The sequence below is a fragment of the Lysinibacillus contaminans genome (assembly GCF_001278945.1).
GTDB lineage: Bacteria > Bacillota > Bacilli > Bacillales_A > Planococcaceae > Lysinibacillus > Lysinibacillus contaminans.
Genome location: NZ_LGRV01000001.1, coordinates 230,686 through 428,838, shown reverse-complemented (window position 1 = coordinate 428,838; position 198,153 = coordinate 230,686). Strand labels below are relative to the sequence as shown.

Annotated in this window: 195 protein-coding genes, 1 tRNA gene, 1 other RNA gene and 1 riboswitch (1 of these 198 only partly in view); of the genes, 58 read left to right on the top strand and 139 right to left on the bottom strand. The window is 37.8% G+C overall.

What is annotated here, in order from left to right; translation table 11 throughout:
- Positions 1 to 173: 173 nt before the first annotated feature.
- A complete protein-coding gene (locus tag AEA09_RS02135; protein ID WP_053582273.1) occupies positions 174 to 1,073 on the bottom strand; it encodes a DMT family transporter in 900 nt (299 codons plus the stop codon).
- Positions 1,074 to 1,210: 137 nt separating this feature from the next.
- On the opposite strand from AEA09_RS02135, the gene AEA09_RS02130 reads away from it, so the two are divergent.
- Both AEA09_RS02130 and AEA09_RS02125 read left to right on the top strand, forming a co-directional pair.
- Positions 1,211 to 1,933 carry an MgtC/SapB family protein gene (locus AEA09_RS02130; protein WP_053582272.1) on the top strand — a complete coding sequence of 241 codons (723 nt, stop codon included), beginning with the start codon at positions 1,211 to 1,213 and terminating at the stop codon, positions 1,931 to 1,933.
- Positions 1,934 to 1,949: 16 nt separating this feature from the next.
- On the top strand, positions 1,950 to 2,939 hold the full coding sequence (locus AEA09_RS02125) for a cation diffusion facilitator family transporter (protein WP_053582271.1): 990 nt from the start codon (positions 1,950 to 1,952) through the stop codon (positions 2,937 to 2,939).
- 147 nt (positions 2,940 to 3,086) lie between these two features.
- Here the strand turns inward: AEA09_RS02125 and AEA09_RS02120 are convergent, their stop codons facing one another.
- The 4 genes from AEA09_RS02120 to pruA form a co-directional block, all read right to left on the bottom strand.
- Positions 3,087 to 4,250, bottom strand: coding sequence for an iron-containing alcohol dehydrogenase (locus AEA09_RS02120; RefSeq protein WP_053582270.1), 1,164 nt, complete (start codon positions 4,248 to 4,250; stop codon positions 3,087 to 3,089).
- A 357-nt stretch (positions 4,251 to 4,607) separates the two neighbouring features.
- The gene (locus AEA09_RS02115; protein WP_053582269.1) at positions 4,608 to 5,852 is read right to left on the bottom strand and encodes a Glu/Leu/Phe/Val family dehydrogenase; all 1,245 of its coding nucleotides are present in this window, start codon (positions 5,850 to 5,852) and stop codon (positions 4,608 to 4,610) included.
- An 83-nt stretch (positions 5,853 to 5,935) separates the two neighbouring features.
- Entirely contained in the window at positions 5,936 to 7,129 is a 1,194-nt protein-coding gene (locus tag AEA09_RS02110; protein WP_053582268.1) for an ornithine--oxo-acid transaminase, read from the bottom strand.
- A gap of 90 nt (positions 7,130 to 7,219) precedes the next feature.
- Entirely contained in the window at positions 7,220 to 8,767 is a 1,548-nt protein-coding gene (gene pruA / locus AEA09_RS02105) for an L-glutamate gamma-semialdehyde dehydrogenase (protein ID WP_425411967.1), read from the bottom strand.
- Positions 8,768 to 8,915: 148 nt separating this feature from the next.
- On the opposite strand from pruA, the gene AEA09_RS02100 reads away from it, so the two are divergent.
- Positions 8,916 to 10,223 carry a sigma-54-dependent Fis family transcriptional regulator gene (locus tag AEA09_RS02100; protein ID WP_053582266.1) on the top strand — a complete coding sequence of 436 codons (1,308 nt, stop codon included), beginning with the start codon at positions 8,916 to 8,918 and terminating at the stop codon, positions 10,221 to 10,223.
- Between the two features lie 252 nt (positions 10,224 to 10,475).
- On the opposite strand, the gene yugI is transcribed toward AEA09_RS02100, so the two are convergent.
- The 4 genes from yugI to AEA09_RS02080 all read right to left on the bottom strand — a co-directional run bounded on the left by yugI (position 10,476) and on the right by AEA09_RS02080 (position 13,639).
- On the bottom strand, positions 10,476 to 10,853 hold the full coding sequence (yugI, locus tag AEA09_RS02095) for a S1 domain-containing post-transcriptional regulator GSP13 (protein ID WP_053582265.1): 378 nt from the start codon (positions 10,851 to 10,853) through the stop codon (positions 10,476 to 10,478).
- A gap of 86 nt (positions 10,854 to 10,939) precedes the next feature.
- Positions 10,940 to 12,583, bottom strand: a complete 1,644-nt coding sequence (locus AEA09_RS02090) for a hypothetical protein (RefSeq protein ID WP_053582264.1) — start codon at positions 12,581 to 12,583, stop codon at positions 10,940 to 10,942.
- Entirely contained in the window at positions 12,576 to 13,124 is a 549-nt protein-coding gene (locus AEA09_RS02085) for an RNA polymerase sigma factor (protein WP_053582263.1), read from the bottom strand. The genes AEA09_RS02090 and AEA09_RS02085 overlap by 8 nt, the downstream gene beginning before the upstream one ends.
- Before the next feature lie 254 nt (positions 13,125 to 13,378).
- On the bottom strand, positions 13,379 to 13,639 hold the full coding sequence (locus AEA09_RS02080; protein ID WP_082332534.1) for a DUF1871 family protein: 261 nt from the start codon (positions 13,637 to 13,639) through the stop codon (positions 13,379 to 13,381).
- Positions 13,640 to 13,711: 72 nt separating this feature from the next.
- Here AEA09_RS02080 and AEA09_RS02075 point away from each other — a divergent pair, with 72 nt between their 5' ends.
- Together AEA09_RS02075 and AEA09_RS02070 are read left to right on the top strand one after the other, a co-directional pair.
- On the top strand, positions 13,712 to 14,881 hold the full coding sequence (locus AEA09_RS02075) for a MalY/PatB family protein (protein ID WP_053582261.1): 1,170 nt from the start codon (positions 13,712 to 13,714) through the stop codon (positions 14,879 to 14,881).
- A gap of 94 nt (positions 14,882 to 14,975) precedes the next feature.
- Positions 14,976 to 16,409 carry a magnesium transporter CorA family protein gene (locus AEA09_RS02070; protein ID WP_053582260.1) on the top strand — a complete coding sequence of 478 codons (1,434 nt, stop codon included), beginning with the start codon at positions 14,976 to 14,978 and terminating at the stop codon, positions 16,407 to 16,409.
- 40 nt (positions 16,410 to 16,449) lie between these two features.
- Here AEA09_RS02070 and AEA09_RS02065 read toward each other — a convergent pair whose 3' ends face one another.
- Positions 16,450 to 16,647 carry a hypothetical protein gene (locus tag AEA09_RS02065; RefSeq protein WP_053582259.1) on the bottom strand — a complete coding sequence of 66 codons (198 nt, stop codon included), beginning with the start codon at positions 16,645 to 16,647 and terminating at the stop codon, positions 16,450 to 16,452.
- A 25-nt stretch (positions 16,648 to 16,672) separates the two neighbouring features.
- The gene (locus tag AEA09_RS02060) at positions 16,673 to 17,260 is read right to left on the bottom strand and encodes a peptidylprolyl isomerase (protein ID WP_053582296.1); all 588 of its coding nucleotides are present in this window, start codon (positions 17,258 to 17,260) and stop codon (positions 16,673 to 16,675) included.
- Between the two features lie 259 nt (positions 17,261 to 17,519).
- Between AEA09_RS02060 and AEA09_RS02055 the strand changes: the two genes are divergently transcribed.
- Entirely contained in the window at positions 17,520 to 19,370 is a 1,851-nt protein-coding gene (locus tag AEA09_RS02055) for a transglycosylase domain-containing protein (RefSeq protein ID WP_053582258.1), read from the top strand.
- Positions 19,371 to 19,458: 88 nt separating this feature from the next.
- Here the strand turns inward: AEA09_RS02055 and AEA09_RS02050 are convergent, their stop codons facing one another.
- Positions 19,459 to 20,022, bottom strand: coding sequence for a DUF5366 family protein (locus tag AEA09_RS02050; RefSeq protein ID WP_053582257.1), 564 nt, complete (start codon positions 20,020 to 20,022; stop codon positions 19,459 to 19,461).
- A gap of 152 nt (positions 20,023 to 20,174) precedes the next feature.
- On the opposite strand from AEA09_RS02050, the gene AEA09_RS02045 reads away from it, so the two are divergent.
- From AEA09_RS02045 to mnhG, 7 genes are read left to right on the top strand one after another with little or no spacing between them, the layout of a single operon-like run.
- Positions 20,175 to 22,589: a Na+/H+ antiporter subunit A gene (locus tag AEA09_RS02045; protein ID WP_053582256.1), complete on the top strand. Its 2,415-nt coding sequence runs from the start codon at positions 20,175 to 20,177 to the stop codon at positions 22,587 to 22,589.
- The gene (locus tag AEA09_RS02040; protein WP_053582255.1) at positions 22,576 to 22,998 is read left to right on the top strand and encodes a Na(+)/H(+) antiporter subunit B; all 423 of its coding nucleotides are present in this window, start codon (positions 22,576 to 22,578) and stop codon (positions 22,996 to 22,998) included. The genes AEA09_RS02045 and AEA09_RS02040 overlap by 14 nt, the downstream gene beginning before the upstream one ends.
- On the top strand, positions 22,998 to 23,339 hold the full coding sequence (locus AEA09_RS02035) for a Na(+)/H(+) antiporter subunit C (protein ID WP_053582254.1): 342 nt from the start codon (positions 22,998 to 23,000) through the stop codon (positions 23,337 to 23,339). The genes AEA09_RS02040 and AEA09_RS02035 overlap by 1 nt, the downstream gene beginning before the upstream one ends.
- Positions 23,332 to 24,819, top strand: a complete 1,488-nt coding sequence (locus AEA09_RS02030; RefSeq protein WP_053582253.1) for a Na+/H+ antiporter subunit D — start codon at positions 23,332 to 23,334, stop codon at positions 24,817 to 24,819. The genes AEA09_RS02035 and AEA09_RS02030 overlap by 8 nt, the downstream gene beginning before the upstream one ends.
- A 4-nt stretch (positions 24,820 to 24,823) precedes the next feature.
- Entirely contained in the window at positions 24,824 to 25,303 is a 480-nt protein-coding gene (locus AEA09_RS02025) for a Na+/H+ antiporter subunit E (protein WP_053582252.1), read from the top strand.
- A complete protein-coding gene (locus tag AEA09_RS02020; RefSeq protein ID WP_053582251.1) occupies positions 25,300 to 25,581 on the top strand; it encodes a Na(+)/H(+) antiporter subunit F1 in 282 nt (93 codons plus the stop codon). The genes AEA09_RS02025 and AEA09_RS02020 overlap by 4 nt, the downstream gene beginning before the upstream one ends.
- Positions 25,565 to 25,933 (top strand): monovalent cation/H(+) antiporter subunit G, encoded by a 369-nt coding sequence (gene mnhG, locus AEA09_RS02015; RefSeq protein ID WP_053582250.1) that lies wholly within the window; start codon positions 25,565 to 25,567, stop codon positions 25,931 to 25,933. Before AEA09_RS02020 ends, mnhG begins: the two co-directional genes overlap by 17 nt.
- Before the next feature lie 311 nt (positions 25,934 to 26,244).
- On the opposite strand, the gene cysC is transcribed toward mnhG, so the two are convergent.
- Genes cysC through AEA09_RS01990 form a run of 4 tightly spaced genes read right to left on the bottom strand, consistent with a single transcriptional unit; the run spans position 26,245 to position 29,795 of the window.
- Complete coding sequence (gene cysC, locus AEA09_RS02005) at positions 26,245 to 26,838, bottom strand: adenylyl-sulfate kinase (protein ID WP_053582248.1); 594 nt, start codon at positions 26,836 to 26,838, stop codon at positions 26,245 to 26,247.
- Positions 26,835 to 27,974 (bottom strand): sulfate adenylyltransferase, encoded by a 1,140-nt coding sequence (gene sat, locus AEA09_RS02000; protein WP_053582247.1) that lies wholly within the window; start codon positions 27,972 to 27,974, stop codon positions 26,835 to 26,837. The genes cysC and sat overlap by 4 nt, the downstream gene beginning before the upstream one ends.
- Before the next feature lie 42 nt (positions 27,975 to 28,016).
- Entirely contained in the window at positions 28,017 to 29,081 is a 1,065-nt protein-coding gene (locus AEA09_RS01995; protein WP_053582246.1) for a sulfate permease, read from the bottom strand.
- Between the two features lie 12 nt (positions 29,082 to 29,093).
- Positions 29,094 to 29,795, bottom strand: coding sequence for a phosphoadenylyl-sulfate reductase (locus tag AEA09_RS01990; protein ID WP_053582245.1), 702 nt, complete (start codon positions 29,793 to 29,795; stop codon positions 29,094 to 29,096).
- Between the two features lie 788 nt (positions 29,796 to 30,583).
- Here AEA09_RS01990 and AEA09_RS01980 point away from each other — a divergent pair.
- From AEA09_RS01980 to AEA09_RS01965, 4 genes are read left to right on the top strand one after another with little or no spacing between them, the layout of a single operon-like run.
- The gene (locus AEA09_RS01980) at positions 30,584 to 31,642 is read left to right on the top strand and encodes a sulfate ABC transporter substrate-binding protein (protein ID WP_053582243.1); all 1,059 of its coding nucleotides are present in this window, start codon (positions 30,584 to 30,586) and stop codon (positions 31,640 to 31,642) included.
- Positions 31,643 to 31,653: 11 nt separating this feature from the next.
- Positions 31,654 to 32,487, top strand: coding sequence for a sulfate ABC transporter permease subunit CysT (gene cysT / locus AEA09_RS01975; RefSeq protein ID WP_053582242.1), 834 nt, complete (start codon positions 31,654 to 31,656; stop codon positions 32,485 to 32,487).
- Between the two features lie 9 nt (positions 32,488 to 32,496).
- Positions 32,497 to 33,372: a sulfate ABC transporter permease subunit CysW gene (gene cysW, locus AEA09_RS01970; protein ID WP_053582241.1), complete on the top strand. Its 876-nt coding sequence runs from the start codon at positions 32,497 to 32,499 to the stop codon at positions 33,370 to 33,372.
- A gap of 17 nt (positions 33,373 to 33,389) precedes the next feature.
- Entirely contained in the window at positions 33,390 to 34,460 is a 1,071-nt protein-coding gene (locus tag AEA09_RS01965; RefSeq protein WP_053582240.1) for a sulfate/molybdate ABC transporter ATP-binding protein, read from the top strand.
- Positions 34,461 to 34,752: 292 nt separating this feature from the next.
- Here the strand turns inward: AEA09_RS01965 and cysI are convergent, their stop codons facing one another.
- From cysI to AEA09_RS01935, 7 genes are all read right to left on the bottom strand, one after another.
- Positions 34,753 to 36,474 (bottom strand): assimilatory sulfite reductase (NADPH) hemoprotein subunit, encoded by a 1,722-nt coding sequence (cysI, locus tag AEA09_RS01960; protein WP_053582239.1) that lies wholly within the window; start codon positions 36,472 to 36,474, stop codon positions 34,753 to 34,755.
- 17 nt (positions 36,475 to 36,491) lie between these two features.
- Positions 36,492 to 38,276 carry an assimilatory sulfite reductase (NADPH) flavoprotein subunit gene (locus tag AEA09_RS01955; RefSeq protein ID WP_053582238.1) on the bottom strand — a complete coding sequence of 595 codons (1,785 nt, stop codon included), beginning with the start codon at positions 38,274 to 38,276 and terminating at the stop codon, positions 36,492 to 36,494.
- A 33-nt stretch (positions 38,277 to 38,309) separates the two neighbouring features.
- Positions 38,310 to 38,459 carry a YezD family protein gene (locus AEA09_RS19405; RefSeq protein WP_082332533.1) on the bottom strand — a complete coding sequence of 50 codons (150 nt, stop codon included), beginning with the start codon at positions 38,457 to 38,459 and terminating at the stop codon, positions 38,310 to 38,312.
- Positions 38,460 to 38,488: 29 nt separating this feature from the next.
- Positions 38,489 to 39,286 (bottom strand): sirohydrochlorin chelatase, encoded by a 798-nt coding sequence (locus AEA09_RS01950; RefSeq protein ID WP_082332532.1) that lies wholly within the window; start codon positions 39,284 to 39,286, stop codon positions 38,489 to 38,491.
- A gap of 11 nt (positions 39,287 to 39,297) precedes the next feature.
- Positions 39,298 to 40,074, bottom strand: coding sequence for a uroporphyrinogen-III C-methyltransferase (gene cobA, locus AEA09_RS01945; protein WP_053582237.1), 777 nt, complete (start codon positions 40,072 to 40,074; stop codon positions 39,298 to 39,300).
- 354 nt (positions 40,075 to 40,428) lie between these two features.
- Positions 40,429 to 40,632, bottom strand: a complete 204-nt coding sequence (locus AEA09_RS01940) for a hypothetical protein (protein WP_053582236.1) — start codon at positions 40,630 to 40,632, stop codon at positions 40,429 to 40,431.
- Positions 40,633 to 40,704: 72 nt separating this feature from the next.
- A complete protein-coding gene (locus AEA09_RS01935; protein WP_053582235.1) occupies positions 40,705 to 42,213 on the bottom strand; it encodes a leucyl aminopeptidase in 1,509 nt (502 codons plus the stop codon).
- Positions 42,214 to 42,338: 125 nt separating this feature from the next.
- On the opposite strand from AEA09_RS01935, the gene AEA09_RS01930 reads away from it, so the two are divergent.
- Both AEA09_RS01930 and AEA09_RS20185 read left to right on the top strand, forming a co-directional pair.
- A complete protein-coding gene (locus tag AEA09_RS01930; protein WP_053582234.1) occupies positions 42,339 to 42,821 on the top strand; it encodes a divergent PAP2 family protein in 483 nt (160 codons plus the stop codon).
- A gap of 159 nt (positions 42,822 to 42,980) precedes the next feature.
- Positions 42,981 to 43,208, top strand: a complete 228-nt coding sequence (locus tag AEA09_RS20185) for a hypothetical protein (RefSeq protein ID WP_082332537.1) — start codon at positions 42,981 to 42,983, stop codon at positions 43,206 to 43,208.
- Between the two features lie 95 nt (positions 43,209 to 43,303).
- Here AEA09_RS20185 and AEA09_RS01925 read toward each other — a convergent pair whose 3' ends face one another.
- The 4 genes from AEA09_RS01925 to AEA09_RS01910 form a co-directional block, all read right to left on the bottom strand.
- Positions 43,304 to 43,633 (bottom strand): YuiB family protein, encoded by a 330-nt coding sequence (locus AEA09_RS01925; RefSeq protein WP_053582233.1) that lies wholly within the window; start codon positions 43,631 to 43,633, stop codon positions 43,304 to 43,306.
- 191 nt (positions 43,634 to 43,824) lie between these two features.
- Positions 43,825 to 44,322, bottom strand: coding sequence for an NUDIX domain-containing protein (locus tag AEA09_RS01920; RefSeq protein WP_053582232.1), 498 nt, complete (start codon positions 44,320 to 44,322; stop codon positions 43,825 to 43,827).
- Between the two features lie 176 nt (positions 44,323 to 44,498).
- Entirely contained in the window at positions 44,499 to 45,713 is a 1,215-nt protein-coding gene (locus AEA09_RS01915) for an NAD(P)/FAD-dependent oxidoreductase (protein WP_053582231.1), read from the bottom strand.
- Positions 45,714 to 45,844: 131 nt separating this feature from the next.
- Positions 45,845 to 46,288, bottom strand: a complete 444-nt coding sequence (locus AEA09_RS01910) for a MarR family winged helix-turn-helix transcriptional regulator (RefSeq protein ID WP_053582230.1) — start codon at positions 46,286 to 46,288, stop codon at positions 45,845 to 45,847.
- Between the two features lie 145 nt (positions 46,289 to 46,433).
- Here AEA09_RS01910 and AEA09_RS01905 point away from each other — a divergent pair, with 145 nt between their 5' ends.
- Positions 46,434 to 46,925 carry a CarD family transcriptional regulator gene (locus tag AEA09_RS01905; protein ID WP_053582229.1) on the top strand — a complete coding sequence of 164 codons (492 nt, stop codon included), beginning with the start codon at positions 46,434 to 46,436 and terminating at the stop codon, positions 46,923 to 46,925.
- Positions 46,926 to 46,995: 70 nt separating this feature from the next.
- On the opposite strand, the gene AEA09_RS01900 is transcribed toward AEA09_RS01905, so the two are convergent.
- On the bottom strand, positions 46,996 to 47,400 hold the full coding sequence (locus tag AEA09_RS01900; protein WP_053582228.1) for a HesB/IscA family protein: 405 nt from the start codon (positions 47,398 to 47,400) through the stop codon (positions 46,996 to 46,998).
- Positions 47,401 to 47,557: 157 nt separating this feature from the next.
- On the opposite strand from AEA09_RS01900, the gene AEA09_RS01895 reads away from it, so the two are divergent.
- Positions 47,558 to 48,244, top strand: a complete 687-nt coding sequence (locus AEA09_RS01895) for a DUF2225 domain-containing protein (RefSeq protein ID WP_053582227.1) — start codon at positions 47,558 to 47,560, stop codon at positions 48,242 to 48,244.
- A 58-nt stretch (positions 48,245 to 48,302) separates the two neighbouring features.
- On the opposite strand, the gene AEA09_RS01890 is transcribed toward AEA09_RS01895, so the two are convergent.
- Positions 48,303 to 48,539 (bottom strand): NifU family protein, encoded by a 237-nt coding sequence (locus AEA09_RS01890; protein WP_010857481.1) that lies wholly within the window; start codon positions 48,537 to 48,539, stop codon positions 48,303 to 48,305.
- Positions 48,540 to 48,621: 82 nt separating this feature from the next.
- Here AEA09_RS01890 and AEA09_RS01885 point away from each other — a divergent pair, with 82 nt between their 5' ends.
- A complete protein-coding gene (locus AEA09_RS01885; protein WP_053582226.1) occupies positions 48,622 to 48,957 on the top strand; it encodes a YuzD family protein in 336 nt (111 codons plus the stop codon).
- A gap of 143 nt (positions 48,958 to 49,100) precedes the next feature.
- Here the strand turns inward: AEA09_RS01885 and AEA09_RS01880 are convergent, their stop codons facing one another.
- Positions 49,101 to 50,168 carry an NAD(P)/FAD-dependent oxidoreductase gene (locus AEA09_RS01880; protein WP_053582225.1) on the bottom strand — a complete coding sequence of 356 codons (1,068 nt, stop codon included), beginning with the start codon at positions 50,166 to 50,168 and terminating at the stop codon, positions 49,101 to 49,103.
- A 167-nt stretch (positions 50,169 to 50,335) separates the two neighbouring features.
- Between AEA09_RS01880 and AEA09_RS01875 the strand changes: the two genes are divergently transcribed.
- Positions 50,336 to 50,572 (top strand): YuzB family protein, encoded by a 237-nt coding sequence (locus tag AEA09_RS01875; protein ID WP_053582224.1) that lies wholly within the window; start codon positions 50,336 to 50,338, stop codon positions 50,570 to 50,572.
- A 74-nt stretch (positions 50,573 to 50,646) separates the two neighbouring features.
- Here the strand turns inward: AEA09_RS01875 and AEA09_RS01870 are convergent, their stop codons facing one another.
- Both AEA09_RS01870 and AEA09_RS01865 read right to left on the bottom strand, forming a co-directional pair.
- Positions 50,647 to 51,405 carry a TIGR01457 family HAD-type hydrolase gene (locus AEA09_RS01870; RefSeq protein ID WP_053582223.1) on the bottom strand — a complete coding sequence of 253 codons (759 nt, stop codon included), beginning with the start codon at positions 51,403 to 51,405 and terminating at the stop codon, positions 50,647 to 50,649.
- Positions 51,402 to 51,854, bottom strand: coding sequence for a DUF86 domain-containing protein (locus tag AEA09_RS01865; RefSeq protein WP_053582222.1), 453 nt, complete (start codon positions 51,852 to 51,854; stop codon positions 51,402 to 51,404). The genes AEA09_RS01870 and AEA09_RS01865 overlap by 4 nt, the downstream gene beginning before the upstream one ends.
- A gap of 88 nt (positions 51,855 to 51,942) precedes the next feature.
- Between AEA09_RS01865 and AEA09_RS01860 the strand changes: the two genes are divergently transcribed.
- Complete coding sequence (locus AEA09_RS01860; protein ID WP_053582221.1) at positions 51,943 to 52,209, top strand: DUF3055 domain-containing protein; 267 nt, start codon at positions 51,943 to 51,945, stop codon at positions 52,207 to 52,209.
- A gap of 174 nt (positions 52,210 to 52,383) precedes the next feature.
- Here the strand turns inward: AEA09_RS01860 and AEA09_RS01855 are convergent, their stop codons facing one another.
- From AEA09_RS01855 to sufC, 12 genes are all read right to left on the bottom strand, one after another.
- A complete protein-coding gene (locus tag AEA09_RS01855) occupies positions 52,384 to 52,731 on the bottom strand; it encodes a YutD family protein (protein WP_053582220.1) in 348 nt (115 codons plus the stop codon).
- A gap of 32 nt (positions 52,732 to 52,763) precedes the next feature.
- Positions 52,764 to 53,687 (bottom strand): lipoyl synthase, encoded by a 924-nt coding sequence (gene lipA / locus AEA09_RS01850; RefSeq protein WP_053582219.1) that lies wholly within the window; start codon positions 53,685 to 53,687, stop codon positions 52,764 to 52,766.
- A gap of 112 nt (positions 53,688 to 53,799) precedes the next feature.
- A complete protein-coding gene (gene yunB, locus AEA09_RS01845) occupies positions 53,800 to 54,597 on the bottom strand; it encodes a sporulation protein YunB (protein WP_211263217.1) in 798 nt (265 codons plus the stop codon).
- 23 nt (positions 54,598 to 54,620) lie between these two features.
- Positions 54,621 to 55,730 carry an HD-GYP domain-containing protein gene (locus AEA09_RS01840; protein WP_053582218.1) on the bottom strand — a complete coding sequence of 370 codons (1,110 nt, stop codon included), beginning with the start codon at positions 55,728 to 55,730 and terminating at the stop codon, positions 54,621 to 54,623.
- A 42-nt stretch (positions 55,731 to 55,772) separates the two neighbouring features.
- Positions 55,773 to 57,137: a bifunctional metallophosphatase/5'-nucleotidase gene (locus AEA09_RS01835; protein WP_053582217.1), complete on the bottom strand. Its 1,365-nt coding sequence runs from the start codon at positions 57,135 to 57,137 to the stop codon at positions 55,773 to 55,775.
- 162 nt (positions 57,138 to 57,299) lie between these two features.
- On the bottom strand, positions 57,300 to 58,121 hold the full coding sequence (locus AEA09_RS01830; RefSeq protein ID WP_053582216.1) for a sulfite exporter TauE/SafE family protein: 822 nt from the start codon (positions 58,119 to 58,121) through the stop codon (positions 57,300 to 57,302).
- Complete coding sequence (locus AEA09_RS01825; protein ID WP_053582215.1) at positions 58,121 to 58,978, bottom strand: DUF72 domain-containing protein; 858 nt, start codon at positions 58,976 to 58,978, stop codon at positions 58,121 to 58,123. The genes AEA09_RS01830 and AEA09_RS01825 overlap by 1 nt, the downstream gene beginning before the upstream one ends.
- Before the next feature lie 121 nt (positions 58,979 to 59,099).
- Positions 59,100 to 60,497 (bottom strand): Fe-S cluster assembly protein SufB, encoded by a 1,398-nt coding sequence (sufB, locus tag AEA09_RS01820; RefSeq protein WP_053582214.1) that lies wholly within the window; start codon positions 60,495 to 60,497, stop codon positions 59,100 to 59,102.
- 212 nt (positions 60,498 to 60,709) lie between these two features.
- A complete protein-coding gene (sufU, locus tag AEA09_RS01815) occupies positions 60,710 to 61,138 on the bottom strand; it encodes a Fe-S cluster assembly sulfur transfer protein SufU (RefSeq protein WP_053582213.1) in 429 nt (142 codons plus the stop codon).
- On the bottom strand, positions 61,128 to 62,357 hold the full coding sequence (locus tag AEA09_RS01810) for a cysteine desulfurase (protein ID WP_053582212.1): 1,230 nt from the start codon (positions 62,355 to 62,357) through the stop codon (positions 61,128 to 61,130). The genes sufU and AEA09_RS01810 overlap by 11 nt, the downstream gene beginning before the upstream one ends.
- Positions 62,357 to 63,664, bottom strand: coding sequence for a Fe-S cluster assembly protein SufD (gene sufD, locus AEA09_RS01805; protein ID WP_053582211.1), 1,308 nt, complete (start codon positions 63,662 to 63,664; stop codon positions 62,357 to 62,359). Before sufD ends, AEA09_RS01810 begins: the two co-directional genes overlap by 1 nt.
- 18 nt (positions 63,665 to 63,682) lie before the next feature.
- On the bottom strand, positions 63,683 to 64,462 hold the full coding sequence (sufC, locus tag AEA09_RS01800; RefSeq protein WP_053582210.1) for a Fe-S cluster assembly ATPase SufC: 780 nt from the start codon (positions 64,460 to 64,462) through the stop codon (positions 63,683 to 63,685).
- A 638-nt stretch (positions 64,463 to 65,100) separates the two neighbouring features.
- Between sufC and gltC the strand changes: the two genes are divergently transcribed.
- Positions 65,101 to 66,003 (top strand): glutamate biosynthesis transcriptional regulator GltC, encoded by a 903-nt coding sequence (gene gltC, locus AEA09_RS01795; protein WP_053582209.1) that lies wholly within the window; start codon positions 65,101 to 65,103, stop codon positions 66,001 to 66,003.
- Between the two features lie 42 nt (positions 66,004 to 66,045).
- Here the strand turns inward: gltC and AEA09_RS01790 are convergent, their stop codons facing one another.
- The 11 genes from AEA09_RS01790 to AEA09_RS01735 form a co-directional block, all read right to left on the bottom strand.
- Positions 66,046 to 67,209 carry a dicarboxylate/amino acid:cation symporter gene (locus AEA09_RS01790; protein ID WP_053582208.1) on the bottom strand — a complete coding sequence of 388 codons (1,164 nt, stop codon included), beginning with the start codon at positions 67,207 to 67,209 and terminating at the stop codon, positions 66,046 to 66,048.
- Between the two features lie 180 nt (positions 67,210 to 67,389).
- On the bottom strand, positions 67,390 to 68,232 hold the full coding sequence (locus AEA09_RS01785) for a MetQ/NlpA family ABC transporter substrate-binding protein (protein ID WP_053582207.1): 843 nt from the start codon (positions 68,230 to 68,232) through the stop codon (positions 67,390 to 67,392).
- A 66-nt stretch (positions 68,233 to 68,298) separates the two neighbouring features.
- The gene (locus AEA09_RS01780) at positions 68,299 to 68,967 is read right to left on the bottom strand and encodes a methionine ABC transporter permease (protein ID WP_053582206.1); all 669 of its coding nucleotides are present in this window, start codon (positions 68,965 to 68,967) and stop codon (positions 68,299 to 68,301) included.
- Positions 68,957 to 69,985, bottom strand: coding sequence for a methionine ABC transporter ATP-binding protein (locus tag AEA09_RS01775; RefSeq protein WP_053582205.1), 1,029 nt, complete (start codon positions 69,983 to 69,985; stop codon positions 68,957 to 68,959). The genes AEA09_RS01780 and AEA09_RS01775 overlap by 11 nt, the downstream gene beginning before the upstream one ends.
- A 259-nt stretch (positions 69,986 to 70,244) precedes the next feature.
- Positions 70,245 to 70,356, bottom strand: a riboswitch (SAM riboswitch).
- A 53-nt stretch (positions 70,357 to 70,409) separates the two neighbouring features.
- A complete protein-coding gene (locus AEA09_RS01765; RefSeq protein ID WP_053582203.1) occupies positions 70,410 to 70,721 on the bottom strand; it encodes a thioredoxin family protein in 312 nt (103 codons plus the stop codon).
- Between the two features lie 14 nt (positions 70,722 to 70,735).
- Complete coding sequence (locus AEA09_RS01760; RefSeq protein ID WP_082332530.1) at positions 70,736 to 71,077, bottom strand: toprim domain-containing protein; 342 nt, start codon at positions 71,075 to 71,077, stop codon at positions 70,736 to 70,738.
- A 99-nt stretch (positions 71,078 to 71,176) separates the two neighbouring features.
- Positions 71,177 to 71,557, bottom strand: a complete 381-nt coding sequence (gene gcvH, locus AEA09_RS01755; protein WP_053582201.1) for a glycine cleavage system protein GcvH — start codon at positions 71,555 to 71,557, stop codon at positions 71,177 to 71,179.
- Positions 71,558 to 71,636: 79 nt separating this feature from the next.
- The gene (locus AEA09_RS01750) at positions 71,637 to 71,993 is read right to left on the bottom strand and encodes an arsenate reductase family protein (RefSeq protein ID WP_053582200.1); all 357 of its coding nucleotides are present in this window, start codon (positions 71,991 to 71,993) and stop codon (positions 71,637 to 71,639) included.
- 203 nt (positions 71,994 to 72,196) lie between these two features.
- Positions 72,197 to 73,981 carry an acyl-CoA dehydrogenase family protein gene (locus tag AEA09_RS01745; protein WP_053582199.1) on the bottom strand — a complete coding sequence of 595 codons (1,785 nt, stop codon included), beginning with the start codon at positions 73,979 to 73,981 and terminating at the stop codon, positions 72,197 to 72,199.
- Positions 73,982 to 74,293: 312 nt separating this feature from the next.
- Entirely contained in the window at positions 74,294 to 75,469 is a 1,176-nt protein-coding gene (locus AEA09_RS01740; RefSeq protein ID WP_053582198.1) for an acetyl-CoA C-acetyltransferase, read from the bottom strand.
- A gap of 53 nt (positions 75,470 to 75,522) precedes the next feature.
- Positions 75,523 to 77,907, bottom strand: coding sequence for a 3-hydroxyacyl-CoA dehydrogenase/enoyl-CoA hydratase family protein (locus AEA09_RS01735; RefSeq protein ID WP_053582197.1), 2,385 nt, complete (start codon positions 77,905 to 77,907; stop codon positions 75,523 to 75,525).
- Positions 77,908 to 78,173: 266 nt separating this feature from the next.
- On the opposite strand from AEA09_RS01735, the gene AEA09_RS01730 reads away from it, so the two are divergent.
- Both AEA09_RS01730 and AEA09_RS01725 read left to right on the top strand, forming a co-directional pair.
- A complete protein-coding gene (locus AEA09_RS01730; protein WP_053582196.1) occupies positions 78,174 to 78,488 on the top strand; it encodes a thioredoxin family protein in 315 nt (104 codons plus the stop codon).
- Between the two features lie 55 nt (positions 78,489 to 78,543).
- Positions 78,544 to 79,086: a C39 family peptidase gene (locus AEA09_RS01725; RefSeq protein WP_053582195.1), complete on the top strand. Its 543-nt coding sequence runs from the start codon at positions 78,544 to 78,546 to the stop codon at positions 79,084 to 79,086.
- Here the strand turns inward: AEA09_RS01725 and AEA09_RS01720 are convergent.
- The 8 genes from AEA09_RS01720 to AEA09_RS01685 form a co-directional block, all read right to left on the bottom strand.
- Entirely contained in the window at positions 79,040 to 79,927 is an 888-nt protein-coding gene (locus AEA09_RS01720) for a 5'-3' exonuclease (RefSeq protein ID WP_053582194.1), read from the bottom strand. The two genes, AEA09_RS01725 and AEA09_RS01720, sit on opposite strands and share 47 nt — an antisense overlap.
- Positions 79,928 to 80,057: 130 nt before the next feature.
- Positions 80,058 to 81,029 carry an agmatinase family protein gene (locus tag AEA09_RS01715; protein WP_053582193.1) on the bottom strand — a complete coding sequence of 324 codons (972 nt, stop codon included), beginning with the start codon at positions 81,027 to 81,029 and terminating at the stop codon, positions 80,058 to 80,060.
- Position 81,030: 1 nt separating this feature from the next.
- On the bottom strand, positions 81,031 to 82,293 hold the full coding sequence (gene hutI, locus AEA09_RS01710) for an imidazolonepropionase (protein ID WP_053582294.1): 1,263 nt from the start codon (positions 82,291 to 82,293) through the stop codon (positions 81,031 to 81,033).
- Positions 82,294 to 82,989: 696 nt separating this feature from the next.
- On the bottom strand, positions 82,990 to 83,712 hold the full coding sequence (locus AEA09_RS01705) for a hypothetical protein (RefSeq protein ID WP_053582293.1): 723 nt from the start codon (positions 83,710 to 83,712) through the stop codon (positions 82,990 to 82,992).
- A gap of 16 nt (positions 83,713 to 83,728) precedes the next feature.
- Positions 83,729 to 85,246, bottom strand: coding sequence for a GNAT family N-acetyltransferase (locus tag AEA09_RS01700; RefSeq protein ID WP_245622755.1), 1,518 nt, complete (start codon positions 85,244 to 85,246; stop codon positions 83,729 to 83,731).
- 421 nt (positions 85,247 to 85,667) lie between these two features.
- The gene (locus AEA09_RS01695) at positions 85,668 to 86,303 is read right to left on the bottom strand and encodes a sugar transferase (protein WP_053582191.1); all 636 of its coding nucleotides are present in this window, start codon (positions 86,301 to 86,303) and stop codon (positions 85,668 to 85,670) included.
- A gap of 124 nt (positions 86,304 to 86,427) precedes the next feature.
- Positions 86,428 to 86,874, bottom strand: a complete 447-nt coding sequence (locus tag AEA09_RS01690) for an SACOL1771 family peroxiredoxin (RefSeq protein ID WP_053582190.1) — start codon at positions 86,872 to 86,874, stop codon at positions 86,428 to 86,430.
- A 139-nt stretch (positions 86,875 to 87,013) separates the two neighbouring features.
- Positions 87,014 to 88,624, bottom strand: coding sequence for a Na/Pi cotransporter family protein (locus AEA09_RS01685; protein ID WP_053582189.1), 1,611 nt, complete (start codon positions 88,622 to 88,624; stop codon positions 87,014 to 87,016).
- A gap of 285 nt (positions 88,625 to 88,909) precedes the next feature.
- On the opposite strand from AEA09_RS01685, the gene AEA09_RS01680 reads away from it, so the two are divergent.
- Positions 88,910 to 89,509, top strand: coding sequence for an NUMOD4 domain-containing protein (locus AEA09_RS01680; RefSeq protein WP_053582188.1), 600 nt, complete (start codon positions 88,910 to 88,912; stop codon positions 89,507 to 89,509).
- A gap of 94 nt (positions 89,510 to 89,603) precedes the next feature.
- Here the strand turns inward: AEA09_RS01680 and AEA09_RS01675 are convergent, their stop codons facing one another.
- The gene (locus tag AEA09_RS01675; protein ID WP_053582187.1) at positions 89,604 to 91,292 is read right to left on the bottom strand and encodes an FAD-dependent oxidoreductase; all 1,689 of its coding nucleotides are present in this window, start codon (positions 91,290 to 91,292) and stop codon (positions 89,604 to 89,606) included.
- A gap of 546 nt (positions 91,293 to 91,838) precedes the next feature.
- Here AEA09_RS01675 and AEA09_RS01670 point away from each other — a divergent pair.
- From AEA09_RS01670 to AEA09_RS01650, 5 genes are all read left to right on the top strand, one after another.
- The gene (locus tag AEA09_RS01670; protein ID WP_245622754.1) at positions 91,839 to 92,537 is read left to right on the top strand and encodes a ZIP family metal transporter; all 699 of its coding nucleotides are present in this window, start codon (positions 91,839 to 91,841) and stop codon (positions 92,535 to 92,537) included.
- A 193-nt stretch (positions 92,538 to 92,730) separates the two neighbouring features.
- Positions 92,731 to 94,116: a glycosyltransferase family 2 protein gene (locus tag AEA09_RS01665; RefSeq protein ID WP_053582186.1), complete on the top strand. Its 1,386-nt coding sequence runs from the start codon at positions 92,731 to 92,733 to the stop codon at positions 94,114 to 94,116.
- A 19-nt stretch (positions 94,117 to 94,135) separates the two neighbouring features.
- Positions 94,136 to 94,819 carry a WbqC family protein gene (locus tag AEA09_RS01660; RefSeq protein ID WP_053582185.1) on the top strand — a complete coding sequence of 228 codons (684 nt, stop codon included), beginning with the start codon at positions 94,136 to 94,138 and terminating at the stop codon, positions 94,817 to 94,819.
- Between the two features lie 25 nt (positions 94,820 to 94,844).
- Complete coding sequence (locus AEA09_RS01655; protein ID WP_053582184.1) at positions 94,845 to 95,528, top strand: PIG-L deacetylase family protein; 684 nt, start codon at positions 94,845 to 94,847, stop codon at positions 95,526 to 95,528.
- A 34-nt stretch (positions 95,529 to 95,562) separates the two neighbouring features.
- Positions 95,563 to 96,609 (top strand): DegT/DnrJ/EryC1/StrS family aminotransferase, encoded by a 1,047-nt coding sequence (locus AEA09_RS01650; protein ID WP_342667609.1) that lies wholly within the window; start codon positions 95,563 to 95,565, stop codon positions 96,607 to 96,609.
- Between the two features lie 354 nt (positions 96,610 to 96,963).
- Here AEA09_RS01650 and AEA09_RS01645 read toward each other — a convergent pair whose 3' ends face one another.
- From AEA09_RS01645 to AEA09_RS01635, 3 genes are all read right to left on the bottom strand, one after another.
- Complete coding sequence (locus AEA09_RS01645; RefSeq protein WP_053582182.1) at positions 96,964 to 97,914, bottom strand: TRM11 family SAM-dependent methyltransferase; 951 nt, start codon at positions 97,912 to 97,914, stop codon at positions 96,964 to 96,966.
- Positions 97,911 to 98,483, bottom strand: coding sequence for a hypothetical protein (locus tag AEA09_RS01640; protein ID WP_053582181.1), 573 nt, complete (start codon positions 98,481 to 98,483; stop codon positions 97,911 to 97,913). Before AEA09_RS01640 ends, AEA09_RS01645 begins: the two co-directional genes overlap by 4 nt.
- Before the next feature lie 129 nt (positions 98,484 to 98,612).
- Complete coding sequence (locus tag AEA09_RS01635) at positions 98,613 to 99,473, bottom strand: pentapeptide repeat-containing protein (RefSeq protein ID WP_082332527.1); 861 nt, start codon at positions 99,471 to 99,473, stop codon at positions 98,613 to 98,615.
- Positions 99,474 to 99,695: 222 nt separating this feature from the next.
- Here AEA09_RS01635 and AEA09_RS01630 point away from each other — a divergent pair, with 222 nt between their 5' ends.
- On the top strand, positions 99,696 to 100,601 hold the full coding sequence (locus AEA09_RS01630; RefSeq protein ID WP_053582179.1) for a helix-turn-helix transcriptional regulator: 906 nt from the start codon (positions 99,696 to 99,698) through the stop codon (positions 100,599 to 100,601).
- A gap of 61 nt (positions 100,602 to 100,662) precedes the next feature.
- The gene (locus tag AEA09_RS01625; protein ID WP_053582178.1) at positions 100,663 to 101,049 is read left to right on the top strand and encodes a GyrI-like domain-containing protein; all 387 of its coding nucleotides are present in this window, start codon (positions 100,663 to 100,665) and stop codon (positions 101,047 to 101,049) included.
- 441 nt (positions 101,050 to 101,490) lie between these two features.
- Here the strand turns inward: AEA09_RS01625 and AEA09_RS01620 are convergent, their stop codons facing one another.
- The gene (locus AEA09_RS01620) at positions 101,491 to 101,700 is read right to left on the bottom strand and encodes a hypothetical protein (protein ID WP_053582177.1); all 210 of its coding nucleotides are present in this window, start codon (positions 101,698 to 101,700) and stop codon (positions 101,491 to 101,493) included.
- A gap of 256 nt (positions 101,701 to 101,956) precedes the next feature.
- The gene (locus AEA09_RS01615) at positions 101,957 to 103,027 is read right to left on the bottom strand and encodes an S-layer homology domain-containing protein (RefSeq protein ID WP_053582176.1); all 1,071 of its coding nucleotides are present in this window, start codon (positions 103,025 to 103,027) and stop codon (positions 101,957 to 101,959) included.
- 229 nt (positions 103,028 to 103,256) lie between these two features.
- Here AEA09_RS01615 and AEA09_RS20570 point away from each other — a divergent pair, with 229 nt between their 5' ends.
- The 4 genes from AEA09_RS20570 (at position 103,257) to AEA09_RS01595 (ending at position 108,570) form a co-directional block, all read left to right on the top strand.
- Positions 103,257 to 103,406 carry a 3-hydroxyacyl-CoA dehydrogenase family protein gene (locus AEA09_RS20570; RefSeq protein WP_425411966.1) on the top strand — a complete coding sequence of 50 codons (150 nt, stop codon included), beginning with the start codon at positions 103,257 to 103,259 and terminating at the stop codon, positions 103,404 to 103,406.
- Between the two features lie 496 nt (positions 103,407 to 103,902).
- Positions 103,903 to 105,327, top strand: coding sequence for a YfcC family protein (locus AEA09_RS01605; RefSeq protein WP_053582175.1), 1,425 nt, complete (start codon positions 103,903 to 103,905; stop codon positions 105,325 to 105,327).
- 80 nt (positions 105,328 to 105,407) lie between these two features.
- Positions 105,408 to 106,565, top strand: a complete 1,158-nt coding sequence (locus AEA09_RS01600; RefSeq protein ID WP_053582174.1) for a M20 metallopeptidase family protein — start codon at positions 105,408 to 105,410, stop codon at positions 106,563 to 106,565.
- Positions 106,566 to 107,256: 691 nt separating this feature from the next.
- On the top strand, positions 107,257 to 108,570 hold the full coding sequence (locus tag AEA09_RS01595; protein ID WP_053582173.1) for an anaerobic C4-dicarboxylate transporter family protein: 1,314 nt from the start codon (positions 107,257 to 107,259) through the stop codon (positions 108,568 to 108,570).
- 194 nt (positions 108,571 to 108,764) lie between these two features.
- Here the strand turns inward: AEA09_RS01595 and AEA09_RS01590 are convergent, their stop codons facing one another.
- Both AEA09_RS01590 and AEA09_RS01585 read right to left on the bottom strand, forming a co-directional pair.
- Positions 108,765 to 109,676 carry a glycine betaine ABC transporter substrate-binding protein gene (locus AEA09_RS01590; protein ID WP_053582172.1) on the bottom strand — a complete coding sequence of 304 codons (912 nt, stop codon included), beginning with the start codon at positions 109,674 to 109,676 and terminating at the stop codon, positions 108,765 to 108,767.
- 416 nt (positions 109,677 to 110,092) lie between these two features.
- Entirely contained in the window at positions 110,093 to 110,947 is an 855-nt protein-coding gene (locus AEA09_RS01585) for a dimethylarginine dimethylaminohydrolase family protein (protein ID WP_053582171.1), read from the bottom strand.
- A 169-nt stretch (positions 110,948 to 111,116) separates the two neighbouring features.
- On the opposite strand from AEA09_RS01585, the gene AEA09_RS01580 reads away from it, so the two are divergent.
- From AEA09_RS01580 to AEA09_RS01565, 4 genes are all read left to right on the top strand, one after another.
- Positions 111,117 to 111,851, top strand: a complete 735-nt coding sequence (locus tag AEA09_RS01580; RefSeq protein ID WP_053582170.1) for a YqcI/YcgG family protein — start codon at positions 111,117 to 111,119, stop codon at positions 111,849 to 111,851.
- 227 nt (positions 111,852 to 112,078) lie between these two features.
- The gene (locus AEA09_RS01575) at positions 112,079 to 112,438 is read left to right on the top strand and encodes a hypothetical protein (protein WP_053582169.1); all 360 of its coding nucleotides are present in this window, start codon (positions 112,079 to 112,081) and stop codon (positions 112,436 to 112,438) included.
- A 38-nt stretch (positions 112,439 to 112,476) separates the two neighbouring features.
- The gene (locus AEA09_RS01570; protein WP_053582168.1) at positions 112,477 to 112,872 is read left to right on the top strand and encodes a hypothetical protein; all 396 of its coding nucleotides are present in this window, start codon (positions 112,477 to 112,479) and stop codon (positions 112,870 to 112,872) included.
- 784 nt (positions 112,873 to 113,656) lie between these two features.
- Positions 113,657 to 114,496, top strand: coding sequence for a YitT family protein (locus AEA09_RS01565; RefSeq protein ID WP_053582167.1), 840 nt, complete (start codon positions 113,657 to 113,659; stop codon positions 114,494 to 114,496).
- Positions 114,497 to 114,637: 141 nt separating this feature from the next.
- Here the strand turns inward: AEA09_RS01565 and AEA09_RS19765 are convergent, their stop codons facing one another.
- From AEA09_RS19765 to AEA09_RS01525, 12 genes are all read right to left on the bottom strand, one after another.
- Positions 114,638 to 114,787 carry a hypothetical protein gene (locus AEA09_RS19765; RefSeq protein ID WP_156312014.1) on the bottom strand — a complete coding sequence of 50 codons (150 nt, stop codon included), beginning with the start codon at positions 114,785 to 114,787 and terminating at the stop codon, positions 114,638 to 114,640.
- Between the two features lie 649 nt (positions 114,788 to 115,436).
- Entirely contained in the window at positions 115,437 to 115,583 is a 147-nt protein-coding gene (locus AEA09_RS20540; RefSeq protein ID WP_342667608.1) for a helix-turn-helix domain-containing protein, read from the bottom strand.
- A gap of 180 nt (positions 115,584 to 115,763) precedes the next feature.
- The gene (locus AEA09_RS01560; RefSeq protein WP_053582166.1) at positions 115,764 to 117,131 is read right to left on the bottom strand and encodes a restriction endonuclease subunit S; all 1,368 of its coding nucleotides are present in this window, start codon (positions 117,129 to 117,131) and stop codon (positions 115,764 to 115,766) included.
- On the bottom strand, positions 117,131 to 119,881 hold the full coding sequence (locus tag AEA09_RS01555) for an N-6 DNA methylase (RefSeq protein WP_053582165.1): 2,751 nt from the start codon (positions 119,879 to 119,881) through the stop codon (positions 117,131 to 117,133). The genes AEA09_RS01560 and AEA09_RS01555 overlap by 1 nt, the downstream gene beginning before the upstream one ends.
- A gap of 198 nt (positions 119,882 to 120,079) precedes the next feature.
- Complete coding sequence (locus AEA09_RS20180; RefSeq protein ID WP_245622759.1) at positions 120,080 to 120,262, bottom strand: recombinase family protein; 183 nt, start codon at positions 120,260 to 120,262, stop codon at positions 120,080 to 120,082.
- An 8-nt stretch (positions 120,263 to 120,270) separates the two neighbouring features.
- Entirely contained in the window at positions 120,271 to 120,411 is a 141-nt protein-coding gene (locus AEA09_RS20175; protein WP_245622753.1) for a hypothetical protein, read from the bottom strand.
- Between the two features lie 148 nt (positions 120,412 to 120,559).
- Positions 120,560 to 121,276: a hypothetical protein gene (locus AEA09_RS01550; protein ID WP_053582164.1), complete on the bottom strand. Its 717-nt coding sequence runs from the start codon at positions 121,274 to 121,276 to the stop codon at positions 120,560 to 120,562.
- Positions 121,277 to 121,412: 136 nt separating this feature from the next.
- On the bottom strand, positions 121,413 to 121,802 hold the full coding sequence (locus AEA09_RS20415; protein ID WP_053582163.1) for an HNH endonuclease: 390 nt from the start codon (positions 121,800 to 121,802) through the stop codon (positions 121,413 to 121,415).
- Positions 121,803 to 121,935: 133 nt separating this feature from the next.
- Complete coding sequence (locus AEA09_RS01540) at positions 121,936 to 122,157, bottom strand: YozE family protein (RefSeq protein WP_053582162.1); 222 nt, start codon at positions 122,155 to 122,157, stop codon at positions 121,936 to 121,938.
- A gap of 339 nt (positions 122,158 to 122,496) precedes the next feature.
- On the bottom strand, positions 122,497 to 124,845 hold the full coding sequence (locus tag AEA09_RS01535) for a phage/plasmid primase, P4 family (RefSeq protein WP_082332536.1): 2,349 nt from the start codon (positions 124,843 to 124,845) through the stop codon (positions 122,497 to 122,499).
- A gap of 143 nt (positions 124,846 to 124,988) precedes the next feature.
- On the bottom strand, positions 124,989 to 125,267 hold the full coding sequence (locus AEA09_RS01530) for a hypothetical protein (RefSeq protein ID WP_053582160.1): 279 nt from the start codon (positions 125,265 to 125,267) through the stop codon (positions 124,989 to 124,991).
- Positions 125,248 to 125,496 (bottom strand): helix-turn-helix domain-containing protein, encoded by a 249-nt coding sequence (locus AEA09_RS01525; RefSeq protein ID WP_053582159.1) that lies wholly within the window; start codon positions 125,494 to 125,496, stop codon positions 125,248 to 125,250. Before AEA09_RS01525 ends, AEA09_RS01530 begins: the two co-directional genes overlap by 20 nt.
- A gap of 124 nt (positions 125,497 to 125,620) precedes the next feature.
- On the opposite strand from AEA09_RS01525, the gene AEA09_RS01520 reads away from it, so the two are divergent.
- The gene (locus tag AEA09_RS01520) at positions 125,621 to 126,253 is read left to right on the top strand and encodes a helix-turn-helix domain-containing protein (protein ID WP_053582158.1); all 633 of its coding nucleotides are present in this window, start codon (positions 125,621 to 125,623) and stop codon (positions 126,251 to 126,253) included.
- Positions 126,254 to 126,306: 53 nt separating this feature from the next.
- Positions 126,307 to 127,458 carry a site-specific integrase gene (locus tag AEA09_RS01515; protein WP_053582157.1) on the top strand — a complete coding sequence of 384 codons (1,152 nt, stop codon included), beginning with the start codon at positions 126,307 to 126,309 and terminating at the stop codon, positions 127,456 to 127,458.
- 136 nt (positions 127,459 to 127,594) lie between these two features.
- Here AEA09_RS01515 and ssrA read toward each other — a convergent pair.
- Positions 127,595 to 127,950: a transfer-messenger RNA gene (ssrA, locus tag AEA09_RS19385) on the bottom strand.
- 1,603 nt (positions 127,951 to 129,553) lie between these two features.
- Here ssrA and AEA09_RS01510 point away from each other — a divergent pair.
- Entirely contained in the window at positions 129,554 to 129,994 is a 441-nt protein-coding gene (locus tag AEA09_RS01510) for a MarR family winged helix-turn-helix transcriptional regulator (RefSeq protein ID WP_053582156.1), read from the top strand.
- On the top strand, positions 129,991 to 131,589 hold the full coding sequence (locus tag AEA09_RS01505) for an MDR family MFS transporter (protein WP_053582155.1): 1,599 nt from the start codon (positions 129,991 to 129,993) through the stop codon (positions 131,587 to 131,589). The genes AEA09_RS01510 and AEA09_RS01505 overlap by 4 nt, the downstream gene beginning before the upstream one ends.
- A gap of 233 nt (positions 131,590 to 131,822) precedes the next feature.
- On the opposite strand, the gene smpB is transcribed toward AEA09_RS01505, so the two are convergent.
- From smpB to secG, 4 genes are all read right to left on the bottom strand, one after another.
- Positions 131,823 to 132,290 (bottom strand): SsrA-binding protein SmpB, encoded by a 468-nt coding sequence (smpB, locus tag AEA09_RS01500; RefSeq protein ID WP_053582154.1) that lies wholly within the window; start codon positions 132,288 to 132,290, stop codon positions 131,823 to 131,825.
- A 54-nt stretch (positions 132,291 to 132,344) separates the two neighbouring features.
- A complete protein-coding gene (rnr, locus tag AEA09_RS01495) occupies positions 132,345 to 134,792 on the bottom strand; it encodes a ribonuclease R (protein WP_053582153.1) in 2,448 nt (815 codons plus the stop codon).
- A gap of 41 nt (positions 134,793 to 134,833) precedes the next feature.
- Positions 134,834 to 135,580 (bottom strand): alpha/beta hydrolase, encoded by a 747-nt coding sequence (locus AEA09_RS01490; RefSeq protein ID WP_053582152.1) that lies wholly within the window; start codon positions 135,578 to 135,580, stop codon positions 134,834 to 134,836.
- A gap of 138 nt (positions 135,581 to 135,718) precedes the next feature.
- Positions 135,719 to 135,946, bottom strand: a complete 228-nt coding sequence (gene secG, locus AEA09_RS01485) for a preprotein translocase subunit SecG (RefSeq protein ID WP_053582151.1) — start codon at positions 135,944 to 135,946, stop codon at positions 135,719 to 135,721.
- 517 nt (positions 135,947 to 136,463) lie between these two features.
- On the opposite strand from secG, the gene AEA09_RS01475 reads away from it, so the two are divergent.
- Positions 136,464 to 138,119, top strand: coding sequence for an alkaline phosphatase (locus AEA09_RS01475; RefSeq protein WP_053582149.1), 1,656 nt, complete (start codon positions 136,464 to 136,466; stop codon positions 138,117 to 138,119).
- A gap of 55 nt (positions 138,120 to 138,174) precedes the next feature.
- Here the strand turns inward: AEA09_RS01475 and AEA09_RS01470 are convergent, their stop codons facing one another.
- The 9 genes from AEA09_RS01470 to AEA09_RS01430 form a co-directional block, all read right to left on the bottom strand.
- Entirely contained in the window at positions 138,175 to 138,996 is an 822-nt protein-coding gene (locus AEA09_RS01470; RefSeq protein WP_053582148.1) for a methyl-accepting chemotaxis protein, read from the bottom strand.
- Between the two features lie 107 nt (positions 138,997 to 139,103).
- Positions 139,104 to 140,396 (bottom strand): phosphopyruvate hydratase, encoded by a 1,293-nt coding sequence (eno, locus tag AEA09_RS01465; RefSeq protein WP_053582147.1) that lies wholly within the window; start codon positions 140,394 to 140,396, stop codon positions 139,104 to 139,106.
- A gap of 2 nt (positions 140,397 to 140,398) precedes the next feature.
- The gene (gpmI, locus tag AEA09_RS01460) at positions 140,399 to 141,940 is read right to left on the bottom strand and encodes a 2,3-bisphosphoglycerate-independent phosphoglycerate mutase (RefSeq protein WP_053582146.1); all 1,542 of its coding nucleotides are present in this window, start codon (positions 141,938 to 141,940) and stop codon (positions 140,399 to 140,401) included.
- The gene (gene tpiA, locus AEA09_RS01455; protein ID WP_053582145.1) at positions 141,933 to 142,694 is read right to left on the bottom strand and encodes a triose-phosphate isomerase; all 762 of its coding nucleotides are present in this window, start codon (positions 142,692 to 142,694) and stop codon (positions 141,933 to 141,935) included. Before tpiA ends, gpmI begins: the two co-directional genes overlap by 8 nt.
- 19 nt (positions 142,695 to 142,713) lie before the next feature.
- On the bottom strand, positions 142,714 to 143,898 hold the full coding sequence (locus AEA09_RS01450) for a phosphoglycerate kinase (protein WP_053582144.1): 1,185 nt from the start codon (positions 143,896 to 143,898) through the stop codon (positions 142,714 to 142,716).
- A gap of 318 nt (positions 143,899 to 144,216) precedes the next feature.
- Positions 144,217 to 145,224, bottom strand: coding sequence for a type I glyceraldehyde-3-phosphate dehydrogenase (gap, locus tag AEA09_RS01445; RefSeq protein WP_053582143.1), 1,008 nt, complete (start codon positions 145,222 to 145,224; stop codon positions 144,217 to 144,219).
- A gap of 36 nt (positions 145,225 to 145,260) precedes the next feature.
- Positions 145,261 to 146,289, bottom strand: a complete 1,029-nt coding sequence (locus AEA09_RS01440) for a sugar-binding transcriptional regulator (RefSeq protein WP_082332524.1) — start codon at positions 146,287 to 146,289, stop codon at positions 145,261 to 145,263.
- A gap of 330 nt (positions 146,290 to 146,619) precedes the next feature.
- Positions 146,620 to 146,850 carry a glutaredoxin family protein gene (locus AEA09_RS01435; RefSeq protein ID WP_053582141.1) on the bottom strand — a complete coding sequence of 77 codons (231 nt, stop codon included), beginning with the start codon at positions 146,848 to 146,850 and terminating at the stop codon, positions 146,620 to 146,622.
- Positions 146,851 to 146,924: 74 nt separating this feature from the next.
- A complete protein-coding gene (locus AEA09_RS01430; RefSeq protein WP_053582140.1) occupies positions 146,925 to 149,204 on the bottom strand; it encodes a S9 family peptidase in 2,280 nt (759 codons plus the stop codon).
- Between the two features lie 195 nt (positions 149,205 to 149,399).
- On the opposite strand from AEA09_RS01430, the gene AEA09_RS01425 reads away from it, so the two are divergent.
- Positions 149,400 to 150,011 carry a spore coat protein gene (locus tag AEA09_RS01425; RefSeq protein ID WP_053582139.1) on the top strand — a complete coding sequence of 204 codons (612 nt, stop codon included), beginning with the start codon at positions 149,400 to 149,402 and terminating at the stop codon, positions 150,009 to 150,011.
- Positions 150,012 to 150,311: 300 nt separating this feature from the next.
- On the opposite strand, the gene AEA09_RS01420 is transcribed toward AEA09_RS01425, so the two are convergent.
- The 4 genes from AEA09_RS01420 to AEA09_RS01405 form a co-directional block, all read right to left on the bottom strand.
- Positions 150,312 to 151,034 (bottom strand): amino acid ABC transporter ATP-binding protein, encoded by a 723-nt coding sequence (locus tag AEA09_RS01420; RefSeq protein WP_053582138.1) that lies wholly within the window; start codon positions 151,032 to 151,034, stop codon positions 150,312 to 150,314.
- Positions 151,031 to 151,735 (bottom strand): amino acid ABC transporter permease, encoded by a 705-nt coding sequence (locus AEA09_RS01415; protein ID WP_053582137.1) that lies wholly within the window; start codon positions 151,733 to 151,735, stop codon positions 151,031 to 151,033. The genes AEA09_RS01420 and AEA09_RS01415 overlap by 4 nt, the downstream gene beginning before the upstream one ends.
- Before the next feature lie 94 nt (positions 151,736 to 151,829).
- Positions 151,830 to 152,636, bottom strand: coding sequence for a basic amino acid ABC transporter substrate-binding protein (locus tag AEA09_RS01410; RefSeq protein WP_053582136.1), 807 nt, complete (start codon positions 152,634 to 152,636; stop codon positions 151,830 to 151,832).
- A 498-nt stretch (positions 152,637 to 153,134) separates the two neighbouring features.
- Positions 153,135 to 153,209, bottom strand: a tRNA-Arg gene (locus AEA09_RS01405).
- 300 nt (positions 153,210 to 153,509) lie between these two features.
- On the opposite strand from AEA09_RS01405, the gene clpP reads away from it, so the two are divergent.
- Positions 153,510 to 154,100 (top strand): ATP-dependent Clp endopeptidase proteolytic subunit ClpP, encoded by a 591-nt coding sequence (gene clpP, locus AEA09_RS01400; protein WP_053582135.1) that lies wholly within the window; start codon positions 153,510 to 153,512, stop codon positions 154,098 to 154,100.
- A gap of 75 nt (positions 154,101 to 154,175) precedes the next feature.
- On the opposite strand, the gene AEA09_RS01395 is transcribed toward clpP, so the two are convergent.
- The 20 genes from AEA09_RS01395 to AEA09_RS01300 all read right to left on the bottom strand — a co-directional run bounded on the left by AEA09_RS01395 (position 154,176) and on the right by AEA09_RS01300 (position 171,366).
- On the bottom strand, positions 154,176 to 154,433 hold the full coding sequence (locus AEA09_RS01395; RefSeq protein WP_053582134.1) for an HPr family phosphocarrier protein: 258 nt from the start codon (positions 154,431 to 154,433) through the stop codon (positions 154,176 to 154,178).
- A gap of 113 nt (positions 154,434 to 154,546) precedes the next feature.
- Complete coding sequence (whiA, locus tag AEA09_RS01390) at positions 154,547 to 155,494, bottom strand: DNA-binding protein WhiA (protein WP_053582133.1); 948 nt, start codon at positions 155,492 to 155,494, stop codon at positions 154,547 to 154,549.
- A gap of 69 nt (positions 155,495 to 155,563) precedes the next feature.
- Complete coding sequence (locus AEA09_RS01385; protein WP_053582132.1) at positions 155,564 to 156,562, bottom strand: gluconeogenesis factor YvcK family protein; 999 nt, start codon at positions 156,560 to 156,562, stop codon at positions 155,564 to 155,566.
- 4 nt (positions 156,563 to 156,566) lie between these two features.
- Positions 156,567 to 157,454, bottom strand: coding sequence for an RNase adapter RapZ (gene rapZ / locus AEA09_RS01380; RefSeq protein WP_082332523.1), 888 nt, complete (start codon positions 157,452 to 157,454; stop codon positions 156,567 to 156,569).
- 168 nt (positions 157,455 to 157,622) lie between these two features.
- Positions 157,623 to 158,087, bottom strand: a complete 465-nt coding sequence (locus tag AEA09_RS01375; RefSeq protein WP_053582290.1) for an 8-oxo-dGTP diphosphatase — start codon at positions 158,085 to 158,087, stop codon at positions 157,623 to 157,625.
- Positions 158,088 to 158,344: 257 nt separating this feature from the next.
- Positions 158,345 to 159,289, bottom strand: a complete 945-nt coding sequence (trxB, locus tag AEA09_RS01370; RefSeq protein WP_053582131.1) for a thioredoxin-disulfide reductase — start codon at positions 159,287 to 159,289, stop codon at positions 158,345 to 158,347.
- A 103-nt stretch (positions 159,290 to 159,392) separates the two neighbouring features.
- On the bottom strand, positions 159,393 to 160,919 hold the full coding sequence (locus AEA09_RS01365) for a tetratricopeptide repeat protein (RefSeq protein WP_053582130.1): 1,527 nt from the start codon (positions 160,917 to 160,919) through the stop codon (positions 159,393 to 159,395).
- An 89-nt stretch (positions 160,920 to 161,008) separates the two neighbouring features.
- Positions 161,009 to 161,626 (bottom strand): bifunctional phosphoribosyl-AMP cyclohydrolase/phosphoribosyl-ATP diphosphatase HisIE, encoded by a 618-nt coding sequence (hisIE, locus tag AEA09_RS01360; RefSeq protein WP_053582129.1) that lies wholly within the window; start codon positions 161,624 to 161,626, stop codon positions 161,009 to 161,011.
- Complete coding sequence (hisF, locus tag AEA09_RS01355; RefSeq protein ID WP_053582128.1) at positions 161,623 to 162,384, bottom strand: imidazole glycerol phosphate synthase subunit HisF; 762 nt, start codon at positions 162,382 to 162,384, stop codon at positions 161,623 to 161,625. Before hisF ends, hisIE begins: the two co-directional genes overlap by 4 nt.
- Entirely contained in the window at positions 162,378 to 163,010 is a 633-nt protein-coding gene (hisH, locus tag AEA09_RS01350) for an imidazole glycerol phosphate synthase subunit HisH (protein ID WP_053582127.1), read from the bottom strand. The genes hisF and hisH overlap by 7 nt, the downstream gene beginning before the upstream one ends.
- Entirely contained in the window at positions 163,007 to 163,606 is a 600-nt protein-coding gene (hisB, locus tag AEA09_RS01345) for an imidazoleglycerol-phosphate dehydratase HisB (protein ID WP_053582126.1), read from the bottom strand. The genes hisH and hisB overlap by 4 nt, the downstream gene beginning before the upstream one ends.
- An 8-nt stretch (positions 163,607 to 163,614) precedes the next feature.
- Positions 163,615 to 164,889, bottom strand: a complete 1,275-nt coding sequence (gene hisD, locus AEA09_RS01340; RefSeq protein WP_053582125.1) for a histidinol dehydrogenase — start codon at positions 164,887 to 164,889, stop codon at positions 163,615 to 163,617.
- Positions 164,890 to 164,905: 16 nt separating this feature from the next.
- Positions 164,906 to 165,529: an ATP phosphoribosyltransferase gene (hisG, locus tag AEA09_RS01335; RefSeq protein ID WP_053582124.1), complete on the bottom strand. Its 624-nt coding sequence runs from the start codon at positions 165,527 to 165,529 to the stop codon at positions 164,906 to 164,908.
- Positions 165,522 to 166,694, bottom strand: a complete 1,173-nt coding sequence (locus tag AEA09_RS01330; RefSeq protein ID WP_053582123.1) for an ATP phosphoribosyltransferase regulatory subunit — start codon at positions 166,692 to 166,694, stop codon at positions 165,522 to 165,524. The genes hisG and AEA09_RS01330 overlap by 8 nt, the downstream gene beginning before the upstream one ends.
- A gap of 254 nt (positions 166,695 to 166,948) precedes the next feature.
- A complete protein-coding gene (locus AEA09_RS01325; RefSeq protein WP_053582122.1) occupies positions 166,949 to 167,491 on the bottom strand; it encodes an acyltransferase in 543 nt (180 codons plus the stop codon).
- Positions 167,492 to 167,495: 4 nt separating this feature from the next.
- On the bottom strand, positions 167,496 to 168,140 hold the full coding sequence (gene ppaX, locus AEA09_RS01320; protein WP_053582121.1) for a pyrophosphatase PpaX: 645 nt from the start codon (positions 168,138 to 168,140) through the stop codon (positions 167,496 to 167,498).
- Between the two features lie 12 nt (positions 168,141 to 168,152).
- Complete coding sequence (gene lgt / locus AEA09_RS01315; RefSeq protein WP_053582120.1) at positions 168,153 to 168,974, bottom strand: prolipoprotein diacylglyceryl transferase; 822 nt, start codon at positions 168,972 to 168,974, stop codon at positions 168,153 to 168,155.
- Between the two features lie 21 nt (positions 168,975 to 168,995).
- Positions 168,996 to 169,931 carry an HPr(Ser) kinase/phosphatase gene (gene hprK / locus AEA09_RS01310; RefSeq protein ID WP_053582119.1) on the bottom strand — a complete coding sequence of 312 codons (936 nt, stop codon included), beginning with the start codon at positions 169,929 to 169,931 and terminating at the stop codon, positions 168,996 to 168,998.
- A gap of 204 nt (positions 169,932 to 170,135) precedes the next feature.
- Entirely contained in the window at positions 170,136 to 170,462 is a 327-nt protein-coding gene (cccB, locus tag AEA09_RS01305; protein WP_053582118.1) for a cytochrome c551, read from the bottom strand.
- 55 nt (positions 170,463 to 170,517) lie between these two features.
- Positions 170,518 to 171,366 (bottom strand): YitT family protein, encoded by an 849-nt coding sequence (locus tag AEA09_RS01300; RefSeq protein WP_053582117.1) that lies wholly within the window; start codon positions 171,364 to 171,366, stop codon positions 170,518 to 170,520.
- A 209-nt stretch (positions 171,367 to 171,575) separates the two neighbouring features.
- Between AEA09_RS01300 and AEA09_RS01290 the strand changes: the two genes are divergently transcribed.
- Positions 171,576 to 172,741, top strand: a protein-coding gene (locus tag AEA09_RS01290) for an IS3 family transposase (protein ID WP_156312012.1) whose coding sequence is annotated in 2 segments (ribosomal slippage) — positions 171,576 to 171,852 and positions 171,852 to 172,741 — 1,167 coding nt in all. Because the reading frame shifts where the segments join, the coding sequence is not laid out codon by codon here.
- Positions 172,742 to 172,822: 81 nt separating this feature from the next.
- Here AEA09_RS01290 and AEA09_RS01285 read toward each other — a convergent pair.
- A complete protein-coding gene (locus tag AEA09_RS01285) occupies positions 172,823 to 174,058 on the bottom strand; it encodes an EAL and HDOD domain-containing protein (protein ID WP_053582114.1) in 1,236 nt (411 codons plus the stop codon).
- A 362-nt stretch (positions 174,059 to 174,420) separates the two neighbouring features.
- Here AEA09_RS01285 and AEA09_RS01280 point away from each other — a divergent pair, with 362 nt between their 5' ends.
- From AEA09_RS01280 to AEA09_RS01265, 4 genes are read left to right on the top strand one after another with little or no spacing between them, the layout of a single operon-like run.
- The gene (locus AEA09_RS01280) at positions 174,421 to 174,795 is read left to right on the top strand and encodes a GntR family transcriptional regulator (protein WP_053582113.1); all 375 of its coding nucleotides are present in this window, start codon (positions 174,421 to 174,423) and stop codon (positions 174,793 to 174,795) included.
- A complete protein-coding gene (locus tag AEA09_RS01275) occupies positions 174,792 to 175,685 on the top strand; it encodes an ABC transporter ATP-binding protein (RefSeq protein WP_082332522.1) in 894 nt (297 codons plus the stop codon). The genes AEA09_RS01280 and AEA09_RS01275 overlap by 4 nt, the downstream gene beginning before the upstream one ends.
- Positions 175,669 to 176,397, top strand: coding sequence for a hypothetical protein (locus tag AEA09_RS01270; protein ID WP_053582112.1), 729 nt, complete (start codon positions 175,669 to 175,671; stop codon positions 176,395 to 176,397). Before AEA09_RS01275 ends, AEA09_RS01270 begins: the two co-directional genes overlap by 17 nt.
- Positions 176,394 to 177,119, top strand: a complete 726-nt coding sequence (locus AEA09_RS01265) for a hypothetical protein (protein WP_053582111.1) — start codon at positions 176,394 to 176,396, stop codon at positions 177,117 to 177,119. Before AEA09_RS01270 ends, AEA09_RS01265 begins: the two co-directional genes overlap by 4 nt.
- A gap of 240 nt (positions 177,120 to 177,359) precedes the next feature.
- On the opposite strand, the gene AEA09_RS01260 is transcribed toward AEA09_RS01265, so the two are convergent.
- The 8 genes from AEA09_RS01260 to lplA all read right to left on the bottom strand — a co-directional run bounded on the left by AEA09_RS01260 (position 177,360) and on the right by lplA (position 185,920).
- Positions 177,360 to 178,004, bottom strand: coding sequence for a VTT domain-containing protein (locus tag AEA09_RS01260; protein ID WP_053582110.1), 645 nt, complete (start codon positions 178,002 to 178,004; stop codon positions 177,360 to 177,362).
- A gap of 291 nt (positions 178,005 to 178,295) precedes the next feature.
- Positions 178,296 to 179,846 (bottom strand): fatty acid--CoA ligase family protein, encoded by a 1,551-nt coding sequence (locus AEA09_RS01255; protein WP_053582109.1) that lies wholly within the window; start codon positions 179,844 to 179,846, stop codon positions 178,296 to 178,298.
- A 142-nt stretch (positions 179,847 to 179,988) separates the two neighbouring features.
- The gene (locus tag AEA09_RS01250; protein WP_053582108.1) at positions 179,989 to 181,923 is read right to left on the bottom strand and encodes an ABC transporter permease; all 1,935 of its coding nucleotides are present in this window, start codon (positions 181,921 to 181,923) and stop codon (positions 179,989 to 179,991) included.
- Positions 181,895 to 182,671: an ABC transporter ATP-binding protein gene (locus AEA09_RS01245; protein ID WP_053582107.1), complete on the bottom strand. Its 777-nt coding sequence runs from the start codon at positions 182,669 to 182,671 to the stop codon at positions 181,895 to 181,897. Before AEA09_RS01245 ends, AEA09_RS01250 begins: the two co-directional genes overlap by 29 nt.
- 12 nt (positions 182,672 to 182,683) lie before the next feature.
- Positions 182,684 to 183,115 carry a hypothetical protein gene (locus AEA09_RS01240; RefSeq protein ID WP_053582106.1) on the bottom strand — a complete coding sequence of 144 codons (432 nt, stop codon included), beginning with the start codon at positions 183,113 to 183,115 and terminating at the stop codon, positions 182,684 to 182,686.
- 11 nt (positions 183,116 to 183,126) lie between these two features.
- Positions 183,127 to 184,110, bottom strand: a complete 984-nt coding sequence (locus tag AEA09_RS01235) for a sensor histidine kinase (RefSeq protein ID WP_053582105.1) — start codon at positions 184,108 to 184,110, stop codon at positions 183,127 to 183,129.
- Positions 184,110 to 184,814: a response regulator transcription factor gene (locus AEA09_RS01230; protein WP_053582104.1), complete on the bottom strand. Its 705-nt coding sequence runs from the start codon at positions 184,812 to 184,814 to the stop codon at positions 184,110 to 184,112. Before AEA09_RS01230 ends, AEA09_RS01235 begins: the two co-directional genes overlap by 1 nt.
- A gap of 113 nt (positions 184,815 to 184,927) precedes the next feature.
- Positions 184,928 to 185,920: a lipoate--protein ligase gene (gene lplA, locus AEA09_RS01225; RefSeq protein WP_053582103.1), complete on the bottom strand. Its 993-nt coding sequence runs from the start codon at positions 185,918 to 185,920 to the stop codon at positions 184,928 to 184,930.
- A gap of 141 nt (positions 185,921 to 186,061) precedes the next feature.
- On the opposite strand from lplA, the gene yhfH reads away from it, so the two are divergent.
- Positions 186,062 to 186,187: a protein YhfH gene (yhfH, locus tag AEA09_RS19380; RefSeq protein WP_012292204.1), complete on the top strand. Its 126-nt coding sequence runs from the start codon at positions 186,062 to 186,064 to the stop codon at positions 186,185 to 186,187.
- Positions 186,188 to 186,472: 285 nt separating this feature from the next.
- On the opposite strand, the gene AEA09_RS01220 is transcribed toward yhfH, so the two are convergent.
- The 9 genes from AEA09_RS01220 to hemE all read right to left on the bottom strand — a co-directional run bounded on the left by AEA09_RS01220 (position 186,473) and on the right by hemE (position 196,643).
- The gene (locus AEA09_RS01220; RefSeq protein WP_053582102.1) at positions 186,473 to 188,494 is read right to left on the bottom strand and encodes a YhgE/Pip domain-containing protein; all 2,022 of its coding nucleotides are present in this window, start codon (positions 188,492 to 188,494) and stop codon (positions 186,473 to 186,475) included.
- Positions 188,495 to 188,597: 103 nt separating this feature from the next.
- Positions 188,598 to 189,167, bottom strand: a complete 570-nt coding sequence (locus AEA09_RS01215; protein WP_053582101.1) for a TetR/AcrR family transcriptional regulator — start codon at positions 189,165 to 189,167, stop codon at positions 188,598 to 188,600.
- A gap of 106 nt (positions 189,168 to 189,273) precedes the next feature.
- On the bottom strand, positions 189,274 to 189,771 hold the full coding sequence (locus AEA09_RS01210; protein WP_053582100.1) for a FixH family protein: 498 nt from the start codon (positions 189,769 to 189,771) through the stop codon (positions 189,274 to 189,276).
- A gap of 3 nt (positions 189,772 to 189,774) precedes the next feature.
- Complete coding sequence (locus AEA09_RS01205; RefSeq protein ID WP_053582099.1) at positions 189,775 to 191,163, bottom strand: sensor histidine kinase; 1,389 nt, start codon at positions 191,161 to 191,163, stop codon at positions 189,775 to 189,777.
- The gene (locus AEA09_RS01200) at positions 191,160 to 191,843 is read right to left on the bottom strand and encodes a response regulator transcription factor (RefSeq protein WP_082332521.1); all 684 of its coding nucleotides are present in this window, start codon (positions 191,841 to 191,843) and stop codon (positions 191,160 to 191,162) included. Before AEA09_RS01200 ends, AEA09_RS01205 begins: the two co-directional genes overlap by 4 nt.
- A 2-nt stretch (positions 191,844 to 191,845) precedes the next feature.
- Positions 191,846 to 192,808 (bottom strand): YncE family protein, encoded by a 963-nt coding sequence (locus AEA09_RS01195; RefSeq protein ID WP_245622752.1) that lies wholly within the window; start codon positions 192,806 to 192,808, stop codon positions 191,846 to 191,848.
- Between the two features lie 322 nt (positions 192,809 to 193,130).
- Positions 193,131 to 194,543 (bottom strand): protoporphyrinogen oxidase, encoded by a 1,413-nt coding sequence (gene hemY / locus AEA09_RS01190; RefSeq protein WP_053582098.1) that lies wholly within the window; start codon positions 194,541 to 194,543, stop codon positions 193,131 to 193,133.
- A gap of 23 nt (positions 194,544 to 194,566) precedes the next feature.
- Positions 194,567 to 195,487: a ferrochelatase gene (gene hemH, locus AEA09_RS01185; protein WP_053582097.1), complete on the bottom strand. Its 921-nt coding sequence runs from the start codon at positions 195,485 to 195,487 to the stop codon at positions 194,567 to 194,569.
- Positions 195,488 to 195,593: 106 nt separating this feature from the next.
- A complete protein-coding gene (hemE, locus tag AEA09_RS01180) occupies positions 195,594 to 196,643 on the bottom strand; it encodes a uroporphyrinogen decarboxylase (RefSeq protein ID WP_053582096.1) in 1,050 nt (349 codons plus the stop codon).
- A 226-nt stretch (positions 196,644 to 196,869) separates the two neighbouring features.
- On the opposite strand from hemE, the gene AEA09_RS01175 reads away from it, so the two are divergent.
- On the top strand, positions 196,870 to 197,394 hold the full coding sequence (locus AEA09_RS01175; RefSeq protein ID WP_053582095.1) for an antibiotic biosynthesis monooxygenase family protein: 525 nt from the start codon (positions 196,870 to 196,872) through the stop codon (positions 197,392 to 197,394).
- Between the two features lie 68 nt (positions 197,395 to 197,462).
- On the top strand, positions 197,463 to 198,153 hold the 5' portion of the coding sequence (locus AEA09_RS01170) for a M20 metallopeptidase family protein (protein ID WP_053582094.1). The gene runs 470 nt beyond the window's last position; the window shows 691 of its 1,161 coding nt (coding positions 1-691); its start codon is at positions 197,463 to 197,465; its stop codon lies beyond the right edge, outside the window.

Genomic DNA, 198,153 nt, shown 5'->3' with positions numbered 1-198,153 from the left:
TGATTACGTTTTGCATGTTCAGTTTTCAAGGTTCATGTCGTTGCTTTATTTCAGCAACTTTTATATCATAACTTGTATTCAACAAGAAGTCAATAACTATTTTGAAATATTTTTTCTCAAGTGTTCCTTCTTGTTAAGGACAAGTAATAATATATAACACCACAATTATAAAATCAAGCTTTTTTAGAAAAAAACTTAAAAAACTTTTTCTCATCTACTGCAAATAATACAATGCCCAGTATAACAACTAAACCACCGATAATTTGAGTAGCTACTAAATATTCTTTAAAAATGAAGATGGCAAGGACAGCTGCACCAATTGGCTCTAATAAAATTGCAATCGAAACAACATTCGTACTTACATATTTAATGGACCAGTTGAAAAGTGTATGGCCTAATAAATTCGGGATAATCGCTAATAGAATAAACCAAATCCAATCAATAGTTGGATACGGACCAAAAGACTCCCCTTTAATAAGAACATATAAAAATAACGTAATCGTACTAACTGTATAAACAATCATTGTATACGTAACTAATGACAAACGCTTTCGTACATCTTGGCCAAACAATAAATACGCCGTAATAAGTGCACATGCAATTAGCGCAAGCATATCTCCGTAAAATGCAGAACCACTTAGTTGGAAATCACCCCAGCTAATTAATACGCTCCCTGCAATGGCAATTGCTCCAGCAAGAATCGTTTTATTTGTGATTTTTTCTCTAAAGAAAAAATATGTCCCTACAAATGCAAATAACGGCTGCAGAGTTACTAGGACAGTCGAGCTGGCTACAGATGTGTAATTCAACGATTCAAACCACAAAATAAAGTGAAACGCTAAAAACACCCCTGCTATAGAGGAAAATATCCAATCCCGGCTAGTTAGCTTCTTCAATTCACTTGTATACTTCCAAAAGAAAACTGGCGACATAATGATTACCGAAAACAGCATACGATAAAAAGCAATAACACCAGAGTCTGCATTAGCTAGTTTCACAAAAATAGCGGAGAGTGATACCGAAATGACACCAATAAGAATCGGGATATATGGATGGATTTTAGGTTGTTCCATTCTTGTTGCACTTCCTATCTGAAAAATCCTTATACTTCATTACTTTCGTGATGTAAAATACAAAAAAAGCAATGTACATATAATAATGACACTTTGCATATCTCTTAGCAATACGAAATATCGATGGGGGGGTTAGTATGAATACATTAATGGAAAATATGATTACACTTGAAGTAATCATAAAATTAGTAATAGCTGCAACTTTAAGTTTAGTAATCGGCATTGAAAGGGAATTAAAGAAGAAACCTGTTGGTCTAAAAACGAGCCTAGTCATTGCTACCTTCAGTTGTCTACTAACAATTATTTCAATTGAAACTGCTTATTCAACACCTGCAAGAGATGATATTAATATAACTATGGATCCCCTTCGTTTGGCAGCACAGGTCGTGAGTGGTATAGGTTTTCTAGGTGCAGGTGTTATTTTAAGACGTGGGAATGATAGTATTTCAGGTTTGACGACAGCGGCAATGATTTGGGGAGCTGCTGGAATTGGCATTGCAGTTGGCGCAGGCTTCTACATGGATGCAGCAATAGCTGTTGTTATCATTGTTTTTGGTATTGAAGTATTATCACCTTTCTTGATGAAAATCGGACCGAAGCGTATCCGCATGAGAGAAATATCATTAAAAGTACAAGTAGATGACGATAGTAAAATGGAAGCATTGCTTCAATTTTTAACAGAAAGCAATATTATTATTGAAAACATGCGTATTAAAGACATTCCATTAAAAAATGATACAGTTTTACATGAATTAGATTTACGCTTGTCACTGCTTGTCTCAGATAATTTGCTGTCGTTTTATCGTTCTTTGCGTAGCCTATCTTATATAGAAAAAATTGAAATGGAAATTTTAAACTAGTAGGAGGACACTTCTTATGACTGAAATACTTAAACTTTTAAAAAATGGTAATAAACCTTCCCTACTGGCCGCATTTGTGAACGCCTTTTTAGGCATAATAAAAGGTGCTGCCTTTTTCTTTACAGGCAACGTTGCAATGTTTGCTGAAATGATGCACTCTTTTGGGGATTCAGCAAACCAATTTTTTGTTTATATTGGCTCTGCATTATCGAAAAAAGCACCAACTAAACAATTCCCAGCTGGTTATGGTCGAATTGTCAACCTTGTTTGTTTATTTGCAGTAATCATTGTCGCAATTCTTTCCTATGAGACGATAAAAGAAGGGTGGCACCATTTATTACACCCTGCAATTGAGTCTAAAGGAATCTTTATTGCATTAGGAGTACTATTCATCGGGATAGTACTTGAAACAGCAGTATTAGCAAAAGCCGCTGTTGAAGTTTTGCATGAAGCTGGTCAAGAAAAAGCCGGACTTGCTTCTATTTCAAAGGCATTTGGGTTTTTAAATCGAGCAAAGCCTGCTACTAAGCTTGTATTTATGGAGGATTTAGTAGCTACAGCTGGTAACATATTAGCCTTTAGTGCTATTTTGATTGCCCACTTTACTGGTTGGGGTCAAATTGAAGGGCTCGTATCAATAATTATCGGCTGTATGATGTTCTTTGTAGTTGGAAAAGTTTTTCTAGATAATGCACGTGGTGCTATTGGTGAAACAGACCAGGAAATGCTAAATCATATCGCCCACCTTGTTTTGGATGACCCCAACATCAAAGATATCGTTCGCTTAGAAGTTATAAAAGAAGGTGAGTTTTTACACGTTGAGCTAGTCGCTGAAGCTAACCCAGAATTATCACTTGCTTTCTTAGATGATGTGCGTGACCATTTAACTGAAATTATCCTTAGCCAAAAAGGTGTGACAAGGGTAGCCATACTCTATGATGAAGATGACGGTGAACTAACTTGGGTACACGTCGCGGATCGACCACCAAATTTAACTATAAAATAAAATGAAAGTAGCCAATTGCCTTATTTCGGCAGTCAGCTATTTTCATACAAGCACTAACTCTCTTTTATTTACACTCAGTTCTTCTCATTTTACAAAAAACGAGAGACCACGTTATGTGGTCTCTCGTTCCTTATTTATTGATAAAATTTAAAGTGAATTTTGTAAAATTTCTCGTACATCTTTCTCGTGTAGCTTTTTAAAATTACCAAAGGGACCATTTAACATGGCATGCTTAATAATTTGGTCAAATTTTGTATCATCGATATTGTAATCGTGTAAACGACTAGGCGCACCTAGCGATGTCCAAAATTCAGATAAACGATCGATACCTTCATTAGCTACTTCTTCTACTGATTTACCAGTCGCATCAACACCAAATACGCGTGTTGCCAATCCTGCAAAACGTTCAGGGTTCACTGAGACACTATGACGCATCCAATGCGGTTGTAAAATAGCTAATCCTCCCGCATGTGGTATATCGTAAACCGCTGATATAGCATGTTCGATGTTATGTGATGCCCAATCTCCGCGTGAACCAATCGATAAAAAGCCATTTAAACCAATCGTACCCGCCAATAAAATCGTTTCACGTAACGCTACGTTGTCTAAATCTTCAATGAGCTTTGGTGCTGTTGCAATGACTGTACGTAATACGCCTTCACACATTTCGTCTGTGATTGGTGTATTCGTAGCATTATGGAAATATTGCTCTAATACATGCGACATCATATCAACCATGCCATACACCGTATGATTTTTAGGCACACTCACTGTATATAGTGGATTTAAGATAGAAAACTTAGGAAATGTTGCAGGACTTCCCCAGCTTATTTTTTCTTCTGTAGCAGCGTTCGTGATGACAGAACCCGCGTTCATTTCAGAGCCTGTTGCTGCTAAAGTTAAGACTGTTCCTAAAGGCAATGCTTCTTTTGCGAACGCCTTTTTCGTTACTAAATCCCAAGCATCCCCGTCGTATTTCGCACCTGCTACAATTAATTTCGAACAATCAATAACTGAACCGCCGCCAACAGCAAGCACAATATCAATGCCTTCTTTTTTACACATTTCTATACCCAGACGTGCAGTTTCTACTCGTGGGTTCGGTTCAACGCCGCTCAATTCGAAAATCGTCTTATCCGCTTCTTGTAATTGCTTCATAACCGCATCATATACACCGTTTTTCTTAATACTACCTCCACCATATACCACTAACACCTTGTTTCCGCATTGTGCTATTTCTTTCGGTAAATTTTCGAGTGCATTCTCACCAAAATGTAGTTTGACTGGATTATAAAATGTAAATGAATTCATATAAATCGCCCCTCTCTAGTTGGATTTTCTCATACTTATTAGGAAGAAAGCAAAGAATTATGCATTAATCATTGTAATATTTCTAGGCACTGGCACACCTAAACCTTTCAGTAATTTGTTTTGAATCATATCGAAGCACTGCGTACAATCTTGTTTTTTTATATTGCTCGATTAAACATTGCAAGAATAAGAGCGTATCTACTAAAAAACGAGCCGACTCAATTTTTATGAGACGACTCGTTTTTGCAAGTATTATATTGTAAAATCAATTACACTTCGCTATCCCGCATAAAACAATTAGAACACCTACTATGCGGAATACTAAACTAACATTCATCCCATTAATTAAAGTAGATACTAAACCCAACCACGGAAGCGAGATGCTTCTGCAGTGCGGCGTACACCGACCATGTATGCTGCTAGACGCATATTGATATTGCGAGTTGTCGCTGTTGTATAGACATTCTCAAATGCATCGACCATTTTTTTATATAGTCGTTCTTCTACTTCTTCTTCTGTCCAGTAGTAACCTTGGTTATTTTGAACCCACTCGAAATATGAAACTGTTACGCCCCCAGCTGATGCTAGTACGTCAGGTACAAGTAAAATACCACGTTCTGTTAGAATTTTTGTTGCTTCTGAAGTTGTTGGGCCATTTGCCGCTTCAACAACAATGCTCGCTTTAATATTATGTGCATTGTCTGCAGTAATTTGATTTTCAATCGCCGCTGGCACTAAAATATCACAATCTAATTCAAGTAGTTCTGTATTAGAGATTGTGTTTTCAAATAACGTTGTCACTGTCCCGAAACTATCACGACGATCTAGTAAATAGTCGATATCTAAACCTTCCGGGTCATGAAGTGCACCATAAGCATCCGAAATACCAATAACCTTTGCACCTAAATCACTCATGAATTTAGCTAAGAAACTACCTGCGTTCCCAAAACCTTGAATGACAACACGTGCACCTTTAATATTGATACCACGTTTTTTCGCTGCCTCTTCAATAACAATAGTAACACCTTGTGCAGTTGCACGGTCACGACCTTGTGAACCACCCAGTACAATTGGTTTTCCTGTGATGAAGCCCGGCGAGTTAAATTCATCCATACGGCTATACTCATCCATCATCCATGCCATAATTTGCGCGTTTGTAAATACGTCTGGCGCTGGAATATCTTTTGTTGGCCCAACGATTTGACTTACTGCACGTACATAACCACGACTTACGCGTTCGATTTCACCCATCGACATTTGACGCGGATCACAAATGACGCCGCCTTTACCACCACCGTACGGAAGGTCGACGATACCACACTTCAATGTCATCCACATTGAAAGCGCTTTAACTTCTTCCTCTGAAACGGCTGGATGGAAACGTACCCCGCCTTTTGTTGGACCTACTGCATCATTATGTTGTGCACGGAATCCAGTGAATACCGTTGTCGTACCATCATCCATTTTAACTGGGATGCGTACCTGCAACATACGAAGTGGTTCTTTTAACAATTCATACATTGCTTCGTCATAGCCTAGTTTATTTAAAGCCTCGTGAATGACTTCTTGAGTTGATGTGAAAAGATTTAAGTTTTCGGACATATTAAATCGCCTCTTCATTCTTTAATAGGGTAGTATATCGCCAACATTGTAACATATTTAGGAAGTAAAATGTGAACGTTTTGTTAAAGTTTGAATACTTTCGCAATTTGAATAATTGCCCATCCTAAATCTTCCTCTGAAATAGTCAGAGGTGGTGCAAAACGAATGACAGTTTCATGTGTTTCTTTGCACAGTAAACCTAATTCTTTCAACTGTTCACAGTATGACCTTGCTGGCTTTGTTAATTCCATTCCTATAAATAACCCACGACCACGCACCTCTTTAATGACTGGATTATCAATTGCTTGCAGTGCTTGTTTAAAATATTCCCCTAGCTTTAATGAACGGTCTGCAAGCTTCTCTTCTTGTAGTACTTGAATAGCTGCAATCGATACCGCGCAGGCTAGTGGATTACCACCGAAAGTAGATCCGTGTGAACCTGGATTAAATACGCCTAGAATATCACGATTAGCCGCGACGCAAGAAATTGGAAATACCCCTCCTCCGAGTGCTTTTCCGAGGATATACATATCTGGCTCTACCGATTCCCAATCGCAAGCAAACATTTTACCCGTACGTGCTAAACCAACTTGAATTTCATCGGCTATGAATAACACATTATTTACGCGACATAATTCTTTCGCTGCCTTTAAGAAGCCTTCTGGCGGAATGACAATCCCCGCTTCCCCTTGTATTGGCTCAATTAGAAATGCCGCAGTATTCGGTGTAATTGCTTTTTTCAATGCCTCAAGATTGCCGTAATCAACTAACTTCACATTTGGTAGCATTGGACCAAAGCCTCGACGATATTCTTCATCGGAAGAAAGAGATACTGCTAGCATTGTACGTCCATGGAAGTTGCCATTGCATGCAATAATCTCTGCTTTCCCATTCTCTACCCCTTTTACATCATACGCCCACCGACGGGCAGCTTTAAACGCAGTTTCTACCGCTTCTGCCCCTGTATTCATGGGTAGCACCATTTGTTTATTCGTTAATTTACTGACAAGCTCATACCATTCACCTAAGTTGTCACTATGAAAAGCACGTGATGTTAATGTCACTTTGTCTGCTTGTTCTTTTAAAGCAGCAATAATTTTAGGATGACGATGCCCTTGGTTAAGTGCAGAATAGGCCGATAACATATCTAAATATTTTTTCCCCTCAGGGTCCTTTACCCATACCCCTTCCGCTTCTTCAATAACGATTGGCAGTGGATGATAGTTCGCTGCCCCATAGCTTTGCGTTTGTGTAATAACATCGTGTGATTTGGTCATATTACTTCTCCCCCTACATTCCCAAAATACTATCTATATAGAAGAAAGACAGACTACAAGATTCTTGATGTCTGTCTCTCCTATCAAAAGTTAAAGCATTTCCGAAGTCGTTTTTGCTTGCATATGCAGTTGTAAATAATCAGGACCGCCCGCTTTCGAGTCTGTACCAGACATATTGAAACCACCAAATGGTTGGTAGCCTACGATGGCACCTGTGCAACCACGGTTAAAGTAAAGATTCCCTACATGGAAGTCTTCACGCGCTTTTTCCTGATTGAAACGATTTGTTGTGATAACTGCACCAGTTAAGCCGTACTCAGTATCATTGGCAATATCAATTGCTTCATCGAAATCTTTTGCTTTGGTAATAGCAACAACCGGCCCAAAGATTTCCTCTTTCATAATACGTGCTGAAGGTGCTACATCTGCAAATACAGTAGGTTGTATGAAGTAACCGACTGAATCATCAGCTGTACCTCCTACAACGAGGCGTCCTTCACCTTTCCCGATTTCAATGTACGCTGTAATTTTATCGAATGCGGCTTGGTCAATTACAGTTGCCATATAGTTATTGTAGTCTGTTGGGTCCCCAACTGTTAATACTTTTGTAAGTTCTTCTACTCGTGAAACAACCGTGTCATACACATCTTCAACAATAACAACTCGAGAACAGGCTGAGCATTTCTGACCTGAAAAGCCAAACGCTGATTTCACTATAGATTGTGCCGCAAGTTCTAAATCTGCTTCTTTATCGACAATAATAGTATCTTTACCACCCATTTCAGCAATGACACGTTTAATCCAAATCTGTCCGTCATTATGTGTTGCCGCGCGCTGATTAATGCGTAATCCTATATCGCGCGAACCAGTAAAACTAATAAAGCGCGTTTTCGGATGATCGACTAAGTAATCACCGACCTCTGCTCCGGAACCTGGTACGTAATTGACAACACCAGCTGGGAGTCCTGCTTGTTCTAATACTTCTATAAATTTATATGCAACCACAGGTGTAGTGGAAGCTGGTTTTAATAGTACAGTGTTGCCTGTTACAATTGCAGCCACGGTCGTTCCCGCCATGATTGCAAATGGAAAATTCCATGGTGAAATAACTATGCCGACGCCTAGTGGAATATAATTATAGCGATTGTATTCACCAGGGCGACTTTCAACTGGTTGGCCATTTTTGATGCGTAGCATTTGGCGACCGTAATACTCTAGAAAATCGATTGCCTCTGCTGTATCTGCATCTGCTTCATCCCACGGCTTGCCTGCTTCTTTTGTTAATAGCGCCGAAAATTCATGTTTACGACGACGAATAATTGCTGCCGCTTTAAACAACACATCAGCACGAATAGCTGAATCTACCTTTTTCCATGTTTTAAATGTTTTATCCGCGGCTTGCATTGCTTGCTCAGCGAGTTCCTGATTTGCCTTCGAAACACGACCTATTACTTCCGTCTTTTTCGCTGGATTGTAAGATACGATTTTGTCTTCAGTAGTAATACGCTCTCCACCTATGATCAATGGATAGTCTTCCCCTAAATAACCCTCTACCTTTTTTAATGCATCTACATATGCATTGTAATTCGCCTCAAGTGAGAAATCTGTAAACGGTTCATGTTTGTACGGAATCATAATGTATCCTCCCTTTGTGAAATGTAGATTGAGCATGTAATACAAAAATCATTGACGCAAAATTTTTTTGCATCTAAAATGTCTTTATATTCTTAATAATGCAAAATTAAATTGCGTATTACAAGTAAAAAATCTCAGAGGTGTTTATTTTATGGATAAAACTAAACAATTACTACCTTTTTATAAATTTGCAGCAGACAATGTATCCGTTGGCATTCACGCTATCGATGTAACAGGAAAAACAATTTTATATAATACAAAAATGAAAGAAATCGAAGGCTTTCAATTTGATGAGTTAACAGACCGCTCGATCATTGAACTCTTTTCCTTCCGCCAACATGAAAGTACATTACTACGAGTTCTGCAAACGGGTTTAAAAGAAATGAATGTGAAACAAACGTATTGGAATAAACATGGCCATGAAATTACAACCATTAATGATACCTTTCCACTTTTTGATGATGATAAACTTATCGGCGCAATTGAATTCGCACGTGATATTACATCGCTCGAAAAGTTAGTGTATCAGCCGCTCCGTCGTTACGATGAGCCATTGACGTTTGAGGTGATTACAGCTGTTTCTGATGCGATGAGGCAGGTACTTGCGTATGCAAAAAAAGCAGCAGAGGTGAAATTACCGATCTTACTCATCGGTGAATCTGGAACTGGGAAAGATTTAGTAGCTGAGGGTATTCATCATGCGGCTTTAAATGATTCTGAAGCCTTCATCACACTATTTAGTCGTCGCTCTGCACAATTGGTGATAGATAAAGTGAAGGAACTTATTGAGAATGATACGGAGTATACATTTTTCTTCGAACGGATTGAATTTTTAAATTTGGATGTACAAGAGCAATTACTTGAGCTATTGCATTCTTTACCTTCATCGAAGTATATGCTTATTGCTAGTGTCGGCAGTGACCCAATTGAGTTGATTTCAGAGAAAAAGTTATCAAAATCACTCTATTATTTCTTTGCATCCATATCCATTACCGTTCCGAAGTTGTCGGAACGGAAGGAGGATATAATACCGTTTGTAGAAGATTATTTCAGTCGTCATCGTGAGCGGTTTGCTTCAAATGTGGCAAAGCTTTCACCAGATGTGCAGGAATTATTTTCACAGTATGACTGGCCAGGTAATTTGAAAGAGCTTGAGCTATTACTTGATGAAATTGCTTCATTTATGACGACAGAGTCAACAGTTACTTACGATTTATTGCCGTTACATTTCCGTTTTAAAGCACAGCAACAAAATAAGCCACATCGCGAACCGGAATTTTTTATGTTCCAACAACAAAATGAGGTGATGCCGCTTGATGTTTATTTACAGGAAGCTGAATCATATTATGTACAAAATGTCTTGAATTTGCATGAGGGAAATATTACGAACGCGGCGTATGCACTTGGGATGAGTCGCCAAAACTTACAGTATCGTATAAAAAAAATGAACAAAAAATGAAAATTTTCTATTTTAAATGTAAGCTCTACACCCAAAACTGTACTTGACAGCACATTCCACTACAGGCGCTTACCAATAGTGAGGTTTATTTTCAGTCAAGTACATGTTTTAGTAATGACCTTTAATGTAAGTTTAATAAATATAGTGCGGAGTGATTTCAAGGGTTATTCTCTAAATAATACTGATTTTTTTACAATAATTGAAAATAAAAAAACACTTCGTATTTCGTCTAACCAAATACGAAGTGTTTTGCTATTGCCCTGACTGTTCGATCCAGTCCTGCAGTTTGTCTTTTAAAGAGTTAAAACCATTGGCATCTGATTCATCCACACGGTCCTGTAATGATTTACGAGGTAGTGCATCTTTTTTACGTAATGCTGCGGGGCGGTCTTGTAAGGCACGAATCGATAAGCTGATTTTTTCAGCCGATTCATCTATCTCAAGTACCTTCACTTCAACCTCTTGCCCAACTGTCAAAAACTCTCCAACTTCTTTTACGAAACCGTATGTGATTTCAGAAATATGCACGAGGCCTTGTGTGTCATCATCGAGTGCCACAAAGGCGCCGTATGGTTGAATTCCAGTTACTTTACCGGTCAACACGTCCCCTAATTCATATTTTTTCCCCATAACCTTTTGCCCACTTTCTGTATGTTCGCTACGTATATATCACGTTAAAGTATAACATACGCAAATTAGTCGGGCAAAACATCGTCTTATTTGTTGATGGCCGAAATACGGTAACGAGATTGGCCCCCTTCCGCATCCACCTTATCTATTTTAAATATAATTTCCTGTCCATATATCTCGCGTTCTTCCTCTTTCACTATTGCAATTATCGTGACCGTAGAACCGTACGTTACACTAAGTTCAGAAAAAATGCGTATATCATTAAATTTTGATATGTCTGCAAGCTCAACATCGCTCGTTATTAGCTGCTGCGCCGTTTTATAATCCTCTTGAGAAAGAGCAAATAAAAATAATTTCGCTACATTTAATGGATGCAAGGTATCAAGCATCTTCACATCCCCTGATTCTGTATAGGCTTTATAAAGCAAATGTGCTTCTTGTATCCAATTTCCAGAAGTCGTCACTTTTGTTGCGTTAAAGTATTCAAAATTTTGATTCTTCTGTGATAAAATTCCCATTGATACATCATATTCCGTTAATTGCGTTAGCGTTTGAGATTCGCCTGACTCTAGCTCACTTACTATTTTTTTTACCATACCCTGCATAGCTTCACCATACTCACCATTTGCCACACCCATGACAAAATCTTGATACTCCTCAGTAAGTCGACCATCTGCCATTCGCATTGGAAAAGCGTCTGTACCTTTTAAGAGTGCTAGCCACGTGTTTTCAAATTCCCCCTTTAACACCATATATTCAGGGAAATCTGTAAAAGGATCTGCTATAAGTACTTGCTCATACATAACCAAAATATCCGCTGTTTCACTAGCTGGTAAACGCAAATCTCCACCGACAAGCAATGAACCTGTCGCCAAATGCTTATAATAACCAAGTACATCGGGAGGCGTAGCTTTCATATAAGAAGGCGCATTCTTACCAAATATAGGGTCTGGACGAAACTGACCGTCATTTTGCAGCTCAATATATTGCTTATTTGCTGTTGCAATCAAGTTCTTCAGTTCTTGCGGAAATTGCGCTGGCTCACCTAATAAAAACTTCTTAAATGGGGCTAACTGCTCTGTATAATAACGTGCAACATCTTCTGCATTTTGTGCATAAGAATCATATTGGGAAAAAGAATCACTAAACGATACTTGCTCTTTAGAATCATAATCCGCCATTTTTTGAATCTTCTCACGTGGTGTCATTAGGAGTTCTAAAATACCTGCTGTCATATCTTCAATAAAGCCGCTCGTTGATTTTTGATTTGATAAAATTCTCTCTTTATCTTTCTTCAAATGATGTAAAGCACTTGCAGCACTTTGAACTGACTGCAGCTGTTTTAACGCCTCCTCGGGCATATCCAGCTCCTCTCGCATTTGCTCGCGCTTCGTTTCATACGTTTTTGTAAATTCATCTAGCCACACATCGTAGTCCTCGATAGGTGTAATAGCAATTTCTTCTGTTGGTGGTAAAGAAGTTGAAGTTTCTAACACATAAGGCGCTACTAGTAAACCAACAAGCAACACACTAGCAATACTCGCCGCCCAAACAGCTGGCTTTTGCCATTTCGAGGGATGTTTTGGTGGTGTGGTTACAGTCTGAACCGGCGGCAAGGATTCCTCCACTTCAATCTGCGCAAAAACATCTATTGGATCTAATTGTGGCTCCATTCGATCATATGATTTTTTTAAAAGCTCCATACGTTTGTCAAATTGCTTATCATCCATTTTCAACACTCCCCTCCCTCGTCAGCGCCACTTTAAGCTTTTCCTTCGCGCGTAAAATGCGTACTTTGACCGTGGATAGTGAAATACCAAGTACCTCTGCAATTTCCTCATACTTTAATTCATGGAAATAAAATAACACGAGTGGATAGCGATAATTTTCATCGAGTGCTTGAATAGCCTTATGTAACAGTCGATCTTCCTCAAAATTGAGGACATGCTTCTCCGCAGATACATTAGATGCTTGTGGCTGCGCGTTTAGTCGATCTTCCTTTACTTGCTCACGCTTTTCTTTACGGTAGTAATCACGAGTGGCATTGAGCGTAATTTTATAAAGCCATGTTGTAAAACGATCTTGTTTAAATTGATGCAAAAACCGGTATAATTTCACAAACACTTCTTGTGCGACATCTGCCACATCACTTGTATGTACACCACATTGATAAGCAAACTTTTCAACCGTTTGCTGATGGTATCGGATCAGCTCTATGTATGCTTCTTTATCTCCTTGTTGTGCACGTTCAATTAATTTGTGTTCCGTCACCAGCACCCCCTCCTTATCTTTCTTTACAATTGAAACGAAACCTTTTTTATAATTGTTACATGTTATTATGATTTGCTACCAGTACTTCTTGATATTAATTTTCGAAATTAACCGAGCTATTGATGATCATTCTAAAAATAAAAGAAAATCCTCGCACCATAATAAAGGCTACGAGGATTTTTAATTATTGTCTAGGTATTCGCGGGTCTTTTACCCTCTCGAAATCGAGGATAGAAGTGTGCGAATGCCTTTCATTAGATAATGCATTTTGCTTCAAATTTAACGGCAATTAGTTTGTATGAAATGGCTACACAATCTTCAAACGGAATCCATTGTTCAAACGAGTGCTCATATGTGTCTTGAATCACTTTCGCAAGCGTTGATGGATCATCAATGCCTTGTAGTGCAGCAACAACATCTGCTGTTTCCGTATCATAATGGCCCATACCTAATTGGAATGGATCCCACGCTTCTAGCAAATATACGGCAGTTCGATTCATTCTACTATTTTCCAAAATACTCACCTATTATCTTTTTATATTAATCGTATGATACCATAGTAAATAAAAAAGAAAAGAGTGATTTGCTTGTCTATTTTTGATCAACCTATGAATCGACGTCATACTAACTCCTTTAAATGGGATGCTATGGAGAAAGTATATAGCCTAAAAGATGCTTCAGATATTTTACCGATGTGGGTAGCAGATATGGATTTTGCTGCACCTGAAGCTGTCACACAAGCACTTCATAACTATTTAGAGCAATCTGTTTTCGGCTATAGTTTCATTAGTGACGATGCCAAAGATTCAGTTGTTGACTGGCTACATACGCGTCATGGATGGCAGATTGAAAAAGAGTCTATTTTATTCCGTCAAGGTGTTATTCCAGCAATGGCAAATATCTTAACAGCGCTAACAAAACCAGGTGATAAAGTACTTGTTTCAACGCCAGTCTATCCACCATTTTTCAATGTACCTAAAACTAACGACCGCGAAGTCATTACTTGTCCCTTAGTAGAAGAAAACGGTACATTTGTTTACGACTTTGAAGCATTCGAACAAGCACTTGCACAGGATGTCAAAGCGTACATTTTATGTAATCCTCATAATCCAGGTGGCTACGTATGGAGTGAAGAAACGCTAAAAGAAATCGTACGCCTTTGTGCCAAATATGATGTTCTCATTATTTCAGATGAAATCCATGCCGACTTAATGCTTGATGGCGCTGTCCACACACCACTTGCGAAAGTGGCTGGTGATGAAATCGACCGCATCATTACATGCATGGCACCGACTAAGACCTTTAATTTAGCTGGCATTCAAATTGCTTACATGATTGTGTCAGATAAGAAAAAACGTGCACAATTAGAGGCAGTAATTACGGCAAGTGGTCATGGCTCATTAAATAACTTTGCTCCTATTGCACTGCATGCGGCCTATACTGAAGGTAAACCTTGGCTAGATGAGCTATTAGTCTATGTATCTAAAAATATAGATTATGTCATTGCTGAGCTTGGACAGCTACCAGGTATTCATATTCCAAAGCCACAAGGAACGTATTTAATTTGGATTGACTATCGTGAGCTAGGCATCGACGAAAAGGACATGATGAAACGTTTACTAGAAGTTGGGCATCTTGCTTTAGAGCCAGGCACTAAATACGGTGTAGAAGGCAACGGATTTTTACGCATGAATGTCGCTTGCTCCCTAGACCTCGTAAAAGAAGGTGTAGCTCGCTTTAAAAAGGCGCTTGCATAATGTAACTAAAACAGAGAGAAGATTTCCTTCTCTCTGTTTTTATGTTTAAAAAAGATAGAATGTGGAAAGTTTTATGCATAGGGAGGTGTATACAATGACATTAACTCCATTGGCAATTGAACATGCATATATGACATTTTTATTTCCGTTTGCTTACCACCCTAAAAATAGAAAAGAGCTGTGTGAAAAGCTAGAAAGTGAAGGATTTACATTTTTCACACTACAAAACAAGGAGTTAGAAAATGCTTTCTATAGCGAAGGCATTACGGTTTCGCATGAGGAAATTGCTCAATTTTTTTACCCTTACGTTGAAGATAAATTGTTCCCAGCCAAATCGAATTCACAAGATTTTTTGCGCTTTTCGAAGTCCTTTAATATAACTGGCTTTTTACAAAGCAAACATGAAACCTTTCCCTATCAAATATTAAGTACTGATATAACACTTTGCCCTTTTGGTACTGGCATTATTACCATACGGTTACAAATGACTGATGAAATAAAGGAATTTAGTGATGTCGTTAATTTCATTCATTATTTTCGTGTTCTAGAGGCAAAGCTTGAGGAGGAAAAAGGTACAAACCATCACTTTGAATTTGGACATTACCAATCCACAAGCGAATTATTATTCCAGTACCTCCTCCCCTTTCTAGAAGATTATTTAATCCATTATAAAACGAATACCTACGGTGGTTTACCTTTTTTAGAAGATGAGCGAATGTTAGTGTCTGCTTATCTTTTAAGTGCAGAAAATGCAGAAATTAAAAATGAACATTTATTTCGTCTTGGTCAAGTAGACGGAAAAAAACCTGATGGGGTACCTTTTATCTCAAGTACCAATCCTGAATATATTACAAATTATGTTACTGAGCATACGCACGTTCGTTGGGCGCCTTCGAGTTATGTCGTGACTTCTACACAGTCTCAAATCACGATAGCTAATCGTCCCTTTTCAAAATCCGTCCGTGATATTGAAAAATTTATGGGGATACATTATTATAATCTGCTCATCCATTACTTTTATAGGATGATGCTGTTAAAAGTGGCATTTGAACATAGTGAAATTAACTGGAGTAAAGATAAGCTCGTGGTAGATGATCTTATTGAACTTATCACAAGATTCTCATCACATTATTATTTTGATGATGTAGTTGTTCGTACTGAGGGCAAAGAAATATCTCAAATGCTACAAAAGATTTTTCGCATTCAAGAACACTATCTAGAGACAAAAACAACACTTGATAACTTATATCGTGCTTTGGAAGATCGCTCGGATAAACGTAATAATAAGTTACTGTTCATTTTAACTGTATTTACAGTTGTTTCCGGCATTTATGGCATGAATTTAGTCATCGAGGAATGGAATGGTCAAGTGAATTGGTCTAATGTTTGGACGTATTCCATTTTTGAGTGGCTTGCCTTATTGACCGCATTAAGTGGCATTACCCTAGCCTTTGTACTTACTTGCTATTCTACATTTAAAGTGATTCGCAATCATCTTCACCGCTATAAGCGCAATGGGCCCCATTAAAAAACGAGATGCCTCAACATTTGAGGCATCTCGTTTTTCTTTATATATTCTGATTGCTATTTACTTTATTTCTTTCACCGAGAATACGTGCTTCAATTTCCTGCGCTTTCATTTCTTGCTTTTTCGAAATCTTTTTGAACATCAAAAATACGGCAATACATAAAATTAGAATCACTAAAAATTCTATTGCAGCTGGGATATATGCAGATTTATCATCTGGAAAATACAAAAAAGGCATATTTTCTACACTTCCTTACAATTTATTATTCAAAAACTGTAATTGACTCGATTTTAATATCTTCAAGTGGTTTGTCACGGCCGTCTTTTTCTACTTCGGCAATTTTGTCAATGATATCCATACCTTCAACAACATGACCAAATACTGTATGTTTATGGTCTAACCAAGGTGTACCACCATTTTCAGCATATGCAGTAATGATTTCTTCTGGGAAACCAGCACCTTGTAATTGACGTAGCATATCACTTGGTAAGTTCTTCATTTGTACGATGAAAAATTGAGAACCATTTGTGTTTGGACCAGCGTTAGCCATAGATAGTGCACCACGTAAGTTGAATAACTCATCAGAGAATTCATCTTCGAAAGAACTACCCCAGATTGATTCGCCTCCCATACCTGTACCTGTTGGGTCGCCACCTTGAATCATGAAATCTTGGATAACACGGTGGAAAATGATACCGTCATAGTAGCCAGATTTAGCATGACCTAAGAAGTTCTCGACTGTTTTTGGCGCTTGCTCTGGGAATAATTTAATTTTTATTGCACCTAAAGTTGTATTCATTTCTACTAGTACTTCGCCTGCTTGTACTTCTTTTGTTAATTGTGGAAACATGGGAGTCTCTCCTTTAAAATGTAAAATTTCAGTTTCAATGGAAAGATAATATGTCATCTTCCCTGACCTCATATTAGTCTAACACAATTCCTGTATGTTTTCTCCACCCAAGTATTGACGATTTTTGCACTTTTCGTTTTATTTTTGAAATAGCTAATATGACTTATTTGCATCTAGGTCACTTTGCAACGCTATAAAATATGCTATTCTGTTGATTAAAGGTAATATCTTGGAAGAACTTGATTGACTGGAGGTACATATGAACAAGGCTTTTGGCTTTTTATTAATTTTTTTATCCTTACCGATTCTTTGGTGGATCGGAGACAATATATGGACTGAAATAAGTATTGCTAAAGCACATGAAGAACAGATTACCGATGCTATTCGTTTACCAGAGGTACAGGCACAGCTTCCGGTCACGCTTATTGATAAGAATGGGCAGACGTATAGCGAGGAGTACGTGGAGTGGAGACAGCCACTGACATTGCAAGAAATTCCTCAAATCGCACAAGAAATTTTTATTGTTAGTGAGGATGCAGACTTTTATCAACATATTGGTTTTGATTTAAGTGCAATTACACGAGCAGTTATCGCAAACTCAAATGATAGCGGCATTTCGCAAGGCGGCAGTACAATTACACAGCAGCTCGTCCGTATGCGTTATTTATCAGAAGAAAAAACATATGAACGAAAACTAACAGAACTCTTTTATGCCCATGAGCTTGAACAAGAATTTGATAAAGAGACCATTTTAACGATGTATTTAAATGAATCCTATTTTAGTAATCAGGTATACGGTATTGGTGCTGCTGCAACCTATTATTTCCAAAAATCTTTGAAGGAATTATCAGTTGCAGAAATGGCTTTTATCTCGGCCATCCCAAACAACCCATCGCTCTATAATCCTTTGAAAAATTTTGATAATACAAAAGCGAGGCAAGAACGATTACTCGATACACTTGCATCAAGTAGTACACTAACCGAAGCTGAAGTGGCTACCTACAAAGCAGAAACGATTACATTAAACGTAAAAAACAAATTGCAGAGCTTTCCTATGTATAGTACATATGTTTTGCAAGAGCTTCGCTGGCTTGTTGCTGAAAAAGACGGTTTTTCTGATCGCCTTGTGAAAGCGAAAAGCGAGGAAGAAAAGAAAACGATTAGAAATCAGCTTGACGAGCGTTTAAATTTTTTATATCAAAATGGCCTAACTATTTACACAGCACTTGACCCTGACAAGCAAACGCATGATGAAGATCTCATGACGACAATTTTAGGTTCAGGAGAATTACAGGCAGCTGGAGCTGTCATCAACAATGCAACTCGTGAAATTGTCAGCCTATATGCGGGAAAAGACTATGAAAAGTTTGATTATCATCGTGCCTATCAAGGTATGCGGCAGCCGGGATCTGCATTTAAGCCTTTAGCTGTTTATGCACCTTTTTTTGAAACAACAGCGCACACACCTGACTCGACTGTAAGTGGTCGCAATTACTGCGTCGGTTCTTTTTGTCCGCAAAACTACGGCGGCTATGTGTACGGGGATGTGTCAATTCAGACAGCATTCCGACACAGTTACAATACGTCTGCTGTGCGTCTCTTTAATACAGTGGGCATAGAAACGGCATTTAGTTATCTGGACCGCTTCCATTTCCGATCAATCGTTGCTCAGGACCATAACTACGCTGCTTCCTTGGGTGGATTAACATACGGTGTTACTGCAATCGAACTAGCAGATGCCTACACAAGCTTTATCGATGGTTCGTATGCCCTCGCGCATAGCATTCGTAAAGTGACGGCAAGTGATGGCACTGTGTTGTATAACTCGGATACAGCTCGGGACCAAATTTGGTCTCCTAAAACAGTGAAGTACATGCGCTCCTTATTAGCCGATGTAGTCGCAAATGGCACTGGGCAAGGTGTTTACAGTAATAGCAATTATGTAGGTGCTAAAACAGGCACAACCAATGATTACAGAGATTATTGGCTTGCAGGATTGAACGATGAGTACACAGCGGCAGTATGGCTTGGCTACGACAAACCACAATCTATGGAAGAATTAGAAGCATACAAAATTCATCACAAACTATTTAATGTGTTACTAGAATAATAAAAAGGAGATACTAAAGCATCTCCTTCTACTATCTCTGAAAGCAACGGATTCCTTGAACAAACGCTCATAAACGATTACAAAGAAATTATTGTGCGAATGGTAAGCTCGCCAAAATACCGTTATATAATTTAAGTACAACATAGACAATGAGAGATAATAACAGCATCCACGAAAGTACCTCGAAAATAAGTAAACCAACTGTTCCGCCAACAGATAAAAAATTACTCATCTTATAAATAACGAAAATAAAGTACATAATAATCGTGATGACAAAGATTCCAACTAAAAAGTACAACGATTGAATTGCAAAAGCTGAACACGTTGCACCAAGAAAGAGAACTATGTAACCACCACGTGCTTGGCTCATCGTCTCTCCTTCATTGTCCTTCGAGAAAAACAACATTCCTAACTCATGGATGGTTTCTCCAATTAATTTCAGTGCTGAAAATACCATAAAGAAAATTAATGCAAATACAATTAGTAAAAAAATACGCAACTCAAAATCTGATAAAAATTCGCGCATACCGGAATACACACCAATTGACTGGAATAATTGCAATGATACGCCGACCGCGTACATACCGAACGTCAAACTAAATAATAATATCGTTATTAAAGGTAAATAACCGTATAAATATGGATTTTTCATAAAAAAAATTTCCTCTTTTTTTCTTTGATAACTTCCTATATATAATATAGCTATATTTCACATACTCCCGCAAGCTAATTCCCATGGTACGTATGCATTACATTAAAAAATGCGCTATAATTACTAGTATTATTGCATAAAGGAGGATTTTTTTGTCACAAGTACTCTATATTTTCATCCCTATGCTTGCAGCGATATTCGTACCTTTTTTATATAAAAGTGTCAAAAATATCCACACGGGCTGGTTTGTCCTTGCAGTACCTGCTACACTCGCTATTATTTATGCAACGTATATAGCGAAAGTGGCAAAGGGAGAAGTTTTTCTTGCTGAGCTCCCTTGGATTCCATCGCTTGATATTTCCGTCGTGTCCTATTTAGACGGACTTAGCTTATTGTTCTCCTTACTTATTACTGGAATCGGCTCACTTGTTGTTCTTTACTCCATTTTTTATTTAGATAAGCATAAAGAAAAATTGCATAACTTTTATGTTTACCTATTATTATTCATGACCGCAATGCTTGGTGTTGTGCAATCGGACCATTTAATTACTTTGTATTTCTTCTGGGAATTAACGTCGATTTCATCCTTCTTATTGATTGGTTATTGGTACACTCGAGATGCATCTCGCTTTGGTGCACTTAAATCCATGATCATTACAGTTGGCGGCGGTTTAATGATGCTAGGAGGATTTATCCTTCTATATTTAATGGGGGATACGTATTCTATTCGTGAACTCATTGCCATGGCACCTGAGTTAATGCAGCATCCATGGTTTACTTGGTCACTCGTTCTAATATTACTTGGTGCATTCACTAAGTCTGCACAGTTCCCATTTTACATTTGGCTGCCGGATGCTATGGAAGCACCGACACCAGTCAGCGCATACCTTCACTCCGCAACGATGGTAAAAGCGGGTATCTACTTAGTAGCTCGTTTTACACCTATTTTTGCTGTTTCTGAACTTTGGGTATGGCTCGTTACAGGCGTAGGTTTGCTAACTTTATTCTGGGGTTCTTTCTTTGCAGTAAAACAAACAGACTTAAAAGGTATTTTAGCCTTTTCTACAGTCAGTCAGTTGGGACTTATTATGTCCTTATTAGGTGCAGGTGCTGTGGCATTTCATGTCAATGGTGCTGCCGATACCGTGTTTAAGTATGCGGCCTTTGCAGCAATCTTCCACCTCATTAACCATGCTACCTTTAAAGGTAGTCTATTTATGATTGCAGGTATTATTGATCATGAAACGGGTACCCGCGATATTCGCAAACTTGGTGGTTTAATGAGCATTATGCCACTTAGCTTTACAGTAGCTGCAATCGGAACCTTTTCAATGGCTGGACTTCCACCATTTAACGGCTTCTTAAGTAAAGAAATGTTCTTAACTGCCATGCTTTCATTACAAAATTTTGATTTGTTTGGTTTTGATACATGGGGTGTTTTATTCCCTATTGTCGCATGGGTTGCAAGTATTTTTACATTTATCTATAGTTTTTACTTTGTATTCCACACATTTTCCGGGAAATACAAACCAGAGCAACTGCCACATAAACCTCATGAGGCTCCGATTGGTATGTTGATTTCACCAATGATTTTAGCGGCCTTTGTTGTGACGATTTTCTTCATCCCGAACATTATTGGAGATACGTTTGTAAAACCGGCAGTCTATGCGATTCAACCATTTTTATATAGTGCACCGGGGGATATAGATATTCACGTGCAAGCTTGGCACGGGCTATCACCAGAATTATTTATGACGATTGGAATCGTGCTTGTTGGGGTTTTATTGTTTGTCGCACTTCCGAAGTGGCAAGGACTATACAACGCTTTCCCACGTGCACTGACATTAAATAATTTCTATGACAAAATAATGCTTGGTCTAGATGTCGGGCTGAACCGTGTGTCTCGTCTGTATATGACAGGGTCTATGCGCCATTATTTACTGTATATGTTTAGTGCCATTGTAGTGATTGTCATTGGTACATTAATCGTGAAAGATGCATTTACATTTACCTTTAAAGGCGCAGCGCCAATTCACCCTTATGGCGTTATTTTAATCATAGTTCTTATCTGTGGTACATGTATTGCACTTTTAGCGAAATCTCGTTTGACTGCGATTATCGGTTTAGGTGCAGTCGGCTATACAGTTGCATTATTCTTTGTCATCTTCAATGCACCAGACTTAGCATTAACACAGCTTGTAATTGAAACAATTTCTGTAGCATTATTTTTACTAGCATTTTATCATTTACCTAAGCTTGGTAAGTCTGAGGAACGCATACGCTTCCAAGTAAATCGTGCGATTATTTCGGTTGCTGTCGGTGTGATGGTTACTCTTGTAGCATTATCAGCACATTCGCAAAAATTAGTACCATCCATATCTAAGTATTATGAAGAAACTGTGTATTCTTTAGCGGGTGGCGGTAATATCGTCAACGTAATACTTGTAGATTATCGTGGCTTCGATACATTATTTGAAATCGCAGTACTAAGCATTGCAGGTATTGGAATTCTAGCAATGATTAAGCTTCGTATGAATAGAAAGGGGAAAGCACATGAGAACAAATGATGTGATTCTTCAATTCACAGCTAAAATCGTTTTCTTCATTATTTTCTTCTTCTCCATTCATATTTTTATGGCTGGACATTATACACCTGGAGGAGGCTTCGTTGGCGGCTTATTAACGGCCAGTGCCATCGTATTGCTTGTATTAGCATTTGATTTAAAAACTGTACGTAGCGTATTACCAATTAATTATACGTACTTAACAGCGATAGGTTTGCTTTTAGCTCTTGGAACAGCGGCTTTCCCCATGCTATTGGGCAAACCATTCTTCACGCATTTCTTCGATTATTACAATCTGCCACTTCTAGGCAAACAGTCATTGCATACGGCGATGCTTTTTGATGGTGGGGTTTATTGTGTTGTCGTCGGCGTGACGATGACCATTATTCAAACAATTGGGGAGGATGAATAATGGAAATACTTATGGCATTTACAATCGGCTTTTTATTTATGGCCGCTGTTTATTTAATTTTATCGAAAAGTTTATTACGCATAATTATCGGTACTGGTCTTCTCAGTCACGGTGCCCATTTACTTATTCTTACGATGGGTGGTCTTGGCGGTGAAGCGCCACCTGTATTAGATGAAGGTGCAAAAACATTTGCTGACCCTCTTCCACAGGCGCTAATTTTAACGGCAATCGTAATTAGCTTTGGCGTAACAGCTTTCTTCCTAGTGCTTGCTTATCGTTCGTACCAGGAACTAGAGACAGATGATATTAGCTTAATGAGAGGAAGTGATGAGGATGAATAACTTCCTTTTACTGCCGATCATTATTCCGTTTTTCTTCGGGATGATCTTAATGTTCGGGCAGAAAAATTTAAAATACCAACGTTCGTTTGCCTTGCTTGGCATTGGGCTTGCGCTCGCTTCAGCAGTATCCTTGCTATTCAAAGTAAAAAGTGATGGTATTCAAAAAGTGACGTTCGGCAATTGGCCAGTCCCATTTGGTATTACAATGGTGTCCGATATGGTGTCCGCACTACTAGTCACGACGACACTACTTATTACATTCTTTATCGTATGGTATGGCTTCGGCTTAATTACGAAAGAACGTGAACGCTTCTTTTATTACCCAGGTATCATGTTCATTTTAACTGGGGTAAATGGAGCCTTTACAACAGGCGATATTTTCAACTTATTCGTGTTCTTTGAAGTGTTATTAATGTCATCGTATTTACTGATTGTACTTGGCGGCGAGAAACAACAATTCATGGGCTCGATTAAATATATTTTAATTAACGTTATCTCTTCTGCTTTGTTTGTTATTACAGTAGCATTCTTATACTCTGTAGTCGGTACGCTAAATATGGCAGATATCGCAGTGAAAATTGGTGAAATTAATCAACCAGGAATCGTCACTGTTATTGCAGTCATGTTCTTATTAGTATTTGGGCTAAAAGCAGCAATTTTCCCGTTATATTTCTGGCTTCCTACGTCCTATGCAGCGGCGCCAATCCCAGTGTTGGCACTGTTCGGTGCACTTCTTACGAAAGTCGGCATTTACGCAATAACACGTACATATACGTTGTTCTTCGTGCACGATTTATCGTATACACATGAATTATTGATGGGACTAGCCATTTTAACAATTATTGCGGGCTGTATAGGGGCTTTAGCGTATTTTGATGTAAAGCTCATTATTATTTATAATATCGTCATTGCAGTCGGCGTCATTTTATTCGGTGTCTCACAAATGAATGAAGTAGCATTAGAAGGCGCGATGTTCTATTTAATTCATGACATGCTCATTAAAGCAGCTCTGTTTATGCTCATTGGGATCATTATTTATATTACTGGCACGTCCGATTTACGGAAAATGGGCGGACTCATTAAAAAATATCCTGCACTTGGCTGGTTTTATCTGATTGCGGCATTTAGTTTGGCCGGGATTCCTCCACTTAGTGGATTCGTGGGCAAGCTGTTAATTGTACAAGGCGGTTTTGAAGCAGGTAGTATGTGGAGCAGTATTTTCATATTAGCTTCATCATTACTAGTGTTGCTATCTGTTATACGTATTTTCCTTTACGCCTTCTGGGGTGAGGTAAAAGAAACAAACGTGGTTATCGACAAAAAGGTGTACAATACCTTATTTGTTCCGACCGTTTTACTGGTACTTGTAACCGTTGTATACGGTGTTGGTACTGAATGGGTAACACCATTTATGGACGATGCTGCGAAATTATTAAACGACCCATCTATTTATATAGATGCTGTGATGAAGGGGGATTAAGACTATGGCATTTCAAGTCATGTTAAACTTTATTCTTGCCCTTGTCTGGATGTTCTTATCATCGAATTTTACAGCGGCAGGATTTCTTGTCGGGTTTATTCTAGGGGTTATTTTGATTATAATCATGAGGCGCTTCTTCACAACACGACTTTATCTTGCACGTGTATGGGCGATCATTAAACTAACTTTAATATTTTTGAAGGAATTAATCCTAGCGAATATTCAAGTATTGAAGGTAGTTTTAAGGCCCGAACTCGATATGCAGCCTGCCTTTTTTGCTTACCCTACTGTACTAACTAGGGATTGGGAAATTACGCTATTGTCGAGTCTTATTACATTAACGCCTGGTACAGTCGTTGTACATGTGTCTGACGATGCTAAAGTTTTATATGTGCACGCCATCGACATTGGTGATGTAGACGAAGCAATTGCGGCAATTAGAGATTCATTTGAAAAAGCGATTTTGGAGGTGAGTAAATCATGACAACATTTATGACTGGTGCTATTGTAGTGATTTGCTTATCGATGATTCCGGTTATTTATCGTATGGTCAAAGGGCCATCCTCATCTGACCGAGTAGTCGCACTCGATTCTATTGGTGTATCACTTATTTCGTTAATCGGGCTGTTTTCCATTTTAGTGGAGACGACCTTTTTCCTTGAAATCATTTTGTTGCTTGCGATTTTATCGTTTATCGGTACAGTTGCTTTCTCTAAATTTATAGAGAAAGGAGATATCATTAAACGTGACAATTCTCGCTAATAGTTTAATTATCTTTTTCATCTCTATAGGAGTGTTATTTATTGTTGTGACAGCCATTGGTTTAATTCGTTTACCAGACCTATACACACGAGCTCACGCCGCTTCGAAAAGTGCGACTCTTGGGGTGATGTGCGTTCTTATCGGTGTATTCTTCCACTTCTGGCTTATCGAAGACCACTTCAACCCTCGTATTTTACTGGGGATTTTATTCTTGTTCATCACAGGACCTGTCGGTGGACATATCATGACTCGTTCTTCTTATATTGCGGGTGTTAAGCCATGGAAAGGTACTGTTCGTGACGACCTTGCTCCTGAAATTGAACGAATGAAAAAAGAACAAGGAATTAAATAAACCTGCTAAAAAGGGCTTGCATTGTGGAGATGAGCTGAGTGACTTTGAGGTTGAGTGACTTCAGACCGAGGCTTGAGCGACTTCAGACCGAGGTTGAGCGACTTCACTCCGAGGTTGAGCGACTTCGGGCCAAGGTTGAGCGACTTCAGGCCAAGGTTGAGCGACTTCGGGTCGACGTTGAGCGACTTCACTCCAAGGTTGAGCGACTTCACTCCGAGGTTGAGCGAACGAAGTCGCATCGTTTTCAATACATTAAAAATGAAAAACGACAATACGCTACCATTGTAGTGTATTGTCGTTTTCTATTTGCCCTAAATAAGACCTTTAGCTGTTAAAATATCCGTTAACTGTTGTGCACATTCTTCAATTGAATAATGCTCCGTATCTAAAATAATTTCCGGGTTTTCTGGCTCTTCATATGGTGCGCTAATGCCTGTAAAGTTTGGAATTTCTGCATTTCGTGCTTTTTTATACAACCCTTTTGGATCTCGTTTTTCGCAAGCTTCCACAGAACACTTCACATACACTTCAATAAATTCCCCGTCTTCCACTAGCTCACGCACAACTTGGCGATCTGCTCTGTACGGTGAAATAAAAGCTGTAAGTACAATTTGACCGCTCTCCACAAAAAGCTTAGACACTTCTCCAATGCGACGAATATTCTCTTTACGATCATCTTCACCAAAACCTAAATCATTGTTTAATCCGTGACGGACATTATCGCCATCTAATACAAAGGCTTGGTTTCCTCGCTCAAACAATGTGCGGGCAAAGGCATTTGCAACTGAAGATTTCCCTGAAGCCGATAAACCTGTAAACCATAATATAAAGCTTTGATGTTTGTTTTGTGCACGACGCTCCTCTTTTGCAATAGACGCCTCATGCCATACGATATTTGTACTCAACTTAGTACCTCCTTACGCATTCCGTTAATAAGCACTTCTACTACTTCTGTGCGACTAAATGTACTTGGTGGTACTTCGCCATTACGTAGCATTTCACGTACTTTTGTACCCGATAAAATAATATGTGAAGCACTATCATGTGGGCAGGTTTTCGTAGTTGCCATGCCTTCACATTTACTGCAGTAGAAGCTATGTTCAAACTTCAGTGGCACAATACCTAGCTCATCCTCTGTAAATTGCTCGAAGATTTTTTGTGCATCATATGTGCCGTAGTAATCACCTACACCTGCATGATCACGTCCGACAATAAAATGCGTGCAGCCGTAGTTTTTACGCACTAGTGCATGGAAGATTGCTTCTTTTGGTCCTGCATAACGCATTGCTGCTGGGAATACCCCTAATTGCACACGATGTTGTGGGTAGTAATTTTTTAGTAGTACCTCATAGCTTTCCATACGAATCGCAGCCGACACATCATCAGATTTTGTTTCTCCAACTAATGGATTTAAAAATAAGCCATCGATCGTTTCAAGTGCTGCCTTTTGGATGTATTCATGTGCACGGTGGACTGGATTACGTGTTTGGAAACCTACAACTGTTTTCCATCCTTTTTCTAAAAATAATTGACGTGTTTCCGCAGGATCGAATGTATACGTCGGGAATTTTTTCTCCAAACGCTTTAATAGCGTAATTTTGCCACCAACATAAACGCTAGGTCGATCATGCAGTTTTTTAACGCCCGGATGCTCTAAATCCTGAGTACCGTAAACTAACAACGCTTCTTTATCCTTGTCTGGTTCATAAATATCTGCTACCTCGATTACACCGTAAACTTCACCGTTATGTAACAGCTTCACTTCATCGCCAGTCTGTATAGTTGCGGCTACTTCCTTTGTCACAGGTAATGTAATGGGGATACTCCACACAACTCCAGATGCTAAACGTGTACGAGCAACGATTGATTCATAATCTTCCTTTGTTAAAAATCCTTCAATTGGGCTATAGCCACCAATGCCAATAAGCTCTAAATCGCTAAGTGCCATTGCATCAATTTCAATCCCCTTCGTAATATGTGTAATCACTTTTTCTGGATTGTAAGCTTGCACTAACACTCCACCATGTGGTTGTAAACTCATTTTAATATCCCCCTAATTATATTTATATACTACTTTTTATATTTAAATGCCTTCCCCTGCGTCATATATGGATTGTTCTTCTTCACGCATTATTCGCATTAAACTAATCGCGCCAAGCGTTCCGACAATGACACTACCAATTAACACGATGGCATATAAATCTTTCTCCAAAAATAGCTGTACAAGAAAATAAGAAATTGCTAATGAAAAAACTGGTGATACAATCCAAATACGAAAAATCTTCTTTACGATATTCTTATGAAAAACTTGTGTTCCACTTTTCGCCACACCCATACCAATAATGGCTGAGGATGTTACCTGTGTTAAAGGCACTGGTAGCCCAAATACTGAACTTATGCCGACAAGCACAGCTCCTGTACTCGAAATCAGTATCCCTTCCGTTTTTTCAAAACGTATAATTTTCTTGCCATTTGTTTCAAGTACCCGTTTGCCGAGTAACACTGCACCGAGTGCAACAAAAATACCACCAATCCAAATGCCATTTGTAACGTTCATCATACCAGCACCAACTAGTGGGCCAACTGCGTTTGCCACATTATTCATCCCTGCTGAAAAAGCTTCGAAAAATCCAGCAAGTACTAACAATACCGTTAAAATCGGACGATCTTTTATACGGCCTTTACTTTGTAATTTAAACAACAACTTACCAAAAACGAAGGCACTGATAAATGCAATAATTGGTACAATGACCCAAAACGACATAATGACAAGTAATGATTTCACGTATAGCACTTTGTAAGCAATACCTACACCGACAACAGCTCCAACTGTTACTTCACTTGTCGATAGTGGAATCCCTAAAATATTGGCGAGAAATAACGAGCTGGTCGCAGAAATTAATATAATGATCACGACATTTACTGTAATATACCCCTGTGGCATAATGCCTGAGCTAATGGTCTTTACAACCTCTCCACCACCAAGTACAGCTCCAGCAAAAACACCTATTGCGCAAATCACCAACGCATGCCGAGCCTTTTTTATAGCTCCAGCTCCGTATGCAACACCCATCGAAGCGGCTGCACCACTGGCACCAATATTCATAGCAAAAAATAAACTAATGGCTATGGCAATATATTCAAGCATGGCGACACTCCCTTATCCGTGTAACCCACACTCAGTTTTTCCAGACCCTTGCCATCTACCTGCACGCAAATCATCCATATTAAATGCCGGTTGTGTGCAATGTTCGCAGCCAATACTCGGGTAGCCTTTATCATGTAGTGGATTGTACGGCAAATTATGCTTCGAAACGTAACGCCACACATCCTTCCATGTCCAATGAATAAGTGGGCAAATTTTTATCGACTTAAATTTATCATCACGATTGATGAAATTTGTATTTGCACGCGTCGGCGATTGCTCACGGCGTAATCCTGAAATCCAAGCTTTTGCCCCTGCTAATGTTTCAGAAAGTGGCACCATTTTGCGAATTTCACAACATTTATTCGGGTTAGATTTCCAAAGTTCATCTCCGTGCTGCGTGGCCTGTTCTGCAAGTGTCAGTGCAGGCTTCTTTAAAATAATATTAAGTTCAGGATATTTTTTCTTTACTCGAGCAATGGTTTCATATGTTTCTTTGAAGTGGACATCTGTATCTAAAAAAGCAATGGTTGCATCTGGCTTTACCTTTGAAATCAAATCAATTAAGACGATACCCTCAATGCCGAAGCTACATGCATATACAATTTCCTCCCCATACTGAGCATAGCTCCATCGTAAAACTTCTAGCGCAGCTTTATAGGTTTCATCCTGTTCAAAATCAATTGTTGGCTCTTGCCAAGTCGCATACGTTAACATGTTATTCCCCCCGTAAAAAATCAATTACGCCCCGGCGTAATTGCGTCGAGATTTTGAATTGTACTTAGGCCTGCGTGATGCAGGTCAGTTAGCCGTTGCTCCTGCCGCTCCGCTTTCGGGCAGATAAATTGTCGCACGGATGCGACGTACTTAGGCAAACTTCCTAAATTAACTCCATTCAAAATCTGACGCTTCGCTTTCGCGCAAAAAACATCTGTGACATCCGCCGGAGGCTTTATCTTCATTCAGTTGGTGTTCGACACCCACTAAAAAAGGATGAATCTTCATTTATCTCACCACAAATAGAAGTGGGAGTTTTTTACTGAATAAAGATAAAAGGCGTTTTAACAAAAGGCAGTAATAGTACATACCTTTGTTAAAACGCCTCTAGTTGACTAGCTAGCATTCTATTGCTATTTATTTTAAAATTACTTACTTTACTAATGATTGTGCACTGGTAATGTTTTACCTCATTCAGCAATCACTTTTCTTATTACCAATATATACTACATTACACCAAGTAGTCAACTAGGTTTTGTAAAGTAAATAATAAAAATTTTAAATTCCTTTATTTCATTACTTCTTTTTTCACTGTAATTTATTTTTCAAATTCCTTGTTGACTAATCGGATATATAGGTTTAATGTGGAAATAAGCTTTAACGTGCACTTAAGTGATTTCAAATACTAACGCTGATCAGGCTACCTGAAGGCCATCTACTTAATCCGCTACTATGTGGATTGAGAGATGGCCTTTTGTGTTTCCATGACAAAAAAGGAGAGATCTTTGATGACAAAAAGAAAACCTATTTTCCAAACAATAGCTCTATTATCAGCACTAACACTGGCTTTAACAGGTTGCGGGGTTACTAGTTCTTCTAAAAAAGAAAAAAGCACAGCGGGAAAAAAGGAAGCTGTAGAACTATTAAATGTATCTTATGATCCTACTCGTGAACTATACGAAGAATTTAACAAGGACTTTATTGCTAAATGGAAAGAAGAACAAGGTCAAGATGTTACCATCAACCAGTCGCACGGAGGCTCTGGCAAACAAGGGCGTGCTGTAATTGATGGGTTGGAGGCGGATGTTGTGACACTAGCACTTGCTTATGATATCGATGAAATTTCGCAAACTCGTGAACTATTAAACGAAGACTGGCAAACAGAATTTGAAAACAGCTCTACACCATACACATCTACAATCGTCTTTTTAGTACGTAAAGGGAATCCAAAGGGTATAAAGGATTGGAGTGATTTAACAAAAGATAGTGTATCTGTTATAACACCAAATCCAAAAACATCAGGTGGTGCACGTTGGAATTATTTAGCTGCCTGGGCCTATGCAAAAAAACTCTATTCAAATGACGAGGCAAAAGTGAAAGAATTTATGACCGCACTATATAGCAATGTTGAAGTGTTAGATTCTGGTGCACGTGGTTCAACGACAACATTTGTTGAACGTGAAATTGGTGATGTCCTAATTGCTTGGGAGAACGAGGCGTATTTATCGCTAAATGAGTTAGGGAAAGATGAATTTGAAATCGTGACACCTTCTTTAAGTATTTTAGCGGAACCACCAGTAGCGATTGTCGATAAAATCGTCGATAAAAAGGGAACACGTGAAGTAGCTGAAGCATACTTAAAGCATTTGTATAGCGACAAAGGTCAAGAAATTGCTGCGGCTAATTATTACCGTCCACGGAATGAAGAAGTACTGGCCAAATACAAAGATCAATTCCCTGAGCTTGAGTTAATTTCTATTGAAGATTTTGGCGGATGGACGGAAGCTCAATCAACGCACTTTAATGATGGCGGCACATTCGATGAAATTTATGTACCACATTCATAAGGAGGCCTTTCATGAGTAGCTTGACACTAAAAAAGAAGCCAGCCCGCATTATTCCTGGCTTCCATCTTTCCCTTGGCTATACGATGCTCTATGTTAGCTTACTCGTACTACTGCCACTATCAATGATATTTATAAACACGATGTCTTTAAGTTGGGCAGAATTTATAGCTATTATTAGTGATCCTCGTGCCGTTGCTTCCTATAAGCTAAGCTTTGGCACAGCACTTACAGCAGGTTTGCTCAATGTTGTTTTTGGCACCATTATCGCCTGGGTACTTGTACGTTATAACTTTCCATTCAAACGCATAATAGATGGACTTGTTGATTTACCATTTGCCTTACCAACTGCTGTTGCAGGGATTGCCTTAACGTCCCTGTATGCACCAAACGGCTGGATTGGTCAGTTTTTTGATTTTAAAATTGCCTTCACCCCCCTAGGCATTATTATCGCACTGACTTTTATCGGTCTTCCCTTTGTTGTTCGTACAGTTCAACCTGTTTTACAAAATATTAGCGCTGAGATTGAAGAAGCTTCTGCTAGTCTCGGCGCTACTCGCTTACAAACTTTTACGAAAGTTATATTCCCAGAGCTTGCACCCGCGATTTTAACAGGCTTTTCGCTAGCATTTGCACGAGCACTCGGTGAATATGGCTCGGTCGTTTTTATTGCAGGTAATATGCCGATGAAAACGGAAATTACACCACTGATTATTATGACAAAGCTTGAACAGTATGATTATGCTGGCGCCACTGCTATTGCAACGGTCATGCTCGTTACTTCCTTTGTCTTACTATTTACCATCAATATTATGCAATGGCTGGCGAATCGTCGGTTTGTGCATTAGGAGGCTTTTATGGAACATTCTACACCTATCGAGCAAACGGTTCCTAACAAAGGGGCATCAACTAATAAGCACGCTGCTTTGCAAGAACCGCGATTTGTACGTTATACATTAACCTTTATTGCTCTAGCGTTTTTATTGTTCTTTATCGTACTACCACTCGTTTCTATTTTTATCACGGCATTTCAAAAAGGGGCACAGGTCTATTTCGATTCAATTACCCACCCAGATGCTCTATCTGCCATTAAATTAACCCTGACCGTTGTTGCCATTGCGGTGCCATTAAACGCTATTTTCGGTGTTATGGCCGCATGGGTTCTTACAAAGTTCAATTTCAGAGGAAAAAATCTGTTACTAACAATTGTAGATTTGCCCTTTGCTGTGTCCCCTGTCATTGCAGGTCTTGTCTTTGTCCTATTATTCGGTGCACAGGGCTTATTCGGGGAATGGCTATTTGCCAATGATATTAAAATTATCTTTGCCCTACCAGGCATCGTGCTAGCTACGATTTTCGTGACATTGCCCTTTGTTGCTCGCGAACTCATTCCACTTATGCAAGCTCAGGGAACAACAGAAGAGGAGGCATCTATCTCACTCGGAGCAAGTGGCTTTAAAACGTTTTGGCATGTAACTTTGCCCAATATTAAATGGGGGCTATTTTACGGTCTGATTTTATGTAATGCGCGGGCAATTGGTGAATTCGGTGCTGTGTCTGTTGTTTCTGGCCATATTCGCGGTATGACGAATACAATGCCACTCCATATCGAAATTTTATACAATGAATATCAATTTGCAGCTGCTTTTGCCGTCGCTTCACTTATGAGCGTGTTGGCTATCATAACACTCGTTATTAAAGACATTGTAGATTGGAAATCAAAATCAGTTTAAGTAGGAGGTACTACCCTTTGAGCATTCAAATTCAAAACGTTTCAAAACGTTTCGGTACATTTCAAGCTTTGCAAGATATTTCTATAGACATTCAATCCGGAGAACTCATTGCCCTACTTGGTCCGTCCGGTTCTGGAAAAACCTCATTACTGCGCGTTATTGCAGGGCTCGAAACATCCGATGTCGGAGAAATTTTCTTTGATGGACAGTCGATTACAAATCATCATCCAAAGGAGCGTAATGTCGGGTTTGTATTCCAGCACTATGCATTATTTCGACATATGACGGTATTTGAAAATGTTGCATATGGCCTAAGAGTGAGGCCACGTAAAACAAGACCTTCTAAGGCTGAAATCGAAGCAAAAGTGATGGAGCTACTACGGCTGGTCAAACTAGAAAACTTTGCAGACCGTTACCCAACTCAACTTTCAGGTGGCCAGCGTCAACGTGTTGCACTTGCAAGAGCACTCGCTGTCGAGCCTAAGGTGCTACTGCTAGACGAACCATTCGGCGCACTCGATGCCAAAGTGCGTAAGGAATTACGACGTTGGCTACGAAAACTTCATGATGACTTTCACATTACGAGTATTTTTGTAACTCATGACCAAGAAGAAGCACTGGATGTAGCAGATCGCATCGTCGTGATGAATAACGGAAAAATCGAGCAAATTGGCAGTCCAGATGAAGTTTATACACATCCAAATAGTCCATTCGTGTATGATTTTTTAGGCAACGTCAACCTCTTTAAAGGGCGCTTACATAATGGTAAATTGACACATGGTGAGTTTGCCATTGATGTGCCTGACTCACATGCTCATACGCAGGACGATGCAGTTGGCTACGTCCGTCCACACGATACTCAAATTGAAAAAACAGCTGTAACAGGCACAGTTCCTGTAACAGTAAGTCACATTCATTTACTCGGCCCTATTGTACAAATTGAGTTACGTCGTGAAGATATGGATGAATTTTTAGAAGCCGAACTATCAAAAGAACATTTCCATGTGCTTCAGCTCAACGTTGGTGACCACGTATTTGTGCGACCAAAGCAATTAAAAGTATTTATCCCTGAAGATTTCTCCATTTAAGAAAGCCATGTAGCATCCTCAGCTACATGGCTTCTACTTTTTGGATCAATTCATTTCTTTTTTCTAAGTAGATAGCGCGTAGTTATACAGTACCCAGCACTATTTTCGACACATGGAAGTAGCTCTATTGCTGGCAAAAACAGTCGTTGCTGCAATGACACCTTAAATATTTTTTGAAAGTCATACTGTTGCCAAATACTTTGCCGAACTCAGGAAATTCCCTATGCAAAAACAGGCTGACAATTGTTACATCAGCCTGTTCTACTAAGAATGAGCATACCTATCTCACTTCTTAGTTATTATGAAACTGTCGACCATCATACACCGCTTCCACATAGCCAAGACGGATCACAAAGTCACCGAAATGCTCTCCCTCTAAACGTTCTTTTGCAAAGTGTAGAAGAATAGGACGAAGCTCTGCTAGAATTTCTTCTTCCCCAATGTTCTCGCGGTAAATTTTGTTTAAACGATTGCCTGTAAAGCTCGCACCAAGATATAAATTATACTTACCTGGTCCTTTACCGATAAAGCCAATCTCGCCCATTGCTGCACGTGAACAACCATTTGGACAGCCAGACATACGAATGACGATTTCTGTGTCATGTAGACCCGCTTCATCAATAATTGTATCAATCTTTGTGATGAGTGATGGCAAATAGCGCTCCGCCTCAGCCATAGCCAGGCCACATGTTGGTAAAGATACACAAGCGATCGCATTGCGGCGAAGTGCTGAATAGTACGAACCATCTGTTAGTTTATATTTTTCAATAACAGCATCGATTGTGCGCTTCTTCTGCGACGATACATTACTAATCATTAGATTTTGGTTTGGTGTTAAACGGAAGTCATCTGTATGTACTTTTGCAACTTCTCGTAAACCAGTTAAAAGCTTGTAATCTTCAAAGTCTTTAATACGCCCATTTTCAATGAATAATGTGTAATGCCATTGGCCATCTGCACCTTTGATCCACCCAAATTCATCGCCTGTACGTTCAAACGTAAACGGACGTGCCGGCTGAATTTCCCAACCAAGTCGGCGATGCAACTCCGTATTGAACCATTCAAGACCACGGGCATCAATTGTATATTTAAAACGCGCATTTTTACGCACCGAACGATTACCGTAATCACGTTGAATCGTAATAATTTTCTCTGCTGTTTCGAGTAACTTATCTGGTGTGATAAAACCAAGCATGCGTGCAAGTTGTGGGTACGTTTCATTATCACCATGTGACATTCCCATACCACCACCAACTGCTACGTTAAAACCAATTAGTTTTCCTTCTTCCACAATGGCAATCAGACCAATATCCTGCGAATACACATCGACATCATTACTCGGTGGAATGGCAATACCAATTTTAAATTTACGTGGTAAATATTGCGCACCGTAAATCGGTTCAATCTCTTCGTCTTGGCTATCCATAATCTTTTCACCATCAAGCCAAAGTTCATGGTACGCACGTGTTCTAGGTAATAAATGCTCACTCAACTTTGCTGACCAGTTATAAATTTCTTCGTGCAACGCCGATTGATTTGGATTTACATTACACATTACATTACGATTAACGTCCCCACATGCTGCAAGAGAGTCCAGTAGTATATCGTTAATTTCTTGCATGTATTTTTTGACATTCCATTTTAAAATACCATGAACTTGGAAAGCTTGACGTGTCGTTAACTTCAACGAACCGTTACCATACTTTGTAGCCATTTCATCCATCACTAGCCATTGTGCAGCCGTAGCAGCCCCACCAGGTGTACGAACGCGTACCATGAATTGATAAGCAGGCTCTAGTTTTTGGCGTTGACGCTCATTACGCAGATCACGATCATCCTGTAAGTAACTTCCGTGGAATTTCATCAGGCGATTATCATCTTCTGGAATTCCCGAGCTTAACGGATCATTCATTGTGCGTTCCAATGTACCGCGCAAGTAATTACTTTCTGTTTTAATCCGTTCTACATCACTAGGTGTACCCGTTTGTGGGGGTAAAATAATTTTTTCAGTCATTGTTCTCGCTCCTTTACTTAATAAACGTCACGTTGGTAGCGTTTTTGTTGTTTTAATTCATTCACAAAGGCTTTTGCCTCTTCAGCCGTTTTTTGACCTTGTTGTTCAATAAGTCGATGTATAGTTCGGTCGACATCTGCTGCCATCGTTTTTTCATCACCACATACGTAGATTACTGCACCTTGCTCAAGCCAGTCATAGATAGCTGCGGCATGTTCTTCGATTTTATGTTGGACATATACTTTTTTATCTGTATCACGAGAGAAGGCTACGTCCATTTGAGATAATGTCCCGGATGCTAACCAGCGTTGACAATCTGTTTGGTACAAGTAGTCAGTCATAAAGTGCTGGTCTCCGAAGAATAGCCATGACTTGCTGTTGATACCAAGTTCCTCACGTTCTTCTAAAAATGCTCGATACGGTGCAATCCCTGTACCTGCTCCGATCATAATAATCGGTGTATCCTCTTGTTCAGGCAGTCTGAAATTTTGATTTGGATGAACGTAAATCGATAATGTGTCGCCCACTTGAATGCGCTCGGCAATATTACCCGAACATACACCCTGACGTACTCGGCCATTTGTTTCATAGCTCACCTTACCAATTGTTAAATGCACTTCGTCACTATTGGCCTTTTGACTGCTCGCGATCGAATAGAGACGTGCTGGAATTTTACGTAATAACGTTACAAACTGCTGTGCATCCCATGTAAATGGTGCGAAATCTTCGATAACATCAAGCAAATCACGACCATATATATATTCTTTTCGAGCAGTATCATCTTCAAGTAGTTTAGAAAAATCTTTATGCACCGTGAATGTACTAATTTTTTGTAATAATGGTTTCGATAAAACGGTAATCTCTAGCTTTTTTTGTAATGCTTCTTTTACCGTTAACGACTCATCAAATACTGTTACCTTTTCTTGACCATCAAATTGCAATGATGTTAGTAATGCATCTACTAATGATTCTTCATTTTCTGGCTGAATGCCAATGCTATCCCCAGGTTCAAAACTGAAGTTAGCTCCTTCAATCCCTAGCTCAATATGATACGTTTCTTTGTTTGAGCCACGGCCATTTAAATTGATATTCTCCAGTACCTCGGCAGTAAAAGGATTTTTGCGAGAGTACGTCGATTTCCCTTGTACCACAGTTGTTTGCTCAGGTACTGGTGTATCATTTGTATGCTGGATTAGCTCCTGCTGCACAGATGAGAACCACTGCGTTGCTGGCTCATCATAATCTAAATCACAATCTACACGTGGGGCAATACGAGTTGCTCCTAACTTTGCGAACTGCTCATCAAAGTCCTGCCCTGTTTTGCAGAAAAATTCATATGAACTATCCCCTAATGCCAGTACCGAATAATGAAGGTGATCTAATTTCGGTGCTCGCTTACTGTGTAAAAAGTCGTAAAACTGAATTGCTTGATCTGGTGGTTCACCTTCACCATGCGTACTGACAACGAGTAATAAGTTTGTCGTTTTCTTTAAATTATTCGGCTTGAACTTTGCCAAAGAAGCGATTGTCACCTCTACATCATTTTGCTTTAATGTAGATGCATATTTTTCAGCAAGCCCCTGACTATTTCCTGTTTGCGAGCCATATAAAATGGTTACCGTTTTAGTAACCGGTGTTACAGCTGTCGGTACTTCCTCAACAATCCCATCGATCGTTGCTTGCGGCGCGCTTAAATAACCATTCAACCAAAATTTTTGTTCTACTGTTAATTTAGGAAGAAGCTCATTTAGAAGCTTCACCTGCTCCTCACTAAATGGACTATTAATTACTTGCAGTTTCAAACTTAGCCACCTCACTAATGTTTTATCTAAAAATTATCTTAGACGTATTTTTTCTTTCTTCTCGATTTGTACTACATACGAATTCTGTATAATTAACGTAATGGATCCATGACTCACTGTATTTAAAATTTCCCGGACATTATTTAATGCTAGATTTACATTTTCCTGCTTTTTATCTACCATTATTAATCACCTACTTTTGAAATTATCAATTACGCCTCAGCGTAATTACGTCCAGATTTTGAACTGTGCAAGTGCAAGCACAATTCACTCCTTTCAAAATCTGTAACATCCGCCAATACTTCATGGATTCGTTCCAATAAAACTCGTTTAACATTGTCGTCATATCCTAAGCTTTCACATAAGAAAATGTTCGTTTCCTCATAACCTACTAATCTCTTTGTAATTCCTTGTCTCAATAAACCTGTAAATAATAAATACGGCACAATAAAAACTCGACTTTGCATATGCCTTCCTTGCTGTAGCCACTCTTCAAAAGTAGGACCCGTTCCATATAAGAAGCATGTATCCACCTCTGAATAGTAGTATTTGTCACGCAACCTTGCTGCAATTGTTGCTAAATCTTGTTTAACCGCAGGATCACTACTACCACGTCCAATGAGTAAAACTCGTGCATTTTCATTCGGTACTTGTGTTTCGACGATACGAGCCTGAAGTGTATCAATCAATAACTCATGCACACCTAGCGGCTCTCCGTATGTAAATCGTATGTTTGGAAACAGTGCCTTCGCCTGCTCTACCTCTTCCGGAATATCTTCCTTTGCATGCTTTGCAGCCAATAGTAAAATCGGAACAACCGCAATTGCTGTGGCACCGCGCTGAACACAACTTTCTATACCTTGGGCAATCGTTGGTTGTGCTAACTCTAAAAAGCAGATTTCTTGAATGGCTACGTCAACTTCCTGTTGCACACGTTGAAGAAAAGAAACGGCTTGCTCCACACCAGCCTTTACGCGACTTCCATGTGCGATATATAAAATGGCTTGCATGAAAACACTCCCTATACAGAAATTTCTTTTAACTGTGACTGATGATTCGTTTGCTCAAACCATTGAATTTTTTCACGTAATGCAACAACTTCTCCGACCAATATCATGCTCGGGTTTTGGATATTTTCACGCTGTGCCACGTCTACAATATTCATTAAAGTACCCGTAACTGTTTTTTGTTTAGCAAATGTTCCCCAGTGGACAAGAGCTACTGGTGTTTGTTCGTCGCGCCCATGTTTAAGCAGTTGCTGACGGATATACGGAAGATTACCAACCCCCATATAAATCGCAATCGTATCGATACCTTTCGCTAGACTTTCCCACTGAATCGAATCGTCCTTTCCTTCTCGCATATGCCCCGTGACAATCGCAAAGCTTGAACTCAAGTCACGATGTGTTACAGGAATTCCAGCATACGCTGGTGCTGCTATACCAGATGTAATCCCTGGTACAATTTCAAATGGAATCCCATGCTCTGCAAGTACCTCTGCTTCTTCGGCCCCTCTTCCGAAGACAAATGGGTCACCTCCCTTTAATCTTGTGACAACAAACCCTTGCTGTGCATAGTGCACAAGTGACTGATTGATATTCTCCTGAATCATGACATGGCGATTTGGTAACTTGCCACAAAAAATCAGTTTGGCATCCTTTTTTGCATACGCTAATAAATCTTCATTAATGAGTCGGTCATACAAAATGACATCCGCAGACTCAATACAACGCAATCCCTTTACTGTTATGAGATCCACATCGCCAGGGCCTGCACCGACTATATAAACTAATCCCATACATTCACACTCCTTTTAGCCTCATATATAACCTTATTTTTCAACTTGAAGCGAGGCCATCCATCTTCTCTAGAAGGAAAAAAAGAGACTCCCACTATGCGCAAAGGCAAAGAAATGCCTGCGAATAATAAGAGCCTCTAGTTATCTAGTCAGCCGAGTTATTTTGAATCCTTAGTAATATACTAAGAATAATATACAATTTAGTATATTCTGTCAACAGTTGATTTACCACAATAAAAATTTTACAAAAAAATTACCCATTCAGTCACCGATACTACTGGTGACTGAATGGGTAACTATTTTAGAAATGCGTTATTCACACTTGCATCAATTTTCTCGTACAGCAAATATTCCTTAATACGGTCTACGGTACGGCGAAAATGGCGGCCCCGGTTGATAATATGGTGGTCGTTGTGGATAATGATGATAATTCGGATAGTTCGGGTAATTTTGATAGTACGGATATCGATTGAATTGTTGACCTAGAAAACTGCCTAAAAATCCGCCAGCAAACGGCACACCAAATGGTAATAAGAAGCCTCCTGGATATCCAAACATAGGTAGCTATTACCTCCCTTTTTACTCTATCGTATGAAAGAAGGTACATATACCGCGTGTAAATCGCCTACCTTATTTTTCTCCCCCTAAACGTTGAATAAAGCCTGCTAATGTGCGCACCATTACACCTGTACCACCTTTAGGTCCTAAATCATGCGCTGAAGTAGCGTCTGATGTCCCTGCAATATCTAAGTGAATCCACGGTGTATCCCCTACAAATTCACCAACAAATCCGCCGCCGAAAATCATGTGACCATCTCGACCTGGTGAGTTATTTAGATCTGCTAAATCAGATTTACGAATACGTTTTTTGTCACTTTCTGTTAACGGCATCAGCCATACAAATTCATCAGTTTCCTTTGCCGCTTCCATAAACTCAGCAAAGAAGGCATCATTATTAGAAAGTGCACCGGTTTTATCCATTCCTAGTGCTGTAATAACGCCACCTGTTAATGTGGCAATGTCAATCACTGATGTTGCACCTTGTTGTTTTGCATACGTCATAGCATCTGCAAGCACTAAACGGCCTTCCGCATCTGTATTTAAAACTTCCACAGTTTTACCACTGTACGTTGTAATGACATCATCTGGTTTAAACGCCATGCTTGATACCATATTATCCGTTGAGCCAATAACAGCTACGACGTTTTTCTTTGGACGTAATTCACCGATAATTTTCATGGCACCAAGTACTGCTGCAGCACCACCCATATCACCTTTCATGCCTACCATTGAAGCTGGTGGTTTCAATGAGTAACCACCTGTATCGTATGTGACCCCTTTACCTACAAGGCCGATTGGATCTGCAAAATCTTCAGTCGCTTTATATTTTAGTGTAATAAGACGTGGTTCTTCCGTTGAGCCTTGGTTGACGCTTAAAATTCCGCCCATACCAAGTTCCTCTAATTGTGCCTTATCTAAAATCTCTACTTCAAATCCATATTTTTTCGCCAGAGCCTCTGCATAATTCGCTAAGTCTGTAGCAGTTAAAAGATTAGGTGGTAAATTAATTAAGCTACGTGCTTCATTCACAGCATCCGCATAGATGACACCGACTTCAAAGCTTGCAACAACTGCATCTAAATCTGCTGCCGCTGTCACAAGATACACATCGTCAATGCGCGTATCTATTTCATTCGATGTTGTTTTATAATGAGGAATTGAATAATACCCAAGACCAATACCTTCACCTGCTAAAGATGCCGCATCTGTTATATCTATATCTTTCGTTGTAAATGATTCCAGCCAAATTGAATAGTTCTTCACTTTAAGCGCCTTCAGCTCTTTTCCAACTAAGCCAAATGTTGCGCGTAAATCCTCTTTTGTTAATGTTTTTTGATCGCCAAGACCTACAAATAGAACACGTTTAAGTGCCATGTGCTCTTTAATGAAAGGTAATTTCGTTAGTTTTTTAAGCCCAGTTGATACATCGCCTGCAAAAATCCAAGACTCAATAGCTTCTCCATAAAATGATGAAAAACTTGCCCAATCATGCATTTGTTCACGATGTTTTTGTACTCCTACTATGAGTAACTCCGTAGAAACCGTTTCAAATGTTTTTTCCTCTTTTACTATGCGCATGTAAAATCCCCCAATCATTGTTCCTTATTATAACAAAATTATGAAAATGGTCGTAAAATTCTGCTCCACCTTTTTTTAGAAAATAACGAATGTTATAATACAAGTAATTCTACATGAAGGTTGTGATGACAATGAGCTTACTCCAAAACACTCCTTTACTTGTTGCCCTCTTCTCGGTTATTTTCGCACAATTTGTTAAAATTCCGATTCACTTTTTAATGACACGACAAGTGAATTTCGGACTGTTCACCTCAACTGGTGGAATGCCTAGTTCACACTCTGCGTCCGTAACTGGACTGACAACTGCTATTGCCTACGAAACAGGGTTGGATTCTCCCATTTTTGCAGTTGCTGCAATGTTCTCCTTTATCGTGATGTATGATGCAAGTGGGGTGCGCTTTCAAGCGGGCCAGCATGCCGTGATTTTAAATCAGCTACGTAAAGATTTCCAAACACTCATAAAAGATTTAAAAGATTGGCCTAAACTGGGGGATGAGGAGAAGCTTGAAGAGTTAAAAACATTGCTTGGGCATAAGCGAAGCGAAGTATTTTTTGGCGCATTGACAGGAATTTTTATAGCGGTCATTACTTATGAATTTTTACTATAAAAAAGTACTCACTCATCTTAAAGAAAAAGGCTGTTTTCATATAGTTTGTTGCTCTCTTGAAAATGCAGATTAGGGGTAATAATGCGGTATCAAGAATGCCAATAGCCAACATAAATAAATCAACAAGACAACTCATATCATCTATATGAGAGGATGATTATTTTTAAAAGCCTATTAGAAAATATCAGCTTGTTAGAAAATATTTTTGAAATATCTATTGCAGTCCTACTCTTATGTTCATTTTTTTCTGTTAGACTTCTAAAAAAAATTAGACGAGAAAGAAAACTTTCTTCCTTTGAAAATGCTATGTATTTTATAATTCGAATTGCAATTTTTTTATGGTTAGTTAGTTTTCTTCTTATTGAATTTGGAGCATATTTGATTTAATCCATATTATCTTACTAGAGCAACAATTGTTGAGATAATAGCCAAGAAAAAAACAGTGTAACGATTGTGATTATCGTTACACTGTTTTCTATTGGCTAGAACATACGATAGCCATTTTTTCTTAAAATAATCATCACAATACCCGCGACAATCGCACCCGCAAAACCACCTGTTAAAATTACAATATCTACTATTGGTAGCGCCTGCAACTTATCTAACAGTGCTGGGAATGCTGAGCCAGGTTTAAAAATATAATCTAAAAAGCTTACATCATCGACAATAAAGACAACAACGATTGGATACACAACCGCCATTAACCACGTCATTCGTAGTAACATATTCAATAAGAATCCGATACCGAAAAACATGACGAAAAATAACACAATCGAAATGATTAACTGTACTAATGAAACTGAACCACCCATGTATGTATAACCTCCGTTTTCCTTTAACTAGTCTACATGATACAAGCTGTACTTTCAATGAACATGTCCTTGATTTCACTAGTTTTCCATAATTATATAAAAATCAAAAAGCAACCGAAAACTCGGATTTCAAAAGCTCGATATTAGTATTTTAAGTTTAAAGAGATAATGTCCCAGTAATCTCTATCACCTTATTTTTTAAAGAATAATTTATAGGACGAATAACCAAAAACATCACCCGGATTAATGCCATTAATCATTTCTAACTGATGCTTTTCAAATTGATTGGACACCATTTCTTTTAACAAAACAGATGTCATTTCATCTTGCATAAGCTCCTGCGGAAACAGCCACTTTGATTCAAGCAACTCATCTTCCTGGATATATAATAGTTGCTCTTCATCTTTCATTCGGCAATAAAAGATGGCCATATTATCGCTAATTCCCTCGCGAATAACGCCTGAGCGAAAACCGATCAATCCAGATACAAAACAATCAATGCCTGTCTCTTCTTTTATCTCTCGCATAACTGCTTCATCAACAGTTTCTCCTCCATTAACAAAACCAGCTGGTAAAGACCAACGCCCTTTTAATCCACTATAGGCTTTTTTCACGACAAGCCATTGACCAAGTCCATTGACAACTACGCCAGCTACCCCTAACCAAACTTTCCCTCTTTCTTTTCTCATATACCTTCACCTCTATATAAATAGTATAACTTTTCAGTCCCTATACTTAGAAGGTTAAATTCAAAATTTTAGGATTAATAAACGTAAAGCAAACTTTTTTATCTATAAAAAAGGAGAGGCTGACTCAAAAGTATAATCCATACTTTTGAGTCAGCCTCTCCTTATAAAATTGCTAATTAAATCAACTTGAATTTCCCTTTTTTTGCAACTAAGCTTGGACCACCGATTAAATATAATGCACGGTTATCGATGATTTTTTTCAATGCTGATGCTGATTTACCTTTAAACTTGCGTCCAAGTGCATCACCAATCGCATCATCATGACCAAGTGAGCAAACTGAACCTTTTAATTCCGGTATGAATTCAATCGTTTCCTCACCGTTAATCAAATGCACGATATTTTTAGCGACCACAACTGTTTGTTGCATCGCAATTTGAGCAGTTGGAGGATACGGACGACCGGCTTCTTCATTGATTAAGAACGCGCAATCTCCGACGACAAATACCTCATCAAATCCAGGTGCGCGCATATCTTTCTCCACACGTACTCGCGCGCGATTATTTTCAATGCCTGATGTTTCGATTAAATGATTCCCTCTTATACCAGCAGCCCATACAACTGTTTTCGCCTTCACAAATTCAAACTCATCTTCAGCCACTTTAATCTTCACGCCGTCTGGAGTCGCTTCGACGATAGGCGTACCAATTGAAAACTCAATACCTTTTTTGTTTAGCTGTGCCACAGCATATTCTACTAGCTCTGGATCAAAGCCAGGTAATACCATTGGCGCTGCTTCCACACACAAGATACGTACCTTTTCTTGCGGAACGTTAAATTCCTTGCACAGAGTTGGTACACGATTTCCAAGCTCGCCTAAAAACTCAATACCTGTAAAACCTGCACCGCCAACAATGAATGTAAGCTTACTATCATCTTTTTCATCATCTAAAGACCAACTCGCAAACTGGTACTCAATATGCTCGCGTACACCGCGTGCAGCATGTAAGTTTGCTAGTGATAAAGCATACTTGTCTAAACCAGGGATACCAAATGTTTCACCTTCAAATCCGAGACCAATGACTAAATAATCGTACGTCATGTCGCCATCAGAAGTGATCACTTTTTTCTCCTGTACGTTGATTTGCTGTACAGTTGCCTTCACAAATGAAACCTTACTTCGGTTTACAACATTTGAAATATCGTATCGTACTTTCGATGCATCAATCGTGCCAGCAGCCGCTTCATGTAACCATGTCGTTTCATAATGATAATCATTTTTGTTTACTAACACGATGTCTGCATCATTTACACCTAATTGTTTCTGTAAATTCACTACCGTCGTGAGCCCACCGTAGCCAGCACCTAATACTAAAATTGTACGTCTATTCATCGACATCCGAACCACCTTTATTTTCTAGTGCTACTAAAATGCTTCGTTTTTTTCGCGCTAGTTGGATATTTTGAAAAACATAACCATTAAATAGTAACTATTATTTTTTTACAACTATCTTGTAAAGGAAATTATGCCTCTAAATGCTCCATTTCCCAATCAAGTTTTAATATATTTTTAAGAGCCGTTACCTGTTCTTCTCCAATGGTATTGACTAGCTGCTGTTCAATCTCAGCCTTTAAAAGTTCGTTTTTTTCATAGCAAACTTCACCAAACTTCGTCATACGAATTGCTTTATGTTTTTTACTATGTTCGACATTACTGACCTGTACCAACCCTTTTTCTTCCAGCCTTTTTATAAACTTATGGGTTGCTTGTCGAGAAAAATCCACACTTTTTGTTACATCTGAAATAGTTGGTTGCTTTTTATAAATTCTCGCCAGAATATACCATTCTGAATTGGAAATATAAATATCATTGTTTTCATTCCACTTATCTTCAGCAAGTCGATGAAGTATAACGTGACGTTCATTCAACAAATCAATCACATCTAGATTCTGCAATTCGACCTTCAACTAGTCCACCTTCATTCCATATTTTTCGTACCAACTATACAAAAAAATATGCCAAACGTCAACTTAGTTGACAAAACACACCCAAATGCTTTACAATTAGATTAGTCAACTAAGTTGACAATATTGTTTGATGGAGGGACCTCACATGTACAATGTTGGCGATGTGGTCATTTATGCAGCACATGGTCTTTGTTCTATTGAAGATATCTGTGAACAAACCTATAGTGACATTACACAAACCTACTACGTTTTGCAACCACTAAATGATTCAAAATTAACAATTCGTACCCCTACTGACAATGCTAAAAAACAGATAAGAGACATCATCGATAAAGAAGAAGCAACAAAGATTTTACATTCGTTTACTTCTCCTGGTGTTGAATGGCTCGAACAAAATACACATCGTTTGAAATTTCATGTAGAAATCATTAAATCTGGCGATAGACAAAAGCAAGCCAGCCTCTTAAATACATTAATGCGTAAAAAGCAAGAATATCTATCTATGGAAAAAAAATTTCCGCAACAAGAAGAAAAGGTACTTCAATCTTTGCAGGAAATGATATTTTCAGAGTTCTCCATTGCACTCGAAAAACCATCTGAAGAAATTTATGAATATGTTTTAGCACAGATTCACTAAATAACTCCCTGCGAGTACATAAAGAAGCCACCACTATTTTTCAAATAATGGTGGCTTCTTTCATATTCAATCAGTCGCAAACTTCTGGTGTACCTTCACGTTTTACCGCTTTAAAGCTTGATCCACAGCCACATGAAGCAATGGCATTTGGATTATCTATTGTGAATCCTCCGCCCATTAGCGATTGTTTGTAGTCAATTTTCGTTCCCGTTAAAATAGGCGCATCTTCACGGGTAACAAGAACAGTCAAACCATGTTGCACATCTTCCAAATCATCATCCATTTTTTCTTTATCAAAATGCATACCATATGAAAGACCGCTACATCCCCCACCTTTAACAACCACACGTAAAAAAGAACCTTGTTCTTCATTATGCTCCATCATTTCATGAATACGAAAGACGGCTGCCTCTGTTACTTCTACTACTTGTTGTAAACTTGTCAACCCAATCACCTTCTTTCTTATCAATATCATATCAATTTTGACTATCGAAAGGCAATCATTCGGCTTGTCATCTATATTTATAGTAGGTATCCATTTCACTTTCCATTATTTAGTCATTTATATTCATGCTTCTCAAATTATAGTTGGTATAATAGTTATATTAACATCTATGAAAGAGGTATAAAATATGGAGATTTCACCATACTATGAAAAAAACATTCAATGTATAAACTGTAAAAAAGAATTTCCCTCGCTAAAAGTACGCTCAAAATTCATCAAAGTCGAACATACCGAAAGCGATTTCCAACCGATTTATGCCGATGATGTCAATGCACTTTACTATAATGTATTCGTCTGTGAACATTGTGGCTTCTCATTTACCGAAGATTTCACAAAATATTTTGCACCAGGCGTACAAGATAATATTCGCTCACAAATTACAGAAAAATGGGTGCATCATGATTTCAAAGGTGAACGTACAGTCTTTCAAGCTATCCAAGTATACAAATTAGCATTTATCTGTGGCCAAATTAAAAAAGAAAAATTCGTCGCAACAGCAGGTCTTGCACTTCGCTTAGGTTGGCTTTACCGCTCATTAGATAATGAGGGACAAGAGCAACGGTTCCTTACCATTTCTCGTGACCATTATATGGAATCTTACTCAAACGAGGATTACAGCTCTACACAAATGTCGGATGTACGTATTATGTATATGATTGCAGAATTATCACGACGTATCAACGATTTAGAAAATGCGACACGTTTCTTTTCAAAAGTGATTGAAAAACAAAACATCAGTGGTGAAGCAAAGATTATCGATATGGCTAAAGAACAATGGGCAATTATTCGAGAAGAGAAAGCTCGTCAAGTATAGTTCCACAAAAAAAGTTCTAGCCGTTTAGTCAGCTAGAACCTTTGATTTATAAGTACAATTAGAATACTTGCTCTACTTCAATAATACCTGGTACTTCTTCTAGTAATGCACGTTCGATACCTGCTTTAAGTGTGATTGTAGAACTTGGACAGCTACCACACGCACCTAATAAACGTAATTTTACAATACCATCTTCTACATCTACTAATTCGCAATCCCCACCATCGCGTAGTAAGAATGGACGTAATTTATCTAATACTTCTTGAACTTGGTCGTTAATTGTTGCTTCTGCCATTTATCTCGACTCCTTTCCTTATAATGATTATAATGTTAGCAACAGAAAAAATCCAATATAGAATCACGAGGAGTGGAAATCTATGAAACATATCAAACCATCCATTGAAATTTACGGGACGGCGGTTATTTGTGCCAGCTGTGTCAATGCACCATCTTCTAAAGATACATACGAGTGGCTACAGGCTGCTATTGATCGCAAATATCCAAACCAGGCATATGATATTCGTTATGTCGATATCGAAGGTCCAATTGAGAATGAACGCGATGCAGACTATGCGACACGCATTCAAGATGATGAATTTTTCTACCCTCTCGTACTTATTAATGATGAAGTAGTCGGTGAAGGCTATGTGCAATTAAAACCGATTTTCACTTCACTTGAAAATTTAGGCTTCACACCTGATGAAACTGTTTAACAATAGTATATGTAAAAGGGAGACTGCTAACCACAGTCTCCCTTTTCTATTATCTATGTGCTAGGTTCAAGCTCTCCAATTTGCCTAGATACACTAGGACAAACTGCTATAAAGATAAGAGGTCCTTTTAGCACATCTATTTATTAATCATTTTGATATTTATACATCCAAAGTAAACCCGATTTCATCAAACGTGCAATACGACCTGTTACCGTTGTATCCGCTAAGTATGCAAAACCTTGCTTTTTACCAAGTGAGCCCATAAAGCCTTTTAATTTTATATCTGGCATTTTTTCTGGTAAGTGCTCACCTTTCCAGCGCATACGGAGTACTTTGACGATGTGTTCTGCTTGTTCTTCTGCAAGTTGTGCACTTGGCGCAAACGTAGAAGAAGCACAGTCTCCAACAACATATACATGCTCATCATCTAGAACATTAAAGTACTGTGTCACAATAGGGCGACCTTGACGATCTTTTTCCACGTCTAAATCGCGAACAATTTTCACTGGTTGCACACCAGCTGTCCAAACCAACGCATCCAATGGAATCTCCTCTTCGTGATTAAAAATTTTACCTGGTTCAACTTTTGTAATATTCGATTCTGCAATAACATCGACGTTGTGTTTGATGAACCATTCTTTCACGTATTTACTTAGCTTCTCTGGGAAGTCTTTTAAAATACGTTGTCCACGGTCAAATAATTTTATATTCAAATCTGCACGACTTTCACGTAACTCACTAGCAAGCTCTATACCACTTAGTCCAGCACCAACAATACCAACCGTAGAGCCTGATGGTAAGCCGCAAAGTGCATTAAATGTTTGACGTGACTTAGCAATTGTCTGAATACTAAGCGAGTGCTCTTCCGCCCCTGGCACGCCGTGGAATTTATCCTCACAGCCAAGCCCTATAACTAAATCATCATAATCTATACGTTGTCCGTCTTCTAAAATAACCACTTTTTCTTCGCGATTAATTTCGATCACTTCACCGTAAATAGCTGTTAAGCGTTCATGTTCGGGGAAACTCACACGAATTTCTTTATCTGTTGATGTCCCTGCTGCTAATGCGTAAAATTCTGTTTTTAAACTATGGAAAGGTGCTCTGTCTACCAGCACGATCTCCGTGTCTAATGGTAAATTATTCGGTAATAGACGAAGCATGACACGCATATTGCCATAGCCGCCACCTAAAAGTACTAATTTTCCCATGATAATCTCCTTTAATATGTATAATTATAATCGTTCACAAAGTATCCACAATTGAGTATAACCGATTGTGAGAACTTTCACAATATGTTTTTGTGAAAGTTTTCACAAATTCATTCGTTGACGTAGGTTTCAAAACCGAGTAGCATAACAAAGGTGAGGTGACACGTATGAATCCAATGGTTGAATTTTGTATAAGTAACTTAGCAAATGGCTCGCAAGAAGCGTATGAAATACTTGAACGCGACCCAAATATCGACGTTTTAGAATATGGCTGTCTTAGCTATTGTACAAAATGTTCAGAATCCTTTTACGCTGTTGTCAATGGTGACCTAGTAGAAGCAGATTCGCCTGCCGAGCTAACGAAAGCGATTTATCAATATATTGATGAAAATCCTTTATGGTAATTTATTAACAAACAGAATGAATGCTAAACATAGAAACGGTTGTCACATTTCATACGTGACAACCGTTTCATATATTATTCATCTAATAATGTTTGTAATAAATAAGTCGGTTGAAGTTCTTTTTCTCGAACGATCGCTGTCGTTGTCACGCCGGTATTGACATGAATTGTATCGCAACCGAAACGAATGCCACACATGATATCCGTGTCATAATTATCCCCAATCATTACTAAATCACTTTTTTCAAAGCCGTGATCTTTCGCAATTACCTCAAGCATGGCAGGCGACGGTTTTCCCATATAAAGTGGTTCAACACCTGCTACTTCTCCTACCAAGCGTGCAAATGAGCCATTTCCCGGCACAAACCCGTGCTCTGTTGGAAATTTAATATCCTGATTTGTCGCGATAAACGTTGCACCATTTTGTACAGCAATCGTTGCTTTTGCGAGTGCCATATAGTTAAGTGTACGGTCGATGCCCATAACAAATACATCCGGCTCATCTTCTGTAATGGCTATACCTTCATTAGATAATGCCATACGAAGACCATCAGAACCCATCATCGCCACTTTTTTACCAATATAATTCGCAGCAATATACTTTGCTGTTACTAGTGCACTCGAATAGATATGTTCTAACGGAGCCTCAATGTCAATAGCTCGTAAAGCTAATTGTAATTGCTCTCGCGTTTTCGAAGAATTATTTGTAACATAAAAAGGTTCAATACCAACTTCTTGCAAGCCGTGAATAAATGTTATCGCAGAAGGAATTGCTTCTTTTCCACGATAAACTGTGCCATCCAAGTCAAAACAATATGCCTTATAGGTTTTCATTTAGAAGCCTCTGGTAAAAATGCTGAAACTGGACCTAATTCATTTGTTAAGTAATCTCTCACAGCTGGTGAAAATTGCTTTAATGTTGGTAGGCACTCTGTTAACACACGGACAACCTCATTAATGTCTACATATGCAAATTCGCGGACAAGCATTTTACGTAAACCGACAACTGCTTTTAACGGCGCTTCCATGTTAGCGGTTACAACTTTTTCATCGACTAAAATATCAATAATATCCTCATAACTACCTGGATCACGCATAATGAAGCCATCAATCATCAGATTGCCAACATCCATCATTGACTCCATAACATTATGACCAATACGCTCAATTGCTAGTTTTGATATGTCGTTTTGTAGCCAATTATTCTCTGACTCCAAAATAGCAAGTAGTCCATCTAAGTACTGTAAATTTTCTGTGATTTTATTACGATCTACAAAATACACAAGGTATGCCCCCATTCAAATCAATTAAAGTTGATAGTCTTTTCCCTTCTATAGTACCATAACAATAGAACTGGAAGGTGATTAAAAGATGGAACGTTTTTTCTTATATGATGATGTAGAAGATACAAAAACTCGCTTCGTAAGCTTTGCTGGTGAAAAGTTACGCTATGATTTAGCGATTCTACAATCTGGCCGTTTCTTCGGTAAAGTACTTGTTATGGATATTCAATTTGGCCGCTTCGCCATTATCGGACCCGATGATGTTGAAGAACCAGGCTATCTCGAGCACGTATACAACCGCTCAGAGGAAGAAACTGTAGAGTTGCGTGAATATTTACGCGAAATACTAAGTTAATAGTCTAAAAAACATCCTTATCGTTAACGATATAGGGTGTTTTTTGTGTAAACTAGTTTTATCATCCTAGTTATGGTTATTGTCGCCAATAATTCGAAATTTATCACCCATAAATATAAATTTATTGACATACACAAAAAACCTGATGCAAAAATCTCATCAGGTTTAAATTTTTCATTCTGCCATTTCTACTACAGGCTCCGTCACTTCGGTGTTTGCTACTTCTGTTTTTTCTGGTTGTTGTATAACTCTCCCGACTTTTCGTAAGACAAAATAAGCGCAGCCAAAGTTACAGTACTCATATAAGTAATCCTGTAACGTGCTAATTTTTGTATCAAAAGTGGACTTTTGATTTTTATCTTCAAAAAATCCTTTTAGACGCAATTGATTATAGCCCCAATCGCCAACTATATAATCATATTTTGCTAAAATATCTGAATAACGTTCCTTCAATACTTCTTCTTGGAAAGCTTCGCGGTAATCATTAACAAGTTCGTATTCATATCCTTCAATACTAATCAAAGTGACACCACCTTTCTATTTTAATCTTCTCATTACATGTCAGCTTGCATCTGGCGTTCTTTAGTTGCTGCATTTACCTGCTCATCTGCGTGATAGCTACTACGTACTAAAGGACCTGCTTCACAATGCTTAAAACCTTTTTCCATTGCTATTTTACGCAGCTTGCCAAACTCTAATGGTGAATAATATTTTTTTACAACTAAATGCTTTTTCGTTGGCTGTAAATATTGACCGATTGTCATAATATCTACGTTATTTGCACGTAAGTCATCCATAACCTCTAAAATCTCTTCATGTGTTTCGCCTAAACCGATCATTAACGAGGATTTTGTTGGAATCGTAGGTTGCATTTCTTTTGCTAAACGTAAAAACTCTAATGATCGGTCGTATTTAGCACGCGCACGAACTCTTGGTGTTAAACGACGTACCGTTTCTATATTATGATTCAAAATATCCGGTTTTGCATCCATTAACAACTGAAGATTTTCCTTGATGCCACCAAGATCAGAAGGTAGCACTTCAACTGAAGTTAGTGGACTTTTACGGCGAATCGCACGAACTGTTTCTGCTAAAACTTCCGAACCGCCATCTTTTAAATCATCACGAGCTACCATTGTAATTACAACATGCTTTAAGTTCATAATGGCAACTGAATCTGCTACTCGCTCAGGTTCTGCAAGGTCTAGTTCATTTGGTAAGCCTGTTTTCACAGCACAAAAACGACAAGCACGTGTACAGACTGATCCTAAAATCATCATCGTTGCTGTACGACGTTCACCCCAGCACTCATGAATATTTGGACAGCGTGCTTCTTCGCAAACTGTATTTAAGTTTTTTTCTCGCATGAGCTTCTTAAGCCCTTTATATTCATCGTTTGTATTTAGTTTAATTTTTAGCCAATCTGGTTTTCGCAAATGTTCTTCTTTTTCAGTGCTTGTAGGTTTACAAGATGTCATACAAATATCGCCCCTATCGAGTATTAGTACATATTAAAAAGTCATCACTGTTGTCAATGTATCATATTACACGCACTGCAACAACTAGGATTTACTTTTCCACCAAACATTTCTATTCCATCTTTATAGGCACCTCAAGCGATGGCTGAGGCGCATCACTACCATTCGTATAAATATTTGGTACCGGCCCTCTCGTCAAACCCATTGCCACTGGAAAACTCTGTTTAACCGTGGCAGACTTACTTGCAAAAGGCACAATAATTTGTACGTTTACTTCCAAATTAATCCATACCTCTACAAACGCACTATTAATACCAAATTCTTTAATATTTGATGTCACATTACTATGCACATTACCAATGATATGAAAGCGAATCGGAATTTTCGGGCCTAAATTGCCGAGTAAGGGCAGATTTGCTGCTTGCCCGAGCGGCACAAAAAACACAATCCCGTCACCCTCTTCGATTTTCCCAACATCATATTCAACATTTTCTAACTCTGGTAATTGAGTTAAATCACCTTGCTCAGCCTGCGCTAAATAATTTTTTACTAAACCCTGCGTTTCCGCTTGTACCCGATTTATAATGTCTGTATTAAATCTTACTGTAACCGTTTCCGCCGAGCCAACAGGTAATTCTTCAATAATATCATTGACATCTAAGACACTCGACGTACGAGAACTAATAGCTTCATTGACAACATAAGAAGCAATTTTATTTGTTTGTACTTGGGCATACTCTAAATAAGTTGGCATAAGTCGCTCGTTTAATACATACAAGAATAAGAGAATACATAAAATAAGACTTACGAGAAAAATCGTTAGACGATTTGAAGCTTTACTTTTTCTACTATTTTTTCTTAATTTCATCCTTTTTCGAGGGAAATACAAAAAAATCTCCTCCTGTTCCATAACGTATGAACAGGAAGAGCCAATTATTCAAGATGAGCTGTAATGTTGTAATCTGTTTCTACCTTTTCGATAAAAATAGTTGGAAAATCCCCCAGATTAATTTCGTATGTAGCCGTTACTAGTTCATTATTTTCTTCAAAAATACGAATCCTTGGCATGCTCGGGTTAAGCTTTTCTTGTTTCGATACAATACCTCGACGACCATCAGACAATTTTATAATTGCTCCATTTGGATAATGAACGACAGCCTTTTTTAAGGCATTGACGATTCTTGGATCGTAAATTGTCCCCGAGCCTGATTCAACAATCGCTAAACCCTGTGATGGTAGCATCTTTTCACGATACACTCGATTCGTCGTTACCGCGTCAAAGACATCTGCAACACCAATAATCTTCGCAAACGGATGAATTTCGAAATCTACTAATCCACGTGGATATCCACTACCATCAATGCGCTCATGATGTTGGAATGCACAATGCGCCACTAATAATGAAATAGAATGTAAATTTCGCAATACATCGAACCCATAACGTGTATGCATTTTCATGGTTTCAAACTCGTCATGCGTTAAACGTCCTGGCTTCGTTATAATATCCTTTGGCACCATAATTTTACCGATATCATGCAATAACGCCCCGATACCAATCAAACGTATATCTTCTGAAGAGTGCCCTAACTCTTTGGCAATGGCAATCGAATACAATGTCACTTGAAATGAATGTTGATATAAGTACTCATCAAACAAATACGCATCTGTCAATACCGTTAATATCTCTTTATTTCCTGTCACCGCTAACAGCAATTCGTCAACAATAGAGACAATTGCCTTCGATTGTTTATCAAGCACATAAGATGCACTTTCCACACTTAATCCATTTAATGATTGGAAAGAGTTTTTAATAGTTGAGATAGTTTTATTTCGAACAATTGAAGGTACTGTATCCTCCACCTCAATCCCCTTCGAAATCTCATCATCAATATATAAATAATGCGTATGTAATTGTTGAAGTCTGAGAATAATGCGCTCGTTAATGACTACACCCTTTTTCAAAAGGGGATGTCCCGCTTCATTCCAAATGGTTCTTCCTAATACCATTCCCTCTTTTAATACATCGATTGAAATTAATCGCATGACCTCTTCCCCAATCCATTATTAAAGCTCTTTTTCTTTTGTTTATTTAAAAACCTTACGTCCATAATCTAAGATAATATTTCTCAAAAAGTCTGGCAATATATATTTTTTCTTCGCATATTTAAAACTTGGATAAAAATAACCAAACGTAAATAAATCTAACGTTACTAATTTATAAGAGCGAGCCGTATCTGCTATTTCTCCATTTATGAGTAGCTGTCGATCTTCATTCATTGAAAAACCATATAACAGCATCTTGCCAAAGATGACACCTCTGAAGCCTAACCCTTTTAATTCTATAAAAGGCCATTCCTCATTTTTTGATTGTAACAAAATTTCCTTTAATTCTATTGCTGATAATTCAATCGTGCATAAATTAATAGGATGTGGGAAAATCCTATGCAAGTCAAGTGCAGTTACTGCCCCTTTAGGTAGTCCATTCAAAAAAATCCCGGCATTAAACATTGCACAATCCGCACCGCTCTTCTCTAAAATTGCCTTTGCAAATAAATTAGAAAGCTGTGAGTAATGAAACCACTCTTTATTATATGCTTTCGGTGTTGTAAAAGCAGGTATATTCAGTAACTGTTCCCCTTCTTGTTCCAGTAATGAAAGAAACTTATCCTCATTTTCAATAGCAGGTAAACTTTCATTATGAATTAAAATATCTGTTTTTCCAATAAGTGTACATATATCTTTATCATATTCTAAAACAAGGTGTCCTGTAAACTGCCCGAATTTCCCTCCTCCTGTTAGTAACACATCGTTAACTATCTTTCCATTCGAGAAGATATGGTGTGTATGTGAGCCAAAAATAACATCAATCTCTGGACATTCTTCAGCTAACAGCTCATCTTCCGTAATCCCTAAATGTGACAAGCAAACAACAATGTCAGCTTCTTTACGTAGTTGATGAGCTAAACGAATTATCGTACTTCTTGGCTCATCGATATCCCAATCCAATTCCTTATAGAAGACTTCAAACATAGCAGTCGCTGCAATAACCGCAATTTTCGTACCATGCTCAGTCGTTAGCATGACATATGGCTTCATCCACGCTGGGTTTTCACCGTTAGTGGCCTGCAAATTAGCAATAACCACATCAAAATTAGCTTCATCATATAAATGATAAAGCTCTTCGTGAGATAATGTTATACCTTCATTGTTCCCAAGTGTCACAACATCATATTGCGCTTCATTTAATAGGGCCACATTCCCTTTACCAATAGTTGCATCCGTGTATATATTTGATCGATCTAAATGGTCGCCAACATCAAATAAAAAGCTTGTTTCACTGCGTGCTGCAAATTCAGCTCTTTTATTTTTCACATAATTTTGCATACGTGGCCAATATTTAAAATGACTATGCACATCATTCGTGTGAAAAATATGGATTTTCTCAATCATTTAAGCCACCTCTTCTTTACAATCAATTACGCCTCAGCGAAATTGTACCTGCTACTGACGCTTTGCTTTCGCGCATAAAACATCTGCTACTGCCGCTTTGCTTTCGCGCAAAAACATCTGCCGCTGACGCTTCGCTTTCGGTACATGAAACCATTTGCTGAATTAAAATAAACCATCCAATATTGAACGAATTCCAAGTAATAACAATATAATTCTTAATGCAAATATAAGTGTATCTGATTTGATTTTTTTATTTAAAGCTGCCCCTATTTTTGCACCAATGTACGCTCCCGGAATGACCGGAATTGTGTAAATCCACGGTACATTCCCTAAATAAATATGGCTAGCCGAGCTCACGAGGGATGACAAAAAAACCATGAACATCGATGTTGCAACTGCCACATGTGGTGGGAATAAAAATAGAATAATCATCGCTGGCACCAGCATTGAACCGCCACCTATGCCAAACAAACCTGATGCAAAACCAATTGAAAATGTCAGTAAAATTGCAAACCAAATTGGATATCCATAAACGTAACTATTTCCCTCTGTATCGGTAAATTCACGTTTAACACCATTTTTCAAAAACCATTTTACTGGTTTTATTTTGTCTCGTACAAGTAAAATTATCGATAATATAATAAGCAAAATACCAAAATATAAATTAAAAGAGGGTAAGTCTAATCCTTTATTGATCCACGCACCCAAAATAGTACCTGGTACACTACCTATAAAAAAGATAAAGCCACTTTTATAATCGACTGTTTTCGTTTTCATATAACTTATTGTCGAAGCTAGTCCTGTAAAAATCATCATCACTACAGATAATCCAACAACCTTCTGTGGTGTCATATCAGGAATCATCCCTAAGTTTAAACCAATAAACAAAGTAGCTGGCACTAAAATTGCACCGCCACCTAATCCAACAAGTGCGCCGATAATACCAGAACAAAGCGCAATAAATACTAAAAGAATAAATTCCATTATAGTTCTCCTTCAAACATATTTAACTGTTTCGGGGCTAATCCATCATCTTTTATGGCTAAAATATTTTGCAGTTCCTTTGCATTTTTTGCCGCATGTTGACCAGAATTATTATTAAACAACACAAAAATCTCATCAGTCTGTGATTGAAGACTTTTTATATTTTGCCCAAGTTGCTGTAATTCTTCCCTATTGTAATCATATAAAAAGCGAACTTTACGCCAATTTTCCGTATTCCCTGTATTACGCCAACCATGAATATTACGCCCATGAATACGAATTAAGGCTTTTTTGGCTGTTGCTACAGGATAGAACGGTACTGAGCCTGCACCTGCCTGTGGTTCATCACAAATGGTATGAATAAACTTATTTGTTCGTAGAAAATCCATCGTTTGCTCTCGGAAATTTTCCGCATACCATGTTTGATTGCGAAATTCGATCGCAACATCAAAATCCTTCAGTTGCTGCCTCACATACATTAAATACTGTACATTTTTTGCCTGACAATCAAACCACGGCGGAAACTGCGCAAGCACCATTGCCAGCTTACCATGTCGCTTAAACTCATCGGCACATTTGATGAATGCATTAAACATATCATTTTTTGTCTCGAATGGAATATCTCCTCGTAAATGACCCGTCATTCCTTGATACGCTTTTACAACGAAATGAAAACTACTTGGAGTTCCCTCACACCACTTCCGTACATTGTCAACAGAGGGAATCGCATAAAACGATGTATCCACCTCTACTACTAAAAAATGCCCTGTATAATCAAATAATTTATCCTTCGAGGCAGTCACTTCACTATATAGCAAAGGATGGTCGCCCCACCCTGTTAACCCTACTCGAATCAAGTGACTCACCCCTTTATGTAACATTATCATAGCACACACCGTCCAAATACGAATGCCCACATGACAAAAAAAATGCGACTAAAGCTAACGCAGCTTTAATCGCATTCCTATCAACAAATAATCAGCCGATAGAACCTTCCATTTCAAACTTGATAAGGCGGTTCATTTCTACTGCGTACTCCATTGGTAATTCTTTTGTGAATGGCTCGATGAAGCCCATTACGATCATTTCAGTTGCTTCTTGTTCAGAAATACCACGAGACATTAGATAGAATAATTGTTCTTCAGAAACTTTTGAAACTTTTGCTTCATGCTCTAAAGATACGTTATCATTTAAAATTTCGTTGTATGGAATTGTATCTGAAGTCGATTCGTTATCCATAATTAATGTATCACATTCGATGTTCGCACGAGCGCCAGTAGCTTTAGGACCAAAACGTACTTGACCCATGTAAGACACTTTACCGCCTTGTTTAGCAATCGATTTAGATACGATTGTTGAAGATGTGTTTGGTGCTAAGTGAACCATTTTTGCACCCGCGTGTTGGTGTTGGCCTTTACCAGCAATAGCGATTGATAATGTCATACCACGAGCGCCTTCACCCTTAAGGATACAAGCAGGGTATTTCATTGTAAGTTTAGAACCGATGTTTCCGTCGATCCATTCCATTGTACCGTTTTCTTCAACAACTGTACGTTTCGTTACTAAGTTGTAAACGTTGTTCGCCCAGTTTTGAATAGTCGTATAACGGCAGTATGCATCTTTTTTAACAATGATTTCTACTACAGCTGAGTGTAGAGAGTTTGTTGTATAAACAGGAGCTGTACAACCTTCAACGTAGTGTACTGAAGCGCCTTCATCAATGATGATAAGCGTACGTTCAAATTGACCCATATTTTCAGAGTTAATACGGAAGTAAGCTTGTAGTGGTGTTTCCACTTTTACGCCTGGTGGTACGTAAATGAATGAACCGCCTGACCATACTGCTGAGTTCAAAGCAGAGAACTTGTTGTCAGTGTAAGGAATAACTGTACCCCAATATTTTTTGAAAATATCTTCATTTTCGCGAAGTGCTGAATCTGTATCTTTGAACACGATCCCAAGGTCTTCAAGCTCTTGTTTCATGTTGTGGTATACAACTTCAGATTCATACTGAGCTGATACACCTGCAAGATATTTTTGTTCTGCCTCAGGAATACCTAATTTATCGAAAGTAGCTTTGATTTCTTCAGGTACTTCATCCCAAGATTTTTGAGTTGCTTCAGATGGTTTTACATAGTACGTAATTTCATCGAAGTTTAATGAGCCAAGATCGCCACCCCATTGAGGCATTGGTTTTGCATAGAAAGTTTCAAGTGCTTTTAAGCGGTACTCAAGCATCCATGCCGGCTCTTTTTTCATATTTGAAATTTCACGGACGATTTCTTCAGTTAAACCACGTTTTGAACGGAAAATCGATACGTCCTTATCATGGAAGCCGTATTTGTAATCTCCGATATCAGGCATTTTTTTAGCCATTATTTCTCCTCCGTTCACAAATTATTATTCTTTTGTCTAGGCTAATGCGCCATCCCCTCGAGGTCGCTTCGATCCCTCAGATGAAAGCTAAAAAGTATGCTTTCACTTCGGGCTCTCCAGCGCTTGAGGCTCACAGGATGTGAGTCATTCCGGCAATGCCGCATGGACGCGGCGTTTTTGCCGGTCGGGGATAAACGGGCGCTTTAGCACTTTTACTCTTTTACGCCTTTTTCCATTGCTTTCCAAGCCAATGTTGCACATTTAATACGTGCGGGGAACTTCGCGACACCTTGTAGTGCCTCAATATCCTCAAGGTCGTATTTTTCACTATATTCTTCACCCATCATCATTTTGGAGAAAATTTCTGCAAGCTCGAGGGCTTCTTCAATTTTTTTCCCTTTGATGATTTGTGTCATCATGGATGCAGAAGACATCGATATTGAGCAGCCTTCGCCGTCAAATTTCGCATCTTCGACAACACCATCAGTCACTTTTAGCGTTAAGTGAATGCGGTCACCACATGTTGGATTATTCATATCGATCGTAACAGCATCATTATCTAAAGACCCTTTGTTACGAGGGTTTTTATAGTGATCCATGATGACTGAACGGTATAGTTGATCTAAGTTATTAAAAGACATCGTTGAAATACTCCTTCGCCGAACGCAGACCTTGAACTAAGCGGTCAATATCTTCTTCTGTGTTGTACAAATAGAAGCTTGCACGCGCTGTAGCTACTTGTTGAAGACATTTCATCAGTGGTTGAGCGCAATGGTGTCCTGCACGAACAGCAATGCCGCCCATATCAAGAACTGTTGCCACATCATGTGGATGTACATCATCTAAATTAAATGTCACAAGTCCACAACGCTTCATTGGATCACGTGGGCCAAAAATTTTAAGTCCGTTAATTGTTTCAAGCTGATCCATTGCATAACCTACAAGCTTATGCTCATGTGCAGCAATGTTATCAAGCCCTACTTCAGTTAAGAAATCAATTGCAGCACCTAAACCAATTGCACCTGCAATGATAGGTGTTCCGCCTTCGAATTTCCACGGTAGTTCCTTCCAAGTTGAATCATGTAATCCAACAAAGTCGATCATCTCGCCACCAAATTCAATTGGTTCCATTTTTTCAAGGTGCTCTTTTTTACCATATAGTACACCGATTCCAGTCGGTCCGCACATTTTATGACCTGAGAATGCAAAGAAATCACAGTCTAAATCTTGTACATCTACAACTGCATGTGGCACAGCTTGAGCACCGTCCACTACCATTACCGCACCATTTTCATGTGCAATTTTAGCAATTTCCTTCACAGGGTTAATCGTACCAAGAACATTTGAAACCATCATAATCGAAACAATTTTTGTATTTGGCGTAATGGTTGCACGCACTTTTTCAAGGTCAAGTGTACCATCAGCCTCTAAATCGATATATTTTAAAGTAGCTTTCTTTTCCTTTGCAAGCTGTTGCCATGGAATAATGTTTGAGTGGTGCTCCATATGTGTAATGACAATTTCGTCACCTTCAGAAACATTCGCACGACCATAGCTAGCTGCTACAGTGTTTAAAGCAGTTGTCGTACCACGTGTAAAGATAATCTCTTCCGTTGACTTTGCATTGATGAATTTACGAACTTTTTCACGCGCGCCTTCATATCTGTCCGTTGCACGATTCCCTAGTGTATGCACACCACGGTGAACATTAGAATTATCAAATTCATAATAGTGCTTTATCGCTTCAATAACTTGAATTGGCTTTTGAGAAGTAGCTGCGCTATCAAGGTAAACAAGCGGGTTGCCGTTTACTTCCTGATTTAAAATCGGGAAAAAGCTTTTAATGTCTTTATTCATCATTAGCGAACTTTCCTTTCGATGACCTCCGTCAGTTGCTTTTTAACGCCTTCGATTGGTAATTGCGTAACAACTGGCGCAAGGAATCCATGGATAACAAGGCGCTCTGCTTCTGTTTTTGAGATACCACGACTCATTAGGTAGTAAAGTTGTAGTGGATCTACTCGTCCAACAGATGCTGCGTGTCCTGCTGTTACATCATCTTCGTCGATTAATAGGATTGGGTTAGCATCACCACGTGCTTTTTCAGAAAGCATTAGTACGCGTGATTCTTGTTGTGCATCAGCTTTCGTTGCACCCTTTTCAATCTTACCAATCCCATTAAAGATTGATTGTGCTGCTTCTTTCATCACACCGTGTTTTAAAATATGACCGTTCGTATTTTTACCCCAGTGGCGAACTTCTGTCGTGAAGTTTTGTTTTTGCGTTCCGCGTCCAACAACGACTGTTTTTGTGTCTGCTTGAGAGCCATCACCTATAAGGTGTGAAATATTTTCAGAGATAGTATCTGAATCATTCATTAAGCCAAGTGCCCAGTCAATTTTAGCATCACGTGCTAAACGTGCACGACGATTTACATAAGTAGTATAACCTTTTGCAAGTACGTCAACCGCACCATAAGTTACTTGCGCGTTGTCCCCAGCAATTACTTCAGCAATAATGTTTGCTTGGCCTTTTGCTTCTTCAACAGTTGAAATATACGTTTCAACATAAGTAACTGCCGAGTTAGCTTCTGCAACAACTAACACATGATTGAAAAGTGAAGCTTCTGCATTGTCGTTTAGGAAAACAACTTGAAGAGGTTGTTCTACGATTACATTTTTAGGTACGTATACGAATACACCACCATTAACTAATGCTGCATGTAACGCTGTTAATTTATGTTCATCTACTTTAACTGCTTGTGTCATGAAGTACTTTTCAACTAGTTCACTATGCTCACGCACTGCAGTTAACATATCTGTGAAAATAACACCTTTGTCAGCAAGTTCTTGAGAAACTTTAATGAAAGCTGGTGTGTTATTACGTTGGATATATAAGTTTTCTTGTGCTTCAAGGTCGATTAAACCTTTTGCTTCTTCTGGTAGTGCATCAAGTGAAGCGAATGTATCGCTCACTACTGTATGCTCCGGAAAATTCATGAAATCCCATTTTGTAATGTTCGTTTTATCTGGTTTTGGCATATCTAAACCAGCTGCTTTGTCTAGTGCTGCCTCACGAAGTGCTGTAAACCAAGTTGGTTCACCATTTGCTTCAGAGAACGAGCGCACGTCCTGTTCAGTTGCAGGCAAGTTAATTTCCACTGTCATGCTAGTTCGTCCTCCTTTTTATGCTTCTTGTACTTCTGTTTCGTCTTCGATACCTAATTCTTTTTTAATCCAGTCGTAACCCTCAGCTTCTAAGCGTTGAGCTAACTCTGGACCACCAGATTTAACAACGCGACCTTGCATCATAACGTGCACATGGTCTGGTGTGATGTAGTTAAGTAATCGTTGATAGTGAGTGATCATTAAGCAACCGAAGCCTTCGCCGCGCATTTTATTGATGCCTTTAGAAACAACTTTCAGTGCATCGATATCAAGACCAGAGTCAATCTCATCAAGAATAGCGATTGTTGGTTTTATCATCATTAATTGAAGAATTTCATTACGTTTTTTCTCTCCGCCTGAGAAACCTTCGTTTAAGTAACGTTGGGCCATATCTTCATCCATTTCAAGGAATTCCATGTTTTTATCTAGCTCACGGATGAATTTCATAAGAGAAATTTCATCGCCTTCTTCACGACGTGAATTGATTGCAGAACGTAGGAAATCAGCATTTGTTACACCAGCAATTTCTGATGGGTATTGCATTGCTAGGAAAAGACCTGCTTGAGCGCGCTCATCTACTTCCATTTCTAGTACATCTTCTCCATCAAGTTCTACTGAACCTGAAGTTACTTCATATTTAGGATGACCCATAATAGCAGAAGCTAAAGTAGATTTACCTGTACCATTTGGACCCATGATTGCATGGATTTCATTTGTATTAATTGTAAGGTTTACGCCTTTTAAAATCTCTTTCCCGTCGATTGCAACGTGAAGATCTTTAATTACTAAAGTTGACATGAAATTACCTCCATAGTGTGTTCATAGAATGGGAATCCATTCCTTAATTATTATCATTCTAATCTTAACTGAAAATACTTCTCTATGCAAACCATTTTAACTACTTTCGTTTATCTATACATAAATCTTGAAAAACAAAGGATTTGGAAGCATTTTCAGAAGTTTGCTATTGAATACTGATATTGAGAATCAGCATCCTCCATTTTCAATAAAAAGAAGCTAATTGAGAATTGATTTCATCTAGCTACATAGTGAATACCTCGTAAAAAACGCCAATTGTAGCCGTTTTGTGACAGTTATACACAAATAACAATACACATACTATACCCTTTCTCATTAAAATGGAACCAAAGAGAAAATACTTTTGGGTACCTAAAAATAGTTGCTTTACAATTTCACATCCAAGGATTACGTTGCTATTTTTCAATACTAAAAAAATCTCCATAGCAGAATGAGGAAACCTTCAAATGTGCATATACCCATTCTAAAACACCCTTGAGCTTCGTAAATTACAAGGAATAGCTTTCTCTTCCATAAAATATTTACAATAATTATATTTACGATCATATTTTTTCATAAGTACTATATAATTGAGACATATTCAATCTTATTTTTCGATTAATGGAGGTGAAGATCCAGTGGAATTACGTCAATTACGCTATTTTGTTGAGGTTGCTGAACGAGAACATATTTCAGAAGCGGCAGTCCATCTACATGTCGCACAATCTGCAATTAGCCGCCAAATAGCCAATTTAGAAGATGAATTAGGCACACCACTTTTTGAACGTATTGGACGAAATGTGAAATTAACTCCAATCGGCAAAGTTTTTCTTGAACATACAATTACTGCGTTAAAGGCAATTGATTTTGCAGCAAAACAAGTTGAGGAATATTTAAACCCAGCAAAAGGTACGATTAAAATCGGCTTTCCTACTAGTTTGGCAAGCTATGTATTACCAACCGTTATTTCAGCGTTTAAACAAGAATATCCAGATTTACAATTCCAACTCCGACAGGGCTCTTATAAATTTTTAATAGATGCTGTAAAAAACCGTGAGTTGAACTTAGCCTTTTTAGGCCCACTCCCACCAAAAGACGAGGCGATTCAGCCGACCATTTTATTCACTGAAAACATCGCTGCTTTACTACCTGCGAATCACCCTTTAGCAAAAAAAGAGAGCATACAGCTCGCTGACTTACGCAATGACCAATTTGTATTATTTCCAGAGGGCTATATTCTACATAAAGTCGCAATGGATGCTTGCCGTGCTGCAGGCTTCTTGCCAAATATCATTTCAGAAGGCGAGGACTTAGATGCATTGAAAGGACTTGTCGCTGCTGGTATTGGTGTCAGCTTAATGCCTGAAAGCACACTTTACGATTCGGCAGCCAGATTTACCACAAAAGTACCAATTACATCACCAACAATTCCAAGAACAGTTGGGATCATTTCACCGATTAACCGTGAAATTGCCCCATCCGAGAAAATTTTCTTAGACTTTGTGAAGGTTTTTTTCTCACGTCTATCGCAATTCCAATAAAAAATACCCAATGGATTTCACGCTATCCATTGGGTATTTCTATTATTTTTCTTTACCGTTGAAACGGTCAACAATCATCGTCAACGCACCATCACCAGTAACATTTGTTGCCGTACCAAAACTATCCTGTGCTAAGTATAAGGCAATCATCAATGCTACCATTGTTTCATCGAAGCCAAGCATTGATTGAAGTAAGCCAAGCGCTGCCATCACTGCACCACCTGGAACACCAGGAGCTGCTACCATTGTGACGCCTAGCATGAAAATAAAGCCAGCATATTGTGTAAAGCTGATATCCATACCATTCATCATCATTACGCCAAGTGAGCATGTTACAAGTGTAATCGTACTCCCCGATAAATGAATTGTCGCAAAAAGTGGCACTGTGAAATTCGATACTTTCTCTGAAGCACCTGTTTTTTGTGTCTGACGAAGTGTAACAGGTATTGCGGCTGCCGAAGATTGTGTACCTAGAGCTGTAAAATATGCCGGTAACATTGCTTTAATCAGCGCAAATGGATTTTTCTTATTTAACGCACCTGCTGTTGTAAACTGAATGAGTAACATCACCCAGTGCATAATAATGATTAACAAGAACACAACCGCAAATACTGATAAGATTTTCGCTACTTGACCACCGAATGTCATATTCAAGAAAATACCAAAAATATGGAAGGGTAATAATGGGATAATTACAAAAGAAATTACCTTTTCAATAATTGCATTAAATTCCTCAAATCCGCGTTTCATCACGTCGCTGTTAATAGAAGCCATCCCAATCCCTACGATAAATGCAAAGATTAATGCTGCCATCACGTCCATTAGCGGGGTCATTTCTACGCTAAAGAAGGCTTGCGCTAAAAATTCTTCTGGATTCTCCATGCTTGTCGCGCCTTCATTTGAAATGAAGTTCGGTAGCACATTACGTGCTACGAAGTAAGCAATAAAGCCTGCTACTAATGTTGAAAAATACGCAAAGAACGTGGCTAAGCCAAGTAATTTCCCTGACCCTTTACCAAGTTGTGCAATACCTGGTGCGATAAATCCAATTATAATTAATGGTACTACGAAGTTTAAGAAGTTACCGAATAAGCCATTAAATGTTGCAAACACACGTACAAATGGCTCTGGCATAAAGTTACCGAGCAGTACGGCAAGCAAGATAGCTATGATAATCTTCGCAAGTAAACCAAATTTAAGTTTCACTGTTATGTCCTCCCTGTAAAAACAACTGTCTTCCCTAGATGTAATATCAATAATTTATCACAAAAAACCGAGATAATACAGTGTTTCTAAAATAGGCGGAATCATTAAATTATTCTTTATTTTCAAATAAAAAAATCTCCTCTTATACGTATGTATAAGAGAAGATTTTCTTTTTAAAAACTATTTAACTGGTACGACTGAACCCTTCCATTCTTCAAGGATGAAGTTTTGAATTTCTTCAGACGTTAATACTTCTAATAATTTCTTAATTTCTGGTTTTGTTTCGTCACCAGCACGTACTGCAATGATGTTTACATAAGGAGATTCTTTATCTTCAAGTGAGATTGAATCTTCAAGTGGGTTTAAACCATTGTCGATAGCGAAGTTAGAGTTGATTAACACTGCATCGCCTTCATCATTTTCGTACATTTGTACAAGCATTTCAGGTGCTGTATTTGCATCAAATACTAGGTTTTTCGGATTTTCTACTACGTCTTTTAATTCTGCAGCTGTTTTATCAATACCTTCAGCAAGTTTAATTAATCCTTTTGCTTCAAGTAAAGAAAGCATACGACCGTGGTCAGATACAGAGTTTGATAGTAAAATCGTCGCACCCTCTGGTAATTCTTCTAGTGATTTATATTTTTTTGAGTAAATACCGATTGGTTCGATGTGTACACCACCAGCATTTACGAAATCATAACCGTTATCTTTAATTTGCAAATCCAGGTAAGGAATATGTTGGAAATAGTTTGCGTTAAGGTCACCACTATCTAAATCTTGGTTCGGTAGTACATAGTCTGTATACGTTTCAATTTCAAGATCAATACCTTGTTCAGCTAAAATTGGTTTTGCTTTTTCTAAGATTACTGCGTGTGGTGTGTTTGAAGCACCTATTTTTAATGTTACCTTTTCTTCACTACCTGCAGTATTTGAACCTGTGTCTTCTTTTTCATCTGCTCCACACGCTGCTAAGGCTAGTACAAGAACTGATAAAAATAAACCTGATAAAAACTTTTTCATTTGATTACACTCCCTTTTCCTTATACAAAATATGTTAACGGTAATATACCGGAATAACCAAATTGATTAACGTTTATCTGTTTTTGTTGTAATCGTATCGCCAATCCATTGAATGATGAATACGACCACTAAGATTAGAATTGTTGCCATCAGTGTTACATCTTGGCGATTTCGTTGGAAACCATCTAAAAAGGCTAAGTTCCCTAGTCCACCAGCACCGATAATACCAGCCATCGCAGTGTAACCAACTAAAGCTACTGCTGTTACCGTAATTCCTGATATTAGGGCCGGCAATGATTCTGGAATTAATACTTTCCATATAATTGTGGACGATTTTGCGCCCATTGAACGTGCCGCTTCAATAACACCCTTATCAATTTCACGTAAGGCGATTAATACCATACGTGCATAGAACGGTGCTGCACCAATGATTAGTGCTGGTAACGCTGCATTTGCTCCACGGATTGTGCCAAGTAAAAACTTCGTAAACGGGATTAATAAAATAATCAGCACGATAAACGGAATAGAACGGAATATATTCACGATCGACCCTGTTAAAAAATTGACGATTTTATTTGCCCATAATTGATTGGGGCTCGTTAGGAATAATATAACCCCAATGGCTAGTCCAAGAATAAATGTGACAACTGTTGAAATCGACGTCATATAAAGTGTTTCGTATGTGGCTTCCCACATTTTTTCCCAATCGACGTTCGGAAAGAGACTAGTCAACATTTACAATCACCTCCGTTTGAACTTCGACTGTATTTAAGTAATTTAATGCAGCTGACACATTTTCATGGGATCCGTCAACTTGTACAATAAGCGTACCGTACGGGCCATTTTTCGTTTGCGAAATATTTCCGTGTACAATACTTACTTCTACATCAAATTTTTTCACTAATTGTGAAATGACAGGTTGTTCGGTTTTTTCGCCAACAAATACTAACTTTATCAGTTGTCCTGTTGGGTAATGTGCTTTTAACTGAGCAACTGTTTCTTGTGTTTCCTTCGTATCTGTAATTTGTGATACAAACTTTTTCGTAATATCTGCTTGTGGTGCTTGGAATACTTGTAGCACTTCACCACTCTCAACGACTTCCCCAGCTTCCATCACCGCAACACGATGACAAATTTTGCGAATGACATGCATTTCATGTGTGATGAGGACAATCGTTAAACCAAGTCGTTCATTAATGTCGACAAGTAAATCTAAAATAGCATCCGTCGTTTCAGGATCGAGTGCTGATGTTGCTTCGTCACAAAGTAGTACTTCTGGATTGTTTGCAAGTGCTCTAGCAATACCTACCCGTTGCTTTTGACCACCTGATAGCTGTGAAGGATACGCCGTGTCACGTCCTTCTAACCCTACTAATGCAATAAGTTCTTTCACACGAGCATCTCGCTGAGCTTTTGGTACACCTGCAATTTCTAGGGGGAAAGCAATATTTTCTGCTACTGTTCTTGACCAAAGTAAGTTGAAATGTTGGAAAATCATACTTACTTTTTGTCTTGCGTCTCGTAGTTTTTGTCCACTGATTGCTGAAAATTCTTGATTATTCACCTTCACCGTTCCAGATGTCGGCTTTTCTAAACCGTTTAATAAACGAATCATCGTACTCTTACCGGCACCACTATAGCCGATAATACCAAAAATTTCACCCTTGTTAATAGAAAGGTTCACATCTTTGACTGCAGTCAATTCGCCATTCGCGGTTTTGTACTTCTTCGTTATATTTTGAAGCTGTATCATAGCGAAAACTCCTTTTCTCATAATCAATTACGCCCTGGCGTAATTTCGTCCAGATTTTGAATTGTGCTCGCACAATTCAAAATCTGTGACATCCGCCGGAGGCTCTATTTTCATTCATCGTGCCACCTATTGAAGTGGCGGTTTCCTGTAACTTATCGTTACGCTGTCGATATTGGAATACATTTGCTGAATGAACATAAAAAGCCCCTCCACTCGCAAACAAGTAGAAGGGGCCACGTACCATATACGTTGAACCGTTCTCTCATCTGTCAAAGAAAATAGATATTTCTTTGGGTGATTTGGCACCTTTCCACTTTCGTGTTGGTTGCCGGGCTTCACAGGGCACTTCCCTCCGCCACTCTTCATAAGAGTTCGATATTTATTATTTTTAAATATATTTTTTACTTTACCACGCCGGCAAAGCTCAGTCAATCGATTTCTTCAATAATTCGTACAAAAATGGTACGGATTGAAAAGCATAGACCTTTTTGGTTACTTTTCCACCATCACAGACAAGTAAGCAAGGTATACTCTCTATCTGGTAATCATATGCGATTTGCTCCATAAAATTGAGATTTGCCTTACCAAATGTTACTTCTGGCAGTAGTTGCTCCACAACTTCCATCATTTTAGAGGCCACTGCACATGTTCCACACATCGGTGTGTATAAATAAAAGACGTTTTTCACACCCGACTGCACAGCTTCTTCCCACTGTTCTCTTGACCATTCGTCCATCTTTTCACGCAACCTTACAGTATATATTCTTTATGAATTGAGAAATGAGCGCGTAATAAAATCGTCGCTAGCACCCTTCTAGGCGTCGTCTCTACTTCTTTATACGTCGGCATAGTTCGCAAATGTTCTGCCTCTGGATAATGTCTATCCATTAATGCACGTAATTTATCGCCGGAAGCATCAGCATCAAAAAACGTAAACAGCTCGTATTGCTCATATGGATCCAGTAGTTCCTCTAACTGATGAAGCCCAATTGTGCCGTTTGTACAAAGAATTATGACTTCTTCACTTAATATCGGTGCGATACGAAGCTTATCAGATCGTCCTTCAACAATCAAACATTTCCCTTCAAACACAGCGCCCACCCCCATATACACTTCTATCCTCAACTACCTTTTATATAAGAAAAAAACGCCGGAGTAAATACACCGACGCTTTTTTATTCAAACTTAAAGTTATTCTTGAGTCATTTTTTCATATTGTTCTGCAGTCATTAGGTTATCCATTTCTGATGCGTCAGAAAGTTCAACAACAACCATCCATGCTTTATCGTATGGTGATTCATTTACGAATTCTGGGCTGTCTTCTAAATCAGCATTTACTTCTATAACTTTACCAGAAACTGGTGCGTATAATTCAGAAACAGTTTTAACTGATTCTACGCTACCGAATGGGTCGTCCGTTTTAATTTCGTCGCCAACTTGTGGAAGTTCAACGAAAACGATGTCGCCAAGTTCAGATTGTGCGAAGTGTGTAATACCAATACGTACTTTGCCGTCTTCTAATTTTACCCATTCGTGTTCCTCAGAGTAACGTAAGTCTTTAGGTGTGCTCATGAAAAAACCCCTCCATAATATGTAATACAATCAATATCAGTTTGCCATATTTCGTGGGTAAAAACAAGGTTGAAAGAACTTATTTCCAAACTGTGTTAAAATCTGTTTCTTTAAACCCTAAAGTCACCTTTTTCCCATCTGTCACAAGCGGACGTTTGATGAGCATTCCATCTGATGCAAGCAACTCTAACTGTTCATCTTCAGTCATTTCTGCAAGCTTATCTTTTAACCCTAACTCACGATATTTAATACCAGAAGTATTGAAAAATTTCTTCAATTCTACTCCACTTGCCTTCCAATAATTTTCTAATTGCTCCTTAGTTGGCGTTTGCTCCACAATATGAACATCTTCATAAGCAATATCATTTTCATTTAGCCACTTCTGTGCTTTTTTACATGTTGTACATTTTGGGTAATTAATGAATTGAATAGTCATGCGTAAACTCCTCTTTCATCATTTTCCTGTAGTATACCATCTGAACAGGCACAGATAAAATGAAACCCTCAAGCAAGCGTTATCCGTCAATTTCATCACTTTATCCGTCTCTATGCTGAGCTTATCCGTCACTTTTCCGATTCCATCCGTCTGCATACTAAAAAGCCCAGCTACCATATTCAGTAGCCAGGCAAAGTTAGTAATTAAACAACGAATTTCTCAGCGTCGATTAGCTTCACTGAAGCTTCACGTTTTTTCGCGATTAAGTTGTAAGGATTGTTACGTGTTAGTTTACGTAGTGCAGAAAGCGTCATACGTGCCGCATCGCCTTCTACCGCTGCAATGATTGTATCTTTTGCTTCTTTTTCGATTTCTGCAAATGCTTCTTGGCAGAAAATCTGTGTGTAAAGAAGTTTTTGATTTGCTTTTTCAACACCGTCACGAGCAATCGCTTTTTCTGTACGTAACACTACTGACTCCATTGCGTATAATTGATTTGCGATGTTAGCGATGTTGACAAGCACTTCTTGTTCTTGATCAAGCTTCGCGCCGTAGCGTTGTGCTGCCATACCCGCTGCAAGAACTGCAATTTTCTTCGCATTTTTCACAAGATATTTTTCTTGTGCTAAGGCTTCCGTGCCTATTTCTTCAGGCATTAGCATTAGTAATTCTGTTTGAAGGTTTTGCGCTACTTGAAGTAGTGGAAGTTCACCTTTTAATGCTTTTTTCATGAATGTGCCTGGCACGATCATGCGGTTAATTTCGTTTGTTCCTTCAAAGATACGGTTAATACGAGAATCGCGGTAAATTCGCTCTACTTCGTACTCAGCCATAAAGCCGTAGCCACCATGTAATTGCACCGCTTCATCTGCGATATAATCTAATGTTTCAGAACCAAATACTTTTGCGATTGAACATTCAATAGCATATTCAGCAACTGCATCCGCAATTACCTTCCCTTGCTTTTGCTCTTCTAGACTTAGTTGGCTTAGACGATCTTCGAATAAACCTACTGTACGATAGTTTAATGACTCAGATGCATATAATTGAGACGCCATTGTCGATAATTTTTCTTTCGTTAAGTTGAAGTCAGAAAGCTTCGTTTTGAATTGTTGGCGCTGATTTGTATATTTAATAGCCAGCTCTAATGCACGTTTAGAACCACCAACTGTCCCCACACCTAATTTATAACGACCAATGTTTAAAATGTTAAAAGCAATTACGTGACCACGGCCCACTTCACCTAATAAGTTTTCAACAGGTACTTCTGCATCTTCAAGTACTAATGTACGTGTTGATGAAGATTTAATGCCCATTTTCTTCTCTTCTGGTCCGACAGAAACACCGTTATAAGCACGTTCAACGATAAATGCTGTGAATTTTTCTCCATCAATCTTTGCATATACAACAAATACGTCAGCAAATCCAGCGTTTGTAATCCATTGCTTTTCACCATTTAGAATATAGTGCGTACCTTCTGCATTTAGCTTTGCAGTCGTTTTAGCACCTAATGCGTCAGATCCTGAACCTGGCTCAGTTAATGCATACGCTGCAATTAGCTCACCTGAAGCAAGCTTTGGTAAATAGTGTTTCTTTTGATCTTCGTCACCGAAAAGTACGATTGGTAATGAACCAATACCAACATGTGCACCATGTGTAATCGAGAAACCACCAGCTACTGACATTTTTTCAGCGATTAAAGCAGAAGAAACTTTATCTAAGGCAAGACCACCGTATTCTTCAGGCACATCTGCACCTAATAAGCCTAGCTCACCTGCACTCTTTAATAAGCGTACTGAATGCTCGAATTCATGGTGTTCAAGATTTTCTACTACTGGTAGTACTTCATTTGTTACGTACTCTTCTGTCGTTTTTGCAATCATTTTATGTTCGTCTGTGAAATCTTCCGGAGTAAATACTCGATCTAATTCCACATCTTCAATGATAAATCCGCCGCCTTTAATGAAATCCGTTGTTTTTTCTGTCATGATAAATTCCTCCCTAAGTTCTATTATTTAAAATGCTCGATAAAATAACCATCTATAGAAAAGCTTGGAGTACATCGTTCGGAGGCAACCGAAAACAATGAACCCACCAGCTTAACTAGCAAACTTATCAATTACGCCTTGGCGTAATTGCGTCCAGATTTTGAATTGTGCTTGCACAATTTACTCCCTTCAAAATCTGTGACATCCGCCGGAGGCTTTAACAGGATTCAGCAGACTTTTTGGAAATCTATTAAAGAGAATCCAAATCTGCATTCATCTCGCCTCTTTTGGACATGTAGAATTTTTGCTGAATCATGTTAAAATCTCAAATACTCCAGCAGCACCCATACCGCCACCGATACACATTGTCACAACACCATACTTTTTGCCTTGACGTTTTAATTCATGGATTAACTTTAGTGTTAAAATCGCACCTGTAGCACCAAGTGGATGTCCTAGCGCAATTGCACCACCATTGACATTCACCTTTTCTTGATTGATGCCTAGATGACGAACGACTTGTAGTGATTGTGAAGCGAATGCTTCGTTAATTTCCCAAAGGTCAATGTCTTCAATTGACAAGCGTGCAATTTCTAAAGCTTTAGGAACAGCGACAATAGGGCCAATTCCCATCACTTCAGGTGGAACGCCACCAACTGCAAATCCTAAAAACTTTGCCATCGGTTTCATACCTTGTTTTTCAGCTTCCTCACGGTCCATTACTAATACCGCCGCTGCACCATCAGAAGTTTGTGAAGCATTACCAGCTGTAACACTTCCTTTAACATTGAAAGCAGGACGAAGTTTTGCCAAACCTTCAACCGATGTACCTGGACGAACCCCTTCATCCATTTCGAATGTAAATTTCTTCACTTGTGGTTTATTATTCTCATCTACATAATGCTGTTCCACTTCAATTGGTACGATTTCATCTTTAAACTTACCTTCTTTTATCGCTTTTTCAGCTAGCTCATGTGAACGTACAGCGAATGCATCTTGGTCTTCACGACTAACATCATACTGGCGTGCAACTTCTTCAGCTGTATGGCCCATACCCATATAGTATTGTGGTGCATTTTCAGCTAACTCTGGATTTAGTCGTACTGTATTCCCTGTCATCGGAATCATACTCATTGACTCAACGCCACCAGCAATAATTGCTTTTGAGTGGCCTAACATAACACGCTCTGCCGCATAGGCAATTGCTTGTAAGCCTGATGAACAGAATCGATTTATCGTAATCGCTGGCGTAGTATCAGGTAATCCTGCTAGTGCTCCGATATTACGCGCAACATTCATACCTTGCTCTGCTTCTGGCATTGCACAACCTAAAATTAAATCATCGATTGGGCCTGTGTAACCCGCTCTATTTAATGCTTCTTTGACAACGACTGCCCCAAAATCATCGGGTCTTACTGTTGCTAAAGAACCTCTTCTTGACTTTCCAATCGGAGTTCGTGCTCCTGCTACAATTACGGCTTCACGCATCGTTTAAATCCCCCTTTGTTTACATGTACAAATTTAATAGTTCGGTTTCTTCATTAGTTACGAAGTGGTTTCCCTTTAATCAGCATGTGTTGCATTCTTTGTTGTGACAGTGGATCTGCTACTAAGCTTAGGAATGCTTCACGCTCTAGGTTTAATAAATATTGTTCATCAACTAATGTGCCATAAGGAACTTTACCACCAGCAATTACATACGCTAATTTTTTGGCGATTTTTAAATCATGTTCGCTAATAAAGCCTGATTGCAACATACCTTGTGCACCAATTACTAACGTACCGTAACCTGAAGCACCCGTGACAGGAATTTTCGTTGGTACAGGAGGTAAATAGCCTCCTTCATATAAAGCTAATGCCGCTTGCTTCGCATCATAAATTTGGTGATCAGGATTCACTGAAATTCCATCCACAAAATTAAGGAAGTTATTATCACGAGCTTCTTCACCTGATGTCGAAACTTTTGCTGTAGCAATTGTTTCAAATACTTTATTCGCAATAGTTTGGTAGTCTACTTCTACGCCTTTTGGTAAACCTTTAAGGAATTTTTCGTAAAGTGCTTTGTTACCGCCACCGCCAGGAATTAGCCCCACTCCAACTTCTACTAAGCCCATATACGTTTCCATCGTTGCTTGAATATGCGCTGCTGGTAAGCAAACTTCTGCTCCTCCACCTAGTGTCATACCGAATGGCGCTGCAACTACTGGCTTACGAGAGTACTTAATTTTTTGCATTGCATCTTGGAATGCTTTAATTGTGTAATCAAGTTCAAAGATATTATCATCCTGTGCTTCGACTAAAATCATGCCTAAGTTTGCACCTACACAGAAGTTTTTCCCTTGGTTTCCGATGACCAAGCCTTTGTAGTTTGTCTCCACTTCATCTACTGCAAAGTTAATCATTTGAATAATGTCTAAGCCGATTGCATTTGATTGTGAATGGAATTCTAATAAAGCGATGCCGTCACCTAAATCTATTAAACTAGCACCTGTATTTGACTTAATAACGCCGTGTTTTTTCTTATAGCGTTTTAAATTGATCTCTTTTTCATTCACTGGTACTTTTACATACTCTGAGCCATTATAGAAAGCTAAATCACCATCGATTTCAGAGTAGAATGTGTCAAAGCCCTTCGCCAACATTTCTTTTACAAACGCAGGCACTTCAAGACCTTCTGTTTCCATTTTTGCAACGGAATCTTTTACACCAAGCGCATCCCATGTTTCAAATGGGCCTTGTTGCCAACCGAAGCCCCATTTCATTGCGTTATCGATTGCCACGATATCATCTGCGATTTCGCCATGAAGCTGTGCAGAGTAGATTAAAGTAGGGGCAAAAATGCTCCATAATAATTCACCTGTGCGGTCTTTTGCATATGTTAAGGCTTTCACTTTATTTGCTAGACCACGAGCTTGCTTGGCCATTTCAATAGAAGGAGTTTTTAATTTTTTCGTTGGACTGTATGCTAATGTGCCAGGATCAATTTCCAAAATCTCTTTTCCTTGTTTTACAAAGAAACCTTGCCCAGATTTAGCTCCTAACCAACCTTTTTCAACCATTTTTTGTAGAAATTCCGGAACTGCGAATACTTGTTGCTCTGCGCCTGTTGTTTGGTCATAAACGTTTTTCGCTACGTGAAGAAATGTATCTAAACCTACAACATCTAATGTTCGGAACGTTGCCGATTTCGGACGACCAATTAGTGGACCCGTTACGGAATCAACTTCTCCTACTGAGTAGCCACCTTTCATCATTTCCCGAACTGTTACGAGTAAACCATATGTGCCAATGCGATTTGCAATGAAGTTTGGTGTGTCTTTCGCAAGTACGACACCTTTTCCAAGCACGTTTTCACCAAATGTTTTCATGAAGTCTACAACTTCTGGAGCGGTTGTTTTTGCTGGAATCACTTCTAACAACTTTAAGTAGCGCGGTGGGTTAAAGAAGTGTGTTCCCAAGAAATGTTTTTGGAAGTCTTCTGAACGACCTTCTGCCATCGCATCTATACTAATGCCTGATGTATTTGAACTAATAATTGTGCCTGGTTTACGAACGGCATCTATTTTTTCATATAAATTTTGTTTGATTGTTAAATTCTCAACGACTACTTCAATAATCCAGTCAACTTCTTTTAACTTTCCTAAATCGTCTTCAAAGTTCCCTACAGATAGTAGCGTTAAATTTTTCTTAGAAGTAAGTGGTGCTGGCTTTTGCTTTAATAACTTTTGAAGCGCCCCTTGAGCAAAACGATTACGAACAGCCGGATGCGCAAGTGAAAGTCCTTTTGCTTCCTCTTCTTTTGTTAGTTCCTTCGGTGCAATATCCAATAGTAGTGTTGGAATACCGATGTTTGCTAAATGTGCTGCAATCCCAGAGCCCATTACCCCCGAGCCTAAAACAGCTGCTTTTTTAATGTTGTAAGTCACAAGCAATTCCCCCTTATTCTCCCTTGAATGAATAGTCATTCATTTTATGACCAAAAAAATATAAAAGAACCTTTTCTGTTTTTAGTTTAGTTTATTTTCTAAAAATTAGCAATTGTTTTTTTACAATTATTTTCGCAGTATACAACTTTTTTTGTTTTTAACGAGCAAAAACACTACAATACGTAGATTCATCGAATTCACAAACAGAAAACTTTCGGGAAATGTAAAAAATGTGTAGAATGATAAGCAAGGAGAGTGAATTACTAATGAAAACAATAACAACTGCCGAACAATTTAACGAACTGATCGCCGGCGACCAAAAAGTACTAGTAAAATTTTATGCTGGTTGGTGCCCTGATTGCACACGCATGAACATGTTCATCGATCCAATTATCGAAGAATACAATAATTATGACTGGTACGAGCTTAACCGCGATGAGCTTCCAGAAATCGCTGACAAATACGATGTAATGGGAATTCCAAGCTTATTGATTTTCCAAAATGGTGAAAAATTAGCACACCTACATAGCGCAAACGCTAAATCACCACAACAAGTTATTGACTTTTTATCAGCACAATAATAAAAAGAGCTGCATTTCTTAACGAAATGCAGCTCTTTTTTCAAAGGAGATCATTATGCATTGTCAATTACCGTTACAAGGAAAATCACAATACGAAGCGTCCATTTCGCCAAACTATCGTAACTCAGCATGTGGTCCAACTACTATACATGTTATCCTGCAATATCTTGGTGCCCCTACTCCGTCTATTAATCAGCTATACGAGATGCTTGGCGGCACTAAAATTGGCTTATTTAAATGGCGCTTAATTCGTAATTTACGCATGCTATTACCAGCATGGAACGTCCGAACATGTACGCTAAAAGAAGCCCTGCAAGAAATTGATGAAGGGCGCCCTGTTGCAATGCGTTTTGACCGCTATTTCAGCTTACAATGGTGCAATAAAAAATCTACCTATGCCTATCATTGGGTACCACTTATTGGCTATAAAATTCAGCAAGATGAACTCTCACTAATTTTCCATGATAATGGAGGTAGCGATCGAGAAAGTGAAATTCGTCTATCCCGCTATCAAGATAATGTGAAAGTGTTAAGCTTCGTGAAAATTGCTCCTAAACAAGTGAATATAAAGAACGTGCTTGTTTCGAAATTAAAGTGAAGCCCTGCTCTTCTAGTACTATAAACGTCTGTTGTTCGTAATCTTGTAACACTAGATTCGCTAAGTCCGCTTCAATCGGTACACCCGTATGAATTGTCGCAAGCTCATGTGATAATTTCAGCATTTCCATATTGTCACGGATTTTCGTACGTTGTCCCGGTTTTAACTCATCTAATGAGGCAAGTACGTTGTCAATCGAGCCGTATGTTTGAATAAGTGTTAATGCTTGCTTTGGTCCTATACCTTTAACACCTGGATAGCCATCACTCGAATCGCCCATAAATGCCTTCACCTGCGCGAATTGTGCAGGCTCAATGCCGTACTCCTCCTTAAAGCGAGTATCCGTATACACGTCATATTCGGTATAGCCTTTTTTCGTAAACGCAATTTGTGTCGATGGATTTAAAAGCTGCAATAAATCTTTATCCCCGCTGATTACCGTTATATCTGCATCGTTCTGCCATTTTTCAATCATCGAGCCGATTAAATCATCTGCTTCCATCCCTGGAACGCCGAAATTCTGCCAACCAATTTGCGCAGATAAATTTTTCGCCATATCAAATTGAGGAAGCATTTCTTCAGGTGGCGCTGGACGATTTGCTTTATAGCCATCAAATAAATCATTACGGAATGTATGTGAACCCATGTCCCAACAAACTGCCATATGTGTTGGTTGCATTAGTGATTGCGCTGTTAAGACATGACGTACAAAGCCCTGCGCCCCATTTGTTGGTGTACCGTCTGGCAAGCGAATGAAATGACCCATTGCTGCCGAAGCAAAGAATGAACGGAATAATAGTGCCATGCCATCTACAATTAAAAGTTTTGGTTTAGTTGTCATCGTTGAAAATCCTCTCTATCAATCATTCTTGTATTATAGCAAACAATGATTGAACTACGCTGTTAATAGACATTCTTCTTACATGAAATAGAAACAGCAGGCTATGGAATACGTCCTTAGCCTGCTGTTCCTATTTTTTTTGGATGCGCTGATGATTGTCTAGCTGAATACCCGTAAGCCAATTTAAAAATGCCGTTATACCCGTTTTTACCGTTGTTTGATGCAGCTCATCATCTTTTGAATCCGCACAAACAAAATCAAGGTGACGTACCCCTTCATTTTCACCAATCAGTTTTAATATATCAAATAATTCATATGCTGTTAAACCACCTGGAGCGGCGGCCGACACATCTGGTACGAATGGATTATCGAGCACATCTAAATCCACCGATACGTAAATACGATCTACCTCATACATAAGCTGACGTAGTATTTCACGTACCGTTAACTGAAGGCCATCTCGACGCATTTGCTTTAGAGTAATCATATGTACCCCTTGCTCACGCGCATAATGTATCATTTCTGGCGAATTAAAAAAGCCGTGCAAACCAAGATTATAAATATGCTTCCCTTCTACGATGCCTGCCTCAACCAACTGATGCATTGGCGATTTATTGCCTAGTCCGGCTTCCTCACTGTTGTGCACATCTAAATGTGTATCAAGTTGAATAATACCGATTCGCTCTTGTGGATGGGCATTTTTAATGCCGCGTAGTGAACAGGCAGTCATCCAATGGTCTCCTCCAATTAAGCATGTAAAGCTTTTGGGGTACGTCACACACAAATTTTCAGCCGCCGCTTCTACTGCAGAATGAGACAGCATTTTATCAGTAGGGTGAATGGCTACATCTCCAATATCCACAACTGATAATGCACGTAAGTTTATTTGTTCGTCTAAATTATAGGATTGGAAATTTGGCCAAGCACGACGAAAAGCATTTGGGTACTGCGCTGTTTTCGTTATGTCGTTTGTATACGATAACAATGAACCGTATACGATTACATCCACGTCACTTGGATGTGGTTTTTCTTTCTGCTTAATCCATTGATGTAAGCCTGAGCCTTTGCTTTCTTCCCAACAACATTGCGGCTTTATGAACATATTAACCGACCACCTTCACACCATTTTTCCATACTGTTTTCACATGGTTAACACCAAAGATATAATGCAACTTTTGGTGATTATGCACATCCCATAATACTAAATCCGCTTGCTTCCCCACCTCAATTGAACCAACACGATCTTCAATTTGTAGTGCGCAAGCCGCATTATAGGTTGCAGCACACAAGCTTTCTGCCGGTGTCATTTTCATCATAATACACGCTAAATTCATAACCAGCGGCATTGAAATAGTAGGCGATGAGCCTGGATTACAATCTGTTGAGATAGCGACAGGTACACCCGCATCAATAATATCTCGCGCACGTGCGGGTTTCTCACCTAAATACAGCGCAGTCGCCGGCAATAGGCATGCTATCACACCAGCTTTTGCAAGCTCCGCAATCCCCTCATCTGATACCTTCAGTAAATGCTCCGCCGAAATAGCGCCAACTTTTGCTGCCACGTGTGCCCCTTGATTCTCTTCAATTTCATCTGCGTGAATTTTAGGAATCAGTCCATGTGCCTTACCAGCCTGTAAAATACGTTCGGACTGTTCCGGTGTAAAGACATCCACCTCACAGAAAACGTCAATGAACTTTGCTAAGCCCTCTTGTACGACAGCAGGAATCATCTCTTCAATAACTAAATCGACATATGCATCTGGGTTGCCCTGATATTCTTCTGGTACTGCATGTGCACCCATAAATGTCGGTATAATGTCAACTGGATGCTTTTTATGTAATCTTTGCATGACACGTAATTGCTTGAGCTCATTTTCTAAATCTAATCCGTAACCGCTTTTACTTTCTAGCGTTGTCACTCCATGCTGTAAAAATAAGTCTAGGCGCCTTGCCGTCTGATTGAAAATATGCTCCTCTGATAATGTGCGCATTTTTCGCGTTGTCGCATGAATACCTCCCCCAGCATTCATGATATCCATATAGCTAGCACCCTCCATACGCATTTCAAACTCATTCTCACGACTTCCACCGAATACCACATGTGTATGTGGATCAATTAGTCCTGGTGTCACAATTTTACCCGTCGCATCCACAATCTCTGCCTCTTTTGCCCGTGATAAATATCTCATGATCATTTGGCGCGTTGTGCCGACATCCTGAATAATACCGTTCTCAATCCAAACACTTCCACCTTCAATAATGCCTAACTCTCTCATCTCTTCCCGGACACGCGGCCCCTTTTTCTTACTTGAAAGGGTCACTAACTGTGAAATATTTTGAATCCAAATTGGTTTTTGTGTCATCTCCGTCATCCATAACTCCCCCATTTGTTTCTTATGCTAAACACTATACTTTTGTAACTAACAATTTCGGCATCTCCCATTAAATTCCCTCTTATTCACATAAACTTTTCTCGAAACGTAAAAAAACAATAACATTTCTAATGTAGAAATGTTATTGCCCGCAAAGCATCGCTACTTCTAGCATGGAGTAGCTTTGAAAATTTTAATCTTTTAGAGATACTTTGTGATACTGCAATAATTTCTCAAGCATCGCTAGATTTCCACCCGTATTCTTGCCAAAATTACGGGGATGCCACCATAAATGATAATAAGCCCCCTCCTCGGCCGCCCCATGCATCCCCACCTTAATGCGCTTTATTTTTAAGTGTTCTAACCCACTGAACAAAGCACAATAAGGTCTTAGAAAAGCACTTGATTGAACATGAATGAATGGCTCTTTTTACAGATCCGCAAGTCACATAATATGATATCCAGAGATATTCAAGTAAGTACCCAGCCATTTAGCAATCTTGAGTTGCATATTTTCTTTCGCAAATTTTGTTACCTTGTATAATATATGTTCTTCATTCCCACGATAACACAAAAGTCCAGCTTCTAAACAAGCAGTAAAATACTACATGTTCGCTTGGTTACGTGGAAAAACGATAGACTTGATTTCCGCTATTTGATCGTCAGTAATGACTAGCCCAGCATCATTTAACTCGATTGTTGCTTCCTCCACCGTTGTACCCCTAATAACAGTGCACTTATTTTTGATTGAGCAATATAACCTGAATATACATCTACAATTTGACCACCAAAGCCAAGCTTAAATTCCCTAATAGCTACTTCATTTGTTAACTCACCCATATCATATACTTCGTAACCATGACTTTTTAAATACAGTAAATTATGCCACAATAAAAAACAGTGTGCGTATCGAATAGGCTGTTTCAAATGTTCAGGCTTTAAAAACAGGGTACTTGTCGCCACATAGTAAGACATCGCTTTTTTAGCATGCACAACATCAAGACTGTAACAAAGTGATTGTCCACATTCACTGCGCACTTCCGTTAATAACAACGCCTTTTCGCTTGCTAATAATTTGAAGGTGTCCATATGGGGTCGACTAATTTGCTCGATTTTTTTTTCTTTAGCAATTTGATTATAAAACTTCTGAAAATCTCGGAGGTTTTCAAACGTAGGCTCTTCATGCAAAATCACTTGATAAGGTTCCTTTTCTGCTTGCTCGATCATTTGCAGATTTCTTATGGACATAGCTGCACGCAACATTCCTTCATCTTGTGTCAAATAAATGTGTGCCGTTTCACTTCTTGCTAATTTCCTGCTTGGTATTAAAGAATGTACATGCCTAACTAGCTTCATTTTTTTTCTGGCAGCAGTAGGCTTATCTGCAAAATAAATATGCTGAGTTACCATACTCCAGCGCTTTCGGCTAATTGATAAAATGAATGCCTCCCCCATTCTCTGAATAATTTTTAACCCTACTACGTTCAAAGTGACCACATTTCATATGTTTCATGTGGAAAATACGCTTATAGCCTAGTTTTTGTAAGCGTCTTCGCTTCTTCCATTGCCAAAAGCCTGCTGTTACCCAAAGTGCTTTTGTTGGCTTTATTTTTTGAAAAAAAGCTGTAATTACATCGATATTTTGATCGTCACCATGTGCTAAAAAGTATGTGTGCTTCGGTAGAGGCTCGACAATTTGCAAAGCATCCACGTTCCATTGATGCGCATGCAGAGCAAAAGCATAGTTACTTGTTTTAGCAAAACAATCTTTATAGACGGTAAAACCTTTATAAAAGAGTGAAACTAAATTATCCTGCTCTAGTTTCATCGCCTCTTGAATCTGCATTTCATCATAAAGTTGCCCGACTTGTCGATGGAGCATAGTTAATGAAGACCCAGGTAATTCATATAAATCCACATGCTTAAAGCTAAAAACTTGTCCAAATAGTTTTTGTACATAGTGTAACCAATCTTTCATATGACCTCGTTTTACTAAATAACGCAATTGCCCCCAGACATTACGCTTCCACTCTACGATTCGCCGACTACTTTTAAGCATTTCTTTCACACGTGCTTTTGTTGCTAAACAAATATGCAATAGCTTTGCACGCTTCGTCTCACCACTAGCAAGAATTTTTCTCGTAAAATCAATATCTGTATGCCAATCAAATTTATCTGGCTCATAGCCTATGCTAAAATCGAAGACTTTGTACTCCTCTGAAAAGGTACGTTTCATCGTTTCTTGATTGAGTAAACGTCCTACTTCAAATATATTAAAATTCGGCTCATAACCAAGAGCATACGTAACATAGCGACCTCTACAACAAATACCATACGTAAACGCAATCCACTGATTTTCAAAAACCAGTACATCAACCTCTATTTGTAAAGCCTCGTCTTCAATTAGCACTAGTTGCTCAAAAAACTCTTTCTTCTTACCAACTGTAAAACCACTCATATCAATTTCTTTTGACCAACGTCTATCATATAACTTAAACATTTGCCAAAGCTCATCTTGCTCGGGTGTCTTGCAACTTAATGAGCCCAACTTCCGCAACTTTTTCTCGCGTCGGTCCACCCCATGCATTTTTCTTCTGTTATTGAAATACGTTGAAAAATCAGTTTGTCCAAGGGCGAGATATGGTGTTACAACACGAAAAATACTCATGTGCGTTTGTCGTTCAATAAAATACTGTTCAATTATTTTAGAAGAAAGTCCACTTTCCAGTAATCCATGAAACGAAAAAAGGACATGACGATGTCGCTTCGATATTTCATCGAACACAAAAGAAACAGCCTGCATCAACCACTCCTTTTTCACAATAAAGCCGGAGTAATTGGCGATGTTTTCTCCAGTGAATGAAAATACATTGATGCCCCATTTCTTTTTTATGCTAAATGGGAAAAATCCTATAATATCATTATCTTTTTTTACGGCATACACTACTACTTGCTCATTGGCACCTACAATTTGCCACCATTTATAGAACCAAGCAAATTCGATAAACGGATTATCATTTTGTTCAGCTTCTAAAATCCCATCCCAAAAAACTTTATAAAACGGGAGTTCCCTTACTGTTTGAATTCGTAATATCTGCAGTTTAATCCCCTTTTCAACCTATTTTCGCAGATGCTCGCTCAAAGACATGTAGCGTTTTATAATACATTTGTGAAAATGTAAAATGCCATAAATAATGTCGCCACTATTTATGGCTATATATCAATATTTGTATTTACAGATAACACTTCTATATATAGCCAAGTACAGATTACGATGAAGATTGCTGTCATCACGTCCTGATGAGAAAACTATGTTCATAATCTACTATTTACACATTGACACTCCAACTTTCTCCTCATATCTGTTAGTAGGCTCCAGTTCTTGCTAACACAACATAAAAAGTTTTTGCAACAATTTTAATATCTAACCATAGGCTATATTTTTCAACATACTGTAAATCGTAGTTAATTTTTTGTCCGTGTGAAATATCCGATCTTCCATTTATTTGTGCAAGTCCTGTCAAACCAGGTTTCACCTCTAAACGCTCTGCCTGTAAAGCATTATAAGCATTTGTAATCGCCGGAATTTCCGGTCTTGGTCCAACAATGCTCATATCCCCCTTTAATACATTAATGAGTTGTGGAATTTCATCAATGCTTAACTTCCGAAGTACAGCCCCCACTTTTGTAACACGTGCATCGGGAGCTGTTTTATGAAAGTAATCGTCCGGGATACCATTAGCATCCATGATGGGTAAATCTAGTGAGACTGTGCGCATCTCCATTGTTCGTAACTTCCAAATCATGAAATGCTGTTCGTGAATACCCGTTCTTGTTTGTGTGAAAAAAACAGGCCGACCGGTAGTTATCAGTAAAACTAGTAAGACAATAAACATAAAAGGTAATGTAATAAGTAGTAAAATAAGGGCTACTGTTATATCAAAAACCCTTTTCCCATATTGACCGTAAAAAGAATCAATTAGGGTTGCTTGTTTATCCATGGCATCAACCTTCCTATTTTTAGCGCTTATCACTTATATATTCGATTTGAACATTATTAGAACTATTTTAAGCAAAGTTAATACAGTGTAAATCTGACAAAAAAAGATGACTACATTATAGTAATCATCTTACCTGTTCAATATTTACAGAGCATTCAATACTCACATTTCCTTTTAACGCCTTACTTATCATGCATGTCTGCTCTGCTTTTTTAGCTATTCTCATTACTCGCTCTTTTTCACGTTCTGTTGCAGTTTCTAACAAAACATGTGGCTTATGCAGTATTTTCTCATATGTAAAAACACCATTCGTCACATCGACAATCCCTTCAGCTTGCATCGACAAACGCTCGACTTTAATTCCAGAATTCTCTAGCAATGTTGCGAATGTTATTAAATAGCAAGTTGCTGCTGCACCAAGTAACATTTCATCAGGATTTGTTCCTATACCTGGACCACCCATTTCCTGTGGTATGGAAATTTCACTTCGCAGCTTTGTCGCTTGTAGGACTCCTGAGCCATTTCGTCCATCGTCCCATTTTAACTCCATCTTAAAAGTATGTTGAACCATAAAACATCCTCCTTCATATTCATACAAATAATTGTCATAACAACTTTTATTATATAGTTTGAACTTAAGAATCCTGCATACCGATGCCAAGACACTATAAAAAATACCCGCTCTCACTTTATTGGGAGCGGGTATTTTCTTAATCCATTAAGGCAAAGTTCTTCGTTGCTTCCCCGTGCTTACTTTTTTTCGTTGCTGTTTGATACTCTGCTAAACGTGCGGTTGAACGCCAGTAATGATATACAAGACGATCAAGCCATAATAACGCTTCAACCTTCGATACTGTCACCTCTAGCTCCGCTGCATTTGCCACAGAACGCTCAAAATATGCAATTCGCTTATCACGTCGTTCAGCAGCCATTTCTGCAGACGTTTCCTGTAAAAGCGTTGCAATTTGAGGAAGCAGTGTATCTTCGTCAATTGTAACAAGGACTTCTTCCAACACATGCAACCACTTTTCCGTTAAAGCTGGCTGTAATTGAAGCGTATTCGGATTTTGCTCACGTAACGCTTTTGCCAAACGATACAAATGATCAAGCGCATGTAAAAGCGAAATATGCTTATAGCGATCCTTTGTAGAGGTAGATTGAATCGAATCCATAAAAGCACGTGTTTTTTCAATTGCTTCTTCGATTAGATTCAATTTATTCTCTGCTTCTGTCGTCATCTTTTTCGTCTGAATAAGTGAAACAATAACCGTTGTTAGTTCCTTCGTAATATCCTGTAAAGTATTGAACGAAACCTCAACCGCAACACCTGGAACCTTTGCAACACTATCATCCAAATTACGTGTTAAATAACTACCCTTTTCAGGAATTATTCTCTCAATAAAACGCGCAAATGGTCGAATAAATGGCACGAAAATAATTGCACCAATCACACTAAATAGCGTATGAAACACTGCAATACCAAGTGTCGCATCGAAGCTACCGTTAATTGCTGTCGTCACAGTTTTTGTCAGTGAAAACATCAGCGATGCACCAAGCGTTACAAGTATCGCTGTTGCCACATTAAACATGACATGCGTCATCGCTGTACGCTTTGCTGCTGTTGAAGCACCAATTGCTGCAAAAATCGCTGTCGCTGTCGTGCCAATATTTTGACCGATTACTAAATAAGCAGCTTGTTCAAAATCAATAGCTCCTGCATATAGTGCTGTTAATGTTGCCGCAATTGCCGCACTAGATGCCTGCATAATAACCGTCATGACAAGTCCAAGTACGATTAAAATCAGCTTTCCACTAATTGAATCTGCTTTAAACGAATCAAATGGAATCATGTCCTGTACAGAGGCCATCCCCCCTTGCAGCACATCTATCCCCAAAAATAGTAATCCGAAACCAGTTAAAATACCACCTACTGCTTTAAAATCACGTGGTGCCAGTAATTGCACAAATACACCAAGTGCGATAAACGGCAGTGACATCGTTTGCATATTAATTTTTAAACCGACAAGTGAAATGATCCACCCTGTACTCGTACTACCGATATTCGCACCTATAATGACACCAATTGATTGTATGAATGTTAGCAAACCTGCACTAACAAAACCAATCGTAATTAACGTTGTCGCTGTTGAAGATTGAACAATCATCGTCATCAATGTCCCCGATAAAACAGAGGTAATCGTACCACCTGTAAAACGGTTCAGCCATTTTTTCAGTGCATCTCCTGCTAATTCTTTCAAGCCATTGGTAAGCATCGTCATTCCGAGTAAAAATAACCCAATGCCCCCTAATACATTAATCAAACTAATAACACCTCACATAAAATGATTTACAAATGTCATCAAAAATTAATAAATATTTACAATACAAATAATACTTAATATTACCATTTTCTAATTTTATAAGATAGGCGTTTTTATGGACCATTGTAGGAAATAAATAAAAGCACTCATTACATAATTTTAAAGGACTTACAAACAATGATTCATGAGCTCCAACTTGCACAAGCAACAAATCACTTCAAGATCTAATTCGAGAAAACTCTATTCTATGGTAAAATAGAGAAAACATTTCTTAGGAGACTTACAATGATTTTAACGAAACAACAGGCATTACAAGCATTAAACAAAAATAAATTTATTGGTTTTACTATTACTAACGGCAATATTATTATGAAAAAGGTCAATAAAACAGACTATAATATATTCGTTTATGAGGAAGGTAACGATACGCCAATGCATTATGTTGGCTCCATCATGAACGTGATGTCAACACTGAGCGACAAAGCATCCAACAAGGATTTTATGATTGTCGAAGACCTCCCACTACAAGAGGAAACTGCAGCGACGGCCGATACAGCTACGATGGAAGAAGAACCAACTAAAGTCAAAATCTCTTCCAATGAAGAAGAAAGCCGCACAATTACCGACTATGAAGGACTATATGAAATAACAGCAAGTGGCCGTATCATTTCTGTACGCGAGCAACGTGCAATGGCGCGTTGCAACGATGAATTCGGCTTCCATATTGTACGTCTTTCAAAAGACGGCGCTGCTTCTAATCACAACGTCTTTGATTTATGGAAGAAAGAGTTCCCAGAACTTGAAGAAACAAATTTCAAAGGTGCTTTAAAAGCTAAATACGGGACTGGCTGTAAACTAAGCGACAAACCAGGTATCCATTTTTAAATACATTAAAAAGTCCTCATCATCTAAATTAGACGATGAGGACTTTAAATATTTACGATGCTTTCTTAGTTAGATAACGAGGATTTTCGGTTGATTACACCTCGGCCAAAACGGTTTCAGTCTCTTTTTTCGCACTTGCCATATGTGTCGTTGCAATATAACTGAATGTCATACCTGGTCCAAGTGTTGCTCCAGGGCCTGGATATGTTTCACCCATTATGGAAGCAGAGCAGTTGCCTGATGCGTAGAGACCCTCAATTGGCGTACCATCCGCTTTCACCACACGCGCATGCTCATCAATAACTAAACCGCCCTTTGTCCCGATATCACCTGGATATAAACGAAGTGCAAAGAAAGGTGCTGTTTTCATTTCAGCTAAGTTCGGATTTTTCAATGTTGGGTCTCCGTAATAATTATCATATGCGCTATCCCCTCGACCGAAATCTTCATCACGACCGTTGCGTGCAAAGGTATTAAAGCGCTCTACTGTCGCCACTAAATTTCCGGTTGGCACATTCATTTGCTGTGCTAGCTCCTCAATAGACTGTGCAGATTTCACAATACCGTTGTCAAACCAACTTTGTGGGAATGATTGCCCAGGGAATAGGCCTGTGAATATATATCGACTCTTTCCAGTGCCATCAATAAGAATCCATGAAGGTACCGCTTCTTTCGTTTGTTGGTGATGGCCGTTCATATTATCTACAAACTCATGATAAGGGGCTGCTTCATTTAAATAACGTTTACCGGCATTATCCACCACCATCATATTTGGTACACCTCTATCAGCGACTAAGAAGAATGGGCGACCATCCGGATCGATTACTGAAGGGGCACCCCATACACGGTCCATTAAATCTAACTGCGCACCAATCCGTACGCCAGGCTCGATAATATCACCTGTTTGTCCTTCTGGTGAGGATGTCCATAATGCACTTGTTGGTGTAGGCAAATACTTCTCTCGATATTCTTGGTTATGTGAAAAACCGCCAGAAGAAAGCACAACACCATACTTCGCTTCAATATGCATTTCCTGCCCTTCCCGTTCTACCAGTAAACCAATAACACGGTTGTTTTCTACGATAAAATCTTTAAAAGCCGTCGAAACCCATAACTCACCGTTTGCTTCTGCGAGTGACATTCGTAGGCGTGCAACAAGTGATTCGCCTAATGCAACTGGCTGACTCCCGGTTACTTTCGACCTCACCATTCGTAGCCCTAGTTTTAAGGCTGTTGTTTTGCCAATTGTCGTACGCTTAATCATATTCACTTTATGGAACTCAGAGCTGTTCATCGTAAAGCCCTTTGTGGACATAGTTGAACGGCGCATTGTATTGACTAACGTACCCATTCTTTTTAAATCAAATAATAGCGGCTCAATGGAACGTCCTTGCGGGAAGCCACCTGGTTTTTCTGGATAATAATCTGAATATCCCTTTGCATATTGAAAGCGCATATGATTCGTTTTATTGTATAAAAACTTCAACATCTCAGGACCACGAGTAATATACGCCTCTTTTAACGCTGCTGGAACACGATCACCAATAGTTGAATCTAAATATAAACGGGCTTGCTCCTTTGTATCCGGCACACCTGCTGCTTTAATGACATGATTGTTGGGAATCCATAGCGCACCACCTGATAATGCGGAAGCACCTCCAAAACGATCTGTTTTCTCAATGACTAATGATTTCATTCCTTGCAACTTAGCCGTTAACCCAGCTGTTAATCCTGAAGCACCTGAACCTACTACCACCACATCATAACTCGCATCCCACTTCATACTTAAATCCCTCTCTTCCATCAATAGTATTTGACTAAATGAATGAATCTGTATGACTATAAATCTTGTGATTACTGTCTGATATTGTTGCGATTGCTAGTGTATCTAAGACCAGAATAAAATACTTCATCTACGTCATTTCCAAAATAGGTAAATATCTATTTACTTAGAAGTATAGAATCGAAATAATATTCAGTCAATTTATAATGCTAGCTATTACTGTCTTATATACTATCAGGCGTGTTGATTATCCAATTTCCACTAATACTATTAAAGTGGTAGGTTGATTTCCGTTCCGGCTGGGTGCTTTTTTTTGGGGCGTCCGATGAGCCGCTTCACTCGTCAAGCCTCGCTCCAATCAATAAGCATTCCTAAACCAAATATTACCCCGGACTTTTGGTGATGAACCATAAAAGAACAACTTCAACCAAAACTCATCTTGAACCTGCGATTTTGTCTCCTCTTTCAAACTAGAATTCTCATAAAAGCCTTCCCCCTACATATAATGGTTTAAACGATTTTCAACTACTATAGGGTGGAGGAATCATGCAGTTGAATGCGATGATGCTTGGTGGATTTCTTTTTTTCAGTATCAGTATAGGAGGAGCTGTAGCTCTATTAGTCTCTAGGCTATTCCAACATACAACACAAGGTTTATCACTATTATGTGGTGGGTTTTTAGTTGGATTATTGGTAAACGACATTCTTCCCTCTTCTTTAAAGTTATACGATTCATGGGGCATCGTACTTGGCGTAATCATCGGCTATTTCTTGTTTCTTATACTCCACAAATCATTTCATCCAACTATCTCTCTAAAGCCATCCCTCTACTTGCTCGCCATTGCCATGTTTCTGCATACGATTCCGCTCGCCCTAACTATAGGGAGTTTACTAGAGGATTCTAATTTCGGTATTACACTCACAACGTCAGTCATTCTCCATCACCTTCCAGAAGGATTTGCACTTACGATAGCACTCCTCTCGCAAGGTGAGAAATTATGGAAATTATTTCTTTGTTTTATTGGCTTCTCCATCTTTTTTATTATTTTTGTATGGATAGGCCATTTCACGAATCTATCAGATAAGGGACAAAGCATGCTAATGGGCATATCAATCGCACTAATCGCGACAACCAGCATATCCGAATTTATTCTACATAACATTCGAACTGCCTCGATGAAATCATTTCTAGCATTTCTCCTAATGGGATATCTGTTGAGTTATGTGTTCCATATAATGTTGTAAATAAGGAGTCCGAACTACCAAATAATTAATTTCCTCACTGAAGGGTGTCTCAAAAGTCATTTGAGACACCCCTTTTCTGTGAGAAAACGAAGCACCAGGTGTAATTTCACATTTACAGAGAGAAAGTAGTTAAATGCATACGTCAAAATTAACGTCCATCATATAACTATACTAAGGGGAAGGTTGTGATTATATGATATTTGAAGATGAAAAAGGAAAACGTTGGTTTAAAATTAAATTTCTCTTTCTCATAAGTTTACTGATGTTGCTTGCAGCACTTTCAATCTATGCACTAAACCTATACAAAATAATAGACCTTCCAATAATAAAGACGTTAATTACGAACTTCTTCAATGTGATGACATTAATGTTTATATATTATCTATTCATTACTACCGTATTAGGCTTTTTCCGCATGTTTATTCTTTACTTTTTTTGTTTTAGACAGCTGCGGCGGAAAAAATTACTTAGTGAGCATAGACATATAAACAAGGAATTATTTAATCAATATCGTCCTCGTGTAACCGTAATTGTACCTGTTTATAATGAAGAAATTGTCATTAGCAGAACAATAAAGTCCCTTTTAAAAAGCGATTATCCATTAGCTGAAATCCTGATTATTAATGATGGTTCGACGGATCAAACAGGAGCCATTATTTTGAATGAATTTGCCCGGGAGCGAAAAGTAAAGTTAATTGAGAAAATTAATGGTGGCAAATCTTCTGCCCTGAATTTAGGATTAAAAAGGGCTATTGGAGAAATTATCATCACGATCGATGCAGACACAGTATTTGATAAATCTACAATTTCCTATTTAGTAGAATCTTTTTCAGATCCTCGCGTTGCAGCAGTTTCTGGTAATTGTAAAATTGGAAACAAGATCAACTACTTAACTCAATGGCAGCATATCGAGTACGTTACCTCAAATAATTTGGATAAAAGAGCTTTTGAAGAACTGAATTGCATAACGGTTGTACCTGGATCAAATAGCGCATGGAGAAAAAGCGTTATGAAAGAAGTCGGTTATTATCATAACGATACATTAGCAGAAGACTCGGAACTTACATTAAGAATTTTGAATGCTGGCTATAAAATTAATTTTGACGATCGTGCAGTATCTTATGAAGAATGTCCTGAAACAATAAAGGGATTCATTAAACAACGGGATAGATGGTCATATGGGATATTACAAGTCGCCTGGAAACATAAAAAGAATATACTTACCTCTTCTAATAAAAATTTAAAGTACTTCGCAATTCCAAGCTTGTTATTTTCATATTTACTGTTATTAACCGCTCCTCTTATCGATATCATTTTTATTGTCGCATTACTTACAGGAACAACATCCGTCTATTTTTTCGCCCTCCTTTTTTATCTGACTGACTTTTTAAACTCCTTTATTGCATTTAGAATTGGCAAAGAAAATATGAAGCCATTAATTTGGATATTTGTTCAGAGAATAGGCTATCGCTATTTATTAGGCTACGTTACATGGAAAGCTGTAATTAGAGCTTTAAAAGGAAATCATGTAGGTTGGCGTAAGTTAAGTCGTTCAGGAAATAACTCATACAAATTATAGAATGGAAGGTAGAGTGAATATGAAGATCGCGATTCATCAACCTAATTATTTACCATGGATTGGATACTTCGATAAAATGGACCAGGTTGATAAATTTGTCATATTAGATACAGCAATTCATTCGAAAAGCGGATATATCAATCGAACTACAATTAAAACTCCACAGGGAAGTCTGGTTTTAACGGTACCGTTGAAGAATAAAGAACAGCCTATTAACGAATTGCAAATCGAAAATAATGTGAACTGGCATGCTAGTCATTGGAAAGCCATCGAAGCAAATTATAAGAAATGTACGTATTGGGTTGCTTATAAGGATGGGTTTGAAAAACTCTATAGCCGCAAATGGGACAATATTGCTTCGCTAAACATCGCACTTATCAAACATATCGCTATGCTGTTAAATATTTCGACCGAAATTCTACTAGAATCTGATTTTCAGTTAAATTTCGGATCTAACAATGCTAGAAATGTGAATATCGTTTCCCATTTAGGTGGCGATGTCTATTTATCTGGTATTGGCGCACGAGTATATAATGTTGAAAGTACTTTTAATGATCGTCATATAGAGCTTGTATACCAAGATTTTAAACACCCTGAGTATCCTCAACGCTGGGATAAATTCCAACATAATCTTTCTATCATTGATATGCTCTTTAATTGCGGCCCAGAAACAATGGAAATCATTCGAAGGCAAAGAATCTGAAATAAACTATAAAGGAGGTGAAATTTTGATTACGTCAGGAATTGAAAGAGTACTAATAATCGCTCCTCATGCAGATGATGAGGTTCTTGGTTGTGGAGGACTCATCGAGAAGGCATGCAGATACAAAAATCAAGTCAAAGTTGTAGTCATGGCTGTTGGAGATATACACCACCCTCACAGTAAAGAAACAGTTTTAGCCAATACACGAATTGAAGAACTAAAAGATGCTTTAGAAGTTCTTGGCTGTACCGATTTTGAAGTCATGTATACAGATAAAGATTCTCTTCTAGATACCATTCCTAAAAATGAAATTATCTCTAAACTAGATAAACTTTTGGATGATTTTCTTCCCACTATGGTATTTATTCCTCTTCCTAGCTACCATCAAGACCATGTCGTTCTATTTGATACTTGCTTTGCAGCACTCAGACCAAAACCAACTCAAACCATAAAACTTATTGCTATGTATGAGTATCCCCTTATTTCATGGCAGTATCAAAAGTTTTGGAATACAGGAGAGCTATATTTGGATTTAACCAGTACCATTCAAAAAAAAGTAGATGCTTTTCTAAAGCACACATCCCAAAGACGTCCCCCGAACCATCTTATTTCTCCGGAAAGTGTGAAGAAATGGGCTGAAATGAGAGGACTAGAAATTGGGCTGGCGTATGCAGAAAAGTATTATATTTTACGTTCTCATATTCTGTAAACGCTAAATACAGAACAAGAGGAAGTGATTTTTCATCAATAAGGAAAATAACAATTGGCTTGGTCGTCATCCTATCCCACATAACCGTCCAACCTTTGGACAACAAGAAGAAAAAATGGCTTTACAAGTAATCCAATCAGGATGGGTTGCACAAGGAAAAGCAGTCGAGCGTTTTGAAAATGAATTTTGTGATTTTTTAGGCTTACCATATGGCTCAGCAGTTGCTGTCTCAAGCGGCACTGCTGCTCTCTATCTGGCACTACTCGCCCTAGATGCAAAAGGAAAAAATATCGCTTTTCCAGCCTATTCGTGTTCCGCTTTAAGGAATGCAACTGCATTAGCTGGGGGAAACCCACTATTAGTAGATAGTATGTTGGATTCTCCTAACATGGATATTTATACCATTGATAATAATGCAAATATAGCAATTATCCCTCATATGTATGGATTGCCACAGGATTTCACCAAGCACAATTTTAAAATAAGCGTTATTGAAGATTGTGCTCAATCATTAGGTGCTCGCGTGGCCCAAACTCTCGTAGGTTTGCAAGGGAATATTGGGATATTCTCATTTTATGCGACAAAGTTGATGACTACCGGAGGGCAAGGGGGCATGATTGTTTCAAGGGACGCGTCCATCATTAATGAATTGAAAGATTATCGTCTTTTTGACCGAAGATTCGATGCAAAAGTTCGATTTAATTTTCAAATGACTGATTTACAAGCAGCTATCGGAAGTGCTCAGTTACAACAATTTCCGAATTTCCTAAAAAGAAGAGCAGATATTTTCCAACAATATCAAGAAGCAAATTTCCCATTACTCGATGTAGGTCAAGATATACAACCAGTTCGTTTCCGAGCCATTTTAAGAACAACTAAACAAAATGAGATTATTACCGCTTTACATCAAGATAATATTTCAGCTGTCATACCGCTTCAAGACCTAGAATTGCTTGGTCCCAAAGAGGTCTACCCAAATGCTTATGCCTGGACTAAAAATACGGTTTCCCTACCAATTTACCCCTCACTTAAAGACGAGGATGTAAAACGTATCATTCATATTGTTAAGAATGTCTTGTAGTAACCTCAGTACCAATCGTAATGACTAGAATATCTGTTGAGTTATGTTTTCAAACAATGTTTACAGTTGAATAATTCCACATATAATTTTATTTTCAAAAAAGCTATACTCTAAAATCTGTACTTGACAGCACATTCCACTCCAGGCGGACGCTTTCCGCGGGCGTGGCTTGAGCCTCCTCCTTCGCTACGCTTCGTGCGGGGTCTCAAGGCTCATGCTTTTCCCGCTGGAGTCGCCGCCCTCCGTTCCACGTGCTTATAAAATAGTAAACTTTCTTTTCTAGTAAGCACTTGTTTTGGTAATGACTCAAAAAAATGTCCAACAAAGTCACAAATAGACCTTGTTGGACATCTTTTATTCACATACTAACACTTGTCTCTCAAAAGTACCTTTTTTTACGATACAGCGGTCAACAATTGTAAACCCTGCTTCATTTACCATATCATCTATCGTATCGATGGTCACAAGTACGACTCTTGTAGCAATCCGACGCGCTTCTTTAATAATAGTAAACTGCTCATCTATTGAAATATGTGTAAATAAATTGTAAGGCATATCAATAATTGCGACATCATAGCTTTCCGTAATTTCTGCAATATCGCCTTTTAATACTTCACCTTGCAAGCCAAAGTGAGCAATATTCGTTCGCGACCCCTTTGCTACAAGTGGATTTATGTCACTTCCTACTATATTCATGCCCATCGACAATGCTTCCACTAAAACTGTTCCAATACCACAACACGGATCAATCGCTCGCACACCTGCTGGGTTCGGTATCGCTATATTAGCGACAGCTCGTGCTACACGTGTACTAAGAGCTGTCGAATACATCTCAGGCTTTTGCTGATGCTTGAACCAAACTGCTTCACCTTCTATATAATAGCCAAAATACCAGCGGTTATTATTCAATACAACACCAAAGACAAGATCAGGATTCTTTAAATCTGCTTCTGCCTGCATGCTTAAAGCAATTTCTCTCTCGACTTGATGACGTTCATCTTGTCGAATTTTTTTTGTATCCCCAAAGTCAACTGTATTTAAGCAGAGTACCTTAAACGTAATCTCGCCTAATTCAAGTCCTTGTGCAAAGCGGGCAATTTCCGCAAGATCATCTGCTTCGTATAATACATCTAAGCGACTACGTATAAATGGACTTCTACTAGGCTCAATTTTTTCGGTTGAAATTACTAAGTTTGATGCCACATCAAAACCGAAAAAAGAGCGCATTTCTAATTTACATAGCTCAACCTCATCAACGTGACACGTATACGTATAAATATAAGAAGAAACTTGTGGTTTTATCATACGATCGCCTCAAGTTCCTCAAGTAGTCCAAAAACAAAACGATATAAATGTACTAACACTTCGTCAAATGACTGCACTTCACTAAATCCGTCCATCGCATCTAACGCAAGATTTACTTCCCAAAGACCGTCTTCACCAGAAAATGCCACACTATACGTCATCTTCTCATGCTGCAAATGTGTCGTTAAATACGTGCGTAAAAACTCACTTTGTTTCTTTTGCAATCGAAGTCCAAATAAGGCACTATACACGCCAAACATCTCATCGAATTCAAGTGCAAACGAATCCACTCGAATAACATCCAATCGTTCAGACGTCACATACACAAATTCATTTGGGTGCTCTTTTAAATACTGTACAGGCGTTGTCAAAAACACTGCTGTTTCTTCTGCTAACAGCTCTTCAGTTACCTTATCGCATCTTTCAATCACATCAACATGTAAAGTAGTCGTTTCTGTAATTTCCTCATTCGATAATAATGCATGCTTTTTTGCATACGCCTTTTCCACATCTATTAGTGCAAGATTTGCTTGCTCATTCATTAATAATTCCATCTGCTTTTTTAGCATAAGTAACCAGCTCCAATAATTTTATCTCAACTGCTATTATAGCCTAGATTGGCCGACAATAAGAATAATATGCAGCTATACAGGTAGCGAAGGTTCTTTTAGTCAAGTCGAATCTTTATGAGAAGCTCCTTAATTTGACCAATGGAAAGGTCTTTGTATATGTGAAGGCAATTTTGTTTGCAGATTGCCATTTGCTGAATTTATTTGCATCTGGGTTAAGAACATACTTGTAGAAAGATTCGCTCCACTTACATTTGCATCACGTAAATCCGCTCCAATAAAATCGACACCTCGCAAATCCGCGTCCTGTAAATCAGCAGCGATTAAGTAGGCCCCTCTTAAATCAGTCGCTCTCAAATCTTTTCCCCTAAACTTTTTCCCCATCCAATCAACGCCTCTATACTCTAGTTTCCTTTTATTCTTTGAAGTGATGGTTGCAATTAATTCATTACGGATATATAAGCTTATTTTCAACAATAGTTCATTTATTGGCATACGATATTTCATCATATCTAATGCCAATAATGCATTATCATCTGATTTTGTTAACGTTTCTAATTGCTCTAACTGAACGCTTAAATCTTTCCTAAGTGAAGATGTTAATGAGTATGATAATGCTTCAGAAACATATGCCATCATTTCATATAGTTGCTCCATTATTGGAAAGACACGAAACATTTTTTCACCAATTGCTGGATTCACACGCCAACTTTGTCCTTTAAATGTATGGTGAGAGACCATTTGACCTGCGCCTAAACAATCAAATACTGTACAACCTCTAAATCCTTTTTCTCTAAGATGCTCATGTATGTCGCAGCGAAAACCAGTCTGTAAATTTGGACATGGTTTCCCGGCTGGTTTATTCATCGCAAAATCACTTGAAGTGACAATGTTTAGTGCAATGCAGCATAACCCAAAGCATTGTGAACAATCCGAATAGAGGTTTTCTCTAAACTTTTTGGCTTTTGTTTGATTAAAGTGGTTATCCATATTCATTCATTCCTTTTATATTCAAATTCCTGAATTTTCTATACAACACCCGAAATACACCTACTGAAATTAAGTATATCATTGGTATTATTTCAAAAATATACTTTTATAGGATCTTATCCGCCCCATAGCCACTTCGTGTTAAAGAGTGTACGCATCGAAAAAACGAATTATTTTTCATGCTAAAATAGTAGGAATACGCTACAGGAGGTCAAACCAGGCATGAAAATAGAGAGAATGTTTTCGATATTGATTTATTTATTGCAGAAGAAAAAAGTATCTGCTGAAGAATTAGCCAACACATTTGAAGTCAGTACAAGAACGATTTATCGGGATATGGACGCTTTATCATCCATGGGTATTCCGATTATTTCTTACCTGGGTAAGAATGGTGGCTTTACATTAATTGATAATTATCAGCTCGATAAATTTACATTTAATGAAGAAGAAAAGAAGTTCTTGTTAGTAGGGTTATCCTTAAAAAATGAACTATTCGATAATCAGCAATTATCCACTTTGCAAAGAAAATTAGAACTTTTAAAAGAAAATAAAGAAGTAAAGCATGCCAATATCACCATCTCCTCTTCTACACTGCATCGAGAAACTATTGAAGAAGAAACAAAAGTAAAGATTAAAAAAATCTTGTCAATCATTGAACAAGGGAATAAAATCTCTATTTCGTATGTATCACAAACAGCGAATATTTCGAGACGAAACATACAACCCTTAAAGTTGAATTTCATGAATGGCAGTTGGTATTTAGAAGCCTTTTGTGAATCTAAAGAAGCGCTCAGATTATTTAAATTGACTCGGATTAGAAGTATGGAGGTCATACATGACGAGGTTAGACTTGAATTTAAGGAGAACATCGTTTTTCCTATAAACGCTAAACTTGAAACGATCACGCTTTTGTATTCAAAAAGTGAACTAGGCAAACTATACGATTTTTTTACTGATGATGAAATTTCGATACTTGAAGATGGGCGTGTAAAAGTGACCTTTATCTATGATACCAATAAAAATCTATTGCCATTTTTATTGATGTTTGGCAGACATGTGAAAATACTATCTCCACAATGGCTAAAAAGTAACTATTTAAACGAAATCAAATTTATCTACGAAAGCTGACAGACTGTTGTCATATTATGAATGCTACACTTGCTACATTAACTAGTAGGAGGAAATTCACATGCATACAACAGTTACTGAAAAACATATTTACGGCAAAAAAGTAAGAACAAACAATCAAAATACAGACGTTATTCTTGGTCTTTGGGAAGAGTTTCTTCGTTTAGATTTAAAAGGTGATGTATACGCTGTTTATAGTAATTACACAAGTGATTTCACAGAGGATTATGATTTACATATTGGTACTGAAGAGGCATTCACGAATGAGAGCAGTGTTACAATCCCAACAGGTGACTACTATGTGATCGAGGTAGATTCCACTGTTCCAAATGCAGTATATAATGCTTGGCTAGAAATTTGGAACAGTGATTTACAAAGAGCATATAAGACTGATTTTGAATTTTATGCTAAAGACGGTGGTGTGAAAATATTTTTATCGATTGAATAATTGACGAAGTACCTCTTTTAAAAGGCGCACTAACAGAACGAAAAAAATTAACTACCTTATTTAATGGACAGCAAGAGCCCCTTAATATCGATGATGATATCAAGGGGCCTTTTAGGTTCAACTTATACTTTCTAATTGAGGTTCCACATAGGCTATTTGACAATTCAAAGATATCTTTTCTGAAATAAGCTGCGACTAAAACAATCATCAAAATTGTAAAAGTACAAAATGAGCACTTTGAGAGCCTTTATTTAGATTATCGGACATGTTTTTAAATTTATCGACATCCACAGCTAGAATTTCTTTAACAGCAAAAAAGCTGCCGAAATAACTATTCGACAGCTTCTCCAAATTTATATAATTTAGAACACCTAAAGATTAAAAATAGTAAAGGAAACTAACATCACTCATTTAGTAACCTTTTCAATAGTTTCGTAAAATTTAACGTGATGGTCTAGGTGCTACACAATCTGAACAACTTCTCTGATTGTTACCTTTAAATTTAGTGAAAGTTTTTTCAAAATTTTGCCCGCATGAACATTTAAACAATAGTTTTTGCGAGAACCCATGATATTCAGTAGAAAGTAATTTGCTCTCTGAATTCTTCGTTACATACTCACGGATATTTTCAATCGTCCACTTTTTATTCATATTAATACACCTCCGATAGTAAATCCGAATTGATCTAGGAAGAAGTTTCGGATGCCTTCCTTTCAATTAGGCTGATGATTTCCTAATCTACCTAAGTCATATATTATAGCATTATTTCTATCAATATTAAACTTAGCCTTCACCAGTTGCACAACTTAATTTGCAAAAGCATTTATAGGGAACAAAACCAAAACCATCTTGATTCACAAGGAGTCAAGATGGTTTTTGGTGGGTGGACTTGCCCGAATGTCTTTATTTATTCTTCAGTTGCAATCATCAACGTAAGTGCCATAATTTTGGAGAACTGCGCACGTGTAAGGTTTCCTTTAGGATTGAATTTACCACTTCCACCATCAATTATCTCTAATTGTTGTAATAATCCAATCGCTTCTACTGTCTCCTTACGCATTTGATTCTTGTCAGCAAACGTATTATTCTTGTTAGCCTTCTCTATATCGTACTCCATTGCGCCTAAGTAGTTTGCCGTTACATATGCCATTTCTTCACGTGTGACAGGTTTATTTGGCTCAAAGTTTTGACCATCAAAAATATCGATTAATCCATATTCTTGTAAAATCGCTACTTCTTTGGCACCCCAAAAACCTTGAATGTCCTTATATGTAGCTGGTCCTTCATAATCTTCATTCACATCTAAACCTGATGCACGGAAAATCATAGCCACTAATTGGCCACGTGTTACTTGACCATTCGGATTAAATAGTGTGTCAGTTGTACCACTAACAATCCCTGCTTGGTAAAGTAATTGGATATAGCTTTCTGCCCAATGTCCAATTGTATCTGTGAAATACCCACCTGGTTTTAAATCTATATCCGCACGATTGGCTACCATTAAAAATACATCTAGTTCTTGACCGCTTACAGCCTGCCATTTTCCTTCAGCGAAAATTTCTGCCTTAAAGGATGTTCCTGATTGAGTAATTTTCATCTGAATTGCATTTCCAAAGATTTTTTTATACTCTTCATAACCTACCTTAAATTCACTTTCACCCTCAGTATACAGGTTTTCCCCTTTCTCGTAGGATTGTAAAATTGCCTCTAATGAAATTTTTATCGTCATACTATTTTCGTTTTTATTTGCAGTTAACGTCATTTGATCATCCGATAAACCAAATTTTGAAAGTAAAAATATTTTATAGATGTCTTGATAGGACATGGTTTGTACCTGACTACTGTTCGTTGTAGCAAACAATGTCTTCTCGGAGGCAATACTTGGTACGTCTACATTTCCCTGGGCTTGTACCTGTAAACCAAAACCTCCTGATAAACATGTAATACTTATTGCACCTGCTAAAATTGTTTTTCTCATAAATATTCCCCCTCTTTCCATAAATCTAGTGTACTAAATGAACAACTAGTTAATCTACCTAATATATGTATTTATTGTAAAAAGGATATTAAATTACCATTTTTTATTTCTTTTAAAAAAGACTAATTCATCACTTAAATTTAGAAGCCTATATGTAAAGTTCTATTCCATGAATAGGTAATTTTCAGTAGGGCTCTTCAAATAATATTGTTCGTTGTATGTAAAAATATTGACGGTACCAAAGAAACTCGAAGTATTAATGAAAGAAGTATCTGCCCCAGAAACAATCGATAAAACTTGGATGATCGGCACAGGCGCCCCACTTGGAACATTTGCGATTTTAGATGTCGTCGGTATTAATTCCCTCACAACATCGTAGAAGCAAAGGCTACTGGTGATGAGAACATGAAAAAGTTGGCTACCACTAAAAAAACAGAGTATATAGACAAAGGCAAATTAGGCGAGCAATAGGCGAGCAATAGGCGAAGGCTTCTACAAATACCCTAACCAAACTTTGCTAAAGCGGATTTTCTTAAGGGTTGAATATAAAATTAAAACGATGCACACAGTATTTCCAGCTGTATGCATCGTTTTTTATTGGTTAAAACACTAGTGTTCTAGTGTACGTGTTTAGTCAATGCCCTATAAAATGCCGCTACCCAAAATAGAGTTGTGGGGGTAAGAATTTTAATTTCATGGTAATATGCTCCACAACAAAGCAAAGTACTAATACTATCTCTTCATTTATAGTCAGAATTATCTATTCTATGTCTATAATTCTCATAAAAACATCAAAACATCTTGCATAACGACTGAATATAAACTACAATCAGTTGTATAAAAATACATACAGATATTTATAAGGAGCTTACGAGATGGAGAAAAACAGCGAAGGTACACACCAAAATCATTCTCAACAAAAAGACAGTAAATCGCTCAATATTAATGCATTTGTCTTACTTTTCTTTGTGATTGTCATTTCAGCTATTTTGACATACATTATGCCAGCTGGTGAATATGATCGGGTAGAAAAAGATGGACGTACACTTGTCGTTCCTGATTCTTTTCATTTAACAGATTCTTCTCCAGTCGGTTTTTTTGATATATTTACTAGTATTCATACAGGGATGGTCAATGGTGCTGGTATTATCTTTTTCATTTTAATTATTGGCGGGGCCTTTGGAATTTTAAAAACAACAGGTGCGCTTGATGCATTGATTATAAATATCACATCAAAACTTTCCAATCGAGAATTACTACTCATTCCCGTGCTTATGCTATTTTTCGGAATAGGCGGCGCATTAATGGGGATGGCTGAAGAGACGATCGTATACATCGCGATTATCACTCCACTTGCCATGGCTTTAGGGCTAGATGCCATTGTTGGTTTTGCCATTGTTTCAGTCGGGGCAAATATCGGTTTTATGAGTGCTGTCTTAAATCCATTTAATATTGGTGTCGCACAAAGTATTGCCGAATTACCTACATTTTCAGGGATCGGCCTTCGACTTGTATTATTCATTACGTTATATCTAGCTGGCGTCATCTTCGTTTACCGTTACGCAAGAAAAATCAAAACGAATCCTGAACTTAGGTTTAATGGAAACGATCAAGCAGGTAGTTCAGTGAACGTCGATACTACTGTTAAATTAACGACTCGTCATAAATGGATTTTATCTATCTTTTTATTGAACTTTGTCGTATTAATTTTCGGGGTTATCAAGTTTGGTTGGTATATAACTGAAATCGCATCTTTGTTCCTATTATTTGGTATCATTATCGGCGTTGTTGGTAAACTAAGCCCGAACAAAATGGCAGACAGTTTCATAGACGGCGCAAAAGATCTTATTGGCGGTGCTTTAATCATTGGATTTGCACAAGCCATTCTCGTTGTTATTCAAGACGGGAAACTGATTGACTCTGTTTTATTTTACGCTTCAACCCTTTTAAGTCAGCTTTCACCGATATTGAACGCTATCGGCATGTTCTTTTTACAGCTCTCCCTCAACTTCCTTGTCCCATCAGGAAGTGGGCAAGCAGCACTTACAATGCCTATTATGGCACCTTTAGCTGACCTTGTAGGCGTGACAAGACAAACTGCAGTACTTGCATTCCAGCTTGGGGACGGTATTTCTAATGCTATTTTTCCTACATCAGGCACATTGCTTGCTGGACTCGCTGTTGCAGGTATTCCTTATACGAAATGGATCAAATGGGTTTTACCTTTAGTATTTATTCAAATCGTCATCGCGATTCTTTTCTTAATTATTGCACAAGTCATTCAATACGGACCGTTTTAACTATTTCAGCAAGAGGTCCAACTCTTGCTGATTTTAGTTTTTCTTTTGCGTAATTATAAACAACTAATGGAGGTTTCATCATGGAAAAAACACAACTTGTAGATGCAGATTTAATCGCTTGGACAATTGAGCAACGTAGACATTTTCATATGTACCCTGAGCTGTCTGGGCAAGAATATGAAACAGCTGCATATGTAAAAGCAAAATTAGACGAATTTGGCATCACTTACGACCAAAAATTTTCTTCACCAAATGTTATTGCGTATTTCAAAGGGACAGAAGGGAAAAAGACGATAGCACTTCGCGCGGATATGGATGCCCTTCCACTTCATGAAGAAGGAAACAAGCCTTATATTTCAACAGTTCCTGGCGTTATGCATGGTTGTGGTCATGACGGACACACAGCGACTTTACTCGCAGTTGCGAAATGGATGAGTACGAACCCACTTTTAGTAAAAAATAATATCGTGCTGATCTTCCAAAGCTCTGAAGAAGCCTCACCGAGCGGGGCGAAGCAGCTTGTTGAAGAAGGCGTATTAAACGGAGTCGATGTTATTTACGGCATTCACTATATGTCCAATATGCCGCTTGGGAAAATTGGTTTTGCCACAGGTCCTGCTATGGCATCCTGCGATGATTTTGACATTATCATTGAAGGGAAAGGTGGACACGGGGGTAGCCCACATGAAACAGTGGACCCTATCTACATCGCTACTCATCTGATACAAGCATTCCAATCGATTATCAGTAGAAATTTAAATCCTTTACATGCAGGTGTCATTTCTTTTGGCGGCATGCAAGCTGGAAATTCATATAACGTCATTCCTGATAAAGCACATTTGCAAGGGACAATTCGTGCATTAACATATGAAGGTGCTGAGTTAATGCGCACAAAAACGGAACAACTGACAAAATCGATTGCTGAAAGCTTTGGTGCAACAGGCCACTATCAATTCATTGAAGGCACGCCACCATTATACAATCATCCAGAAGCGTGTGAAGTGGCACAAGAAATCATCCAAAAGACGTTTGGTGAAGATGTCTTTTTACCGTTCGAGCCTGTACTCGGCGCAGAAGATTTTGCGTATTACTTAAAAGAAAAAGTAGGAGCATTTATTAACGTAGGCATGCAAAGTGAAAAAAGCCAGTATCCTCACCACCATCCTAAATTTGATATTGATGAAGCAGCTATACCTGCTGGAATAGAACTGATGATACGTTTAGCTTTAGAAGCATAAAAAAACAAAAGGCGATTGACCCCACATTACGTGAGGTCAATCGCCTTTTTAGTTTTGGCTTAAATATTAAGTGGTCTAAATTTAAGTGCCTGAATGAGGTCAAGATACTTTATTTTAGCGTTAATAGTACTTTTGTATAAGCTGTAAAATATACAGCTCAATGCATCATAAAAATGATAAGGCTCCGAATAAAAAAGTCTATTTCAATCCGAAATAGTACAACAACTTCACCTACTAATCCCCCGAAGGAATAGGTTTACGTATTTTTAACCAAACTAGAAAAAGAAAAAAGTGGTGTACTAAGGATGCTACGTAAATTAATGTCTAACTGTTAAATTTTATACTCCCCAACAATTGAAACAGCTATGACTAACAGTAGGTATATTAAGAATTTTTCTTTCATAAATTTCTTCCTTTTTAAATCCTTAAGTACCCTTTTCTCTATTAAGTTCACAGTAAAAGCGAAAAATCTTCCTAGTCCTATTTAAATTTATTATTATTCTGATAAAAACACTATTTCAAATTTGACAGTTTTCGTATTTATAATTAAACTATTTTACTTTTTGCAGTTTGATGTCGTATCTTACGTAATATAAAATATGATTTACGAAAAAATCATACAAAATCATTCTTGAAAAACGAAAAGTTCTATCCGTAAAAAAATAACCATTCTTAATGGGAGGAAATTCGTATGTTTTGGATACAATTTTTGATTTTGTTAATCTGTATCTTCATAGGTGCTAGAATAGGCGGACTTGGTCTCGGCGTAATGGGTGGTGTTGGATTAGCAATCTTTGTATTTATTTTCGGTCTAGAACCTACATCTGCCCCCATTGATGTGATGCTTATGATTTTATCCGTAATTACGGCCGCTGGGGCTCTCCAAGCTGCTGGAGGTATGGAATTTCTCGTTCATGTTGCGGAGAAAGCATTAAGAAAACATCCTAAATGGATTACATTCATCGCACCGATTGTTACTTACGTTTTTACTTTTTGTGCAGGAACTGGACACGTTGCCTACTCCGTTTTACCTGTGATTGCTGAAGTATCCCGAGAATCTGGTATTCGACCTGAAAGACCTATGTCAATCGCAGTAATTGCATCACAGCAAGCAATTACTGCCAGCCCTATCTCAGCAGCGACTGTAGCATTCTTAGCTTTATTAGCTGATTTCCAAATTACGTTACTAGATATTTTAATGATCTCTATTCCTTCTACTTTTATTGGTTGTATGATTGCTGCTTTTGTTGTTAGTAGAAAAGGAAAAGATCTTCCTGAAGATCCAATTTATCTACAACGCTTAGAAGAAGGCTTAGCACCCATTAAACAAGATAAAAAAGCATACAATCCAACGAATGCTTCAAAACTTTCTGTTGTCTTATTCTTACTTGCCGCGGTATTAATCGTTGTTTTAGGTTCATTTGAAAAATTACGTCCAGGTTGGGATATTGACGGCGTATTTACACATATGTCTATGCCTGTTACGATTGAAATCATTATGTTGACAGCGGCTGCTTTGATCATTATCTGCAGCAAAGCAAATGTGGACGAAATTGTTTCTGGTAGTGTGTTTAAGGCCGGAGCTTCAGCAGTTGTCGCTATTTTCGGTATCGCGTGGATGGGTGATACATTCTTCCATGGTAATGCTGAACTTATTAACAGTTCGATTTCTGGACTAGTCACAGCAGCTCCTTGGTTATTTGCTATTGCCTTATTTGTACTTTCTATTTTGCTATACAGCCAAGCCGCAACGGTTCGAACACTTATGCCCCTTGGTGTAACGCTTGGTATTAATCCAGCATTATTAATAGCCATGTTCCCAGCTGTTAATGGTTACTTCTTCATTCCAAACTATCCGACAGTTGTTGCAGCCATTAACTTTGACCGTACCGGAACAACACACATCGGAAAGTATATTCTCAACCATAGCTTTATGATTCCAGGGTTGGTTTCAACACTTTCTGCAATTGTTATTGGGATATTATTGAGTACAGTTTTACTTTAAATGCTTTATTAAAAAAAGAGGGTTATCCAAAAAGTCACTTCTCGTTGACTTTTTGGATAACCCTCTTTTAGGTTCTATTTTTCGGCTACAAGTTTTCAAATCCAAATTGAATTCCGCAATCAGTGAACATGACTAAAAAGGAGAACTCCTTTTTTATAAGGAAATTCCCCTTTCTAATTTCAATTAACTTATTGTTACTCTTTTGGTTGTAAATCCTCAATTGAGTCAATTTCCATATACTCAGGAACAACAAATCCATTCTTTGTCCCTTTTAAGTTCTCGCCTAAATCCACTATGTCTTCCTTATGTTTTTCATAAAAAGAACTGTGTGTCGTCGGTAACCAAGGAGCTAAAGTGGCATCGGCTGCATCGGTAGCAATTGCTTGGAACATAATTGCCGGATCAACTGGTGTTATTGTGACAGAGTATCCTAATTGTTCTAATACTGCCTTCATTACACTACTTGAAGCTCTTTCTGAATCCCAGGGAGTTGAAACTAATTCAATTTCTTTTCCATCTACTTTATCTACGCCTTCTGTCCATTCATTAACTTTATCCTGGTTTTCTTCTATCCATTTTATTGCTGCATCTTCAAAAGAACTGTTTTGTGCTTCATACATTACAGCTTCCATATCTTTTGGCTCCCAATAGAATCTATCAAGAATTGTATATGCGCCAGGTAAGTCATTTTCCAAACCTTTACGCACAATCGTATTAATATTTTCCGATCCACCTAACGTTCCTTTAGGATCTTCTAAAAATTTCAAATCATATTCGGAAAACTTCCAGTGCGGCGTCCATCCAGTAATAATAATTGGCTCTTTATTTCTAATCGCTTGTTCCAATGAACCTAACATCCCAGCAGTTGAACTATCCACAAGTTCCCAACCCTTTAAGTTTTCATATTCCTTTAAAGTATTTTGGGAAAGCTCAGTTAACCCCGCTCCTGGTTCAATACCTACAATCTTATAATCTACTTGCTCCCCTAAGCTTGCAGTATCTCCTGTTGAATTCGTGTTATTTTGATTATTCTCTTCATCACCACACCCCGTTAATAGGAATAAAGCAGCTAACCCTAAAGTGGTTCCTAAAACCTTCAATTTCATCCTTTTTATATCCCCCTACTTAAACAATTTTATTCATAAAATTCAATTACACCCCAAAGTAACAACTTCATATTAACAACAGGTTGTTACTTTTGTCAAATAACTCCATCTATTTTAACGCACTAGGTTCCTCTACTTGGGTGGATGAGGCGGAGTATTTTAACCTTAAAACTAAGTATTGTTTTTTTCGATTTAATATCATAAATAGTTTTGCAGGAAAAATCACGAACATGTCAGTGGAATGGAAGGCGGATACTCCAGAATAGTTGATTGTTCGAGAGCTTGTGGAGCCATTTGTTAAAACTCTTGATAATAAAGAGACCGCATATCATTCAGTAGAATGTGCAAATTTCTATCCCACGTTACTTTCACATTACATTTCCCTACCTTTTCTATTCGCTACTTATTAACTTTTCTTAATGCCTCACAATTGGCATTGAACAACATCGGAATGATCCACCTGATTTAATGATTTCCGAAAAATCGACTTCCAACACTTGATACCCATGCTGTCTCAACTGGTGATTAACGTCACGATTTATTGGTAAACTTAACACTCGATTATTACCAATAGACAACACATTCGTTCCCATTGAAAACTGCTCACTTTCGCTCACTTCGATTAAATGATACATGCTCGACAAACGGTCCACGATTTTTCGGTCGAACGCATCAGGATAAATCAACGCATCTTTTGAGGAAAGAATATTAAACACACAGTCTAGATGCAAATATTTCGGATTAAAAGGTATAGGTAGAATCTCAAAGTCAGGTAATTCTCTTTGCAAAGATTGAATAGCTTTCATACATGTACGATGACTAATTCCAATAAACACACGATTACCATCCACGATTACATCGCCACCTTCAATGGGATGCGTTGAAAGTTTCTTATACGAAATGTCATGTTCTTTCATCCAATGAGATAATACTTTCTCTTCGCCTTGACGAATCGGATTTGCCATTTCGGAAATAAATACGCGGCGTCCCAAAGTAAAACCAATGTCTCTAGTGAACACTTGTTCAGGGTGGTCTTTACTTGGTCGTAGTTTAATCACTTCCACACCCGCATTCCGTAACGTTTGTTCAAATTTTTGATGCTGTGAAATGGCAAGTGTACGGTCAATATTATTACCTATATATTTTTTTTGAACATTATTAATCACTTCTTTAATTTCCATGTATTGAGGTTCACATAAGATCACTTTTTGAAGTGTTCCATATTCACTTTTACATTGTATTTGAGCTTGTTTAGAAATTGTTTTAATCATAAGTCATCCTCCAGTTTCTTAATTCATCCTTTTCCATTCCCTGATTTTTCATTTCTTAACCTATTTGTGTGATTTATTTTTATTTGAACATCATTGTTTCAGTAAATTTGGAATAGGGTAAATAATAGGCATAATGGTATGTGTGAATAAATATAGTGGAGGAGATTGTATGATTACAAAGGAACAAGCTTTATTATCAAAAGAAGATTTTCATACTAGGACAGACTTGCCGAGTTGGCTCTATAAAGAATACGAAACATTTCATAACACGGTAACGGATAAAACGTTTCCATGTTTTTTTGGTATGAGTGGCCAACTAAAAGGCGAGCTCCGCTATGCTTATATTAACCAAGACGACTGGAGTAATCTGCCGTCTGCTGTCGAGGGCTTTCTAGATTTATTTAAGTTACCCAACTACAAAAGACACGGTCTCTTTGTATTTGTAGAACCTTTTGAGCAAGAAGGTTCTATCGAGGATTATCGAAAGCAATTTTGGGAGATCCTTCAATACTTACATGAAGCCGATGAAGTTGAATGGCCTGAAGATAGTCCTCGTGACCCAGAGCACTATTTATGGGATTTCCGTTTCAATGGAGAGCCAATATTCGTGTTTGGAAATGCTCCTGCATACAAGAAACGAAAAACACGTCATCTAGGAAATGCGATGGTTCTTGGATTCCAACCTCGCAAGATATTTGAAGGATTAGAAGGAACTGAAAAAGGTGGTATTATGTCACGTGAAAAAGTTCGTAAACGTGTAGAAGCTTGGGATCAGCTACCTAAGCATCCAGATATCGGCCACTACGGTGACCCGACACATAATGAATGGAAGCAATCCTTTATCGGTGATGATATTGAGCCAATTCAAGGAAAATGTCCATTCCACCATAAATCTCATGTATAAAAATGCCTACGGAGACAATTATGGAGCTTTTATCATCTGTTACACTTAAAATAAAAAGATAATTGGTCAATTAACAGAAGGAGTTCTCATATGGCTGGAAAACAAATTAACCCAAAGTTAATTTAAGCATTAACAAATCAAGAAATCACTGAAATCCAATCATCCCCTACGTTCATGTATTTAGACGGGAAATATGTAAAGTCCATCGTGGATAATTTTAAAAAGTAATGACTCTACATGAAAAAAATGAAATCATGCTAACTTGCAACATCTGTAACAAATCAGGCAAATATAATATTGGAACCATGTTAATTAATGTTCATCCTAATCAGGAACCAGAACAACAGTACACTGGGTATTTCCGTTGCAAGAATTGCAATACTGCTGGACAGAGGGAAGAGTCTTCAGAGCTTTATATGCTGAGCATTGCAGCTCTATTAGCACCCGATAACGAAAATATTCCTGTTCAATTTGGTGAAATGCAACTTTTCGATGGAACTTCACCAAAATATGCTACAGATGGCGAAGAATACCTATTACATTTAATTCCCTCTTCACTAGGAAACGATTTTTATAGAATAAACTAGGGAATTTATATATTGCTGGTGCACGACCTGAACTTGCAATGGCAGCGTTCGAAAAATCGATTGCGATCGATCCAACTCAAATCGAGTCACACCTGTCCATTGCCAATATTCTTATGGACATTAAGGATTATCAACATACTATTTATCATTTGCATCAGAAGATGTTATCCGCGGAGCATTATGAACATCTTGATGCAACTCGTTTAAGGGAACTCTTAGCGCACGGAATTTGCACCAGTTTCATCGCTTCGGCTGAATCGAAACAGAAATTTTCACCGCTTCCTATGAAAGAGCATGTCATTGCAGCTGATCGAGAAATTAATCTAGATACTCCAGAGCTCCTTCAAGGTATTGAACTACATTCTGATGACGTCACTTCATTTTATCCGCTTGCCGAAGCATTTATGGGAAAACAAGCTCAGGAGTTAAAATAAAACAAAGCAGCCTCTTGTGAGTGGCGCGAATGCCTAGACATTACTAAAAAACGTATACTTTTTTTCATTTATAAAAAGCCTCGATTCACAAATGAATCGAGGCTTTGCTTATTTATGGAGACATTGAAGCTTCTGGGGCACACTTGGTTGCCCCAACTCATTTGTGAAATCTCTAATTTGCCTAGCCATTTCTTATAGAAAATAACTTTGTAAGCTACTATATTCACCGTGCTCTTCCTTAACTCGTTTCTCGCAAAATTCTACTACTTTATCTTTTAATTCAATTTGTTCAAGTGATATTTCTTTAAATTTTTTGTTTTGCTTACAGATAGAAATATTATAAACTAAGAGGTAAACTAAATTGAAGAACTCAAACGAAAAACTTATTATTGAATTGTTACAAGAAATAAAGCAAGAGCAGCAAAATTGAACCAACGATTTGATAAAATGATAAAAATCGCGGATTCATGGCTGACGAAATGGGAAAACTGTCTACGCATACGCACATCCTATCAATGAGAGAAACCGAACCCTCAACGTAAAAGTTTGAAGTAAATGGACAAATGACAGGCGGAATCTTAAAAAATTCGGTACATGAATCAATCGGTTTGGCTAATTTACAAGAACTATGGAATAATGTCTTATGGAAAGTTAGCTAAGAAGTTTCTATGCTGGCACATGTAAATTACACAAAAAAGCTGTTGGCGTTATTCAATTCCATAGCAACACTATAGAAATAGTATTGACTACTAGAAAATTTTAGTTACAAATGGCGGTGTGAAAAATGAAAAAATTTGCAATTGATATTTTTATTATGATGATTGGGGCATTCCTCTTTGCACTTGCTATCAACTTATTCGTTATTCCAAACGATCTAGGTGAAGGCGGTGTAACAGGTGTAACAATTATTCTTTATTATGTAATGGGATGGTCCCCTAGTATTGTCAGCTTGGTAATCAATACTGGCCTATTAATTATCGGCTATCGATTCCTCAATAGGCAAACGACCATTTATACAATTATCGCCGTTATCTTCAATTCAATATTCTTACATTTAACAGAATCTTGGTCCATTCAATCCGATGAAATTATGATTAATGCTATTTTTGGTGGAGTTTTTGTTGGGGTTGGGATTGGATTAATTATTCGCGTCGGTGGTACAACTGCTGGCACGACCATTTTAGCGAGAATAGCAAATAAATTCCTAGGCTGGAACATTAGCTACGCGCTGCTATTTTTCGATTTAATCGTCGCATTTTCATCCTATTTCATTATCGGCGCAGAAGCACTCATGCTTACGATTATGATGCTTTACATTGGAACAAAGGTTATGGAATTCGTAATTGAAGGTGTGAACCCTCAAAAAGCAGTGACAATCATTTCAAAAAATCCGAATGCCATCGCAGATCAAGTAAGCTATAAAATAAATCGTGGTGTAACTGTACTATCTGGGCACGGCTATTATACGAAAGAACAAAAGGAAATTTTATACATCATTATTAGCAGTCAAGAAGTCATTAAGCTAAAAAATATCGTAAAAGCGGTAGATAAGGATGCCTTTATTGCCATCCATGATGTACGAGATGTGTTTGGAAAAGGCTTTATCGAGCTATCAAAGTCTTAATCAGAAAAGGCTGTAGTATTTTGCCTGAGTGCAAATACAAATGCGCAGTGAAATAACTTCCCTGTTATCCGTTTTATTGTGGCACGAGCCTTCGTGAAATATAGACTAATTAAGCCGCGCAACCTAATTGCGCGGCTTGTATTATGGCTGTTTATGAATCCCGCCAAGTAAATCACTTTCGAGCCCATCACCTGTTTCATGGAAAACCTCATCGCACATGAAACAGTAAGCGACACCATCCTCAAATTCGATGTAATTATAGCAGACGGGACGTTGCTCTTGTTTTGGCATATTTCTTCCTTCTTGTGTTTATACTTCGCCGCATTAGTGAACAGCTAAAAACCTGTTTTCCTATTCATCACTCGCTGTCTAAATAATAACTATTTCTTCCCTCTCCATTTAACTCTGCCAAATACCCTTGAAGAATACTCACTAAGGTATACTTAACTAATTTAGTCATCTTCCCCATCCCATTAATATAAAACAATCTTTTTTTTGGAACATGCCCAAATTGTTTTAGGTATTACTAATAGAAAATTTATGCTTTACATCACAGGCACTCCATGAAATTCAGTACACTTCACTGTATGGAGACGGCGGGAGTCGAACCAACCGCCTCAAAAAACGCAATAATTTCAATGTTTTCAATGGTTTATAGTGATTTTATAAATATATTGAATACGGGTTTGACTACGATTTAGTTAAAATAAGCGTTGTTGGGGGCAATTTCAAAAAGTCATTTTAAATAAGTATAGCAATATAACTTAATATTTTTTAAGAAGCTACTGATTATTAAAACATTAGCTTCTTTTATTTATTATTCTAATCCATGATTATTAAAAAGTGACCCAGAGGTTGAACCCGCGTACAGAAGCTCCAATACGCCAGCTTCTATACGTGTAGTTGGTTGCTTTATCAACGTTTCTTCCACTAGGGAGTATTATGTATAGGACTTTAAGAAAGTCTCTACACCATTTTTTTGATAGCGGCGAACCCATTCACTTACAACCCGATCTTTCACTCCGTTATCTTTCGCGATTTCAATCATATATTCATTTCCATTTAAGTATCGTTGAACTGCTTGAATACATTGTTCACCCTTACTTTTGCCATAAAAAAACCGTAAAAGTTAGATTGGTGTCTAACTTTTACGGGACAGTTCATTATAGATCAAGCCTGTTTTTTGGTTTAATCTTAGCTCGTAGAAACAACAATTTTTGAGAAAACACCCCACTAAGTGGTGACGCCACTCAACAGAATAACTACTTTATTTCTCTATTAATTTTTCTATATAGGTTTTAGCTTTTTCTAGAAGAGCTTTAGCCTCTCGCATTTCACTCTTTGATTCTACTACCAATTCAGATAACGATTGCATTTTTTCAACAGTTAAAATTGGTATTTTTAATTTCGCAATATCACTTGGTTTCCAGTGTTGAATCAATGCTCCTGAAGAAGCTTGCTCTATTTGCAGTTTACAAATTTTAGAATTTATAACCAAACCAAGGTATTCCTGGTTAATCGTAGGATCTTTTAAACTTAGTTTCATAATACCACTAGAAATAATACCCTCTATTTTTTCGTCAACTACATAAGCTGTACCAATAGTTCCGTCTTTAGTAAGTAATATTTCACCTGGTTTAGCTGTAAAAGAATTTAATTTTTCATATAAGTTTTCTGAAATATATTTATCAGAATTTGTTGTGAAAATACCTTCTTTTTTTAAATTACTAACGCGAATAAATAACACACCTTTTTCACGATAAAATTTGCTACCCACTTCTACACCTTTTTTAAAATTCACTATTTTCCCTAATGGTTTTGTATTAAGTGTGCTTAATTGTTCAGATAGTGTTTGAAAATGGGGTAAGAAGTAATCAGCATCAATTCTTTTTCCGTTAACTACAGTGCTATAGTTACTTTCAAATGATTTGGGCTTTGTTAAATCTAGTTTATTAAATTGAACTTCTTCTTCAAATAATTTTTCTGCTTTTTGATAGAGTGCTTTACTATTTTTATTTTTTTGTATTGCTACTGTTATAAAGTTATCAATAACATCTTGATCCTCTTTGGGAATAATTGGTACTCTTATATTAACAAAGTCTTTTAAAATCAGTCCCATTTGGACTGCACCCCGAGTATTACGTTTAATTTGAATTTGACCATATTTACTTAATAAAAATGCTGCTAAGTAGAATGGGGAAACTATCCCTTTACTTCTAAGGATAGCAATTTTACAACTACCTGTTGCATCCCCAATCTCTTCTGTTACTATTGATAAACTACCGATTGTTCCAACTATTGATAATAAAACATCTCCATAATTAAAATGTGATCTTTCCATCATTTTAGAATTATAAATATTTCCTGGAATTCGAATAGGTGTTGCATTTTCTAAAAAGAAATCATTGATATCTTTTCCACGATAATATGGGATTAATTCAGGGTTATCAGAAAAATATTTTGATATTTCTAAGTGATTTCCATCTGAGACCCAAAATAAATCAGTCAACCTTACATTATTAGCCTTTTTTTCTAAGATATCTTGTCCTTTAACATATTCCGGAAGGAAAAACTCACTATCAAAACGAGATCTGACATTTATAGAAGAATGTTGAATTTCATTCCAAATAGCCACTAATCTTCCCTCCAAAAATCTAAATCATACTTTTTAGCAAACTTTATAAAAGCTTCTGCTATACAAAGTTCTTCCTCTGGTAATTCCTCTATTTTATTTAATTCTTCTATTCCAAGATTTAAATTAACCAGATCTTGTTTAATTATTGGTTGACCAGTAGCATCTTCAATATAGTTACCATTTTCATCAGTAAGATAATCGTAATCACCAGAGTTATTTTTACCACCGTACTCTGACACAGCCATAAATACAGGATAATCCATTTCTTTTGAAAATTCTTTTTCAATCCAACGTTCTTTTAAAGTTCCTAACAATTCACTGTCATTTACTAACAACTTCAGTTTCCCTTTATTAGTTAATAAATTAAGTTCTTCCTCTACTTCTGGAATTAATTTCTCTAAAGATTTAATATTTGTTTTAATAACTTTTGTTTCTTCTTTTTGCTTGCCTTTAAGAGCTTTTATTTCTTCTTTTTTTCTTGCTTTAAGTGGTCTTAATTCATCATTTAAGGCTTTTTTCGTACCTTTCCAGTTATTTGTAATACTATCAATTTCTTTATCAAAACCTATTTCTAAATCAAGTAGTTCAATTTCAAAACTTTCTAGTTTCTGTTTTTCTTGATCTAGTTCTTCAGTTAACGACAATAATTTTTGATTTGCTTCTTCAACTAAATCTTCTACAGAATCATCTTCAACAAATTCTTCTCCTTCTTCATCGCCCTCAGGGCTATTTTCAGATGTATTTTCAAAATCATCATTAAACTCAGCTTCTTGATAGTTTTCAACAAATATTTCTAAGATTTTTTCAGGAATTTCTTCTTCAGGAATATCAAACTCATATTTGAATTCTTCTAAAAGATCATTAATTTCTTGTTCAAAATCTGGCGATTTTTCTGCTAGTTCTTCTTTTAATAATTGAATGTGTTCTAATTCTTTATCAGTATATTTTTGTAAGATTAAAACAGATGTTTTTGTACCCGTATGAGGTTTGAATGTGTTTTGGTGTAAACCTATTACACCAAGTAATTTAGCTCTTTTTAAAATCCACTCTCTCACCATTCCTAATGAAGAATTATTGAATTTCCCTTGAGGTAGAACAATAGCGGCTCTTCCACCAGGCTTCAAGAAACTAATTATTCTCTCGATAAATAAAACATCACGTTCTTCTTTGGCAACACCTTTTTTTGCTCTTTTTAAAGCAGGTTTTGCAATATCATAATTTGCTAATAATTTTTTTTCTTTAATTTCACCAGCAAAAGGCGGATTAGCTAAAATAACGTCAAATTTTAAATCCGAGTAATACTTCCAAGCTAAATCATCATCTATTAATAATTTATCTTCATCTTCTTTAGCTATTTCATTTCTTAGAAGTTTCATTTCATATAGTTTATTTAATAATTTTTGACCGGATGTAGTTTCATACCAACTTTTGGGATCTAGACTACTTACATCTGGACCAAATATATTAGTGTGTCCATCTCCTGCAATTAACATCAAGGCTCTTGAAGTTTTTGCTGCTCTTTCTTCAAAGTCAATGCCCCATAAATATTTTCCAGCATATCTATGTTTTCTTAACTCTTGCGTTGCTTCATCTTTTGCTGGGTAACACCATTCCATTGCGTGTAATAAAAAACCAGCTGAACCACAAGAAGGGTCCATTACAAATTCTTTTTTCGTAGGATTTATCATTCTTACACACATTTCAATAACGTGTCTCGGAGTAAAAAATTGTCCTTTCTTTTTCTTTGATTCTGTAGGTAGTAAATATTCAAATGCATCATCCATAATTCTAAGGTTGGAACCCATTAAGCGTAGATTTTCAATTGGTGCAATACAAACTTGCAAGTGTTTTTTAGTAAGTTCTATATTATCTGTATCTTTAAAAATCCCTGGCCATTCATTACAAGCTTTTTTAAATAAGCCATTAATTCTTTCATAAGTAATTTCCGGATCTAATGCTTTAGAAAATTCAACTTCATTATTTTTCCTATTCGAAGCTGCTTCTTTTTCATCCCAAATCTTAGAAAAAATTAATTTGAAAATCTCATTAAATTCATCTTTCCCACTATCCGCTAATACAAGTTCTTCTAAATCTTGAATAATTTTTTTAAAGTTAAAGTTCTCTCTTAAGTCACTTAAAGTCTTTTTCTTATTCAATACATCTTCTGGACTTTGACCTCTTTTAGGGATATCTGTTAAAGTGTCATCAAAATCAGCAGGGTAGGGCCTGAATAATATAATTCGCTCACTACCATTTGACCATAACCCAATAGGAGAACCTTCAGCATTTAAATAGCTTTTTAACTGTTCTATGCCATCCTTACGTTTTGGTTTTTTTACTTCAATAATAATCTTAGGAGTTTGTTTTTTATTATTTGTATATACAACAATATCAGCAGCTTTAGTATTTACTTCAGTACCAAAATGAACGCTTTTTTCTACTTCTATTTCGTCAATTTTGTACTCATACAAATTGATTAGTTTATATAGCCAAAGTTGTCTTACTATTTCTTCTGGATTAGATTTGCCGTTTGGATCATATACTTGTATTTCTTGTTTTCCTGATGAAAATGGTACAAAGCTCTTTATAAAATATTTTGTTTTACCTGCGTCTTTACCCGTAGTTACTGTTTTTGGGAATATATCTAAAATTACACTTATGTCTTGACCCAAATCTTCAAATTCTAGTAATTCATACTTAGTCTTAGGATCCCTAAAAATTTTTTCTAAAATTTCCCTTGTTATACTCATTTTATTCCTCCATTTTCTTCTGTTAACCTAATATTAGATAAGTTATAATATTTTTTATTCTAATAAATCATTTTTTAATGATAACATATCTATATTATAGAATTTACGTTCGTATTTTTGAAGTGTCGTATTTTTTAATAAAAAAGCTCTTAGCTACTTAACTAATTGACTTTTTTAACTACATCATAAAACTACACTTTAATCCAGGTTGTTAATATAGCATAAAGTATTACAAATATCATTTCTATTTAAAAGCTTGGGGACAAAGTCTATTTCTTGTTCTTTTAACATTTCAGTGATTTCATACAGCTCTTTCGTACTTCTAGCTAATCGGTCTAATTTATACAAGACAAATAAATCTCCTTTTAAAGCTGCTTTAATTGCATTGTTTAATTCTGCTCTTTCATTTGCTCTACTTGATATCTTTTCGATCTAGAGGACTTGTCAGCATACTTCTTAATCGCTTGTTCCTGCACATCTAAATTTTGTACCTCTGTTCTAACGCCACAATACCCTTTTACTCGTACCATTTTATGAACCTCTTTCTATTTCTCATACGTTTTATATAAAAATAATTACAGACGACTTTATAGACAAAAAACAATCATTAACCGTATATAAATACTTTTAAATATTTCAATAAATAAATGTCTTTAAAACGGTGGTTTTATAGAACTGTTATTTATTCACTAATCTCTTTGTAAATTCTTCTACTCTTCTCTTTCTTTCAATTAGCTCTGCTGCAATTTCGTTTATCAATTCAAATAATATTATTATATTTTCTTCATTCTCATATATATTAACTTCTCCACTAGCGAAACCATCATTTTCTAACACACACGTTTTTAATAAGCCATCTATTATATATTGAGGACAATCTATTAATCCTGCTCGTTGCTTTTCTGAGAGTTCCACAATCATTGACGCTAAGGTCCCTTTATGTATATCTAAGTTCAAATGAACTAATAACTCTTGTATAGCTAATCGTAATAAAGGTGCAGCTGCTCTAGGTGTTAATTTATATATTTTCCTTGCATCATTGTAAAGTTCCTTTGATATTGAAGGTAATTCTAAATGTGGGTTATTTACTTTTACATATTGAGTACTGATAATATTGTTATTTTCCCAAATCCAATATCCACCACATTCTTTGCACACACATATACTTAACCTAATGTTTGGCGGAAAATCCATTTCAAAATACTCTTCCATTTTACGAGGTGCTAACCTTTTGAGCTCATATTTATAATCAGTAACGCCAAAGTAAGGTGTATTTTTTTCTTTAGCTTCATACTCGGTAAGTTCAAACCACTCATTTTCACAATTTCGTTCACAATAATAACAATAAATATGTTCTTTAAAGAAATCCTTATCCATCTGCAAATCAAAAATCATAAAAACCCCCCTTTACCAATACTATCTATCTTACTTTATTAAATGTTCATTTAGGGAATATTTTCAAAATACATAGGGGCAGTCGGTCGCCCTCCTTTGTCAGAAAATTAATTTCTAACCCCGGGGGATGCCTTGCTCACAATTTATATTTCTCATTGTTCTCATGTGCTATAGCTTCTAATTCCCATTGTGGTATCTCTCCACTCTCTGCTTGCTCATGATGGTCACGACATAAGGTCAATAGGTTGTCATCATCCAGTCGCCTGTCCCATGCTTGTGCCAGCGCTTGTATGTGGTGTACTTCTAACCCATCGAATGTATATTGTTGTGTCGTGTTGTATCTCATGCGTAAACATATTTGACATAGGTTACTGTCACGCTCTCGAATGTATAGGCTCTTGTTTCTCCATGCTCTCGCCCGTCTGAACCTATCTATATATGTAACCTGTTTTACTTTCTTCGGTTTACTGCTGCATGTGTGAGAACGTTCGTGAATGCGCCCACAATATGAACAACTCTTTTTCATCCTCTCACCTCGCATAATAATATTTTTTCGATTTTCTAAACTAATAATAGGTCAAATAATTATCATAATAAAAAGCCACATCGTTATGAAGTGACTTAATGATTTACTTCGAAAGTTTATATACTAGCTACTTTTAATCCCAATAAATTCTCTCTCCAGAACTCTTTAAGTATTCCAGCCAAGTTTCATCAAAAATCCCCATTACTTTTTCACATGCCCGCGCTATTAAATATTCATAATTCGGATGGAACTGCTTACTGTTCGGAAAATTTTCATCTTGCATTATGTCTCTTGATAAATCCCCCTCAGGATTATTACAGTCCTTAAATTGTTTCATCCATTTTTTATATGTCATTAGTTCACCACCTTTCAGCCTTCCACAATTGATACTATTACGCTACCCTTTGTAATTGAATTTAACTGTATTTGTAATCGAACTACTTTTTCGGATTACATAAATAATCCTTTAATATCAAGGGTTTGATCGTTTTTTGTTATTGTAATCGTATTTCTCACTTCTTTTTTAAATTTAATAGAAACAAATATTAAGGATGATATTTATATTTTTTTAAAAGTTAATAGAATTACGATTACAGGATTACAAATCACTTCGAACCTTACAGCCACGTGGAATATGACTGTAATTGAAAAGTTTTTTTCGATTACACATTTCAATTACAATTACAAATTCCAACTAGACAATTTTTAACTTTTCACTTTTATAGGTGCTTTGCGGTTTACTTTTATCTGGAAACCCAATACCTAAACGGTCTAAATCTCCAATCCCATTTAACTCAATCCATTCGAAACGCTTTAATCCATCAATCCATTCATCTGGTAGTTGCGCTTTAAATTGCCTATGGAATTTTCTATCTGAAATGAATCTATAGCCATTTTCATCGCAAAAGCTCTTATACATCCCATAAACAACGTACTTGGGAATTTCTTTTAAATCCCATCTATCGAATACATTTATTTTGAAGTCTAAAATTGGATCGTTGTCCTGTTTAAATTCTTCAAGTTCAATTTTTGATACAGATGGAATATCGAATTTCTCAAAATCCATGTTTATTGCCTTATGGAGAACGTATTGCAAAACTTCCTCATGTTTGATGTATTCATCTTTAATTTTGAAGTTTTCAATTGCCCCATTAAAATCTGCATTAAACGGAACTATCACAATACGTCTAACAGTACCGTTTGTTTTATTTTTAAATTTTGGCATACCGTTAGTCGATTGGATAACGCTGCAACGAAAAACTGTACTGTAGATAGGTTTGTTTTTCTGTTCAACAATTACGCGATCTCCTGTAACTACACTATTAAAATTGGATGAATCATCGATATAAACGTTTGCTGGTACATCATCACCAATAACCGCTGTTCTCCCTTCCAACAAACTCAACTTAAAACGTTCATCAAATTCATTTACTTTTAACGAAGCGATATTCTGTACCCCAATTAAATTTGTGATAAGTTCTTGGAACGTCCCTTTACCATTGTTCCCTTCACCTAACAAGAAAATAGATTTTTTCCGAGTGTAATTTCCGTTCAATGAATCATTTATAACTTGCCATAATAGGTTGACAATTTCTGCATCACCGCAAGCTATGGAATCTAACCAACTTTCTACATCCCAACCATTAGTCGTAGGATTAACCACATTTGGAACATAAGAAGTTGCGATTTTTGATGTAAAAACATATTTTGCACTAAACGGCTCCAATGTTTTTGTTTTTAGGTTAAATACACCATTTTTAACTGGTATCAAAAATCTACTCGCTGTTCGTTCTTTAACCTGTGCTTGGTTGGTTAAGTGGTAGATTACTTCATTCGCCTTTGCTTCATTAAAAGAAGGCTCTAACCAGCTAATCACACGCTTGATTAGTGTTGTATTATTTGTGTACGTTCCTTCTTTTGGTTGATATTTAGCGAGCCTTGTATTTTCTTCTAAATCAAACAATACAAATGAAATATATTCTTGTAGCACGATTGCGCATCGGATAGGTGAAATTGTACTTGGCTTCTTTCCTTTCCCATTCGCTTCTTCCCATGCTGCTATTGCAATTTCTAACTCTCTTAAACGTCTTTCAATTAATACTTTTTGAAGGTCAACGCTTGGAGAATCCTTTACATTCATAATCAAATGGAAATCGTTCTCTTCTTTTTTGTAATCTGAAATTGTTTTTTTCTTACTTACAGCAGCTTTTAAAAGTGTCATTTCACCGTATAACATAGATCCCCTACGTTCATCCCACTTATCACGATACAGACCACTATTTCTAAACATCCTATCCATTTTGATGAAATCTTTATCACAATAAAATGCAAGTTCGCTACACAAATAAAAATCTGTAGACGAATGATCGTTATCCCTAACTAACTTTCCTATATACATAGCTTGAATATCTGAACCATTTTTCTTATCTGCAAACATCTTTTTCCACGTTATGCTATCTTCTTCTAAATTTATTGGTTCTGTATTAAATTCTGTACTCGTGTAAGTTGCCAGTTCTTCGCGGTTAAAATATTTTTCAAATACTTCTTCAATTTCATCCGTTCGTTCCAGTATTTCATTTTCATTTTCTCTATTACCTGTACAAGTAAAAAACCTACCGTGAGAGTAGATCTCTAAACCATACTTAGCAGATTTTTTACCCGTCCCGGTAATATATTCAGGTAATTGTCCTTTTACAATGATATGAATTCCTGTACCCGAAGGGGAAAATTCACTATATGAATCTAATAACTCCATTAAATCATTTGCTATTTGATTAAATTCTCCTTCTGAGTAACAATTATCTATATCTATTCCTATATAATTATCATCTTTAGCAAACATAAATCCGATTCCATCGAACCCATATTCCTTTGAACGAACTGCATTTATAACTTCTTCAAACGTACTCCAAGTATTAGAATTATTTGATGAGGCTTTTAATCCATTGATTTGATACGGTACCTTTGTAGGCTTATCTCTTCCCTTTTCCTTTTCAAATCTCCATACTATCCACTGCTTGAGATTCTGTAATTCCATCGGCATTTCATGATATGTATCAACTTTTATATTAGGCAAAGCGGATTTATATTCCTCATTGGGATGTTCTTGATTTTGTTTTTCCACTTTTCCACTTCTCTCTATCTTAAATATCCTAAATTATTTCTTGCCCCCACAAGCTATATTATTTAAAATGAATGGTTTTCAAGAAATTCATTAATTACTTTTTTATTCACTCTCTTTACACCGTCAATTTCAATCACATGTAAACCGAGAGTTCGGAATTTAGAAAACGTAGCGAAACTAACGTTGATATACTCGCATGCCTCTTTAATTGTAAAATACTCCTTAGAAGTTAACTGTTTTTGACTTTGTTCAATTGCTTCTTTAGTAGCTGTAAGTACAACTAGTCTGATTTGTGCCTCGAGACCTTCTGGGGTATCAAATTCAATTCGAATAATGTTCACCCCCCTTAAAACGAATTGTATTTCCGTCATTTTTGATTAAAAAAATAAAATGTAACTCTTCATTTATTTTGGATAATAATTTTGCACCCGGCAAATATCTATTATTTTCTATATCAGATAAATAAGTTCTCGAAACACCAATTTTTTTAGCTAATTCAAATTGTTTAATCCCTCTTTCTATTCTTCTTTCTTTAATAATAAGTCCAATTGTTTTACCACAAAAATTCATTTCGTTCCCTCACTTTGCTTCAGTAAATCAAATTGTAAGGTATTTCCGTCATTAAGTCAACATATAAATACTTGTATTTCCGTCATTTTAATTTATTATAATAAGTAACAGAGGATGTGATTAAATGAAAAATGATCTAGGCACCACACTAAAAAACATAAGAAAAAGTAAAAAAATCACTCAAATAGCTTTAGCTAAAAAGGCTGGTGTATCAAGAACTTATTTAAGTGATGTTGAAAACAATAGATATAATCCTAGTATATCTTTTATAAAAAGTGTCTCAAATGGATTAGCAAATGGTGATATGTCAGTTTATAAAGAAATATACAACTCACTTATGAGCGCTTTAGGTTATGTCGATATACAGACACCCCTAGAGAAAGCTGCTTTTGAATACGTTAACATGATTCCACTTATTGGTACCTGCGTCACTAGTATTCAATCTGCACAATTACATCTTCTTCGTTTACAGAAAGAGATAATTAACGCTCCAGACAGAAAAGTAGAAAAAAATGTACAGGAAAAAGAAAAGCCTTCTACTAATAAACTTAAATTCATTCAAGCGGTTGATATGATAAATAATAAAGAATCTCTTTCAGAGTTGATTTCATCATTCGAAAATAGAATTATCGAAGATAAAAAATTTATTTCTAATTTACTTACTCGTAAAATTGAACTGGAAAAAATAATCTCAGAGGAAATACAAAGAAAATCTAACGAGGTTAATGAATCACTAAAAGAAATCGATTTCATTTAATAACATAATATTCACTCTTATCTTGCCCCCGCAAGCGTCTAGGAGGAGTAATTATGGCAGCAATAAAAAACTATTCACTACAAAATGGTGAAAAACGATACCAATTCCAAATCTATGTTGGTGTAGATCCACTAACAGGAAAAGAACAAAGAACTACAAGACGGGGCTTTAAAACCAAAAAAGAGGCACAGCTTGCACTTTCCCGTCTTCGTTTAGAAATTGAAAATGGTACGTTCCGAAAAACTACTGCTGAAACATACCTTGATGTGTATAACCTGTGGATTGAGCAATATCAGAATACGGTTGAGGAAAGCACCTTTGTTAAAACGTCAGGCATATTTAAAAATCATGTCTTACCTGCTATGGGTGCTTACAAGATTGAAAAAATAAATGTGGAAGTATGCCAGCGTCATGTAAATGAATGGTACGGTAAATTAAAAAAGTATCGTGCTGTCAAATCCTACGCAGCTAAAGTGTTAGATTTTGCAGTAAAGCGTGGCTACATTCAATTAAATCCTTTCACATTAGTAGACATGCCTGCAGCTAAAAAAGAGGATATTGAGCAAGAGGAAGCACAGGAAAACTTCTATACAAAAGAGCAGCTCATCCAATTTCTAAAGTGTCTGGAAAAAGAGGATAATTTTAAAGCCTATGCACTTTTTAGGCTTCTTGCATTCAGCGGAATGCGTAAAGGTGAAGCACTAGCCTTAACATGGAATGACGTTAACTTTAAAACAAACGAAATACGCATTAACAAAGCATTGTCGCGCGGTACAAATAACCGTCTATATATTAAATCGACAAAAACAGGAATAGCTCGCACAATTAAGATGGACGAGAATTCAACTAGAATCTTACAAGAATGGAAGAAGAAACAAAAGCAGGATTACTTAATACTCGGCTACAATACATTAAAGTCTAGACAACTCGTATTTAATAATGAGACGAATACTTTCTTGCAACCAACGAAAACACGAAAATGGATTGTGCAGGTACAAGAAAAGTACAAGTTAGAGAAAATCACAACGCATGGTTTAAGACACACTCACTGTAGCTTGTTGTTTGAAGCTGGCGCAAGCATTAAAGAAGTACAAGATCGTTTAGGGCATACAGATGTACAAACTACAATGAACATCTATGCACACGTAACTCAAAAAGCAAAAGAAGAAGCTATTCAAAAGTTTGAAAAGTACCTTAATATTTAAACTTGAAAATGAATACGAATGAATACGACTTTGACTACGTTTAAATACGTGTTAATGCCATTACATGATATAGGCAAAATAAAAAACCCTTGATATACAAGGGTTTTGACGTTCATTGAAACTCAATGAACTCGTATTATGGAGACGGCGGGAGTCGAACCCGCGTCCAAAGACTCCAATACTTTAGCTTCTACGCGTGTAGTTTGCCTATTCGCAATTCACGTAGCATTATGCCGACAAACAGGCGTCCTGTACGCTAACCTGGAAATCTCTTGCCGTTGACTCAGGTGGTACCAACGACCGTATCCCACTAAAGTTGGGCCCTACGTTATGCACATGGGCGATGCATAGGCAGAGCGCTTACGAGCTTACGCTGCGAAAGCTAAGTTTTGTTGTTTGCCAGTTATTATATAACTTCCGTTGATGACGGAGCCGAGACCTCCGACGCGCGACCAAAGCTTGAACCATCCCTGTCGAATCCGTAACGTCCCCTTGATTATATGATACGAAGCAACATGGCCTCGTTCAAACAAAGAGCTAGAATTTCTTCTAGTACGGTGGAAGCAAGTGTGACACTTCCATGTAATCTGGCAATGACTATAACTCATTATAAAACAATACTGCTTATACTTCAAGTACACCGATCTTTCAAAACAAAAAATTAGTAACATACAACTTGAACTCCAACAAAAAAATCTGCTCTATATCCAAATCTGTCCGTGCAAAACATTTACATGAATTCTGAGTAGGTCAAAATCGTAGAGTGCATTCATTTTTCACAGAGAATACTGAACATCAATTTTTTTTAAACACCTAAAAGCTCATTTGTCAAAATCGATATACGACTTAATTATAAATATGTGACAAAAGAGGACTAAAGACCTGAAATGGCGCTTATTTAAAAATATGTTGTATATCGAAATCGACAGTTTGAATAAATCCGAGTTTGTTAAAGTCACTATTAGAATTTCCCTGTGTTAAAACGAAAATGAATATAATTAATTCCGATGTAAAAAATAGAACTTTAAGAAAGATCAACAAAGAACGTTTATTCATTTAAATTCGAAGCTGATTTTTTGCTACTCTAATTCTTTAAAAGGATAGCAAGGCAATTCATCATATAAACACACTTTGAAACCTTGATATACAAGCATTTAAAATTGTTTTCAAAAGATTTTTTGCACAGCACTTTCACATCTCTTTTATAAATAGACAGCTTGATGTTCCCTACTATTTACTCAAAATATATGGAAACCCAGATGCTGTTTTCAGGAAAACAGATGACAAATCACCATGTCAATAGAGCAACCGTATACGAAACAGATGCTAAAAAAAGTGTATACAAAAAGTAAAAAAAGAATGTTTTTTCGAGCGAAATCAGCTCATTAAAATGATAATTAACAAAAAAAAATCCAAGTCTATTGACCTATACATCATTTCCGAAGCGCAATCTAAGACGTGAAATCGGCTCTATATTGAGATATTTCTGTACCTTTTTAGATGTTTTTCGGTTGTTTTTGGCAGTTTGGATGTCACTATTAATTAATTTTTTCCTATCCATAAAGTTATTTATAGATAACCTCTAAGATGCCCGCCACTTCTCTTCAGTTTAATAGCGCCTATTTACACCACACTCAATTTCCCCACCACCAGAATATTTTCGTAACCTTACACCTTTTTAACACTCAATTTTTTGGATTAATCACCAACAATTAGTAATGGTATTTGATTAAAGTACCTAGGTTGCTGTTGATTGGAGTCAAGGCTGGGCAGAAATTCACCCAAAACAAAAGAGATAAACCATATATTCGGCTCATCACCAAAATTCGGGGATGACATTTGATTAAAAAGCGTATTGATTTTAGAATGCCGATTGATTGGAGTGAGCTTAGCGAATGAAGCGGCTCATCGGACGCCCCCCGGAAAGCGCCTAGCCGGAACGGAAATCACCCTCAAGTTACGGTAATGATCCATATATTTATTTATTTGACAAAAACCAGAAATAACCTATACACTTATGGAATATTATAGGTGGTAAACAATTCATAGGATGTAGTATTATTCATTACTAAAAAAATGGGGGAATAATAAATACATGAGTAACTCAATAGAATTTGAAGAACTGTACATGGAGTTTCAGAGAAATGTATCTGTAGAATGGCAGAAACGATTAGATCGACTTGTTTCTGGTTCACAAGCAACGATTTTACGAAGTCTAGCAGTAAATGGGCCTCAAAATGCCTCTACCTTGGCAGAGCGTTTGCGTATTACACCAGGAGCAGTAACGAGCCTCTCCGATAAATTAATATCTAGTGGTTATGCGCATAGAAGTAGAGATGTTAATGACCGAAGAGTTGTTCTTTTGGAGATTACAGATCAAGGACGCGAAATTTTACAGCAATTTATAATAGAGAACAAGAATGTCGTGAAGCAACTTTTTTCAAGTTTACCTGAAGAAGATATCAATCATTTGATACGGATTTATCAGCATGTATTGGCGAATATTGCTACAGGGAAAGAGGTGGAAAGTGAATGACTCATCTTACAGATAAAAAGAAATTAACGATCATGATCGCCATTATTACAGCATTGTTTTTTGCTGCCATCAACCAGACGATTATTGGCATTGCCATGCCACGGATTATAGCTAAGCTCGGTGGTGTGGATTATTATTCATGGGCCATCACTATCTATCTGCTTACTTCGACGGTGGCTTCCATATTAGTGGGGAAAATTTCTGATATTTACGGCCGAAGAACCTTCCTCCTATTAGGGATTGGTGTATTTTCACTTGGTGCCATTTTATCTGGTTTCGCAACAGATATTATACAGCTCATTTCTTTCCGTGCGATTCAAGGGGCAGGAGCAGGGATTATCATGTCCACAGTTTTCACTGCTGTTGGAGATCTATATGAACCACGAGAACGTGCGAAATGGTCAGGCGTTTTGAGTGCAGTATTTGGGATTTCGAGCGTAGCTGGTCCTCTTTTAGGTGGCTATATTGTCGATCATTTAGATTGGCGTTGGGTATTTTGGACATTCTTACCGCTTGGTGTTATTGCGTTTATGTTAATTTTCATCAATTTTCCTAAAGGTACAAAGCGCGAAGGTGAATCCATCGATTACTGGGGATCGCTTTTCCTTACTTCAACCATTGTTCCATTGCTTTTAGCTTTATCTTTGGCAGGTGAAGGGCCTAACAAATATGCATGGGGCTCGTGGCAAATACTTGGTCTGTTTGCAGTTACTATCATTGCCTTGCTTATCTTTATATGGATTCAAATGAGAGTGAAAAGTCCGGTATTACCATTAGGTTTATTTAAAAATAGCATTTTTACAGTTTCCAATTTAGTCAGTTTCTTTTTAAATGCCGGCATGATGGGCGCTATCATTTATGTACCTTTATTTTTACAAGGTGTCAAAGGAATCTCTCCTACCCATTCAGGTTATGCGGCGATGCCTATGTCAATTGCGATGTTAGTGACCTCTGCTCTGTCTGGGCAATTTATATCCAAAACAGGCAAGTATAAAAAAATGGGGATTATCGGATTGATGGTCATGACTATTGGTATTAGTTGTCTGTATTTCATGACGCCTACTACGCCCATTTATCTGCTCATTCTCTATTTGATTGTACTTGGTTTAGGTCTTGGAACGGCGATGCCCGTCTTCACTTTAACCGTACAAAATGCAGTGGCCCCGCACCAAATCGGGGTAGCAACTGCTTCATCTCAACTTTTCCGTAATCTTGGTGGCACGATCGGGATTGCTGTAATGGGAAGTATTATGAGTACGAGTATCGCTAAAAAAATGACTGAATTAGCAGGTGCCCACGGACAACAGACGATTCCTGTATCTACAGACCCTGCATTAGCAGAGAAACTCGCTCTAATTAACAATCCGCAAAACCTTTTAGATCAGCCTAAAATTGAAGCAGCCTTAAAGAGCCTTTCTCCAGAATCACAAGTACTCTTTACGAAAATGCTTGATACAGTTCAAGAAGCTTTAAGTTACTCAATCACAACTACCTTCTTGGTAGGTGCCATTATGGCTGCTATCGCTGTCGTACTTGCCTGCTTTTTAAAAGAAATCCCGTTACGTTCTGGTAAAAACATGGAAAAAAGTGGTTGAGTTGCAGCCAAAAGTGACTATCAAACAGGAATAGAGAAGTGATAGCTGATTTTTCAGCGTTCGACCGTGGGATTTCAGCACTCAACGTTTTATTTCAACGGTCAACAGCGGGATTTCAGCACTCAACACCTTTTTCAACAATCGCAGCAATATATATATAATCACAGCCAAAACAGACCAACACAAATTGTGTTGGTCTGTTCTCTTTTTTCTACTATTAAAATGAATACATATTAAACTTGATTTTTTGCTTTGAAAACACGTTCCATTTCGCGTTTTGCTTCTTTTTTACGCATATCATTACGTTTATCGTAATCTTTTTTACCTTTACCGACGCCAATTAGTAACTTCGCATAGCCGTCTTTAATGTACATTTTTAATGGAATGATTGTATAGCCGTCACGTTTTACAGCACCAACTAGTTCGCCGATTTGTTTTTTGTGCAGCAATAATTTCCGAGCTCTTAGTGGGTCATGGTTAAAACGATTTCCTTGTTCGAAAGGACTGACATGCATATTACTAATCCATGCTTCACCATTACTAATTCGGACGTACGAATCCTTTAGCTGAACCTTACCAGTACGTATCGACTTGATTTCTGTACCTGTTAAGACCATGCCCGCTTCGATTGTTTCTTCAATAAAGTAATCGTGTCCAGCTTTTTTGTTTTGTGCTAATACTCTTCCTGCGCCTTTTGCCATTATGCTCACCCTCTACTCAAAGGTTGGGTAGGACGTAGCCTACCCATTCCATAATTATTTACGTTTTGTTTTTTTCTTTTTCCCTTTTTTTGCGACGCTTTCGTAAAACTTTTGTTTTTGTTTTACGTCTTTTTTCGGTCCTGGGCTCGAGCCATCTGTGCGACGACCACGTGGATCGCGGGCACTTTCACGACGTTCCCCACTTTTTGGTGATTCACTAGGACCTTTTTTATCATCTGTGCGGCGACTTCTACCAACTCCAGATTTTTCCGTACGACTGCCACGGCCGCCTTTACTATCGCTATAGTTTTTACGTGTATGAATAACTGTCGGTGCAGCTTTACGTGTGCGACCATAAGACGTTACCATGCCCACGATTTCAAAATCGATCGATGATTCTTCTATAATAACATTAGCTACGCGCACTTTCACTTCATCACCAATACGGAATTGACGATTTGTACGTTCCCCAATCATAATCATTTGACGATCATCAAAACGATAATAGTCATCTGTCATATTGCTAATATGCACAAGACCTTCAATTGTGTTTGGTAGCTCAATGAATATACCGAAGTTCGTCACTGAAGAGACAATTCCTTCAAACTCTTCACCAATTTTATCAGACATATATTGCGCTTTTTTCAGTGCATCCGTATCACGTTCTGCATCCACTGCACGACGTTCACGTTCAGAAGTATGATCGGCAATTTCATCCATCGCCATGCTCCATTGTGCAATCGTTTCTTTCGAAGTATCCTTATTCACTAAATACGTGCGGATTAATCGGTGGACGATTAAGTCAGGGTAACGACGAATTGGCGATGTAAAGTGTGTATAGAAATCAGTCGATAAACCAAAGTGACCAATGCTTTCAGGATAATACTTCGCCTGTTGCATCGAGCGAAGTAACATCGTAGAGATGACTGGCTCTTCAGGCATACCTTCAATTGCTTTTAACACATCTTGAAGCGCCTTTGGATGTATCGTATTGCCTGTTCCTTTAATTAAAATACCGAAGTTCGTAACAAATTCAAAGAAGCGTTGTAACTTTTCTGGCTTCGGATCTTCGTGAATACGATAAATAAATGGCACGTTCATCCAATGGAAATGTTCTGCCACTGTTTCATTGGCCACTAGCATGAAGTCTTCAATTAACTTCTCTGCCACTGTACGTTCACGAATCTCAATATCAACCGGCCAGCCGTCTTCATCGACAAGTACTTTTGACTCTTTAAAATCAAAGTCAATTGCACCACGCAACGTACGTTTACGGCGCAAAATAGCAGAAAGATCTGCCATGTCCTTGAACATAGGCACAAGTGGCTTATAACGGGCTATAAGCTCCTCGTCTTGCTCTTCTAAAATTTTGTACACATCTGTATACGTCATACGCTCAGTTGTTTTTATCACACTTTGGAAAATTTCATGGGAAACGACATTACCGTTTGCATCAATAATCATTTCACATGATAATGTTAAGCGATCTACTTGTGGATTTAACGAGCAAATACCGTTTGATAGTCGATGTGGAATCATTGGAATCACACGGTCAGTTAAATACACACTTGTCGCACGGTCATACGCTTCAATATCAAGGACCGAGCCCTGTGTTACATAGTAACTTACATCTGCGATATGTACGCCAAGTTTATAAGTGCCATCTCCATTTTTAGTGACTGTTACTGCATCATCTAAGTCTTTTGCATCTGCACCGTCAATCGTCACAATTGTTTCGTGACGTAAATCACGGCGATCTTGCAAATCTGCTTCTGAAATTTCATCTGGCACTTGTTGCGCAGCTGAGATTACTTCATCCGGAAACTCTGGTGGAATATCGTGTTTATATAAAATAGATAGGATATCTACACCCGGATCATTTTTATGTCCTAAAATTTTAGTAATATAGCCAGTTGCTGATTTTAAATCTTCTGGCCATGTAGAAATTTCCACCACTACTTTATGTCCATCAACAGCGCCTAATGTGTCACCCTTTGCGATGAAAATATCCATCGGCAATTTTTTATCATCTAATACAACGAAACCAAAGCCACGGTTTGCTTGGAAAGTGCCGACAAATTTCGTTTGACCACGCTCTACAACTTTCGTCACTGTTCCTTCTCGGCGATCACCAAATGATTCTTTCAATACACGAATCAATACGGTATCACCATTAATGGCACCATTTACCTCATGCGGCGGAATAAATACATCATCCATACCTTCCACATCAGGCGCCACAAAACCAAAGCCCTTTGCATGCCCTATAAATTTACCTCGCAGTAAATTCATACGTTCTGGTAAGCCGTAGCGGTTCGAGCGAGAACGAACAACCAAGCCTCGACCTTCCAAACGCACCAGTGTTTTCACTAACTCTTTAAATTCATCCGCGTCCTCAAAGCCAAATTCGTCCTCGATTTCGCCAACTGTTAGCGGACTATATTCCTCTTCACCAAAAAAATCGAGTAATCGACTTTCGAGTGAATCTTTATTGTTTGTCATATATTTTACCTCCTTCTTACTGAAAATCTATATGTTATTCTTCAGTCTACCCAATTTAGGCTTTCTAAAAAACGATAAATATCCTCATGTAATTGATCTTTTTCTTGATCTAATGTAATAACGTGTTTCGAGTTTTCATACCACTTGATATACTTTTCAAGTGACTCTATTTCATTATATATAATATTAGCGGAACCTGTATCTATTACCTCATCATTTGTTGATTGTACGACCAAAATTGGGGCATAGATCATATCAATTCCTTCGCGTGTCTGTGCTATAAATTGACGCAACTGTGGCAATGAAGGCATTCCTTTTTCCGCAATTAAAGCTACTTCAGCTTCAATTTGCGACTTTTCTTTGCCTTCAAATTTTTTATAATCTCGAGCATATTTCAGAACGCCCTCAAACATGACATCTGTTGTACGCATCGTCATCGGCGCACACATCGTGATAATGCCCTTGACTGGATAATTTGCCGCGACATTTAATGCCATTACACCGCCAAGTGACAGTCCCGCTACGGCAATTTCTTGATAGCCCGCATCTTTTAATTGTTGGTACGCATCTTGTACGTCCCTCCACCAATCAGCTGGACTTGTTGTAATGAGTTCCTCTGGTTCCACACCGTGACCTTTATAGTGAGGTGCTAACGTAGTATACCCTTTTTTCTCTAAAAATCGACCAAGCATACGCACATCTGCAGAACTGCCTGTAAAGCCATGTAACAGTAAAACCGCACGTGAACCTGCTTGAAAGAAAAATGGCTGCAATAATGATTTATTCATTACACACCCTCCTTCATCATCAGCTTATCTCTATTATAACCAAAATCAATTACATCTCAGCTTAATTGTGTCAGATTATTGAATTAAGTTAAAAGAAAACGCCCAACCATGCTCGGTTAGGCGATACATCTTCAACTATTAGATTTTCGTAATAGCGATTGCTAGTAAGAAGAATAATACTGCTAATACAATTGTCGCGCGGTGAAGGACTAAATCCATTCCACGTGCTTTTTGCTTTCCAAATAGTTGCTCAGCCCCACCCGAGATGGCACCTGACAAGCCTGCACTTTTACCTGATTGAAGCAATACAACGACAATCAATGATAATGATACGACGATTAATGAAACTAATACTACTGTATGCATCTACTGCACCTCCCGAACTTTGAAACATCACAACACACTACATTATAACAAAAAGTGGTTGCTGTTACAATGTACGAATCCAAATTGTCTACATAATTGACTCTCAGCTTCTATATGTAGAAGATAAAGGAAATAATTATAACTTTACCTATGATATGTGGTATGCAAATGCCACTTGCGTATTTTGTAGTTTACAATGCTTACCTATCTATAGATTCTTTGAAAGAAATATTAATTAGAAATAATGCAGGTCTTATAGACTCAGATATTCCTAACACTGAATTCACTGACCAGGCGTATAATTCAAATTTCATGAAAGATACTACTCATATAGGATGGACAAACCGTGCCTATCTTAGCCAAAAGATAAATCAATTTCGAAAGTCTATAAAAGTACCCTTAACAAATTCCCACCTATTTTTAACATAAAACCAAAATAGTTTAATTTCCATTTAATAGTACCTTCACATTCCTCCGTTACACTTATTATGATTTCAATTATATGAGGAGGTAAATTATGAAATTTTCAAAAAAATGGAGTTCATTAGCTTTAGCAAGTGCCATCACGCTTTCATCACTTAGTATTTCCCACCCTGAGGTAAAAGCACAGGAAATAAAAAAACCAACAAATGTAATTATGCTTGTCATGGATGGGAGTAGTAATAATGCCATCACACTTTCACGCTGGTACAAAGGTGAAAGCTTAGCTATGGATGAAATTTTAACAGGTGCTATGCGTACGTATTCTGCTGAGTCTGCGATTACTGACTCTGCACCAGCAGCGACAGCATTAGCAACTGGCCATAAATCAAATGATAAATATGTCGGTGTTTTACCTTCACTCATTAACTCACCAGGACTTGAACAGATTGCTAAAGAAGATGCTTTCAAACCTGTAGCGAACGTTTTAGAAGGAGCAAAACAAAAAGGCAAAGCAACTGGTATTATTTCAACTTCAGAAATTCAACATGCAACACCAGCAGGTTTTTCTGCGCATGTAAAAAACAGAAGCCAATATGGCGACATCGCTGAGCAACAAGTTTACCAAAACATTGACGTTGTTTTAGGTGGTGGACTTGAATCATTAGCACCCGGTTCAACAAAAAATGCTCGTAAAGATGGCGAAAATTTAATTTCAGTGCTTGAAGACAAAAAGTACGATCTAGTACAAACACGAGATGAACTGTTCAAGAGCCAATCCGATAAAATTTGGGGAAGCTTTGCACCAAGTGCACTTGCCTACGATTTTGACCGCAAGGCGACAGCGGTCAATGAGCCTACACTTGCTGAAATGACAAATAAAGCGATTGATACATTGCAAAAAGATAAAGACGGTTTCTTCTTATTTGTAGAAGGTAGTAAAGTCGATTGGGCAGCACACGCCAATGACACAATTGGTATGATCAGTGATATATTATCGTTTGATGATGCAGTCAAAGAAGCAATTGATTTTGCAAAAGAAGATGGAAACACAATGGTTATTGCTGTTACAGACCACGGAAATAGTGGGATTACAATGGGGAATGCCAATACAACGAATACGTATTCTAGTATTCCAGTTTCTGCTTATATTGATCCATTGAAAAAAGCAACGATGACAATTGAAGGTGCCCTTAGCAAATTAAAAACAGATAAATCGAACCTTGTTGAAGTGGCAACACTTTACGGTTTAGATAATTTAACAGAGGATGAGCTTGGCACACTAAAATCTGCTGAAGACCTAGGTAGTGAAATGGTGAAAATGCTCGCAAATCGCGCTAATATTGGCTTTACAACGGGCGGACATACAGGTGAGGATGTATTCCTTTACTCTTACGGTCCTAGTAAGGTTTCTGGACTCGTAGAAAACACAGACTTGGCACATGCTATGGCTAGGTTTATGGACTTTGATTTAGGTAAACTAACAAACGATTTATATGTCCCTGCTACTCAATCCTTAAACGCAAAAGGTTTTACCACTACTATCGATGTATCTGATGTAGAAAACCCTAAATACATCGCTAAAAAGGGACAACTGACAGTTACAATTCCAGTCAACAAAAATATTGCGATCTATGAGCAAGTTACTACAAATGGCGAGGCTTCTATAAAAACACAAACATTTGATACAATTAACATTTATAACGGAACTGATTTCTACGTTTCGGAAAAATTATTAAAAACAATTCAATAAATTCATAAAAAAACGGGATGTCTCCATTGTTTATGAGACATCCCGTTTTTCTTCTTTAACGTAAAACATCCTTCATAAAATGTGCCATCTGGCCACTAACGTCACTTAAATTCCCAATAATCTCACTGAATTGTTGTACAAGCTCAGCCTGTTCATTAGATGCTGCTTGGACTTGTTCCATACTTTCCATTAGAGATTGTACATTACTTGTAATGGTCTTAAGAGATGTTTCAATTTGCTCTGTTGCTGTAGAGGTTTCATTTGAAAGCTTACGAACCTCTTGTGCCACGATATTAAAGCCAGCACCGAATTGTCCTGCTCTTGCAGCCTCGATTGAAGCATTGAGCCCTAGTAAATTCGTCTGTTTTGAAATTGTCTTAATGAAATCTGTCACTTCATTTGAACGTTGTGAATTTTCTAATGCTTGTCTTGAGCGATCTGTCATCGTTTCACTTGTCGCAGATAATTCTTCTGAATGTGCAGCAACAGCAGTAATTTTAAGCTGTAAATCATTGATGATAGCTTGCAAGCTTTGCATATATTCTTCAACTTTCTGCTGTGCCTCTACTGGGAAAATAAAACTTAATGCGCCAACTACCTTACCATTTTCACGTACCGGATACATTTCACTAGTCATAGGTGAACCGAATATTTCTACTGGAACATCCATTTTTATAATTTGACCTTGAAATACTCTACGTAATTCCGGTGAATCAGCAAAGATTGTACCTTGTTCTAAATGCAATTTAACCTTCGTACCATCTAACACCGACATGACTGAGCGAGTTTCTATATCGTTTAATGTAATTGCAATTTCTTTATCAAACACCTCATGAAAAATTGGCAAGGTTTCTATTAATGATTGTAAAATACCCATGTGAAATTCCCCCTTAATTACTATTTTATCTCAATTAATTATGTAAAAGAAGGGATGTTCCAAAAGTTCATACATGCTTTTAGAACATCCCATATTGTTGCTAGCGCTTATTTTAGATTATAGAAAGAATTTAAACCAAGGTACTGAGCTGTTGCACCAAGTTGATCTTCAATGCGAAGAAGTTGGTTGTATTTAGCTACGCGGTCCGTACGAGACGGAGCACCTGTTTTAATTTGGCCAGCATTTGTAGCAACTGCGATATCAGCAATAGTAGCATCTTCTGATTCACCAGAACGGTGAGAAATTACTGCAGTATAGCCTGCACGTTTTGCCATTTCGATTGCATCAAATGTTTCTGTTAGTGTACCGATTTGGTTAACTTTAATAAGAATTGAGTTACCAACACCTTGCTCAATACCAGCAGATAATTTTTTCGTATTTGTCACGAATAAATCATCTCCTACTAATTGTACACGAGAACCGATACGTTCAGTAAGTAATTTATGACCAGCCCAGTCGTTTTCGTCTAAGCCGTCTTCAATTGAGATGATTGGGTATTTAGATGTTAATTCTTCGTACCAATCAACCATTTCTTCAGAAGTTTTTACAACGCCTTCACCATCTAAGTGGTATTTGCCGTCTTCTTTGTTAAATAATTCAGATGAAGCTACGTCCATTGCAAGGCGCACTTCTTCGCCTGGTTTGTAGCCAGCTTTTTCGATTGCTTCAAGAATAACCGTGATGGCTTCTTCATTTGAACCAAGGTTTGGTGCGAAACCACCTTCGTCACCTACAGCTGTATTGTAACCTTTGCCTTTAAGTACTTCTTTTAAGTTATGGAAAATTTCAGCACCCATACGTAATGCATGACGGAAGCTTTCTGCTCCAACTGGCATAATCATGAATTCTTGAATATCCACGTTGTTATCAGCGTGTGCACCACCGTTGATGATGTTCATCATTGGAACTGGTAGTTGTTTTGAATTGAAACCACCCAGGTATTGATAAAGAGGTAGATCTAAATAATCTGCCGCAGCATGTGCTACTGCCATAGATACACCTAGGATTGCGTTAGCACCTAGTTTACCTTTGTTTTCAGTACCATCAAGCTCGATTAAAGCTTGGTCAACAACTACTTGGTCAAGAACAGAGTAGTTTCCTTCTAATTCTTGTGAAATAATTGTGTTAACGTTCTCAACTGCTTTTAAAACACCTTTGCCTAGGTAACGAGATTTGTCACCATCGCGTAATTCAACTGCTTCGTATTCACCTGTAGATGCACCTGATGGCACGATTGCACGGCCAAAAGCGCCTGACTCTGTAAATACTTCTACTTCTACTGTTGGGTTACCACGTGAGTCTAAAACTTCGCGCGCATAAACTTGTGTAATAAATGGCATAATTAATTCTCCTCTTTTTCAATTAATGATTTCCCTGTCATTTCAGCAGGTTGTGATACCTCTAATAATTCTAACATGGTTGGCGCCAAATCGGCTAAAATGCCACCATTTCGTAACATTAAATTCGGTTTTGTCACAATAACTGGAACAGGGTTTGTTGTATGAGCTGTCATCGGGTTGCCTTCTAAAGTTACAACTTCATCAGAATTCCCATGGTCAGCTGTAATAATTGCTGCGCCGCCTTTTTCAAGCAGGGCATCTACCACTTTTCCAAGACATTCATCTACTACTTCGATTGCTTTAATCGTAGGCTCTAACATCCCGCTATGCCCCACCATATCTGGGTTTGCGAAGTTTAGTATAATGCCGTCAAATCGATCTGCTGCAATCGCTTCTAGCAATGCTTCCGTTACTTCATAAGCACTCATTTCTGGTTTCAAATCATACGTCGCTACTTTAGGAGAAGCAATTAATATACGTTCCTCACCAGAAAATTTTTCCTCACGTCCGCCACTCATAAAGAAAGTAACGTGCGGGAATTTTTCAGTTTCTGCAATACGTAGTTGTGTTTTACCATTGGCAGCTAACACTTCACCAATCGTATTTTTCAAATTGTCATTTTCAAAAGCAACTTGCGCATTCACTTCATCACTATAATGTGTAAAGGACACGAATTTTAAATTTTTCGGATGATTTTCAGACAAAGCAAAGCCGTCGAATTCACTATTCGTAAATACTTTTGACAGTTGAATCGCACGGTCAGGACGGAAGTTGAAGAAAATTACTGCGTCATTGTCATCAATTGTCGCCACCGCTTTGCCTTGTTCTTGAATGCTAAACGGTATAACAAACTCATCAACCGCATCTTTTTCATACGATTCTTTAACCCCAGCAACTGCACTCTCTGCTTTGTTCCCAACACCATCCACCAGCACATTATAAGTAAGTGCTACGCGGTCCCAGCGTTTGTCACGGTCCATTGCATAATAACGACCATGAATCGATGCGAACTTACCAACACCAATTGATGCCATTTGCTTTTCAGTCTCTTCGATGTAACCAAGTGCTGTTGTAGGGCCAACATCACGACCATCTAAGAAACCATGTACAAATACATCCTCTAGGCCTTGCTGTTTTGCAAGTTTCAATAGTGCAAACAAATGCTCATAATGGCTATGAACACCACCATCAGATAACAAACCAAGTAGATGAAGCTTAGAGTTATTTGCTTTTACGTGTGCTATTGCGTCAAGAAATGCTTGATTTGTAAAGAAATCACCTTCACGAATCGATTTGTTCAATCGCGTTAAACTTTGATACACGATACGACCTGCACCGATATTTAAGTGCCCTACTTCAGAGTTCCCCATTTGACCGTCTGGTAACCCTACCGCTTCACCAGCTGCCGTTAACGTTGAATGAGGGTAGTTATTCCAAAAACGATCGAAGTTAGGCTTGTTTGCTTGTGCCACTGCATTTCCGAATGTTTCGTCTCGAAATGCAAAACCATCTAAAATAATTAATGCTACTGGCTTTTTAGGCATTTGCTGCCGCCTCCAATAATTTTAAATATGACTCAGGTTGCAAGCTTGCACCGCCGACTAAAGCGCCGTCGATATGCTCTTTTGAAAGTAATTCCCCGATATTATCAGGTTTCACACTTCCACCGTATTGTATACGGATAGATTTTGCTGTTTCAGCATTATATAATTTCTCAACAACTGCACGAATAGCCCCACATACTTGGTTTGCATCGTCTGCTGTCGCTGTTTTGCCTGTGCCGATTGCCCAGATTGGTTCATAGGCAATCACCATATGCTCCACCTCTTGTGCTGAAAAACCATTAAGAGCAGCTGTGATTTGACCTGCTACTTTTTGTTCAGTCGTACCTGCTTCACGTTCTTCTAGCGTTTCACCACAGCAGATAATTGGCACAATATTATGCGCTAGTGCCGCTGCAACTTTTTTGTTGATCGCTTCATCTGTTTCATTGTAATATTCACGACGCTCTGAGTGACCTAAAATAACATAGTCCACGTCAACGCTTGCTAGTTGAGCCGGGCTGATTTCCCCTGTGAATGCACCTTCGTTTTCGTAATGCATTGTTTGAGCACCGATTGCAAGATCTGATTCACCCGCAACTTGCACAAGTGTCGGTAAATAAAGAGCTGGAGCGCAAATAACTGCGTCTACTTTATCAATTGAAGGAATTTTGTCCAATACAGTATCGACAAATTGAACTGCCTCTTCGAATGATTTATACATCTTCCAGTTACCTGCAATAATTGGTTTACGCATGGATAGTTCCTCCCATAACTTATTTATCGTTTAACGCTAGAATACCAGGTAGTTCCTTACCTTCCATTAACTCTAAAGAAGCGCCACCACCTGTTGAGATGTGGTCCATTTTATCTGCAACACCAAATTTTTCAACTGCCGCCGCTGAGTCACCACCACCGATTACTGTATAGCCAGCAGTTGCTGCCATTGCGTCAGCTACAGTTTTTGTTCCGTTTGCGAATTTATCCATTTCAAACACACCCATTGGTCCGTTCCAAATAATGAGCTTCGAATTTTTAATCACTTCACCATATTTAGCTGCAGTTTTAGGACCAATATCAAGACCCATCCAGTCAGCTGGAATTGCCTCTGCATCAACTACTTGTGTTTCTGCATCTTTTGAAAATTCATTCGCAACAACAGCATCTATTGGTAAATGTAGTTGTACGCCTTTTTCTTTTGCTTTTTGAATAAATGATTTTGCTAACTCAATTTTATCTTCTTCTAAAAGAGACTGTCCGATATCATATCCTTGTGCTTTAAGGAACGTGTAAGATAAGCCACCACCGATAATTAAATGGTCTACTTTTTCAAGTAAGCTTTCAATCACGCCGATTTTATCTTTTACTTTTGCCCCACCAATAATAGCTGTAAATGGGCGCTCTGGGTCTGATAGTGCTTTACCAAGCACATCTAATTCTTTCTCCATTAAAAAACCTGCTACAGCTGGAATATGTTTTGCAATACCTTCTGTTGAAGAGTGTGCGCGGTGTGCGGCACCGAATGCATCATTTACATAAACATCCGCAAGACGAGCAAATTGTTCTGCAAGCGTCGGATCATTTTTCTCTTCACCTGCGTGGAAGCGTACATTTTCAAGTAGCACGATGTCACCATCTTGCATTTTTGCTACAGCAGCTTCTACCGCTTCACCGATTGATTCATCCAATTTTGTCACTGGTTTACCAATTAGTTCAGCTAATCGAACACCTACTGCTGTTAAGCGCATATCTTCTTTTACTTCGCCTTTTGGACGCCCCAAGTGTGAAGCTAAAATAACTTTTGCACCTTGCTCTACTAGATACTTAATTGTTGGAATGGCTGCACGAATACGTGTTTCGTCTGTAATTGAACCGTCTTCCATTGGTACGTTAAAATCGACTCGTACAAAAACTCGCTTACCTTTTACATCAATATCTTTCATCGTCTTCTTATTTAACATGAAGAAACCCCCTTCAAAGTTGGTTGGTTATTAGGTGTAAGTATTTTACCCATCTTGGTTTTAAACACTATCTCCGAATACCTTTATTTTATAAACGGATATTTACTAGCTCCAATAGTAGCAAAAGTCATCTTATTCTGTCTCGTAATAACTAATCAGAATATTTTATCAAAAAAGGAGTAAGGATAAACGTTCCCTACTCCTTTTACCCTTGTATATTATATCTTTTCGATATTATAAAGGCTATACTTTTTAAGCTTAAAAAGCCGTATTATGTCACACTTTTTACTTTGATTTACGAATTATGACACTTATTTATTACTTGATTCCTTTTTTGTTAACATAAAGCGCTAAGTCCATTAGACGAGTTGAATATCCAACTTCATTGTCATACCAAGCTAGAACCTTCACCATACGGTTTTCCATAACCATTGTTGAAAGGGCATCTACAGTAGATGAATGGTTATTACCATTGTAGTCAACTGATACTAAAGGTAATTCGTTATAACCTAAAATACCTTTAAGTTCGTTCTCCGAAGCTTCTTTTAATGCAGCGTTAATGGACTCTTTAGAAACATCTTCTTTTAATTCGACTACTAAATCGACACAAGAGACGTTTGGTGTCGGTACACGCATTGAGAAGCCATCTAGTTTACCTTTTAGTTGTGGTAATACTTTTGCTACAGCCAATGCTGCACCAGTTGTTGTTGGAATCATTGATAATGCACCTGCACGAGCACGACGAGCATCAGCGTGTGGTAAATCCAGGATGCGTTGGTCGTTTGTATATGAGTGAATTGTCGTCATCATACCGCGCACGATACCGAATTTCTCATCTAGTACTTTCGCTACTGGAGCTAAGCAGTTTGTTGTACAAGATGCATTTGAAAATACATGGTCTGTTTCTGGGTTATAGTCCTCGTTGTTAACGCCCATTACAAATGTTGGCATATCTTTTCCTGGTGCAGAAAGAATCGCTTTTTTCGCACCTGCTTGAATATGCATGCCTACTTCTTCCTTCGTACGGAATCTACCTGTACATTCAAGAACTACGTCTACTCCTAGTTCACCCCAAGGTAATTTAGAAGGATCTTTTTCAGCTGATACTTTTATTTTTTTGCCATTAACTACGATAGAATCGTCCTCTGCATGTACATCAGCATCATAGATACCGTGTACTGAGTCATATTTTAATAAATGTGCAAGCTGAGCAGCATCTGTTAAATCATTTATTGCTACTACTTCGATTTCATCATGCTTCATTGCTTCACGAAATACAATACGTCCAATACGTCCAAATCCATTAATTGCTAATTGTAATGCCATAGTCAATTCCTCCAATAATGTTTTAATATATTTTTTTCACAGTAAACTTTCAGCTATAGCATTCGCTGTCGCTTCATCTGTTATGAAAACAGTTTGCTTCGGCGCTACCTTAAAATAAGATAAAATCGCATTCACTTTTTGTTTACCAGCCGCTACTGCAATTAAATTATTACATTTTCTTACTTGTTCAAGCTGAATACCAATTGTACGAATACGATGCACAATTTCACCTTCGGCATTGAAATAATAGCCGAATGCTTCACTGACAGCCCCTTTCTCCTCAAGAATCCGTAAATCTTCAGGTGAAGAATTACGACGAATAGCCATTTCTTCTGCCGAACCAATGCCATGAATTACACAATCTGACTGATCATAGTACCGCATCATGTCAACTACCATTGGCTCTTTTAACATCGCCTGATACGCTTGTTCGCTTAAATGTTCAGGTAAAAATAGCGTTCGATATTGTGCATTCATTTTTGCGGCAAATAGCGCGACAAGTGTATTTGCCTGCATTTGCATTTCGTGACCAATACCGCCACGTGCTGCGACAAACGTTATGTTTTTCTGTGTATCATCCAATTGCAAAAACTGTGCTAATGAAGCGACCGTTTTACCACCAGTTATAGCGACAATTTGCCCGCTATTGACTGACTCATTAAAGTGCTTTGCCGCTTCTTTCCCAAGTAATGTTAATACCGTCTCATCTTCATCAAAATTGCCAGGTACAACAATAACTTTTTGCACATTGAATTGCTTTTCAAGCGTTAGGGCAAGCTGTGTTAAACCAGACCATTCATAAACCAATGCTTGCAATTGCTCGATAACAGCAAAACCGTCCTCAGTACATACCATTCCCGATTTATCCGAATTTAATAACCCTTGCTCACGTAAAATTTCAGTTTCTTTGCGTACTTCACGCTCCGTCATTTTAAGCGCATCCGCTAGAACTCGTCGTCCAACCGGTTGCATGAGCTGTACTGTTTGCAAAATTCGATACCTCGTATGAAGGAGTTGGTACATCTCTGGTAGCATTTTTAGCTGTGCTTCATATGTCGATAAAATGCGCAGCCACTCTCCTCTTTTTAAAGTAGGACGATTTTTATCCCACCATTAAATTTTGTGTCCCACTTATAATATGATTATAATATAAATAATTTCAAAAGACAATTAATTTCATTAAGTTATAGAGGTACTTTTTATAAGGTGTTTCGATTTAGAAAATATTAGGTTGAAAATTGTTTGTTTTCAGATTCAATACATAGGCTTAGTAACTACATGTTTATTGATTGTAGCGGAGGGTGCTCGAGTGTTTACTAGTAGAAATCGAGCTCCCGTAGCGCCTACCACTTTGATGGAAAGGGTAAAGGTTGGTTAATCAATACGCTTAACTTTTTATATAAGTGCTTCAGTTAATGTTGCGTAATCTAATGTACCGTATTGTAAAATCTCACCGTCTTTTTCCACAACAGGAATCATTAGCATATACTTCTCGTGAATATCATCATCTTCTTCAATATCGATGATTTCAATGTCAAAGGCTATATCTTCCTGCACGAGCTTCAATGTACGAAGCCCGTCTACACACAATTCACAATTTGCTCTACTATAGTATTTCACATTCATGTAAAAGCACCTCCTGCCTTTCATTATAAAAGGCTGAGCAGGAAGGTCAATTCCTGCTCAGCCTCAAAAAGAATTTATTTTAAGTGTTTATCAAAGAATTTAATCATTGCATTATAAAATTCAATGCTATTTTCTTCGTTTGCGAAGCCATGTCCTTCATTTTCTTTCAGCATGTATTCCACTTCGACGCCTCTAGCACGTAAAGCCTCCACGATTTGGTCAGACTCAGCTTGATTGACGCGAGGATCATTAGCGCCTTGTGCTACGAATAATGGTGTTTTAATCTTATCCGCATGGAAGACAGGTGATACAGCTGTTAGTAATTCTTTATCCTTTTCTGGATGCCCTACACGCTCATAGAACATATTGCGCATTGTTTCCCAATAAGGTGGAATTGTATCTAATAGTGTGAAGATATTTGATACACCTACATAGTCAACTGCTGCTGCATACAAGTCTGGAGTGAATGTGATTCCCGCCAATGTTGCGTAGCCACCAAATGATGCACCGTAAATACCAATGCGTTTAGGGTCTGCAATTCCTTGGTCAATTGCCCATTGTACGCCGTCCGTAATGTCATCTTGAATTTTTAAACCCCATTGTTTATTACCAGCCTGCAAGAATTCCTTCCCATAGCCTGTTGACGAGCGGAAATTAACTTGTAACACCGCATAGCCACGGTTTGCGAGTAACTGTACCTCAGGATTAAAGCCCCACGAATCACGGTACCACGGTCCCCCATGAGGATTTACGATTAGTGGTAAATCTTCAGCCTTTTTATTTTTCGGTAGTGTTAGGTAACCGTGAATTGTCAGGCCATCTCGACTCTTATACGAAATCGGCTGCATCTCTGCCAGCTCCTCAGATTTTAACCAAGGGCTTAATTGTGCTAACTCCGTTAATTCATCTGTCGTCGAATCGTAGTAATAGTATTTGCCAAACACTGTATCGCTTGAAACACTCACGATGAATTTTGTCATTTCTTTATTGTAATCATTAATGCCAAATTCACTTTCAGTTACACCTAGCTTGTTTTGGATTTTACGGAAAAGCTGCTCAAAGTTTTTATCAAAAAATTGATAATGTAATTTATCTGTTACATATGCACCGTATAAAACTTTGTCTTGCTGAGCATTATATAATACCCCTGACACATCCACATCAGGATTAGACATAATAACGGTTTCATTACCTTCCAAATCGTATTTCACGACCTCGATTTTGTCTCTTCCTTTATTAGACGTTGCGTAAATATACTTATTATCTTTTGAGAATGCAAGTGGCGCTACATCATCCCCTGCTTTCATCTCAATAAAAGGCTTAAATTCATCTTTTTCAGTTTCACGATATAAAACAACACCTTCTACACCATCTGAAGCAACCGCAATTCGAATAGCTCCATTACGATCGGCTACCCAAGTAAGGATATTTCCAGGATTTTTGGCAACAAGTGTCGTATCGCCTGTTTTCACATTAAACTTATAAACATCAAACACCTTAGCATCTTCTTTATTCATCATGATAAGTATTTCATCTTTCACACCTTCTAAACTACTTACAATGCTAAGAGTTACACCAGGATATGGTGTTAAATCTTTTTCCTCTGCCCCATTGAATGTAGAAGAATAAATATGGTAATTTTCATCACCACCGTTATCCTTTACATACAGAAGCGTATCATCTTTCCAGAAGAATCCTGCGATACTACGGTCCTTTGCATTCGAAACGCGCACTGGTTCGCTATCGTCATTCATCTTTTTCACAAACACATTTAATCGATTTTCCCAATCTGAAGCAAATGTGATGTAATTGCCATCTGGTGAAAGCTCATAGCCTAGATTTCCAGGGTTGCGGATAAAATCCTCTACAGAAATCTCTTTTACGCCTTTATCATTTGTATCGTTTTTAATATTCAGATAATTTTCAAAAATAATTGTTGCATCTTTTTCTGTAATTGTACTGTATTCACTAGAAATCCCTTTAAACAAGTCAAGCTTGTCTGCTTTCTCTTTGTACTCAGTTAGATTTTTTTCATTTTCTTCCTGTCCAAGTGCTCTCACTAAAATTCGGGCAATCTCCTCGTGTTTAATGTAAAAGCTTAAGTTTTTCAACTCTCCATCTTTTACCCACTCAGTAATCACCTGCTGACGCATTGTGTCCGATCCATGTTGGTACGTGATAGTAGTTACAGCCAAATCAAGAAATTCCTTCGCTGTTAAACGTTTTTCTTGCTCAACCGCACTAATACTCTTGTTCGGTTCATTTGCTGCACGTACTTCCTGTATTGTGACAGGATAAATAACAGATGCGGTTAAAATTAATGCTAATGACGTTGATAAAAATCTCTTATTCAAATTGACCCCTCCTTATATCAGTTCACGCTATATCGAATGTCGATATATAAAAATTATATCAATTACACCATAATTGTCAATAAATGAAATAAATGTTTTTAAACTTACAAATACTCGTTTTCAATTACGTATGTAAAACAAAAAATCAACCATACTACATATTGCATCAAAAATTGCCCTAGAGGAGGAATTCTTTTGACACAATCTTTTTCTAATGAACAACCAAATACTTCAAACAACCAGCAGCAAAGCCTAAATCACGGTGGCCATGAAATGATGGATATGCACGAAACAATTGGTGAGATCATCGCAGGTCTCAATCAGTCCATTTTTTTACGTCCGCATGTAAAAGATCAAGAACTTCTTAGCATTTTGGATCGCCAATATAATTTCACACTTGGCACATACAACACCATTGTTGAATCTTATAACACAGGCCATGATCCATCCGTACCAACTGGGCGTTATCAAATGGAAACAGGTAATGACTTCACATACGGCTTAAAACCTGGCCAGCCGAAAAAACCGATGCAAAATGCAAATGAAATTAATGACGAAATGATTTCAGGCTTTTTACTCGGTGCTCACAAAGGCTCAGCAAAATGTATGACTGCTGCTGCTCTTGAAACAACAAACCCAGTTGTCCGTCGTGTCGTTGCTGATAGCATTCCTAACTGTATTGAGATGGCATACGAATTATCGATTTACCAAAATAAACATGGCTATTATCAAGTACCACAATACTCACAACAAGACATGCGTGCAATGCTCGATGCTTTCGCTACTTCCAAAAACCCTCTTCATTAACGCATCGCTACGCTACAGGCGGACGCTTTCCGCAGGCAAGCACCGAGCCGCTTCCCTCACTACGCTCAGTCCAGGGTCTCGGTTCGCTTGCTTATCCCGCTGGAGTCGCCGCCTTTCGCTACACTGAATGTTCGTGATTTTTCCTAGAAAAACTATTTAAGAAATTGACTCAATTAATTAAATATACTTTTGATGGAGCCTATATTATTAGAAAAAACGTATGCAAGGTATTTCTTGCTCTCTATTCTTTTGTATATAAGAAGGAGGTATCTCACTAACTGAGATACCTCCTTTTTCTCTTTATAACACTTTTCCTAAAAAAGCTTTTGTTCGTTCATTTTGCGGATTACTGAAAAGTTCATCTGGTGTTCCTTCTTCAACGATATAACCGCCGTCCATGAAAACAACGCGATCACCAACCTCGCGCGCGAATCCCATTTCATGTGTAACGACAATCATCGTCATCCCTTCAGTCGCTAAATTTTTCATAACATCTAGTACTTCTTTTACCATCTCAGGATCAAGTGCTGAAGTCGGTTCATCAAACAGTATCGCCTTTGGTTTCATTGCTAGTGCGCGAGCAATTGCTACACGCTGTTGCTGACCTCCAGACAGCTGTTCCGGATAATTATATGCCTTACTATCAAGACCAACTTTTTTCAGTAGTTCCTGTCCAAGTAACTCTGCGTCAGTACGTTTCATGTTACGAATTTGCATTGGCGCCATTGTCACATTATCTATGACAGTCATATGTGGGAACAAGTTAAATTGTTGAAATACCATGCCGACCTCTGAGCGAATTGCATTGATATTAGTCTTTGGATCGTTGATTTTTACATTTTCAATATAAATTGCTCCATCTGTTACCTCTTCAAGCATATTTATGCACCGCAAAAATGTACTTTTCCCTGATCCCGACGGACCAATCACACAAACTACTTGCTTTTCATGAACCTCATAATCAATTCCCTTTAATACTTCTAGTTTCCCAAAATATTTGTGTAAATTTTCAATCTTAATCATCGTACTTCCCTCCCTTCTACATTACGAGGGACATAGCTATTGCTAAAACGCTTCTCTATAAATGCTACAATTTTCGTTACACCAAAAGTTAATATTAAATACAATAAAGCCGCAACGATATACGGCTCCCAGAAACGGAAGCTTGCACCCGCCACCACTTTTGCTGCATATAAAATATCCGGTGCCGCAATGATTGTCACAAGTGATGAATCTTTTAACAAAGCAATAAATTCATTGCCTAAAGGTGGAATCATACGTCTAAATGCTTGCGGCAATATCACTTTCCGCATCGCTTGATTATGTGTTAACCCAAGCGAACGCGCTGCCTCCATTTGCCCTTTGTCGATACTTTGAATACCTGCACGGAAAATTTCAGCATTATATGCTGCACAGTTTAACACTAGTGTCGTAATACCAGATACCATAAAGCCGAGTGAATGACCAAAAATTGTTGGAATCAAGGCTAAGTGAATCAATAAGATTTGTACCAGCATCGGTGTTCCACGGAATAAATCCACATAAATCTTTGAAGGCCAGTAAATCCAACTCCTTTTCGATAATTTTCCCAACCCTAAAAATAAACCAAAGACAATTCCACCAAGATAGCCGCTAAGCGTCAAAATTAACGTGATGCCAATACCACGTATAAACATATCACGGTAGTTCCAGACTGTGTCCCATTGTAAATCAAAGATGTCCATCCGAACCCACTTCCCCTTTTTTTCATTCAATTAGCAAAAACAAGCATGTCGGCCACTACTTTACCTAGTGACCACCCATGCTATATTTTGTAAATTACTTAAAATCTGTACCAGTAATTTCTTTTAATTTCCCGTTATCTTTAATTTTTTGTAGACCTTCATTTAATAGTGATAGTAACTCGTCGTTTCCTTTACGTACCATGAAGCCATAGTATTCTTTTTCAAAGTTATCATCTTTTATTACCTTAATTTTTGCTTTAGGATTTGCTTTCATATATTCATACACTACTGCATTATCGCCAATTGTAGCGTCTACGTTACTATTTAACATTTCTTGAATTGCCATTGGCTGAGTATCAAATGCCATGATATTTGTACTTGCATCCCCTTGTAGCTTCTTAGCCGCCATATGTCCTGTTGCATTAATTTGTACAGAGATTTTTTTGTCTTTTAATTCAGCAAGCGATTTAATATTCGAATCTTCTTTTACAACGATTAGTAATTGAGATTCATAGTAAGGATCTGTGAAATCATACGTTTGTTTTCGCTCATCATTTATCGTAATCCCTGAGGCACCAATATCAGTTTCACTGTTTTTAATCGATTGGAATACAGGCTCCCAACCAATATTTTTCCATTCTACCTCAAAGTCCATCTCGTCAGCGATTGCTTGAAGTACATCTACGTCAATTCCAACGATGTTGCCTTTATCGTCTACTGATTCAAATGGTGCAAACGTTGCCTCTGTTCCTACCTTATAAACTTTTTTACCTTCGCTACTATCTGAAGTACTTCCTGAAGTGCTACCATCCGATGATGTGTCTTCTTTTGAACCGCAGCCTGCCAATACTAGCGTAAATGCTGCAACTATCATTAATAATGCCCATAAACTTTTTTTCATAAATACTTCCCCCTATACAAAATAATTTTACGATAGTATCTTCATTTTCATTTCAGAAATGTTAGACTATTGAATCAATTATATTAACAATATAATTGATATACAACAACTATTCGCATAAACGTGAATATTTTTTCATAAAAATGTAATCATCCTTACCCTAGGTAGAGAAAATGTATTTAAAGAACGAAATAAACAACGAAAATTGAATACTTATGCATATAATGGATAACATTTATATAATTTTTTGCACAAAAAAAAGAATCCCCCTCAGAAAGGGATTCTCATTTTGACTAGCAAGCTAGCCTCACGTTCAATATGTTCACTTAAAATAATTTGGAGTTGTTGCTTTTTTAAAAGGTTTGAAAAGATTAATCTAGGGAATAATGCTGATGAAGCAGTATTCCTAATTTTATCCCTTTCTTCTCCGCTTGGTAGGCTGCTAAGCTACTTATTAGGAGAGTTAAGCTATAAAATCTATTACTTAAATAAGTAATATGGCGCCCTCGGAGGGAATCGAACCCCCAGTGCAAGAACCGGAATCTTACGTGTTATCCATTACACCACGAGGGCAATTAAACATAAAAAAAGTACCCACCTAGAGCTTTCATGACAAAAGCATGATGGAGAGTATCCTTTGAAGCATACTTGCATGTACTTTAACTACGATCTTTCTATTATACAAACGTCTTGCACACAATTCAACTACTGAATGTCTTTTGTTGTAAAAAATATTATTTTAATAAATTTCGCATTATCAGCGTTAATATTTGACCTTCCCTGACTATAATGTGTATGATAAAATTACAGCTGAGATATTTTGGTCTATTTCAGCAAAAGGATTCGAATCTAGATTTTTAAGGAGGATTTAACATGAATTTAATTCCTACAGTTATTGAACAAACAAGTCGTGGTGAACGTGCATATGATATCTATTCACGCCTACTTAAAGATCGCATCATCCTTTTAGGTAGCGCTATTGATGACAATGTAGCCAATTCAATTGTTGCACAGCTTCTATTCTTAGAAGCAGAAGATCCAGATAAGGATATTTCAATTTACATCAACTCTCCAGGTGGCTCCATTACAGCTGGTATGGCAATTTACGACACAATGCAATTTATCAAACCTAAAGTACAAACAATCTGTATCGGTATGGCTGCATCAATGGGTGCTTTCCTACTTGCTGCAGGTGAACCAGGTAAACGTTGTGCGTTGCCAAATGCTGAAGTTATGATTCACCAACCACTTGGTGGTGCACAAGGTCAAGCGACTGAAATTGAAATCGCTGCAAAACGTATTTTATTCCTACGTGATAAATTAAACACTATTTTATCTGAACGTACTGGTCAGCCACTTGAAGTCATCGCAAGAGACACTGATCGTGATAACTTCATGACAGCTGAGCGTGCAAAAGAATATGGTTTAATCGACCACATCTTTAGCCGTAGCGACCGCAAATAACAAAAAATCCTCCGAGCTTCAGTAGCTTAGAGGATTTTTTTTGTGTGAAAATGATTCCATTTAGGCTCTTATACGTTAGTCAGCTTTTTCAATAAGTGTCGCTAATGATGTAACCGCTTGCTCAGCATCACTACCTTCACCACTTAAAACGACTTCTGTCCCTTTCGCAATGGCTAGACTCATAACACCCATAATGGATTTTGCATTAACTTTCTTCTCGTCTTTCTCAAGAAAAACATCCGCATTGAAGCGATTAGCTTCTTGCACGAATAAAGCTGCTTGTCTAGCTTGTAAACCTAATTTTAATTTTACTTCGACTCTTCTCTCAATCATTCGCAAAACTCCCCTTCAGTACCGTTCATCTTTTATTTAATCTTACCTTAATTGTTATGAAAAGAACAATAAGCGATTATGCATCATTTTTATGCCATTCACGTATGAAAGGCTTAGCCACCAACTTTTTCTCCTCGACGCAATGCATCTGCGATTTCGTCAATTTTTCTTAATCGGTGATTGACACCTGATTTGCTCACTGTGCCACTCAACACCATTTCACCTAATTCTTTCAATGTTACGTCTTGATATTCTACCCGTAAACGTGCAATTTCACGCAGCTTTTCAGGTAATTGATCTAAGCCTATTGAATTTTCGATAAAGCGGATATTGTCAACTTGGCGTATCGCTGCGCCAATCGTTTTATTTAAATTTGCTGTTTCACAGTTTACAATACGATTTACACTATTACGCATATCTCGTAAAATACGTACATCTTCAAATTTCATCATAGCTTGATGAGCGCCGACGATATTTAGAAAATCCGAAATTTTTTCTGCTTCTTTTAAATAAGTAACGAAGCCCTTTTTACGCTCAATGGTCTTCGCATTGAGCTCGAACTCATTCATTAAATCCATAAGCGCCTCTCCATGCTCTTTATATAATGAATATACTTCTAAATGATAGGCTGACGTTTCTGGATTATTTACCGAGCCTCCTGCTAAAAATGCCCCACGCAAATAGGCTCTTTTATGACCACTTTTTTTAATTAAATCTCTTGAAATGGTATGATTAAATTGAAAGTCATCAGAAATAATAGCCAAATCAATAAGCAGCTCTCTTGCGCCGTCACGGACTCGACAAATATAAACGTTATTTTTTTTCAGACGCATTTTTTTTCGTACAAGTAGTTCGACATTATACGGATACAACTTTTTCATGATTGTATAGAGCCTTCTAGCAATTGCTGCATTTTCTGTTTGCACATCTAAGCTCAGTAGCTTATTCGCAAATGACAGTGAGCCATTCATGCGAATTAAAGCAGACACTTCCGCTTTCATGCATTGATCATCAGCTTCTACTTGTGTCAGTTCCTTTTTAGTTTCTGAGGCAAAAGACATATCCCAACCTCCTTTCAACATTCATATTTCTATGTATATGTTAATCTTATCATATACACTAAACTCTCTTTATGATTCAATAATTGCTTTTTTACTAATCTTATTTTTATAATTTTTTACATACTCTACTAGCCATTCCGCAACATTAATTGCATTATGACGTACAGTACCATCTGAACGAATTGTTGCAATGTCTCGCTGGATTACTTCTAATCCAATACTTTCAAGCATTGCTACATCAAATTTAACAGGTTCAGCTTGTTCTTCTTTATACAATTCTTTAACCGGATTTGGTAGTGTTTCATCATTCACTAAAATCGCATCAATAAAATTAGCTCCCACATGGTCATTAATTGCTTTTACATGATCGCCTGCAGTGTACGTTATTGTCTCGCCTTTTTGTGTCATTAAATTACACACATAAATCTTATGACCTTTCGCGCGTACGACCGCCTCCCCGATATCTTTTACGAGTAAGTTAGGAATAATACTTGTATATAAACTTCCCGGCCCAATTAAAATATAATCTGCTTGTTTAATCGCACGTATAGCTTCTGGTAGAGGTTTCACATCATCCGGTACTAGAAACACATGGTTGATGCGTTTCTTTGCCATCGGAATTTTTGACTCTCCTTCAATAATCGAGCCATCTTCAAGTTCGGCATGGAGTGAAATCTTTTTATTGGCAGCAGGTATAACGCGACCGTGAACTTTTAACACTTTGCCCATCTCACTGATAGCATGATTAAAATCCCCGGTAATATCCGTTAAAGCCGTTAACATTAAATTCCCCAGTGAATGTCCACCCAATTCCTCAGATGCTGAAAAACGATACTGAAACATTTGCTCCACTAAAGGTTCAACGTCTGATAATGCAGCAATAACGTTACGCACGTCGCCTGGCGGTGGAATATCATAATCATCACGTAAGCGGCCAGAGGAGCCACCATCATCTGCTACTGTTACGATTGCCGTAATATCAAAAGGATGATGTTTCAATCCACGTAGTAATGTGGACAGCCCTGTACCGCCTCCAATGACGACAAGCTTTGTCTGCTTCTTTTTCATTCACTCAATCCTTTCTACGATTGATGTCACGGTGTGTTATAACGGTTTCTTCAATTCCATTTAAATAAGCACCAAAATATTCGGCAAGTGTGACAGAACGATGTTGTCCTCCTGTACAACCAAATGCAATGACAAGCTGTGATTTCCCTTCTTGTTTATAAAGAGGAATCATGAATTCAAACAAATCCGTTAGTTTCTGAATTAATGTTTGTGTATCATCTAAAGCAAGTACATACGAGGAAACATCATCTTGCAAGCCAGTTTTATGGCGTAATTCTTCCACATAATACGGATTTTTCAAAAAGCGCACATCAAACACTAAATCCGCATCGATAGGCATACCATGTTTAAAACCAAATGACATTATATTGACAGTGAAAACACTTTTAGCATCTCTTGCAAATTCTTTTATGATTTTTTCACGTAATTCTCTCGGTTTCATATTTGACGTATTGTAAACGGATTTAGCACGCTCTTTTACTTCCGCTAACAGGATACGTTCTTGTTTAATACCCTCTAATGGCAAACCATTAGTTGCTAAAGGATGTGATCGTCTTGTTTCTTTATATCGACGAACGAGTGTCTCATCATCTGCATCTAAAAATAAAATACGAGGAGAAATATTTCCTTCTTGTAACATATGATCTAGCGCACCAATCAAAGAATCAAAAAAGTCGCCACCACGCATATCCATGACAGCAGCAATACGTGTAATATTTTTTCCTGTGTCCCGTAGTAATGTTAAAAATGTCGTTAACAACGCCGGTGGTAAATTGTCAATACAGTAATACCCTAAATCTTCAAAACTTTGAATTGCTACGGTTTTTCCCGCTCCAGACATACCTGTAATAATGACTAATTCATGTGTACATTGTTGATTATCGACTACCACTGCATCCAGCTCCTTTTTTTTGTGGTCTAGTCATTCACACCACACCCTCTAGGTCGCTTTGGACTAGACAAGCAACTTAAAGGCCAACACGATGTTGGTCATTTCGACGATGCCACAGAACGCGGCGTTTTCGACGATCGAGTTTAAACTTACGGGAACGCACTTTTCTTATTCGTTTGACATTTGGATTTTTTCATGTAATAGTTCAAAATCTTTTGTATATTCAAATGTACCATATTGAATCCCTGACTGTGCAGCTGCAAACAATAAATTTGTACGGTCCCCTTCAGCCATCGGTAAATGTTTAAGTTTCTCGATTGGATGCCAAGCAAGCGTTCCTTCACGCGTTTCCTTAAATAACTCACCTTCCACATCCGTTGCGACAAATGTATAAAGCATCCATTCATCCACTGTTTCTTCATTCTCTTTAATAACCATTGTATATACGCCTTTTAAATGTGTATGCAATGGCGTTCCATTTGTTTCTTCTTTAAATTCACGTACGGCCGCTTCATAAATTGATTCGCCGCTCTCCATTTTACCGCCTGGTGCTACATACCAACCACGTCTCGGTTTTTGAAGTAATAGAACTTGACCGTCCTTTATCGCAAGTAAGTTCGCAATTCTTTGCATAGGCACACCTCTAATCTCTTTCACATTCTCCCTCTATTATAACAAGACCCGTACGCTGTATACAAAGGATAGTCCTACATTCCTACTGTATATCCACGCGTAGCACAAAAAAGCAGGTTGTTCTCACCTATTTAGGCGGGAACAACCTACTAAAAAAAATAAAAGGGGGAATGCTAATTACACTTTTTATTTTACAACTTTTATATGTCATTCAAGTTACAGCAACATTAAAATAATGTTAAAATTTGTATGCTTTTTTATGCGTTAATCTTTTCAATTAATTCTTCAATATAATGTTGAGCCGCTTGCGCTGCAATACTGCCATCACCTGTTGCCGTTACAATTTGACGTAATGTTTTTTCACGAACGTCACCTGCTGCAAAAATACCTGGTACAGCAGTTTCCATATTTTCATTTGTCACGATATAACCAGCATCATTTAAAATACCAAGTGATTCAAATGGTTTCGTTAAAGGCAACATACCAATGTAAACAAACACGCCATCAGTAGCAAATTCCGTTTCAGTACCATCAACTGTCGATTGTAATGTTACGCTTCCCACTTTACCGTTTGCTTCATTAATTTCTTTTACTGTTGCATTCCAGATGAAATCAATTTTCTCGTTTGCAAATGCACGATCTTGTAGTATTTTTTGCGCACGTAATTTATCACGACGGTGAACGATTGTTACTTTATCTGCAAAGCGAGTTAAGTAAACTCCCTCTTCAACCGCTGAATCTCCGCCACCTACGACAACTAGATTTTTTTGTTTAAAGAATGCACCGTCACATACTGCACAGTAACTAACACCACGGCCACCAAGCTCTTTTTCACCAGGTACACCCATTTTTTTATATTCTGCACCTGTAGAAAGAATGATTGCACGTGTTTTGAATTCTTTCGCACCAGCTTTAATTGTTTTATATTCTTCACCATCGATGATTTCAGTTACATCGCCGTATGCATATTCAGCACCGAATTTTTTTGCATGGTCAAACATTTTTGTAGAAAGTTCAGGGCCTAAAATTGTATCAAAACCTGGGTAATTTTCTACTTCTTCCGTATTAGCCATTTGACCACCTGGAATACCACGTTCAAGCATTAATGTAGAAAGATTGGCACGGGAAGTATATACAGCAGCAGTCATCCCCGCAGGACCTGCACCGATAATTACGACATCATAAATTTTTTCTTCTGACACGGATATTGCCTCCTAAAAATTCAATACTTTTCTATTGGTTCATTTGTATATTTATCGTAAGTTAATCACCAAAGTTATTCAACTAAGTTGCTCATAAGCAATGCTACTGGTCTTCACTTTTCGGTAAAAAACCTAAAATTTCTTCGATGTATTTCGATAGTGTTGAAACAGAAATATCATATTGCTCAGCAATTGCTTTCTTCGTCACCTTTAACATGCGTGACGAACGGAATAAATAATCACTTGCTCCTGCAATCGCTGCTGGATTGGTAAAGCGATAGTTCCCATCTAAAGCACGCTCGCATAGCGCGAACCACATTTGAAACATCGGAACTACAACTGTCGTTAACTTACCGTACTGTTCAAATAAAACTTCTGGAACTTTCACAGCACGTAAAAAGCTAGCTTCAAGCTTATTTTTCTCATCAAACTTATGACCAAGTGCATAGGCTAAGAACAGCTTCTCAAACGGACCATATTGTTCGACATTTATCCATTTCGGATGCGCAATAATTTCCTGCTTATGTGCTGAGCGGCTTAATAAAAATAAACCGAAAATACGATCACTTTCATATTCACTTTGCAACTTTTCAACTATATATTCACGATCATGTTCGAGTGCATCGAGTTCATACGTATTTTCAAGTTGTCGCCATGGTTCAAAGCCCTCTTTATCAGGATCTAGCTCTAATAGCTGAGCCCAAGCATTTTTTGAGCTCTCTTCATGACCTGAAAAATAGGCAGCATGCGACAGCCAAAAATAAAAGCCTGCATCTCCAGCATAGCCTCGTTTTTGCATACTACGTAACCATTTATAAGCCACTTCATACTGACCAATTAATGCTAGCGTAGCACCTAATTTATAACGATGCTCCCATGCATACGGTTGGATTTTCGTAAGCACTTCTAAAAGCCCCTGTAATTCTTCATCATTTTTCTCATAGTACGCAATGACAGCTAAGTTACAGATTGCATGTAAATTACCCTTGTTGTCACGTAGTACACGATGTAATAGTGCCTTCGCATCCTCTGCTTCACCGATATAAAAATAAGCAAGAGCTAAGTTATTATATGCAGACCAAAAATCGGGTTTATCTTCAATTAGTTCTTCTAACAGATCAATCGCTTCAGGAAAATCACCTTTCTCCATACAACGACGAGCCTGTTCTTGGCGATATAAATCCTCACTCGAAGCCTCAAGTTCCTCAAAATCATCTTTCTCAAACTCTACAAACTCTAAAATTTCCGCAGCTTCATCTGCGTAAGCGCCTTCTGGTTCCATTTCCAAATAGCTTTCTGCAAAACGCTTGGCATCATAAATCATACCTATACAACCTGAAATCTCCGCCATATAAAACACAATTTCCGGCTCATCTGGGTCGATTTGATAGGCACGATGAAGCAAATCATACGCTTCTTCAAAACACTGACCTTCTAACTCCATAATTGCTAATTGCAATAAAATCATCGAGTCATCCGGACTTAAATCAGTAGCACGTTTTAAATACTTATACGCTTTATCCATTTGTCCACTATTCATCGCTTGAATAGATTTTTTATAGTAGTAATCGCCATTCGGTATGAATGACACAATATTTGTCTGATTCTCTTTTTGACGTTTCTTTTCCAAAAATATTCCTCCGAAACAAGAAATAAGGAACGCATTATACGTCCCTTTCACAATAACTTACATTATACCATACTGTAAGTGATATGCTGCTATTTCTCCTCGTGACGTTTTTCCAACACATGCAACACATCAAAGACACTTACTTTTTGCTCTTGTAATAATACTAATAAGTGATAAATTAAATCCGCTGCTTCCCATTTTACTTCTTCCGCATCGCGGTTTTTTGCACCGATCACAACTTCGGTTGCTTCTTCACCGACTTTTTTACAAATTTTATCGATTCCTTTATCAAATAGGTATGTAGTGTACGCACCTTCTGGCATTTCTAGTTCACGTGTTTTAATGACTTCAGCAAGCTTTGAAATAATATCCACTGAGCCGACTTTTGCATTTGCTTGAATGACTTCTGTAAAACAAGATGTTGTTCCATTATGGCAAGCTGGTCCAGTTGGTAGAACCTCCACTACTAATGCATCTTTATCGCAATCCGCTTTAATTGACACGACTTTTTGTGTGTTGCCACTTGTCGCACCTTTATGCCAAAGCTCTTCGCGAGAGCGTGAGTAAAACCAGGTTTCGCCAGACTCAATTGTTTTTTCTAGCGATTCTTTATTCATATACGCTACAGTTAACACTTCTTTCGTGTTTGCATCTTGCACAACGGCTGTTACTAAGCCTTTATCGTCAAATTTAATGTTTTCAATCATCTTACTGCCACTCCTCTTTCACGTAAGTATTCTTTCACTTGCGCTACGCTCGTCTCTTTATAATGGAAAATTGATGCCGCAAGTGCTGCATCTGCATCAACTTCCCCACACAATACTTCGTAAAAATGTTCGGCATTGCCCGCCCCGCCACTTGCGATAACTGGAACTGTTACAGCCTCTCGAACTGCTTTTGTTAAGGCTAAATCAAAGCCAGATTTCTCTCCATCTTGATTCATACTTGTTAGTAAAATCTCTCCTGCACCTAAACGAACCGCTTCCTTTGCCCACTCCGTTACTTGCCAAGAAGTTTTGTTACGGCCGCCATGTGTATACACCATCCACGTACCGTCTTCTTCACTATAGCGTGCATCAATTGCAATAACGATACATTGCGCGCCAAAGAAGTCAGAACCTTCTTTAATCAGCTCAGGACGCTCTAGCGCAGAAGTATTGACCGATACTTTATCAGCACCCGCACGTAAAATACGCTTCATATCCTCTAGTGTACGAATACCGCCACCAACCGTAAATGGGATGGCAAGTGTTGCCGCTGTCTGTCGTACGACATCGACCATTGTTTCACGACCTTCATGTGAGGCTGAAATATCCAGAAATACAAGTTCATCTGCCCCTTGCTCATCGTAAAATTTCGCTAGCTCTACAGGGTCCCCCGCATCACGTAATGACACGAACTGTACTCCTTTTACAACGCGCCCTTCTTTCACATCAAGACACGGAATAATACGTTTTGTTAGCATGACACCACCCCTTCTAACCATTGTTTTAATAAGTACACACCAAGTGCTCCTGATTTTTCAGGATGGAATTGCATACCAGTAATTGAACCGTTAGCGACGATACCTGGCACATGAATCCCACTGTAATCTGCGTAAGCTACAAGCTCCGCTGCATCCATTTGTGTCGCATAAAAAGAATGCACGAAATACACATGTTCCGCTGGTGCCTCACCTTTTAACCATGTTGGACGATTTGTTACTATAAGCTCATTCCATCCCATGTGAGGAACACGATATGCTTTGTCTTCGTTCATCCCACTAAAACGCTTAATGCTTCCTTTAAAGAAACCAAGACCCTTAGTTGGTTCTACTTCTTCACTTTCTTCAAATAGTAGTTGCATACCTAAGCAAATACCTAAAAGCGGGCGATTCTCTGCCTTTACCTTTTGTAAATAGCCATCTAAATTCGTTTCTGCTAAACGCTTCATCGCATCTGGAAATGCACCAACACCAGGTAAAAGAAGTGCATCAGCTGAATCTAACTCTTTTTCGTCAGCCGTTACAAATACATCACAGCCAAGACGTTTTAGTGCTTGTTCAACACTAAATAAATTCCCCATTCCATAATCAATAACACCTATCTTCACGTTAATAGCCCCTTCGTTGACGGCACACCTTTCACACGTGGGTCAATTTCAACTGCTGCATCGATTGCACGGGCTAACGCCTTGAAGATCGCTTCAATAATATGATGCGTATTATGACCATAAGGCACAATCACATGGACATTCATGCGTGCTTCAAGTGCAAACTTCCATAAAAACTCGTGTACTAGCTCTGTATCAAATGTGCCAACTTTCTCTTTTAGTTCAGGTACACGATATTCAAGATGTGGGCGATTTGAGCAATCAACAACGACTTGCGCTAACGCATCGTCCATTGGTACAAAAGCAGTCCCGTAACGTTTAATACCTTTTTTATCGCCAAGTGCTTCACGAATAGCTTGGCCTAATACGATGCCAAGGTCCTCTGTTGTGTGATGATCGTCGATATATGTATCACCATTTGCTTGAATTGTACCGTCAAACAAACCATGCTTAATGAATAAATCAAGCATATGGTCCATAAAACCAACACCCGTTTTGATATCTGCTTTCCCTTCACCATCTAAATCAATCGCAACAGAAATTTGTGTTTCATTCGTCTTACGTTCAACTTCTGCGTAACGTTTCTTTTCAGTCATTTATGTCTCTACTCCTTTTCCCAGCCACGTGATTCCACCGCACGTGCATGGCCCTCTAAGCCCTCCATACGTGCAAGTCGTGCTATTTTCGGGGCATTTTCCGCCCAAGTTTTTTCACTATAATAAACGACGCTCGATTTTTTGATGAAATCATCGACATTTAAACCACTTGCAAAACGAGCAGTGCTATTTGTTGGTAACACGTGGTTTGTACCTGCAAAATAATCACCTACTGGCTCAGAGCTATAACGTCCAATGAAAATCCCACCGGCGTGACGTACTTGCTCGGCCACTGCTTCTGCATTTTTTGTCAAGATTTCTAAATGCTCAGGTGCTAATGTATTGATGGCTTCAACAGCATCAGACATCGTTTCTGCCACATAAATAGCACCGAAGTTGTCAATAGATGCACGTGCTAATTCCTCACGTGGTAACGTCGACAACTGCTTCTCGACCTCAGCCGCTACCTGTTCGGCTAATTTCTCCGAAGTCGTCACTAAAATGGCACATGCCATTCTGTCGTGCTCAGCTTGCGATAATAGGTCGGCCGCCACTTCATCTGCATACGCTGTTTCATCTGCTAGTACTGCAATTTCGCTTGGCCCAGCAATCATATCAATCGCTACTTCACCAAACACTTCACGTTTTGCAAGCGCCACAAAGATATTACCAGGTCCTGTAATTTTATCGACAGCTGCAATTGTTTCTGTGCCGTAAGCTAGTGCAGCAATGGCTTGCGCTCCCCCAATTTTATAGACCTCTTGCACACCTAGAATATGTGCCGCTGCCAAAACGCCATCTGGTAACTTACCGTCACGATTTGCTGGTGAAGTAATCACGATGCGTTCCACCCCAGCAACTTGCGCAGGAACAACATTCATCAACACTGAAGAAGGATACGCCGCTGTCCCACCTGGCACATAAAGACCAACTGCATCTAGCGCTGTAATACGTTGTCCGAGCCAAGAACCATTTGCAAGGTCAAGACGATAGCCTGTACGCTTTTGTTGTTCATGATACAGACGAATATTATCAGCAGCTTCTTTCAAATCTGCATAAAGCTGTGCATCCAGCGCCTTAGCGCCAGCCTCAATCTCTGCTTGTGTGACACGTAAATTTCCCGGAACAAAACCATCCCATTTTTCTGTGTATGTACGAACAGCTATATCGCCATTTGCACGTACAGAATCCAACACTTCACGTACAACCTGTAACTGTTCTTCATTGCCTCTTTCAAGTGGTCGTTTTAAGGAAATACCTTTTGCTAGTTTAGTAATCTTCATTAGAAAAAGCCTCCTATTAATTGACGCATTGTTTCAGTCGCTTCACTAAGTCAATAATTCGGTCGCCCTTCATGCGGTAGCTCACCGGATTTGCAATTAAACGCGAAGAAACGTCTGTAATGAACTCATACTCTTCTAAACCATTTTCTTTTAATGTACGCCCCGTTGATACAATATCAACAATACGATCTGCTAAGCCAATCATTGGCGCAAGTTCAATTGAGCCATTTAACTCTATGATTTCTACTTGTTCCCCAATACCCTTATAATATTTCATCGCAATATTCGGATATTTCGTTGCAATACGCGGTGCAATTTCATTCATCGTTGTATTTGGTAATCCTGCTGATGCGATGTAGCATGTACTAATTTTGAGATCCAGTAACTCGTGCACCTCACGTTGTTGTTCTAAGAGTACGTCCTTACCAGCAATACCGATATCAGCTACACCATGTTCTACATAAACCGGTACGTCCATTGGCTTTGCTAAAATAAAACGAATTTTCTCTTCTGGAATATCAATTATTAATTTACGCGACATTTCCACTTCTTCTGGTAAATTAAAACCTGCTTCAATGAGCATTTGGTACGCTTCTTCAAAAATGCGCCCTTTTGGCATCGCAATAGTTAATTCATTCACAGCAAACTTCCTCCTGTCCAATAACAACTACTTCTGAAAATTGTGCTATAAATGCAGCTTCATCTACTAAACTACTTCTCATTTGTAATGTTGTCTGCTTGCCTACTGCACGTAACACTTGTACTTTTTCAAGAGCCGATTCAAAGTCTGCTTCCTCAAATAATACGACAACTGCCTCTTCCTTCATTACACTTTGCCCTGCTAATATTTCCAGCAAACGGTCCACACGAATACTAAAGCCTGTTGCACCTACTTTAGAGCCAAATACGTTAAGTAAGCCATCATAGCGTCCACCATTACCAAGTGGGAAACCGCTACCTGATGCGAAAACTTCAAACAGCATACCTGTGTAATAGCTCATATGGCTTGAAAGTGTAAAATCAAAAGCCACATAATCCGCTAAATCCGCTACTTCTAGTAATTTTGCTAAACGTTGCATATATTCTAATGCGTCATTTTTACGCACATATTTTTCAATATCCTGAATTTCTTTCAAATTCATTGCTTCGTCAATAAATTGTAGCAATGCATCAGATTTTGTTTTGGGTAAATCAAATGAAGCAACTGCTTCTTCAAAGCCAACATAATTGCGTTGCACAAGTAATGTACGTAGTGTATCTTCCTGTTCAATGCTTTCTGTGTAATCTTGTAAAATACAATTTAATACGCCGGCATGACCGATTGTTACTTTGAAGTCTTTTAGTCCAAATTGCTGTAATAACTCCATCGCTGTCACAATAACCTCTGCATCTGCAAATACCGAATGATCACCAATTAACTCAATGCCCATTTGGTCAAACTCGGCAGGACGCCCCCCCTCAGTTTCCTGAGCACGGAAGACATTCGCAAAATATGCAAGGCGTAAAGGGATCATCTCTTTTAACAACTTTGATGTCGCTATACGTGCAATGGGTGTTGTCATGTCTGGTCGAAGTACTAATGTGTTGCCTTGGCTATCAACTAATTTAAATAAATGCGCATCCGAAATGGCCGATGCTTTGCCAACTGTATCGAAGTATTCCACAGTAGGTGTTTTAATAAATTCATAGCCTCTTGATCGTAAAAAGCTCCGACCTGTTTGTCGTACTGCTTCTACTTTTTCAAAAATTTGTGGAAATGTATCGCGCATACCAAGTGGCTTTTCAAACATTTTTATCGATGACATTTTGACACTTCCTCACGTTATACTTTAACTCACTAGAGTGTTAGAGAATTAGATTATGAAAGAATTTTATCGCATTCTTTCTAATCAGTCAATGCAAATGCTAAAGAAATAAAATAATTTTCTAATAATTTCAACACTTATTATTCCGTCAATTATACACTTATTTATTCAAAGAAAAAACTCACTATGCAAAGCTAAGCATAGTGAGTCATATTTTATGTTTAATCTTAAGCGCACAGGACATTGCACTTTTCTTACTTTTTAGGTGTACACCATTTCACTACTTCATTACGTTTACGTTCCGCCATTTGTTCTGCTGTAAAGATAATCTGCATTGGATTACCACCTACTAAACAGCCCGCTGGTACGTCTTTATGTACAAGTGTTGCTGCCGACACAATCGCACCATCGCCAATTGTCACACCAGGAAGTATCGTAGAGTTGGCACCTACCATTACTTCATTACCTATGTACACATCACCAAGGCGATATTCTTCAATTAAATATTCATGCGCTAAAATTGTTGTACTAAAACCAATAACTGTATTGTTACCAATATGAATACGCTCCGGAAACATCGTATCAGGCATCACCATTAAAGCTATTGATGTTTTTTCACCAATATCCATCTTCAAAAAAGTACGATACAACCAATTTTTCACACGTAAAAATGGTGTGAAGCGCCCAATTTGGATGATGATGAAACATTTCATCACCTTCCAAAAGGACACCGTGTCATAAACATTCCACAGCGAATTCGCTCCTTCGACACGATAACGTTCTGTATTACGTGCCATCCCCTTACCTCTCTTTCACAATTGAAAGTAAATCACTCATATGATGCAGCATATAATCTGGTTTGAATTGCTGTAAATATGCTTCACCTTTAATCGACCATGCCACACCTGCAGATTTTACACCTGCATTATGTCCTGCTTCAATATCATGTGAATTATCACCAATCATGATGGCTTCATTTTTTTCTATTCCTAAACGTTGTAAAGCAAGTAGTACCGGCTCTGGATCAGGCTTTACGTTTTTCACATCGCACGCACCGATTCGAATATCAAATAAATGTGATGCCCCCAATACTTCGAGCCCTCGGTCAATCATGTCATTGCGTTTTGTCGAAACAATCGCTAACTTGACACCCATTTCCTTTAACTGCTCTAATGTAGATACAACATCCGGATATTCAGTTATAAGCTCATCGTGATGTGCCTCATTCCAAGCTCGATATTTGGCGATCATTGCATCCTCTTCACCAGGCGTTATTTCACTAAATGTTTGTTTTAAAGACGGACCAATGAATTTCAAGCAATCTTTTGGCGAATATTGCCCAGGAAATCTTTCTTCTAAAACATGCATAAACGTTTGAATAATTAAATCATTCGTATTTAGTAATGTCCCATCAAAATCAAAAAGTAGCGCTTTAATCTTCGTCATCCTGTACACCTCTTATTTGTTATCTAAATACTTTATAGCAGGTTTCACTTTTAAGCGGCGGTATATTATTGCCACTAGCCCAACTACGATACCAATAATAGATACTACCTGTGCAGAGCGTAAATCACCGACCAAGTATAAGCTATCTGTACGTAAGCCCTCGATATAGAAACGTCCAATTGAATACCAAATTATATAGCTAAAGAATATTTCCCCACGATTTAAATTGACCTTGCGTAGCGCTAGCAAAATAATTAAACCAATTACATTCCATACAGATTCATATAAAAACGTGGGGTGTACATGAGTGCCTAGCTCTTCAATGTACATTTGATTGATGATCCAATCTGGTAACATTAAGTTTTCCAAAAATTCACGTGATACAGGGCCACCGTATGCCTCTTGGTTCATGAAGTTACCCCAGCGCCCAATAATTTGCCCAATTAAAATACTTGGTGCAGCTATATCTGCCACACGTAAAAAACTTACCCCTTTAATTCGTGTAAATATGTAAGCAGTCGCAAAGCCGCCTAATAATGCACCATGAATGGCAATCCCACCATTCCAAATCTCAATAATCTTCCCGGGATTTTGACCGTAATAATCCCATCGCATCGAAACATAGTAAATGCGCGCACAGACGATCGAAATTGGTACTACCCATAATAGTAAATCGGCTATAAAATCCTCAGGCAAGCCTCGCTTCACCGCTTCTTTTTGCCCTACAAAATATGCTATAAGTATACCCGATACAATCAGTAATCCATACCAACGCACAGAAATCGGCCCTAACTGAAAGGCCACTGGGTTAATATCTAATAGTAGTAAATCCATTATATTCTCCTCTCAACATCCTTAATCGTCTAGTTCATCATTAGATGAAATGACCTCATCTAGTCTTCTTGAAAACTCCTCTGCCGCATTGACACCCATTCTTTTCAAACGATAATTCATGGCAGCTACTTCGATAATAACAGAAAGATTACGTCCAGGTCGCACTGGAATCGTTAACTTCGTCAGCTCTGTATCGATAAGTTTCATCTTCTCTTCTTCTAATCCTAGACGATCATACACCTTATCAGGATCCCAAATCTCCAGCTCTATAATTAAAGTAATGCGCTTATACGGTCGAATAGCACTCGCTCCAAATAAAGTCATCACATCAATAATGCCAATACCACGTATTTCAAGTAAATGCTCAAGTAATGGGGGCGGACTACCGATTAATAAGTTTTCCGATTCTTGACGAATTTCTACACAATCATCAGCCACAAGACGATGCCCTTTTTTCACTAATTCAAGTGCAGTCTCACTTTTTCCAACGCCACTTTTCCCGACTATCAGTACACCAATTCCATATACATCAACTAATACACCATGCGCTGCAGTCATTGGCGCTAAGCGTCCTTCTAAATAATTCGTTAACCGACTAGAAAATTTTGTAGTTGTCATATTCGTTTTTAAGACAGGTACATGCTTCTCATTGGAACCTTGTATAAGCTCCTCAGGTACTTCTAATCCCCGTGAAATAATAATAGCTGGTGTATCCGGAGAACACAGTAAACGCATCCGCTCAATTTTCAAATCTCGCGGTAGCATTTCAAAAAAAGATAGTTCTGTTTTCCCTAATAATTGAACACGATTTGCAGGATAATGATTAAAATATCCGGCCATTTCAAGTCCAGGTCTAGATATGTCACTCGTTGAAATCGTTTTACCAATTCCTTCTTCTCCACTTACTAACTCTAGATTAAATTTTTCCATTACATCTCTCGTTGATATAACCACCATTGTGTTTAGCGCCTCCATTCAAGCGAACTGAATATTGTTTTATTTTAGCACGACTATCATCAAAATGAATGTTTTTGCGCTTATTTTGTCATCTTTGCATGTTCTTGAAGATGCTAGGCGCCGTAAACATAAATTAGGAAGGATTCTCTAAAAAAATAAAAAAACCAACGGGTCTCCAGAACCGTTAGTTTTTTGAAAATATTTTTATTTTTGAGTAGCTAACCAAGACGCAACTGCTTCAGCATCTTCGCCTTTAACAAGTCCACCTGGCATACCCTTATCTGTACCGTTGTTAATGATGTCTAATAATTCTGCTTCCGAAAGACGAGAACCAACATCATTTAGTGCAGGAGTATTACCCATACCTTGTAATTCGCCACCGTGACAAGATACGCATGATTTCATTGCAATTACTTCGCCTTCTGGTGTAGTTTCTGCACCTTTTTCTGCTGTCTCTTTGTCATCTCCGCCGCCACAAGCAGCTAAGAATATTGCTGAACCGAACACTAATGTTAACATTGCTTTTTTCATTAGTACCCCTCCTCATAATATATAAAAAATACCTTACCTCAACACTATACCAAAATTATACTCGTTTGAAACCTTCTCCTAACACCTCATACGCATCAGAAACGATAACAAACGCAGATGGATCAACGTTTTTAATGAGTTGTTTCAGCTTTGTGAATTCTGTTTGATAAACAACTACCATAAGTACTGGTCGTTCTTCTCCTGTATATCCACCAATTGCAGGTAATTTCGTAACACCACGATTAATTTCTGCATAAATGGCATCACGCACTTCATCTTGCTTCTTAGTAATAATATAGACCATTTTAGATTGACTAAAGCCGAGTTGAATAATATCAATCGTTTTCGTTGTTACATATAAACCAATCAGTGCATATAGGCCTTTTTCTAAATCAAAAACTACTGCTGCACTAATTGCAATTAAACCATCAATTAATAACACACTAGTACCAAGAGTTAATCCTGTATACTTCGTAATAATTTGTGCCAATAAGTCGGTACCACCAGTAGAAGCGTTCCCTTTAAAAACAAGCCCTATACCCAAACCGACAACAATCCCACCAAATAACGCACCTAGTAGAGGATTATCTGTCCACGGTTCCCAGTTATCTGTTAATAAAACAACAAAGGGTAACGTAATCGTACCAACAAATGATTTCAACCCGAATTTTTTCCCGAGCAATAAAACACCTGCTATAAATAAAGGAATATTAAAAGCATATTGTACAAGCCCCGGATTCCAACCGAATAATCCATGCAATATGGTACTTATGCCACTCACACCACCAGATGCCACTTGATTTGGAAGTAAAAAAGCATTAAAGCCAATGGCAATAATGGTAGCGCCTGCGATGACATATAGATATTCTAGAATTGCATATCGTAAATCATTTGAAACCTTCATTTGCTCACACCCACTTCAAATATCTGAATTTTTTCCTAAAGTAGTGATGATTATAGCAAATTGTTCTCTCAATGAGAAGTTCATTAGGATAAAGCAAAAAAGATCTATCTCAAAATCTTTGAGTGGACTAACCTAAATTATTGAGACAATATAAAACACCTTCGGAGTGGTACACTTGTAAAAAGTACTTACATCGGAGGTGTTTTTGCATGGGCAAGAACGTATATTCAAGCGAAGTTAAATGGGCTGTTGTTAAAGATAAACTAAGTGGTGAATTGACAACTAATGAAATTATGGAGAAACACGGAATCAAAAACAAATCACAGGTCGAAACTTGGATGAAATGGTATCGCGCGAATGAAATTTATCGATTTGATCAGCCGATTGGTAAACAATACACTTTCGGTCACGGTCCCGAGTTAGCCAGTGAAGACGATAAACGGGAACGACAATTATCACATTTGAAGATGGAGAACGAAATTCTAAAAAAGTACATGGAAATCGAAAGGGAGTTAAAAAAGAAATAGTTCTACAGATTGTAGAGAAACTTAGAAAGAAGTACACGATTACAGCTATCCTATCCGCGTTAGGAGTACCACGGGCGAACTATTATAGATGGTATCTTCACGGCATAAATAAGTCGCTTTCAGTAGTAGAGGAATCTATTATAGAACTGTGCAAAAGCACTAAGTATCGGAATGGTCATAGAAAAATAAAGGCAATGTTGAAGCAGAAACATAATATAAAATTGAATCGCAATACAGTTCAGAACCTCATGCAAAAGCATAACTTACAGTGCCGTATCAAGCCAAAACGGAAGTGGAAATCCCAAGGTGAAAGTATCATAATTGCCCCTAATCTTCTTGAACGAGATTTCACGGCTAGTGAACCGAACAAGAAGTGGGTGACAGACATTACATATATTCAGTATGGCAGTACTACAAAATATCTTTCGACCATTATGGATCTATTCAATAATGAAATTGTCGCTTATAAATTATACGATCATCAACAGACACTACTGGTAATCGACACGTTAAAGGAGGCACTGTCTGTCCGTAACCACCCCGAAGGTGTGATTGTGCATTCAGATCAAGGGAGTGTTTACACGTCATATGCGTATCAGGCCTACATTAAGGAAAACGACCTTGTCAGCAGCATGTCACGTAGAGGAAACTGTTGGGACAATGCGGTGATTGAATCTTTTCATTCGAACTTAAAGTCTGAGGAATTTCAATATGTTAAATTTAATTCATTACGTAATCAAGACGTAATTGAGCGGGTAATTACCTATTTAAATTATTATAATGAAGAACGTATCCAAGAAAAATTAGGCTACCTAACACCCATAAAATATGGTGTAATGGCAGCCTAATAAGGTGTTTTATATGTGTCTCATATCGTTATGTCAGTCTAGAGATAGATCTTTTTCTATGGACGTTTTGGCCCCAATGAATCAAGTTATATATGACGTTTCCGCCCAATTTAACGCTTCATTATATAATAAATCCATACTTTCCATATCCAAATCGAATTTCGGCGCTAATATCTCTAACGTATCCCAATCTAATTTACCTAATGCAATACTAAAATCTAAATAGGGTGACATTTCCGTCTGCTTACCTAATATCGTCTCTATAATTTCTTCGGGAAATGGTAATTGATTCAAAATGAGATTCATTGGTCGTTGCAACAGACTATCAATTACCGAGAACATACCAATTAAGAAATACTCAGAGAAATTTTGTTTATATGAAAGTTTCGCTAATTTTTCGCAAACCTTAGCTCTAAAAAGTGATGTTCGCATCAATTCTTTGAAAAGATCTGTATCTGGATTCATATCTATTTCACGCATCGCAAGTAAATAAATCCATTTCCGAAGTTCTCCTAGCCCTAATAGCAAAATGGCTTGCTTAATAGAGCGTACTTTCGATTTGGAGCGTTTAGTAGAATTATTAATCATTTGAAGTAATTTATACGTCAAAGAAATATCACGTTCAATGTTTTCTGCTAATATATTGATATTTGGTTCTTCATCCTTCAATAATGCAAGGATTTGAAAATATTGCAATGTATTTGCAGGAATATCTGTTGCTCTAATAATTTGCGGCTGTTCAAAGAAGTACCCTTGAAAAAGCTGGTAGCCTGAATGCTTCGCTACATCAAATTGATTTCTTGTCTCTACCTTTTCAGCAAGTAGTATTATATGAGGGAAATTTTCTTTTACTTTATTTTCAATTTCCATCCGCTCAAGTAAGGGCAATAATAAAAAGTCGACTTTAATATAATCAATGTACGCAAATAACTCATCATATACTTCCACACGACTATCTAAAACAAAATCATCTAATGCTATTTTATAGCCTAGTGATTTCAGTTCTTTCACACGTTCCACTAATTGTATGTTAATAGGTACATCTTCTAAAATTTCAATCACAAGCTGTGCTGGATTTAAGTAATCCGTTAATGTACTTTTTAATAAATTATCTGTAAAGTTCACAAAACAAGGCTTCCCTTTCGTGACTTCTTCTATCCCAATCGATAGAAATGAGTTTACTAATACATCGATTGTAGCTGCGTCCGGATCGACCATAGGAAATGCATTCATATTTTTACTGCGATACAATAACTCATACGCAACGACCTGTTCGTGAAGATTAAAGATTGGCTGTCTGCCGATGAATACTTCCATTTCGTTGACCCCGATTCTCCATTTTCTAGTAAATTCTATTATAACACCTTTTATTACTATATGCTTACTCTCTATGAAGTAGAATTAAAGTCAAAAATAAAACAATTAGTATTGAACTATTTTTTTGTATATTTAATCCTTTTTTCATATATATTTAGAAGTATTTCCGAAGGACCTCGATAAATACAGCCAAAAGAACAGTTTATATAAGTAACATTCTTTAATCATATTGCCCCTATGATTCCCCGCCCTTTCGAATATTACCATAATTTTTCCACATGGACATATTTCCAAATTTAGTTTATAGTACATTACAACACTAATGCACTGTGTCACCAAAAATACAGAATGGAGGCTTTTTTGTGTATGTCAATTTAGATAGTACGACGCCCATCTATATTCAAATTGCGGAATGGTTACAACATGAGATTGTAGCAGATCGCTTACAAACAGACGACAAAGTGTATTCACAGTATCAGCTCGCAGAATTATTTAATATCAATCCTGCAACAGCAGGCAAAGGACTCACTATTTTACTAGAAGAACAACTTCTCTATAAGAAACGAGGGCTTGGCATGTTCGTAACAACAGATGCAAAGGAAAGAATTTTAACGAAGCGACGCAATGAAACCTTGACGAAAATGGCACAGAATCTTGTCATTGAAGCAAATCGACTCCTTGTTTCAGATGAGGAATTGCTCGCTCTTATTCGGAGGACTCAGGAGGGATTAAAATGAAAATGATTCAATGTGAACAGCTAGCAAAAAACTTTGGCAGCCACAAAGCATTGCAAAACATAACATGCGCAATTGAATCCGAAAAGATTGTCGGCATCATTGGACGTAACGGAGCTGGAAAATCCACACTACTACATATTTTGGCAGGCTACTTGCAGCCGACACGTGGCACTTGCCATGTATTTGGTGAAAAACCCTTTAATAATATTCAAACAGCGGCAAATACAATTATGATTGATGATCGCTTAAGTTTTTCTAATTATTTAACGCTAGAAGAAATCCTTGGAATGGGTGCTGATTTTTATCCGAACTGGCAGGGTGAACTGGCATTTAGACTGCTCGATTATGCAAGATTAGCAAAAAAAGCAAAACATGAGCAATTGTCAAAGGGGCAACTAGCTACATTTAATCTGATTTACGGGCTTGCAAGTCGCTGTGCGCTGACGATTTTAGATGAACCTATGAATGGTATGGATGAAGCAATTCGAAATGATTTTTACCGTGCGATTTTGAAAGAATATATCGCCTTCCCGCGTACGATTTTAATTGCTAGTCATCATTTACAAGAGATGGAGTCTATTTTAGAGGAAATTTTATTAATCAACGAAGGTGTTGTCATTGCCCATGCTCCGATAGATGAATTAAAACAACAACTGATTTCACTTACTGGACCGAGTCATGCGCTTGCCCCAATTCTAGCGGACTCAATCATATATACAAAAAAAGAGATAGCTGGCATGACTACAGTTGTAGTGGAGGCTAGTAAACTTTTCATTCAAGAAGATGTGCTACAAAAAAAGGGGATTACAACTGCACATTTATCAACAAGTGATGTCTGTATGTATTTAACAAGTAGCGAAGGAAGTGATATCGATGCAGTCTTTGACTAATATAACACTGAAAACAGTCGTACAAAAACAAGTGAAATGGAAAGCAAAATTATATCTATCTGCACTAATTACCTTAATCACTTTACAATTACTATTTGGCCTCTTACTTTTCGACTCTGGTAGTGGTTCTTCAGGCTACGGTCGTGGAAATTTAGATGTACAATTCTCCATTTATTCACTGGATCTATTTTTAATGATTGCTGCGTTTTGGGCATTTATTAGTGCCACACTTTTTACAACAAAAGCGTTTCGCATAGATGATTTATCGATTATATCTAGCCGTACGTCCTGTGCCATTGCTAACATGATTGTTATTATTTTTTATAGCCTAATTGCGGTGATTATCATGGTTTCTTCCCTGTACTTGCAGTTAGTCGCCGTCTTGTTATGGAGTAATGAGACTCTGATAGTAGACCAACTCATTGTTTCACCAACAATTTTAATGGTGTGTTTTAGTATCATTTGTTTATTTGGTGCAATCGGCTTACTGCTTGGCAATTGCTACAAAGGACCAGCTACCGTAAAAGTATGTACGACTATTTTTCTAGTAATCGGCATACTGTTATTCAATTTATCATCACAATCAATCAGCCTTGCAGGATTTATACTGTTACCCAATATAATTGTAAGTCTAATAATATTGAGCGTTGCGGCACTGTGCTTTGCCCTTGCTATTTGGATTGCCAGTAAATCGGAGGTGTCCCGTTTATGACAACTTTGATGATTGTATTACCGTTATTGTTCATCGTATTGTTCATGTTAGTCGTTTTGAAAATACTAAAGGTACTGAAAAATAGGATGAAGATACATTGGACACCAAAGCATATCTTCGCTGTTGTTACAGGTTATATAGCTTTTGGTCTCCTTGCTTTTCTTTATTTAAGCTTTTTTTCAGAGACTACTTTAACAACATTATCTAGTGAAGAAATACAAAAGCTTCAGCAGGTTACAGAGGATATACATCGGTATGATGAAGAGAATGATTCTTCTTTTTTAACAGAAACCTATAAAAAGAAAAGCTGGCAATTTGAATTTGAAGGGGATGTTATACCTGTTGCGGTAAATGAGGGGAGTAATTGGTTAAATTCCGATATTCGCTTACGTTATAACGACGATATCGAGCATGGTAGTATTGTTCTTTCATATTATCAATTTCCAGTTATTATTGAAGGTCTTGATTTAGCAGATGAAGTACCACCCCCAAATGTTTATATGTCCGAGCAGCAGTTAATCATCGAATCCACTTCGGAACATTCCATAAGCTATAATCGCGTGAATGCATCAATAGCTATATTAGACTTTAATCGAATAGATCATACTGAAACAGAGAAAATGGAGAGTGTGAACTACCAATATCCAAGCGTGCTCCTTATAGAAGTCGCACGTAGTACAGATTTAGAAGATCTCCAAGGTCGCATTAATATTATTAATTAAAAAGAATTGGCTGTTCTAAAAGTAAAAATAGTATGCTGAGGGTACTTCCAGCATACTGTTTTTTTGATATAAAAGTAAAAATCCGCGTAGACTCCTGCGGGAACAGCACAAGACGTAAAACGCAACAAAACGCGCGTAGCGGGGGTTGCGTCTTACGCTGTGCCCGCGGAAAGCGTAGCGGATTTTTACCATATAGAAGGCTAGATGTTATGCTTAAAGAGACTAATTGGATAGCCCCTTCTATTTGTTCTTTCTAGCTTTTAGTGCACCAATAATTGCTGGTAATACTGAGATTACAATAATTAAAATTAGCACAGTTGAGAAGTTGTCTTTAATAATTGGGATATTCCCAAAGAAATAGCCGAGTAATGTACAGCTAAACACCCATAAAACCGCTCCTACTATGTTGTACATAATGAAGTAACGGTATCGCATGCGACTCGCACCCGCAATAAAAGGAATAAACGTACGAATAAAGGGCATGAAACGTGCAATAACAATTGTTTTCCCACCATGTTTATTGAAGAAACGCTGCGCAGCATCCATACGCTCTTGGCTGACAACACGCCCTAAAAAACTTTTTGGCGGTATCGATGTTCCCACCTTCTTACCAATCTCATAGTTGACTGTATCTCCAAGAATCGCTGCAGCTAAAAATACTGGGATTAAAATCCACAGATTAAATGCGCCAACTGCTGCGGCTAGGGTACCACTTGCAAAAAGTAATGAATCACCCGGTAAAAATGGGAAAATAACAACACCCGTTTCTACAAAAACAATTCCAAATAAAATGGCATAAGACCAGGCACCAAAATCTTCAATAATTTCTGTTAGATGCACATCAATATGCATGATAAAACTAATCAAATCATAAATAATAGACATTTATCAAGCTCTCTTTCAATCAAATTTCTTCATTTCTACAACGCTTACTTTTTACTTTGACGATGCAATTTCTTCAAAGGTTTCCTTAGGCATCATAACATATCACGAAATTTTGTAGTATACCAAGTATGACAATTTCATGTTTAGATCACTATATGGCACAATATAAAAGCCATGACCAAAATCTTTTGCATATGACCGATTTTATCACTCACTAGACGTGCACTCAATTATTATGTTATTTGTTTGAAAAATAAAAAGGAACTACTCTCTCAAGTAGCCCCTCTCCCATTATACTTTAACTTCTTTTAATGAACGTCGTAAAATTTTACCTGTTGTGTTTTTCGGTAATTCATCTATGATTTCAATCACTTTTGGCACTTTGTATTTCACCATATGCTTTGCACAGTACGCTAAAATATCCTCTGTCGTAGATTTTGTAACATCTTTTAGTACAACATAGGCATGAACTGCCTCACCAAAGTTAGAATCGGGGAAGCCAACAACTGCCGCTTCTACAATATTATTATGAGTAAACAGGACTTCCTCTACTTCACGCGGATATACATTAAAGCCACCTACAATAATCAAATCCTTTTTACGATCAACGATATAAAAATAGCCTTCTTCATCCATCGTTGCTAAATCACCTGTATACAACCAACCATCACGAATAGCCACAGCCGTTTCTTCAGGCATTTTGTAATAGCCCTTCATTACATTTGGTCCACGAACAATAAGTTCTCCTACCTCACCAACAGGTACCTGCTCCCCGTACACATCCACTACTCGATTTTCAACATTATTAATATTTGTCCCAATCGACCCCGCTTTACGATCACGATCTAATGGATTAAAGCAAGTTACCGGTGAAGCCTCTGATAAGCCGTAGCCTTCTGACACACGTACATTAAATTTCTCCTCGAAATTATGTAAAAGTGCAACTGGTAACGATGCGCCTCCTGAAACTGCTAGACGAATTGACGAGAAGTCTTCTGGATTGCCGTCTGGTAATTGATATAGGAAGTTATACATTGTCGGTACTCCCGCAAATACAGTTGCCTTTTTCTCCTTCGCTAATGCAAAAATTTCAGCTGGACTAAAACGCGGCGCTAATAAAACAGTCGCCCCACTAAGTAACGGTGCATTGACTACAACAGTTAATGCAAATACATGGAATACAGGTAATGTCGCAATAATACGATCATCAGCTCTAAAACCTAAGTATGTCGAGACATCACGCGCATTTGAATATATATTTCCATGTGTTAACATCGCACCCTTTGGATTACCAGTTGTTCCTGATGTATATAAAATAATGGCATTGTCATCATCTGAAACGGCTACTGGTTGTAAAGAGCCCGAAGCTGTTGCGACAACATGTGAAAATAAATATGTCTTTACTCTCGCCGCATCCGATAAGCCCGCTACCTTTTCAGCTGCATCCGTACCTGTTTCACAAACGATAAATGCCTCTACTTGTGGAAATGCTTGTACACCCATTTCCACTAATGGAAGTAAAGCGTCAAGTGCCACGATTACTTTCACATCACCATTACTCAAAATATAAGAAATTTCATCTGGTGTATAGATTGGATTTACTGGAATTGCTGTCGCCCCTAAGCGCATTGTTGCATATAAAGAAATTAAAAAATGTGGCGTATTGCCGAGTAAAAACGCTACATGGTCCCCTTTTTGTACCCCTAAATCTTGTAAGCCTTGTGCAAAGCGACTGACAGTTTGCTCAAATTCGCCGTAAGAAGTATCTTTCCCCATAAAATGAAAGGCAACTTTTTCAGGTTGCTCTACAGCTTGTTGACGTACACATGAAACTAAATTCAATTACACCATCCCCTTGTCGTATAAAATGAATCACTATTCACCATTATTATACTGGAAATGTATAGAAAAAACAACGAACGTTTTTGCTTCATGTGTATTTTTTCGTTAAATAAATCACTTTTCTCTCCTTAATGCATTCAACCTACGTGCGAATATGGGAGATGTAACGCCAACGGATTAAGTAAAAATAGACAACTTGAATAATCACAAAAAAGCCAAAAGCAAAGAATACTTCTTTTACAATAGAGATATTAGCAATATCCTTTAATATGCTCTGTACCATGAAAAAGGCAAAGGCACTATGCATCATTGCCACACCCCACGGTAAGAAAAACTGCGGGAATAAATGACGGTTTACAAGCTTTTTCAATTCTATATCCGTTAAACCCATACGCTTTAATACATCGAATTTTCGTTTTTCATGTTCTAACGATGTGTGTAGCTTAAAGTAGATAAAGCTGCCAGCCGCTAGTAAAAATACTGTCGCTACTAAAACACCAACCAATGTAAATAAAGAGTAAGTCGCTAATATATAAGAATAATTTAAACCTGCATTTTCAAAGTAGAATGGACTTCGATTTTCTTTCTTAATAAAATATTCATCCACTGCTAAATGATCAATTTCTTTTCCAATTTCTTTCGTTTCCATCCATTGGGGGATATCGAAAGTGAACAGTTTATAGCTCGGTTGTACAATATCAGCGTCAGCAATTGGCTTTTTCAGCTTCGCGAAATCCTCATCACTTATAACGATAGAATTGACACTAACAATAGAACCGGGAAATACGATTTCAGGATAGACACTATCAATTGTAAGAGGAATTTCATTTTCCTCTAACACAGTATGAACAACCGTATTTTTTAGCTTTTTCAGTGATTCTTCCGAATAAGGGATAAACACCGCTTCACCTGCAGATAATTTCAGCATCGGGTAACCAAAAGAAGATAATAAGGTATTCATATCCGATTCGCGAAATACCTCAACCTCATTATGAGTAAAAGAAGAGGTTTGCTTGATGACGACAAAGCGCGTTAAATGATAGGATAAACCCTTCTCCTCCAATTGTTCCATGAGTAAGTTAATATGTTCACTCTCATATGGATTATCTATATCTCCTTTATAGATTAGACCAAGTGGATTTAGTCGTTCATACTGTGTCGTATATGAAGACATCGTCGCTAACACACCGACCGATAAGAATGCCATTGTCGACACCATCGTCACGACAAAAAACACTTTCACATTTTCCTGCATAATATTTGTCTGCTCAGCTAACGATAGTAAACGGTAGCGTTGCCAGTGATATTTCCGCTTGCCACGTGCTAAATCTAAAAAGAATGGCACCGAATCACTGAAAAAGTAATACGTGCCAAAGGTCGCTGAAAACGGGATCAGTAATGTTAGGCCGATCATTGATGTATAAGAAACAAGCAGTACTAATACATACGTCGATATAATTAACGCAATACCATAAATCGCACGTATTTTAGAATACGATATGACGCTATGTAAGTAGTTGCTCCCCTTCATTAAATCGAGTAATTTTCGCTCACGTCTAAGATATACGCTAGTAAAGGTAATAACGACAAAAGCGCTCGTAAATACACCTATTGTTAATACAAACGGCTCCCAAGAAACATATAAAGGCAATTCTTCTAGGTGTAAAATTTCACGTACAATCATGAAGAAAAACTTAGAAAATGAGAAGCCAAAAATAATTCCTACAATAATAGAGGCAGCACCAATAATCATCGTTTCTAAAAAAACGAGCTTATTCATTTGGCGTTTATCCATCCCAAGATGCAGTAGAATGCCAAATTCTCGTGATCGTGCCTCTAAAAACGCACTCATTGAGTAATATAGAAAGAACAATGTAAACAGTACAAGCACTATTTCGGCACCAATCATGCCAATCATTGAGACTTCGCCTAAAATACCACTTTCAATATCAGGATGAAACATCAACATCGAGTAAATAAAAAACACGGCTACGGAAAAAAAGCTCGCCATAAAAAAGGCTCCGTAAACACGGCTATTCCGTACGACATTACGGTAAGCGAATTGTCGAAAGGTCACCTACTTGCCCTCCTCCTAGTAAGCTCAATACGTTTAAAATACGTTGGAAAAACAATTGACGTCGATCATCTTTGTAAATTTCATTGAAAAACTCACCATCTTTAATGAATAACACACGATCACAATAACTCGCTGCAATCGGATCATGCGTCACCATGACAATCGTCGTTTTCCTTTCATTACTTACCTTTGTTAATAACTCAAGTACATCACGAGCTGAATTTGAATCTAAGTTCCCAGTCGGCTCATCTGCTAAGATCAAGCTAGGGTTATGGATTAATGCCCTACCAATTGCCGTTCTTTGCGCTTGTCCACCGGAGATTTCATTCGGACGTTTGTGCAAAAAGGATGTTAAATCCAACTTTTCTACAATACTTTTAAGACGTTCTTCCATCACTTCTAACGGTTGCTGGTCAAGTGTTAATGGCAAGATAATGTTCTCCTCGACCGTCAACATATGCAGTAAATTAAAGTCCTGGAATATGAATCCAAGCTGACGGCGTCGAAAATAAGCAAGCTCTGTTGCATTCAATTTATGAGGATTCATGCCATCTAAAATGATTTCCCCACTGGTCGGCTCATCAATAGTGGAAATAATATTTAGCAATGTCGTTTTACCGCTCCCTGATCGCCCCATTACCGCTATGAATTCTCCATCTTCTACATCAAAGCTTAGCTGATTCAGTGCGCGATGTGTTACCTTTCCCTCATAAACCTTCGTGATATCTTTTATCTGTAAAATAGGCATACTGTGTTCACCTTATTTCTTCATTAATTCCATTGATTCTGGTAATAATTGTTGAAGTACAACTTCAAATCCAATTTGAAAATACGGAGCTGTTAACCCTTCTGGTTTACCGCCATCTACATCGATCAAGCTAAAGCAATGCTGGCCAACGATAATATTCCATTCGTCGATTTCGCCTTCTATAATTTCACCGCATAAATAATAGTACCCACTATACATAATTTGGTCGCCCTCTACTGAAAAGGCGTTCAATAGACTTGGTTTGTGCAAATCTATACCAAGTACGTGACAAAAATGCAATACTTCCTCATTAAGAAACTCGCTAGCTATACGAAAATTTTGACAGGAAAGACACTCACAAACTTCGGTAATATGCTGATATACAGCCTCTGTTCTTCCAATATCTATACTTAATAGCCAATCTTCAATTCGTACTTCTTTCAACTGTGCACCCCCTAATTTGTAAATGTCACTGTAACGATTGTCCCTTTTCCAACTTCTGATGTAATGTCGAGTTCATGACCAAGTTTTTCACAGATCTCTTTTGCTAAATATAAGCCCATTCCTGTAGATTCCCCAGTTTTACGCCCATTTTCACCAGTAAAAAAGGCTTTTGTTACACGAGAAAGATCGGAGGTAGGAATACCAATACCTTCATCACAGATTGCAAGCTGAACATGTTCTTCCTTTTGAATAGCTGAAATCATTATTTTTTTATTGGCGTCAAACGTATATTTCACGGCATTCGTTACGAATTGACCAATAATGAAACGCAACCACATTGAATCACTTGCTACAATTATATTTTCATCAATATGAATTTCCGGAAAAACACGATTTGTAATAAATAGACGTTTATTTTCATTCACTGTTGCAGTAACAATTGCTTTTAATGGCACCTGCTCTACGTGCATATCTTCTTCAAACTTTTCTAAACGTGCATTCACAAGCACCATATCCAGCCCTCTACGGAGGCGATCAATTTCTTCTTGCACATTCTTTTTATCAAGTGGTTGTTCGTCTTGTAAAAGCAATTCAATAACTGAAATAGGTGTTTTCATCTGATGTACCCATTGATTCATGAACTGATCATGTCTCTTTTGGCTTGCATATAATGCATGGAGCTCATGCTGATACAAACGATATAATTCATTCATATATTTTTCTGTTCTTATCGCTACTGGTGTTTTCGCATTTTTTTGCAGCGCATCTTCCATCGTTCTTGGTAACTGTGCAATTTTCATTAAAAAACGTTGGCGCATTAAATAACGCACAAGTAAAAATGCTGCCAATAGCACCAAACTAATAGAAATAGAGTACACTGCCGTATCAACATTACGGAAACCATCCAACCAGTACAACACCATAATAAATCCAACTAATAGTACCTGAAAAATGATGAAACTAGCATAATCTCGTAAGAATAAGCGCCAGCCCATTACAGCTCACCCTCACTTACAATAAAACGGTAGCCTGCACCTCTGACAGTTTCAATTGTTGACTGTACGTTGTAGTCTGCTAATTTTTTTCGAACGCGTGTCATATTGACATTCAGTGTATTTTCATCAACAAATGCTTGGTCATCCCAAAGTTCCTCGAGTAATTGCTCACGTGTTACCACTTTCGGCGCCTGTCCCATTAGTAGTTCTAAAATAATACATTCTTTTTTCTGCAAAGGTATTTCTAAGTCATTTTTATGCAGCTCCATACGTTCTAAATGCAATACAAGTTGCCCTTGCTTAATCGTACGTTCTTCTTGTCTTGCCGCATATTCACCATAGGTACGGCGCAAATGACTACGAATTTTCGCTAGCACAATTTCATAATTAAACGGTTTCGTAATAAAATCATCTCCACCATTTTCAAGAGCAAAAATTTGATCCATCTCGCCAGATCGTGCCGAAATGAAAATGATTGGACATGTAGTATATTGTCGCAATTGACGACACCAATAATAGCCGTCATACGCTGGTAAATTTATGTCAAGCAGTACCATATGTGGGTTAAATGCTGTGAATTCTTCGATTAATTGGTCAAATTCTTGAATTGTTTCAACTTCATATTGATATTTTCTAAGTGTATCTGCGAGTAATGATGCAATCTTCACATCATCTTCGACTATAAATATTCGATGTTTCTCCATATGAACACTCCTTCCTGTTATATTGTATCAAAAAAGGAGCTTGCGACATAATTGTCACAACCCCTTTTTTCTGTAGCTAAGCATTTCACCAATTACAATTTCTTTATTTAATATTAATAAATTAGTTGGAAGAATTCTTGCTCTGTAATACCGCCAAAATATTTTGAAATATCAATTCCCTTTAATGCTTCTGCAATTGATGTGCGGTCATAGTTTGTCCCAATAAGACGAGCTTCAAGGTCAGCCACATCACCAACACCGAAAAAGTCCCCGAAAATATGCGCTTCTTCAATCACACCATGATTAACTTCTAGGCGAATATCGATACCGCCTGATGGGAATCGATGTGTTTTTTGAATGTTAAAACGTGGAGATTTACCATAGTTCCACTCCCATGTTTGGTAACGCTCTTCGGAAATTTTATAGATATTCGACCAATCTTCCTCAGTAAGTTCATAGTAACGAATATTTTCTTCGCCACCGAATACAGAGTTTAAAATTGCCAATCGGAATTGTTCAATAGTCATTTCGTCATTTAGGAATTCAGAAATATTTGCTACACGTGAACGAACGGATTTAATACCTTTCGATTCGATTTTATCTTTTTTCACTTTTAAAGCAGATACAACCGCATCGATTTCTGTGTTAAACATCAGCGTACCATGTGTGAACATACGGCCACGAGTTGCAAATTGAGCGTTACCAGATACTTTTCTTCCTTCTGCCAAAATATCGTTGCGCCCTGAAAGCTCTGCATTCACACCTAATTTTGCAAGTGCATCAACCACTGGCTGAGTGAATTTTTTATAGTTCATGAAGCTGTTGCCATCATCTTTTGTGATGAAGCTGAAATTCAAGTTACCGAGATCATGATATACAGCACCACCACCTGACAGACGTCGAACAACAATAATGCCATTATCCTCTACGTAGTCTGTATTGATTTCTTCAATCGTGTTTTGATTCTTCCCAATAATGATGGACGGCTGGTTGATGTAAAACAACAATACCGGTTCTTTTTCAACATCCATTGTTTTTAGTAAATATTCCTCAATTGCAAGATTTATGCGCGGGTCATTAATCCCTTTATTATCAACGAAAATCATAGTTAATTCCTCCTTCACAAAATATACATTTTTATTTTAACGTAAATTAGGCATTTTGTGTTGACGATTTGTATCTGTTATAATACACTGAGTAATATAGAAACAGTAATAGTACAGATGAAATTAAAGGAGGGGTCCACAATGTTAGAGAACGTAGTCGAATTTTTCAAGAATTTACCTGCAAAACAATGTACAGAGTGCGGTGAAAAGATCGAAGAACAAAGCGAATGTTACAGCAACACTTGTGAAAAATGTAACCACCTATAAACATTTGCCTATTCTGTAAAAGTCATTTGCGTGCCCCACACGTAGTAATAATGACAACCCTCATCATACTTTTGTGATGAACCCTTAATTAAATCTCTTACACTTAAAAAGTCGCAACTGATACGCTCATATCAGTTGCGACTTTTTGTTGTACCTTTTCAATTACTCTAAAATACCGTAATATCCATTTGACGCAGAGCCCTTGGTAGCTGATTATTTCCTCTACACACATCAAAACAGAAACAGCACTCACCAGTTTATGATGAGTGCTGCAAATCTACAATCCTAATTTTCTTCTGCTACTTTTGAGTAACGTTTTTTGTGTACTAACATAAAGTAACCAAATGTTATGGCTAAGAAAACAACCATGTAACCAAGTAACACAGCGTAGTTTTGGAATAGGAATGACATATCACCAGTGGATATACTTGCTTTAAATGCTTGAACTGAGTATGTCATTGGCAATAATGTATTAAATACTTGTAGTGGTCCTGGAATTAACTCAAGTGGGAAAGTACCTGCACTTGTTGTTAATTGTAAGATTAATACGACAATCGCTACGAAGCGACCAGGGTCACCCAAAATCGATACAAGCATTTGGACTAATGCTAGGAATGCATAGCTTGTTAGTAATGCAGTTAATATGAAGTAACCCATATTTTGCACCTCAAGACCAAGTCCCCATTTCACTACCGCTACTGTTAATAATGATTGGATTAACCCAACGACCGCTAATACAACCACTTTACTTGTAAACCATGATGCGCCATTTTTCGGACGAATCGCTGGCTCTACTAATGGGAATACGATTGAAATAAGAAGTGCTCCTACAAATAAACCTAAGGAAATAAAGTAAGGAGCAAAACCTGTACCATAATTGGCAACTGGATTTACTGAATCTTTTTCTACTTCTACTGGATTACCGACCATATCATACGTATCGTCATTCGCTTTTACTTCACTAGCTTTTTCACTTGCTTCCTCTAATTTGCCAGATAGTGTTGCTGTACCATCTGCAAGTTCCGTTGATCCTTCAGCAAGTGTAGCTGAACCTTCTGCTAACTCGCCAGATTTGGAAGCAAGCGTTGTTGTACCTTCGTTTAATGTAGATGTACCACTTGCTAATTCATTTAAGCCTGAAACTAATTGTTGAGAACCTTGGATTAGCTCGCTGCTTTTTGCTGTTAACGAATTAGCACCCGCTAAAACTTTCGCTTGACCAGCTGCAATCTGCGTAGCACCACCATTTACTTGATTTGCACCTGCTTGTAATTTTTCAGTACCAGCAGATAATGATGATAAACCGTTATGAACGCTAGCGCTACCTGCTTGAAGCTGTGCTAATGTTTGATTTAATGCAGTAGCCTGTTCCTCTGGCATTGTTGCTAGTGCGCTTTGTAATTGTTGTGTTAACGCATTAATGCCTGCCTCTACTTGTGCAGAACCTGCCGTTAACTCAGTTGCAGCACTATTTAATGCACCTGCATTTTGAGCAATTGAAGCCGTACCATCAATAATTTGCGATTGCTTTTCATTTAAAGTGGAAAGACCTTCTTTTACTTGTGCTACACCTTCTGTATATTGCGTTACACCTTGCTGAAGATTAGATGCACCTTCTACTGCTTGTTGTGCACCTGCCACAAGTTTATCAGTACCATCTGAAAGTTGGATTGTGCTATTAGCTAGTTGTTCTAGATAACCTTTTAAATCTTTCGCACCGTTCGCAACCTTTTGAGCCCCTTCATCAAGCTGAAGTGAACCATCAGCCGCTTCTGTAAAACCATCACCTAAAGTAGCAATTGAATCAAATAACTTTTCCGCATATGTTGTAGATACTTGCGTGTTTACTTCTGCACGTATTCGATCCATTGCTGTTTCACCGATTTGTGAACTTAAGAAATTTAACCCCTCATTCGGAATATAATTCATTACTAATTTTGAAGGTTTCTCATCTAATAATGTTGTTGCATGTTCTGAGAAGTTTTCTGGTATTTCTAAGATCATATAATAATCTCGGCCATCCAAACCTTTTTCAGCTTCTTCTTTTGACACTTCGATAAAGTTAAACTGCTTACTATCAACTAACTTCTCGACTAAGGTTTCCCCTAAATCAAGCTTGACGCCGTCCATTTCCGCACCACTATCTTCATTCACAATTGCTACTGGCAAGTCAGACATACCTGCATATGGGTCCCAAAATGCCCATAAAAACATCCCTGCGTACATCACTGGGATGAATAATACAGCGACAATTGAAACAAGCATTTTTCTCGTTTTAAAAATCTTCAGCCACTCTGCTTTAATCATGTTTTTCTTCACTCCTATACGTTATGACCGAAATCGTCATTTGGTCAATTTTCTGTAAAAAAATCTCAAATCCCACAGTTCGTGAAATTTGCAGATTCCTTTTTTAAAGAACAAGTCCTCGGAAGATTGTTTCCTTAAAAAGATTTAGTATCTTTTCCTCTGGAATTTTGTCGTCATGTAGCTCATGCCAATCAACAACAAAAGCTAAATACGCCTTTAATAGTAAGTAGCTAACAAGCTCAGCATCGCAATCTCGAATTTCTCCTTTATCAATACGTTTTTGAATTAATGCTGCTACATACGATAAAATTTCTGATTCGATGCGAATTAAAACTTGCTTGACTGCAGGCGTTCGAAGCTCTTTATCTTCCTCTATTAACTTAGCAAATAAAAGATGTTTTTCACGGAATTGTAGCATTTTCATTAAAGCGTTATGCGCATTGTCCATAAAGCTTGCTGATGTATCAAGTACAGCATCTGCTTCTGCGATCATTTCTCTCACAAGAGACATAGCAATTTCTTGAAATAAAATTTCTTTATTTGCAAAGAATGTATAAATCGTTCCTTTACCGACATTAGCAATTTTCGCTACCTGTTCCATCGTTGTTGCTTTATATCCAAACAATGTAAAAGATTTTGAAGCCGCTTCAAGAATTTCCTGCCTACGATCCATTACTGTCATCCTCCCTTGTTTTGTATATGGAAAATAAATATGACCAGAATACCATTTCAGTCATCCGGTCATTATTCTAATCCTATTTTTATATTAATGCAAGTATTTAATTATGATTTGATTCACTTTCTTCATGCTCCGTATCATTACCGTGGTCCATCATATTCTTATCAGTGCCTTCATCCTCTGGTAATACTTGCGTCATATCTGGAGAGCCTGCTGTAATTTGTTGTTTAGGCATTACATGAATTGAGTTAGCTGTTGTATGAGCATACATAAAATACACACCGTCATGTTCGAATGTAACATCAGCTTTATAAACACCCTCTTTATCTAAGACGCCTTCTAGCATTTGACCTTCGTCGCGTTTCCCAGATTCCCATACCTCAAATTCAATGCTTGCATCATCAATGTTTTTCTCACCTTGGATAACATGTGCTACTAGTTCGATTTTTTCATTCACCGTTACCTCTTTTGGTGTTAAAATTTCCACCTCCGGTATTTGTAATTCTTCATCTTGTGAAGATGCTACCGGTTCTTCTTTTTCTCCACATCCTACTAGTAATGCAGGTACTGCTACTAACGCTAATAACCATTTCTTCATCTCTTATTCCTCCATTAATGGCATCGTAATACTTACCTTTGTGCCTTTTTCTAGTTCACTTTCAATTACAATTTTAGCCTGTAACTGTTTTAATAATTGCTCGACAATTGACAAACCCAGCCCACTACCACCATCTGAACGACTGCGCGCCTTATTTACACGATAAAAGCGTTCTGTGACATGTGGTAAGTCCTCTTGTGGAATGCCAATACCAAAGTCCACCACCGTAATATACGCAAATCCGTCCTTTTCAACGGCTGATATTTCAACTGTGGACTGCCCGTACGAATAATTGATTGCATTTTCAATAATGTTAATGAAAACCTGCTTCAACTTCACTTCATCAGCTTCTACTATTAGTGCTTCATCGACAGTTAGCTGTAGTGAAATACCCCTCTTCTGCGCCTGATGCGTCAAAATTTGCTCCACTTCCCGCAGCGTCTCTGCTAGCGGAATCGGATACAGGACAATCTCTTTTTGCTCATTTTCCATTCGAGCTAATTGCAGCAACTCATTAGTAAGACGCTCCATTCGGTTTGCTTCACGCACGATAAGCTGAATGGTTTCTGCTTGTTGATCCTTGGCAATAAAGCCATTTTGAATCGCTTCACTATAGCCTTTCACATAGCTAATTGGTGTCCGCAACTCATGTGAGACTGTTGCTAAAAATGCTTTTCGTGCCTCATCCTCACGCTGAATTGCTTCTGCCATTTCGTTAAATGCACTCGATAGTTTCCCGATTTCATCGCTTGAACTTACCAGCACGCGTGTTTCATAATTCCCCTGAGACATATGTTCCACAGCGATTTGCAGTTGATTCAAAGGACGCATGATATGATGAATTCCTTTATAGACAAAGAAGCTCATAACAAGTAAAAACACAAAAGCACTCACAAATAATAGCACGACTTCTTGACTTGCAAGTTCGCTAATTTTAGCAAGTGGGAAGTAAATATAAATAATCCCCTCTAGCCGATTTTGGTCCACAAGTGGAAGGACAACCGAGATTAGTTGACGATCAAAACGAGGCTCATACCCAATTTTTTGTACAGACTTCCCTGCCAGTAATTGCTTTCTCTCCTCTGGGCCTATCAATGTTTCATAATCAATATCAAATGGTACACAAGCGCTAAGTTCACGTGGATTTCGTACGGCAAAAATATTCAAATTAGAATAATCATTATAGGTTTCAATATCCGTTATAAGTTCATCTGTCACCGGACCATCCACATACTTCGTTTGAAGCTTCGTCCCTACCTCAATCATCGTACTTGCCGTATCTTCTACGTATAATTGTTCATATAAGTAATCTGTCAGTACATACATAAAGACGATGGTAATCATTAAAAATGTAAAAATCAACAGCCAAATCCGTGTGGCGATTTTCTTCATTCGACTGGCTCTAAACGGTAGCCAACGCCCCATACGGTTTGAATATGCTCTGCCGCATCCTTTCCAAGCTTCAAACGTAATGTTTTAATGTGTGTATCAACTGTTCTTGTGCCACCAACATAATCAATATCCCAAACACGTTCTAGGAGCTGCTCGCGTGAGTACGCATTACCTGGATTTTTCATAAATAAATGCAATAAATCAAACTCCTTTAAAGTTAACGGAATAGGCTTTTCGTTGACTGATACTTTGCGAGCAATTTCATCAAGTTTAATCGCCCCATAGATCACATGCTTTTGTTGTAAATCGATAATAGTCATACCACTTCTTCTAAGCACTGCATGAATACGCGCCACGAGCTCATCATGCGTAAACGGCTTCACAATATAATCATCGCCACCTAGCGTTAGACCCTTCACCTTATCTTCATTGGCATCACGTGCTGTTAAAAAAATGATTGGGACATCGCACATAGCACGGATACTTTGACAAACAGCAAATCCATCTTCATGCGGCATCATTACATCTAATAACACTAAATCGATTTTTTCACGAACTATAACATCATAGGCTTCTGTGCCATTAGCAGCTGTAAATGTTTCAAATTTCGAATTTATAAGCATCATTTCGATTAAATGACGCATATCCTGCTCATCATCTACAATTAATACGGTTGTCACACTTATTCCTCCCTTACTAACAGCTGAAAAGAGCCTTTTCCTACATCAACTGCTTTTTGTACTTTACCGTCTTTTATAAAGTAAAGTGTATGGTCGTCATAACCAGCGACCACAATCAAGTCTTTAAACTTATTTACTACAAATGGATTCGCACCAACTTGTAGATGCCATTTTACAGTGCCACTAAAATCTGCTACATACAATTCATTGCGACCATGACTAACAACTAATATCTCATCATCCGCTTTCATAAGTCCAATTGGCATTAACGGCATCTCTATGACACCTAATTGCTCACCTGATAACAGATCATAGCGTTTCACTGTACTGTTAGGTTTACTACCTTCACCGTGGCCACCAATCCATAGCTCGTTTGTTTCTTCAATAATAGCAATACCATGAGAGGATTTAGTAATTGGCCATTCCTGCTCCACTGCTAAATCATCCATATTTAAAACTGACAACTTAGTATCCTTATAATTAATGACGTACAGTTTGTCCTTCGTGGCTGCCATAGACATCGGGTAATTGCCAAGTTGCTGGCTTGCTAGCTCGTTACCTTCCTCATCGAAGCTCGTTACCGTATTCGTCTTACTATTCGCAATGAAAAATTGATGTGTTGCTTCCGAATAACAAACATTTGTTGTCCCTATATCCACTTTCTTCGTAAAACGTTTTTGACCTGTTGTTAAATCATATAGATCTATGGAAGATAGCTGATTTCCATACAGTAATACATGGTCAGCACCTATTAAAACAGCGCCTGAATAAGCTTTTTCAAATAACCAGTTCGCCATAACCTCACCTTTTTCATCGATAAAATCGAGTGATGGCTCTTGAATATTTAATGACGCAACAAATGACTTTTCACGTTCAATCGGCGTAAACGATTTTTCCGTACAGCCTGCTAACCATACAATTTGAAGTAAAGAAAAAATAAACAACGCCCGTCTTTTCAACGTCATCACCTCTGTCCTTTTACTATACTTCATAAATGTGAAATATACGTGAAACTTGAAAGGTGAATTTATGACGAACATTACCATATAATGATAAAATCACCTTTCTCCAAACAAAAAATCACATACCGTACTGAGAGATACAAAATGGTTACAATTAGCTTATGTATGATTGCAAAAAACGAAGAAGGTGTAATTAGGTATAGCTTCAATTCATAAGCCTATAGTTAAAAATTCCGCACAAAAAAGTAGCACAAACTTTTGACTTGGTTTGTACTACTTAGCTTGATTTACTATGCTAATTAGAAATACTCTATTATAAAGTTTGTCACATACCTAATTCGTTTAATATTTCTTGAGCAACGGTTTTCCCTTGCTTTACGCACTCAGGAATAGAAATCCCTTCAAACGAACTTCCTGATAGCTTCACAGTTGGGAATTGTTCCTGTAATTCTTGTTTTACACGAGCAATTTTTTCTTCATGCCCAACTGTATATTGAGGCATCGCATTTTTCCAACGTGACACAATTGTCTCAACCGGCGCTCCGTTTATACCAATTGTTTTCATCAAATCTTGTAAAACTGTCTTTTCAATCTCTGAATCGGATAGTTCAACGATCGCTTCATCTCCAACACGTCCGATGTAACTACGTAAAAGCACATAATCTTCCGGCGTCGTGTTAGGCCATTTACGATTACTCCATGTGCAAGATGTAATAGAAAAATCACTATTTCGAGAGACAAAAAACGAAAGAGCATCTAAGTCACCGAGTTGCTCCTTTTTAAAGGCCATCGTCACTGTAGCGATTGTTGCAGCCTTCATTGTTTTCAACTCTGTTAATAAATTGTGTTTGCTAAAGATCTTTTGCGCTACATTAAATGGGGTAGCAACTACAACAGCATCTGCTTTTATTTGTGTGAAATTATTTAATATAATTTGCACAGTATTGTCCTTGCCATGTTCAATTTCTTCAACTTTGACACCCTTTAACACTGTCCCTGGGAGTAAGGATTCTTCTAGTTTTTCAACCAGTGTTTCAAGGCCATTCGCAAATGATTGGAAAATACCTTTATCTTTTGCAATGGGTTCGTTACTTAAAAAATTCGCCCCTGATTTTTTCATACCTACAAGTAAACTACGATGCTTCTGCTCTATTTCATACAGCTGTGGAAACGTTGAGTGCAAACTTAATTGCTCAATATCTCCAGCAAACGTTCCTGCAAGCAGAGGCTCTACAAGATTCTCAACAACCTCTGGACCAAATCTTCTTCTGAAAAATCCACCTAAAGATTGGTCGTCATTCTCTGCAGAGCGGGGAAGTATAAAATCGCCTGTTGCACGGATTTTCCCGCTAAGTGAAAACAATCCAGATGCTATAAATGGCGAGATATGCGGAGTTTCCCCTGACATCAGATTGCTTGGAATTGGATATAATCGACTACCAACAGCGACGTAAGTTGGGCCCGCATTACTTGTAATCAGCTCACTCTCAATACCTAAATCTTTTGCAAGCCCGTACATATCATTTTGACGATCAAAGAAAGATTCCGGCCCACGTTCAATGATAAATCCATTTTTTCGTTGTGTTTGGATTTTTCCGCCAAGACGTAGTGACGACTCGACAAGTACGATATCTACCGGCAATTCTTTTGCACGTGCTTCCTTTTGCATATAGAATGCAGCTGTTAGGCCCGTTATTCCGCCACCTATAACAACTACCTTTCGTCTTTTCTGAGTCACCTACATCATCACTTTCTTTTCGCTTAGCTTAATTTTTTGTGAATGGCATCCACCATTGCATCGATAAATAACGGGTGCGTATTTGGCATTGCTGGACGGTAGTATTTTGCTCCTAATTCCTCGCAAACCACTTTACATTCATAGTCGTTATCGTAAAGAACTTCTAAATGCTCTGTTACAAAGCCTACTGGTGTATAGACAAATGAACGGAAGCCCTTTTGTTCATATAGATCACGTGTTAAATCTTGTACGTCTGGCCCGAACCAAGGTTCTGGTGTTTGACCTGCTGATTGCCAGCCTACTTCTACATTTTTTACACCTGTTGCTTCTTGAATCAGACGAGCTGTTTCGATCAATTGATCTTCGTAAGGGTCGCCCATTTCTTTAATTTTCATAGGAAGAGAATGCGCTGATACGATTAAGCAAGCTTTTTCACGCTCTTCAGGTGACATTGCCTCAAATGTTTCATTCACTTTTTCTTGCCAATATTGAATGAATTTCGGTTGGTCATACCATGATTCTACAGAAGTGATCGCTAGACGCTCACCCGCTGCTTCTGCTGCACGACCGTTATACGATTTAATAGAGAAAGTCGAGAAATGAGGTGCTAATACGATTGAAACTACTTCTTTAATGCCTTCTGCCACTATCGCTTCTATAGCATCTTCAATAAATGGTTCGATATGTTTTAAACCAATAAATAATTTATATTCTACTTTGTCTTGCACTTCATTTAATCGTGCACAAAGGGCTTCAGCTTGTGCTTTTGTCGCTGCAGCAAGTGGTGATAAGCCACCGATTGCTGCGTAACGGCTACGTAAATCTTCTAAATGCTCATCTGAAGGTCTACGTCCATGACGAATATGTGTATAGTATCGTTCGATGTCTTCTTCTTTGTAGGGTGTGCCATATGCCATTACTAATAAGCCTTTAACTTCTTTCATTACCTAATCACCTCTATATAATAGTTAAACTTCGATTCGTGTGTGTATTTTGTAGATTACTGCGACAAAAACAAATTGCGCTAATTACGCGCAATTTGCTTAGTTTTTATGCTTTTGCCTTAATTTGCTGTGCACTATAGTCGTGAATAAATGTAGTTAAACGTTTCAATACGTCTGGATCCACTTCTGGGAATACACCGTGGCCTAAATTGAAAATATGTCCAGGAACTTCTAAACCTTGGTCAATAATGTCCTTAGTACGTTTTTCAATAATTGACCAATCTGCTAGTAATAATGATGGATCTAAATTACCTTGTACTGGCTTTGTAATACCTTTCGCACGTGCTTCTCTAATTGGTAAACGCCAATCTAAGCCTACAACGTCGAGTGGTAATTCATTCCATTCGTTTACTAAATGACTTGCACCCACACCAAATTGAATAAGTGGTACATTTTCTTTTCTCAGTTCCCCGAAAATACGAGTCATAACAGGTTTAATGAATACTCGGTAATCTTCCACATTTAGTGCGCCTACCCATGAGTCGAAAATTTGAATTGCCTTTGCGCCCGCTTCAACTTGTGCAGAGACATCTGCAATAATCATGTCCGCTAGCTTATCCATTAATGCAAACCATGCTTGTGGTTCTGACACCATAAATGATTTCGTTTTATTGTAGTTTTTAGAAGGGCCACCTTCAATCATGTAGCTTGCTAGTGTAAATGGTGCACCTGCAAAGCCGATTAACGGCACATTTAACTGTTCTTCTGTAAGTATTTTAATTGTCTCTAATACGAACGGTGTATGCTCTTTTGCATTGAATTCACCTAATTTTTCAACATCTGCTACTGTACGAATTGGATTTGAAATAACAGGACCAATGCCGGCTTTAATTTTTACGTCTATGCCGATGCCAGGTAGTGGTGTCACGATATCTTTATATAGAATTGCTGCGTCTACATTATAGTTTTCTACTGGTAACCGTGTGACATACGCACAAAGCTCGGGTTGGTGTGTAATTTCTTCTAAAGAGTATTTTTCTTTAATTACACGATATTCTGGTTGTGAGCGTCCTGCTTGACGCATATACCATACTGGTGTGTGTTCCGTTCGTTCTCCACGTGCAGCACGCAGAAGTGTATCATTAAATGTTGTCATGAACATTTCCTTCCCCTCAGTTAGATATTCCGATATTATTTTTCTTTTACTTCAATTATTGATATCCGCTATCAATAGTAAACACTTCCTTCGTCATTGTATAGTTTTCCAGGTGAAATGTCATAAAATTGTTCTTTCTACTGGCTTCTTTTTGACAAAGCGTTAGACATGAATTTAAATGGATATAATCATTGTATTGCGAATATTTATTAAAGGGGGCATTTTTATGTATATCTATTTAACTTCTGGTACAGCAGAATTTATGGAGCAAGTAAAAAATAAATATCCAAACGAACACATGATTTTAATCCACGGCGATGGAAATTCTGTACTCATTCATGAAACAGAAAGTAAATCTATTTTTGCGACACCGCGTAAATTCGAAGTGCTAGATTCCGTAAATGATTTAGAGGACCGCGGCTTTTTCGTGTTCAACAATATTCCTGTAACAGATGAAGGCCGCCCTGTATTTGAACATCGCTTTTTAAATCGTAAAGGTACAATTGAAAATGAACCGGGCTTTATTGCCTTTCGATTAATGCGTCCATTAAACAGTGACACCTATATCGTTCTGACACAGTGGAATGGTCAACATTCGTTCGAAGTATGGAAAAGTTCGAACGCCTTTAAAACAGCCCATTCAGAACGTAAGGAATCCACTGATGCTGGCGTACGTCAGCAAAACATCTTCTCTGCTGCTTCCTATATTTCAACTTTTACAGTTGCAAAAAAAGAGGATGAAGAAGAATAACCCGACAAGTCCCCCTTTTTTCAAGGTGGGACTTGTCTTACTAAAATGACTTAAAGGGGGACTTTACTTTGGACCAACAATTATCTAATAAGATCGAAGCACACTTTGATGAAATGCAAGAAATCCGTCGCCATCTTCATATGCATCCTGAACTTAGTTTTCAAGAAAAAGAGACAGCAAACTACATAGCAAATTATTATAAGACACTTGGTGTACCCGTAGAAGAAAATGTTAGTGGGTATGGGCTAATCGCACGTATTATAGGGAGCAAGCCTGGCAAAACAATTGCCTTACGTGCAGATTTTGACGCTTTACCAATCCAAGACGAAAAAGATGTACCTTATAAATCACAAGTACCTGGCGTTATGCATGCTTGTGGTCATGATGGCCATACAGCAACGCTATTAATCATCGGTAAACTGTTATGGGAAATGCGTGATGAATTAGTAGGAGATTATGTACTAATCCATCAACATGCAGAGGAAACTGACCCGGGTGGTGCTACTGGAATGGTGAAAGCCGGTGCTTTAAATGGTGTCGATGCCATTTTCGGCACGCATTTATCTTCAAATCATCCAACGGGTATGATTGGGTACCGTGTAGGACCAATGATGGCTGCTGTAGATAGCTTTGACATAAAAATTCAAGGGAGGGGCGGTCATGGTGCTCAGCCGCATCAAACAAAAGACGCTATTGTAATCGGGTCACAACTTGTTATGAATCTTCAACAACTTGTCGCACGCCGCGTGGCACCAACAG

What these genes read in the sequence shown, in the direction of transcription:
- AEA09_RS02135 (WP_053582273.1), bottom strand. Translation starts at nt 1,073, where the DNA reads ATGGAACAACCTAAAATCCATCCATATATCCCGATTCTTATTGGTGTC.
- AEA09_RS02130 (WP_053582272.1), top strand. Translation starts at nt 1,211, where the DNA reads ATGAATACATTAATGGAAAATATGATTACACTTGAAGTAATCATAAAA.
- AEA09_RS02125 (WP_053582271.1), top strand. Translation starts at nt 1,950, where the DNA reads ATGACTGAAATACTTAAACTTTTAAAAAATGGTAATAAACCTTCCCTA.
- AEA09_RS02120 (WP_053582270.1), bottom strand. Translation starts at nt 4,250, where the DNA reads ATGAATTCATTTACATTTTATAATCCAGTCAAACTACATTTTGGTGAG.
- AEA09_RS02115 (WP_053582269.1), bottom strand. Translation starts at nt 5,852, where the DNA reads ATGTCCGAAAACTTAAATCTTTTCACATCAACTCAAGAAGTCATTCAC.
- AEA09_RS02110 (WP_053582268.1), bottom strand. Translation starts at nt 7,129, where the DNA reads ATGACCAAATCACACGATGTTATTACACAAACGCAAAGCTATGGGGCA.
- AEA09_RS02100 (WP_053582266.1), top strand. Translation starts at nt 8,916, where the DNA reads ATGGATAAAACTAAACAATTACTACCTTTTTATAAATTTGCAGCAGAC.
- yugI (WP_053582265.1), bottom strand. Translation starts at nt 10,853, where the DNA reads ATGGGGAAAAAATATGAATTAGGGGACGTGTTGACCGGTAAAGTAACT.
- AEA09_RS02090 (WP_053582264.1), bottom strand. Translation starts at nt 12,583, where the DNA reads ATGGATGATAAGCAATTTGACAAACGTATGGAGCTTTTAAAAAAATCA.
- AEA09_RS02070 (WP_053582260.1), top strand. Translation starts at nt 14,976, where the DNA reads ATGACATTAACTCCATTGGCAATTGAACATGCATATATGACATTTTTA.
- AEA09_RS02065 (WP_053582259.1), bottom strand. Translation starts at nt 16,647, where the DNA reads ATGCCTTTTTTGTATTTTCCAGATGATAAATCTGCATATATCCCAGCT.
- AEA09_RS02060 (WP_053582296.1), bottom strand. Translation starts at nt 17,260, where the DNA reads ATGTTTCCACAATTAACAAAAGAAGTACAAGCAGGCGAAGTACTAGTA.
- AEA09_RS02055 (WP_053582258.1), top strand. Translation starts at nt 17,520, where the DNA reads ATGAACAAGGCTTTTGGCTTTTTATTAATTTTTTTATCCTTACCGATT.
- AEA09_RS02050 (WP_053582257.1), bottom strand. Translation starts at nt 20,022, where the DNA reads ATGAAAAATCCATATTTATACGGTTATTTACCTTTAATAACGATATTA.
- AEA09_RS02040 (WP_053582255.1), top strand. Translation starts at nt 22,576, where the DNA reads ATGAGAACAAATGATGTGATTCTTCAATTCACAGCTAAAATCGTTTTC.
- AEA09_RS02035 (WP_053582254.1), top strand. Translation starts at nt 22,998, where the DNA reads ATGGAAATACTTATGGCATTTACAATCGGCTTTTTATTTATGGCCGCT.
- AEA09_RS02030 (WP_053582253.1), top strand. Translation starts at nt 23,332, where the DNA reads ATGAATAACTTCCTTTTACTGCCGATCATTATTCCGTTTTTCTTCGGG.
- AEA09_RS02025 (WP_053582252.1), top strand. Translation starts at nt 24,824, where the DNA reads ATGGCATTTCAAGTCATGTTAAACTTTATTCTTGCCCTTGTCTGGATG.
- AEA09_RS02020 (WP_053582251.1), top strand. Translation starts at nt 25,300, where the DNA reads ATGACAACATTTATGACTGGTGCTATTGTAGTGATTTGCTTATCGATG.
- sat (WP_053582247.1), bottom strand. Translation starts at nt 27,974, where the DNA reads ATGAGTTTACAACCACATGGTGGAGTGTTAGTGCAAGCTTACAATCCA.
- AEA09_RS01995 (WP_053582246.1), bottom strand. Translation starts at nt 29,081, where the DNA reads ATGCTTGAATATATTGCCATAGCCATTAGTTTATTTTTTGCTATGAAT.
- AEA09_RS01990 (WP_053582245.1), bottom strand. Translation starts at nt 29,795, where the DNA reads ATGTTAACGTATGCGACTTGGCAAGAGCCAACAATTGATTTTGAACAG.
- AEA09_RS01980 (WP_053582243.1), top strand. Translation starts at nt 30,584, where the DNA reads ATGACAAAAAGAAAACCTATTTTCCAAACAATAGCTCTATTATCAGCA.
- cysT (WP_053582242.1), top strand. Translation starts at nt 31,654, where the DNA reads ATGAGTAGCTTGACACTAAAAAAGAAGCCAGCCCGCATTATTCCTGGC.
- cysW (WP_053582241.1), top strand. Translation starts at nt 32,497, where the DNA reads ATGGAACATTCTACACCTATCGAGCAAACGGTTCCTAACAAAGGGGCA.
- cysI (WP_053582239.1), bottom strand. Translation starts at nt 36,474, where the DNA reads ATGACTGAAAAAATTATTTTACCCCCACAAACGGGTACACCTAGTGAT.
- AEA09_RS19405 (WP_082332533.1), bottom strand. Translation starts at nt 38,459, where the DNA reads ATGGTAGATAAAAAGCAGGAAAATGTAAATCTAGCATTAAATAATGTC.
- AEA09_RS01950 (WP_082332532.1), bottom strand. Translation starts at nt 39,286, where the DNA reads ATGCAAGCCATTTTATATATCGCACATGGAAGTCGCGTAAAGGCTGGT.
- cobA (WP_053582237.1), bottom strand. Translation starts at nt 40,074, where the DNA reads ATGGGATTAGTTTATATAGTCGGTGCAGGCCCTGGCGATGTGGATCTC.
- AEA09_RS01940 (WP_053582236.1), bottom strand. Translation starts at nt 40,632, where the DNA reads ATGTTTGGATATCCAGGAGGCTTCTTATTACCATTTGGTGTGCCGTTT.
- AEA09_RS01935 (WP_053582235.1), bottom strand. Translation starts at nt 42,213, where the DNA reads ATGCGCATAGTAAAAGAGGAAAAAACATTTGAAACGGTTTCTACGGAG.
- AEA09_RS01930 (WP_053582234.1), top strand. Translation starts at nt 42,339, where the DNA reads ATGACAATGAGCTTACTCCAAAACACTCCTTTACTTGTTGCCCTCTTC.
- AEA09_RS01925 (WP_053582233.1), bottom strand. Translation starts at nt 43,633, where the DNA reads ATGGGTGGTTCAGTTTCATTAGTACAGTTAATCATTTCGATTGTGTTA.
- AEA09_RS01920 (WP_053582232.1), bottom strand. Translation starts at nt 44,322, where the DNA reads ATGAGAAAAGAAAGAGGGAAAGTTTGGTTAGGGGTAGCTGGCGTAGTT.
- AEA09_RS01915 (WP_053582231.1), bottom strand. Translation starts at nt 45,713, where the DNA reads ATGAATAGACGTACAATTTTAGTATTAGGTGCTGGCTACGGTGGGCTC.
- AEA09_RS01905 (WP_053582229.1), top strand. Translation starts at nt 46,434, where the DNA reads ATGTACAATGTTGGCGATGTGGTCATTTATGCAGCACATGGTCTTTGT.
- AEA09_RS01900 (WP_053582228.1), bottom strand. Translation starts at nt 47,400, where the DNA reads ATGATATTGATAAGAAAGAAGGTGATTGGGTTGACAAGTTTACAACAA.
- AEA09_RS01895 (WP_053582227.1), top strand. Translation starts at nt 47,558, where the DNA reads ATGGAGATTTCACCATACTATGAAAAAAACATTCAATGTATAAACTGT.
- AEA09_RS01890 (WP_010857481.1), bottom strand. Translation starts at nt 48,539, where the DNA reads ATGGCAGAAGCAACAATTAACGACCAAGTTCAAGAAGTATTAGATAAA.
- AEA09_RS01885 (WP_053582226.1), top strand. Translation starts at nt 48,622, where the DNA reads ATGAAACATATCAAACCATCCATTGAAATTTACGGGACGGCGGTTATT.
- AEA09_RS01880 (WP_053582225.1), bottom strand. Translation starts at nt 50,168, where the DNA reads ATGGGAAAATTAGTACTTTTAGGTGGCGGCTATGGCAATATGCGTGTC.
- AEA09_RS01875 (WP_053582224.1), top strand. Translation starts at nt 50,336, where the DNA reads ATGAATCCAATGGTTGAATTTTGTATAAGTAACTTAGCAAATGGCTCG.
- AEA09_RS01870 (WP_053582223.1), bottom strand. Translation starts at nt 51,405, where the DNA reads ATGAAAACCTATAAGGCATATTGTTTTGACTTGGATGGCACAGTTTAT.
- AEA09_RS01860 (WP_053582221.1), top strand. Translation starts at nt 51,943, where the DNA reads ATGGAACGTTTTTTCTTATATGATGATGTAGAAGATACAAAAACTCGC.
- lipA (WP_053582219.1), bottom strand. Translation starts at nt 53,687, where the DNA reads ATGACATCTTGTAAACCTACAAGCACTGAAAAAGAAGAACATTTGCGA.
- yunB (WP_211263217.1), bottom strand. Translation starts at nt 54,597, where the DNA reads ATGGAACAGGAGGAGATTTTTTTGTATTTCCCTCGAAAAAGGATGAAA.
- AEA09_RS01840 (WP_053582218.1), bottom strand. Translation starts at nt 55,730, where the DNA reads ATGCGATTAATTTCAATCGATGTATTAAAAGAGGGAATGGTATTAGGA.
- AEA09_RS01835 (WP_053582217.1), bottom strand. Translation starts at nt 57,137, where the DNA reads ATGATTGAGAAAATCCATATTTTTCACACGAATGATGTGCATAGTCAT.
- AEA09_RS01830 (WP_053582216.1), bottom strand. Translation starts at nt 58,121, where the DNA reads ATGGAATTTATTCTTTTAGTATTTATTGCGCTTTGTTCTGGTATTATC.
- sufB (WP_053582214.1), bottom strand. Translation starts at nt 60,497, where the DNA reads ATGGCTAAAAAAATGCCTGATATCGGAGATTACAAATACGGCTTCCAT.
- sufU (WP_053582213.1), bottom strand. Translation starts at nt 61,138, where the DNA reads ATGTCTTTTAATAACTTAGATCAACTATACCGTTCAGTCATCATGGAT.
- AEA09_RS01810 (WP_053582212.1), bottom strand. Translation starts at nt 62,357, where the DNA reads ATGATGAATAAAGACATTAAAAGCTTTTTCCCGATTTTAAATCAGGAA.
- sufD (WP_053582211.1), bottom strand. Translation starts at nt 63,664, where the DNA reads ATGACAGTGGAAATTAACTTGCCTGCAACTGAACAGGACGTGCGCTCG.
- sufC (WP_053582210.1), bottom strand. Translation starts at nt 64,462, where the DNA reads ATGTCAACTTTAGTAATTAAAGATCTTCACGTTGCAATCGACGGGAAA.
- AEA09_RS01785 (WP_053582207.1), bottom strand. Translation starts at nt 68,232, where the DNA reads ATGAAAAAGTTTTTATCAGGTTTATTTTTATCAGTTCTTGTACTAGCC.
- AEA09_RS01780 (WP_053582206.1), bottom strand. Translation starts at nt 68,967, where the DNA reads ATGTTGACTAGTCTCTTTCCGAACGTCGATTGGGAAAAAATGTGGGAA.
- AEA09_RS01775 (WP_053582205.1), bottom strand. Translation starts at nt 69,985, where the DNA reads ATGATACAGCTTCAAAATATAACGAAGAAGTACAAAACCGCGAATGGC.
- AEA09_RS01765 (WP_053582203.1), bottom strand. Translation starts at nt 70,721, where the DNA reads ATGGACGAATGGTCAAGAGAACAGTGGGAAGAAGCTGTGCAGTCGGGT.
- gcvH (WP_053582201.1), bottom strand. Translation starts at nt 71,557, where the DNA reads ATGAGCACACCTAAAGACTTACGTTACTCTGAGGAACACGAATGGGTA.
- AEA09_RS01750 (WP_053582200.1), bottom strand. Translation starts at nt 71,993, where the DNA reads ATGACTATTCAATTCATTAATTACCCAAAATGTACAACATGTAAAAAA.
- AEA09_RS01745 (WP_053582199.1), bottom strand. Translation starts at nt 73,981, where the DNA reads ATGACAGAAAAAACAACGGATTTCATTAAAGGCGGCGGATTTATCATT.
- AEA09_RS01740 (WP_053582198.1), bottom strand. Translation starts at nt 75,469, where the DNA reads ATGCGTGAAGCCGTAATTGTAGCAGGAGCACGAACTCCGATTGGAAAG.
- AEA09_RS01730 (WP_053582196.1), top strand. Translation starts at nt 78,174, where the DNA reads ATGAAAACAATAACAACTGCCGAACAATTTAACGAACTGATCGCCGGC.
- AEA09_RS01725 (WP_053582195.1), top strand. Translation starts at nt 78,544, where the DNA reads ATGCATTGTCAATTACCGTTACAAGGAAAATCACAATACGAAGCGTCC.
- AEA09_RS01720 (WP_053582194.1), bottom strand. Translation starts at nt 79,927, where the DNA reads ATGACAACTAAACCAAAACTTTTAATTGTAGATGGCATGGCACTATTA.
- AEA09_RS01715 (WP_053582193.1), bottom strand. Translation starts at nt 81,029, where the DNA reads ATGTTCATAAAGCCGCAATGTTGTTGGGAAGAAAGCAAAGGCTCAGGC.
- hutI (WP_053582294.1), bottom strand. Translation starts at nt 82,293, where the DNA reads ATGACACAAAAACCAATTTGGATTCAAAATATTTCACAGTTAGTGACC.
- AEA09_RS01705 (WP_053582293.1), bottom strand. Translation starts at nt 83,712, where the DNA reads ATGGTAACTCAGCATATTTATTTTGCAGATAAGCCTACTGCTGCCAGA.
- AEA09_RS01695 (WP_053582191.1), bottom strand. Translation starts at nt 86,303, where the DNA reads ATGGATAAACAAGCAACCCTAATTGATTCTTTTTACGGTCAATATGGG.
- AEA09_RS01690 (WP_053582190.1), bottom strand. Translation starts at nt 86,874, where the DNA reads ATGGTTCAACATACTTTTAAGATGGAGTTAAAATGGGACGATGGACGA.
- AEA09_RS01680 (WP_053582188.1), top strand. Translation starts at nt 88,910, where the DNA reads ATGATTTTAACGAAACAACAGGCATTACAAGCATTAAACAAAAATAAA.
- AEA09_RS01675 (WP_053582187.1), bottom strand. Translation starts at nt 91,292, where the DNA reads ATGAAGTGGGATGCGAGTTATGATGTGGTGGTAGTAGGTTCAGGTGCT.
- AEA09_RS01670 (WP_245622754.1), top strand. Translation starts at nt 91,839, where the DNA reads ATGCAGTTGAATGCGATGATGCTTGGTGGATTTCTTTTTTTCAGTATC.
- AEA09_RS01665 (WP_053582186.1), top strand. Translation starts at nt 92,731, where the DNA reads ATGATATTTGAAGATGAAAAAGGAAAACGTTGGTTTAAAATTAAATTT.
- AEA09_RS01660 (WP_053582185.1), top strand. Translation starts at nt 94,136, where the DNA reads ATGAAGATCGCGATTCATCAACCTAATTATTTACCATGGATTGGATAC.
- AEA09_RS01645 (WP_053582182.1), bottom strand. Translation starts at nt 97,914, where the DNA reads ATGATAAAACCACAAGTTTCTTCTTATATTTATACGTATACGTGTCAC.
- AEA09_RS01640 (WP_053582181.1), bottom strand. Translation starts at nt 98,483, where the DNA reads ATGCTAAAAAAGCAGATGGAATTATTAATGAATGAGCAAGCAAATCTT.
- AEA09_RS01635 (WP_082332527.1), bottom strand. Translation starts at nt 99,473, where the DNA reads ATGGATAACCACTTTAATCAAACAAAAGCCAAAAAGTTTAGAGAAAAC.
- AEA09_RS01630 (WP_053582179.1), top strand. Translation starts at nt 99,696, where the DNA reads ATGAAAATAGAGAGAATGTTTTCGATATTGATTTATTTATTGCAGAAG.
- AEA09_RS01625 (WP_053582178.1), top strand. Translation starts at nt 100,663, where the DNA reads ATGCATACAACAGTTACTGAAAAACATATTTACGGCAAAAAAGTAAGA.
- AEA09_RS01620 (WP_053582177.1), bottom strand. Translation starts at nt 101,700, where the DNA reads ATGAATAAAAAGTGGACGATTGAAAATATCCGTGAGTATGTAACGAAG.
- AEA09_RS01615 (WP_053582176.1), bottom strand. Translation starts at nt 103,027, where the DNA reads ATGAGAAAAACAATTTTAGCAGGTGCAATAAGTATTACATGTTTATCA.
- AEA09_RS01605 (WP_053582175.1), top strand. Translation starts at nt 103,903, where the DNA reads ATGGAGAAAAACAGCGAAGGTACACACCAAAATCATTCTCAACAAAAA.
- AEA09_RS01600 (WP_053582174.1), top strand. Translation starts at nt 105,408, where the DNA reads ATGGAAAAAACACAACTTGTAGATGCAGATTTAATCGCTTGGACAATT.
- AEA09_RS01595 (WP_053582173.1), top strand. Translation starts at nt 107,257, where the DNA reads ATGTTTTGGATACAATTTTTGATTTTGTTAATCTGTATCTTCATAGGT.
- AEA09_RS01590 (WP_053582172.1), bottom strand. Translation starts at nt 109,676, where the DNA reads ATGAAATTGAAGGTTTTAGGAACCACTTTAGGGTTAGCTGCTTTATTC.
- AEA09_RS01585 (WP_053582171.1), bottom strand. Translation starts at nt 110,947, where the DNA reads ATGATTAAAACAATTTCTAAACAAGCTCAAATACAATGTAAAAGTGAA.
- AEA09_RS01580 (WP_053582170.1), top strand. Translation starts at nt 111,117, where the DNA reads ATGATTACAAAGGAACAAGCTTTATTATCAAAAGAAGATTTTCATACT.
- AEA09_RS01575 (WP_053582169.1), top strand. Translation starts at nt 112,079, where the DNA reads ATGACTCTACATGAAAAAAATGAAATCATGCTAACTTGCAACATCTGT.
- AEA09_RS01570 (WP_053582168.1), top strand. Translation starts at nt 112,477, where the DNA reads ATGGCAGCGTTCGAAAAATCGATTGCGATCGATCCAACTCAAATCGAG.
- AEA09_RS01565 (WP_053582167.1), top strand. Translation starts at nt 113,657, where the DNA reads ATGAAAAAATTTGCAATTGATATTTTTATTATGATGATTGGGGCATTC.
- AEA09_RS19765 (WP_156312014.1), bottom strand. Translation starts at nt 114,787, where the DNA reads ATGCCAAAACAAGAGCAACGTCCCGTCTGCTATAATTACATCGAATTT.
- AEA09_RS01555 (WP_053582165.1), bottom strand. Translation starts at nt 119,881, where the DNA reads ATGAGTATAACAAGGGAAATTTTAGAAAAAATTTTTAGGGATCCTAAG.
- AEA09_RS20175 (WP_245622753.1), bottom strand. Translation starts at nt 120,411, where the DNA reads ATGGTACGAGTAAAAGGGTATTGTGGCGTTAGAACAGAGGTACAAAAT.
- AEA09_RS01550 (WP_053582164.1), bottom strand. Translation starts at nt 121,276, where the DNA reads ATGATTTTTGATTTGCAGATGGATAAGGATTTCTTTAAAGAACATATT.
- AEA09_RS20415 (WP_053582163.1), bottom strand. Translation starts at nt 121,802, where the DNA reads ATGAAAAAGAGTTGTTCATATTGTGGGCGCATTCACGAACGTTCTCAC.
- AEA09_RS01540 (WP_053582162.1), bottom strand. Translation starts at nt 122,157, where the DNA reads ATGACATATAAAAAATGGATGAAACAATTTAAGGACTGTAATAATCCT.
- AEA09_RS01535 (WP_082332536.1), bottom strand. Translation starts at nt 124,845, where the DNA reads ATGCCGATGGAATTACAGAATCTCAAGCAGTGGATAGTATGGAGATTT.
- AEA09_RS01525 (WP_053582159.1), bottom strand. Translation starts at nt 125,496, where the DNA reads ATGAATTTTTGTGGTAAAACAATTGGACTTATTATTAAAGAAAGAAGA.
- AEA09_RS01520 (WP_053582158.1), top strand. Translation starts at nt 125,621, where the DNA reads ATGAAAAATGATCTAGGCACCACACTAAAAAACATAAGAAAAAGTAAA.
- AEA09_RS01515 (WP_053582157.1), top strand. Translation starts at nt 126,307, where the DNA reads ATGGCAGCAATAAAAAACTATTCACTACAAAATGGTGAAAAACGATAC.
- AEA09_RS01510 (WP_053582156.1), top strand. Translation starts at nt 129,554, where the DNA reads ATGAGTAACTCAATAGAATTTGAAGAACTGTACATGGAGTTTCAGAGA.
- AEA09_RS01505 (WP_053582155.1), top strand. Translation starts at nt 129,991, where the DNA reads ATGACTCATCTTACAGATAAAAAGAAATTAACGATCATGATCGCCATT.
- smpB (WP_053582154.1), bottom strand. Translation starts at nt 132,290, where the DNA reads ATGGCAAAAGGCGCAGGAAGAGTATTAGCACAAAACAAAAAAGCTGGA.
- rnr (WP_053582153.1), bottom strand. Translation starts at nt 134,792, where the DNA reads ATGACAAACAATAAAGATTCACTCGAAAGTCGATTACTCGATTTTTTT.
- AEA09_RS01490 (WP_053582152.1), bottom strand. Translation starts at nt 135,580, where the DNA reads ATGAATAAATCATTATTGCAGCCATTTTTCTTTCAAGCAGGTTCACGT.
- secG (WP_053582151.1), bottom strand. Translation starts at nt 135,946, where the DNA reads ATGCATACAGTAGTATTAGTTTCATTAATCGTCGTATCATTATCATTG.
- AEA09_RS01475 (WP_053582149.1), top strand. Translation starts at nt 136,464, where the DNA reads ATGAAATTTTCAAAAAAATGGAGTTCATTAGCTTTAGCAAGTGCCATC.
- AEA09_RS01470 (WP_053582148.1), bottom strand. Translation starts at nt 138,996, where the DNA reads ATGGGTATTTTACAATCATTAATAGAAACCTTGCCAATTTTTCATGAG.
- eno (WP_053582147.1), bottom strand. Translation starts at nt 140,396, where the DNA reads ATGCCATTTATTACACAAGTTTATGCGCGCGAAGTTTTAGACTCACGT.
- gpmI (WP_053582146.1), bottom strand. Translation starts at nt 141,940, where the DNA reads ATGCCTAAAAAGCCAGTAGCATTAATTATTTTAGATGGTTTTGCATTT.
- tpiA (WP_053582145.1), bottom strand. Translation starts at nt 142,694, where the DNA reads ATGCGTAAACCAATTATTGCAGGTAACTGGAAGATGTATAAATCATTC.
- AEA09_RS01450 (WP_053582144.1), bottom strand. Translation starts at nt 143,898, where the DNA reads ATGTTAAATAAGAAGACGATGAAAGATATTGATGTAAAAGGTAAGCGA.
- gap (WP_053582143.1), bottom strand. Translation starts at nt 145,224, where the DNA reads ATGGCATTACAATTAGCAATTAATGGATTTGGACGTATTGGACGTATT.
- AEA09_RS01435 (WP_053582141.1), bottom strand. Translation starts at nt 146,850, where the DNA reads ATGAATGTGAAATACTATAGTAGAGCAAATTGTGAATTGTGTGTAGAC.
- AEA09_RS01420 (WP_053582138.1), bottom strand. Translation starts at nt 151,034, where the DNA reads ATGATTAAGATTGAAAATTTACACAAATATTTTGGGAAACTAGAAGTA.
- AEA09_RS01415 (WP_053582137.1), bottom strand. Translation starts at nt 151,735, where the DNA reads ATGGACATCTTTGATTTACAATGGGACACAGTCTGGAACTACCGTGAT.
- AEA09_RS01410 (WP_053582136.1), bottom strand. Translation starts at nt 152,636, where the DNA reads ATGAAAAAAAGTTTATGGGCATTATTAATGATAGTTGCAGCATTTACG.
- clpP (WP_053582135.1), top strand. Translation starts at nt 153,510, where the DNA reads ATGAATTTAATTCCTACAGTTATTGAACAAACAAGTCGTGGTGAACGT.
- AEA09_RS01395 (WP_053582134.1), bottom strand. Translation starts at nt 154,433, where the DNA reads ATGATTGAGAGAAGAGTCGAAGTAAAATTAAAATTAGGTTTACAAGCT.
- whiA (WP_053582133.1), bottom strand. Translation starts at nt 155,494, where the DNA reads ATGTCTTTTGCCTCAGAAACTAAAAAGGAACTGACACAAGTAGAAGCT.
- AEA09_RS01385 (WP_053582132.1), bottom strand. Translation starts at nt 156,562, where the DNA reads ATGAAAAAGAAGCAGACAAAGCTTGTCGTCATTGGAGGCGGTACAGGG.
- AEA09_RS01375 (WP_053582290.1), bottom strand. Translation starts at nt 158,087, where the DNA reads ATGCAAAGAATTGCGAACTTACTTGCGATAAAGGACGGTCAAGTTCTA.
- hisIE (WP_053582129.1), bottom strand. Translation starts at nt 161,626, where the DNA reads ATGATTGAAAACATTAAATTTGACGATAAAGGCTTAGTAACAGCCGTT.
- hisF (WP_053582128.1), bottom strand. Translation starts at nt 162,384, where the DNA reads ATGCTAACAAAACGTATTATTCCGTGTCTTGATGTGAAAGAAGGGCGC.
- hisB (WP_053582126.1), bottom strand. Translation starts at nt 163,606, where the DNA reads ATGACTGAAAAGAAACGTTACGCAGAAGTTGAACGTAAGACGAATGAA.
- hisD (WP_053582125.1), bottom strand. Translation starts at nt 164,889, where the DNA reads ATGAAGATTACTAAACTAGCAAAAGGTATTTCCTTAAAACGACCACTT.
- AEA09_RS01330 (WP_053582123.1), bottom strand. Translation starts at nt 166,694, where the DNA reads ATGTCATCGATAAAAATGTTTGAAAAGCCACTTGGTATGCGCGATACA.
- AEA09_RS01325 (WP_053582122.1), bottom strand. Translation starts at nt 167,491, where the DNA reads ATGGCACGTAATACAGAACGTTATCGTGTCGAAGGAGCGAATTCGCTG.
- ppaX (WP_053582121.1), bottom strand. Translation starts at nt 168,140, where the DNA reads ATGACGAAGATTAAAGCGCTACTTTTTGATTTTGATGGGACATTACTA.
- lgt (WP_053582120.1), bottom strand. Translation starts at nt 168,974, where the DNA reads ATGGATTTACTACTATTAGATATTAACCCAGTGGCCTTTCAGTTAGGG.
- hprK (WP_053582119.1), bottom strand. Translation starts at nt 169,931, where the DNA reads ATGGTGGTTATATCAACGAGAGATGTAATGGAAAAATTTAATCTAGAG.
- cccB (WP_053582118.1), bottom strand. Translation starts at nt 170,462, where the DNA reads ATGAAAAAAGCAATGTTAACATTAGTGTTCGGTTCAGCAATATTCTTA.
- AEA09_RS01300 (WP_053582117.1), bottom strand. Translation starts at nt 171,366, where the DNA reads ATGAAGGTTTCAAATGATTTACGATATGCAATTCTAGAATATCTATAT.
- AEA09_RS01285 (WP_053582114.1), bottom strand. Translation starts at nt 174,058, where the DNA reads ATGGAAGTATTCATCGGCAGACAGCCAATCTTTAATCTTCACGAACAG.
- AEA09_RS01275 (WP_082332522.1), top strand. Translation starts at nt 174,792, where the DNA reads ATGAAAATGATTCAATGTGAACAGCTAGCAAAAAACTTTGGCAGCCAC.
- AEA09_RS01270 (WP_053582112.1), top strand. Translation starts at nt 175,669, where the DNA reads ATGCAGTCTTTGACTAATATAACACTGAAAACAGTCGTACAAAAACAA.
- AEA09_RS01265 (WP_053582111.1), top strand. Translation starts at nt 176,394, where the DNA reads ATGACAACTTTGATGATTGTATTACCGTTATTGTTCATCGTATTGTTC.
- AEA09_RS01260 (WP_053582110.1), bottom strand. Translation starts at nt 178,004, where the DNA reads ATGTCTATTATTTATGATTTGATTAGTTTTATCATGCATATTGATGTG.
- AEA09_RS01245 (WP_053582107.1), bottom strand. Translation starts at nt 182,671, where the DNA reads ATGCCTATTTTACAGATAAAAGATATCACGAAGGTTTATGAGGGAAAG.
- AEA09_RS01235 (WP_053582105.1), bottom strand. Translation starts at nt 184,110, where the DNA reads ATGGGCTGGCGCTTATTCTTACGAGATTATGCTAGTTTCATCATTTTT.
- AEA09_RS01230 (WP_053582104.1), bottom strand. Translation starts at nt 184,814, where the DNA reads ATGGAGAAACATCGAATATTTATAGTCGAAGATGATGTGAAGATTGCA.
- lplA (WP_053582103.1), bottom strand. Translation starts at nt 185,920, where the DNA reads ATGATTTTCGTTGATAATAAAGGGATTAATGACCCGCGCATAAATCTT.
- yhfH (WP_012292204.1), top strand. Translation starts at nt 186,062, where the DNA reads ATGTTAGAGAACGTAGTCGAATTTTTCAAGAATTTACCTGCAAAACAA.
- AEA09_RS01220 (WP_053582102.1), bottom strand. Translation starts at nt 188,494, where the DNA reads ATGATTAAAGCAGAGTGGCTGAAGATTTTTAAAACGAGAAAAATGCTT.
- AEA09_RS01215 (WP_053582101.1), bottom strand. Translation starts at nt 189,167, where the DNA reads ATGGATCGTAGGCAGGAAATTCTTGAAGCGGCTTCAAAATCTTTTACA.
- AEA09_RS01210 (WP_053582100.1), bottom strand. Translation starts at nt 189,771, where the DNA reads ATGAAGAAATGGTTATTAGCGTTAGTAGCAGTACCTGCATTACTAGTA.
- AEA09_RS01205 (WP_053582099.1), bottom strand. Translation starts at nt 191,163, where the DNA reads ATGAAGAAAATCGCCACACGGATTTGGCTGTTGATTTTTACATTTTTA.
- AEA09_RS01195 (WP_245622752.1), bottom strand. Translation starts at nt 192,808, where the DNA reads ATGACGTTGAAAAGACGGGCGTTGTTTATTTTTTCTTTACTTCAAATT.
- hemH (WP_053582097.1), bottom strand. Translation starts at nt 195,487, where the DNA reads ATGAAAGAAGTTAAAGGCTTATTAGTAATGGCATATGGCACACCCTAC.
- hemE (WP_053582096.1), bottom strand. Translation starts at nt 196,643, where the DNA reads ATGACAACATTTAATGATACACTTCTGCGTGCTGCACGTGGAGAACGA.
- AEA09_RS01175 (WP_053582095.1), top strand. Translation starts at nt 196,870, where the DNA reads ATGTATATCTATTTAACTTCTGGTACAGCAGAATTTATGGAGCAAGTA.